The 230,686-nt window shown below is 60.7% G+C and carries 203 protein-coding genes, 6 tRNA genes, 3 rRNA genes and 3 pseudogenes (1 of these 215 only partly in view); 94 read left to right on the top strand and 121 right to left on the bottom strand.

Annotated elements, in window-relative coordinates; genetic code table 11:
• Window positions 1-93: 93 nt before the first annotated feature.
• The 3 genes from AB4O09_RS05835 (at window position 94) to AB4O09_RS05825 (ending at window position 3,493) form a co-directional block, all read left to right on the top strand.
• Entirely contained in the window at window positions 94-1,512 is a 1,419-nt protein-coding gene (locus tag AB4O09_RS05835) for a short-chain fatty acid transporter (RefSeq protein WP_003205576.1), read from the top strand.
• Between the two features lie 112 nt (window positions 1,513-1,624).
• Window positions 1,625-2,785 (top strand): hypothetical protein, encoded by a 1,161-nt coding sequence (locus AB4O09_RS05830; protein ID WP_013694214.1) that lies wholly within the window; start codon window positions 1,625-1,627, stop codon window positions 2,783-2,785.
• Window positions 2,786-2,965: 180 nt separating this feature from the next.
• Window positions 2,966-3,493, top strand: a complete 528-nt coding sequence (locus AB4O09_RS05825; RefSeq protein WP_003205579.1) for an SET domain-containing protein — start codon at window positions 2,966-2,968, stop codon at window positions 3,491-3,493.
• Between the two features lie 10 nt (window positions 3,494-3,503).
• On the opposite strand, the gene can is transcribed toward AB4O09_RS05825, so the two are convergent.
• Window positions 3,504-4,148, bottom strand: a complete 645-nt coding sequence (gene can / locus AB4O09_RS05820; RefSeq protein WP_003205581.1) for a carbonate dehydratase — start codon at window positions 4,146-4,148, stop codon at window positions 3,504-3,506.
• Between the two features lie 5 nt (window positions 4,149-4,153).
• Window positions 4,154-4,282: a hypothetical protein gene (locus AB4O09_RS05815; RefSeq protein ID WP_256365268.1), complete on the bottom strand. Its 129-nt coding sequence runs from the start codon at window positions 4,280-4,282 to the stop codon at window positions 4,154-4,156.
• Here AB4O09_RS05815 and AB4O09_RS05810 point away from each other — a divergent pair.
• Complete coding sequence (locus AB4O09_RS05810; RefSeq protein ID WP_460095770.1) at window positions 4,281-4,685, top strand: serine kinase/phosphatase; 405 nt, start codon at window positions 4,281-4,283, stop codon at window positions 4,683-4,685. The two genes, AB4O09_RS05815 and AB4O09_RS05810, sit on opposite strands and share 2 nt — an antisense overlap.
• A gap of 188 nt (window positions 4,686-4,873) precedes the next feature.
• On the opposite strand, the gene rimI is transcribed toward AB4O09_RS05810, so the two are convergent.
• A complete protein-coding gene (rimI, locus tag AB4O09_RS05805; RefSeq protein WP_003205585.1) occupies window positions 4,874-5,326 on the bottom strand; it encodes a ribosomal protein S18-alanine N-acetyltransferase in 453 nt (150 codons plus the stop codon).
• Complete coding sequence (locus AB4O09_RS05800) at window positions 5,319-6,098, bottom strand: energy transducer TonB (protein ID WP_460108003.1); 780 nt, start codon at window positions 6,096-6,098, stop codon at window positions 5,319-5,321. Before AB4O09_RS05800 ends, rimI begins: the two co-directional genes overlap by 8 nt.
• A 181-nt stretch (window positions 6,099-6,279) precedes the next feature.
• Here AB4O09_RS05800 and mksB point away from each other — a divergent pair, with 181 nt between their 5' ends.
• From mksB to mksF, 3 genes are read left to right on the top strand one after another with little or no spacing between them, the layout of a single operon-like run.
• A complete protein-coding gene (gene mksB, locus AB4O09_RS05795; RefSeq protein ID WP_041476417.1) occupies window positions 6,280-7,560 on the top strand; it encodes an Mks condensin complex protein MksB in 1,281 nt (426 codons plus the stop codon).
• Complete coding sequence (gene mksE / locus AB4O09_RS05790) at window positions 7,550-8,251, top strand: Mks condensin complex protein MksE (protein WP_003205590.1); 702 nt, start codon at window positions 7,550-7,552, stop codon at window positions 8,249-8,251. The genes mksB and mksE overlap by 11 nt, the downstream gene beginning before the upstream one ends.
• Window positions 8,248-11,088 carry an Mks condensin complex protein MksF gene (gene mksF / locus AB4O09_RS05785; RefSeq protein ID WP_003205592.1) on the top strand — a complete coding sequence of 947 codons (2,841 nt, stop codon included), beginning with the start codon at window positions 8,248-8,250 and terminating at the stop codon, window positions 11,086-11,088. The genes mksE and mksF overlap by 4 nt, the downstream gene beginning before the upstream one ends.
• A 215-nt stretch (window positions 11,089-11,303) precedes the next feature.
• On the opposite strand, the gene AB4O09_RS05780 is transcribed toward mksF, so the two are convergent.
• From AB4O09_RS05780 to AB4O09_RS05715, 14 genes are all read right to left on the bottom strand, one after another.
• Window positions 11,304-13,607: a PqiB family protein gene (locus AB4O09_RS05780; RefSeq protein ID WP_003205594.1), complete on the bottom strand. Its 2,304-nt coding sequence runs from the start codon at window positions 13,605-13,607 to the stop codon at window positions 11,304-11,306.
• The gene (locus AB4O09_RS05775) at window positions 13,600-14,223 is read right to left on the bottom strand and encodes a paraquat-inducible protein A (protein ID WP_013694217.1); all 624 of its coding nucleotides are present in this window, start codon (window positions 14,221-14,223) and stop codon (window positions 13,600-13,602) included. Before AB4O09_RS05775 ends, AB4O09_RS05780 begins: the two co-directional genes overlap by 8 nt.
• Window positions 14,210-14,869, bottom strand: coding sequence for a paraquat-inducible protein A (locus AB4O09_RS05770; protein WP_003205598.1), 660 nt, complete (start codon window positions 14,867-14,869; stop codon window positions 14,210-14,212). Before AB4O09_RS05770 ends, AB4O09_RS05775 begins: the two co-directional genes overlap by 14 nt.
• A gap of 148 nt (window positions 14,870-15,017) precedes the next feature.
• Window positions 15,018-15,133, bottom strand: a 5S ribosomal RNA gene (rrf, locus tag AB4O09_RS05765).
• A gap of 168 nt (window positions 15,134-15,301) precedes the next feature.
• A 23S ribosomal RNA gene (locus AB4O09_RS05760) occupies window positions 15,302-18,193 on the bottom strand.
• A 246-nt stretch (window positions 18,194-18,439) separates the two neighbouring features.
• Window positions 18,440-18,515 (bottom strand) — tRNA-Ala (locus tag AB4O09_RS05755).
• 30 nt (window positions 18,516-18,545) lie between these two features.
• Window positions 18,546-18,622 (bottom strand) — tRNA-Ile (locus tag AB4O09_RS05750).
• A gap of 81 nt (window positions 18,623-18,703) precedes the next feature.
• Window positions 18,704-20,240: ribosomal RNA gene (locus AB4O09_RS05745) — 16S ribosomal RNA — on the bottom strand.
• Together the 16S, 23S and 5S rRNA genes with 2 tRNA genes alongside form the textbook arrangement of a ribosomal RNA operon.
• A gap of 542 nt (window positions 20,241-20,782) precedes the next feature.
• Complete coding sequence (msrQ, locus tag AB4O09_RS05740) at window positions 20,783-21,403, bottom strand: protein-methionine-sulfoxide reductase heme-binding subunit MsrQ (RefSeq protein ID WP_003205600.1); 621 nt, start codon at window positions 21,401-21,403, stop codon at window positions 20,783-20,785.
• On the bottom strand, window positions 21,403-22,416 hold the full coding sequence (gene msrP, locus AB4O09_RS05735; RefSeq protein ID WP_003205603.1) for a protein-methionine-sulfoxide reductase catalytic subunit MsrP: 1,014 nt from the start codon (window positions 22,414-22,416) through the stop codon (window positions 21,403-21,405). The genes msrQ and msrP overlap by 1 nt, the downstream gene beginning before the upstream one ends.
• A gap of 75 nt (window positions 22,417-22,491) precedes the next feature.
• Window positions 22,492-23,337 carry a CDP-diacylglycerol--serine O-phosphatidyltransferase gene (gene pssA / locus AB4O09_RS05730; protein ID WP_013694218.1) on the bottom strand — a complete coding sequence of 282 codons (846 nt, stop codon included), beginning with the start codon at window positions 23,335-23,337 and terminating at the stop codon, window positions 22,492-22,494.
• 144 nt (window positions 23,338-23,481) lie between these two features.
• Window positions 23,482-24,498, bottom strand: a complete 1,017-nt coding sequence (gene ilvC / locus AB4O09_RS05725) for a ketol-acid reductoisomerase (protein WP_003185459.1) — start codon at window positions 24,496-24,498, stop codon at window positions 23,482-23,484.
• 44 nt (window positions 24,499-24,542) lie between these two features.
• A complete protein-coding gene (gene ilvN / locus AB4O09_RS05720; protein WP_003205610.1) occupies window positions 24,543-25,034 on the bottom strand; it encodes an acetolactate synthase small subunit in 492 nt (163 codons plus the stop codon).
• 2 nt (window positions 25,035-25,036) lie between these two features.
• Window positions 25,037-26,761: an acetolactate synthase 3 large subunit gene (locus AB4O09_RS05715; RefSeq protein ID WP_003205612.1), complete on the bottom strand. Its 1,725-nt coding sequence runs from the start codon at window positions 26,759-26,761 to the stop codon at window positions 25,037-25,039.
• Between the two features lie 401 nt (window positions 26,762-27,162).
• Here AB4O09_RS05715 and AB4O09_RS05710 point away from each other — a divergent pair, with 401 nt between their 5' ends.
• Entirely contained in the window at window positions 27,163-27,585 is a 423-nt protein-coding gene (locus AB4O09_RS05710; RefSeq protein WP_013694219.1) for a DUF4124 domain-containing protein, read from the top strand.
• 6 nt (window positions 27,586-27,591) lie between these two features.
• Here AB4O09_RS05710 and AB4O09_RS05705 read toward each other — a convergent pair whose 3' ends face one another.
• Genes AB4O09_RS05705 through mrcB form a run of 3 tightly spaced genes read right to left on the bottom strand, consistent with a single transcriptional unit; the run spans window position 27,592 to window position 30,975 of the window.
• Complete coding sequence (locus AB4O09_RS05705; RefSeq protein ID WP_003205615.1) at window positions 27,592-27,921, bottom strand: YqcC family protein; 330 nt, start codon at window positions 27,919-27,921, stop codon at window positions 27,592-27,594.
• Window positions 27,921-28,640, bottom strand: coding sequence for a tetratricopeptide repeat protein (locus AB4O09_RS05700; protein ID WP_003205617.1), 720 nt, complete (start codon window positions 28,638-28,640; stop codon window positions 27,921-27,923). Before AB4O09_RS05700 ends, AB4O09_RS05705 begins: the two co-directional genes overlap by 1 nt.
• A gap of 16 nt (window positions 28,641-28,656) precedes the next feature.
• Window positions 28,657-30,975: a penicillin-binding protein 1B gene (gene mrcB, locus AB4O09_RS05695; protein ID WP_003205618.1), complete on the bottom strand. Its 2,319-nt coding sequence runs from the start codon at window positions 30,973-30,975 to the stop codon at window positions 28,657-28,659.
• Window positions 30,976-31,094: 119 nt separating this feature from the next.
• Between mrcB and AB4O09_RS05690 the strand changes: the two genes are divergently transcribed.
• From AB4O09_RS05690 to AB4O09_RS05680, 3 genes are all read left to right on the top strand, one after another.
• Window positions 31,095-32,651 (top strand): bifunctional aminoglycoside phosphotransferase/ATP-binding protein, encoded by a 1,557-nt coding sequence (locus AB4O09_RS05690; protein WP_212795355.1) that lies wholly within the window; start codon window positions 31,095-31,097, stop codon window positions 32,649-32,651.
• A gap of 90 nt (window positions 32,652-32,741) precedes the next feature.
• Window positions 32,742-33,083 carry a pentapeptide repeat-containing protein gene (locus tag AB4O09_RS05685; RefSeq protein ID WP_003205621.1) on the top strand — a complete coding sequence of 114 codons (342 nt, stop codon included), beginning with the start codon at window positions 32,742-32,744 and terminating at the stop codon, window positions 33,081-33,083.
• Between the two features lie 231 nt (window positions 33,084-33,314).
• Window positions 33,315-33,587 (top strand): TfoX/Sxy family protein, encoded by a 273-nt coding sequence (locus AB4O09_RS05680; protein WP_003205623.1) that lies wholly within the window; start codon window positions 33,315-33,317, stop codon window positions 33,585-33,587.
• 222 nt (window positions 33,588-33,809) lie between these two features.
• Here AB4O09_RS05680 and AB4O09_RS05675 read toward each other — a convergent pair whose 3' ends face one another.
• The 4 genes from AB4O09_RS05675 to AB4O09_RS05660 are packed head-to-tail and all read right to left on the bottom strand — an operon-like array spanning window position 33,810 to window position 37,360.
• On the bottom strand, window positions 33,810-34,664 hold the full coding sequence (locus AB4O09_RS05675) for a ChaN family lipoprotein (protein WP_013694221.1): 855 nt from the start codon (window positions 34,662-34,664) through the stop codon (window positions 33,810-33,812).
• 16 nt (window positions 34,665-34,680) lie between these two features.
• On the bottom strand, window positions 34,681-35,448 hold the full coding sequence (locus AB4O09_RS05670) for a heme ABC transporter ATP-binding protein (RefSeq protein WP_003205626.1): 768 nt from the start codon (window positions 35,446-35,448) through the stop codon (window positions 34,681-34,683).
• On the bottom strand, window positions 35,448-36,431 hold the full coding sequence (locus AB4O09_RS05665) for a FecCD family ABC transporter permease (RefSeq protein WP_167331299.1): 984 nt from the start codon (window positions 36,429-36,431) through the stop codon (window positions 35,448-35,450). The genes AB4O09_RS05670 and AB4O09_RS05665 overlap by 1 nt, the downstream gene beginning before the upstream one ends.
• Window positions 36,432-36,481: 50 nt before the next feature.
• On the bottom strand, window positions 36,482-37,360 hold the full coding sequence (locus AB4O09_RS05660) for a heme/hemin ABC transporter substrate-binding protein (RefSeq protein ID WP_039014124.1): 879 nt from the start codon (window positions 37,358-37,360) through the stop codon (window positions 36,482-36,484).
• Window positions 37,361-37,615: 255 nt separating this feature from the next.
• On the opposite strand from AB4O09_RS05660, the gene AB4O09_RS05655 reads away from it, so the two are divergent.
• Window positions 37,616-37,933 carry a Rieske (2Fe-2S) protein gene (locus AB4O09_RS05655; RefSeq protein WP_003205632.1) on the top strand — a complete coding sequence of 106 codons (318 nt, stop codon included), beginning with the start codon at window positions 37,616-37,618 and terminating at the stop codon, window positions 37,931-37,933.
• Here the strand turns inward: AB4O09_RS05655 and sfsA are convergent.
• Window positions 37,889-38,635, bottom strand: coding sequence for a DNA/RNA nuclease SfsA (gene sfsA, locus AB4O09_RS05650; RefSeq protein WP_003205634.1), 747 nt, complete (start codon window positions 38,633-38,635; stop codon window positions 37,889-37,891). The two genes, AB4O09_RS05655 and sfsA, sit on opposite strands and share 45 nt — an antisense overlap.
• A complete protein-coding gene (locus AB4O09_RS05645; RefSeq protein ID WP_027912140.1) occupies window positions 38,635-39,807 on the bottom strand; it encodes a pyridoxal phosphate-dependent aminotransferase in 1,173 nt (390 codons plus the stop codon). Before AB4O09_RS05645 ends, sfsA begins: the two co-directional genes overlap by 1 nt.
• A 351-nt stretch (window positions 39,808-40,158) precedes the next feature.
• On the opposite strand from AB4O09_RS05645, the gene dksA reads away from it, so the two are divergent.
• The 15 genes from dksA (at window position 40,159) to AB4O09_RS05570 (ending at window position 60,247) form a co-directional block, all read left to right on the top strand.
• Window positions 40,159-40,602 (top strand): RNA polymerase-binding protein DksA, encoded by a 444-nt coding sequence (dksA, locus tag AB4O09_RS05640; protein ID WP_003205639.1) that lies wholly within the window; start codon window positions 40,159-40,161, stop codon window positions 40,600-40,602.
• A gap of 231 nt (window positions 40,603-40,833) precedes the next feature.
• Window positions 40,834-41,724 carry a tRNA glutamyl-Q(34) synthetase GluQRS gene (gluQRS, locus tag AB4O09_RS05635; protein WP_460108000.1) on the top strand — a complete coding sequence of 297 codons (891 nt, stop codon included), beginning with the start codon at window positions 40,834-40,836 and terminating at the stop codon, window positions 41,722-41,724.
• Window positions 41,725-41,802: 78 nt separating this feature from the next.
• Window positions 41,803-41,979, top strand: coding sequence for a hypothetical protein (locus AB4O09_RS05630; RefSeq protein ID WP_003176118.1), 177 nt, complete (start codon window positions 41,803-41,805; stop codon window positions 41,977-41,979).
• On the top strand, window positions 41,963-44,917 hold the full coding sequence (locus AB4O09_RS05625; protein ID WP_003205642.1) for a sensor histidine kinase: 2,955 nt from the start codon (window positions 41,963-41,965) through the stop codon (window positions 44,915-44,917). Before AB4O09_RS05630 ends, AB4O09_RS05625 begins: the two co-directional genes overlap by 17 nt.
• A gap of 22 nt (window positions 44,918-44,939) precedes the next feature.
• The gene (locus AB4O09_RS05620; RefSeq protein ID WP_003205644.1) at window positions 44,940-46,370 is read left to right on the top strand and encodes a sigma-54-dependent transcriptional regulator; all 1,431 of its coding nucleotides are present in this window, start codon (window positions 44,940-44,942) and stop codon (window positions 46,368-46,370) included.
• 716 nt (window positions 46,371-47,086) lie between these two features.
• Window positions 47,087-48,484 (top strand): polynucleotide adenylyltransferase PcnB, encoded by a 1,398-nt coding sequence (locus tag AB4O09_RS05615; protein ID WP_003205647.1) that lies wholly within the window; start codon window positions 47,087-47,089, stop codon window positions 48,482-48,484.
• A gap of 3 nt (window positions 48,485-48,487) precedes the next feature.
• A complete protein-coding gene (gene folK / locus AB4O09_RS05610) occupies window positions 48,488-48,973 on the top strand; it encodes a 2-amino-4-hydroxy-6-hydroxymethyldihydropteridine diphosphokinase (protein ID WP_003205649.1) in 486 nt (161 codons plus the stop codon).
• 361 nt (window positions 48,974-49,334) lie between these two features.
• Window positions 49,335-50,135 carry a 3-methyl-2-oxobutanoate hydroxymethyltransferase gene (panB, locus tag AB4O09_RS05605; protein ID WP_003205650.1) on the top strand — a complete coding sequence of 267 codons (801 nt, stop codon included), beginning with the start codon at window positions 49,335-49,337 and terminating at the stop codon, window positions 50,133-50,135.
• On the top strand, window positions 50,132-50,992 hold the full coding sequence (gene panC / locus AB4O09_RS05600) for a pantoate--beta-alanine ligase (protein ID WP_003205652.1): 861 nt from the start codon (window positions 50,132-50,134) through the stop codon (window positions 50,990-50,992). The genes panB and panC overlap by 4 nt, the downstream gene beginning before the upstream one ends.
• 217 nt (window positions 50,993-51,209) lie before the next feature.
• On the top strand, window positions 51,210-51,590 hold the full coding sequence (gene panD / locus AB4O09_RS05595; protein ID WP_003205654.1) for an aspartate 1-decarboxylase: 381 nt from the start codon (window positions 51,210-51,212) through the stop codon (window positions 51,588-51,590).
• 322 nt (window positions 51,591-51,912) lie between these two features.
• Window positions 51,913-53,577 carry a glucose-6-phosphate isomerase gene (gene pgi / locus AB4O09_RS05590; protein WP_003205656.1) on the top strand — a complete coding sequence of 555 codons (1,665 nt, stop codon included), beginning with the start codon at window positions 51,913-51,915 and terminating at the stop codon, window positions 53,575-53,577.
• Window positions 53,578-53,800: 223 nt separating this feature from the next.
• Window positions 53,801-55,738, top strand: a complete 1,938-nt coding sequence (gene acs / locus AB4O09_RS05585) for an acetate--CoA ligase (RefSeq protein ID WP_053163343.1) — start codon at window positions 53,801-53,803, stop codon at window positions 55,736-55,738.
• Window positions 55,739-55,878: 140 nt separating this feature from the next.
• Window positions 55,879-56,895, top strand: a complete 1,017-nt coding sequence (locus AB4O09_RS05580) for a class I SAM-dependent rRNA methyltransferase (RefSeq protein WP_003205659.1) — start codon at window positions 55,879-55,881, stop codon at window positions 56,893-56,895.
• A 120-nt stretch (window positions 56,896-57,015) separates the two neighbouring features.
• Window positions 57,016-59,949, top strand: a complete 2,934-nt coding sequence (locus AB4O09_RS05575; protein ID WP_460107998.1) for a DUF748 domain-containing protein — start codon at window positions 57,016-57,018, stop codon at window positions 59,947-59,949.
• Between the two features lies 1 nt (window position 59,950).
• Complete coding sequence (locus AB4O09_RS05570) at window positions 59,951-60,247, top strand: DUF2845 domain-containing protein (RefSeq protein ID WP_003205663.1); 297 nt, start codon at window positions 59,951-59,953, stop codon at window positions 60,245-60,247.
• Window positions 60,248-60,575: 328 nt separating this feature from the next.
• Here AB4O09_RS05570 and AB4O09_RS05565 read toward each other — a convergent pair whose 3' ends face one another.
• On the bottom strand, window positions 60,576-60,929 hold the full coding sequence (locus tag AB4O09_RS05565; RefSeq protein WP_003205664.1) for a BON domain-containing protein: 354 nt from the start codon (window positions 60,927-60,929) through the stop codon (window positions 60,576-60,578).
• 272 nt (window positions 60,930-61,201) lie between these two features.
• On the bottom strand, window positions 61,202-61,627 hold the full coding sequence (locus tag AB4O09_RS05560; protein ID WP_013694230.1) for a pilin: 426 nt from the start codon (window positions 61,625-61,627) through the stop codon (window positions 61,202-61,204).
• Window positions 61,628-61,851: 224 nt separating this feature from the next.
• On the opposite strand from AB4O09_RS05560, the gene pilB reads away from it, so the two are divergent.
• The 5 genes from pilB to yacG are packed head-to-tail and all read left to right on the top strand — an operon-like array spanning window position 61,852 to window position 66,469.
• Complete coding sequence (pilB, locus tag AB4O09_RS05555; protein WP_003205669.1) at window positions 61,852-63,552, top strand: type IV-A pilus assembly ATPase PilB; 1,701 nt, start codon at window positions 61,852-61,854, stop codon at window positions 63,550-63,552.
• 2 nt (window positions 63,553-63,554) lie between these two features.
• The gene (locus AB4O09_RS05550) at window positions 63,555-64,772 is read left to right on the top strand and encodes a type II secretion system F family protein (RefSeq protein WP_003205670.1); all 1,218 of its coding nucleotides are present in this window, start codon (window positions 63,555-63,557) and stop codon (window positions 64,770-64,772) included.
• 1 nt (window position 64,773) lies between these two features.
• Window positions 64,774-65,643, top strand: coding sequence for a prepilin peptidase (locus AB4O09_RS05545; RefSeq protein ID WP_003205672.1), 870 nt, complete (start codon window positions 64,774-64,776; stop codon window positions 65,641-65,643).
• Entirely contained in the window at window positions 65,643-66,266 is a 624-nt protein-coding gene (gene coaE, locus AB4O09_RS05540; RefSeq protein ID WP_003205673.1) for a dephospho-CoA kinase, read from the top strand. The genes AB4O09_RS05545 and coaE overlap by 1 nt, the downstream gene beginning before the upstream one ends.
• Window positions 66,263-66,469 (top strand): DNA gyrase inhibitor YacG, encoded by a 207-nt coding sequence (yacG, locus tag AB4O09_RS05535; RefSeq protein WP_003205675.1) that lies wholly within the window; start codon window positions 66,263-66,265, stop codon window positions 66,467-66,469. Before coaE ends, yacG begins: the two co-directional genes overlap by 4 nt.
• Here the strand turns inward: yacG and AB4O09_RS05530 are convergent.
• From AB4O09_RS05530 to AB4O09_RS05520, 3 genes are all read right to left on the bottom strand, one after another.
• On the bottom strand, window positions 66,466-66,681 hold the full coding sequence (locus tag AB4O09_RS05530) for a hypothetical protein (RefSeq protein ID WP_013694234.1): 216 nt from the start codon (window positions 66,679-66,681) through the stop codon (window positions 66,466-66,468). The genes yacG and AB4O09_RS05530 overlap by 4 nt on opposite strands.
• Window positions 66,682-66,744: 63 nt before the next feature.
• Window positions 66,745-67,431, bottom strand: a complete 687-nt coding sequence (locus tag AB4O09_RS05525; RefSeq protein WP_003205678.1) for an energy-coupling factor ABC transporter permease — start codon at window positions 67,429-67,431, stop codon at window positions 66,745-66,747.
• Window positions 67,432-67,472: 41 nt separating this feature from the next.
• Complete coding sequence (locus tag AB4O09_RS05520) at window positions 67,473-67,883, bottom strand: tautomerase family protein (protein ID WP_003205679.1); 411 nt, start codon at window positions 67,881-67,883, stop codon at window positions 67,473-67,475.
• Window positions 67,884-68,034: 151 nt separating this feature from the next.
• Here AB4O09_RS05520 and AB4O09_RS05515 point away from each other — a divergent pair, with 151 nt between their 5' ends.
• The 5 genes from AB4O09_RS05515 (at window position 68,035) to AB4O09_RS05495 (ending at window position 72,209) form a co-directional block, all read left to right on the top strand.
• Window positions 68,035-68,928 (top strand): LysR substrate-binding domain-containing protein, encoded by an 894-nt coding sequence (locus AB4O09_RS05515; protein ID WP_003205681.1) that lies wholly within the window; start codon window positions 68,035-68,037, stop codon window positions 68,926-68,928.
• 545 nt (window positions 68,929-69,473) lie between these two features.
• Complete coding sequence (locus AB4O09_RS05510) at window positions 69,474-70,100, top strand: DUF1780 domain-containing protein (protein ID WP_003205682.1); 627 nt, start codon at window positions 69,474-69,476, stop codon at window positions 70,098-70,100.
• Window positions 70,097-70,624: an MOSC domain-containing protein gene (locus AB4O09_RS05505; RefSeq protein ID WP_003205684.1), complete on the top strand. Its 528-nt coding sequence runs from the start codon at window positions 70,097-70,099 to the stop codon at window positions 70,622-70,624. Before AB4O09_RS05510 ends, AB4O09_RS05505 begins: the two co-directional genes overlap by 4 nt.
• A gap of 52 nt (window positions 70,625-70,676) precedes the next feature.
• Complete coding sequence (locus AB4O09_RS05500; RefSeq protein ID WP_003205686.1) at window positions 70,677-70,850, top strand: DUF3094 domain-containing protein; 174 nt, start codon at window positions 70,677-70,679, stop codon at window positions 70,848-70,850.
• Between the two features lie 60 nt (window positions 70,851-70,910).
• Entirely contained in the window at window positions 70,911-72,209 is a 1,299-nt protein-coding gene (locus tag AB4O09_RS05495; protein WP_003205688.1) for an NAD(P)/FAD-dependent oxidoreductase, read from the top strand.
• A gap of 129 nt (window positions 72,210-72,338) precedes the next feature.
• On the opposite strand, the gene AB4O09_RS05490 is transcribed toward AB4O09_RS05495, so the two are convergent.
• The 9 genes and pseudogenes from AB4O09_RS05490 to rluD form a co-directional block, all read right to left on the bottom strand.
• Window positions 72,339-73,202, bottom strand: a complete 864-nt coding sequence (locus tag AB4O09_RS05490; RefSeq protein WP_371916764.1) for a methyl-accepting chemotaxis protein — start codon at window positions 73,200-73,202, stop codon at window positions 72,339-72,341.
• Window positions 73,194-73,964, bottom strand: a pseudogene (locus AB4O09_RS05485) (MCP four helix bundle domain-containing protein); the annotation flags it as partial. The pseudogene AB4O09_RS05485 and the gene AB4O09_RS05490, both read right to left, overlap by 9 nt.
• 146 nt (window positions 73,965-74,110) lie before the next feature.
• Window positions 74,111-74,187, bottom strand: a tRNA-Pro gene (locus AB4O09_RS05480).
• A gap of 93 nt (window positions 74,188-74,280) precedes the next feature.
• Window positions 74,281-74,356: transfer RNA gene (locus AB4O09_RS05475), tRNA-Lys, on the bottom strand.
• A 5-nt stretch (window positions 74,357-74,361) separates the two neighbouring features.
• Window positions 74,362-74,438: transfer RNA gene (locus AB4O09_RS05470), tRNA-Pro, on the bottom strand.
• A 7-nt stretch (window positions 74,439-74,445) separates the two neighbouring features.
• A tRNA-Asn gene (locus AB4O09_RS05465) sits at window positions 74,446-74,521 on the bottom strand.
• A gap of 300 nt (window positions 74,522-74,821) precedes the next feature.
• A complete protein-coding gene (gene clpB / locus AB4O09_RS05460) occupies window positions 74,822-77,386 on the bottom strand; it encodes an ATP-dependent chaperone ClpB (protein WP_003205692.1) in 2,565 nt (854 codons plus the stop codon).
• Between the two features lie 130 nt (window positions 77,387-77,516).
• Window positions 77,517-78,242, bottom strand: a complete 726-nt coding sequence (pgeF, locus tag AB4O09_RS05455; protein WP_003205694.1) for a peptidoglycan editing factor PgeF — start codon at window positions 78,240-78,242, stop codon at window positions 77,517-77,519.
• Entirely contained in the window at window positions 78,239-79,201 is a 963-nt protein-coding gene (gene rluD, locus AB4O09_RS05450; protein WP_003205696.1) for a 23S rRNA pseudouridine(1911/1915/1917) synthase RluD, read from the bottom strand. The genes pgeF and rluD overlap by 4 nt, the downstream gene beginning before the upstream one ends.
• A gap of 150 nt (window positions 79,202-79,351) precedes the next feature.
• Here rluD and AB4O09_RS05445 point away from each other — a divergent pair, with 150 nt between their 5' ends.
• The 4 genes from AB4O09_RS05445 (at window position 79,352) to AB4O09_RS05430 (ending at window position 83,649) form a co-directional block, all read left to right on the top strand.
• Window positions 79,352-80,368, top strand: coding sequence for an outer membrane protein assembly factor BamD (locus AB4O09_RS05445; protein WP_003205698.1), 1,017 nt, complete (start codon window positions 79,352-79,354; stop codon window positions 80,366-80,368).
• A 125-nt stretch (window positions 80,369-80,493) separates the two neighbouring features.
• Complete coding sequence (locus AB4O09_RS05440; protein WP_013694237.1) at window positions 80,494-80,727, top strand: PP0621 family protein; 234 nt, start codon at window positions 80,494-80,496, stop codon at window positions 80,725-80,727.
• Window positions 80,717-82,306, top strand: a complete 1,590-nt coding sequence (locus AB4O09_RS05435; RefSeq protein WP_003205701.1) for a two-component system sensor histidine kinase NtrB — start codon at window positions 80,717-80,719, stop codon at window positions 82,304-82,306. The genes AB4O09_RS05440 and AB4O09_RS05435 overlap by 11 nt, the downstream gene beginning before the upstream one ends.
• Window positions 82,303-83,649, top strand: a complete 1,347-nt coding sequence (locus tag AB4O09_RS05430) for a sigma-54-dependent transcriptional regulator (protein ID WP_003205703.1) — start codon at window positions 82,303-82,305, stop codon at window positions 83,647-83,649. Before AB4O09_RS05435 ends, AB4O09_RS05430 begins: the two co-directional genes overlap by 4 nt.
• Window positions 83,650-83,730: 81 nt before the next feature.
• On the opposite strand, the gene AB4O09_RS05425 is transcribed toward AB4O09_RS05430, so the two are convergent.
• The gene (locus AB4O09_RS05425) at window positions 83,731-84,096 is read right to left on the bottom strand and encodes a DUF6124 family protein (RefSeq protein WP_039014157.1); all 366 of its coding nucleotides are present in this window, start codon (window positions 84,094-84,096) and stop codon (window positions 83,731-83,733) included.
• Window positions 84,097-84,541: 445 nt separating this feature from the next.
• Here AB4O09_RS05425 and AB4O09_RS05420 point away from each other — a divergent pair, with 445 nt between their 5' ends.
• Window positions 84,542-84,730, top strand: coding sequence for a nucleoid-structuring protein H-NS (locus tag AB4O09_RS05420; protein WP_155252615.1), 189 nt, complete (start codon window positions 84,542-84,544; stop codon window positions 84,728-84,730).
• Window positions 84,731-85,461: 731 nt separating this feature from the next.
• On the opposite strand, the gene thiO is transcribed toward AB4O09_RS05420, so the two are convergent.
• Genes thiO through AB4O09_RS05385 form a run of 7 tightly spaced genes read right to left on the bottom strand, consistent with a single transcriptional unit; the run spans window position 85,462 to window position 92,257 of the window.
• Window positions 85,462-86,562, bottom strand: a complete 1,101-nt coding sequence (thiO, locus tag AB4O09_RS05415) for a glycine oxidase ThiO (RefSeq protein ID WP_003205709.1) — start codon at window positions 86,560-86,562, stop codon at window positions 85,462-85,464.
• Between the two features lie 55 nt (window positions 86,563-86,617).
• The gene (locus AB4O09_RS05410; RefSeq protein ID WP_003205711.1) at window positions 86,618-87,019 is read right to left on the bottom strand and encodes a type IV pilin protein; all 402 of its coding nucleotides are present in this window, start codon (window positions 87,017-87,019) and stop codon (window positions 86,618-86,620) included.
• A gap of 11 nt (window positions 87,020-87,030) precedes the next feature.
• Window positions 87,031-90,135, bottom strand: a complete 3,105-nt coding sequence (locus AB4O09_RS05405; protein WP_460088510.1) for a pilus assembly protein — start codon at window positions 90,133-90,135, stop codon at window positions 87,031-87,033.
• On the bottom strand, window positions 90,122-90,592 hold the full coding sequence (locus AB4O09_RS05400) for a pilus assembly PilX family protein (protein ID WP_027912168.1): 471 nt from the start codon (window positions 90,590-90,592) through the stop codon (window positions 90,122-90,124). Before AB4O09_RS05400 ends, AB4O09_RS05405 begins: the two co-directional genes overlap by 14 nt.
• A gap of 20 nt (window positions 90,593-90,612) precedes the next feature.
• A complete protein-coding gene (locus AB4O09_RS05395) occupies window positions 90,613-91,329 on the bottom strand; it encodes a PilW family protein (protein WP_003205716.1) in 717 nt (238 codons plus the stop codon).
• Complete coding sequence (pilV, locus tag AB4O09_RS05390) at window positions 91,326-91,787, bottom strand: type IV pilus modification protein PilV (protein WP_003205718.1); 462 nt, start codon at window positions 91,785-91,787, stop codon at window positions 91,326-91,328. The genes AB4O09_RS05395 and pilV overlap by 4 nt, the downstream gene beginning before the upstream one ends.
• Entirely contained in the window at window positions 91,784-92,257 is a 474-nt protein-coding gene (locus AB4O09_RS05385) for a GspH/FimT family pseudopilin (RefSeq protein WP_003205719.1), read from the bottom strand. The genes pilV and AB4O09_RS05385 overlap by 4 nt, the downstream gene beginning before the upstream one ends.
• A 120-nt stretch (window positions 92,258-92,377) precedes the next feature.
• Between AB4O09_RS05385 and AB4O09_RS05380 the strand changes: the two genes are divergently transcribed.
• A complete protein-coding gene (locus tag AB4O09_RS05380; RefSeq protein ID WP_013694240.1) occupies window positions 92,378-92,917 on the top strand; it encodes a GspH/FimT family pseudopilin in 540 nt (179 codons plus the stop codon).
• Here AB4O09_RS05380 and ispH read toward each other — a convergent pair.
• From ispH to murJ, 6 genes are all read right to left on the bottom strand, one after another.
• Window positions 92,871-93,818 carry a 4-hydroxy-3-methylbut-2-enyl diphosphate reductase gene (gene ispH, locus AB4O09_RS05375; RefSeq protein WP_003205721.1) on the bottom strand — a complete coding sequence of 316 codons (948 nt, stop codon included), beginning with the start codon at window positions 93,816-93,818 and terminating at the stop codon, window positions 92,871-92,873. The two genes, AB4O09_RS05380 and ispH, sit on opposite strands and share 47 nt — an antisense overlap.
• A gap of 206 nt (window positions 93,819-94,024) precedes the next feature.
• Window positions 94,025-94,462: an FKBP-type peptidyl-prolyl cis-trans isomerase gene (fkpB, locus tag AB4O09_RS05370; protein WP_003205723.1), complete on the bottom strand. Its 438-nt coding sequence runs from the start codon at window positions 94,460-94,462 to the stop codon at window positions 94,025-94,027.
• A complete protein-coding gene (gene lspA, locus AB4O09_RS05365) occupies window positions 94,455-94,967 on the bottom strand; it encodes a signal peptidase II (protein ID WP_003205724.1) in 513 nt (170 codons plus the stop codon). Before lspA ends, fkpB begins: the two co-directional genes overlap by 8 nt.
• Entirely contained in the window at window positions 94,960-97,791 is a 2,832-nt protein-coding gene (gene ileS / locus AB4O09_RS05360; protein ID WP_003205726.1) for an isoleucine--tRNA ligase, read from the bottom strand. Before ileS ends, lspA begins: the two co-directional genes overlap by 8 nt.
• A gap of 13 nt (window positions 97,792-97,804) precedes the next feature.
• Entirely contained in the window at window positions 97,805-98,743 is a 939-nt protein-coding gene (gene ribF, locus AB4O09_RS05355) for a bifunctional riboflavin kinase/FAD synthetase (protein WP_003205727.1), read from the bottom strand.
• A 129-nt stretch (window positions 98,744-98,872) separates the two neighbouring features.
• Window positions 98,873-100,411 carry a murein biosynthesis integral membrane protein MurJ gene (gene murJ / locus AB4O09_RS05350; protein WP_003205729.1) on the bottom strand — a complete coding sequence of 513 codons (1,539 nt, stop codon included), beginning with the start codon at window positions 100,409-100,411 and terminating at the stop codon, window positions 98,873-98,875.
• 254 nt (window positions 100,412-100,665) lie between these two features.
• Here murJ and rpsT point away from each other — a divergent pair, with 254 nt between their 5' ends.
• A complete protein-coding gene (gene rpsT, locus AB4O09_RS05345; RefSeq protein ID WP_003185593.1) occupies window positions 100,666-100,944 on the top strand; it encodes a 30S ribosomal protein S20 in 279 nt (92 codons plus the stop codon).
• Between the two features lie 379 nt (window positions 100,945-101,323).
• On the opposite strand, the gene AB4O09_RS05340 is transcribed toward rpsT, so the two are convergent.
• The 6 genes from AB4O09_RS05340 to rplU form a co-directional block, all read right to left on the bottom strand.
• Window positions 101,324-103,360, bottom strand: coding sequence for a toxin-antitoxin system YwqK family antitoxin (locus tag AB4O09_RS05340; protein ID WP_460107997.1), 2,037 nt, complete (start codon window positions 103,358-103,360; stop codon window positions 101,324-101,326).
• Window positions 103,361-103,441: 81 nt separating this feature from the next.
• The gene (locus AB4O09_RS05335; RefSeq protein ID WP_003205733.1) at window positions 103,442-103,897 is read right to left on the bottom strand and encodes a CreA family protein; all 456 of its coding nucleotides are present in this window, start codon (window positions 103,895-103,897) and stop codon (window positions 103,442-103,444) included.
• Between the two features lie 9 nt (window positions 103,898-103,906).
• Window positions 103,907-105,025 (bottom strand): glutamate 5-kinase, encoded by a 1,119-nt coding sequence (gene proB / locus AB4O09_RS05330; RefSeq protein WP_003205734.1) that lies wholly within the window; start codon window positions 105,023-105,025, stop codon window positions 103,907-103,909.
• A 337-nt stretch (window positions 105,026-105,362) separates the two neighbouring features.
• Window positions 105,363-106,586 (bottom strand): Obg family GTPase CgtA, encoded by a 1,224-nt coding sequence (gene cgtA / locus AB4O09_RS05325; RefSeq protein WP_003205736.1) that lies wholly within the window; start codon window positions 106,584-106,586, stop codon window positions 105,363-105,365.
• 190 nt (window positions 106,587-106,776) lie between these two features.
• Complete coding sequence (gene rpmA, locus AB4O09_RS05320) at window positions 106,777-107,034, bottom strand: 50S ribosomal protein L27 (RefSeq protein WP_003205738.1); 258 nt, start codon at window positions 107,032-107,034, stop codon at window positions 106,777-106,779.
• 35 nt (window positions 107,035-107,069) lie between these two features.
• On the bottom strand, window positions 107,070-107,384 hold the full coding sequence (rplU, locus tag AB4O09_RS05315; RefSeq protein ID WP_003176051.1) for a 50S ribosomal protein L21: 315 nt from the start codon (window positions 107,382-107,384) through the stop codon (window positions 107,070-107,072).
• 239 nt (window positions 107,385-107,623) lie between these two features.
• On the opposite strand from rplU, the gene AB4O09_RS05310 reads away from it, so the two are divergent.
• The 3 genes from AB4O09_RS05310 (at window position 107,624) to AB4O09_RS05300 (ending at window position 109,602) form a co-directional block, all read left to right on the top strand.
• The gene (locus tag AB4O09_RS05310; RefSeq protein ID WP_003205740.1) at window positions 107,624-108,592 is read left to right on the top strand and encodes a polyprenyl synthetase family protein; all 969 of its coding nucleotides are present in this window, start codon (window positions 107,624-107,626) and stop codon (window positions 108,590-108,592) included.
• 204 nt (window positions 108,593-108,796) lie between these two features.
• Window positions 108,797-109,138 (top strand): zinc ribbon domain-containing protein YjdM, encoded by a 342-nt coding sequence (locus AB4O09_RS05305; RefSeq protein ID WP_003205741.1) that lies wholly within the window; start codon window positions 108,797-108,799, stop codon window positions 109,136-109,138.
• A 206-nt stretch (window positions 109,139-109,344) separates the two neighbouring features.
• Window positions 109,345-109,602 (top strand): PA4570 family protein, encoded by a 258-nt coding sequence (locus tag AB4O09_RS05300; RefSeq protein WP_003205743.1) that lies wholly within the window; start codon window positions 109,345-109,347, stop codon window positions 109,600-109,602.
• Window positions 109,603-109,736: 134 nt separating this feature from the next.
• Here the strand turns inward: AB4O09_RS05300 and AB4O09_RS05295 are convergent, their stop codons facing one another.
• From AB4O09_RS05295 to AB4O09_RS05280, 4 genes are all read right to left on the bottom strand, one after another.
• Window positions 109,737-110,354: an FKBP-type peptidyl-prolyl cis-trans isomerase gene (locus AB4O09_RS05295; RefSeq protein ID WP_003205746.1), complete on the bottom strand. Its 618-nt coding sequence runs from the start codon at window positions 110,352-110,354 to the stop codon at window positions 109,737-109,739.
• Window positions 110,355-110,558: 204 nt separating this feature from the next.
• On the bottom strand, window positions 110,559-111,047 hold the full coding sequence (locus tag AB4O09_RS05290) for a TIGR00645 family protein (protein WP_003205748.1): 489 nt from the start codon (window positions 111,045-111,047) through the stop codon (window positions 110,559-110,561).
• 133 nt (window positions 111,048-111,180) lie between these two features.
• Complete coding sequence (locus AB4O09_RS05285; protein WP_013694243.1) at window positions 111,181-111,522, bottom strand: PA4575 family protein; 342 nt, start codon at window positions 111,520-111,522, stop codon at window positions 111,181-111,183.
• Window positions 111,523-111,886: 364 nt separating this feature from the next.
• Window positions 111,887-114,325, bottom strand: coding sequence for a Lon protease family protein (locus tag AB4O09_RS05280; protein WP_003205753.1), 2,439 nt, complete (start codon window positions 114,323-114,325; stop codon window positions 111,887-111,889).
• A 274-nt stretch (window positions 114,326-114,599) separates the two neighbouring features.
• Here AB4O09_RS05280 and AB4O09_RS05275 point away from each other — a divergent pair, with 274 nt between their 5' ends.
• The 4 genes from AB4O09_RS05275 to AB4O09_RS05260 all read left to right on the top strand — a co-directional run bounded on the left by AB4O09_RS05275 (window position 114,600) and on the right by AB4O09_RS05260 (window position 118,057).
• On the top strand, window positions 114,600-115,088 hold the full coding sequence (locus AB4O09_RS05275) for a DUF3015 domain-containing protein (RefSeq protein WP_003185616.1): 489 nt from the start codon (window positions 114,600-114,602) through the stop codon (window positions 115,086-115,088).
• Window positions 115,089-115,176: 88 nt separating this feature from the next.
• Complete coding sequence (locus tag AB4O09_RS05270) at window positions 115,177-117,030, top strand: Lnb N-terminal periplasmic domain-containing protein (RefSeq protein WP_003205755.1); 1,854 nt, start codon at window positions 115,177-115,179, stop codon at window positions 117,028-117,030.
• Window positions 117,031-117,134: 104 nt separating this feature from the next.
• Window positions 117,135-117,491, top strand: coding sequence for a hypothetical protein (locus tag AB4O09_RS05265; RefSeq protein ID WP_028237098.1), 357 nt, complete (start codon window positions 117,135-117,137; stop codon window positions 117,489-117,491).
• 74 nt (window positions 117,492-117,565) lie between these two features.
• Window positions 117,566-118,057: a GreA/GreB family elongation factor gene (locus AB4O09_RS05260; RefSeq protein ID WP_460107994.1), complete on the top strand. Its 492-nt coding sequence runs from the start codon at window positions 117,566-117,568 to the stop codon at window positions 118,055-118,057.
• Between the two features lie 155 nt (window positions 118,058-118,212).
• Here the strand turns inward: AB4O09_RS05260 and ettA are convergent, their stop codons facing one another.
• Window positions 118,213-119,877 (bottom strand): energy-dependent translational throttle protein EttA, encoded by a 1,665-nt coding sequence (gene ettA, locus AB4O09_RS05255; RefSeq protein ID WP_013694244.1) that lies wholly within the window; start codon window positions 119,875-119,877, stop codon window positions 118,213-118,215.
• Between the two features lie 271 nt (window positions 119,878-120,148).
• Between ettA and AB4O09_RS05250 the strand changes: the two genes are divergently transcribed.
• The 6 genes from AB4O09_RS05250 (at window position 120,149) to AB4O09_RS05225 (ending at window position 129,316) form a co-directional block, all read left to right on the top strand.
• On the top strand, window positions 120,149-123,997 hold the full coding sequence (locus AB4O09_RS05250) for a sensor domain-containing protein (protein ID WP_003205761.1): 3,849 nt from the start codon (window positions 120,149-120,151) through the stop codon (window positions 123,995-123,997).
• Window positions 123,998-124,219: 222 nt separating this feature from the next.
• Complete coding sequence (gene glyA, locus AB4O09_RS05245) at window positions 124,220-125,473, top strand: serine hydroxymethyltransferase (RefSeq protein WP_003205763.1); 1,254 nt, start codon at window positions 124,220-124,222, stop codon at window positions 125,471-125,473.
• Between the two features lie 201 nt (window positions 125,474-125,674).
• The gene (locus AB4O09_RS05240; protein WP_027912166.1) at window positions 125,675-126,205 is read left to right on the top strand and encodes a hypothetical protein; all 531 of its coding nucleotides are present in this window, start codon (window positions 125,675-125,677) and stop codon (window positions 126,203-126,205) included.
• Window positions 126,206-126,496: 291 nt separating this feature from the next.
• Window positions 126,497-127,810, top strand: a complete 1,314-nt coding sequence (locus AB4O09_RS05235; protein WP_039014175.1) for a C4-dicarboxylate transporter DctA — start codon at window positions 126,497-126,499, stop codon at window positions 127,808-127,810.
• 59 nt (window positions 127,811-127,869) lie between these two features.
• Complete coding sequence (locus tag AB4O09_RS05230) at window positions 127,870-128,574, top strand: FadR/GntR family transcriptional regulator (protein WP_039014177.1); 705 nt, start codon at window positions 127,870-127,872, stop codon at window positions 128,572-128,574.
• Between the two features lie 22 nt (window positions 128,575-128,596).
• Window positions 128,597-129,316, top strand: a complete 720-nt coding sequence (locus tag AB4O09_RS05225; RefSeq protein ID WP_038858937.1) for a GntR family transcriptional regulator — start codon at window positions 128,597-128,599, stop codon at window positions 129,314-129,316.
• Here AB4O09_RS05225 and yjiA read toward each other — a convergent pair.
• The 3 genes from yjiA to AB4O09_RS05210 all read right to left on the bottom strand — a co-directional run bounded on the left by yjiA (window position 129,308) and on the right by AB4O09_RS05210 (window position 132,839).
• Window positions 129,308-130,276 carry a GTPase gene (yjiA, locus tag AB4O09_RS05220; RefSeq protein WP_013694246.1) on the bottom strand — a complete coding sequence of 323 codons (969 nt, stop codon included), beginning with the start codon at window positions 130,274-130,276 and terminating at the stop codon, window positions 129,308-129,310. The genes AB4O09_RS05225 and yjiA overlap by 9 nt on opposite strands.
• Before the next feature lie 283 nt (window positions 130,277-130,559).
• Complete coding sequence (locus AB4O09_RS05215; protein ID WP_003201656.1) at window positions 130,560-130,757, bottom strand: YbdD/YjiX family protein; 198 nt, start codon at window positions 130,755-130,757, stop codon at window positions 130,560-130,562.
• Window positions 130,758-130,772: 15 nt separating this feature from the next.
• Complete coding sequence (locus tag AB4O09_RS05210) at window positions 130,773-132,839, bottom strand: carbon starvation CstA family protein (RefSeq protein ID WP_003205773.1); 2,067 nt, start codon at window positions 132,837-132,839, stop codon at window positions 130,773-130,775.
• Between the two features lie 157 nt (window positions 132,840-132,996).
• On the opposite strand from AB4O09_RS05210, the gene AB4O09_RS05205 reads away from it, so the two are divergent.
• A complete protein-coding gene (locus AB4O09_RS05205) occupies window positions 132,997-133,353 on the top strand; it encodes a PilZ domain-containing protein (protein WP_003205774.1) in 357 nt (118 codons plus the stop codon).
• Between the two features lie 136 nt (window positions 133,354-133,489).
• On the opposite strand, the gene radA is transcribed toward AB4O09_RS05205, so the two are convergent.
• The 3 genes from radA to katB all read right to left on the bottom strand — a co-directional run bounded on the left by radA (window position 133,490) and on the right by katB (window position 137,142).
• Entirely contained in the window at window positions 133,490-134,857 is a 1,368-nt protein-coding gene (radA, locus tag AB4O09_RS05200) for a DNA repair protein RadA (protein WP_003185644.1), read from the bottom strand.
• 42 nt (window positions 134,858-134,899) lie between these two features.
• Complete coding sequence (locus AB4O09_RS05195) at window positions 134,900-135,448, bottom strand: ankyrin repeat domain-containing protein (RefSeq protein WP_003205776.1); 549 nt, start codon at window positions 135,446-135,448, stop codon at window positions 134,900-134,902.
• A gap of 152 nt (window positions 135,449-135,600) precedes the next feature.
• Window positions 135,601-137,142, bottom strand: a complete 1,542-nt coding sequence (gene katB, locus AB4O09_RS05190) for a catalase KatB (RefSeq protein WP_028237291.1) — start codon at window positions 137,140-137,142, stop codon at window positions 135,601-135,603.
• 282 nt (window positions 137,143-137,424) lie between these two features.
• Here katB and mscL point away from each other — a divergent pair, with 282 nt between their 5' ends.
• A complete protein-coding gene (mscL, locus tag AB4O09_RS05185) occupies window positions 137,425-137,838 on the top strand; it encodes a large-conductance mechanosensitive channel protein MscL (RefSeq protein WP_003205779.1) in 414 nt (137 codons plus the stop codon).
• A 56-nt stretch (window positions 137,839-137,894) separates the two neighbouring features.
• On the opposite strand, the gene AB4O09_RS05180 is transcribed toward mscL, so the two are convergent.
• Window positions 137,895-138,671, bottom strand: a complete 777-nt coding sequence (locus AB4O09_RS05180; RefSeq protein ID WP_003205780.1) for a ferredoxin--NADP reductase — start codon at window positions 138,669-138,671, stop codon at window positions 137,895-137,897.
• 293 nt (window positions 138,672-138,964) lie between these two features.
• Between AB4O09_RS05180 and AB4O09_RS05175 the strand changes: the two genes are divergently transcribed.
• The gene (locus AB4O09_RS05175; RefSeq protein WP_003205782.1) at window positions 138,965-139,678 is read left to right on the top strand and encodes an autoinducer binding domain-containing protein; all 714 of its coding nucleotides are present in this window, start codon (window positions 138,965-138,967) and stop codon (window positions 139,676-139,678) included.
• Window positions 139,679-139,860: 182 nt separating this feature from the next.
• Window positions 139,861-141,000: a methyltransferase gene (locus tag AB4O09_RS05170; protein ID WP_013694248.1), complete on the top strand. Its 1,140-nt coding sequence runs from the start codon at window positions 139,861-139,863 to the stop codon at window positions 140,998-141,000.
• A gap of 40 nt (window positions 141,001-141,040) precedes the next feature.
• Here the strand turns inward: AB4O09_RS05170 and AB4O09_RS05165 are convergent, their stop codons facing one another.
• The 3 genes from AB4O09_RS05165 to AB4O09_RS05155 are packed head-to-tail and all read right to left on the bottom strand — an operon-like array spanning window position 141,041 to window position 143,664.
• On the bottom strand, window positions 141,041-141,205 hold the full coding sequence (locus AB4O09_RS05165) for a DUF2474 domain-containing protein (RefSeq protein WP_003205785.1): 165 nt from the start codon (window positions 141,203-141,205) through the stop codon (window positions 141,041-141,043).
• Window positions 141,206-141,216: 11 nt separating this feature from the next.
• Complete coding sequence (gene cydB / locus AB4O09_RS05160) at window positions 141,217-142,224, bottom strand: cytochrome d ubiquinol oxidase subunit II (RefSeq protein ID WP_003205787.1); 1,008 nt, start codon at window positions 142,222-142,224, stop codon at window positions 141,217-141,219.
• Window positions 142,225-142,227: 3 nt separating this feature from the next.
• Window positions 142,228-143,664, bottom strand: coding sequence for a cytochrome ubiquinol oxidase subunit I (locus tag AB4O09_RS05155; RefSeq protein ID WP_460107991.1), 1,437 nt, complete (start codon window positions 143,662-143,664; stop codon window positions 142,228-142,230).
• 484 nt (window positions 143,665-144,148) lie between these two features.
• On the opposite strand from AB4O09_RS05155, the gene AB4O09_RS05150 reads away from it, so the two are divergent.
• On the top strand, window positions 144,149-145,387 hold the full coding sequence (locus AB4O09_RS05150; protein WP_003205791.1) for an MFS transporter: 1,239 nt from the start codon (window positions 144,149-144,151) through the stop codon (window positions 145,385-145,387).
• A gap of 46 nt (window positions 145,388-145,433) precedes the next feature.
• Here AB4O09_RS05150 and AB4O09_RS05145 read toward each other — a convergent pair whose 3' ends face one another.
• The 3 genes from AB4O09_RS05145 to AB4O09_RS05135 are packed head-to-tail and all read right to left on the bottom strand — an operon-like array spanning window position 145,434 to window position 149,157.
• On the bottom strand, window positions 145,434-147,635 hold the full coding sequence (locus AB4O09_RS05145; RefSeq protein ID WP_003205792.1) for a xanthine dehydrogenase family protein molybdopterin-binding subunit: 2,202 nt from the start codon (window positions 147,633-147,635) through the stop codon (window positions 145,434-145,436).
• Window positions 147,635-148,636 (bottom strand): FAD binding domain-containing protein, encoded by a 1,002-nt coding sequence (locus tag AB4O09_RS05140; protein WP_003205794.1) that lies wholly within the window; start codon window positions 148,634-148,636, stop codon window positions 147,635-147,637. The genes AB4O09_RS05145 and AB4O09_RS05140 overlap by 1 nt, the downstream gene beginning before the upstream one ends.
• The gene (locus AB4O09_RS05135; RefSeq protein ID WP_460107990.1) at window positions 148,633-149,157 is read right to left on the bottom strand and encodes a (2Fe-2S)-binding protein; all 525 of its coding nucleotides are present in this window, start codon (window positions 149,155-149,157) and stop codon (window positions 148,633-148,635) included. Before AB4O09_RS05135 ends, AB4O09_RS05140 begins: the two co-directional genes overlap by 4 nt.
• 192 nt (window positions 149,158-149,349) lie before the next feature.
• On the opposite strand from AB4O09_RS05135, the pseudogene AB4O09_RS05130 reads away from it, so the two are divergent.
• Together AB4O09_RS05130 and AB4O09_RS05125 are read left to right on the top strand one after the other, a co-directional pair.
• A pseudogene (locus AB4O09_RS05130) lies at window positions 149,350-149,627 on the top strand (type II toxin-antitoxin system RelE/ParE family toxin).
• Window positions 149,628-149,642: 15 nt separating this feature from the next.
• The gene (locus tag AB4O09_RS05125) at window positions 149,643-149,930 is read left to right on the top strand and encodes a HigA family addiction module antitoxin (RefSeq protein ID WP_003205799.1); all 288 of its coding nucleotides are present in this window, start codon (window positions 149,643-149,645) and stop codon (window positions 149,928-149,930) included.
• A gap of 6 nt (window positions 149,931-149,936) precedes the next feature.
• Here the strand turns inward: AB4O09_RS05125 and AB4O09_RS05120 are convergent, their stop codons facing one another.
• Both AB4O09_RS05120 and AB4O09_RS05115 read right to left on the bottom strand, forming a co-directional pair.
• Complete coding sequence (locus AB4O09_RS05120) at window positions 149,937-150,503, bottom strand: DJ-1 family glyoxalase III (protein WP_003205801.1); 567 nt, start codon at window positions 150,501-150,503, stop codon at window positions 149,937-149,939.
• A gap of 139 nt (window positions 150,504-150,642) precedes the next feature.
• On the bottom strand, window positions 150,643-151,098 hold the full coding sequence (locus AB4O09_RS05115; protein WP_003205802.1) for a DUF4879 domain-containing protein: 456 nt from the start codon (window positions 151,096-151,098) through the stop codon (window positions 150,643-150,645).
• 204 nt (window positions 151,099-151,302) lie between these two features.
• Between AB4O09_RS05115 and AB4O09_RS05110 the strand changes: the two genes are divergently transcribed.
• The 4 genes from AB4O09_RS05110 to AB4O09_RS05095 all read left to right on the top strand — a co-directional run bounded on the left by AB4O09_RS05110 (window position 151,303) and on the right by AB4O09_RS05095 (window position 155,280).
• Window positions 151,303-152,598, top strand: coding sequence for an NCS2 family permease (locus AB4O09_RS05110; protein ID WP_003205804.1), 1,296 nt, complete (start codon window positions 151,303-151,305; stop codon window positions 152,596-152,598).
• Window positions 152,595-153,674, top strand: a complete 1,080-nt coding sequence (trmA, locus tag AB4O09_RS05105) for a tRNA (uridine(54)-C5)-methyltransferase TrmA (RefSeq protein ID WP_003205805.1) — start codon at window positions 152,595-152,597, stop codon at window positions 153,672-153,674. Before AB4O09_RS05110 ends, trmA begins: the two co-directional genes overlap by 4 nt.
• A 308-nt stretch (window positions 153,675-153,982) precedes the next feature.
• Window positions 153,983-154,423 (top strand): type II 3-dehydroquinate dehydratase, encoded by a 441-nt coding sequence (gene aroQ, locus AB4O09_RS05100; protein WP_003205806.1) that lies wholly within the window; start codon window positions 153,983-153,985, stop codon window positions 154,421-154,423.
• Window positions 154,424-154,428: 5 nt separating this feature from the next.
• Window positions 154,429-155,280 (top strand): shikimate dehydrogenase, encoded by an 852-nt coding sequence (locus tag AB4O09_RS05095; RefSeq protein WP_013694252.1) that lies wholly within the window; start codon window positions 154,429-154,431, stop codon window positions 155,278-155,280.
• Between the two features lie 119 nt (window positions 155,281-155,399).
• On the opposite strand, the gene AB4O09_RS05090 is transcribed toward AB4O09_RS05095, so the two are convergent.
• On the bottom strand, window positions 155,400-156,077 hold the full coding sequence (locus AB4O09_RS05090) for a TetR/AcrR family transcriptional regulator (protein ID WP_041931260.1): 678 nt from the start codon (window positions 156,075-156,077) through the stop codon (window positions 155,400-155,402).
• Between the two features lie 103 nt (window positions 156,078-156,180).
• A complete protein-coding gene (gene quiC, locus AB4O09_RS05085; protein WP_003205811.1) occupies window positions 156,181-158,082 on the bottom strand; it encodes a 3-dehydroshikimate dehydratase QuiC in 1,902 nt (633 codons plus the stop codon).
• A 266-nt stretch (window positions 158,083-158,348) separates the two neighbouring features.
• On the opposite strand from quiC, the gene AB4O09_RS05080 reads away from it, so the two are divergent.
• Window positions 158,349-159,686 (top strand): MFS transporter, encoded by a 1,338-nt coding sequence (locus AB4O09_RS05080; protein WP_003205813.1) that lies wholly within the window; start codon window positions 158,349-158,351, stop codon window positions 159,684-159,686.
• A 77-nt stretch (window positions 159,687-159,763) separates the two neighbouring features.
• Here AB4O09_RS05080 and AB4O09_RS05075 read toward each other — a convergent pair whose 3' ends face one another.
• Window positions 159,764-160,642, bottom strand: a complete 879-nt coding sequence (locus tag AB4O09_RS05075) for a DMT family transporter (RefSeq protein WP_003205814.1) — start codon at window positions 160,640-160,642, stop codon at window positions 159,764-159,766.
• Between the two features lie 62 nt (window positions 160,643-160,704).
• Window positions 160,705-161,481, bottom strand: a complete 777-nt coding sequence (locus AB4O09_RS05070) for an IclR family transcriptional regulator (protein WP_003205815.1) — start codon at window positions 161,479-161,481, stop codon at window positions 160,705-160,707.
• 211 nt (window positions 161,482-161,692) lie between these two features.
• Here AB4O09_RS05070 and ypfJ point away from each other — a divergent pair, with 211 nt between their 5' ends.
• Window positions 161,693-162,577, top strand: a complete 885-nt coding sequence (gene ypfJ / locus AB4O09_RS05065) for a KPN_02809 family neutral zinc metallopeptidase (RefSeq protein ID WP_003205817.1) — start codon at window positions 161,693-161,695, stop codon at window positions 162,575-162,577.
• Complete coding sequence (locus AB4O09_RS05060; protein WP_013694255.1) at window positions 162,578-163,525, top strand: alpha/beta hydrolase; 948 nt, start codon at window positions 162,578-162,580, stop codon at window positions 163,523-163,525.
• 142 nt (window positions 163,526-163,667) lie between these two features.
• Here the strand turns inward: AB4O09_RS05060 and AB4O09_RS05055 are convergent, their stop codons facing one another.
• The 3 genes from AB4O09_RS05055 to AB4O09_RS05045 all read right to left on the bottom strand — a co-directional run bounded on the left by AB4O09_RS05055 (window position 163,668) and on the right by AB4O09_RS05045 (window position 165,801).
• Complete coding sequence (locus AB4O09_RS05055) at window positions 163,668-164,261, bottom strand: HAD family hydrolase (RefSeq protein WP_013694256.1); 594 nt, start codon at window positions 164,259-164,261, stop codon at window positions 163,668-163,670.
• Window positions 164,258-165,127 (bottom strand): acyl-CoA thioesterase II, encoded by an 870-nt coding sequence (tesB, locus tag AB4O09_RS05050; protein WP_003205823.1) that lies wholly within the window; start codon window positions 165,125-165,127, stop codon window positions 164,258-164,260. The genes AB4O09_RS05055 and tesB overlap by 4 nt, the downstream gene beginning before the upstream one ends.
• 104 nt (window positions 165,128-165,231) lie before the next feature.
• Complete coding sequence (locus AB4O09_RS05045; protein WP_003205825.1) at window positions 165,232-165,801, bottom strand: GNAT family N-acetyltransferase; 570 nt, start codon at window positions 165,799-165,801, stop codon at window positions 165,232-165,234.
• A 73-nt stretch (window positions 165,802-165,874) separates the two neighbouring features.
• Here AB4O09_RS05045 and AB4O09_RS05040 point away from each other — a divergent pair, with 73 nt between their 5' ends.
• Both AB4O09_RS05040 and AB4O09_RS05035 read left to right on the top strand, forming a co-directional pair.
• Window positions 165,875-166,795, top strand: a complete 921-nt coding sequence (locus AB4O09_RS05040; RefSeq protein WP_003205826.1) for a histone deacetylase family protein — start codon at window positions 165,875-165,877, stop codon at window positions 166,793-166,795.
• Window positions 166,796-167,071: 276 nt separating this feature from the next.
• Window positions 167,072-168,319: a TIGR03862 family flavoprotein gene (locus tag AB4O09_RS05035; protein ID WP_460107988.1), complete on the top strand. Its 1,248-nt coding sequence runs from the start codon at window positions 167,072-167,074 to the stop codon at window positions 168,317-168,319.
• Window positions 168,320-168,354: 35 nt separating this feature from the next.
• Here the strand turns inward: AB4O09_RS05035 and AB4O09_RS05030 are convergent, their stop codons facing one another.
• The 17 genes and pseudogenes from AB4O09_RS05030 to yedA all read right to left on the bottom strand — a co-directional run bounded on the left by AB4O09_RS05030 (window position 168,355) and on the right by yedA (window position 189,767).
• A complete protein-coding gene (locus tag AB4O09_RS05030; RefSeq protein WP_038859221.1) occupies window positions 168,355-169,581 on the bottom strand; it encodes a glycosyltransferase family 4 protein in 1,227 nt (408 codons plus the stop codon).
• A complete protein-coding gene (locus AB4O09_RS05025; RefSeq protein WP_177429532.1) occupies window positions 169,578-170,819 on the bottom strand; it encodes a glycosyltransferase in 1,242 nt (413 codons plus the stop codon). The genes AB4O09_RS05030 and AB4O09_RS05025 overlap by 4 nt, the downstream gene beginning before the upstream one ends.
• Window positions 170,809-172,728, bottom strand: a complete 1,920-nt coding sequence (gene asnB, locus AB4O09_RS05020; protein ID WP_038859223.1) for an asparagine synthase (glutamine-hydrolyzing) — start codon at window positions 172,726-172,728, stop codon at window positions 170,809-170,811. Before asnB ends, AB4O09_RS05025 begins: the two co-directional genes overlap by 11 nt.
• A gap of 63 nt (window positions 172,729-172,791) precedes the next feature.
• Entirely contained in the window at window positions 172,792-174,003 is a 1,212-nt protein-coding gene (locus AB4O09_RS05015; protein WP_038859224.1) for a glycosyltransferase, read from the bottom strand.
• A gap of 19 nt (window positions 174,004-174,022) precedes the next feature.
• Window positions 174,023-174,994, bottom strand: coding sequence for a glycoside hydrolase family protein (locus AB4O09_RS05010; RefSeq protein ID WP_146002242.1), 972 nt, complete (start codon window positions 174,992-174,994; stop codon window positions 174,023-174,025).
• A gap of 10 nt (window positions 174,995-175,004) precedes the next feature.
• Window positions 175,005-176,042, bottom strand: coding sequence for an acyltransferase (locus AB4O09_RS05005; RefSeq protein WP_080587883.1), 1,038 nt, complete (start codon window positions 176,040-176,042; stop codon window positions 175,005-175,007).
• A 54-nt stretch (window positions 176,043-176,096) separates the two neighbouring features.
• Window positions 176,097-179,339, bottom strand: a complete 3,243-nt coding sequence (locus AB4O09_RS05000) for a glycosyltransferase (RefSeq protein ID WP_177429533.1) — start codon at window positions 179,337-179,339, stop codon at window positions 176,097-176,099.
• A gap of 74 nt (window positions 179,340-179,413) precedes the next feature.
• On the bottom strand, window positions 179,414-180,562 hold the full coding sequence (locus AB4O09_RS04995) for a Wzt carbohydrate-binding domain-containing protein (protein ID WP_411738323.1): 1,149 nt from the start codon (window positions 180,560-180,562) through the stop codon (window positions 179,414-179,416).
• Between the two features lie 126 nt (window positions 180,563-180,688).
• Window positions 180,689-181,126 (bottom strand): annotated as a pseudogene (locus AB4O09_RS04990) (ABC transporter ATP-binding protein); the annotation flags it as partial.
• Between the two features lie 64 nt (window positions 181,127-181,190).
• Window positions 181,191-181,973 carry an ABC transporter permease gene (locus AB4O09_RS04985; protein WP_038859231.1) on the bottom strand — a complete coding sequence of 261 codons (783 nt, stop codon included), beginning with the start codon at window positions 181,971-181,973 and terminating at the stop codon, window positions 181,191-181,193.
• On the bottom strand, window positions 181,970-183,055 hold the full coding sequence (wecB, locus tag AB4O09_RS04980) for a non-hydrolyzing UDP-N-acetylglucosamine 2-epimerase (RefSeq protein WP_038859233.1): 1,086 nt from the start codon (window positions 183,053-183,055) through the stop codon (window positions 181,970-181,972). The genes AB4O09_RS04985 and wecB overlap by 4 nt, the downstream gene beginning before the upstream one ends.
• Window positions 183,052-184,143 carry a DegT/DnrJ/EryC1/StrS family aminotransferase gene (locus tag AB4O09_RS04975; RefSeq protein WP_038859234.1) on the bottom strand — a complete coding sequence of 364 codons (1,092 nt, stop codon included), beginning with the start codon at window positions 184,141-184,143 and terminating at the stop codon, window positions 183,052-183,054. The genes wecB and AB4O09_RS04975 overlap by 4 nt, the downstream gene beginning before the upstream one ends.
• On the bottom strand, window positions 184,140-184,724 hold the full coding sequence (wbpD, locus tag AB4O09_RS04970; protein WP_038859235.1) for a UDP-2-acetamido-3-amino-2,3-dideoxy-D-glucuronate N-acetyltransferase: 585 nt from the start codon (window positions 184,722-184,724) through the stop codon (window positions 184,140-184,142). The genes AB4O09_RS04975 and wbpD overlap by 4 nt, the downstream gene beginning before the upstream one ends.
• A gap of 99 nt (window positions 184,725-184,823) precedes the next feature.
• Window positions 184,824-185,771, bottom strand: coding sequence for a Gfo/Idh/MocA family protein (locus AB4O09_RS04965; protein ID WP_038859236.1), 948 nt, complete (start codon window positions 185,769-185,771; stop codon window positions 184,824-184,826).
• A gap of 107 nt (window positions 185,772-185,878) precedes the next feature.
• The gene (gene wbpA / locus AB4O09_RS04960; RefSeq protein WP_038859237.1) at window positions 185,879-187,189 is read right to left on the bottom strand and encodes a UDP-N-acetyl-D-glucosamine 6-dehydrogenase; all 1,311 of its coding nucleotides are present in this window, start codon (window positions 187,187-187,189) and stop codon (window positions 185,879-185,881) included.
• Between the two features lie 282 nt (window positions 187,190-187,471).
• On the bottom strand, window positions 187,472-188,806 hold the full coding sequence (locus tag AB4O09_RS04955) for a DEAD/DEAH box helicase (protein ID WP_038859238.1): 1,335 nt from the start codon (window positions 188,804-188,806) through the stop codon (window positions 187,472-187,474).
• 58 nt (window positions 188,807-188,864) lie between these two features.
• Window positions 188,865-189,767, bottom strand: a complete 903-nt coding sequence (gene yedA, locus AB4O09_RS04950) for a drug/metabolite exporter YedA (protein WP_003205832.1) — start codon at window positions 189,765-189,767, stop codon at window positions 188,865-188,867.
• Between the two features lie 161 nt (window positions 189,768-189,928).
• On the opposite strand from yedA, the gene AB4O09_RS04945 reads away from it, so the two are divergent.
• A complete protein-coding gene (locus AB4O09_RS04945; protein ID WP_003205835.1) occupies window positions 189,929-190,381 on the top strand; it encodes an Lrp/AsnC family transcriptional regulator in 453 nt (150 codons plus the stop codon).
• 218 nt (window positions 190,382-190,599) lie between these two features.
• On the opposite strand, the gene AB4O09_RS04940 is transcribed toward AB4O09_RS04945, so the two are convergent.
• The 3 genes from AB4O09_RS04940 to AB4O09_RS04930 all read right to left on the bottom strand — a co-directional run bounded on the left by AB4O09_RS04940 (window position 190,600) and on the right by AB4O09_RS04930 (window position 192,599).
• Window positions 190,600-191,211, bottom strand: a complete 612-nt coding sequence (locus AB4O09_RS04940; protein ID WP_003205836.1) for a 3'-5' exonuclease — start codon at window positions 191,209-191,211, stop codon at window positions 190,600-190,602.
• A gap of 21 nt (window positions 191,212-191,232) precedes the next feature.
• The gene (locus AB4O09_RS04935; RefSeq protein WP_013694260.1) at window positions 191,233-191,712 is read right to left on the bottom strand and encodes a LabA-like NYN domain-containing protein; all 480 of its coding nucleotides are present in this window, start codon (window positions 191,710-191,712) and stop codon (window positions 191,233-191,235) included.
• Between the two features lie 128 nt (window positions 191,713-191,840).
• Window positions 191,841-192,599, bottom strand: a complete 759-nt coding sequence (locus AB4O09_RS04930; protein WP_003205839.1) for a DUF2076 domain-containing protein — start codon at window positions 192,597-192,599, stop codon at window positions 191,841-191,843.
• Between the two features lie 174 nt (window positions 192,600-192,773).
• Between AB4O09_RS04930 and AB4O09_RS04925 the strand changes: the two genes are divergently transcribed.
• Window positions 192,774-193,436: a YciC family protein gene (locus AB4O09_RS04925; RefSeq protein WP_003205840.1), complete on the top strand. Its 663-nt coding sequence runs from the start codon at window positions 192,774-192,776 to the stop codon at window positions 193,434-193,436.
• A 90-nt stretch (window positions 193,437-193,526) separates the two neighbouring features.
• Window positions 193,527-194,606, top strand: a complete 1,080-nt coding sequence (locus AB4O09_RS04920; RefSeq protein WP_003205843.1) for an endonuclease/exonuclease/phosphatase family protein — start codon at window positions 193,527-193,529, stop codon at window positions 194,604-194,606.
• A gap of 129 nt (window positions 194,607-194,735) precedes the next feature.
• On the opposite strand, the gene hrpB is transcribed toward AB4O09_RS04920, so the two are convergent.
• A complete protein-coding gene (hrpB, locus tag AB4O09_RS04915) occupies window positions 194,736-197,252 on the bottom strand; it encodes an ATP-dependent helicase HrpB (protein ID WP_460107983.1) in 2,517 nt (838 codons plus the stop codon).
• Between the two features lie 95 nt (window positions 197,253-197,347).
• Between hrpB and AB4O09_RS04910 the strand changes: the two genes are divergently transcribed.
• The gene (locus AB4O09_RS04910) at window positions 197,348-197,767 is read left to right on the top strand and encodes a hypothetical protein (protein WP_003205846.1); all 420 of its coding nucleotides are present in this window, start codon (window positions 197,348-197,350) and stop codon (window positions 197,765-197,767) included.
• Between the two features lie 28 nt (window positions 197,768-197,795).
• Window positions 197,796-198,689, top strand: coding sequence for a cation diffusion facilitator family transporter (locus tag AB4O09_RS04905; RefSeq protein ID WP_003205848.1), 894 nt, complete (start codon window positions 197,796-197,798; stop codon window positions 198,687-198,689).
• A gap of 166 nt (window positions 198,690-198,855) precedes the next feature.
• On the opposite strand, the gene AB4O09_RS04900 is transcribed toward AB4O09_RS04905, so the two are convergent.
• Window positions 198,856-199,866, bottom strand: a complete 1,011-nt coding sequence (locus tag AB4O09_RS04900) for a DUF6515 family protein (RefSeq protein WP_003205849.1) — start codon at window positions 199,864-199,866, stop codon at window positions 198,856-198,858.
• A 414-nt stretch (window positions 199,867-200,280) separates the two neighbouring features.
• On the opposite strand from AB4O09_RS04900, the gene AB4O09_RS04895 reads away from it, so the two are divergent.
• A complete protein-coding gene (locus AB4O09_RS04895) occupies window positions 200,281-200,760 on the top strand; it encodes an Lrp/AsnC family transcriptional regulator (protein ID WP_003205850.1) in 480 nt (159 codons plus the stop codon).
• A 199-nt stretch (window positions 200,761-200,959) separates the two neighbouring features.
• A complete protein-coding gene (locus AB4O09_RS04890) occupies window positions 200,960-201,169 on the top strand; it encodes a DUF2788 domain-containing protein (protein WP_003185724.1) in 210 nt (69 codons plus the stop codon).
• On the opposite strand, the gene AB4O09_RS04885 is transcribed toward AB4O09_RS04890, so the two are convergent.
• From AB4O09_RS04885 to AB4O09_RS04870, 4 genes are all read right to left on the bottom strand, one after another.
• Window positions 201,164-201,730: a pseudouridine synthase gene (locus AB4O09_RS04885; protein WP_161796661.1), complete on the bottom strand. Its 567-nt coding sequence runs from the start codon at window positions 201,728-201,730 to the stop codon at window positions 201,164-201,166. The two genes, AB4O09_RS04890 and AB4O09_RS04885, sit on opposite strands and share 6 nt — an antisense overlap.
• 150 nt (window positions 201,731-201,880) lie before the next feature.
• Window positions 201,881-203,380: an AMP nucleosidase gene (gene amn, locus AB4O09_RS04880; protein ID WP_161796662.1), complete on the bottom strand. Its 1,500-nt coding sequence runs from the start codon at window positions 203,378-203,380 to the stop codon at window positions 201,881-201,883.
• 1,687 nt (window positions 203,381-205,067) lie between these two features.
• A complete protein-coding gene (locus AB4O09_RS04875; RefSeq protein ID WP_038856103.1) occupies window positions 205,068-206,717 on the bottom strand; it encodes an acyl-CoA dehydrogenase family protein in 1,650 nt (549 codons plus the stop codon).
• Window positions 206,718-206,788: 71 nt separating this feature from the next.
• Window positions 206,789-209,173: a hybrid sensor histidine kinase/response regulator gene (locus AB4O09_RS04870; RefSeq protein ID WP_038856105.1), complete on the bottom strand. Its 2,385-nt coding sequence runs from the start codon at window positions 209,171-209,173 to the stop codon at window positions 206,789-206,791.
• Between the two features lie 313 nt (window positions 209,174-209,486).
• Here AB4O09_RS04870 and AB4O09_RS04865 point away from each other — a divergent pair, with 313 nt between their 5' ends.
• The 4 genes from AB4O09_RS04865 to AB4O09_RS04850 all read left to right on the top strand — a co-directional run bounded on the left by AB4O09_RS04865 (window position 209,487) and on the right by AB4O09_RS04850 (window position 213,013).
• Window positions 209,487-210,284 (top strand): hydroxymethylpyrimidine/phosphomethylpyrimidine kinase, encoded by a 798-nt coding sequence (locus tag AB4O09_RS04865; protein ID WP_003205858.1) that lies wholly within the window; start codon window positions 209,487-209,489, stop codon window positions 210,282-210,284.
• 17 nt (window positions 210,285-210,301) lie between these two features.
• Window positions 210,302-210,928 carry a thiamine phosphate synthase gene (thiE, locus tag AB4O09_RS04860; RefSeq protein ID WP_027912068.1) on the top strand — a complete coding sequence of 209 codons (627 nt, stop codon included), beginning with the start codon at window positions 210,302-210,304 and terminating at the stop codon, window positions 210,926-210,928.
• A gap of 29 nt (window positions 210,929-210,957) precedes the next feature.
• A complete protein-coding gene (gene hemL / locus AB4O09_RS04855; RefSeq protein ID WP_003205861.1) occupies window positions 210,958-212,241 on the top strand; it encodes a glutamate-1-semialdehyde 2,1-aminomutase in 1,284 nt (427 codons plus the stop codon).
• Between the two features lie 217 nt (window positions 212,242-212,458).
• A complete protein-coding gene (locus AB4O09_RS04850) occupies window positions 212,459-213,013 on the top strand; it encodes a tetratricopeptide repeat protein (protein ID WP_460107982.1) in 555 nt (184 codons plus the stop codon).
• 140 nt (window positions 213,014-213,153) lie between these two features.
• On the opposite strand, the gene AB4O09_RS04845 is transcribed toward AB4O09_RS04850, so the two are convergent.
• On the bottom strand, window positions 213,154-213,483 hold the full coding sequence (locus AB4O09_RS04845) for a DUF1820 family protein (RefSeq protein WP_460107979.1): 330 nt from the start codon (window positions 213,481-213,483) through the stop codon (window positions 213,154-213,156).
• 133 nt (window positions 213,484-213,616) lie between these two features.
• Between AB4O09_RS04845 and miaB the strand changes: the two genes are divergently transcribed.
• From miaB to lnt, 5 genes are all read left to right on the top strand, one after another.
• Window positions 213,617-214,945, top strand: a complete 1,329-nt coding sequence (gene miaB / locus AB4O09_RS04840; protein ID WP_460107976.1) for a tRNA (N6-isopentenyl adenosine(37)-C2)-methylthiotransferase MiaB — start codon at window positions 213,617-213,619, stop codon at window positions 214,943-214,945.
• Between the two features lie 238 nt (window positions 214,946-215,183).
• Window positions 215,184-216,194, top strand: coding sequence for a PhoH family protein (locus AB4O09_RS04835; RefSeq protein WP_003205867.1), 1,011 nt, complete (start codon window positions 215,184-215,186; stop codon window positions 216,192-216,194).
• Window positions 216,187-216,645 (top strand): rRNA maturation RNase YbeY, encoded by a 459-nt coding sequence (ybeY, locus tag AB4O09_RS04830; RefSeq protein ID WP_053125636.1) that lies wholly within the window; start codon window positions 216,187-216,189, stop codon window positions 216,643-216,645. Before AB4O09_RS04835 ends, ybeY begins: the two co-directional genes overlap by 8 nt.
• A gap of 40 nt (window positions 216,646-216,685) precedes the next feature.
• Window positions 216,686-217,525, top strand: coding sequence for an HlyC/CorC family transporter (locus AB4O09_RS04825; protein WP_003205870.1), 840 nt, complete (start codon window positions 216,686-216,688; stop codon window positions 217,523-217,525).
• A 27-nt stretch (window positions 217,526-217,552) separates the two neighbouring features.
• On the top strand, window positions 217,553-219,076 hold the full coding sequence (gene lnt / locus AB4O09_RS04820; protein ID WP_460107974.1) for an apolipoprotein N-acyltransferase: 1,524 nt from the start codon (window positions 217,553-217,555) through the stop codon (window positions 219,074-219,076).
• A gap of 143 nt (window positions 219,077-219,219) precedes the next feature.
• Here the strand turns inward: lnt and AB4O09_RS04815 are convergent, their stop codons facing one another.
• Complete coding sequence (locus tag AB4O09_RS04815) at window positions 219,220-219,981, bottom strand: YdcF family protein (RefSeq protein WP_460107973.1); 762 nt, start codon at window positions 219,979-219,981, stop codon at window positions 219,220-219,222.
• A 103-nt stretch (window positions 219,982-220,084) separates the two neighbouring features.
• Window positions 220,085-220,405, bottom strand: coding sequence for a hypothetical protein (locus AB4O09_RS04810; protein WP_027912065.1), 321 nt, complete (start codon window positions 220,403-220,405; stop codon window positions 220,085-220,087).
• A 303-nt stretch (window positions 220,406-220,708) separates the two neighbouring features.
• Between AB4O09_RS04810 and leuS the strand changes: the two genes are divergently transcribed.
• The 5 genes from leuS (at window position 220,709) to AB4O09_RS04785 (ending at window position 226,892) form a co-directional block, all read left to right on the top strand.
• On the top strand, window positions 220,709-223,315 hold the full coding sequence (gene leuS, locus AB4O09_RS04805; RefSeq protein ID WP_003205876.1) for a leucine--tRNA ligase: 2,607 nt from the start codon (window positions 220,709-220,711) through the stop codon (window positions 223,313-223,315).
• A gap of 89 nt (window positions 223,316-223,404) precedes the next feature.
• Window positions 223,405-224,010 carry an LPS-assembly lipoprotein LptE gene (locus tag AB4O09_RS04800; RefSeq protein WP_003205878.1) on the top strand — a complete coding sequence of 202 codons (606 nt, stop codon included), beginning with the start codon at window positions 223,405-223,407 and terminating at the stop codon, window positions 224,008-224,010.
• A gap of 39 nt (window positions 224,011-224,049) precedes the next feature.
• Window positions 224,050-225,087, top strand: a complete 1,038-nt coding sequence (gene holA / locus AB4O09_RS04795; RefSeq protein WP_003205880.1) for a DNA polymerase III subunit delta — start codon at window positions 224,050-224,052, stop codon at window positions 225,085-225,087.
• Window positions 225,088-225,332: 245 nt separating this feature from the next.
• A complete protein-coding gene (arfA, locus tag AB4O09_RS04790; protein WP_003205882.1) occupies window positions 225,333-225,497 on the top strand; it encodes an alternative ribosome rescue factor ArfA in 165 nt (54 codons plus the stop codon).
• 72 nt (window positions 225,498-225,569) lie between these two features.
• Window positions 225,570-226,892, top strand: coding sequence for a lytic murein transglycosylase (locus AB4O09_RS04785; RefSeq protein WP_003205883.1), 1,323 nt, complete (start codon window positions 225,570-225,572; stop codon window positions 226,890-226,892).
• Between the two features lie 112 nt (window positions 226,893-227,004).
• On the opposite strand, the gene AB4O09_RS04780 is transcribed toward AB4O09_RS04785, so the two are convergent.
• The 4 genes from AB4O09_RS04780 to AB4O09_RS04765 form a co-directional block, all read right to left on the bottom strand.
• Window positions 227,005-227,937, bottom strand: coding sequence for a S66 peptidase family protein (locus AB4O09_RS04780; RefSeq protein WP_460107970.1), 933 nt, complete (start codon window positions 227,935-227,937; stop codon window positions 227,005-227,007).
• A 1,015-nt stretch (window positions 227,938-228,952) separates the two neighbouring features.
• Window positions 228,953-229,975 carry a lipoyl synthase gene (lipA, locus tag AB4O09_RS04775; RefSeq protein WP_003205886.1) on the bottom strand — a complete coding sequence of 341 codons (1,023 nt, stop codon included), beginning with the start codon at window positions 229,973-229,975 and terminating at the stop codon, window positions 228,953-228,955.
• Between the two features lies 1 nt (window position 229,976).
• Complete coding sequence (gene lipB, locus AB4O09_RS04770; protein ID WP_003205887.1) at window positions 229,977-230,624, bottom strand: lipoyl(octanoyl) transferase LipB; 648 nt, start codon at window positions 230,622-230,624, stop codon at window positions 229,977-229,979.
• Window positions 230,624-230,686 carry the final stretch of a DUF493 domain-containing protein gene (locus tag AB4O09_RS04765; protein ID WP_003185772.1) on the bottom strand. 213 nt of this gene lie beyond the right edge of the window, so 63 of the gene's 276 nt are visible here — the last part of the coding sequence; its start codon lies off the right edge, out of view — the gene reads right to left on this strand; it ends in the stop codon at window positions 230,624-230,626. The genes lipB and AB4O09_RS04765 overlap by 1 nt, the downstream gene beginning before the upstream one ends.

Raw genomic sequence — 230,686 nt, 5'->3', positions numbered from 1 at the left:
ACCTCCCATGGTCACTGGATTGTTCTACTGTTGCGCCTGACCTTTGAAGCCTTTGCCATCAATACCCATAACCATAAAAACGAGGTAATTGCCGTGACCACCGACATCGAAGACAGCCGTTCCGCCCGCTTCGCCTTGCGCTGTTCCAGTTTCGCCGAGCGCTGGTTCCCCGACTCCTGGGTCTTCGCCGCGCTGGCGGTGCTGGTGGTCGCCGTGGCGACACAATTCATCGGCGCCACGCCCACGGCGGCAGCCATGGCGTTCGGCGACGGCTTCTGGAGCCTGATCCCGTTCACCATGCAAATGGCCTTCGTGGTGATCGGCGGATACGTGGTCGCCAGCTCGCCACCGGCCGTCAAATTGATTGACCGCCTGGCACGGATTCCGACCAACGGCCGCTCCGCTGTGGCGTGGGTGGCGCTGATCTCCATGGTCGCGTCGTTGCTCAACTGGGGCCTGTCGTTGGTGTTTGGCGGTTTGCTGGTGCGCGCCCTTGCCCGGCGCACCGACTTGAAAATGGACTATCGCGCCGCCGGGGCCGCTGCTTACCTGGGCCTGGGCGCAGTGTGGGCCCTGGGCTTGTCTTCGTCGGCAGCGCAATTGCAGGCCAACCCGGCCAGCCTGCCGCCCTCGATCCTGTCCATTACCGGCGTCATTCCCTTTACCCAGACCATTTTTCTCTGGCAGTCCGGGGTCATGTTGCTGGCGCTGATCGTGATTTCCCTGATCGTCGCCTACGCCACCGCCCCCGGGCCGAACAGCGCCCGTGACGCCGCCGCTTGCGGTATCGACCCCAGTTTCAGCATGCCGGCGTTGCAGCCGCGTACCCGCCCAGGAGAATGGCTGGAGCACAGTCCGCTGCTGATCATCGCCCTGGTGCTGTTGGCGGCCGGCTGGCTGTTCCACGAGTTCTCGACCAAGCCTGCGATCAGTGCCATTTCCGGGCTCAACACTTATAACTTCCTGTTCATCATGCTGGGCGCCTTGCTGCACTGGCGGCCGCGCAGTTTTCTCGACGCCGTGGCTCGCGCGGTGCCGACCACCACCGGCGTGTTGATCCAGTTTCCGTTGTACGGCTCGATCGCCGCGCTGCTGACCACGGTCAAAGGCAGCGATGCCCAGACCCTGGCCCACCACATCTCGACCTTTTTCGTACAAATCGCCTCCCATGACACCTACGCCTTGTTGATGGGCGTCTATTCGGCGGTACTGGGCTTCTTCATTCCTTCTGGCGGCGGCAAGTGGATCATTGAAGCGCCCTACGTCATGCAGGTGGCCAACGACCTGAACTATCACCTGGGCTGGGCGGTGCAAATCTATAACGCCGCCGAAGCGCTGCCGAACCTTATCAACCCGTTCTACATGCTGCCGTTGCTCGGGGTCCTGGGGCTGAAGGCCAGGGACCTGATCGGTTTTTCCTTCGTGCAGCTGCTGGTGCATACGCCGTTGGTGCTGGCGCTGCTATGGGCGCTGGGGACAACATTGAGTTATTTGCCGCCAGTGATGCCATAAAGCCATAAAAAAGGGCCGATATTTCCATCGGCCCACTTCTTCTTCGGCCCGGTCTGTTTCAGTATGGATGCGCCCTGTTTTGAGGGGCCCACACGCTGAAAAGGATCTGAGCATGTCCAAACTCGCCGTACTTTCTTTTGCCGCCCTGGCCTTCAGTGCCGCCGCCCACGCCACCGACATTGACGTACAACTGGGTAGCACCGAACGCGTCACCCGTCTCTTTGCCTTCCCCAATAACTGCAACGTCATCTGCTTTCGCGACTGGACCCTGGAACAGACCGTCGAGCACTACCTGACTCAAAGCGTGCAGCGCGACGGCTACGGCACGGCCAAGGTCCACGTCAAAATCGATAACGACAAGGTCTATGCCAGCATCAGCGGCGTACCGAAGAGCTACGGCCAACCACTCAAGGCCCTGCTCGACGCCGGTGACCTGGCGTACAACGGTGCCTCGAAACTCAACAGCGACAAGAAATGGTCCTACAACTGGTATCTGTTCCTGCCGCTGGGCATGGCCCTGGAAAACCGCAAGAGTGTCGAGTTGCTGCACTTCCCGCCGGACTACTCCCTGACCCAGGCCCAGGACTACCTGGAGTCGGCCACCACCGACCGTTGGGCCACGCTGCTGACCGTCAACGGCATTGCGGTTGAACAGACGCCGGCCTACCAGACCATTATCGACATCGCGCCCATCGCGGCACCGTCCAATGCTGGCAGCACATTGGAAGGGCTCTACAGCTACTTCAACGATTACCAAACCACCATGGTCACACAGGTCACCCAAGCCGCCAGCGGCGCCGCATTGCCGATGGTGGCCTTCGGAGCGCCCGTTCGGAACTGGATCAAGACCCAGTACGGCCAGACCGTGAATGTGCTCAGCTTGGCGACCATCACAACCGGCAGCGGGGTCAAGGTTCCGGTCCTGGGCTCCAACCACCCGAGCTATATCTGGTACGCCGCCGACAAGGACAGCTACGACGGTGACGAAGCCAAGGCCGATGCCGCCGGCCTGAAAGTCATGGGCCAGGACCTGAGTGCTTCATGCTGGCAGGCCGGCATGGGCAGCAAGCCAGGCACCGACCCGAGCACACTGCTGAACCAGTGCACGCAAACCTGGCAAGTCACGCAAAAGGAAAAGACCTGCGAATTGTTCTACACCTCCATTCGCAACTTGACGCCGGATGAAGCGGCGAAAAAATGCGAAACACCGGCGATCAAGTCGCAACTTCCACAACTGAAGGTGCCCATGCCACTGCCAGCCGAGGCGGTCTAAACCTTGAGGCGCCTTCCCGCGTAGGCTGGCGCTGACGCGGGGAAGCGCCTTTGGCACCTGTCAGAGTCGACAGTAGATGACGCCCCCGACTTGGGCGAAGCTATCAAGGTTTTTTTCAACGACCGCCGGCAGGATCGCCAGCGCCAGAAAGTCGAGTGTTTAGCACCGACAAGGACTGTCATGACCACGTTCATTACAGATCGCGCCTGTTCACAGCACCGGGATTGCATCTACCCGGAAAAACCACTCAGTACCCGCCTGGGCTACCCCTCGGTGCACGACTTCGAAGTGCGTCGCACGACCGACGGCCGCGGCAACGCCATCATCGCCCGAAAATCATTCGCCCCCATGGAGAGGATGTGCAGGGTTTCGGGGCTGCTGGTGAGCCGACGGCGCCTGCACACGCTGCAGATCCTGCCGGACGTCCACATGTATGACCCGCGCTTCGCCGGATTGCTGCTGCATTCCTGCAACCCGAATGTCTTCCTCGACATGAGCGAACTGTGGCTGTGGTCACTGGCCCACATCGATGAAGGTGACTGCCTGACGATGGACTACGCCAGTACCGAACAGAAACTGTATCGACAGTTCGCCTGCCGGTGCGGTTCACCCAACTGTCATGGCTGGATTACCGGCTATGACGAACCGCCCAATGAGCAGGGAATGAAGTTTCTACGGCACTGGCGCCGACAATGTCACCGCGACTGACGAACCGGACTCAAGGCGCGTCGACCGGACGCAGCCGATACTGTGGCGGCAACTGTTCGAAACCGCTGATCGTGGTGTCCAGGCTCTTCCAGCGTCCATCCTTGATGCCGTAGATGCAGCCATGGATCGACAGTTTCTGCCCGCGATGCCAGGCGTTCTGCACTATGCTGGTATGGCCGACGTTGGCCACCTGCTGGATCACGTTCAGCTCGCACAGCCGGTCGACACGTTCCTCCTCGGTCGGCAATTGGCCCAACGCCTCGCGATGTTCGTAGTACAGGTCGCGAATCGAGCGCAGCCAACCGTCGATCAGGCCCAGTTGCCGGTCCTGCATCGAGGCACGCACACCGCCACAGCCGTAATGGCCAGTGACCAGGATGTGTTTGACCTTGAGCACGTCCACCGCGTACTGGATCACCGACAGGCAGTTGAGATCCGTGTGCAGCACTACGTTGGCCACGTTGCGGTGTACGAACAGATCGCCCGGCAGCATGCCGACGATCTCGTTGGCCGGCACCCGCGCATCGGAACAGCCGATCCACAGGTATTCCGGGGTTTGCTGACGAGCCAGCTTGGAGAAGAAGTCAGGATCTTCCTGCTTGATCGCATCGGCCCAACGCGCGTTGTTATCAATCAGATCTTGTAATTCGTTCATGCTGTCTAGCCTCGATTGAGAGTGCGCAACTGTGACAAACGACCGCCGGTCGAGGTCACGTCGGCGATGCATTGGAATTCCTGGATGCGCTGCCGGTCGACACCAGTAAGGCCCACAGTATGAGGAATTGCCATGAATGATTCACGACGCCCCTTCGATGCGACGCAACCGGAACCCATTGACGACAATGAGGATCGCATGGGCTCGATGCATGAACTGGAGTTCGACGAAGAAGAGCCCAGCGCGAAGATCGGTGACGAACTGCCGGAAAACGAACGCGAGCACCTGATGCCTCGCGAACGCGTCCGTGAAGTCGGGATGACCGGGGCTTCGACGGATGATCACGAATCGACCGATGACGACATGAGCCCGGAAACCCTCATCCACGAAGACGGCGCCCGGGACGCCCACGAGACCGGGGACGACGAACAGGCAGACTGGGACCTGAGCGTGGTGGATGAAAATGATATTGGCGGGGGCGATGGGCTGGACGAAGCGGAAATGGCGGATATCGATCCGCTGGATGGCAAGCGCTGACCCGACAATCGCCATCGCGAGCAAGCTCGCTCCCACAGTGGTTTTGTGTTTGGCCTCGGATTTAATGTACACCGCCAAGCCCCTGTGGGAGCGAGCTTGCTCGCGATAGCCGTGGCTCAGTTTGCATCAATGTTGGATGTACCGCCGTCTTCGCGAGCAGGCTCGCTCCCACAGGGGGGCGTGGCAGTTCAGTCCACCAAGGTACAAGCCATGACCACCGCATCCTCACGCCCACCCACCGCCGGGTAGTAATCCCGGCGCCGGCCAATTTCATTGAAGCCATAGCGCTCATACAGCCGGAACGCCGTGCGGTTGCTGTCGCGCACTTCCAGGAAACACTCCCGGGCCTCCGCCTTGTAGGCAATCGACATCAAGTGTTCCAACAGGCGCAAACCCAGGCCTCGGCCCTGGTTTTCCGGTTTGACGGTGATATTGAGCAGGTGCGCCTCATCCAGGATGATCTGCACCACGCCATGGCCCACTTGCTGCTGGCCTTCGAACATCAGCCAGATCTGGTATTTGCCCAGACCGTCGAGAAATATCCCCCGGGTCCAGGGGTGGCTGTAGGCGGCGTATTCGATTTTCAGTACAGCGTCGAGGTCCGCCTCGGTCATCGGGCGGAACGATACAGCGTCACTCATTCGATTCTTTCCAGCGCGCCATCAGCCGGCGCATGGCTTGCCAGACATCAGCCTTGCGCTGTGGCGTTTCCATTAACAGTTCCAACCCGGGCAACGCCCAGGCCGAGCCCAGGCCTTCGACCTGCAATTCACGATTGAACGCTTCGGCATCCGCCTCGCCGGCAAACTTCACCGCCGGCAGGCCGATCAGCCACAGGCACACGCAGGGCTCGTCTTCGAGGCGCGCCGAAACGAACCCCTGGACAAAATCCCGCGCCGCTTCGGGCCCCTGGTCCATGGTGCCGCGCGACAACAGCGGCCAGCGCACCGGTTCGCCAATGATCTGCGGGCTATCCGGCAGACCGGCGGCGCGCAGCATGTCCTTGAGCAGCAAGTAGGCTGGATCGCGGCTTTGAAACGGCTCCCCCGTGGCCAACTCCACCAACAGCAGGCAACGCCCGGCCCGCAGCAGTTGCAGGGCGAAACGCGGCGGCGCGACGTAGGGGGCCTTGGGCGGTGCCTCGACAACCTCTTCCACCGGCTTGGCGTTGGTACGGGTCGAGGCCAGGCTCGGACGCGGCACTTCGATTTTTGGCCGTTCGACCACGGGCGCCACCGGCTCGGCGACCGTCTTGGCCACAGGCGCGGTCACGACCGGCGCGATGTACTCGGGCTCGGGCGTTTCCAGCAGCTCGGGCCGCGACGGGGCGGCGAACGGCAATTCGGTACGCGGCAGCCAGTTGACCACCTGCATGGCGGTCAGATAGGCGCGGCGACGGGACTCGATAAGCAAGGGTCGGCCACTTGTGGATAACTGAAAGTGGGAGGGATTCTACCGCCCTTCGAGGCGGATCGCTTCCCTGTTGAGCCAATAGTTGATCGATAGCAAACGACAGTCCGTCCAAGGGGTGAATCGCAACCGGCCCGATGCAGTACAATTGCCGCTTTTAATTGCCAACCCGACGGCCATTGCGATGATCGAACCCAAGCGCGTCTTGCGCGCCCTCGCTGAACACTGGGCATTGCTGGAACCTTTGTGCGAGCACTTCGACCAGGGCACCCTGAGCCTCAACGAATTGCGTTCACAGTTGGCCGCCCAACAACTGGACAGCACGCCCCAGGACATCACCAGCCTGCTGGATGTGTGGATCCGCCTGGACATTCTCGTACCGGTGGCGAAAAGCCCGAACCGCTTCGAGCTCAACGCCCAGATCCATGACTTCCTCGCCTACCTGCGCCGCGAGCACCGCCTGGGCCTGTGCCTGGAGATCGAAGCCTACCTGCGCCACCTCGAACGCCTGGCCGGCTACATCCAGGACGCCTTCGACATTCGCGACGGCAACGACCTGGCCCGCCAACTGCGCCTGCTGGACATGCGCGTGCGCGACGTGCTCAAGAAACTCGCCAACGACGAACAGGCCCTGGTGGCCGTGGCCGAGCGGGCCAAGACCAGCGACCGGCAGATCCCGCTGCGCCAGCGTTACGCCGAAGTGTTGGCGACCTGGGACGAATACGTCGAGCCGATGATTCAACTGGTGAACGCCGACGGCGCCTTCGAGCAAGGCGTGCGCAAGGTCGAGAACGTGCTGTTGCGCATGCTCACCGAACAGCAGCGCCTCGGCCATCTGGTGGACGACGACATGCTGCTGCGCACCCACGCGCGCATTCTCGAGATGCAGACCAGCGCCCAGTTGACCCTGCGGCATGCCCGTGAACTGCTCCTGCCACTGCGCGAAGAAGCCCGCCGGCATAACGCCGTGACCCGTGGCGCGGCTTTGGCCCTGGCGGCCATTCGTCGCAAAGGCATCGATGCCGTGCCGCAGGCCGCCATGCCGATGTTTACCCGGCCGCAAAGCACGTTCCTGGGCAGCGCCAGCCAGGTCGAAGCCTATGTCTATGCGCTGGCCCGTTTCGAGCCGAAACCGGCGCGCTTCCCCAAGTCCCACAAGACCCACAAGGGCGGCGAGGCACCGCGTGCGCCACGCACCGTGCGCGAGATGGTCGAGCGCTGCGAAGACGCCCTGCCGATGCCGGACCTGATGACCTGGCTGCTGGAACAGGAACCGGACGGCGCCACCGACGAATTGCTGTACTGGTTCTCGCGCCTGTCGCGGGAAAAACGTTTCAAGCGCGAGCGTCTGGAACGCCGCGACTATCACACTCACGAGCATCAGGTCAGCCTGCGCTCCTTCGCCCTGCTCTCGGCCGGCGACACCGCCGCCGAGGATTCTGCGAGCATCCCCCATGCATCTTGATCTATCCGAACTGTCACAGCTGGCGCCGATCTTCCGCGAGCTGTTCAAGGGTTACCACGTCAGCCGCCGCGACCCGGAGCTGTACGCACAACTGTCGAACTTCCAGGACCAATACCGCACGCTGTTCAAGGCCCTGGGCTTCGAACTGGTGTGCGACACCCGTGGCTTCTATTACTTCGTGCCGGACCTGGCCGCCGCGGCGGTGAACAAGACCGCCCAGCGCCTAGCCCTGTTCACCTTCATCCTGGTCGAGCACCTGGCCGACCAGGGCCGCGACCCAATTGCCGTGCTCGACGGCGGCAGCCTGGGCCGCGATGAGCTGCCGTCGCTGCTGGAAAAATACCGCGACCTGTTCATCCAGGCCGAAGTACAGACCCAGGAAGAGTTGGAAGAAAAAATCATGCGACGCATGACCCAACTGGGTTTTGCCAGTGAAGAAAATGGCGTTTACCGCTTCCTGCCGCCGATGCATCGCTTCCTCGACGTGTGCCTGTCGGTCCAGCAGGACCGCGACCTGGCCGCCAGCCTGCACAGCGTGCTGCCGTTGCCGGTGCCCGTGCTGATCGACGAAGACAGCGACGAAAAACTGCTGCAGACCGATGATCCGCTGGACCTCAGCGAATTTGAAGGTGAGAGCGAAGAAGACGCACTGGCCCGCGCCATTGCCGAAGAACAGGAGACCGACGCATGAGCAAGGAACGCTACGGCATCCGCCGCTTTGCCCTTTTGAACACCGCCGGCTACAGCCTCGGTCTGTTCCCGCTGGAAGAACCGCTGTCGGTCTATGGCGCGAACAACCTCGGGAAATCCGCCTCGATCAACGCCTTGCAGTTCCCGATCCTGGCGCGCATGTCGGACATGAGCTTCGGCAAGTACAGCCTGGAACAATCCCGGCGTTTCTACTTTGCCTCGGACACCAGCTACATCCTGGTGGAAGTCGCCCTGCCCCACGGCCCGCACGTGATTGGCGTGGTCGGTCGCGGCCCTGGCGGCGGTTTCGGTCACCAGTTCTTTGCCTACGCCGGCAAACTGGACTTGGCCCATTATCAGAAAAATGACACCTGCCTGCGTCAGAAAGAACTGTTCACCAACCTGGAGCGCGAAGGCCTGAAAGCCTACGAACTCAAGCCGGATGAACTGCGACGCCTGCTGGTGGGTGGCCACACCTCGATCCCGCTGGACCTGACGCTGATCCCGCTGCGCTCCACCAGCGAGCAAAGCCTCAAGACCTTCCGCGCGCTGTTCATCAACCTGCTGCACATGCGCGAAATCACCGCGGCCAAGCTCAAGCAACTGTTCCTCGACGCGTTCGAGCACAGCCTGCGTTCCGGTAGCGTGGACTACATCGCCGCGTGCGAAGAAGCCTTCCGCGACGTACGCCGCATGGAGCAGGACTACAACTCCCTGGTGGCGGCCGGTCCGCTGGTGGAAGCCCTGGCCAATGGCGTGAAGCAGCGCGATATCCTGCGCGGCAAATTGCATCGCCTGTCGCCATTGCTCGACTCATTGCTCGGCACCTGGTCGGACTACGCCAGTGCGCGCAAGGAAGAGCTGACCATCCAGGCCGAACACTACCGCAACGAACAGGATTCGCTGCAGAACGACCAGCGCGGCGGCACTCAGGAACTGATGCGCCTGGAGCGGGAAATCAGCGGCATCCAGCGTTGGCTCGGCGAACTGTCGGTGCTCAAGCATCGCTTTGCCCTGGTGGATGACGTCAAGGTCCTGGAGCAGCAACTGCTCGCCGCCAAGGACGCCCACGACGAACTGGCCGGCGCCCTGGCCCAGTCCCGGCAGTTCAGCGCCGAGGACCTGGAGGAGCGCCTGCGGGACCTGGAAAAACGCCTGAAGTCGGTCAAGCAGCAACTCGATCACGCCGACAACAACAGCTATGCCCGCCTGCGGGAAGAGTTCTCGCAGCAGGACGTCGAACGCCTGATGCGCCTGTTCAACAGCGCCCTGTTCAGCCTGCCGCTGGGCGAACACGGCATCGCGCTGGACGAGAATGGCGAGTGGGTCAAATCCATGGAGCTGATCCTCGACGGCTTCAAAGGTGAGCGTTTCGAAGTGCCGGGCCTGTCTATCGACCTGTCCCACATCGAACCGCCTGCCCTGCAAGCCCTGGCCGACCGCGCCGCGCTGCGCGACCAGAAAGAACGCCTGGAAAAAGAACTCAAGCAGCTCAAGACCCAGCAAGCCGTGGCCGCCGACCGCGCCGCGAGCAAGACCCAGACCGAAGCGCTGTACCAGCAGGTCCTCGATGCGCAGAAAGCCCTGGAAGACTTCCGCCGCAGCCAGACCCTGAGTGCCGAAGAAGGCGAGAAGCTCGAGCAACTGGCGCAGATGGAAGCCGCCCAGGACGAACTCAAGCGCTCCAGCGATGCCTTCACCGAGCGTGTCCAGCAGCTGTCCGCCAAGTTGCAGTTGGTGGGCCGGCAGATCGCCGACATGGAAGCCAAGCAACGCACCCTCGACGATGCCCTGCGCCGTCGTCAATTGCTGCCGGCGGACCTGCCGTTCGGCACGCCATTCATGGACCCGGTCGACGATTCCATGGACAACCTGCTGCCGCTGCTCAATGACTACCAGGACAGCTGGCAAGGGCTGCTGCGGGTCGACGGCCAGATCGAAGCGCTGTATGCCCAGGTGCGCCTCAAGGGCGTGGCCAAGTTCGACAGCGAAGACGACATGGAGCGACGCCTGCAACTGCTGATCAACGCCTATGCCCACCGCACCGACGAGGCCCTGACCCTGGGCAAGGCGCGCCGTGCGGCCGTGACCGACATCGCCCGGACCCTGCGCAACATCCGCAGCGACTACGACAGCCTCGAACACCAACTGGCGCTGTTCAACCGCGAGATCAACAAGCGCCAGGTGTCCAACCTGCAGAGCTTCCGGATCGTCCTGGCGCCGAACAAGGAAGCGCTCAAGCACATCGACCAGATCATCCACAGTGCCGGCCAGTACGAGGAAGGCGAGACACTGTCGGTGTTCGACCTCAGCCAGAGCGCCGAGCAGGACAACAAGAACGAAGAAGCCAAGGAATACCTGGCGCGGCTGGTGGCGGCGAACCACAACCAGCTCGGCCTCAAGGACCTGTTCGAACTGGCGTTCGAGATCACCAAGGTCAACGGCCAGCCAGTGATCCACACCGACATCGACGGTGCGGCGTCCAACGGCACCACCATGACCATCAAGGCGCTGACCAACATGTACTTGTTGCTGCACCTGATGGACCGCGAACAGGCCGGCCGCGTGCGTCTGCCGTACTACCTGGACGAAGCCGCGGACATCGACGAGAAAAACCAGGCCGCCCTGCTGGAGACCAGCCTGCAACTGGGCTTCGTGCCGATCCTGGCCAGTGTGAAGCCGCAAGTCTGCGCCAGTGTCGCCATTGACCTGGAAGGTGGCAGCGGCCCGAACGGCATCTACATCGACGAAGCGGACTGGAAGTACATCCGCCGTCACGATGCGGTGAAGGCCACGGTGAATGTCCAGGCCGACGAGCCGGAGCTGGATCCGGTGTGAGGTGAATTACCGGGGCATGAAAAAGGCCGCGATCCATTGGATCGCGGCCTTTTTTATTGCGCTGGTTTTGAGTCGTCAGTGCAACTGATGGCCTCATCGCGAGCAAGCTCGCTCCCACAGGTTTGGCGTCGTTCATGGCAATCAAGTACGACATTCATCCATTGTGGGAGCGAGCCTGCTCGCGATGGCGTCAGAACAGACTAACGCCACTCCAATCACTTACCGAGACTGATCTTCGGCGCCCAAGTCAGCCATTCATCTTCAAACTTATCGAACAGTGGGAAAGTCTGCTCCGGTCGAGCCGGATTGCCCATTCGTTCGCCATCCGGCGTTGCGAACGCAATGCCGCCCTGGATAAGCGTTTCAAGCGACTCGGTGCGCACCGTCGCGCCCTTGAACAGACCAAAGTCCAGACCGAAACCACTGCTATTCCAGAAACGTGTGCCGCTGCGCACCAGCGGCGCATACTTGGGCTCGATCAGGATATGGATCAGCACCCGGTCCGCGGTCTGGCCCAGTTCATAACCGGTGACCTTGCCCACCGTAATCTCGCGATAGGTCACCGGTACGCCGATCTTCAACGAACCACGGCGGGCCGCGCTCAGCACCAGGCTCAGTCCTGCTTCGGGCACAGCGCTTTCCGGTGGGTTGGCCAGGGCCACGAAGCTTTTCTGCGGCCCGAGGTTTTTCGCCGAAGGCTGCACTTCAATGTATTGGCCGGTTACCAGCGTTTCCAGGTTGGAGGTCTTCATCAACCCCAACTCCGGCTTGACCACCCAGAACTGGGACCCGACCCGGGCGATGCGCTCCGGCACTTCGGTGATACGCGCCGTGAGCAGCACCGATTGCATATCGGCGCTGAGATCAACATCCTCGATCTTGCCCACATCCAACCCTTTGAACCGGATCGGCGTACCACTGCGCAAACCATCGGCGCGATCGACCTTGATCGTGACCTCAGTGCCTCGCTGTTGTGCGGCTTCGTGATCGGCGAACAGGCGGAAACGGGGGATGCGTCTTTTCAGCGGCACATTCGGTTCCGGAGTTTCGAAGGCAATCCCACCAGCCATCAGGCTTTGCAGGGACTCGCTCTTGACCTGGATCCCGCCCGTCAAACCTCCCGTAAGCGTGATACCACTGGCGTTCCAGAAACGTGTCGAGCCGTTGACCAGCCCTTCGTACTCCTTCTCGATGTGCACACCAATGATCAGCTGCTTCTTCTTGCGGGAGAACTGATAGCTCTGCACCGACCCGACCTTGACCTGCTTGTAGAGGATCGGACTGCCGACCTCCAGCGATCCGAGGTTTTCGGTCAGCAGGACCAGGTGCAGCCCCGGGGAACGCAAGTCCAGTGGTGGAGCTTTTGCCCGGGCTTCGAACTCCCGTTGCGGCGCGCCGCCCTTGTCACCCGGTCGCACGGCAATGTAGTTGCCCTTGACCAACGCTTCCAGGCCGGTGATACCCGCCAGCGAGATCGATGGCTTGACGACCCAGAACTGCGTGCCGGTTACCAGGTAATCTTCGGCCAAGGGGTCCAGGGTCAATTCAGCCGTGGCGCTGGCCAGGTCCGGATCGACCTTGAGGTTCTTCAGGCTGCCGACCTGGATGCCTTTGTACATGACCGGCGTACGACCGGCCTGCAACCCTTCGAAATCGCTGAGCTTGACCTTCACTCGAATGCCCGCCGCAGCGGCGTCAAAGTCTTCGTAAAGACGGAACGGCAGGCTTGGGTCCGTCGGCGGGCTGTCCTTGCGGCTTTCCGGCGTGGCGAAGGCAATCCCTCCGGCCACGATGCTGGCCAGGGACTCGCTGCGCACTTTGACGCCCGAGAGGTTGGCATCGATGCTGATGCCACTGGCATTCCAGAAACGCGTGTGTTTGCGCACCAGGCTGGCATAGGTCGGCTCGATGAAGATTTTGATCTCGACCTTGCTCTGATCCTCCGACAGCAGGTAGCTCTTCACCTGACCGACCTGAATCTGTTTGTAGAACACCGGGCTGCCACGGTTCAGCGAACCCAACCGATCAGCCTTGAGGGTCAAGTGCAACCCCGGCTTGGCATCCGACAGCGGCGGCTCTTCGGCCAGGGCCTTGAATTTACGGGCCGACTCCCCTTCACCTGGGCTGATAGCCACATAGTTACCCGAGACCAGGGTTTCCAGGCCAGTGATCCCGGCCAGACTCACGCTCGGCTTGACCAGCCAGAAACGTGTTCCGGTCTTGAGGTACTGCTCGACGTCCTTGTTCATCTCGATGGTCGCGACCACCCCCTTGGAGCTGCCTTCGTCATCGAGGGTAAGAGCCGTCACTTTGCCGACCGTCATCCCTTTGTAGACGACTTCGGTTTTGTTGACCTGGATGCCTTCTCCGCTCTCAAAGCGCACATTGATCTCGATTCCGGTCTCGTTATAAGCCCGCCAGCCGAGCCAGCCGCCGATGATCAAGGCAATCAACGGCAGGACCCAGATGGCCGACCAGTTCGAAGCCGGTCGAGTTTTAGCGGTAGGCAAATCAGTCATGGTCGTCATCCGACTCCGTGTTATCCCAAATCAGTCGGGGATCGAAGGTTACTGCGGCAATCATTGTCAAAATCACTACGCTGGCAAAAGCGATCGCGCCGAGACCGGCTTCGACACTGGCGAGCCGTCCGAAATTCACCACGGCCACCAAAATGGCGATCACGAAAATATCCAGCATCGACCAGCGACCAATGAACTCGATGAAACGGTACATAAGGATGCGTTGCTGCGCCGACATAGGCTGATGCCGCTGAACGGAAAACAACAACAAGGCGATGCCCACCAGTTTGAAAGTGGGTACAACGATGCTGGCGATGAACACCACGGCAGCAATAGGAATCATGCCGTGTTGAACCAGCTCGATGACGCCGGCCATGATGGTACTCGGGGCGCCCTGGCCCAGCGAGTTGATAGTCATGATCGGCAACATGTTGGCCGGAATATAAAGAATCGCGGCCGTGATCAACAATGCCCAGGTCCGCATCAAGCTGTTCGGGCGACGGGGGTGAACCAGCGCGCCGCAGCGAGTACAGGTTTGGTTATCGGCCTCAGCATCCTGCCGATTCAACTCGTGGCACTCCGTACAGATCAGAATCCCTGCATCAATCGCCCGCATGGGCATCTTCTCCTGATAACGCCTGCCAGATCTGATGGGGTGACATCACCACCTCCAGCCAGACCTGGACCAGCAACAAACTGATGAAGCACACCAGGCCAAGGCCTACGGTGATGGCCGCCATGTCTGCCAACTTGACGATGGCCACCAGCACCCCCATGAGGTAGACCTCAAGCATCCCCCAGTCTCGTAGATGGTGATAAATGCGATACAGCAACAAACCGTAACTACGGCCAAAGTCCAAGCGAATGGACAACAGCACCACCAACTGACAAAGCAACTTGAGTAGTGGAATGCCCATGCTGCACAGGAACACCACTGCCGCGATGCCTTGCATACCGGTATCAAACAGCCCGACCACCCCACTCCAAACGGTGTCCTGGGAGGACTGCCCGAGCAGATTGAGTTCCATGATGGGTAAGAAGTTGGCCGGCACATATAACAGCAGGGCCGCGATAACCAAGGCAAGGCTGCGTTCAACTACATTGTGCCGGTGAGCATAGAGCTCATAGCCACAACGGCGGCACTCGGCTTTTTCACCATGGGCCAGCTGAGGCTTGCGCATCAACAGGTCGCACTCATGACACGCCACCAGATCGCTCAGGGGCAGATCTGACAACCTATCAATGTCTGACGGATCGGGCATAAACAGCTCTGGCTCAGCTAAGGTGGGGCTATTCTAGTGCTCCGGCTCGGAAATAACTGTGCAAATTTATCACGAGCTTTCGCAGACTTTCCTGGGGGCAAAAACAAAACCCCTACCTGCATCAGCAGATAGGGGTTTCGGAATTTAATCTTGACGATGACCTACTCTCACATGGGGAAACCCCACACTACCATCGGCGATGCATCGTTTCACTGCTGAGTTCGGGATGGGATCAGGTGGTTCCAATGCTCTATGGTCGTCAAGAAATTCGGGTACTGAGTCGCGGCCAGTTGGCCTCGCTTCAGCAAATTGGGTATGTGATAGCTTTGGTGTTTTGTGAGATTCGAACTTTCGGTTCGTTTCGTCTTCACACACCGCAATCTGGTCTCGTTCGCTTTTCAGCTCGGAGGATACAAATTGCTTGGGTGTTATATGGTCAAGCCTCACGGGCAATTAGTACAGGTTAGCTCAACGCCTCACAGCGCTTACACACCCTGCCTATCAACGTCGTAGTCTTCGACGGCCCTTCAGGGGACTCAAGGTCCCAGTGAGATCTCATCTTGAGGCAAGTTTCCCGCTTAGATGCTTTCAGCGGTTATCTTTCCCGAACATAGCTACCCGGCAATGCCACTGGCGTGACAACCGGAACACCAGAGGTTCGTCCACTCCGGTCCTCTCGTACTAGGAGCAGCCCCTCTCAAATCTCAAACGTCCACGGCAGATAGGGACCGAACTGTCTCACGACGTTCTAAACCCAGCTCGCGTACCACTTTAAATGGCGAACAGCCATACCCTTGGGACCGGCTTCAGCCCCAGGATGTGATGAGCCGACATCGAGGTGCCAAACACCGCCGTCGATATGAACTCTTGGGCGGTATCAGCCTGTTATCCCCGGAGTACCTTTTATCCGTTGAGCGATGGCCCTTCCATACAGAACCACCGGATCACTAAGACCTACTTTCGTACCTGCTCGACGTGTCTGTCTCGCAGTCAAGCGCGCTTTTGCCTTTATACTCTACGACCGATTTCCGACCGGTCTGAGCGCACCTTCGTACTCCTCCGTTACTCTTTAGGAGGAGACCGCCCCAGTCAAACTACCCACCATACACTGTCCTCGATCCGGATAACGGACCTGAGTTAGAACCTCAAAGTTGCCAGGGTGGTATTTCAAGGATGGCTCCACGCGAACTGGCGTCCACGCTTCAAAGCCTCCCACCTATCCTACACAAGCAAATTCAAAGTCCAGTGCAAAGCTATAGTAAAGGTTCACGGGGTCTTTCCGTCTAGCCGCGGATACACTGCATCTTCACAGCGATTTCAATTTCACTGAGTCTCGGGTGGAGACAGCGCCGCCATCGTTACGCCATTCGTGCAGGTCGGAACTTACCCGACAAGGAATTTCGCTACCTTAGGACCGTTATAGTTACGGCCGCCGTTTACCGGGGCTTCGATCAAGAGCTTCGCGTTAGCTAACCCCATCAATTAACCTTCCGGCACCGGGCAGGCGTCACACCCTATACGTCCACTTTCGTGTTTGCAGAGTGCTGTGTTTTTAATAAACAGTCGCAGCGGCCTGGTATCTTCGACCGGCGTGGGCTTACGCAGCAAGTGCTTCACCCTCACCGGCGCACCTTCTCCCGAAGTTACGGTGCCATTTTGCCTAGTTCCTTCACCCGAGTTCTCTCAAGCGCCTTGGTATTCTCTACCCAACCACCTGTGTCGGTTTGGGGTACGGTTCCTGGTTACCTGAAGCTTAGAAGCTTTTCTTGGAAGCATGGCATCAACCACTTCGTCACCCAAAGGGTAACTCGTCATCAGCTCTCGGCCTTAGAATCCCGGATTTACCTAAGATTCCAGCCTACCACCTTAAACTTGGACAACCAACGCCAAGCTGGCCTAGCCTTCTCCGTCCCTCCATCGCAATAACCAGAAGTACAGGAATATTAACCTGTTTTCCATCGACTACGCTTTTCAGCCTCGCCTTAGGGACCGACTAACCCTGCGTCGATTAACGTTGCGCAGGAAACCTTGGTCTTTCGGCGTGGGTGTTTTTCACACCCATTGTCGTTACTCATGTCAGCATTCGCACTTCTGATACCTCCAGCAAGCTTCTCAACTCACCTTCACAGGCTTACAGAACGCTCCTCTACCGCATCACTTACGTGATACCCGTAGCTTCGGTGTATGGTTTGAGCCCCGTTACATCTTCCGCGCAGGCCGACTCGACTAGTGAGCTATTACGCTTTCTTTAAAGGGTGGCTGCTTCTAAGCCAACCTCCTAGCTGTCTAAGCCTTCCCACATCGTTTCCCACTTAACCATAACTTTGGGACCTTAGCTGACGGTCTGGGTTGTTTCCCTTTTCACGACGGACGTTAGCACCCGCCGTGTGTCTCCCATGCTCGGCACTTGTAGGTATTCGGAGTTTGCATCGGTTTGGTAAGTCGGGATGACCCCCTAGCCGAAACAGTGCTCTACCCCCTACAGTGATACATGAGGCGCTACCTAAATAGCTTTCGAGGAGAACCAGCTATCTCCGAGCTTGATTAGCCTTTCACTCCGATCCACAGGTCATCCGCTAACTTTTCAACGGTAGTCGGTTCGGTCCTCCAGTTAGTGTTACCCAACCTTCAACCTGCCCATGGATAGATCGCCCGGTTTCGGGTCTATTCCCAGCGACTAGACGCCCTATTAAGACTCGCTTTCGCTACGCCTCCCCTATTCGGTTAAGCTCGCCACTGAAAATAAGTCGCTGACCCATTATACAAAAGGTACGCAGTCACCCAACAAAGTGGGCTCCCACTGCTTGTACGCATACGGTTTCAGGATCTATTTCACTCCCCTCTCCGGGGTTCTTTTCGCCTTTCCCTCACGGTACTAGTTCACTATCGGTCAGTCAGTAGTATTTAGCCTTGGAGGATGGTCCCCCCATATTCAGACAAAGTTTCTCGTGCTCCGTCCTACTCGATTTCACTTCTAAGATCCTTTCGCGTACAGGGCTATCACCCACTATGGCCGCACTTTCCAGAGCGTTCCGCTAAAATCAAAGAAGCTTAAGGGCTAGTCCCCGTTCGCTCGCCACTACTAAGGGAATCTCGGTTGATTTCTTTTCCTCAGGGTACTTAGATGTTTCAGTTCCCCTGGTTCGCCTCTTGCACCTATGTATTCAGTACAAGATAACCATCTTATGATGGCTGGGTTCCCCCATTCAGACATCTCCGGATCAAAGTCTGTTTGCCGACTCCCCGAAGCTTTTCGCAGGCTACCACGTCTTTCATCGCCTCTGACTGCCAAGGCATCCACCGTATGCGCTTCTTCACTTGACCATATAACCCCAAGCAATCTGGTTATACTGTGAAGACGACATTCGCCGAAAATTCGATCTTGCTCATGAGAGCAACTCACAAATTTTACCTTAGCCTGATCCGTTACCAGTGAAAGTAACGTCCAGTCTATCTTTCTATCACATACCCAAATTTTTAAAGAACGAACTAGTCAAAGACTAGAAATCAACATTCACCATCGAACCGATGGAATGCTCATTTCTAAGCTTTATACAATCGAAGCAGTAGTGGTGGAGCCAAGCGGGATCGAACCGCTGACCTCCTGCGTGCAAGGCAGGCGCTCTCCCAGCTGAGCTATGGCCCCGTATTTCTACAGGCGTTTCCCACACAAAATTGGTGGGTCTGGGCAGATTCGAACTGCCGACCTCACCCTTATCAGGGGTGCGCTCTAACCAACTGAGCTACAGACCCAATTTCGGGCTGCTTCTTTCGTCTTCTTCAATGAATCAAGCAATTCGTGTGGGAGCTCATGAAGCAGCTGCGGTCGTCGATTAAGGAGGTGATCCAGCCGCAGGTTCCCCTACGGCTACCTTGTTACGACTTCACCCCAGTCATGAATCACACCGTGGTAACCGTCCTCCCGAAGGTTAGACTAGCTACTTCTGGTGCAACCCACTCCCATGGTGTGACGGGCGGTGTGTACAAGGCCCGGGAACGTATTCACCGCGACATTCTGATTCGCGATTACTAGCGATTCCGACTTCACGCAGTCGAGTTGCAGACTGCGATCCGGACTACGATCGGTTTTGTGGGATTAGCTCCACCTCGCGGCTTGGCAACCCTCTGTACCGACCATTGTAGCACGTGTGTAGCCCAGGCCGTAAGGGCCATGATGACTTGACGTCATCCCCACCTTCCTCCGGTTTGTCACCGGCAGTCTCCTTAGAGTGCCCACCATTACGTGCTGGTAACTAAGGACAAGGGTTGCGCTCGTTACGGGACTTAACCCAACATCTCACGACACGAGCTGACGACAGCCATGCAGCACCTGTCTCAATGTTCCCGAAGGCACCAATCCATCTCTGGAAAGTTCATTGGATGTCAAGGCCTGGTAAGGTTCTTCGCGTTGCTTCGAATTAAACCACATGCTCCACCGCTTGTGCGGGCCCCCGTCAATTCATTTGAGTTTTAACCTTGCGGCCGTACTCCCCAGGCGGTCAACTTAATGCGTTAGCTGCGCCACTAAGAGCTCAAGGCTCCCAACGGCTAGTTGACATCGTTTACGGCGTGGACTACCAGGGTATCTAATCCTGTTTGCTCCCCACGCTTTCGCACCTCAGTGTCAGTATCAGTCCAGGTGGTCGCCTTCGCCACTGGTGTTCCTTCCTATATCTACGCATTTCACCGCTACACAGGAAATTCCACCACCCTCTACCATACTCTAGCTCGACAGTTTTGAATGCAGTTCCCAGGTTGAGCCCGGGGATTTCACATCCAACTTAACGAACCACCTACGCGCGCTTTACGCCCAGTAATTCCGATTAACGCTTGCACCCTCTGTATTACCGCGGCTGCTGGCACAGAGTTAGCCGGTGCTTATTCTGTCGGTAACGTCAAAACACTAACGTATTAGGTTAATGCCCTTCCTCCCAACTTAAAGTGCTTTACAATCCGAAGACCTTCTTCACACACGCGGCATGGCTGGATCAGGCTTTCGCCCATTGTCCAATATTCCCCACTGCTGCCTCCCGTAGGAGTCTGGACCGTGTCTCAGTTCCAGTGTGACTGATCATCCTCTCAGACCAGTTACGGATCGTCGCCTTGGTGAGCCATTACCCCACCAACTAGCTAATCCGACCTAGGCTCATCTGATAGCGCAAGGCCCGAAGGTCCCCTGCTTTCTCCCGTAGGACGTATGCGGTATTAGCGTCCGTTTCCGAGCGTTATCCCCCACTACCAGGCAGATTCCTAGGCATTACTCACCCGTCCGCCGCTCTCAAGAGGTGCAAGCACCTCTCTACCGCTCGACTTGCATGTGTTAGGCCTGCCGCCAGCGTTCAATCTGAGCCATGATCAAACTCTTCAGTTCAAACATCTTTGGGTTTTGAGAAAACCCTAAACTTGGCTCAGCAATCGTTGGTTACATCTTTGATTTCTCGCGGAGTAACTTGTGATGCTGATAATCTGTTGACTAGCAGTCTGACTCCACAAGCACCCACACGAATTGCTTGATTCAGTTGTTAAAGAGCGGCTGGCTGAGTCTTTCGCCTCAACCGAGGCGCGCATTCTACAGCGCCCCGTGTATCTGTCAAGCGGTTATTTTCAGAAGTTTTCAAAGTTTCCTTTGCAACTTCAACCACTTGCGCTTCCGATCTCTCGTTAGCGGGAGGCGAATTCTACAGCGTTACTCGCTGCTGTCAACACCTCTTTTTCACCGCTTTCGACCGAGAAGATCGAACCGCTGATAGAGCCAAACAACACCGCTCTACCCGCTCCTTCCGGGCTTCGATGAACTGAAGCCCAACACCTTCGAAACTAACTTAACTCATTGAATATCAAGGAGTTTTCCGTTTCGACTGCGCCGGAAGTGGGGCGAATTATAGACTTCCAGAATCTGCCGTCAACCCCTAATTACGCTTTTGTTGCAGAAGGAACTTTCCTACCCAGCAAACGCGGGATCCGACGCATAACCGGCGGGACTCTCAGCATCAACAGTACAGCCCCTATAAAGGCGTATATCGCCCACTCCTTCAGATCTGCCCGCACGATCCACAGCATATGCAACAACCCAAGCCCCAGGATCAGATAAACCAGGCGATGCAATTTCTTCCAGCGCACGCCAAGCCGCCGCTGACTGTAGCGATTGGATGTGACCGCCAGCGCCAGCAGGCCGAGAAAGCCAAGCGCCCCGACAATAATGTAAGGCCGCTTGCTCAACTCGACGCCCAGCTGCGACCAGTCGAACCCCAATATGAACGCCGCATACCCGCTCAAATGCAGCACCACATAAGTAAAGCACCACAACCCCAACTGCCGCCTGACCGCAATCCACCCTGCCCATCCCGTCAGCTTTTGCAGCGGCGTCATGCTCAAGGTGATCAACAACAGGATCAACGTGCCCAACCCGAGCCGATCCACCAGCACCTTGCCCGGGTCAGGACCCAGCGAGTTCATCAAGGCCTCGTAAAGCCAGAACAAGGGCCAGATCGCCGCCGCGATGAAGACGCCGATTCGCCAGACTGGAAAACGCATCAGTAGTCCTTCCTCAGGTCCATCCCTGCATATAAAGAAGCGACTTCATCCTGATAGCCGTTGAACATCAACGTATCGCGAACATTGGGACTGAACAGCCCGCTCGGTAAACGACGCTCATGCGCCTGGGTCCACCGCGGATGATCGACCGTCGGATTGACGTTGGCATAGAAACCGTATTCGTCAGACGCGATGCTCTGCCAAGTCGTCTTCGGCTGCTCACTCACCAGACTGATACGCACGATGGACTTCACACTTTTGAAACCGTATTTCCATGGGACCACTAGCCGCAGCGGCGCGCCATTCTGGTTCGGCAACTCCCGTCCGTACATTCCCACCGCCAGGATAGCCAACGGATTCATGGCCTCATCCAATCGCAAGCCTTCGACATATGGCCAGTTGATCAAGGCGAAACCGGAACGCTGCCCCGGCATGACCTTGGGATCCTGCAGGGTTTCGAAGCGGATGTACTTGGCCTTGGAGGTCGGCTCGACCTGCTTGAGCAATGCAGAGATGGGGAAGCCAATCCACGGAATAACCATCGACCAGGCCTCGACACAGCGCAATCGATAGATACGCTCTTCCAGTTGATAAGGCTTCATGAAGTCTTCCAACCCGTAGCGTCCCGGCTTGCCCACCTCCCCGTCCACGACCACGCTCCAGGGCTCGGTCTTCAACGACCCGGCATTGGCTGCCGGGTCTCCCTTGTCGGTTCCGAACTCATAGAAGTTGTTGTAATGGGTCGCGTCCTTGAACGGCGTGATGGGCTCATTCTTGACCGTGACCGCGCCCCATTGGACTGAAGGCAGTTTCTCGGCAAACCAGGACGGCGCCTTTCCGGGCTCGACATCGGCATACCGCGCCGCATCGGCAGCACTGGCCCATTGAGGCAAGCTGCTGACGGCGAGGCCAGACAGGGTTGCACCGAGCATTTGCCGACGGGATAGATAGAGGGATTCGGGCGTGACGTCCGATTCACGGCAGTCGGACGACTTAGGGATCTTGATCAGCATGACAACTCCGCAGTATTGGAGGGCAGATGTACCAATAGACTGCGGAGTATGGGGGAAATTACATTAAGGCAACGTTTAGCGTCGACGAAGACGCAACAAGTATTGCACCGGTCCGGAGGCGGCATAGCCCAGGAACACCAACAACAGGATACGCGGCGGATCACTGAACACCACTGCGAACACCAGCACCACCGCCAGAATCGCCACGAACGGCACACGGCCCTTCAGATCCAGCTCCTTGAAGCTGTTGTACTTGATATTACTGACCATCAACATCCCGGCCGCCGCAACCAGCAACGCCACCAGGAACGACATTTTCGACCCCTGGATGCCGTAGTCGCTGAATGCCCAGACAACACCTGCCACGACACCCGCCGCGGCCGGACTGGCCAGGCCGATGAAGTAGCGTTTGTCAGCCTTGCCAACCTGGGTGTTGAAACGAGCCAGGCGCAATGCCGCCCCCGCCACATAGATAAAGGCAACCATCCAGCCGACCTTGCCCATGTCCCCCAGCGCCCAGCCGAACGCCAGCAAGGCGGGAGCCACGCCAAAGGCGACCATGTCGGACAGCGAATCATATTCGGCGCCAAACGCACTCTGGGTATTGGTCATGCGGGCCACGCGCCCGTCCAGGCCATCGAGCACCATGGCGACGAAGATCGCAATGGCGGCGAACGCGAAGTAACGGCTCGCCCCTGCGCTATCGCCAGCGCTCAAGGCAGCCTGGGCACTCATGGAGCTGATGATGGAATAGAAACCGGCGAACAGGTTCGCGGTGGTGAACAGGTTCGGCAACAGATAGATGCCACGATGCCGGACCTTACGGCCTTCAGCGTCATGGCCTTCTTCGACGTGCTCATCGATGGGCAACAGGCTTTCGGCGTCAGGAGCCTGGTTTGGCTCGTCGGGACGTTCGCTCATGGACAATACCTTGCAACGGTGTGAAAAAATTCGACAGATGTCTGGGACGACGGTTCGGCCGCAAACGATGCAGCTTTATACCAGAAGCCACCGCCCAAACGAAAAAACGCGGCCGAGGCCGCGTTTTTCGATCAAGTTCGCGACTTAGTTCTTGGCTTTGTCGACGATCTTGTTGGCACCGATCCACGGCATCATCGAGCGCAGTTGCTCGCCGATGATTTCGATACCGTGAGCGGCATTGTTACGACGCTTGGCGGTCATCGAAGGATAGCCGGTAGCGCCTTCGCTGATGAACATCTTGGCGTATTCGCCGTCCTGAATACGTTTCAGGGCGTTGCGCATGGCCTGACGGGATTCGGCGTTGATGACTTCCGGACCGGTCACGTACTCGCCGTATTCGGCGTTGTTGGAGATCGAGTAGTTCATGTTGGCGATACCGCCTTCATACATGAGGTCAACGATCAGCTTCAGTTCGTGCAGGCACTCGAAGTAGGCCATTTCCGGCGCGTAGCCAGCTTCAACCAGGGTTTCGAAACCGGCCTTGACCAGCTCGACGGTACCGCCGCACAGAACGGCTTGCTCGCCGAACAGGTCGGTTTCGGTTTCGTCCTTGAAGGTGGTTTCGATGATGCCGGTACGGCCGCCACCCACGCCAGCAGCGTAGGACAGGGCCACGTTCTTGGCGTTGCCGGACGCATCCTGGTAGATCGCGATCAGGTCAGGGATACCGCCGCCTTTCACGAACTCGGAACGCACGGTGTGACCCGGGGCCTTCGGCGCGATCATGATCACGTCGAGGTCGGCACGTGGCACAACCTGGTTGTAGTGGATCGCGAAACCGTGGGAGAAGGCCAGGGTGGCGCCTTTCTTGATGTTCGGTTCGATTTCGTTCTTGTACAGCGCCGATTGGAACTCGTCCGGGGTCAGGATCATGACCAGGTCGGCCGCAGCAACGGCAGAAGCCACGTCGGTCACTTTCAGGCCATGGGCCTCGGCCTTGGCAACGGTGGCCGAGCCTTTACGCAGGCCGACAGTCACGTCAACGCCGGAATCTTTCAGGTTGCACGCTTGGGCGTGACCTTGGGAGCCGTAGCCGATGATGGCGACTTTCTTGCCCTGGATGATCGACAGGTCGCAGTCTTTATCGTAGAAAACTTTCATGAATTTCCCCTATATCCGGCCGTTCAGGCCATTCGCTAATTTGGTTAGATGCTCAGTACTTTGTCGCCACGGGCAATCCCGGTGACGCCACTGCGTACGGTTTCCAGAATCGAGGCAGTGCCGATCGATTGAATGAAGCTGTCGAGCTTGTCGCTGGTACCGGTCAACTGAACGGTATAGACGCTGGCGCTGACATCGACGATCTGCCCACGATAAATATCGGTAGTGCGTTTGATCTCGGCGCGCTGGGCGCCGGTGGCCTTGACCTTGACCAGCATCAGTTCACGCTCGATGTGAGCGCTTTCCGACAGGTCCACCAGCTTGACCACCTCGATCAGCTTGTTCAGGTTCTTGGTGATCTGCTCGATGATTTCATCGTGCCCTACGGTGGTCAGCGTCAGACGCGACAGGGTCGGGTCTTCGGTTGGCGCCACGGTCAGGCTTTCGATGTTGTAGTTGCGCTGCGAGAACAGGCCCACAACACGAGACAGCGCACCTGGTTCGTTTTCCAGAAGCAGGGAAATAATATGTCGCATGATTAGGTACGCTCCGTCTTGCTCAGCCACATATCGCGCATGGAGCCGTCTTTGATCTGCATCGGGTAGACGTGCTCGCTGGTGTCGACCGCAATATCGATCACCACCAGGCGATCCTTCATGGCGAACGCTTCCTCCATCTTCGACTTCAAATCCTTCGATTCGGTGATGCGCACGCCAACGTGACCGTAGGCCTCTGCCAGCTTGACGAAATCAGGCAACGATTCCATGTACGAGTGCGAGTGACGGCTGCCGTAGCTCATGTCCTGCCACTGGCGAACCATCCCCAACACGCCGTTGTTCAGGATCACGATCTTCACCGGCAAACCGTATTGCAGGCAGGTGGACAGCTCCTGGATGTTCATCTGGATGCTGCCTTCGCCCGTGACGCAGGCGACATCAGCCTCTGGGAAGCTCAACTTGATGCCCATGGCCGCCGGGAAACCGAAGCCCATGGTGCCCAGGCCGCCGGAGTTGATCCAGCGATTGGGTTTGTCGAACTTGTAGTACTGCGCAGCGAACATCTGGTGCTGGCCCACGTCGGAGGTCACAAAGGCATCGCCCTTGGTCACTTCGCACAGGGTTTCGATCACGGTCTGCGGCTTGATCACACTGCCGTCACCCTTGTCATAAGGGAACAAGCCACGATCGCCGCGCCATTCATCAACCTGCTTCCACCAACTGGCCACGGATTCCTTGTTTGGAACCTCGCCGATTTCCTTGAGGATGGCGACCATTTCGGTCAGCACGCTCTCTACAGGACCGACAATCGGCACGTCTGCCTTGATGGTCTTGGAGATGGACGCCGGGTCGATGTCGATGTGGATGATCTTGGCGTTCGGGCAGAATTTCGCCGGACCATTGATGACGCGGTCGTCGAAACGTGCGCCGACCGCCAGGATCACATCGGCGTGGTGCATCGCCAGGTTGGCGGTGTAGCTGCCGTGCATGCCGAGCATACCGATGAACTGACGGTCGGTGCCCGGGAACGCGCCCAGGCCCATCAGCGTATTGGTGACCGGCAGGTTGAGCATTTTCGCCAGTTCGGTCAGCGGCGCGGAGCCACCACCGAGGATCACGCCACCACCGGAGTACAGCACAGGGCGCTTGGCCGCCAGGAGCATTTCGGCTGCCTTGCGGATTTGCCCCGAGTGGCCGCGTACGGCCGGGCTGTAGGAACGCAGCTTGGCTTTTTTCGGGAAGATGTATTCGAACTTCTCGGCCGGGTTGGTCATGTCTTTCGGAACATCGACCACGACCGGGCCCGGACGACCGGATTCTGCCAGGTAGAAGGCCTTCTTCATGACTTCCGGGATTTCCGACGCGTGCTTGATCATGAAGCTGTGCTTCACGATCGGCCGGGAGATACCGATCATGTCGGTTTCCTGGAATGCGTCGGTACCCACCATGGTGCTGGGCACCTGGCCGGAAATGATCACCATCGGGATGGAGTCCATGTACGCGGTGGCGATACCAGTGATGGCGTTCGTGGCGCCTGGACCGGAAGTCACCAGTACCACGCCGGCCTTGCCGGTGGCACGGGCATAGCCGTCAGCCATATGGGTGGCGGCCTGCTCGTGACGAACCAGGATATGGGTCACTTCCGGTTCTTTGAACAGGGCATCATAGACATGAAGAAGAGCACCACCGGGGTACCCGTAGATATATTTGACGCCTTCGTCACGCAAAAAGCGGACGAGCATCTCACCGCCAGATAAAAGCTCCACGTTGTTCACCTCTAAAACGCCAGAATACCGACCCACAAGAAAGGGACGGGTCTTAATAGGTTTACTTCTCGGCAGAGCATGAGCGACGGTGGTCGCCGACTACGTCAGCACTGACTGAGCAAGTATTGGGATCGTCCCAAGTGTTGCGGGCCTTTCCCACCCAGCGCGAGGTAACGCGTTGCGGGTGTAACAGGTCGGCGCGGATGTGCGCCTCATGATCTGCTGAGTGGGTCTGCTTCTGGCAGTCCCTCTACAGCGGACTTTGGATTCTTCTGTTTCGCCTCCTTCAAGTCAAGTCGTCTATGTGTTTTATTCGAAGTAAGCGCATGAGAACGCAAGAAAAAACCTTTAAACGGCAACTGTGTTAGCTTCAATTGCGCAACCCATGACAAGGAAACAGCATGCGAATGATCTTCTTGACGGCCAGCCTGCTGGTTGGCCTGAGCCCGATGTGCATGGCCGGTCAGGTCTACAAATGGGTGGACGCCCAGGGCGTTACCCACTTCGGCGCCCAGCCGCCCGAAGGCACGGAGGCCACGACCGTGATCAAGTCCGCCCCGCCGCCCGCCAAACCGGCGGCACCGCCGTCTGGCGGAGTCATTGGCGACCAAAAGGCCATCGACCAACAGGTCAAGAAACAGATTGCCGAGCAGGAAGCCCAACTCAAGGCGTTCTGCGAACAGGCCCGGACCAATCTGGCGCAATTGCAGAACAACCCCAGGGTACGCGAAGACGTAGAGGGGGAAATGCGCCGCCTCACCGAAGAAGAGCGGCGCCAGCGGATCGACGAGACCCGCAAGCAAATCGAGGAGAATTGTCAGTAACGCCGGTCAGCCGGCGTTGCTGATCAACTGATCGAACTGCGCCAGCAGCCGCTGCAACTCGATGCCCTGCCCTGGCCGCTGTGCATAGACCATCTCGGCCATGGCAAGGATGCCCGAGGCGTTGGGCAGCGGCAGGTCGTTTTCCAGGATGGCTTTCATCCTGGGCAGGAAGATCCATTGCAGCCATTGCTCGAAGTCCAGGGTGTCGACCGCGAATGGCTCGACACTGGCCAGTGCCTGCGCCGAAGGCGAAACATCGCTCCACCAGCCCTGGACTCGCAACTCCCGCTCGATCAACAGCAACTGATCGGCGATTTGAGGAAAACGCGTATCCATCAAAGCGAAACCTTGGCCTTCTGACGGGCCAATGCCGCGCCAGCGGAATCGCCCTGTTTCTCACGGGCCTGGGCGATCAACTCCCACAGGCTGGCCTGAAGTGCCGGGCGACCACTGGAGAATGTCAGGCCACGACGGGCCAGCTGTTCGGCTTGCGGCGCATCGCCCTGGGCCATGCGCACCTGGGCCAGGCGATAAAGCACCTGGGGTTCGCGCGGCGCGACACGCTGGGCACGCTCCAGGCTGGAAGACGCACCGTTGAGGTCACCACCGGCCTGTTGCTGTTGCGCCGTGGTCAACAGGGCCAGAACCGGGCCGTCGAGCTGTTCATCGGCGGACAGACCACCGGCTCCTGCCGACGGAATGCTGCTCGGCGTCGAAGGCATGCTGTAGCTGCCCTGGTCGATCGGCGAGGTTTCGATTGGCCCGGGGGTAATCGGGCCCGGCGTGATCGGCGTGCTGCTGATCGGCGCAGAGGTCGTCGCGCCGCCACCAGGCACCATCACGACGACACCGGTGTCGCCCTGCGGGATTGCCTGGACCTGGCCCTGCGCCGGCCGCTTCACTGTCGTTTGACGGAAACCGCCATTGGCCGAGACCCGCTCGCTGTTGGAAACAGCGGTGCCGGAATCAACGACCGGAATCGAACCGCGTTGTACGGTAGAGCAACCACTGAGCAAAGCCACGGCTGTTACCGCTGGAATCAACCACTTGTTCACTTGAAACCCTCTTTGCTTAATTCATCCAGTCCTTGACCCAATCCATCACCGATTCGGCGGGATTCGTGCCGCCACAGGCTGCACCGGGTGGCGGTTCGCTGCCGCGAATATACGGCATCTGCACGGCGCCCGGGCAATTGGCATCGGAGCCTTGCCCCGTACGCGAATCGACCCACGCCTGGACGATGTTGTCCGGTTGCGGCATGTCCAGCGGCAACGGGTCGGCCTTGCGCATGAAGCTGGTCCAGACCTGCAGCGCACCGGTGGCACCGGTGAACGGGGTCTTGCCATTGTCATCACGTCCGAGCCAGACCACCGCCAGCAGGTCCTGGCTGAAGCCGGCGAACCAGCTGTCGCGCGAGTCGTTACTGGTACCGGTCTTGCCCGCCAGGGTCAGGGTCCGGGGCAGCACGTTATAGACCGAGCTGCCGGTGCCTTCACGCATGACCCGCTGCATCGCGCTCTGGATCAGGTAAATGGAGGCCGGATCGAAACGCTGCTGGATCTGGAACGGATAACGCTTGAGCGGTTCGCCATCGGCGGTCAGCACGCTGCGGATCCCGCGCATCGGCGTATTGAAACCGCCGTTGGCCAGCGTCTGGTACATGGCCGCCACTTCGATCGGCGTAAGGCCACCGGCCCCCAGCAACATCGATGGGAACGCCGGGAATTCGCGACTAACCCCCAGGCGCGCCAGGGTCTTGAGTACGTTCGGTACGCCGACTTCCAGCCCGAGGCGAGCGGTCGACAGGTTGTAGGAGTGCGCCAGCCCCTGGTACAGGAACACCGTACCGTGGGAACGACGATCATAGTTCTGCGGTTTCCAGACCTGGCCATCGGCGCCCTTGACCGAGAACGTCTCGTCCGACAGCCAACTGGTCAGCGTATATTGGCTCGGCTTTTCCAGGGCGGTGAGGTACACCGCCGGCTTGATCAGCGAGCCAATCGGACGCACCGCATCCAGCGCTCGGTTGAAACCGGCGAAACTGGCCTGCCGGCTGCCGATCATGGCCTGGACTTCACCGGTTTCCGGGTTGGTCACCACCATGGCCGCTTCAACTTCGTCGGCGCCCTTGCGCCCACCCAGCCGCTTGAAAGTGTCCTCGACCGAGGCTTCAGCCTTCATCTGCAGGATCGGATCGAAACTGGTGAAGATGCGCAGGCCTTCTTCGGTCAAGTCTTCGTCGCGGTAGTCTTCCCGCAGCTGACGCTTGACCAGGTCCATGAAGCCGGGGAAGGAGCTGTCCGCCAGGCTGCCGCGCTTGGTCACGCCCAACGGCATCTTTTTCGCCGCCTCGACTTGCTCGGCCGTCGCCACACCCTGTTGTTGCAGCAGGTCGAGCACCAGGTTGCGCCGTTCGAGGGCGCGCTCCGGATTACGACGCGGGTTGTAGGAAGACGGTCCCTTGACCATGCCCACCAGCAACGCCACCTGATGCAACTTGAGCTCGGACAGCGGTTGGCTGAAGAAGAACTGGCTGGCGAGGCCGAAACCGTGCACCGCCCGTTGACCGTCCTGACCGATAAATACCTCGTTGAGGTACGCCTCCAGGATCTCCTGCTTGTCGTAGTGCAGCTCCAGCAACAACGCCATCATGGCTTCGGTGAGCTTGCGGGTCAGGCTGCGTTCGTTGGTCAGGTAGAAGTTCTTGACCAACTGTTGGGTCAGGGTACTGCCGCCCTGGCGCATGTGGCCCGAGGAGGTATTGACCCAGATGGCCCGGGCAATCGACTTGGGCGAGACGCCGAAGTGATGGTAGAAGTCGCGGTCTTCGACGGCGATCAGCGTATCGAGCAGGAACGGCGGCACCTGGTCGATCTTGATCAGGATCCGGTCTTCGAGGTTCTTGGGGTACAGGCCACCAATGAGCAGCGGCTCAAGGCGCACCACCGACAGGCTTGCGTTGTTGGCGCCGGTCAGCGCAGCGACATAATCGCCGGAAAAACGCACCCGCACCGGTTGTGCCTGCTCCATGCCTTCATAGAACTGAAAGCCACGGGTGTTGAGGTCGATGGTATTGCCATTGACCGAGGCCGCACCCGGACCATTGGCCACGCTTTCACGGCGATAACCCAAGGCATCGAGCTCGGTCAGGAAATCATCCTTGCTCAGCTTCTGTCCGACGAACAGCTCCAACGGCCGGGCATAGACCTTGGCCGGAATGGTCCAGCGCTTGCCGGAGAACTTCTCCTGGACCACGGCATCGAGATAGACCGCAAAACCGGCGAGCACGACGAGGCCCACCAGGCTGAGTTTAAGGGCCCAGCCCAGCCAGGGCCGCAGGCGGCTGGCGGGTGGTTTCTTGGGGGTACGGGGGGATCGGGTACGAGTCATGGCGGCGGATTATACGCACTTTGCCTCGGTTCAACATGAGCCCTCCACGCGGTTTGCGTTAGCGCGGCTTGCGGCCATAATGACGGCCTTGAATTTTTCCAGTCTATGAAGGACCGCCCGTGAGCCAATCCCTGATCGCTGCCCTGCAAAACCCGGCCCTCTACCCACATCCCGTCGAAGGGTTCCAGGTCATCGAGACCCACATTTCCTGGGTATTGCTCACTGGGCCATACGCCTACAAATTCAAAAAGCCGGTCAACTTCGGCTTCCTCGACTTCACCAGCCTCGAGGCGCGCAAGCACTTCTGTGGTGAGGAGTTACGCCTCAACCAGCGCCTGACCCAGGACCTGTACCTGGACGTCCTGCCGATTACCGGCAGCGCCGAAGCGCCACAGCTGGGTGGCGACGGCCCGGCCATCGAGTACGCCCTGAAGATGCGTCAGTTCCCGCAGAGCGAACTGCTCAGCACGCTGCAAGCCAACGGCGAACTGACCACCGCGCACATCGACGAGATGGCCGCGCAGATCGCCCAGTTCCATCTCTCCACGCCCAAGGTGCCCGCCGAAAACGACGCCGGCACCCCGCAAAGCGTGATGGCACCGGTGCTGCAGAACTTTGAACAGATCCGCCCGTTCCTCAACGACAAGGCCGACCTGTTGCAACTCGAAGCCCTGCAAGCCTGGGCCGAGAGCAGCTTCGAACGCCTCAAGCCGCTGTTCACCCAACGCAAGGCCGAAGGTTTCATCCGCGAATGCCACGGTGATATCCACCTGGGCAACGCCACCGTGATCGACGGCAAGGTGGTGATTTTCGACTGCATCGAGTTCAACGAACCGTTCCGTTTCACCGACGTCTACGCCGACACCGCATTCCTGGCGATGGACCTGGAGGACCGCGGCCTGAAATCGCTGGCACGGCGCTTCGTCAGCCAGTACCTGGAACTGACCGGTGACTACCAGGGCCTGGAGCTGCTGAACTTCTATAAAGCCTATCGTGCCCTGGTCCGGGCAAAAGTCGCGTTGTTCAGCATGCCGGCCGAAGCCGATCCGGTGCAGCGCGCCACCACCCTGCGCCAGTACCGCAACTACGCCAACCTGGCGGAAAGCTACAGCACCATTCCTTCGCGCTTCCTGGCCATCACCCACGGCGTCTCGGCCGTTGGCAAAAGCCATGTCGCGATGCGCCTGGTAGAGGCGCTGGGCGCCATTCGCCTGCGTTCGGACGTGGAGCGCAAGCGTCTGTTCGGCCAGCAACAAGTACCCAACGATCCAGAGGCCGGCATCTATAGCAGTGACGCCAGCAGCGCTACCTACGCCCGCCTGCATGAAATCGCCGCGGTGATCCTGCGCGCCGGCTTCCCGGTAGTGATCGATGCCACTTACCTCAAGCGCGATCAACGCGACGCAGCGGCGAAAATCGCCGAGGCCACCGGTGCTCCGTTCCTGATTCTCGACTGCGACGCGCCGCAAGCGGTCATCGAAAGCCGCCTGGCACAGCGTCAGGCCGACCAGAAAGACCCCTCCGATGCGAACCTGGCGGTCATTGCCGCACAACAATCCAGCCGCGAAGCCCTGACCCCGGCGGAAATTCTCTGCAGCAAACGGGTCCAAACCAATGAAAGCGGCACACTCGACATCGTGGTCGCGCAGATCCGTCAGCGCCTGCCAGGCCTGTAGATATTTTTTCGGCCGTGAAGCGATGCCCGGCTTCACGGCCGTCAAATAGTGGCACTATACTGGCGTCATAAAACCAACAGGTGATATGAAATGAGCCTTCCCAAGCTTCTCAACACCCCGCTTTATGCCTTGCTGCGCAAAGACGATATCGCCGGGTTCAACAACGAACGCCCACAAGGCCCGGTCGACATGCGTGGCGGCGACTTTCGAGGCCTTGATCTGCGGGAACTGAATGCGGACGACGTTGACTTCAGCGACGCCTACTTCCGCTCCGCCGATCTGCGTGGCATCGATTTTCGCAAGTCGTCACTGGAAGGCGCGAGCCTGGCCCATGCGCAAATCTCCGGTGCCTACTTCCCGCCGGAACTGTCTGCGGACGAGATCCTGATGTCGATGAACTTCGGCACCCGGTTGCGCTACCGCACTCGCTGAACCTGTTTGAAGCGGGTCGGCCAACGAGCGGACCTGCCACAGACTGAACGGATCTCCAGCGCCCCCGCTTGCGCTGGAGCATATAGTTTGCAGCCTTTTCCCACCCCATCGTGCGTAATGCATTAGAAGCTTTTGCGTCGAATCCGACCAAACAATCACGCTTTTCCTACTGACCGCTACACTGCTCAGAAGCTTGCCCACTGCACCAGTCGGCCGTCGCAAGGAGGCTCGATGAATGATGAACTGCAACACCTGAAGAATCTGGGCAAGACATCAGCCCAGTGGCTGCACGCTGTGGGCATCCACAGCGCATCCGATCTACGCCGGCTCGGCGCGGTGGACGCCTATCGCGCCGTACGCACGCGCGGCTTCCGGGCTTCCAAGGTGTTGCTGTACGCCATCGAGGGCGCGTTGATGGATGTGCATTGGAATGACATTCCCGCCGAGCGCAAAGAAGCCCTGAATAAACAGCTGGACGCCATTTCGACGCGCCACAAGGCCTGACGCCCTTTCGTTTCCTGCACGGACCCTGGCCGCGAGGTTATTTCGGCGAATCGCAAAACAATGTTTGACATGGTAATGAGAATCGCTATGATTACCACATCCGGTCGCGAGACTGGTCGATATTTGAACAGCCCTTGGTTCGGACTCTCAGATATCTCCTCATCAGGCTAATCACGGTTATTTGACCCGGCTGTTGCCGGGTCTTTTTTTGCCTGTAGAAAATCACTTTCCGACGTGTTCACGCATCTGCGCACAGTAATCCTGTGGCGGCATGGCCGGCGTGTACCACACGTAATCCGCCATGGCCGACGTCACCTCACTGCCCTCCTCGGCCAGCATCAGGACGATCGGTGCCTCGCTGGCGCCAAGATCCAGCGCATGCAGCGGCACACCAACATCCTTTCGCGCATGCCAGGCACCGGCGAACAACAATGCCGGTGTCGGCGCTTGCAGCAGGCGTTCGGCCATGCGTCGGTCACGCTGTTGCTGCACGGCCAGCATCGCCGGCATTTGCGACTCGGGCAGCAAACCGCAGTGGGATTCACGGATTTGCCCCAACAACTCGTCCTTCACAGTGGCTGCATTGGAGCGAGTGCCCATCAAGCCCGGTGCTTGTCGATAGAAACGCTGGATCTCGGCGGCGTCCAGATTGGCAGCCAGCAACGGATAGCGTTGCGCCAGGGCAAACTCGACGACGGGGCCATACAGGCGCCAATCCCAGCCGGGCGACCAATCCAGTGCGCCGGGCAGGTCCTTCGGCAAGGCGGGTAACTGGCGGACCGAATCAACGCGTGGTTGCTGGGCGGGGGTGAGCATTTCCAGCAACAGACTGCCCTGGGCACGCTGCCCGGCCAGGGCCTGGAGCAGCCAGACCTGCAGCGCGTGGTGATCGCGATTGTCGTGCCGCTCCCCCACCACCACCCGAGGCGCCTTGGCCAAGCGTTCAACCAATGCCTGGGGCGTCACGGCCTGGCCATTGTGCAAATCGCGGATTCGTCCGCCGAGTGGGGGCGGTGCGATGCTCTGACACGCCGTCAGTACACTCAATGCCAGAATCAGAAGCAGGCGCACGTCCATATCCTCCAGGGTGCCCTCAGCGGGCAATGATCAATGGATGCCCGCGCTCCGGATGGTCTTGCACCAGCACGTCCAGGCCAAACACCGCCTTGAGCGGTTCCGGGCGCAGCACATGCCGGGGCGTGTCCAGGGCCACCGGCCGACCGGACGCGAGCAGCAACAGGCGATCACAGTAACGCGCCGCCAGGTTCAGGTCATGCAGGATCACCAGCACGGCAGCGCCGCGACTGGCGAATTCACGCACCGCCAGGAGGATGGTGTGCTGGTGCAGCGGATCGAGCATCGAGGTCGGCTCGTCCAGCAACAGGGTTTGCCCCGCTTCACCTGGCCACAACTGCGCCAACACCCGCGCCAAGTGCACCCGCTGACGTTCACCGCCGGACAACGCCAGATAACTGCGACCGTGCAGATGCGCGGCGTCTGCCGCTTGCAGCGCCGCGGCGACGACTTGCTCATCGCGCACTCGACCACTCTGGTGCGGCAGGCGCCCCATGCCCACGACCTCCTCGACACGAAAGGCGAAATCCAGGGTCGAGGACTGCGGCAAGACCGCCAGGCACCGGGCGCGCTCGGCACCCTGCCACTGGGCCAATGGCCGGTCATCGAGCCAGACCTGCCCCTGGGCCGGGCGCAATTCGCCGCACAGGCCCGCCAACAAAGTACTTTTACCTGCGCCGTTGGGCCCAAGCACTCCGAGTACTTCGCCAGGGTTGAGTTCGAGATCGACGTCCGCCAGCACCGTCTTGCGGCCACGTTGAATGTGCAGGTTCTGCGCTCGCAGCATCAGGCGCGCCCTCGCACCAATAGATAAAGGAAGAACGGCGCGCCGATGAAGGCCGTGACAATGCCGATCGGCAATTCCGCAGGAGCCAGGGCCAGGCGCGCCACCAGATCGGCGAACAACAGCAGGCTGGCACCCGCCAACACCGAAGCGGGCAGCAACACACGGTGGTCGGGGCCTGCCACCAGGCGCACCAGATGCGGCACTACCAGCCCGACAAAGCCGATCATGCCCGCAGCCGCCACCGCCGCGCCAACCCCCATGGCCGTACAAAACACCAGTTCACGCTTGAGGCTTTCGACGTTAACGCCCAGGTGGGCAGCCTCGGACTCCCCTAGCAACAGTGCATTAAGCGCCCGGGCCCGCCGTGGTAGCCAGAGCGCCACGCCGACACTGACCAGCAACAGCGGCCACAACCGCGCATAGCTGGCGCCGTTGAGACTGCCCAGGTTCCAGAACGTCAGGGTGCGCAGGGTCGCGTCGTCCGCCAGGTAGGTGAACAGGCCGACGGCCGAACCGGACAGCGCGGTCAGGGCAATACCGGCCAGGAGCATGGTCGCGACATGGGTCTGGCCGTTGCGTCGCCCGAGACGATAGACCAGCGCCGTAACGCCGAGCCCGCCAAGAAATGCACACAACGAAAGCACGTAGGGGCCAAAGGCTTCGGGCAACCCACCCAGCGCCGAGCCACCGACAATGGCGAACGCGGCGCCCAGTGCCGCACCGCTGGACACACCCACCAGCCCCGGGTCCGCCAGTGGGTTGCGAAACAACCCCTGCATCGCCACACCGGACAACGCCAACACCCCGCCCACCGCCAACCCCAGCAAGGTACGCGGCAAGCGGATCTGGCCAAGGATCAGTTCGGCCTGCTCCAGGCCATCGGCGGCCACCGGCAAGCCCAACAGACGCAAGGCAGCGCGCAAGGTGTCGAGCAACGGCAAACTTACCGGCCCCAGGGCCAGGGACAGCCAGGTTGCCAGCAGACACAGCAGGCCCAGGCCAATGAACAAGGTACCTGGCTTGACCAACGAGGTCATGGCGCCGTGGCCGACGCAGCCGGATAAAAGCCTGCCGTCAGTGTCATCAGGCTTTGTGGCAACCGCGGGCCCAAGCCGCCTACCAGCAGCGTCGGATCAAGCTCCATGACGCGCCCGTCCCTGGCGGCCCGGGTCGAAGAAAGAATCGGGTTTTCCCTGAACAACGCCGCACGCGCTTCTTCACCGCTCAAGGCACGGTCAGCAAAGACCAGAACTTGCGGATTCAGGCTGGCCAGGGTTTCCACGGAAAAAGACTTGTAGCCGCTGTGGGTCGCCAGGTTGTGACCGCCGGCCTGCTGTAACAACCAATCAGCGGAAGTGCCCTTGCCCGCAACCAGTGGTTTGCCGCCGGAACTACCCACCAACAGCAATACGCCGGGAGCCTTTTGCTTGCGCTGGGCTTCGGTCACCCGGGCCTGTTGCTGGGTGAGTTGTTTTTGATAAAGGTCGAACAACCGCGCCGCCTCGGCCTCGGCCCCCAGCAGTTTTCCCAGGTGCCGCAAATTGCCCTGCAGGGCCGGCAGGTCTGGTGTGGCCGAGAACAGTTCGACCTGCACCCCGGCGCTGCGAATTTGCGCCAGCACGGGCGGTGGCCCCATTTCCTCAGTGCCCACCAGGATCTGCGGACGCAGGCTCAGCACGCCCTCCGCCGACAGCTGTCGCTGATAGCCAACACTGGGCAAGGCCTGCAAGGATTCAGGATGCTGGCTGGTGGAGTCCACGCCCACCAGCTTCGATTCGCCCCCCAGTGCACTGACCCACTCCGACACGGCGCCGCCGGCACTGACCCAGCGTTGCGGCAATTGGGCCGCGCTGGCCCCCTGGTTGACCAACAGTGCGACACAGAGCGCAACAACGCGGATATTCAGGCGCATCGGGCAGCTTCCTCAAAGAAGTTTTTCACAGGACCGGGCATGGCCAAGTATCCTCAGCCTCCTGCGAAGAAGACGCCATTTGATAATTGTTTTCATTTGACCGTCAAGCGTGGATCTTTTGCCACACGAAACCTTGTGGGAGCGAGCTTGCTCGCGATAGCGGCGAGTCAGTCACCGAGATGTTGAATGTGCCGCCGTCATCGCGAGCAAGCTCGCTCCCACAGTGGATTCACTCCGACAAATATTGAGACACACATGAAGTTTCTTTGTACCGCCGCCCAATTGCCCGACAACGGCAGTCGCGGTTTCGACCTCGATGGGCGCAAGGTGCTGGCCGTGCGGCGCGCCGGCCAGGTCTATGCCTATCTCAACCGCTGCCCGCACCGGGGCGTACCGCTGGAATGGCAACCCGACCAGTTCCTCGACCCCAGCGCCAGTCTGATCCAGTGCGCCACTCACGGCGCACTGTTTCTGATCGAAAGCGGCGAATGCGTAGCCGGCCCCTGCGCCGGTCAGTTCCTCGCTGCGCTAGACAGCCGGGAGGACGAGCAAGGCATCTGGGTCGAGCTCTAGCAATACCGGCAACGCACGGTCCACCCACATCTGCTCGGACGTCAGCGTGACCCCATAGGCCAGCACCTCCACACCCGCCGCCACCGCATCACGCAAGGCCGCGGCGTACACCGGGTCGATTTCCTGTGCCGGGCGCACCGCTTCGATGCCGCTCAGGTTCACACAATACAGCTGCACCGCCCGCACACCTTCCCGGGCCAGGCAGGCGAGCTCCCTCAGGTGCTTGGCCCCGCGCAGGGTCACCGCATCGGGAAACGCCGCCACATTCGTGCCATCGAAACCCAGCGTGACACTTTTGACTTCGACCCAGGCCGAGCCTTGATCGTAGTCCAGGCGAAAATCGATGCGGCTGTTTTCCACCCCATAAGCCACTTCCCGCTTGAGCCCGGTAAACCCTTTCAGTTCGCTGATGACCCCGGCGCGCAAGGCTTCTTCGACCAAGGCGTTGGCCCGCGCGGTATTGATGCAGGCGAGCCGCCCTTGAGGGGTTTCGCCGATTTCCCAGGTGCCGGGCAACTTGCGCTTGGGGTCGCTGGAGCGACTGAACCAGACACGCGCACCTTCAGCCATGCAATTGAGCATCGAGCCGGTGTTGGGGCAATGAATAGTGAGCAGTTCGCCATGAACGGTCTCGATATCGGCGAGAAAACGCTTGTAACGTCGAATCAAGCGACCTTCTTCCAACGCAGGGAAAAAATGCATCAGCCTTGCCAGCTCCGTAGTCCGCGTTCGATTCGTGCCACCGCTTCCTGTAGCCGCGGCAGGCTCTGGGTGTAGGCGAAGCGCACGTGGTGGCCGGCCTGATGACGGCCGAAATCCAGGCCCGGTGTAAAGGCCACGTGTTCGGTCTCCAGGAAGTGCTGGCAGAACGCAAAGGCATCGCCGCCGAACGCACTGATGTCGGCATAGAGGTAAAACGCCCCTTCCGGCTCCACCGCAATACCGAAGCCCAATTCACGCAAGGCCGGCAGTAGAAAGTCACGGCGCCGCGCAAACTCGGCCCGTCGCTGCTCGAAGATCTCGATGGTCGCCGGCTCGAAACAGGCCAGGGCGGCGTACTGGGCCATGCTCGGCGCACTGATGTAGAGGTTCTGCGCGAGCTTTTCCAGCTCGCCGACAGCCGCCGAAGGGGCCACCAGCCAGCCAAGTCGCCAGCCGGTCATGCCGAAATACTTGGAGAAACTGTTAAGGACAAAGGCATCGTCATCGACTTCCAGCACGCTGGCGGCGTCGGTGCCGTAGGTCAGGCCGTGATAGATCTCGTCCACCACCAGATGGCCGTTGTGGCCCTTGATGGCCTTGGACAGCCCCGCCAGCTCGTCCCGGGTGAGAATCGTCCCGGTCGGGTTGGCCGGTGAGGCCACCAACGCACCGACGCTGTCCTGATCCCAATAACGGTTCACCAGGTCTGGCGTCAATTGGTAACGCACATCCGGCCCCACCGGCACCAATTGCGCCGCCCCTTCGACCAGGCGCAGGAAATGACGGTTGCACGGATAACCGGGGTCGGCCAGCAGCCAATGCTTGCCTGGGTCCACCAGCAAGGCGCTGGCCAGCAGCAACGCGCCGGACCCGCCCGGAGTCACGAGGATGCGCCTGGGGTCAATCTCCACCCCGTAGCGCTGGCCGTAGAAACCGGCGATGGCCTCGCGCAGCTCGGGGATGCCACGGGCCGCGGTGTAACGGGTCTTGCCCGCCGCCAGCGCGGCCTGGCCGGCCTGGATGATTGGCTCGGCGGTGGTGAAGTCCGGTTCGCCGATCTCCAGGTGGATGACGTCATGCCCGGCGGCCTGCAGCTCGTTGGCACGGGCCAGCAACGCCATCACATGGAAAGGTTCGATGGCGCGGCTGCGCGCACTGTAGGGCTGAGCCATTGGCCTTCCTTCAGGGGGAAAAAGAACCGATTCTACCCAACTCTCCAGCCAAGTCAGAAACAACTGCGGGAACGCGCGCGAACCGCAAGTGGTCTGAGCCCGTGAATTGCAGGAAATGACTCCCGCGATTGGCCCAGGCTTGACTAGAATCAAGCATTGAGCAGGTTTAAATCCCCACCGAAGCGAACCCCGCCACGTTTTACAGGCCTCGGTCGCCGCAGGCTCGACAACCGGGAGTAGCGCGGCCCGATTTGATCTGGTAAGTTCGCCCGCTTGCAGCCGCAGGGCCGGCAGGTGTCGGTGATGGAGCAATCCTGCGTAGTGGATTACAAGAGTAGAGGCGGTCCATTCATGCCCACCCAAGCAAAGCAAAATCAAAATCAGTCGCTCAGCGGGTTTGAGCCGTACGTCCCGCAAGCTGGCGAAGAGTACATGGGCGCCCCCATGCGCGCGCACTTCACCAAGATCCTGAACAAGTGGAAACAGGACTTGATGCAGGAAGTCGACCGCACCGTGGATCACATGAAAGACGAAGCGGCCAACTTCCCCGACCCGGCCGACCGTGCCAGTCAGGAAGAAGAGTTCAGCCTCGAACTGCGCGCCCGTGATCGCGAGCGCAAGCTCATCAAGAAAATCGACAAGACCCTGCAGTTGATCGAAGACGAAGAATACGGTTGGTGCGAGTCCTGCGGCATCGAGATCGGCATTCGCCGCCTGGAAGCCCGCCCGACAGCCGATCTGTGCATCGACTGCAAGACCCTGGCGGAAATCAAGGAAAAACAGGTCGGCAAGTAACTGCCGGGGCTGTCACCGAAACGGAGCGTTCATACGCTCCGTTTTTTGTTTCCGATACCGTCTCCAAGTCTGGCGCCTCCTTGTGGGAGCGAGCCTGCTCGCGAAAGCGGTGGGTCAGCCAGCCTTGATGTGACAGATACACCGCTATCGCGAGCAGGCTCGCTCCCACAGGGGATACGCTTCATTGTCGAAATTGTATGCCTACCGCCCAGACTCAGTAACATTCGCCCTATGACTGCCACCGCCCCCTACATCGGCCGCTTCGCCCCCACCCCCAGCGGCCACTTGCACTTCGGTTCACTGGTCGCCGCACTGGCGTCGTACCTGGATGCCCGCGCCGTGGGCGGGCGTTGGTTGCTGCGCATGGAGGACCTCGACCCGCCCCGGGAAGAACCGGGCGCGCAAGCAGCGATTCTCAAGGCACTGGAAAGCTACGGGTTCGAATGGGACGGCGAGATGGTTCGCCAGAGCGAGCGCCATGACGCCTACGATCAGGTCATCAACCGGCTGTTCAGCCAGGGCCTGGCCTACGCCTGCACCTGTTCGCGCAAGCAACTGGAGGCGTACCAGGGCATTTATCCGGGGCTGTGCCGCAACGCCGGGCACCGCACCGAGGACGCCGCCATCCGCCTGCGCGTCCCCGAGCTTGAGTACCACTTCACCGACCGGGTCCAGGGCGAGTTCCGCCAGCACCTGGGCCGTGAGGTCGGTGACTTCGTGATCCGCCGCCGTGACGGGCTCTACGCCTATCAATTGGCCGTGGTCCTGGACGACGCCTGGCAAGGGGTGACCGATATCGTGCGCGGCGCCGACCTGCTGGACTCCAGGCCGCGCCAGCTCTACCTGCAAGAACTGCTCGGGTTGCCGCAACCGCGTTACCTGCACGTGCCGCTGATCACCCAGCCTGATGGGCACAAGCTCGGTAAATCCTACCGCTCACCGCCCCTGGCTGCCGATCAGGCCACGCCACTGCTGTTACGGGCGTTGCGCGCGCTGGGCCAGCAACCGGGCCTCGAACTGGTCGATGCCAGCCCACGGGAACTGCTGGCTTGGGGCATTCGCCACTGGGATGCAGGCAAGATCCCGCGCACACTGAGCCTGCCCGAAGCGCAAATACGTTGACGGCCCTTGCAGCTTGGCGCCCATCCGTTACCATCGCCGCACGTTTTTTGGGCACGCGCATAAATTAGAGAGGCCGGGATGTATATCTATCGCTTGGTCCTGCTCCTGGTAGTGGGGATTTATCTGTTCTCCCCGGCCATCATGGATTGGTGGATCGATGCCACGGGTGCCTGGTATCGGCCGTATCTGCTCTGGCTGATCCTGATTGTCGTGACCTTCATCCTGCAGAGCCAAAAAGATGCCGATGAGCTTTAGCCTGACCCAGATGGTCCTGATCAGCGCCGCCTACCTGGCAGTGCTGTTCGGCGTAGCCTGGATCAGCGAACGAGGCATGATCCCCCGGGCGATCATCCGCCACCCGCTGACCTACACCCTGTCGCTGGGTGTCTATGCCAGCGCATGGGCGTTCTATGGCACGGTCGGGCTGGCCTATCAGTACGGCTATGGTTTCCTCTCCAGTTACCTCGGCGTATCGGGCGCGTTCCTGCTGGCGCCGGTGTTGCTCTATCCGATCCTGAAAATCACCCGCACCTACCAACTGTCGTCGCTGGCCGACCTGTTCGCCTTTCGCTTTCGCAGCACCTGGGCCGGCGCGCTGACCACGATCTTCATGCTGGTCGGGGTACTGCCGCTGCTGGCCCTGCAGATCCAGGCCGTGGCCGACTCCATCAGCATCCTGACCCGCGAGCCGGTGCAGCACCGGGTGGCGCTGAGCTTCTGCGTACTGATCATCCTGTTCACGATTTTCTTTGGTTCCCGACACATCGCCACACGGGAAAAACACGAAGGCCTGGTGTTCGCCATCGCTTTCGAATCGGTGATCAAGCTGATTGCCATCGGTGGTGTCGGTCTCTATGCCCTGTACGGCGTGTTCGACGGCCCACAACAGCTGGAAGTGTGGCTGCTGCAGAACCAGACAGCCCTCGCCGCCCTGCATACGCCCTTGCAGGAAGGCCCATGGCGCACGCTGTTGCTGGTGTTCTTCGCATCGGCCATCGTGATGCCGCACATGTACCACATGACCTTTACCGAAAACCTCAACCCGCGCTCGCTGGTAAGCGCCAGTTGGGGCCTGCCGCTGTTCCTGCTGCTGATGAGCCTGGCGGTACCGCTGATCCTCTGGGCCGGCTTGAAGCTGGGCGCCAGTACCAATCCGGAATACTTCACCCTGGGTATCGGCATCGCCGCCAACAGCAAGGCCCTGGCGTTGCTGGCCTATGTCGGCGGCCTGTCGGCGGCCAGCGGCTTGATCATCGTCACCACGCTGGCATTGTCGGGCATGGCCCTCAACCACCTGGTGCTGCCGCTCTACCAACCACCGGCCGAAGGCAATATCTACCGCTGGCTGAAATGGACACGGCGGGCGCTGATCGTCGCGATCATCATGGCCGGCTACGGTTTTTACCTGATGCTGGGTGAGGGACAGGACCTGGCCAACCTGGGCATCGTCGCCTTCGTTGCCACCTTGCAGTTCCTGCCCGGCGTGCTGTCGGTGCTGTATTGGCCGACCGCCAACCGCCGCGGCTTCATCGCCGGCCTGTTGGCAGGGATCCTGGTGTGGCTGGTCGCGATGCTGTTGCCGCTGATGGGCAACCTGCAGGGCTTCTATATTCCGCTGCTGAACATGATCTACGTGCTCGACGACACCAGTTGGCATATGGCGGCCATCGCCTCTTTGGCGGCAAACGTGCTGATGTTCACCCTGATCTCGCTGTTCACCAACGCCAGCAGCGAAGAGGCCAGCGCCGCCGAAGCCTGCGCGGTGGACAACGTCCGCCGCCCGCAGCGCCGCGAGCTGCACGCCGCCTCGCCCCAGGAATTCGCCACGCAACTGGCCAAGCCCTTGGGCGCCAAGGCCGCGCAAAAGGAAGTCGAACAGGCCCTGCGCGACCTCTACCTGCCCTTCGATGAACGTCGTCCGTATGCTCTGCGTCGTCTGCGGGACCGGATCGAGGCCAACCTGTCCGGCCTGATGGGCCCCAGCGTGGCCCAGGACATGGTCGAGACATTCCTGCCCTACAAGGCCGGCGGCGAGAACTACGTCACCGAAGACATCCACTTCATCGAAAGCCGCCTCGAGGATTACCATTCGCGCCTCACCGGCCTTGCCGCCGAATTGGACGCCTTGCGCCGTTACCATCGCCAGACCCTGCAGGAACTGCCGATGGGCGTGTGCTCCCTGGCCAAGGACCAGGAAATCCTGATGTGGAACAAGGCCATGGAAGAACTGACCGGGATCGCGGCCCAGCGCGTGGTCGGTTCACGCCTGAGCACCCTGGGCGAGCCGTGGAAAGGCTTGCTGCAAGGCTTCATCAACCTGCCGGACGAGCACCTGCACAAACAGCACCTGGCCCTCGACGGCCAGACCCGTTGGCTGAACCTGCACAAGGCGGCGATCGACGAGCCGTTGGCGCCGGGTAACAGCGGCCTGGTGCTGCTGGTCGAAGACCTGACCGATACCCAGATGCTCGAAGACAAGCTGGTCCACTCCGAACGACTGGCAAGCATCGGCCGGCTGGCCGCCGGGGTGGCCCACGAAATCGGCAACCCGATCACCGGCATCGCCTGCCTGGCGCAGAACCTGCGCGAAGAGCGCGAGGACGACGGCGAGCTGACGGAAATCAGCGGCCAGATCCTCGAACAGACCAAGCGCGTGTCGCGCATCGTCCAATCACTGATGAGCTTCGCCCATGCCGGCGGTCACCAGCACAATGACGAGCCCGTCTGTCTGGCCGAAGTGGCCCAGGATGCCATTGGTCTGCTGGCGCTCAACCGGCGCAATTTCGAAGTGCAATTCTTCAACCTGTGCGATCCGGACCATTGGGTCGATGGCGACCCCCAGCGGCTCGCCCAGGTGTTGATCAACCTGCTATCCAACGCGCGGGACGCCTCACCGGCCGGCAGCGCGGTGCGGGTCAAGAGTGAAGCCTTCGAACACACGGTCGACCTGATCGTCGAAGACGAAGGCAGCGGTATCCCACAGAACATCATGGACCGATTGTTCGAACCTTTCTTCACCACCAAGGATCCTGGCGAAGGCACCGGTCTGGGCCTCGCACTGGTCTATTCCATCGTTGAAGAGCATTATGGACAAATCACCATCGACAGCCCGGCCGATGTACAAAGCCAACGCGGCACCCGTATCCGGGTGACCTTGCCGCGTCATGTCGAAGCGACGTCCGCTGTGAACTGAGACCGTCGAGAGAATCGAATCAATGCCGCACATTTTGATCGTCGAAGACGAAACAATTATCCGCTCCGCCTTGCGCCGCCTGCTGGAACGCAACCAGTACCAGGTCAGCGAAGCCGGTTCAGTGCAGGAAGCACAAGAACGTTTCAGCATTCCCACGTTTGACCTGATCGTCAGCGACCTGCGCCTGCCTGGCGCCCCGGGTACCGAGCTGATCAAGCTCGGCCAGGGCACACCCGTGCTGATCATGACCAGTTACGCCAGCCTGCGCTCGGCGGTCGACTCCATGAAAATGGGTGCGGTGGACTACATCGCCAAACCGTTCGACCACGATGAGATGCTCCAGGCCGTGGCCCGCATCCTGCGTGACCGACAGGCGGCGACCAGTAACCCGGCGGAACCCGCCGGCAAGGCCAGTGCCTCGGCGAAAGCCGGCGCCAGCAACAATAATGGCGAAATTGGCATCATCGGTTCCTGCCCGCCCATGCAGGACCTGTACAGCAAGATCCGCAAGGTGGCACCGACCGACTCCAATGTCCTGGTCCAGGGCGAGTCCGGTACCGGCAAGGAGCTGGTAGCCCGTGCCCTGCACAATCTGTCACGCCGGGCCAAGGCGCCGATGATCTCGGTGAACTGCGCGGCGATCCCGGAAAGCCTGATCGAGTCCGAACTGTTCGGTCATGAGAAAGGTGCGTTCACCGGCGCCAGCGCCGGGCGCGCAGGCTTGGTGGAAGCGGCGGACGGCGGCACGCTGTTCCTCGATGAAATCGGCGAGTTGCCGCTGGAAGCCCAGGCGCGGTTGCTGCGGGTGCTTCAGGAAGGCGAAATCCGCCGGGTCGGCTCGGTGCAGTCGCAAAAAGTCGACGTCCGCCTGATCGCGGCTACCCACCGTGACCTCAAGAGCCTGGCGAAGATCGGCCAGTTCCGCGAAGACTTGTATTACCGCTTGCACGTGATCGCCTTGAAGCTGCCCGCCCTGCGCGAGCGTGGCGCGGACGTCAATGAAATCGCCCAGGCATTCCTGGCTCGCCAGAGCGCGCGGGTCAACCGCACCGACCTCAAGTTCGCCCCGGACGCCGAGCAGGCCATTCGTCATTACGCCTGGCCGGGTAACGTTCGCGAGCTGGAAAACGCGGTCGAGCGGGCGGTGATCCTGTGCGAGAGCCCGGAAATCTCGGCCGACCTGCTGGGCATCGACATCGAACTGAGTGACCTGGACGACGAAGAGTTCATCGGCCTGGCCCCGCAACAGGGCGGCGCTGCCAACAACAGCCACGAACCCACCGAAGACCTGTCCCTGGAGGATTACTTCCAGCATTTCGTCCTGGAACACCAGGACCACATGACCGAGACCGAACTGGCACGCAAGCTGGGCGTAAGCCGCAAGTGCCTGTGGGAACGTCGCCAGCGCCTGGGAATTCCACGGCGCAAGACCGGAGCGACCAGCGAAAGCTGAGGTGTGGGGGTAACACCGCTGAATGTGAAAAAACTGTTACCTCAGCTTTTTCACGTAACAGAAGCCGGGGTTTACGGTAACGAAACCCCGGTTTTTTTTCGCCCCGAAAAAATGGTTATAACCCTAGAACGCCCGGTTTCGCTGGGCCTCGCAAAAGTTGGCACGCACCCTGCTATAGCTTTGGTACAAGAACAATAACAAGCAATGCAAAAGACAATAAAAATAAGACGAATCGACTCACGCACAATAAAAACAAGACGGCGAGAGGCGCAGCTAACTGATTCTTTTGGAGAGGCGTTGTATTTGGGGCTTGCCCCACAACCAGGCCGAGAACAATAAAAACTGTCTCAAGACAGGTGCCTGAACTGGTTGGATCGATTGATCACTGCAACACAGCGACCAAAGCAATCCGTTTGCTCTTGGCTCCCGATTGGGAGGGTCACAAAGGAAAAAACCTTGTGGCGTGGGCACTCAACAAAAACAAGAAGCCCGAAACCAATAATAAAAATAGAGCACGTAACTAATTCTGGGGGAGCTTCGGCTCCCCTTGTGGTTTCTGTCGTTCCGCCTCCCCGCAGCCTACAAGGCTTGTCGCTGAAGCTTGCAGCTCTAAACTGCTCCGTCCTACACCATCCCTCGACTAAATGCTAGAATCTCGGCCCATCATGCGGTCATTCTTCGTTTTTGGCCGAATATTCCTTCAAACAGTGCATCCCATGCTGAAGAAGCTGTTCCAGTCATTCCGTTCTCCCTTGCGTCGTACGCAACACATTCGCAGCACGCCTGAAGTGCTCAACAGCGGCCAGCATTCACTGCAAAAGGCCCAGTTCAGCCGTTATGCGGTGAACATCGTCGAACGTTTGCAGAACGCCGGTTACCAGGCTTACCTGGTCGGTGGCTGCGTGCGCGACATGCTGCTCAACATCACCCCCAAGGATTTCGACGTCGCCACCAGCGCCACGCCGGAACAGATACGGGCCGAATTTCGCAATGCGCGGATCATTGGCCGGCGCTTCAAGCTGGTCCACATTCACTTCGGCCGCGAAATCATCGAAGTGGCGACCTTCCGCGCCAATCATCCGCAAAACGATGAAGAGGAAGACAGCAACCAGTCTTCCCGCAACGAGAGCGGGCGCATCCTGCGCGATAACGTCTACGGCACGCTGGAGGAAGACGCGCAACGCCGCGACTTCACCATCAACGCCCTGTATTACGATCCGGTCAGCGAGCGCATCCTCGATTACGCCAACGGCGTACACGACATTCGCAATCGCCTGATCCGCCTGATTGGCGACCCCAAGCAGCGCTACCAGGAAGACCCGGTGCGAATGCTGCGGGCCGTGCGTTTCGCCGCCAAGCTGGATTTCGGCATCGAAAAACACAGCGCCGTGCCGATTCGCGAACTGGCACCGATGCTGCGGGAAATCCCTTCGGCGCGCCTGTTCGAGGAAGTGCTCAAGCTGTTCCTGTCGGGCAACGCCGCAGACACCTTCGAGATGCTGGTGGACCTGCAGTTGTTCGATCCGCTGTTCCCCGCCAGTGCCGAGGCCCTGGAGCACAACCCGACCTACACCCACACCTTGATCAGCGAAGCACTGATCAACACCGACCTGCGCATCAAGCAGAACAAGCCGGTGACGCCTGCGTTCCTGTTCGCCGCGCTGCTCTGGCCTGCCCTGCCGGCCCGGGTGTTGCGCCTGCAAGAGCGTGGCATGCCGCCGATCCCGGCGATGCAGGAAGCTGCCCACGAGCTGATCGCCGAACAGTGCCAGCGCATCGCCATTCCAAAACGCTTCACGATGCCGATCCGCGAGATCTGGGACATGCAGGAACGCCTGCCACGGCGCAGCGGCAAACGTGCCGACCTGCTGCTGGACAACCCGCGTTTCCGCGCTGGCTACGACTTCCTGCTGCTGCGTGAAAGCGCGGGCGAGCAGACCGATGGCCTGGGCGAATGGTGGACCGATTACCAGGACGCCAACGACAGCGAGCGCCGCGACATGATTCGCGAACTCAGCGGCAAGGATGAAGGCGCCAGCGGCCCGCGCAAGCGCCGTCGCAGCAGCGGTGCCAAGCGCAAGCGTGCCGGTGTACCGAGCGCATCGGGCGAGTAATCGATGGAACGCATCTACATCGGCATGGGCAGCAACCTGGCGGAACCCGCCGAACAATTGCGCAGTGCCATCCAGGCGCTGGCGCAATTGCCCGATACCCAACTGGTGGGGGTCTCGGCGTTTTATCAAAGCGATTCCCTGCTGCCCGGCCAGCCGCGCTACACCAACGCGGTGGCGGCGCTGGACAGCCGCCTGGCACCGCTGGACCTGCTCGATGCGCTGCAAGCCATCGAAACCGGGCAGGGTCGAGAACGCCTGGAACGCTGGGGTCCGCGCACCCTGGACCTGGATATCCTGCTGTTCGGCGATCGCCTGATCGACGAGCCTCGCCTCAAGGTCCCCCACTACCACATGCAGGCCCGGGCCTTCGTGCTGTACCCACTGGCCGAGTTGGCACCCGCCGACCTGCACCTGGCCGATGGACGCTCACTCAAGGATCTGCTCGCGGCGTGCCCATTCGCCGGTCTGGAACGCCTGCCTCCAAACTGATGCAAATCCCTGTGGGAGCGAGCTTGCTCGCGATAGCGTCGGCACATCCAGCATCCAGGATGACTGACATACCGCCATCGCGAGCAAGCTCGCTCCCACAGGATTCAGACCCGGCAGTCAGATCCGAAACACGCCTCTACGCTGAAACGCATCAGTAACCCCGGTAACACCCGGCGGTAACACATCCAATTGACTTCCCGAGAGCTCCTCACGACTATAGGCGTCCCGATGCCGCCAACGCGGCGTTTAAAGGGCGCAATCCAGGCCTTACAAGCACCACACATAGAGGGTGCGCCTGTATAGATGACGATTCATGCGCGTTACTCGCAGTAGCTCAAGAGCGCCTAATGAGGACTTTTTCATGCCAGCTATTACCCTGACCACGCTGCAAGGTCTCAAGCAAAAAGGTGAGAAAATCACCATGCTGACCTGCTATGACGCAACTTTCGCCCACGCCTGCAATGAGGCCGGTGTCGAAGTGTTGCTGGTGGGCGATTCCCTCGGCATGGTGCTGCAAGGTCACGACAGCACGCTGCCGGTGACCACCGCCGAGATGGCCTACCATGTGGCCGCCGTCAAACGCGGTAACACCGATGCACTGATTCTCGCCGACCTGCCATTCATGGCCTACGCCACCCTTGAACAAACCATGACCAACAGCGCCATGCTGATGCAGGCCGGTGCCCATATGGTCAAGGTCGAGGGCGCGTTGTGGCTGGCCGATTCGATTCGGTTGCTGGCCGAGCGGGGTATCCCAGTGTGCGCGCACATGGGACTGACCCCACAATCGGTCAATATCCTCGGTGGCTACAAGGTCCAGGGCCGCAATGAGAACCAGGCGCGGCAGATGCGCGCCGATGCGATTGCGCTGGAGCAGGCTGGCGCGGCGATGTTGCTGCTCGAATGCGTGCCCAGCGAGTTGGCGGAAGAAATCACCCAGGCGGTGAAGATCCCGGTGATCGGGATCGGCGCCGGCCACGCCACCGACGGCCAGGTGCTGGTGCTGCACGACATGCTCGGGCTGTCGATCACCGGTCGCGTGCCCAAGTTCGTGAAGGACTTCATGGCAGGGCAAACGTCCATCCAGGGCGCCCTGAGTGCCTATGTCGCTGAGGTCAAGGCCGCGACCTTCCCTGGCGTCGAACACGGGTTTTCTGCATGAACACCGTCAAAACCGTACGCGAACTGCGGGCCGCCGTGGCCCGTGCCCGCGGCGAAGGCAAACGCATTGCCTTCGTGCCGACCATGGGCAACCTGCACAGCGGCCACGTGGCGCTGGTCACCAAGGCCGCGCAACGGGCCGACTTCGTGGTGGCGAGCATTTTCGTCAACCCCCTGCAATTCGGTGCCGGCGAAGACCTGGACAAATACCCCCGCACCCTGGCGGCCGACCAGGAGAAACTGCTCCAGGCTGGCTGCCATCTGCTGTTCGCGCCCAGCGTCGAAGAGATGTACCCCGACGGCATGGCCGGGCAGACCCGGGTCAGCGTCCCGCAATTGTCCGAAGGCTTGTGCGGCGCCAGCCGTCCAGGGCATTTCGAAGGTGTGGCGACAGTGGTCAGCAAGCTGTTCAACATGGTCCAGCCTGACCTGGCGGTGTTTGGCCAGAAAGACTACCAGCAACTGGCAGTGATCCGCGCACTGGTCCATGACCTGAACATGCCGATCCAGATCATCGGCGAGCCGACCGTTCGCGCCGAGGATGGCCTGGCGCTGTCCTCGCGCAACGGCTTCCTCAGCCCGGATCAACGCGCCGTCGCGCCCGTGGTCTATCGCGTCCTGAGCCAGATCGCCGAGGCCATCAAACAGGGTCGACGAGATTTCCCGGCGCTGATCGGTGAGCAGCTCAAGCAACTTGAAGCTGCCGGCCTGCGTCCCGATTACCTGGAGATCCGTCACGCCAAGACCTTGCGCCCGGCATTGAACGAGGACCGTGACCTGGTGATTCTGGTGGCGGCCTTCCTCGGTACCACGCGCCTGATCGACAACCTGCACCTGGACCTCGACAACCCCGCCTGAACCCACACCCGCCCCAATCTGGGGATGGGCCTTGTGGGAGCAAAGCTTGCTCGCGATAGCGGTCTGATATTCGACATACGTGTCGAATTTGACCACGTCATCGCGAGCAAGCTTTGCTCCCACATACAGACTGCACTTGCAAATCCCTCGAGTATTGCCGCCCCACAAGCCTTCAGGCAGACTGCCCGCCGTTCGGACTCGACCAGAGGAAAAATACATGCACGCCATCATGCTCAAGGCCAAGCTGCATCGCGCCGAAGTCACTCACGCAGTGCTCGATTACGAAGGCTCCTGCGCCATCGATGGTGAGTGGCTGGACCTGTCGGGGATCCGTGAATACGAACAGATCCAGATCTACAACGTCGACAACGGCGAGCGCTTCACCACCTACGCCATCCGTGGCGAGGAAGGTTCGCGGATGATCTCGGTGAACGGCGCCGCAGCGCACAAGGCCAAGGTCGGTGATCGTGTCATCATCTGCGCCTATGCCCACTACAGTGAAGCCGAGCTGGTCAACTTCAAGCCGCGCATGCTGTACATGGCACCAGGCAATGAACTGAGCCACACCAGCAATGCGATTCCGGTACAGCTCGCCTGATCGAACCCGAACGATATCTGTGTACAAACCTGTGGGAGCAAAGCTTGCTCGCGATAGCAGTGTGTCAGGCGACATCCATGCAACGGGTCCATTGCAATCGCGAGCAAGCTTTGCCCCCACAGCGAACCATTTCCGCCCCCTGTTGTATAAAAAAGTACCGGGAACCGGTCAGACAAAGTCAAGACAGATCGCAACGCGAGGTTTACTGTATCCGCGCTGCGTCCGGCGATCGTGTCGATGCAGTGTCCGGACGCCCACCTCGAGCCGCGCCGGAATTTTTAGTGTACAAAAGGTCGTTCAAGTAAAAAGGAAACCCGCAGCGATGGCGTATTACCGAACCCCTCATGACGTGACCGCTCTGCCAGCCTGGCAAGCGCTGAATGACCACCGCAAAGCCATGCAGGATTTCAGCATGCGCGAAGCGTTCAATGCCGATCCGCAGCGTTTTACTCAATTCACCCTGTCGAGCTGCGGCCTGTTTCTCGACTACTCGAAAAACCTGATCAACGCCCAGACCCGCGACCTGCTGGTGGGCCTGGCCAACGAAGTCGACCTCAAGGGCGCGATCAAGTCGCTGTTCGAAGGCGAAATCGTCAACGCCTCGGAAAACCGCCCTGCCCTGCACACCGCCCTGCGTCGGCCGGTGGGCGACAAGCTGCTGGTCAACGGCGTCAACGTGATGCCGGACGTGCACAAAGTGCTGAACCAGATCACCGACCTGGTGGGCCGCATTCACGACGGCCTGTGGCGCGGCTACACCGAAAAGCCGATCACCGACGTGGTGAACATCGGCATCGGTGGTTCTTTCCTCGGCCCAGAGCTGGTGTCCGAAGCGCTGTTGTCCTACGCGCAAAAAGGCGTTCGCTGCCACTACCTGGCGAACATCGACGGCAGTGAGTTCCATGAACTGACCATGAAGCTGCGCGCCGAGACCACGCTGTTCATCGTCTCGTCGAAATCCTTCAACACCCTCGAAACCCTGAAGAACGCCCAGGCCGCCCGCGCCTGGTACCTGGCCCAGGGTGGCTCCGAAGCGGAGCTGTATCGCCACTTCATCGCCGTGTCGAGCAACAACGCCGCCGCCGTGGCCTTCGGCATCCGCGAAGAAAACATCTTCCCGATGTGGGACTGGGTCGGCGGGCGTTACTCGCTGTGGTCGGCCATCGGCCTGCCGATCGCCCTGGCCATCGGCATGTCGAACTTCAAGGAATTGCTCTCCGGGGCCTATTCCATGGACCAGCATTTCCAGAGCGCCCCGTTCGAGCAGAACATGCCGGTGCTGCTGGCACTGCTGGGCGTGTGGTACGGCAACTTCTGGGGTGCGCAGAGCCATGCGATCCTGCCGTACGACCACTACCTGCGTAACATCACCAAGCATTTGCAGCAATTGGACATGGAATCCAACGGCAAGAGCGTGCGCCAGGACGGTACCCCGGTGTCGACCGACACGGGCCCGGTCATCTGGGGCGGCGTCGGCTGCAACGGTCAGCACGCTTACCACCAGTTGTTGCACCAGGGCACCCAGTTGATCCCGGCCGACTTCATCGTGCCGATCGTCAGCTTCAACCCGGTTTCCGATCATCACCAGTGGCTGTACGCCAACTGCCTGTCCCAGAGCCAGGCGCTGATGCTCGGCAAGACCCGCGCCGAAGCCGAAGCCGAGCTGCGGGACAAGGGCGCCAGCGAAGAAGAGGTGCAGAAACTGGCCTCCCACAAGGTGATCCCGGGCAACCGTCCGAGCAACACCCTGGTAGTCGAACGCATCAGCCCACGTCGCCTCGGCGCACTGGTGGCGCTGTATGAACACAAGGTGTTCGTGCAGAGCGTGGTCTGGGGCATCAACGCCTTCGACCAATGGGGCGTGGAGTTGGGCAAGGAACTGGGCAAGGGCGTCTACAACCGCCTGGTGGGCAGCGAAGAAAGCCTGGCCGAAGATGCTTCGACCCAGGGCTTGATCAACTACTTCCGCGGACGCCACCGCGGCTGATCCCTGGGTTTGCATTCCCCCTGTGGGAGCGGGTCTTGTGGGAGCAAAGCTTGCTCGCGATAGCGGTCTGATATCAACCTATGTGTTGAATGAGACGGCGTCATCGCGAGCAAGCTTTGCTCCCACGAGGCTCGCTCCCACAGTTGCTTTGTGCATGACTTGAACCCCCAGGCGACTGGGCGCATCTTTATGACTTGTCGCAAAACAAGAATAAGGAACCGTCATGTTCGATATCAGCCAGTACCCCCAAGCCGATGCCGTCCGCCGGGCTGCGCAACTGAGTCAGGACGAGTACACGCGGCTCTATAAAGAATCCATCGAACACCCCAGCGCCTTCTGGGCCGAGCAGGCCACGCGCTTTCTCGACTGGATGACGCCCTGGCAAACCGTCCAGCGCTATGACCTCAAGAACGGCGATGCGACCTGGTTCGCCGGTGGCAAGCTGAACGTCAGCGCCAATTGCATCGACCGTCACCTGCAAACGCGCGGCGACCAGACGGCAATCATCTGGGAAGGCGACAACCCCGCCGAATCGGCAGAAATCACCTACAAAAAACTTCACAACCATGTGTGCCGCCTGGCCAACGTGCTGAAAAGCCGTGGCGTGAAGAAAGGTGACCGGGTCTGCATCTACATGCCGATGATCCCCGAGGCCGCCTACGCCATGCTCGCCTGCACCCGCATCGGCGCCGTGCATTCGGTGGTGTTCGGCGGTTTCTCACCGGACTCGCTGCGCGACCGGATTCTCGACGCCGACTGCCGCACCGTGATCACGGCGGACGAAGGCGTGCGCGGCGGGCGCTTCGTACCGCTCAAGCGTAACGTCGACAAGGCCCTGGAAAGTTGCCCGAACGTCAGCACCGTGCTGGTGGTCGAGCGCACCCAGGGTGAGGTGGGCTGGGTTGAAGGCCGCGACCTGTGGTACCACCAGGCCATGCACGAGATGAGCGACGACTGCCCACCGGAACCGATGGACGCCGAAGACCCGTTGTTCATCCTCTACACCTCCGGCAGCACTGGCAAACCCAAGGGCGTGCTGCACACCACGGGCGGTTATCTGCTGCAAGCGGCGATGACGTTCAAGTACGTGCTCGATTACCGCGACAACGAAGTGTTCTGGTGCACCGCCGATGTCGGCTGGGTCACCGGCCACAGCTACATCGTCTATGGCCCGCTGGCCAATGGCGCCACCACGCTGATCTTCGAGGGCGTGCCGAGCTACCCGAGCAGTTCGCGCTTCTGGCAGGTGATCGACAAGCATCAGGTCAACATCTTCTACACCGCACCGACCGCCCTGCGCGCGCTGATGCGCGAAGGTGCCGGACCGTTGCAGGAAACGTCCCGCAAAAGCCTGCGACTGCTCGGCACCGTTGGTGAGCCGATCAACCCGGAGGCGTGGGAATGGTATTTCAACACGGTAGGCGAACAACGCTGCCCGATTGTCGACACCTGGTGGCAGACCGAGACCGGCGGCATCATGCTCAGCCCGTTGGTGAGCGCCCCACGGCTCAAGCCAGGCTGCGCCACCCGGCCGATGTTCGGCGTGCAACCGGTCTTGCTGGATGAAGTGGGCAAGGAAATCAGCGGTGCCGGCAGCGGCGTACTGGCGATCAAATCCAGTTGGCCCGGGCAGATTCGCAGCGTCTACGGCGATCATCAACGCATGGTCGACACCTACTTCAAACCCTACCCCGGCTATTACTTCACCGGCGACGGCGCGCGCCGCGACGAAGACGGCGACTACTGGATCACCGGGCGCATCGACGACGTGATCAACGTCTCCGGGCATCGCATCGGCACCGCCGAAATCGAAAGCGCCCTGGTGCTGCACGACAACATTGCCGAAGCGGCCGTCGTCGGCTATCCCCACGACCTCAAGGGCCAGGGCATCTATGCCTTTGTCACGCCGATGAACGGTGTGGAGGCCAATGACGAGCTGAAGAAGGAATTGCTGGCCCACGTCAGCAAGGAAATCGGCAGCTTCGCCAAACCGGAACTGATCCAGTGGGCGCCAGCGTTGCCCAAGACCCGTTCGGGCAAGATCATGCGGCGCATCCTGCGCAAGATCGCCTGCAACGAACTCGATAGCCTCGGCGATACCTCGACCCTGGCCGATCCAAGTGTGGTGGAGGGGCTGATCGACAAACGCCTCAATCGCTGAGGATTCCTGTGGGAGCGAGCTTGCTCGCGATGGGGCCCTGTCAGTCCAGACCGCCATCGCGAGCAAGCTCGCTCCCACAGGGACCACGCCAGCCATAACTGCTAAACTCCCGCGCCTCATTTCTCTAAGGCGCGCCCGGCATGTCTTCCTTGAATCAGGCGCTGCGCGCCGCCCTCGACCAGCGCCAGGAGCTGCTCGGCCAACTGCACCAGCAAGGCACCGACTGCTATCGCCTGTTCCATGGCAGCCAGGAAGGCGCCCCCGGACTGACCATCGACCGCTACGGCCCGCAACTGCTGGTACAGAGCTTCCATCAGTCGCTGGAGCGCGACGACCTGCTGCAACTGCACGGCATCGTCAACGAAGAGCTGGGATTGGAGACTTTGTTGGTCTACAACGACCGCGCCCGGGGCAATTCGCGCGTCGACCGCCAGGACACCGTCTATCAGGCGGACGAGGCCGCCCTGCAAGACCTGGTCGGGCATGAATGGGGCTTGAATTATCGCGTACGCGGTCGCCATGCCGGGCAGGATCCACTGCTGTTTCTCGACCTGCGCAACGCCCGGGGATGGGTCAAGGCACACAGCCGCAACAAAAGCGTGCTGAACCTGTTCGCCTACACCTGCGGCGTCGGCCTGAGCGCTGCGGCCGGTGGTGCGCGGGAGGTGTGCAACCTGGACTTCGCCGAAGGCAACCTGGCGGTGGGCCGCGAGAACGGCCTGCTCAACCCCGATTTGCCGCCGATGGAGTTCGTGCAGTCGGACTACTTTCCGGCGATCCGCCAACTGGCCGGCCTGCCCATCAGCCAGCGGCGCGGACAGAAACTGCCCAGCTACGTGCGCCTGGAACAACGCCAGTACGACCTGGTGCTGCTCGACCCACCGGCCTGGGCCAAAAGTGCGTTCGGCACCGTCGACCTGTTGCGCGACTACCAAAGCCTGCTGAAACCGGCGCTGCTCACCACCGCCGACAATGGCGTGCTGATCTGCTGCAACAACCTGGCAAAAGTGCCCATGGACGACTGGCGCGAGCAGGTGTTGCGTTGCGCGGAAAAGGCCGGACGCCCGGTACGCGAGTGGAGCGTGCTGACGCCCGGCAGCGATTTCCCCTCCCGGGACCAGCAGCCACCGCTCAAGACTTTGGTGCTCCAGCTCTAAGCCAGACTCAGAATTCTTACTCGAAAAACGGACAAATCTCATAAATCACAGTGGCTTCGGAACCGTAAACGCATGCCATACTCCAAGGCATTCCGAATTCACACCAAGATGAAGCCGCACATGCCCAAAGGATTGATTCGCGCCATCGGCGCTCTGTTGACCGCACTGGCCCTCTATAGCCTGTTGGGCTTTCTGATTTTGCCGGGCATCGCCTTGCGCATCGCCAACCAGCAATTGGCCACCCTTGCGACGGTGCCGGCTCAGATCCAGCGCATCGAACTCAATCCCTTCAGCCTGGAAGTCACCCTCTGGGGCCTGAATATCGGCGAACCAGGCAAGGAACAGGTCGGCTTCGAACGGCTGTACGCCAATTTGCAACTCGACAGCTTGTGGTCCGGCGCCCTGCACCTGGTCGACATCGAGCTGGACAAGCCCAAGACCGAAGTGATGTTCGCCAAGGACGGTCAGTTGAACCTGCTGGGCCTGTTCAAGCTGCCGGCCAGCGAGCCGACGCCTGCCGACCCCGAGGCCAAGCCGTTCCCCATGCGGGTCGACCGAATCAAGTTGGCCGGCGGCTATGTGCATTTCCAGGACCTGCGCCCCAGCGAACCCATTGAGTTTCTCTACGACACCCTCGATTTCGAGCTGAAGAATCTCAGCACCCTGCCCGACGACAACGCCGACATGACCCTGGTGGCTGCTGGCCCCGAAGGCGGACAGATCGACTGGACCGGTAATTTCAGCCTCACGCCGATTGCCTCCCAAGGCACGCTCAAAGTCACTGGCGGCCAAATGAAAGCCTGGTGGCCCTATGTGCGCGACGCCGTGCCGCTGGTTCTGGAAAACGGTGTCCTGAACCTCAGCACCGACTACAAGCTCAACCTGGCCAAGGGCACCGAACTGCTGCTCAACAACGTCGCGGTCAGTGTCGCGCCCTTCGCCATCAAGGCACCCGATGGCCGTCCACTGGTGAAGCTCGAACGCCTGGACGTAAGCGAAACCACGGTAGACCTGGCCAAGCAGCAAGTTATCGTGGGCAAGATCCGCAGCCAGAAGCTGGAAACCTGGGCCGCTCGCGAGGCAGACGGGCAGCTGGACTGGCAAAAACTCTTCGCCAGCCAGCCGGCCAAACCGCAGGTCAAGGCTGAACCGACATCCGCCCCGGCAGCGGCTGACTCGCCAAAAGCTGAACCGGCACCGCCCAGCAAACCCTGGCAGGTGATGTTGAAGGACGTGCAGCTGCGCGACTATAAGGTGCACTTGGCTGACCGTCAGGCCCAGCCCGCCGTGGCACTGGAGGTCGGCCCGCTGAACCTCGACCTGCAGAACTACGACACCCTCAACGGCTCGCCCTTTACCCTCAAGCTGGACACCGGGATAGGCAAGCAGGGCAAGATCCTCGCCGACGGCGAGGTCAACCTGAACCCGATCACCGCCAAGCTCAAGGTCAAGACCCAGGACGTCGACCTGCGCGTCGCCCAGTCGTACATCAACCCGTTCATTCGCCTGGAGCTGCGCTCCGGGATGCTCGGCAGTGACCTGGCGGTCGACCTCAAAAGCACCGAACCGCTGGCATTTGCCGTCACCGGGCGCGCCCAGGTCGATCAGTTGCACACCCTCGACACGCTCAAGACCCGTGACTTCCTCAAGTGGCAGAGCCTGGTCCTCGAAGGCTTGAATTATCAGCACGGTGACAGCCTGTCCATCGACAAGGTCAACCTGTTCCAGCCGTATGCGCGCTTCATGATCAACGACGACCGCACCACCAACGTCGATGACCTGCTGATCCCGCAACCGGCCGACAGCGGCACGAAGAACACTGCGGCAAAACCGGCGTCCCAGGAAAAACCGCTGGGTATCCACATCGGTGGTATCGCCATCAATGACGGTTCGGCCAACTTCGCCGACTTCAGCCTGACGCCCAATTTCGCCACGGCCATCCAGCAGCTCAATGGCCAGATCGGCACCATCGACAGTCGCCAGGCCAAACCGGCCAGTGTCGACATCAAGGGCAAGGTCGATCGCTATGCACCGGTCACCATCAAAGGGGCGGTCAACCCCTTCGATCCGATGGCCAGCCTCGACATCGCCACCAGTTTCAAACGGGTCGAACTGACCACCCTGACGCCCTACTCCGGCAAGTTCGCCGGCTATCGCATCCGCAAGGGCCGGCTCAATCTCGACCTGCATTACCGGATCACCCAAGGCAAGCTCCAGGCGGAGAACAAAGTGGTGGTCGAGCAACTGCAACTGGGTGAGAAAGTCGACAGCCCGGACGCCGTGAGCCTGCCACTCAAATTGGCCGTCGCATTGCTGAAGGATTCCGACGGCAAGATTTCCATCGAGCTACCGGTGTCCGGCGATCTCAACGACCCGCAATTCAGTGTCATGCCGATCATCTGGCAGACCCTGCGCAACCTGGTGGTACGAGCGGCCCAGGCGCCGTTCAAGCTTATCGGTGGGCTGGTGGCCGGCGGCGGCTCGGAAGACCTGGGCAGCGTGGCGTTTGCGCCGGGCTCCAGCGACCTGAGCAAGGACAACGAAGGCACGCTGCTCAAACTGTCCGAGGCCCTTGGCAAACGTCCGGAGCTGCGTCTGGAGATCGAAGGCACCGCCGCCGAAAGCAGCGACGGCCCGCTGCTCGCCGCCCAGCGCCTGGAACGCGAATACCAGTACAACTACTACAAGATGCTGCAGCGTCGGGGCGACAAAGTTCCGGCCCAGGCCTCGCTGATACAGGTGCCGGAAGACGAAAAGGCGCCGCTGCTCGAAGGCATCTACCGCACCCGCCTCAAGACCCAACCGCCCGCCGAATGGACGCAATTGGACAAAAAGGCGCGCATCGAGAAACTGCGTGAAGGCGTGATCAAGTTCTGGAGCGGCAGCGACGTGCTCTTGCGTCAACTGGGACAGGAACGGGCCAGCAGCATCAAGGACTTCCTGGTGGACAAAGGCCAGTTGGCCGATGACCGCGTGTATTTCATCGACGCCAGCCTCGGCCAGGCCGAGAGCGATGGCCGGGTGATTACCCCGATGCATCTGGATGCCGAATAAGATGAAACCCTGGTTCGGGCTCTGCCTGGGTCTATTGCTGGCCGCCGGCCAGGCCGCGGCTGCCGACACGCTGCGTTGCGGCAGCCAGTTGATCAGCGTCGGTGACCGCTCCAGCGAAGTGCTGCAAAAGTGCGGGGAGCCAGCGGCGCGGGATGACCTGGGCTACAAGCGCAGTGTCAATCGCCGGGAGGAATACCCGGTGGAGGAATGGACCTACGGCCCCAACAGCGGCATGTATCAGTACCTGCGTTTCGAGGGGAATCGGCTGGTGCAGATCACCAGCAAGCGGGGGCGGTGAGCTTGTCCGCACAGATGTGTTGAATGTGCCGCCGCCATCGCGAGCAAGCTCGCTCCCACATTGTTTAGGGCGATCTCAAAATCCGTGTTCACCGCCGCCCCCGGTGGGAGCGAGCTTGCTCGCGATGGCGGCAACTCGGTTCTGACTCGTGTGTAAACGCTGACCCGCAGATTGATTCCCCAGAATAGAACAGGCCCCCGGCACGAATGCCGGGGGCCTGTAATGGCCACGTCCGTGTGGCCTTTCGCATGAACTCCAAAGCGACGGCAAACGTATATCCTGGCCCGCTTGCCGCGCCTTCTCCCAGTCCAGGCGAGAAGTCTTGGCCTTACTCGGCTTTCAGGCCGTCAGCCGATACGGCCTTGACGCCTTTGATTTTCTTGGCGATCGCCACAGCGGTGTCTTTTTGTGCATCAGTGACTTTGGTCATCGAAGACAGGGACACAACACCTTTGTTGGTTTCGACTTTGATATCAGTGCCTGGAATGCCTTTTTCGGTGACCAGGTCAGCTTTGACCTTGGTGGTGATCCAGGTATCGGAAACGTCTTCCTTGGCCTCTGTCACTTCGCCCGCAGCCAGCATCATTGGCGCCTGAGTTGCTTGAGTGGTCTCGGCGAATGCGCTAGCCATGGTCAGGGTCAGTGCGGTAGCAGCGGCGGCAGTGATAGCGAACTTCTTCATACGAGTAACTCCTGTTTTTCTCAAAAACTGCCGGAGGTGGATCCCGGCAGGGTTAGCAGGAGTAGTGCGAACGCTGTGCCAGCTTTTAACAATTAATTAATTTCTTATAAATCAGCAAGTTAAGCGAAACGGCAACTTTCGTGATCATGCAAAATGCATGAAACGGTGATTCTGGACATGCAACTTGCGGTTTTTTGGCCAACTTCTAAGCTTATGAATTGCGAAGGGTTTCTGTATCGAGGCAGTTCACTGCCTCGATACGTGCACTCAAATTACGGAGTCGTCGCTGCTGTACCTGTGCATCCAGCCGGCAGGAATTCCTGAGCGGCGGTCGAACCGCAGGTCCAAACGCCTTGAGTAGAACGCGTCAGGGTGATCGCTTTGCCAAGCACTGGAGCGGGTGCATTCAAAAGGGTACACGCGATGGTGCCCGCTCCGTCCGCTGCTGTTCCTGAAGCCGTCAAGGTGCAATTGCTGGTGGGCGAGGTCCCGCCGATGTTGGCCAACGTTGGATTGGTACCTTGATTCATGATGTCCTCAAACGGCACTTTCAACGCAGAGACCTCCGCCAGCCCCGCCGTGGCCTTGGCCCGCGCCTGATACTTCGAATATTGCGGCAACGCAAACGTCGCCAGAATACCGATGATCGCCACGACGATCAGCAGCTCGATCAAGGTAAAGCCACTCTGCTTATTCATAGACATCTCCCATGCATGAGTCGAAATCTCATGACCTGAAACGGCCATTGCAGGGCACATGCCAACCCTGAAACCCCATCACTCAAGGGATTTGAACCAGCACAACGGCAACGTCCTACCTCAACAACCGCACTATCTGACGTTTTTTGTCACCCTGCCCCGCTGGTTTGGCGTCGAGGCTTGACTAGGCTATAAGTCATGAACTGTTCGCCGCCAGGATTCCCATGAATGACATCGCCCTCAGCGGCCTGACCAAGCAATTGGTGCTGGCCGAACTGCTCACCGAGCAAAGTGCGCAACAGGCGTATCAACAGGCGCAACGCAATCGCATCCCCCTGGTCAGCTATCTGGTGCAGAACAAACTGGTCCAGAGCCGACAGGTCGCGGAGATCGCCTCGGAGCATTTCGGCGTCGCCCTGCTGGACCTCAACAGCCTGGACAAAGAAACCCAACCCACCGGCCTGGTCAGCGAAAAACTGGTGCGCCAGCATCACGCCCTGCCGCTGTGGCGGCGCGGCAACAAGCTGTACGTGGGCATCTCCGACCCGACCAATCACCAGGCCATCAATGACATCCAGTTCAGCACCGGCCTGACCACCGAAGCCATCCTGGTGGAGGACGACAAGCTCAGCGACGCCATCGAAAAGTTTTTCGAATCCAGCAGCACGGGCCTGGAAGGCATGGGCGATGTCGACCTCGACGGCCTGGACATCGAATCGATCGACGACACCAGGCAGGACTCCATCGCCGGCCAGGACACCGACGACGCGCCCGTGGTGCGCTTCGTCAACAAGATGCTGCTGGACGCGATCAAGGGCGGCTCTTCCGACCTGCACTTCGAGCCCTACGAAAAAATCTACCGGGTGCGGGTGCGCACCGACGGCATACTGCGGGAAGTGGCCAGGCCGCCGATCCAGTTGGCCAACCGTATCGCCGCACGCCTGAAAGTCATGGCCAGCCTGGATATTTCCGAGCGGCGCAAACCCCAGGACGGGCGCCTGAAAATGCGCCTGTCGAAAACCAAGTCCATCGATTTCCGGGTCAACACCCTGCCCACGCTCTGGGGCGAAAAAGTGGTGATCCGGATCCTCGACCCGTCCAGCGCACAAATGGGCATCGATGCCCTGGGCTACGAACCGGACCAGAAAGACCTGTACATGGCCGCCCTCAAGCAACCGCAAGGGCTGATCCTGGTGACTGGCCCAACCGGCTCGGGCAAGACCGTGTCGCTCTACACCGGACTGAATATCCTCAACACCGTGGACATCAACATTTCCACCGCCGAAGACCCGGTGGAAATCAACATGGAAGGCATCAACCAGGTCAACGTGAACCCGCGCCAGGGGCTGGATTTCGCCCAGGCCCTGCGCTCGTTCCTGCGCCAGGACCCGGACGTGATCATGGTCGGTGAGATCCGCGACCTGGAAACCGCCGAGATCGCCATCAAGGCCGCCCAGACCGGGCACCTGGTGCTCTCCACCCTGCACACCAACAGCGCCGCCGAAACCCTGATCCGCCTGCAGAACATGGGCATTCCGGGGTTCAACATCGCCACCGCCGTGCACCTGATCATTGCCCAGCGGCTGGCGCGCAAGCTGTGCAGTCACTGCAAGAAGGCCATCGAGATTCCCGAGGAAACCTTGCTCAAGGAAGGTTTCCCTCGGGAACGCATCGGCACATTCACGATCTATGAGCCGGTCGGTTGCGAACAGTGCAACAACGGTTACAAAGGGCGCGTGGGGGTTTACGAAGTGGTCAAGAACACGCCCGAGCTGCAACGGCTGATCATGGCCGAGGGCAACTCGCTGGAAATCGATCTGCAAATGCGCAAGGACGGTTTCAATGACCTGCGCACCTCGGGGCTGCTCAAAGTGATGCAGGGCGTCACCAGCCTCGAAGAAATCAACCGGGTCACCAAGGATTGAACATGGCGGTCAAGGCAGTCAAAACCGATGTTTACACTTGGGAAGGCAAGGACCGCAAAGGCACGAAAATGAGTGGCGAGCTGACGGGTCAAAGCCCGGCGCTGGTCAAGGCACAGCTGCGCAAACAAGGCATCAACCCGCAGAAGGTGCGCAAGAAATCCACCTCGATATTCAGCAAGGGCAAGCGCATCAAGCCGCTGGATATCGCCCTCTTCACCCGCCAGATGGCCACCATGCTCAAGGCTGGTGTGCCGCTGTTGCAGGCGTTCGACATCATTGGCGAAGGCTTCGACAACCCCAACATGCGCAAGCTGGTGGACGAGGTGAAGCAGGAAGTCGCCGCTGGCAACAGCTTCGCCGCGGCGCTGCGCAAGTGCCCGCAATATTTCGACGAGCTGTACTGCAACCTGGTAGACGCCGGCGAGCAGGCCGGTGCCCTGGACACGCTGCTGGACCGGGTCGCGACCTACAAGGAAAAGAGCGAAGCGCTCAAGGCCAAGATCAAGAAAGCCATGACCTATCCAGCGGCAGTGGTCCTCGTCGCCGCAGTGGTCACGGGGATCCTGCTGGTCAAGGTCGTGCCGCAATTCGAATCGGTATTCTCCGGGTTTGGCGCGAAACTGCCAGCCTTCACAGTGATGGTCATAGGCCTGTCGGAAATCATGCAGCAATGGTGGTGGGTGATGCTTGGCGGGGCGGTGGGGGCTTTTTTTGGCGTGAAGTATGCGCTCAGGCGTTCGGAGCGCTTTCGCGACTGGCGCGACAAATGGCTGCTCAAGCTGCCGCTGATCGGCACCTTGCTGTACAAATCCGCCGTGGCCCGCTACGCCCGCACGCTGTCCACTACCTTCGCCGCCGGCGTGCCGCTGGTGGAGGCCCTGGATTCGGTGTCTGGCGCCACCGGCAACGTGGTATTCAAACGTGCCGTGCAGCGCATCAAGCAGGAGGTCTCGACCGGCATGCAGTTGAATTTCTCCATGCGTGCCTCAGGGATTTTTCCGAACCTGGCGGTCCAGATGACCGCCATCGGCGAGGAATCCGGTGCGCTGGACGACATGCTCGACAAGGTCGCGAGCTTTTATGAGGCCGAGGTGGACAATCTGGTGGACAACCTCACCAGCCTGATGGAACCCTTCATCATGGTGGTCCTGGGGGTGGTCGTCGGTGGCCTGGTAGTTGCCATGTACCTGCCCATCTTTCAACTCGGCTCTGCGATCTGACATGCCCCTGAGCGAATTCTTCGTGCTGTATCCCCTGGCTTTCGTGCTCGTTGCAGCATTGCTCGGCCTGATCATCGGCAGCTTCCTCAACGTGCTGGTGTGGCGCCTGCCGAAGATGCTCAACCGCGAATGGCGCCTGCAGGCCCACGACCTGCTGGGCCTGCCGGCCGAAACCCCGGGCCCGGTCTACAACCTGATGCTGCCCCACTCCCAGTGCCCGCACTGCGGCCATCGCATCCGCCCCTGGGAAAACATTCCGCTGCTCAGCTACCTGATACTGCGCGGCCGCTGTTCGAGCTGCGCCGCGCCCATCGGCAGGCGTTACCCCCTGACCGAATTGGCCTGCGGCGCGTTATCGGCGTTCGTCGCCTGGCATTTCGGTTTTGGCTGGCACGCCGCGATGGTGATGGTGTTGACCTGGGGCCTGCTGGCCATGAGCCTGATCGACGCCGAGCATCAATTGCTGCCCGATACCCTGGTGCTGCCGCTGTTGTGGCTGGGCTTGATCATCAACAGCTTCGGGCTCTTCGTGTCCTTGAACCAGGCGATGTGGGGCGCGGTGGCCGGCTACCTGGCGCTGTGGTCGGTGTTCTGGGTGTTCAAGCTGATCACCGGCAAGGAAGGCATGGGCTATGGGGATTTCAAGCTGCTGGCGATGCTCGGCGCCTGGGGTGGCTGGCAGATCCTGCCGCTGACGCTGCTGCTGTCGTCGTTGGTCGGCGCCGTTATTGGGGCGATTGTGCTGCGCTTGCGTGATGCCCCGGGGTCGACGCAGATCCCCTTTGGACCTTATCTGGCCATTGCCGGCTGGATTGCCTTGCTCTGGGGTGGTCAAATAACCGACTTCTATTGGCAGTCTGTCGGTTTTTAATGAATACCTCAGTGAAAAAACCCTGGATTCTCGGCCTGACCGGTGGCATCGGCAGCGGCAAGAGCGCGGCGGCCCAGCATTTCATCGACCTGGGCGTGCACGTCATCGACGCCGATCATGCGGCGCGCTGGGTGGTCGAGCCCGGGCGTCCGGCGCTGGCGAAAATCGCCGAGCACTTCGGCCCCGGCGTATTGCAGGCCGACGGCGCCCTGGACCGAGCGGCGCTGCGCAAGTTGATCTTCGAGAATGCCGATGAACGCCGCTGGCTCGAGGCGCTGCTGCATCCGCTGATCGCCGAGGAAATCGCCCATCATCTGGCCCAGGCACAATCGCCCTATGCGATCCTGGTATCGCCGCTGCTGATTGAGTCAGGGCAGTACACCATGACCCAGCGGATCCTGGTGATCGATGCGCCGGAACAATTGCAGATCGAACGTACGTTGCAGCGCGACCAGACCAGCGAACAGCAGGTCCAGGCGATTCTCAAGGCCCAGTCCAGCCGCCAGGATCGCCTGAGCCATGCCAACGACGTGGTGGTCAACGATCGCGACCTCGCCTGGCTGCACAGCGAGGTCGAGCGCCTGCATCACTTTTACCTTACTTTGCGTGGAGGCCAATCATGAGCCAAACCCCAACCGTTGATTGCCCAACCTGTGGCGCCCCTGTGGAATGGAGCCCGGAGAGCAAGTTCCGGCCGTTCTGCTCTGACCGCTGCAAACTGATCGACCTCGGCGCCTGGGCGTCGGAAGAACACAAGATCCCGGTCAGCCCCGACGCCGAGGACGAGCTGTTCAGCGAAGACTTCGAGCCTCGCTCACATCATTAAGGCCGCATGAAACCGTAGTCCTGTTCATCGTCGAGGTTTTCCGCCAGGAAACTCAACTCATCGGCCAGGTCTTCAGGGCTGCGCACTGTCTTGCTCTGTTGCACGATCGCACTGAGCAAGGCGCGCAGGCTCAAGCCTGGGTCAAAACCAATCTCCATTGCGGCATCGTGGCTACGCCTGATCTCTTGTCTCGCCCACTCATAAACACTCATGGTTGTGCTCCTGGAAGTTTTCCAAAGCATGAAGGGCGTGTGGTGGTGCAGCCTTGACGTGAATCAAGGCTTGTCATCATCGTTCCACGGAGCCGACAGGTAGCGCGTACGGTTGAAGGTCTCCAGCCATTCGGGACTGAACACCACCAACGCACTGATCACCATGCCGTTGATGAAGGCCTCGGGGAAGATGATCAACCAGAGGTAGCCGACAAAATCTTCCAGCCAGTAAGGCATGGCGAATATACCGTCGTACCACAGCAGGCCAAGCCCCAGCAGCAGGCACGCCAACGCCGAAAGCGCGGCCGCGAGAAACCCCGAACAGAAGATATACACGAACAGATTGCGCGGCTGGGCGCGCTCCACCAGGATCGCGCAACACTCGGTGACCAGCACCGGCAACAGGATCAGCAGCGCACCGTTGACCCCTACCGCGGCCATGTCCTGACGGCCCAGTAGCACCAGCGCGAGCTGCGCGCACAGGCCACCGAGGATCGCCAACGGCCAGTCCAGCAGCAGCGTCACGGCAGTCATGCCAATGAAGTGATACGAAACGCCCGTATCGAAATCCCGGCGCACCAGCCACAGCATGAACAACGCCAGCACCGTGCCGAACAGCAGGTGCTGGCGACGGCTGTCGGTGAACAGTTCGACCCACGGCGCCCGCACCACGGCCCAGGCCAACACCGGCACATACACCAGCCAACCGGCCGCCAGGGTCTGCGGTGAAAGCAGTTCGGCACCGATCATGGGCTACTCCTGCGAGAACTAGAACGCCGTCCGTGCGCTACTTAAGTAGCGACACTTCCTGGCTGTTGTACCAAGGCCATTGCAAACTTACCAAAGCCTACCGACCAATCCGAATAGTCATTCTCGTGCATGAAGATGAAAACGTCTTGCGGACGAACCTGGGCTTGAACCCCGAGATTGTCCGCGATTTTTTTGTAGAGCTCGCGCTTCATCGCATCACTGCGCCCTCTGCGCATCGTAATCTCAATCACGATCAAATGGTCTGAACGAGCCACACCGTTAAACGTGCGGCTGTAGAAAAACTGTTCAGGGTCATAGTCCGTGACCAGGTTGAACAATTCATCCTCGGGCATACCAATGCTCTCGACCAGCGCTTGATGTATGCCATCGACGATGCGCTGACGTTGCTGCTGGCTGGTGCCCTTGATGACGGCGGTACGAACGAATGGCATGTGAGGTGCTCTCAATTTGATAGGGAATGCCCCTCAATCCTGGCGACTCGGAACAGTCGGCAGACACTGCGGGAGCCGGGGGATTCTGCAAAATACGCCCGATACCTGATATCGATTTATACGCTCGATGTAATTGAGTTAAAGTCACTTTATGAAACGTCGCCTCCCCCCATTGAATGCGCTGCATACCTTCGAGGCCGCTGCCCGACTGGGCAAAATGATCGCGGCCGCCGAGGAGCTGTCCGTCACGCCTGGCGCGGTGAGTCGCCAGGTACGCCAGCTGGAGCTGAGTCTTGGTGTGGACCTGTTCGAAGGCCCAAAAAACAAACCTCAGCTCACCGTTGCCGGTAGAGAACTGCTGCCGGAACTGACGGCCGCACTGGATCAGATCGAGGCCGCGGTGAGCAGGGTCCGAGACACGGCGACAGGCACCTTGGACGTGTCCTGCTTCAGCACATTTACGGTCAAGTGGCTGATACCGCGTCTTTTCGACTTCAATACGACTTATCCAGGGATCAAGATTCGCCTGAGCTCACCGGTTCACGGGAGCGATCCGGGCCGGGATCGCTATGACGTGATGATCACGGCTGAACAGGGCATCGTGGGCGAGCAGAAAAACACCGTCCGGCTGTTTCCTGAACGATTGGGCGTCGTGTTGTCGCCCACCTTATCCGCACGTATTCAATTAGCCGACGTGGGCTCGATTTTCAGCCATCCCCTCCTGCATACCAAAACCCGTCCGGATGCCTGGGCAAACTGGGGGGATGCGATTGGACACCAGGCCACCGCGCCGGCCGGGCTGGAATACGAGCACTATTACTTTACGTTGGAGGCGGCGATTGCCGGCCTGGGGATTTGTGTCGCCCCATGGCACTTGGTGGCTGACGACATTCGCCTGGGTCGCCTGGTGGCGCCGTTCGGGTTTCGCCCGAGCCGCTACGTCTATATCGCCAAGCGCAGCGCGCAGCAGAGCAAGAAGCTGGATTTGTTTTGCGCTTGGTTGGCGTGTCAGGCTGAACAGGATGGCATGCTGGGGCCTGCCTGAGGGTAATGCTACTCACTTGAGCGTTTATCGGAATTTTATCTTCCATTCCGAGATCTGTTTCAGCCTGGCGTGTATATCCGTTTCTGCGGTAACGCCTACTTAGGGTTTCGCCCTTACGGCGAGTCACTTTCGAAAAGCCCGGAAGCCGACCCAGTCGAAAGTAACCAAAGCGCTCCTGCCCCACCACTCGGTGCCTCGCCTAGGCTCGGCATGCCTGGCTCTCCCGGTCGTACATCCGTTAGATCTGTGGGAGCAAAGCTTGCTCGCGATAGCGGTCTGTCAGGCAACATCAATGTTGAATGCGCCGCCATCTTCGCGAGCAAGCCCGCTCCCACACTGTTTTTGAGGCATGCACAAAAACCAACGTTCACCGCAGCCCCCTGTGGGAGCGAGCCTGCTCGCGATAGCGGTGGTGCAGATGCATAGAGGCTCGCCCCCTTGCTTTAGGCTCTAAGTGAACAGCATTACCTGGCCTGAGCGGAAATTTGCCCCTTCACAGCAAGCTTTATTTTTTTTGATCACATTTGAACGCTAAGCTTGGGCTCATGGATGACTCAGATTACTTACGCCTGCTGACCATCGCGGCCGAGCAAGCCAACGCCTTTCTCTCCAATGCCCGCAAATGGGAGCGTGAGCGTTGGGTCTGCCAGCGTCTGCTGCAAGGGCTGAACGTGCCTTATCGCGCCGACGAGTTCGCGCCGGCCGGCGAGCCGCCGGACGTGTTGTTTCGCGATGCCAATTTCGAGGTGTTTTTCGTGCTCGACGAGGGCCGCCGCCTCAATGACGAATGGCGCGATGAACTGCAACGCCGCCGCAGCGCTTTCTCCCTGAGCCAGCTGGTGCGTCGTGAGGCCAAGCCGCGGCGGATCCCGGCCAATGAGTTCCTGATGCGGCTGGCCCCGACCCTGCGCAAGAAAGCTCACAACTACACCGAGCGCGGCATGGACCTGGGCGACCTGGACATCATCGCCTTCGCCAGTCTCAAGCGCGAAGTGCTGGACCTCAACAGTCACTTCCCACCACCGACCGAATACCTGCGCCAGGGCTGGCGCTCGCTGTCACTGGTGGGGCCGACGTTTGCCCGGGTGCTGTTCGCCCACCCCGACGCGCCGGACTTCCTGCGCAGCAACCTGGGTCGCAGCATCGTGTTCGATGTCGGGATCAGCCTGTGAGCCCACTGCAGGAACTGATTGCCGCTGTGCCCCAGCAAGGCCGCGTACGCTGGATTGGCGTACGACCCCAGGGCCATGCGCCCATGATCGAACTGGACGCCGTGGAAGCCCGCCTGGAGGCTGGGCTGACCGGCGATCATGCCCGCCCCGGCGTGCGCAATGCGCGGCAAGTGACGCTGATCCAATGGGAGCACCTGGCCGTGATCGGCGCGCTGATGGGCCGTCCCGAAGACCGGCCCGTGCTGCCACAGGAGCTGCGACGCAATATTGTGGTCAGCGGCATCAATCTGTTCAGCCTCAAGGGCCGGCGCTTTCGCATTGGCCAAGCCATTTTTGAAACCACCGGTTGGTGCCAGCCTTGTGCCCGACTGGAGCGAAACCTCGGCGAAGGTACGTTCCAGGCGGTACGCGGCCATGGCGGAATCACCGCCCGGGTGTTAAAAAGTGGAATCATTCGCCTGGACGACAGCCTGAGCGTCGAACCCGTTCCGGCGAGCGGCTACGCTGCTTTCAATGCCGGCTAGCCGGACGCTGTAACGTCTTCACATTCCGCAACGTCTACCTGACGAGGCCTTTATGACCAGCCGCCTGAACCCAGAAGACCAGAAGCATGTCGAAGAGTACCTGCAACTGTCCCAGCACCGAGTCGAGCGCCGGCCTTTCCGGCCGTGGATGCTCCTGGTGGTGGTACTGGCCGTGACCATCGGCCTGGGCCTGTTGAGCCGACTGATCAGTTACCTGACGCTATGAGTTGCATGGCACTCGCGCAGGTAACGGCACCGATTTCCTTTAGCCTTGCGAGATATCCCCATGACTCATCGTATTGTCATCGTTGGCGGCGGCGCCGGCGGTCTGGAGTTGGCTACCCGTCTGGGTAAGACTCTGGGCAAGCGTGGCACGGCCAGTGTGATGCTGGTCGACGCGAACCTGACCCACATCTGGAAACCGCTACTGCACGAAGTGGCCGCCGGCTCCTTGAACTCCTCCGAAGACGAACTCAACTATGTCGCCCAGGCAAAATGGAACCACTTCGAGTTCCAGCTCGGGCGCATGAGCGGCCTGGATCGCGAGCGCAAGAGAATCCAACTGGCCGCCACCTATGACGAGACCGGCGTCGAGCTGTTGCCGGCCCGGGAACTGGGCTACGACACCCTGGTGATTGCCGTCGGCAGCACCACCAATGACTTCGGCACCGAAGGCGCGGCGCAGCACTGCCTGTTCCTCGACACCCGCAAACAGGCCGAGCGCTTCCATCAGCAATTGCTGCACCACTATCTGCGCGCCCACGCCGGGCAGACCGATATCGTCGAGCGCATCAGCGTCGCCATTGTCGGCGCCGGTGCGACCGGGGTCGAACTGGCCGCCGAGCTGCATAATGCCGCCCACGAACTGCACGCCTACGGCCTGGACCGGATCAAACCGGAGAACATGCACATCACCCTGATCGAGGCGGGCCCACGCGTCTTGCCGGCCCTGCCGGAGCGTATCGGCGGGCCGGTGCACAAGACCCTGGAAAAACTCGGGGTCAACGTCATGACCAACGCCGCCGTCAGCCAGGTGACCGCCGACAGCCTGATTACCGCGGACGGCAAAGTGATCGACGCGAGCCTGAAAGTCTGGGCCGCCGGGATTCGCGCCCCGGACTTCCTCAAGGACATCGACGGGCTGGAGACCAACCGGATCAACCAGTTGCACGTGCTGCCCACTTTGCAGACCACCCGCGACGAGAACATCTTCGCCTTCGGCGACTGCGCCGCCTGCCCGCAACCCGGCAGCGAGCGCAACGTCCCACCTCGCGCCCAGGCCGCACACCAGCAAGCCTCACTGCTGGCCAAATCCTTGAAGCTGCGGATCGAGGGCAAGGCCCTGCCGGAATACAAATACACCGACTACGGCTCGCTGATCTCGCTGTCGCGGTTCTCGGCAGTGGGCAACCTGATGGGCAACCTGACCGGCAGCGTGATGCTCGAAGGCTGGCTGGCGCGGATGTTCTATGTGTCGCTGTACCGCATGCACCAGATGGCGCTGTACGGCATGTTCCGCACGGCCATGCTGATGCTGGGTAGCAAGATCGGGCGTGGGACCGAGCCTCGGCTGAAGCTGCACTGAGTCAGCAGCACTGACATTGAATGATCCACCGTCATCGCGAGCAAGCTCGCTCCCACAGTTGATCGCGGTCATCCTGTGGGAGCGAGCTTGCTCGCGATGAGGTCGGTACAGCCAGTACTGAATCCTCGATCAAACCTGAAACCGCTGCACCATCATGCGCAGCGAATTCGCCAGCTGCGACAACTCATGGCTGGACGCGCTGGTCTGGCCCGCGCCGGAAGCCGAGCGCACCGACAAATCACGAATGTTCACCAGGTTGCGATCCACCTCGCGGGCCACTTGCGCCTGTTCTTCGGCGGCGCTGGCGATCACCAGGTTGCGTTCGTGGATTTCATTGACCGACGCCGTGATGGTCTGCAACGCGTCTCCCGCCCGCTCCGCCATGGCCAGGGTACTGGCGGCGCGACTGGAGCTGGCCTGCATGGAGTCGAGTGCCTGGGTGGCACCGCTGCGCATGCCCTGGACCATTTGCTCGATTTCCTGGGTCGATTGCTGCGTGCGATAAGCCAGCGCCCGCACCTCATCGGCCACCACCGCAAACCCACGCCCGCTCTCACCCGCCCGGGCCGCTTCGATGGCCGCGTTGAGGGCCAGCAGGTTGGTCTGCTCGGCGATGGCGCGGATCACGTCCAGCACCTTGCCAATATCCTGCGATTGGTTGGCCAGGGATTGCACCAGGCCACCGGTCACCTGCACATCGCTGGCGAGGGCGCCGATGGCATCGACCGTGTCGCTGACCCGCTGCTGCCCAAGGGACGCCGATTCACTGGACTGACGCGTGGCATCGGAGGTGGAAACCGCATTGCGCGCAACCTCCTCCACGGCAGTGGTCATTTCGGTGACGGCCGTGGCCGCCTGTTCAATTTCGTTGTTCTGTTGTTGCAGGCTGTGGGTGCTGTCGAGCGTGACAGCGTTCAGCTCATCGGCGGCGGTGGCCAGTTGCGCGGCCGAACCGCTGATGCCCTGCAACGTCTCACGCAGATTCTGCTGCATGGCCGCCAACGCCTTGAGCAAGCGACTCACTTCGTCGTTGCCATGGGTCTCGATTGGCCGGGTCAGGTCACCCCGGGCGACGCTCTCTGCAGCGTTGAGCGCCTCACCCAAGGGCTTGACGATACTGCGCGTAAGCAACATGGCCAGGGCTACCGTGGCCAGGGCGGCAAGCACAACGAACAGGCTGACGATCATGCGGGAATTGGCGTAGTGCTCCTGGGACTTCTGGCTCTCGATGGAGACCTGCTTGGAGAACAGCTCCGCCAGGTCGTTGAGCTGCTTGCCGGAACCGTCCACCACGGTCTTCATGTCCACCAGCAGCAGCTTGATCAGCTCATCCCGACGCCCTTGTTCTGCCAGGGTGAAAGATTGCGCAATACCTGCACGGTAAGCGGCGAAGGTCTGCTTGAACTGGTCGTAGAGGGCTTTGCCTTCAGGCGTCACAACGAGCTTTTCGTAGGCAGTGATTTTTTCGCTCAGCTCCTTGTCGCGCGTATCCATCTGCCCGCGATACACCGCAATGTTCTTCGGGTCCTGATCCAGGGCCATGCGCAGGGAAATGGTGCGGATCCGCAGCATCCACTCGCGGATCTCGTCACCGCCGCGAATGCTCGGCAGCCACTGGGTTTCCACCGCGACTTCACTGACACGAATACTCGACATCTGTCCCAGTGCGAACACCCCGAGCAACGCCACCAGCACGGCGATCAAGGCAAAACCCAACGCGGCACGAGGGGCGATATTCAACTGACGAAGAACCATAGGGTATGCCTTTTTTATTGTTGGCCTGAAGTGGGGCCAGGCCCCTGTCGGCGGGTTATCGGCAGGTTGTACGATGTCTTAAGTCCAATTCACTTTATCGCAGGCAAAAAAAATCCCCGTATCTTTCGATACGAGGATTTTTAATATGGTCGGGGTAAGGGGATTCGAACTCCTGACATCCTGCTCCCAAAGCAGGCGCGCTACCGGACTGCGCTATACCCCGGTAAAAAAAAGGCGACCTTCGCAAGTCGCCTTCTCGATCAGCGCTTTTGGCCTCTGATCTTAAGATTCGATTCCAGCGAGCTGGTTTCAAAAATGGTGGGTCGTGTGGGATTCGAACCTACGACCAATTGGTTAAAAGCCAACTGCTCTACCAACTGAGCTAACGACCCAAAAATGGTCGGGGTAAGGGGATTCGAACTCCTGACATCCTGCTCCCAAAGCAGGCGCGCTACCGGACTGCGCTATACCCCGATTGAAATGGCTCCGTGACCAGGACTCGAACCTGGGACCCAATGATTAACAGTCATTTGCTCTACCGACTGAGCTATCACGGAACTGATATTTCAAGTTACAACGTTGAAGCTAGCTTCAACCTCTTCTACCCTTACGCATCGCTGCGTTCGTGTGTCTGAGGCGCGCTATTCTACAATCTTCAAAACCTCTGTCAACCCCTTAAATTGCTTTCAAGACAATGATTTGCAACTTATTTTGGATTCCTTCTCAGCGAGAAGTAACCCTTGGGGTGACTGACTGCGGGGCGCACTTTACAAGCCTTTTCCTTTGAGTTCAACGGCCTGATGAAAAAAATGGCCTCGCAAAGCGAGGCCATCTCAATTGCAGGCAGTGCCAGCCTTTCAGTTGAAGACGATTTCGTCGTTCTCCACTGTACCGGTCACAGTCTCACCAGGCATGAACCGACCGGACAGGATCAACTGCGCCAGCGGGTTTTCGATCCAGCGCTGGATCGCCCGCTTCAGCGGCCGTGCGCCATAGACCGGGTCGTAACCCACCGCAATCAGCTTGTCCAACGCCTCGTCGCTCAACTGCAGTTTCAGCTCACGTTCGGTGAGGCGACTGCGCAGGCGACCCAACTGGATCTCGGTAATGCCGGCAATCTGATCACGAGCCAATGGCTCGAAGATCACCACTTCGTCGACCCGGTTGATGAACTCCGGCCGGAAGTGCGTAGAGATCGCGTCCATCACCGCCGCACGCTGCGCCTCGCGGTCGCCCACCAGTTCCTGGATCTGCGTCGAGCCCAGGTTGGAGGTCATCACGATCACCGTGTTGCGGAAGTCCACCGTGCGCCCGTGGCTGTCGGTCAGGCGACCATCCTCCAGCACCTGCAGCAGGATATTGAACACATCCGGGTGCGCCTTCTCGACCTCATCGAGCAGGATCACCGAGTACGGCTTGCGACGCACTGCCTCGGTCAGGTAACCGCCCTCTTCATAACCGACATAACCCGGTGGCGCACCGATCAGCCGTGCCACGGAATGTTTCTCCATGAACTCGGACATGTCGATGCGCACCATGGCCTCTTCAGTGTCGAAGAGGAACTCGGCCAGCGCCTTGCACAGCTCGGTTTTACCGACACCGGTCGGGCCGAGGAACATGAACGAGCCGCTCGGCCGGTTCGGGTCCGATAGCCCGGCACGGGAACGACGCACGGCGTTGGACACCGCCACCACCGCCTCTTCCTGGCCGATCACACGCTGGTGCAGCAGGCTTTCCATCTTCAGCAGCTTGTCACGCTCGCCTTCGAGCATTTTCGAAACCGGAATGCCGGTCCACTTGGAGACCACTTCGGCGATTTCTTCCTCGGTGACCTTGCTGCGCAGCAACTGGTTTTCGCTCTTGCCGTGCTGGTCGACCATCTGCAGGCTGCGCTCCAGATCCGGGATCACCCCGTACTGCAGCTCGGCCATGCGGTTGAGGTCGCCTTTACGACGGGCCGCTTCCAGCTCCTGGCGGGATTGTTCGATCTTCTGCTGGATCTGCGCCGAGCCCTGGACTTCGGCTTTCTCCGAGTTCCAGATTTCCTCGAGGTCGGAATACTCACGCTCGTGACGAACGATTTCTTCCTGCAACCTTTCCAGACGCTTCTTCGCCGCTTCGTCGCTTTCTTTCTTCAGGGCCTGGGACTCGACCTTGAGTTGAATCAGGCGCCGCTCCAACCGATCGAGCACTTCGGGCTTGGAGTCGATTTCCATGCGGATACGGCTCGCGGCTTCGTCGATCAGGTCGATGGCCTTGTCCGGCAACTGGCGGTCGGTGATGTAGCGGTGGCTGAGCTTGGCCGCCGCGATGATCGCGCCATCGGTGATCGCCACCTTGTGGTGAACTTCGTAGCGTTCTTTGAGGCCGCGCAGGATGGCGATGGTGTCTTCCTCGCTCGGCTCCTCCACCAGCACTTTCTGGAAGCGCCGCTCGAGGGCTGCGTCCTTCTCTATATATTGGCGGTACTCGTTGAGCGTGGTCGCGCCGACGCAGTGCAACTCGCCACGGGCCAACGCGGGCTTGAGCATGTTGCCGGCGTCCATCGAGCCTTCGCCCTTGCCCGCACCAACCATGGTGTGCAGTTCGTCGATGAACAGGATGATCTGCCCTTCCTGCTTGGACAGCTCATTGAGCAGGGCCTTGAGCCGCTCCTCGAACTCGCCACGGTATTTGGCACCGGCGATCAAGGCGCCCATATCCAGGGACAACAGGCGTTTACCCCTGAGGCCGTCCGGCACTTCGCCGTTGATGATGCGCTGGGCCAGGCCCTCGGCGATGGCGGTTTTACCCACGCCTGGCTCACCGATCAGCACCGGGTTGTTCTTGGTACGGCGTTGCAGCACCTGGATCGTGCGGCGGATTTCATCGTCGCGACCGATCACCGGGTCGAGCTTGCCTTCCTCGGCACGCTTGGTCAGGTCGACCGTATATTTGTCCAGTGCCTGGCGCGACTCCTCGTGGTTGGCGTCGTTGACCGCTTCGCCGCCACGCAGGTTGTTGATGGCATTTTCCAGGGCTTTCTTGCTCACGCCCTGGCCGAGCAACAATTTGCCGAGCTTGCTGTTCTCGTCCATGGCGGCGAGTAGCACCAGCTCGCTGGAAATGAACTGGTCGCCCTTCTGCTGGGCCAGGCGATCGGCCTGGTTGAGCAGCCGCGCCAGGTCCTGGGACATGTTCACGTCACCGGTGGGGTTCTGGATCTTGGGTAACTGGTCGAGTTCCTTGGCCAGTTCTTTGCGCAGGCTGTTGACGTCAAAGCCGACCTGCATCAGCAGGGGCTTGATGGAACCGCCCTGCTGTTCGAGCATGGCCTGCATCAAGTGCGCCGGTTCGATACCGGGATGGTCCAGGCCGACGGCCAGGGACTGGGCATCGGACAGGGCCAACTGTAATTTGCTGGTTAAACGATCAATACGCATGGGTCACCTTCCTAATGAGCAGGCCGGACCTTGGAAACATCCTGAATGAAGAAACCTGCCAGATACCGTTATAGATGTGGTCGATTCTGGAAGATTCAAGCCGGGCGCCCTTGATACAGATCAGAGAAGTCTAGCGTTCGATCCAGATCAACGAGGCGAAGCGACCAGTGCGCGGGTTGCGGCGGTAGGAAAAGAACCGAGGGTCGGTCACGGTGCAGAGACCGCCACCGTAGACGGCCGTGACACCGCGTGCGGCCAGGCGCAGCCGTGCCAACGCGTAGATATCGGCCAGGAACTTGTCGGCGTTGGGGCTCGCAGTAAAGGCTTGTGCCGCCTGGGGCAGTTGCGCGATGAAGGCTTCACGCACTTCCGGCCCGACTTCAAACGCTTGCGGACCGATGGCCGGGCCGAGCCAGGCGAGGATTTCATCCGCGGGCACGGCAAGGCTGTCGAGGGTAGCTTCCAGCACGCCGCTCGCCAGCCCGCGCCAGCCGGCATGGGCCGCCGCAACGCGGGTGCCGATACGGTTGCAGAACAGCACGGGCAGGCAGTCCGCGGTCATCGCGGTGCAGGCGATACCGGGCGTGTCGGTCCAACTGGCATCGGCAGCCGCCACCTGGGCCGGATCAGCCTCGACCACGGCAATGCCGTGGACCTGCTGCAGCCAGGTCGGGGTGATGGCGAATTGATCGGTGAGACGCCGACGGTTTTCGGCGACGGCCACAGGATCGTCGCCCACATGGTCGCCCAGGTTGAGGCTGTCGAACGGCGCCAGGCTGACGCCGCCCGCACGGGTCGTGACACAGGCCTTGACCCGAGCCGGCGCGGGCCAGTCGGGTATCAGCCAGTCACTCATCCGATGAACGCCTCGCGGTCCTGCTTGAGCAACGTCAGCAGCCAGACGAAATCATCCGGCAACGGCGACTCCCAGCTCATGCGCTTGCCGGTCGTCGGATGATCCAGCTCCAGGAAACGTGCATGCAGCGCCTGGCGCGGGAAGTTCTTCAGCGATTCGACCATGGTCTGGCTGGCAGCCGGCGGAATGCGGAAACGACCGCCGTAGGCCGGGTCGCCCACCAACGGGAAGTTGATGTGGGCCATGTGTACACGGATCTGGTGGGTCCGACCGGTTTCCAGCTTGACCCGCACATGGGTGTGGGAGCGGAAACGCTCGAGCACGCGATAATGGCTGACCGCCTGCTTGCCGCCCTCCATCACCGCCATGCGCTGGCGCTGCTGGCCGTGACGACCGATGGGGGCGTTGATCTTGCCACCGGCGGTGACGACCCCGATCACGATACATTCATAGATGCGGCTGACGCTGCGGCTTTGCAGCTGTGTGACCAGCTGTGTCTGCGCCTGGATGGTCTTGGCCACCACCATCAGACCGGTGGTGTCCTTGTCCAGGCGATGGACGATGCCGGCACGCGGCACATTGATAATGTCCGGTACGTGGTGCAGCAAGGCATTGAGCAAGGTGCCATCAGCATGGCCGGCAGCCGGGTGCACCACCAGGCCCGCAGGCTTGTTGATCACCAGGATGTCATCGTCTTCGTAGACGATGTCCAGGGCGATGTCCTGGGCGACCCATTCTCCCTGGGCCTCCTGTTCGGCAGTCAGCTCGAGAATGGCACCGCCGTGGACGATGTCGCGCGGACGGATCACCGCCCCATCCACAGTCAGGCGGCCGTCCTTGATCCAGGCGGAAAGGCGCGAGCGAGAGTGCTCGGCAAAGAGTTGTGCGGCGACTTGATCGAGGCGTTGGCCGCCCAATTCGGACGGCACCTCTGCGCGAAGTTCTATTTTATCGGACATGCTCGGACTGGGCGTCGGCACAGCCTTTGGTTTCGGCTGCGCGCTTGTGGTTAAATACGGCGTCTTTTGCCCCGAGGCTTTCAACGGGGCGCTCATCATAACAGGACGGCCCCGCCCAAGACAGCGGCCGTCATAGGGACGCAAGCCGCCATGCAAGTGAAACACCTGCTGCTGATCGCCATCCTCGCATTGACTGCTGCTTGCTCGTCGAAGGAAGTCGTAGACGAAAACCTGAGCGAAGTCGAACTGTACCAACAGGCGCAGAACGACCTGGATAACAACAGCTATACCAGCGCCACCGCCAAGCTGAAGGCGCTGGAGTCGCGGTATCCGTTCGGTCGCTACGCCGATCAGGCCCAGTTGGAGCTGATCTACGCCAACTACAAGAACGCCGAGCCGGAAGCCGCCAAGTCCGCCGCCGAGCGTTTCATTCGCCTGCACCCGCAGCACCCGAATGTCGATTACGCCTATTACCTCAAGGGCCTGACCTCCTTCGACCAGGACGTCGGCCTGCTGGCGCGTTTCCTGCCGCTGGACATGACCAAGCGTGACCCGGGCGCGGCGCGCGACTCCTACAATGAGTTCGCCCAACTGACCAGCCGCTTCCCCAACAGCCGCTACTCGCCGGACGCCAAGCAGCGCATGATCTACCTGCGCAACCTGCTGGCCTCCTACGAGATCCACGTGGCCGACTACTACCTGACCCGTCAGGCCTACGTCGCCGCCGCCAACCGTGGCCGCTACGTAGTGGAAAACTTCCAGGAAACCCCTTCGGTGGGTGATGGCCTGGCCGTGATGACCGAAGCCTACCAGCGCCTGCACTTGGACGAACTGGCGGCCACCAGCCTGGAAACCCTCAAGCTGAACTACCCGGATCACCCATCCCTGGTCGATGGCCAGTTCACCCCACGGGTCGACGAAGCGGACAACCGTTCGTGGCTGAGCAAGGCGACCCTGGGCCTGATCGAGTCCCGTCCACCGCTGCCGCCAGGCGAGACACGCGCCAACCAGGACGTACAGCGCCAGTTCCAGGATGCCAAGGAAGCCATCCCGAACGAACTCAAGCCCAAGGATGAAAATGGCGACGTGATCGAGGAAGAAGAGCCTGAAAGCGAGTCCAGCGACCGCTCCTGGTTCAGCCACCTGACCTTTGGTCTGTTCGACTGAGATCAAGGCATCCCAAAAAAGGGAGACCCGACGGTCTCCCTTTTTTTTGCCTGGGTTTTATTGCGCTGTGCGCCGTTCCTGTCCTTGGCTAAACTGCCTGATCTCTAGCCAAAAAGCCGCCCATCATGCTTCGTTTACTGTTCTGGATCGCCCTGATTGCCGCCGCGGTATGGTTCTGGCGCAAGTTCAAGGGGGGCTCCTCCGCGCCGAACGCTCCCCGCGAGCAGGACGCACCGCCCATGGTCCGTTGCGCCCATTGCGGCGTACACCTGCCCCGTGACCGGGCGCTGGCCCTCGAACAACAATGGTATTGCAGCCAGGCTCACCTTGAGCAAGGCCCGGGCACTCGTGAGCGCTGAGGCCTCAAGCCCACGCGAAAAACAGGCGCAGCGCCTGCTGCGTCTCTATCACCTGTATCGCCTGAGCATCGGCATCACCCTGGTGCTACTGATCTCCAGCAAACTGGACAACCGCCTGCTGGAGTTCGCCAATGACGACCTGCTGCGCAGTGGCAGTTGGTTGTACCTGGTGCTGAATATCCTGCTGGTGGTGTTCCTTGAGAACACCCGCCGCCCTGCCCGGCTGTTCGGCCTGGCCCTGACTGACGTGCTGCTGCTCTCGTGGCTGTTCTTCGCCGCGGGCGGTGTGCCCAGTGCCATCGGCAACCTGCTCATTGTCTCGGTGGCCATCGGCAATACGCTGTTGCGAAGCCGGGTCGGCCTGTTGATCGCTGCTGTCGCCACGATCGGTATCGTCGGGTCGACTTTTTTCCTCGGCCTCAGCGACTCAAACCGTCCCAGCAGTTATCTGCAAGCCGGCACCCTGGGGGCACTGTGTTTTGCCGCCGCCCTGCTGGTACAGGGCCTGACCCGGCGACTGGAAGCCAGTGAAACCCTGGCCGAGCAACGGGCCAGCGAGGTAATCGGTCTCGAAGCGCTCAACGCACTGATCCTGCAACGCATGCGCACCGGCATCCTGGTGCTCGACCGCGAACGGCGCGTGCAATTGGCCAACGAAAGCGCCTTGAACCTGCTGGGCATGCACGACCTGGTCGGCCAGCGAATCGATGACTATTGCACCGCCCTGGTCGAACGCCTGCAATTGTGGCTGAACAACCCCAGCCTGCGCCCCCCCAGCCTGACCGTGACCGGCACAGGCCTGACCCTGCAACCGAGCTTCATCGCCTTGGGGCATCACGATCAGCAGCAGTTGCTGGTATTCCTTGAGGACCTGGCCCAAGTTGCCCAGCAGGCCCAGCAACTGAAACTCGCGTCCCTCGGGCGCCTCACTGCTGGCATCGCCCATGAAATCCGCAACCCCTTGGGCGCCATCAGCCACGCAGCGCAATTACTGCGCGAATCCGAGGAACTGAACAACGCGGATCGGCGTCTGACGCAGATTATTCAAGATCACTCCCAACGAATGAATCGCGTCATTGAAAACGTCCTGCAGCTGTCTCGCCGCCAGCAAACCACCCCCCAACGCCTCGACCTGCGGACCTGGCTCGATCAGTTCGTCCGGCAGGCCCGCGAAAGCATGGCCGAGCACCAGCACTTGCACCTGAGCATCGACCCGGGTGACTACACCACGCTGATGGACCCCGACCAGTTGACCCAGGTACTCGACAACCTGCTGCGCAACGCCTGGCGCCACAGCGCCATGACCCACGAACAGGCCGAGGCCTGGCTGAAACTGTTCATCGATCCCCACAGCCAGCTGTCCACACTGGACATCATCGACAACGGCCCCGGTGTAACACCCGAGCAGCAGGCACATTTGTTCGAACCCTTCTTTACCACCAGCAGCCAGGGCACCGGCCTTGGGCTCTATCTGTCCCGTGAGCTGTGCGAAAGCAACCAGGCCCGCCTAGACTTCAAACCACGCCAAGGCGGCGGTTGCTTTCGCATCACCTTTGCTCACGGACGGAAACAGATTTGAATAATCGCTCACGGCAACGAATCCTGATCGTCGATGACGAACCGGACATCCGCGAACTCCTGGACATCACCCTGGGCCGGATGAAACTCGACACCCGCAGCGCCAAGAACCTTGCCGAGGCCCAAGCCCTGCTGGCGGGGGAAGCCTTCGACCTGTGCCTGACCGACATGCGCCTGCCCGATGGCACCGGCCTGGAACTGGTGCAGCACATCCAGCAACGCTACCCCCAACTGCCCGTGGCGATGATCACCGCCTATGGCAGCCTGGAAACCGCCATCGACGCCCTCAAGGCCGGCGCCTTCGACTTCCTGACCAAACCGGTCGACCTGGGTCGGCTGCGAGAGCTGGTCACCAGTGCCCTGCGCCTGCCGCCGGTCGCCACGCCGGGCACGACCCTCGAGCGCAGCCTGCTGGGCAACTCGCCACCGATGCTCAGCGTGCGCAAGCAGATCGGGAAACTCGCCCGCAGCCAGGCACCGGTGTACATCAGCGGGGAATCGGGCTGCGGCAAGGAACTGGTCGCCCGGCTGATCCACGAACAGGGCCCTCGTGCCAACCAGCGCTTCGTACCGGTCAACTGTGGGGCGATTCCCACGGAGCTGATGGAAAGCGAGTTTTTCGGCCATCGAAAAGGCAGCTTCAGCGGCGCCATCGAGGACAAGCCCGGGCTGTTCCAGGCCGCCCATGGCGGGACCCTGTTCCTCGATGAAGTGGCCGACTTGCCCTTGGCGATGCAGGTCAAGCTGTTGCGAGCCATCCAGGAAAAAGCCGTGCGCGCCGTTGGCGGCCAACAGGAAGAAGTGGTGGATGTGCGCATCCTCTGCGCCACCCACAAGGATCTGGACGGCGAAGTGGCTGCCGGGCGCTTTCGCCAGGATTTGTATTACCGGCTGAACGTCATCGAACTGCGCGTGCCGCCGTTGCGTGAACGTCGTGAAGACATCGAGCTGCTGGCTAACCACATGCTCCAGCGCCTGGCGGCCAACACCGGCAGTCCACCGGTCAGATTGCATCCCCAAGCGTTGGACGCTCTCAAGAATTACCGCTTCCCGGGCAATGTGCGAGAGCTGGAGAACATGCTCGAACGTGCCTACACCCTTTGTGAACAGCAGCAGATCGAAGCGGATGACCTGCGCCTGGCCGAGGGCAATAGTACTACTGAGGCAGGCAATCCCGATTTGATGCAGGTCGACAACCTGGAGGATTACCTGGAAGACGTTGAGCGCAAGCTCATCCTCCAGGCGCTGGAAGAAACCCGCTGGAACCGCACGGCGGCGGCGCAGCGGTTGAAGTTGTCGTTTCGGTCGATGCGGTATCGGTTGAAGAAGCTTGGGCTGGATTGAGCCACGGTTTCGAAGCCCACGTATTCCCCTGTGGCGAGGGAGCTTGCTCCCTTGCCACGGGTTTCATGTTTGCCGCCGCGACTATCTTCCGTCCGCAGGCGCCTGCTCGTCCAGAACACGATTGGCCAGTAATTCACTCAGCTCAATCAACTGCAGTACCCCCAAGGCAATATGCCGTCTCGAACCGTCAAGCTCGAAAGCCAGATCGCTGATTGTTGCGTTGGCGGAGGCCAGGGTTTCGCTGAGGTTGGTGAGGAGGCATTCGGTGTCGATGCCGGCCACGACAGTGAATAACTGGTTTGAGGCGGGTTTCTTTTTGGTTTCGGGCTTTGGGCCGAGGTAATAGTCGAGGGCGCGTTTGGCGGCTTCATCGAGCTTTTGGTGATCAGGATCGACGTGGGTTGACGAGGAACCTGTTTCTGGGGGGTTGGGTGTATCTTTAATCATTGTGCATCTCCAAGTTTTTGGAGCTGTCACCGATCGCCGCGACGCGATTGGAGGTGGCAGCTGTACGCAGGTTCGCGGACCGAACTTGGAGCTTCGGCATACCCGAAGGTATCCCACGCACAGCCAACCATGACACAACGACAAATACCGAAGCACCGTCGTCGGCTGGAATTATGCACCAAGTTAACGGGCCGCGACGCCCGGACGCTGAATTGGCAGCGACGGGAAAAGGTTAGCCAGAGTTCTTCCCACCCGGCAACCGCCAGAACTCGTCGGAAAATTCGGCTCGAATCAGAATCTTGTCCGACCATTCCCACAAAGCTTGGTCGGCTGTGAGGGCGGTGTGTATATCCGTTTCTGCGGTAACGGCTACTTAGGGTTCCGCCCTGACGGCGGGTCACTTTCGAAAAGCGCGAAAGTAACCAAAGCGCTTTTGCCCCACCACTTGGCACCTCGCCTAGGCTCGGTGTGCCCTCACTCCGGCATTGCTCCGTGGGCCCGCCGCGAAGGGCCATCCATGGCCCAGCGCGGCTATCCCGGCATCCATGCCGGGATGCCCACTCCACAACGCCTGCGTTCGGCCAGCGTGGTTAACGGGGCGCCCGAGATCAACGTCCACCGCGAGGCGGCCTAACAGCCGACCTGATTTAGGGTGATCGCGTTTCTCCTGTGGGAGCGGGCTTGCTCGCGAAGGGGCCGGAGCATTCAACATATTCATCGCCTGTGCCGCCGTCTTCGCGAGCGAGCTCGCTCCCACACTGGGTCGGCGACGATCTACAGATTTTTGGCCACTGCAAATCCCTGTGGGAGCGAGCTTGCTCGCGATGGCGGTGGATCAGCTTGCATCAGCCTTGGATGTGCCACCGTCTTCGCGAGCAGGCTCGCTCCCACAATGGGATCGGAGTACGACCGGGAGAACCAGGCCGGCTGTCAGGCCGCCTCGCGAGCAAGCTTTGCTCCCACAGGTCCTGCTCAAACAGATTTGACGGGTGTACGACCAGGAGAACCAGGTCGGCTACTAGGCCGCCTCGGGGCGGACGTTGATCTCGGGCGCCCCGTTAACCACGATGGCCGAACGCAGGCATTGATCCGTGGGCATCCCGGCATGGATGCCGGGATAGCCGCGCTGGGCCATGGATGGCCCTTCGCGGCGGGCCCACGGAGCAATGCCGGAGTGAGGGCACACCGAGCCTAGGCGAGGTGCCGAGTGGTGGGGCAAAGCGCTTTTGCTTACTTTTGGCGCTCTTCCAAAAGTGAGCCGCCGTCAGGGCGGAACCCTAAGTAGCCGTTACCGCAGCAATGGATATGTACTTGATCAACACGCAGCCGTCGCGAGCAAGCCCGCTCCACAGGAAAAACCGGACCTTACAAGCGCCCAGCCGGCGCATACGGCACAGGATCGATCACCGGCTCACGCCCCAACATCAAATCCGTAAACAACTGACACGACGCCGGCGCCAACACCAACCCATTGCGATAATGCCCACAGTTCAACCACAGCCCCGCTACCCCCGGCACCTCGCCGATATAGGGGATGCCTTCAGGCGAGCCAGGCCGCAACCCAGCCCAATGCCCGACCACCTCAGCGCCCGCCAGCGCCGGAATCAGCTGCTGCGCCGAAGCCTTCAGGCTCTCCAACGCAGTATCCGTCGGGGTCTTGTCGAAGCCCTCACGCTCCAGCGTACTGCCAACCAGAATATGCCCATCACGGCGCGGAATCGCATAACGCCCCTTGGCCAGGACCATGCTCGACAGAAAATCCGACGCACACTTGTACAGAATCATCTGACCCTTGACCGGCTCGACCGGCAACTTCAAGCCCAAGGTCTTGAGCAACTCGCCACTCCACGCACCGGCGGCCAGTACCACCTCATCGCCACGAATTTCTCCGGCAGAACTGTGCACGCCCACCACACGCCCACCGTCGCGAATGAACCCACTGACTTCGCAATGTTCATGAAGCGTGACGTTCGGCATCGCCAGCAAGGCAGCCTTGAGGGACTTCACCAATCGGGGATTGCGCACGTTGGCCACGTCGGCCATGTAGATCGCCCGGGAAAAACCCGCGCCCAGCACCGGCACGGCATCGTGGACCGCCGAAATATCCACAGCCCGCATCGGCCGCCCTTCCCGCTCGGCCCAGGCCAGCGCTTCGTCCTGATCGTCCAGGTCCAGCCAATACAGACCGGTGACATGCACCTGCGGATCAATTCCGGTCGCGGCGAACAAACGCTCGCCCAGCTGTGGATAAAAATCCTGCGACCAATGGGCCAGCGCCGTGATCGCCGGGCTGTAGCGCCAGGGGTACAACGGCGACACGATACCGCCGCCGGCCCAGGACGATTCCTGACCGACACTGGAACGGTCCAGCAGCACCACACGCTGCCCTTCGGACGCCAGATTGAACGCCGTCAGCAGGCCAATGACTCCGCCGCCGACAATCACCACTTGCTGTTGCCTGGTCATGTTCTGATTCGACTCATAAGACAGAGGGCGCAAGGCTGCACCCGAAAAAAGAAACTCAGCGGCCCCAGCAATCCTTGGCCGTCAGCCCGGCAGCCTGGTTGACCATGTCTCGCGTGCCCGTGTTGTTGATCCTGAAATCACCGCACTTATCCGTCGCCATGGACGAGCCACTCTTGCGCACAGCCGTCAGGGTGAAGCTCTGGTCCGCCAGCGTCGGGGTAATGGTATAGAAATCGTTGCCGCCGCTCAGGCCGGTCGCATTGGTGTAGACGTTGTTCTTCGAGTAATAGCGCTCGAGAATCTGCGCCTGCTCCGATAACAGCCCGGCGATTTCGGTCCGCCGGCCCTTCTTCATGTATTCGGTCAGGCTCGGATAGCCGACGGTGATCACGATACCGATGATCGCGATCACGATCATGATTTCGATCAAGGTGAAACCTCGGTTGGATCTGCGCATGCCTTGCCTCTTCATTGTATTTGTCGCCACATGATGCGGCGGCTGCCGCCCACGGATTTTTCCAGCAGCTCGGTGATGTTGCCGCTGGAGTCGTTGACGATCATGTTGGTGGCCCCGCTGGCGCTGACGACGGCGCTCAAGGTCGGGATCCCCCCCGTGAAGACCACCCCGCTGGAAATCGTGTCGGAGCTGTTGATCGTGCCGTCACCGTTGGTATCGAGCACCGCATAATTGAGCATCTTACCGTTGAACGCATCCAATTCGATCAGTTTGCCGGTACCGAAGCTGGCACAAGGGTCGGTAGTGTCCACGGCAGCCGTGGTAAAGACCACGCGCCCGCTCACCAGATTGGCCGGGTTGATCACCCGCTCACCAGTCAGCGCATTGTTGTACACCAACGGCAGGTACCAACCCTTTTTCGTCGGATAAGCCACGTCGGTCTGGCTGGTAGTCACGAACTGCCCCGTGCTGCCTGAGAACACTCCCGTGATCGACTGGGCCTGCAGGCTCGACACGGTGATTTGCCCGGCACCGCCGGTGGCGTCCCATATCGAGTAGAACCCTTGCAGGTCCTTGTTGAGTTTATCCGCGGTTTCGTTGAACTTGCCGGTGCCGAAAAACACCTGGGTACCGCCCTGCGGGTTGTCCGCCAGTAGCGGTTGAACGGTGATCGGCTGGGTCGCGCCACCGGAGGTGGTGAACAATGGCTGACCGGCAAACGCCACGCCCCAAGCAGTCGGGGAAGTGCCACTGAGGTCGAATTTCCACATCCGCCCTTTCAGGTCGCCACCGTATGCCGCCTGCACCACATTCTGGGAGTTGACCCGCAGCTTGACCGACGACAAGCCATTACCGGTCTCGCTGCTGTTGATGACGATTTTCCTGATCAACGAGCCGTCGCGGATATCCACCACGTACAGCGCCGCGACACCGCTGTTGCTGCCGTAGCCGTTGGAGATGAACGCCGCCCAGCGCCCATCCGCCAGGCGGGCGACTTCGGGGCGGGCGTAGGCGTAGCCCAGGTCATTGAAGGCATTGGTCGTGCTGGCAACGACTGGCGCGCTGATTTCCCACAATGCCCGCAACACATTGCCCGCTGTCGCATCGAACAGCTGAACCGCATAGAACGTCTTGCCCCCGGCACCAGTACCGCCCAGGGCCACTGTCTTCCAGACACTCCCCGATTGCGTATCGAATACGCCGACCTGCCCATCCACCAGGAACTTGTGGCTCACGCCATTGACGTAGTTGGTGTCGGCAATGTTCTGCAGCGATGGCAGTACGCTCGACGGCATATAGGCATAACGCCGCGTACCGTTTGCACTGTTGATGACGCTAAAAAACCCGTCGTTGGCGTTCACCACCAGGCTGGTATTCATGTTCGCTGCTTTGGCCGTCAGATAAGTGCTGTAGCTCGTGTCGTTGAGCAAATCCGCAGCGGTCTGCTCATTGGGCGATGCCAGTACCAGCGGCGAATTGATGATGTCGCCCAGCAATACACTGCGCACCTTCAAACCGGTTTTGTTGACGCCCTTGCTCCACTCCACCAAGTCATTGCCGGTGATTCCCGTGGGCAGGTTCTGGCTGAGGCTGGTTTGCTGGGCCGGTGAGAAGTTAGCGAAGGCCAGGGTGACAGGTACATTCGTCACGGTGTTCCAGGATTGATAGATGGGTGCCGTGGCGCCGGGCACGATGGCGGTGTCGGTGGTCCATTGCACCGCCGCCCTGTTGACCGTGCCTGCCGAGGTGAAGCCGAACGCCCGGATGGTGCCGCGCCAGTCCTTGGGGTCGTAGGTGGTCTGGTAGTAACTGGAGGTGCTGGACAACGTGGCGGCGTTGGTCGTGCCGGCGCCCCCGGACCCGGCCTTGGAGGTGATGTCGCTCAAGGCGGAGGCCAACGCTGAGTTCAGGCCTTCGCTGTCGCTCGCTTGGTAATACTTGCCTGCGCCGTAGCGGGCGGCGTCGGACAACATCGGGTTGCTGGCGGTAAAACCCACGGTGTAGGTGTTCAGGTATTGCCGAGTGAAATCCGTGGCGTTCCAGCTCTGGCCGGTGGCGTCGGTGCCGGTGGAACGCATGTCGATGTCGAAGGCGAACTTGGCGATATCATCCAGATATAGCGTGTCGCCCTCGCCGTCACCACTGAGATCGGCACCATCGTTGTTGACGCCATCCCAGTTCGGCAAACGGGCCAAGCCTAGTGGGTCGTTGGTGGGAAACGTCCGGTCATAGGTGGGTAAACCGTCGGTGATGACCACGCCGAAGTTTTTCTGGCAGCGGTACTGAATCGGGCTGGTATAGGTGGTCGGCGTGCTGTTGTAGTACGGCGCCATGCCCCTGAAATAGCGGGTGACTTCGTAATAGCTCTCGGCCAGCGGCGTATTCGCAACGGCGCCCAAGCCGTTGATGGCGTTGATCAGGGCGCTGTAGTTGCTGTTGGCCTGGGTCTGGGTCACGCTGCCGCTGACCGGCGACAGGTCGCTGATGGCGCGAGCGATGTAGCCCCCTGGCCCGGAATTGCTGCTGTTGGGCGGGTTGAACGTGGCGAGGCCGATACGCAAGGCACGATTGCTGGCAACCAGGTCGTTGGACACATCCCGCGCCACGTTGACTCGATAATCGTTGGGAATCGTGCCAGTGGTGAAATCCCGGCTCGAACCATTGGCCAAGGTCATTAGATAAGATAAGTATCTAGTTGTGTAGCGAGTGTTCTCACCACCGACAGGATCGGGTAACCGCAGGCAAACCTGACCAAAGCCTACTCGGTAGAAGCCATACCAGCCATTTGAGCAGCCTCCACGGAACAGACTCGCCAGCAAGACGTTCCCATCGTTTGCCGCAAGCAACGCCCTGTTACTGCTGCTGCAGCTTCTGTCGTCAGTGCATACATAGACCGGTGGTTGCGCCGCCGCCGGATCAAACCCCGCCGCCCAGATAATATTGTTCATGCTCCCCGAATCATCGATCAGCAACATCACGTTCGGTGTAACGGCAGCCGCACTCAACAGCGGTGAATCAGAAGGCGTGAACGCATAGGCCGGTGCCGCCAGGTAAAGGCTGAGCAACAACCCCCACAACATCGCTATCCAGCCACGGCGAGCCTCAGTATTTCGCATAGATGCTCTCCACCACGCTGCGCTGGTTATTGCCCACCACCGCCACCGCCGTGATCCGGTACAGCGTCGCCGAGGTATTGACCGGCACGTTGACCGCCGCAAGCGTAGTGCCGATGTTCTGCACGCCATAAAACCCGCCGGCAGCGGTAACCCAGAGCACCCCCGACGACGAATTGCGCCCCGCCGCCGTGATGGTCGCCGACTCGGCCGGCGGCGCGCATTGGATCGTGGTGGTACAGGCTGGCAAGGAATAGGTCTCGACCTGCACCGCACTCTCACCCATCCTCAACGCAGCCTCGGCAATCTGGAAGGACTGGTTGCGTTGCATGACGCTGCTGGTCATTTTTTCCTGGAGGGTGGCGCTCTGCATCGACGACAGGCCGATCAGCGTCAGCAGCAACAGGAAAACCAGGCTGACCAGCAGTGCCATGCCACGCTGGCGATGCTTGAGATCCATCGAGATCATCGAGCGCCCCCTCATAGAAGCCGGTTGCGCAAGGCGGCAACCACGTTGAAGGTCTGCTCGCGCACCGTGTTCCTTGGATCAAAGAGCGTCAGGCTCAGGCGCACGCTGCGGATCAGTGCCGGGTCTGCCGGGTTGCCGGTGTAGCTCGACGCTGCGACGTCCGTGGCGCTGGCGGCCACGCCAAACGTCACGTCGAACGCCCGCACGTTGTCCACCAGCACCGACAGGGTCGGCGGATTGGCGGTGCCGCTGCCCAACAGCAATTGGTTGTTGTTGAAGCTGTAGACCAGTCGACGGATCGGGAAGGCCAACTGCCCCGCCGCTGGCACCCGTGCGTTCGAGTAGGCCGTCGCCGAGGTACGGCAATCGGAGACGACGGTCCAGGTCGGCACGCTACCGCCACTCCCAATGTCCGCAGTGACCAGGGTCAACCTCCGGTTGGCGTTATCCCATCGGATTGGAGTGGTCTGGCTGGCCGCGAAACTGTTATCCGTTGAAGCATCGATGACGGTCGCCAGGCAGCCGAACATGCCCACCATGCGAATTTCCTGGACCATTTTGCTCAAGGCAAACCGCGCGTCCTCCTGAATCACCGCGGCGGCGTTCTGGCTGACGTAGGTATTTTTGGCGGCAATGAAAATCTGCACGACACCCAACACGACGATCAGGCTGAGCACCAGCGCGATCATCAACTCGATCAGGCCAAAACCGCGACTGTGCCGGTTCATGGCGTTGTCCCCACCGGGTCGACGGCGACGCGGCTGGTCAGCACGAAGCTGCGCCGCGCCTCGGCGGCGTTGGTGGTATTGGCGGCCCGGGTGTCGTCCCAGGAAATGGTGATGGTGTAGACGCGCTGGTTCAGCGCAATGGTGCCAGTGGCCGTGGTGCCGCCGAAGGCAATGATGTTGGTCTTGAAATCGTAGAGGTCCTGGTCCCGGGCCACGTTGAGGTTCGGCGAGCTGGGCGGTGTGATGGTGTAGTCGGCTCCGGAGTTGGCGCGAATGCGGTCGAGCAGGTCGTAGGCAATGAAGCTGGCCTGGCTGGTCATGCGCGAACTGTCGGTGTACTTGAGCGCATTGAGCTGGATCATCGCCGCCCCCAGCAAACCGACGCCGAGAATCAGCACCGCCACCAGCACTTCGATCAACGTCATGCCGGCCTGCGCCCTTTTACTGCAACCCTTCATCCGCAACTTCCACCCAATACGATTCTTCCATTGAGGCAAACACTCAGCGTCCTGCTCTGCGCCCCGCGTACATAATTGAAACTCACCGGCGTGGCTGGTGCCGACAACCCGCCGAGGTTGTTGAAATCAATGTTAGTCACATCTGAGGTTAGCGTCAGAGTCGCGCCGCTGCTCATTGCTGGAACAACCCGCAATACATTGGCCGGCGTGCCAGTACTGTCATAGACCGTCAGTTCGCCGCTCCAGACACTGCCCTGGGCCGTGGGGCGAATTCGCGTGGTGATACCACGGTCGATCGCCTCCATCCGGGCAAAGTTCAGCGCCCGGCGCAAGTCGCCGATATCGGTATCGGCCTTGGTGCTCTGCAGCGAGCCAGTGAATGACGGTACCGCCATGGTGATCAGGATCAGCAGCACGCCAAGGGCCACCAGCACCTCGATCAGCGTGAAACCTTTTGTACGAAGATCCATCGGTGCCCTCCGTTGCCGTCGGCTATACCTGCCTCTACACGCTAGAACAAACCACCGCCGTATGTGCGGTTGTTTCGGTTTACGGCGTTCGTCGTTTTCGTACTCCAGGGAGGAGACGTCATGTATCAACAGGGTTTCAGCCTGATCGAACTGCTCATGGGACTGGCAATCGCCGCAATTGTTCTGCCGTGGGCCGGCGCGAGCTACAAAGAGCTGATCGAATCCATCGAACGCGAGGACACCGCGCAGTTGCTGATCAGCGGCTTGCGCATTGCCCGCAGCGAAGCCATCACGCGTAATCGCAGCGTATTGATACAAGGAATAGACAACGATTGGGGCCGGGGTTGGCGGATCATGCTGGACAACAAGGAAAAAACCTTGCTGATGGAACGTCCCGCTAGCGCCCGTGTGGTCGGCAACCAGCCGATGAGACGCAGGGTGAGGTTCGGCAACCAGGGGGAAGCACTGCACCCCAGCGGCGCATTCCAGGCCGGCAGGCTGCATGTCTGCGCCAAACGCGGGCCGGTCAGCCACCATCAAGTGATACTGGCGCCCTCCGGCCGCGTCCGCCTGGAAAGCGTCGAGGCCGAGCAGGCGCTGTGCGAGAAAGGACTTAAAGCAAGGAGCGCACGCGCAGCTCTTTCGGCATCGAGAACGTGATGTTCTCCTCGCGACCGGCCAGTTCATCGGAGCCCGTTGCACCCCAGGCCTGCAATTGCTGGATCACGCCGCGCACCAGCACTTCCGGCGCGGAAGCACCGGCGGTGATGCCGATGCGCTCGACGCCGTCGAACCAGCTGCGTTGCATGTCCTCGGCACCGTCGATCAGATAGGCCGGGGTGGACATGCGCTCGGCCAGCTCACGCAAGCGGTTGGAGTTGGAGCTGTTGGGACTGCCGACGACCAGGACCACATCGCATTCGTCCGCCAGTTGCTTGACCGCATCCTGACGGTTCTGGGTGGCGTAGCAGATGTCATCCTTGCGCGGGCCACCGATGGCCGGAAAACGCGAGCGCAGGGCGTCGATCACACGGCTGGTGTCGTCCATGGACAGGGTCGTCTGGGTAACAAAAGCCAGGCTCTCAGGGTTGCGAACCTGCAAGGCCGCCACGTCCTCCTCGTCTTCGACCAGGTAGATCGCTCCGCCGTTGCTGGCATCGTATTGGCCCATGGTGCCTTCGACTTCCGGATGGCCTTCGTGACCGATCAGGATGCATTCGCGACCGTCACGACTGTAGCGCGCCACTTCGATGTGCACCTTGGTCACCAATGGGCACGTCGCGTCGAAGACCTTCAGGCCACGACCGGCGGCTTCGGTGCGTACTGCCTGGGAAACCCCGTGGGCACTGAAGATCACGATGACGTCGTCCGGTACCTGGTCCAGCTCCTCGACGAAAATCGCCCCGCGGCTACGCAGGTCTTCGACGACGAATTTGTTGTGGACCACTTCGTGGCGCACGTAGATCGGCGGCCCGAAGACTTCCAGGGCGCGGTTGACGATTTCGATCGCCCGGTCCACACCGGCGCAGAAGCCACGGGGGTTGGCGAGTTTGATTTGCATGCTGTGCCTCGTGTCTTGCGCGCAAGAATTGAATGCTTGCCTGTTAATCGAGCGAAAGGCCCGAAAACAATGGAGATCCCATGTGGGAGCGAGCTTGCTCGCGATGGCGATGGGGCAGTCACCCCTGGACTAAAAGGGTCTGCGCAATCGCGAGCGAGCTCGCTCCCACAGTAAATCGAGTGGCAGCAGGAACTGCCTGTAAAACCTTAAACCGCCTTCACTTCGAGGATTTCCACTTCGAAGTTCAAGGTCTTGCCCGCCAGCGGATGGTTGAAATCCACGGTCACCTGGGCGTCGTCAAAAGCCTTCACCACACCCGGCAGCTCGGTATTGGCCGCGTCGTTGAAGATCACCAGCAGGCCCTCGGACAGCTCCATGTCCTGGAACTGGGAGCGTGGCATGGTCTGCACGTTTTGCGGGTTGGGCTGACCAAAGGCGTTTTCTGGCGGTACGACCACGGTGCGCTTGTCGCCGGCCTTGAAGCCGAAGATCGCCGCTTCGAAGCCTGGCAGCAGGTTGCCGTCACCGACCTTGAACACCGCCGGAGCCTTGTCGAAGGTGCTGTCGACGGTGTCACCGTTTTCCAGGTACAGGGCGAAGTGAAGCTTCACTTCAGTGTTTTGAGCGATACGCTGCTCAGTCATGGACGGCTTCTCCGGTTTTCTTGCTCTTGAACATATCCAGGGCGAGCATCACGGCGCCCACGCTGATGGCGCTGTCGGCAAAGTTGAACGCCGGGAAATACCAGCGGTTCTGCCAATGCACCAGGATGAAATCGATGACATGGCCCAACGCGATGCGGTCATAGAGGTTACCCAAGGCACCACCGAGCACCAAGGCCAACGCCACGGCCAGCCAGGTCTCATTGCGCCCCAGGCGCTTGAGCCAGACCACCAGCACGGCGCTGACCACGACGGCGATCAGGGCGAACAGCCAGCGCTGCCAGCCCGAACTGTCGGCCAGGAAGCTGAATGCCGCCCCAGTGTTGTAGGCCAAGGTCCAGCTGAAGTAGTCGGGAATGATCACGATCTGCTGGTACATGGTCAGCGAGTTCTCGAAGTAGTACTTGCTGGCCTGGTCGATGACCAGTACCAGCACACTCAACCAGAGCCAGCCCAGCCGCCCGAAGCGGCCCGCCGCGTTAGGCATAATGACGAACCTCACCGGTGCCGCTGATGTTGTCGACGCAACGACCGCAGATTTCCGGATGCTCCGGGTTCACGCCGACGTCTTCGCGGCAGTGCCAGCAACGGGCGCACTTGGTGTGGTTCGACTTGACGATCTTCAGCTTCAGGCCGCTGACTTCAGTGGTCACCGCATCGGCCGGCGCCTGCACGAAAGGCGCGACGCTGGCGGTGGAGGTGATCAGCACGAAGCGCAGTTCGTTGCCCAGCTTGGCCAGGTCGGCGTCCAGTGTGTCTTCGGCATAGAGGGTCACTTCGGCCTGCAGGTTGCCACCGACGGCCTTGGCCGCGCGCTGGATCTCCATTTCCTTGTTGACCGCCGCCTTGACCGCCATCACGCGATCCCAATACGCACGGTCCAGCTCGAAGCCTTGCGGCAGTTCGGTCAGGCCTTCGTACCAGGTGTTGAGCATCACCGATTCGTTACGCTCGCCCGGCAGGTACTGCCACAGCTCGTCAGCGGTGAACGCCAGGATCGGTGCGATCCAGCGCACCAGCGCCTCGCTGATGTGGAACAGCGCGGTCTGGCACGAACGACGGGCCTTGCTGTTGGCGCCGGTGGTGTACTGGCGGTCCTTGATGATGTCGAGGTAGAAACCACCAAGCTCCTGCACGCAGAAGTTGTGGATCTTGGAGTAGACGTTCCAGAAGCGGTATTCGCCGTAGTGCTCCTGCAATTCGCGTTGCAGCAACAGGGTACGGTCTACGGCCCAACGGTCCAGCGCGAGCATTTCTTCGGCCGGCAGCAGGTCGGTGGCCGGGTTGAAACCGGTCAGGTTGGAAAGCAGGAAGCGCGCGGTGTTACGGATCCGCCGGTAGGCGTCCGCGCTGCGCTGCAGGATCTGCTCGGAAACGGCCATCTCGCCGGAATAGTCGGTGGACGCAACCCACAGGCGCATGATGTCGGCGCCCAAGGTGTCGTTGACCTTCTGCGGCGCGATCACGTTGCCCAACGACTTGGACATCTTGCGACCGGACTCGTCGACCGTGAAGCCGTGGGTCAGCAACTCGCGGTACGGCGCGTGATTGTCGATGGCGCAACCGGTCAGCAGCGACGAGTGGAACCAGCCACGGTGCTGGTCCGAGCCTTCCAGGTACAGGTCGGCACGCGGGCCGGTCTCGTGGCCCATCGGGTGCGAACCGCGCAGCACGTGCCAATGGGTGGTGCCGGAGTCGAACCAGACGTCCAGAGTGTCGCTGATCTTGTCGTACAGTGGCGCTTCGTCGCCCAGCAGCTCGGCGGCATCCATCTTGAACCAGGCTTCGATGCCTTCGGACTCGACGCGCTTGGCAACTTCTTCCATCAGTTCGACGGTGCGCGGGTGCAACTCGCCGCTTTCCTTGTTCAGGAAGAACGGGATCGGCACGCCCCAGTTGCGCTGGCGGGAGATGCACCAGTCCGGACGGTTGGCGATCATCGAGTGCAGGCGCGCCTGGCCCCAGGCCGGCACGAACTGGGTTTCTTCGATGGCCTTGAGCGAACGCTGGCGCAGGGTGTCACCGCTGGTGGGCTGCTTGTCCATGCCGATGAACCACTGCGCAGTGGCGCGGTAGATCAGCGGGGTCTTGTGGCGCCAGCAGTGCATGTAGCTGTGTTCGATGACGGTGGTGTGCAGCAGCGCGCCGACTTCAGTCAGTTTTTCAACGATGGCCGGGTTGGCTTTCCAGATGAACTGGCCGCCAAAGAACTCCAGCGACGGTGCGTACACGCCATTGCTCTGCACCGGGTTGAGGATGTCGTCGTTGACCATGCCGTATTTCTTGCAGGTCACGAAGTCGTCGACGCCATAGGCCGGCGCGGAGTGAACCACGCCAGTGCCTGCGCCCAGTTCCACGTAGTCGGCCAGGTATACCGGCGACAGGCGGTCATAGAACGGATGACGGAAATTGATCAGCTCCAGCGCCGAACCTGGCGCGGTGGCGACCACCGAACCTTCGAGGTTGTAGCGGGCCAGGCAGGATTCGACCAGTTCTTCGGCCAGCACCAGCAGCTTGTCGCCGACGTCGACCAGAGCGTAGTTGAATTCCGGGTGGACGTTCAGCGCCTGGTTGGCCGGGATGGTCCACGGGGTGGTGGTCCAGATCACGATCGAGGCCGGCTTGGCCAGCTTGCCCAGGCCGAAAGCCGCGGCGAGCTTGTCTTCATCGGCGATCGGGAACGCGACGTCGATGGTCGAGGACTTCTTGTTCTCGTACTCGACTTCCGCCTCGGCCAGGGCCGAACCGCAATCGAAACACCAGTTCACTGGCTTGAGGCCCTTGAACACGAAGCCGCCCTCGACGATTTTCGCCAGGGCACGGATTTCGCCGGCTTCGTTCTTGAAGTCCATGGTCTTGTACGGGTTGGCGAAGTCGCCCAGCACGCCCAGGCGGATGAATTCAGACTTCTGCCCTTCGATCTGCTCGGTGGCGTAGGCACGGCACAGTTCGCGAGTCTTGTCCGCGCCCAGGTTCTTGCCGTGGGTCACTTCGACCTTGTGTTCGATCGGCAGGCCGTGGCAGTCCCAGCCCGGGACATACGGCGCATCAAAACCCGACAGGGTCTTGGAGCGGATGATCATGTCCTTGAGAATCTTGTTCAGCGCGTGACCGATGTGGATAGTGCCGTTGGCGTACGGAGGGCCGTCGTGCAGGACGAACTTCGGACGATCCTTGCCAATTTCGCGCAACTTTCCGTACAGGCCAATGCTGTCCCAACGCTGCAGAATCTGTGGTTCGCGCTGAGGCAGGCCGGCCTTCATTGGGAAGGCGGTGTCCGGAAGGTTTAGCGTGGCTTTATAGTCGGTCATTTAAGGCTCTTCATTAGCGATTGGCGCTGGTTGCGACAAGGGCACGGGCGGCGGCGATATCTGCATGGATCGCCGTCTTGAGCGCCTCCAGAGAGGCAAAACGCTGCTCTTCACGCAGCTTATGGTGGAAAACCACCGTCAAACGCCGGTCATACAGATCGCCGGCAAAATCCAGAACATGTACTTCAAGGTGAGCCTTGCCATCGCCCTGAACCGTGGGTCGCACACCGATGTTGGCAACGCCGGGCCAGGTCTTGCCGTCGATCTCGACACTCACCAGGAATACCCCGGTGAGCGGTACACGACGACGCTTGAGTTGCACGTTGGCCGTCGGCGTGCCCAATTGGCGCGCCAGTTTCTGCCCATGCAGGATCCGCCCGGCAATCCGGTACGGCCGGCCAAGCAAGCGCTCAGCCAATTCAAAGTCGGCAGCCGCCAGGGCATTGCGGACCTGGGTGCTGCTGACGCGCAAGCCATCGATCTCGACAGTCTGCGCCGCTTCGACGGTGAAACCCTGGGCGATACCGGCCTGTTGCAGGTAGTTGAAATCGCCTACCCGGTCGCAACCGAAGCGAAAATCGTCGCCCACTTCCAGATGCTTCACGCCCAGACCGTCCACCAGGATGGTCTCGACGAAGGCAGCAGCGCTGAGCTTGCTCAGGCGCCGATTGAAGGCCAGGCACAGGACCCGGTCGATGCCTTCGGCGGCCAGCAATTGCAGCTTGTCGCGCAACCGGGCCAGACGGGCCGGGGCAGTGGCCGGGTCGAAACATTCCCGCGGCTGCGGCTCGAAAATCACTACGCAGCTCGGCACGCCCAATTCCAGCGCGCGCTCGCGCAGCCGCGCCAGGATAGCCTGGTGGCCACGGTGAACACCGTCAAAGTTGCCAATAGTGGCGACACAGCCCCGATGTTGGGGGCGCAGGTTGTGGAGGCCTCGAACCAGCTGCATAACGCGCTTCTTGCTCATAAAGTGGCCGATTATAACCACACCCGGCGGCCGACGACAGGCAACACCGCACCCCAAAGTGATCGAACCGACAAAACCACTGCCCACTCCGGGATTATCGAGGGCTTGCCCTCAGCTCAAGGCCTTGCGATTGAAGTCACGCAGACGGAACCCCATCAGCAGCAACATGCCGAAATACGCCACCACGCCGGCAACCACCAGCGCACCCAGGCGCAGGAAACGCTCGAGCATCTGCCCTTCGCCCCAGGCCGGCATGAAATGCATCGCCCCCAGCAAAACCGCCGACATCACCGCCACGGCCACCAGCAGCTTGAGACCGAACTTGCCCCAACCCGGCTGCGGTTGATACATCTTCTGCTTGCGCAACTGATAAAACAGCAGCCCGGCGTTGAGGCACGCACCGGCACTGATCGCCAGGGCCAGGCCGGCGTGGGCCAGCGGGCCGATGAGCAACAGGTTGAACAACTGCGTCATTACCAGGGTGAAAATGGCGATTTTCACCGGCGTGCGAATGTTCTGCTGGGCATAGAACCCCGGCGCCAGCACCTTGATCACGATGATCCCGAGCAGGCCCACCGAGTAAGCGATCAGCGCACGCTGGGTCATCAAGGCGTCGAAGGCATTGAACTGGCCGTATTGGAACAGCGAAACCGTCAGCGGCTCAGCCAGGATTCCCAGGGCCAGGGAACAGGGCAAGACCAGCACGAAACACAGGCGCAGGCCCCAGTCGAGGATGCGCGAATACTCCTGGCGGTCCTGACTGGCGTAGGTCTTGGCCAGGGTTGGCAGCAGGATCGTGCCCAGGGCCACACCCAGCACGCCGGACGGCAGCTCCATCAAGCGGTCGGCGTAATACATCCACGACACCGAGCCAGCCACCAGGAACGAGGCAAAGATGGTGTTGATGATCAGGGAAATCTGGCTCACCGACACCCCGAGGATCGCCGGCAACATCTGCTTCATCACCCGCCACACGCCGCTGTCGCGCAGGTTCAGCCGTGGCAGGACCAACATGCCGATCTTTTTCAGGTGCGGCAGTTGATAGAGCAATTGCGCCAGCCCCCCCACCAGCACCGCCCAACCCAGGGCCATCACCGGCGGATTGAAATACGGCGTCAGGAACACCGCGAACACGATCATGCTGACGTTGAGCAGGGTCGGTACAAAAGCCGGTACGGAAAAGCGGTTCCAGGTATTGAGGATCGCCCCGGCCAGGGACGACAGGGAAATCAGCAATATATAAGGAAAGGTCACCCGCAGCAGGTCCGAGGTGAGCTGGAATTTTTCTGGCGTATCGGTGAAACCCGGGGCCGTGGCCCAGATCACCCATGGCGCGGCGAGCATGCCGGCCGCCGTGACCAGCGCCAGCACCAACGTCAGCAGGCCAGTGACGTAGGCAATGAACGTGCGGGTCGCTTCGTCGCCCTTCTGGCTCTTATATTCCGCCAGGATCGGCACGAAGGCCTGGGAGAACGCCCCTTCGGCGAAGATCCGCCGCAGCAGGTTGGGCAACTTGAAGGCGATGAAGAAGGCGTCGGTGGCCATCCCGGCGCCGAATATCCGTGCGATCAACGTATCGCGAACGAACCCCAGGACGCGGGAAAGCATCGTGATAGAGCTGACGGCGGCCAACGATTTGAGCAGATTCATGAAAAGAGTTTTTGCCTGTCGATAAACAGCAGGCGAACAACGCGCCCACTTGTGCGATACTCCGCGCCGCTAAACAGTGCAGAGCCAAAGCCCGCGAGTTTACAGGTCGCACGCCGGAAAGAAATCCTTCGGTGCGCAGCACCTGCCATTCAGCGGAACGCGTCACCCGCCCTTGACAAGACTTCAACTCATCGGCATGATTCGCGGCCTATTTTGTTTGCTATTTCCCAAAAAGTCTTTCGAGGAGCTCGACGGTGGCCAACACACCTTCCGCCAAAAAACGTGCAAAACAGGCTGAGAAGCGTCGCAGCCACAACGCCAGCCTGCGTTCCATGGTCCGTACCTACATCAAGAACGTAGTTAAGGCCATCGACGCAAAAGACGCTGAAAAAGCTCAAGCTGCTTACGTTCTGGCTGTGCCAGTTATCGACCGCATGGCCGATAAAGGCATCATCCACAAGAACAAGGCTGCTCGCCATAAGAGCCGTTTGAATGGCCACGTAAAGGCCCTGAACGTTGCCGCTGCTGCCTAAGCGACGCGCTCGTTAAAAAACCGACCTCAGGGTCGGTTTTTTATTGCCTGCGATTTACCCCCCCTTGCGGGAGCAGTGGATCAGCTTGCCTTAATACTGAATGCGCCACCACATCGCGAGCAAGCTCGCTCCCACATTGATTCCGAAGAGCTCACACAAATCGCACCCACCACAAATCCCTGTGGGAGCCGAGCTTGCTCGCGATGGCGGAGAGTCAGCTTGCATCCATGCTGGATGTGCCACCGCTATCGCGAGCAAGCTCGACTCCCACATTGGCTCTCGGGCGCTGCATATCCACTGCTCACCACAGATCCCTTGTGGGAGCGAGCCTGCTCGCGATGGTGTCAGTGAAAACAGATATCTCCACTAAAGCCCTGCACTATTCCCCAAAATTGAAAACCACCGGCTTGGGCGGAGGACAACCACCAGGTGGCGGGAAATTCTGCACGCCCGCCTCGTCGTAGCCGGTGTAACAACCCACTATCTTGTCGCCCTTGAAGTTCATGCGGCGCTCAACCACACCTGTCGGGTAGTAGTAGACCGTCTCCCCTTCGCGCTTGGCGTACGAGTAGTCCCTGTATTCGCGCCCCTCGACCGTTATCAGGCGAAAGCCCTGCTTGGCCTCGGAGAACTTCAACTGGCCGCTGGGGTAGTACTCGTTGTGAGTCACGCGATCATCAGGCCCCAACAACACCTCCCGGACCTTGCGCCCGTCCTGGGTATGGCGGGCGCTTTGCTCATTACCGAACAGGTAATCACTCTCCGAGTCGAAATGCCCGTTGTTGAAAGCCCCGCGCTGCTTGCCGCAAAGCTTGATACGGGTGTATTCCCCATCAGGCACGTGGCAATAGTTCCTGTCCGCGATCAACACCCCAGTCGCATCAAATGATTGCACGTTACCGATGGGCTCATCCCCCTCGTACATTGCCACCGTATCGGGTTGACCATTGGGGTGATAGAGACGAAAGGCACCCTCTCGCGAACCATGGCGCCACGAGATATCCGAAAGCAGCACGGCACCGTCATCGGTGTAGGTCAGCGCCCGCCCCTCGATCTGGCCGTTGGCATAGTTGGCCGAATAGGTGAGCTTGCCATTGGCCGCGTAGGCTTCTTTCAAGCCATCCAGCACACCCGCGCGGTAATGCTCGACGAGCCGCAACACACCCGCGGCATCCACTTCGCGCAATTCGCCTTGCTTCTTGTCGGCGACAAAATCCACAGTCTGGACACCACCGCCGTCCATTCTCAAGGTCCAACGACCTTCCCGGACGCCCTGCACATAACGCCCCTCACCCCAAGGCACTATCCAGTCCCCGTGCTGCTGCCCCGCCACAAAATCGCCGCGCTGGACAACCTCCCCATGACGCACGCGCTCGGAGGGCCCGTCGAAATCACCATGCTTGTAAGTATCGAAGCCAGACATCTGCTCTTCATCGTCACGCGCCTCGATCGTCCAGCGCCCCTCATAGAAATCGTCGACGATCATACCCTTGGAAACCGTGCCCCCATCACTGACGACCCACGGCCCCTGGCGCAGTCCATCCACATAGGTGCCGGTGGACGCGTAGCCCGACTCGTCGAATTCCGCCCACTTGCCCGACCTCTTGCCCTGAACATAGACACCCAGCGCCCAGAGCCGCCCATTACCCAAGGCCGCCCAGGCCCCATCCTCGGAACCCTGGTACACCTTCGGATCGGTTTCCCAAGCCATCCTGCTGACACGATAGGCAGAACCCACATCCTCGTCCTGAGGCGGCACGCGCTCGTAAGTCAGCGTGAGCCAGCGCCCTTCGCGCTGCTGGAAAGTCTTTTTGTAGGTGTCGCGATGAGGATCCTCCGGCGGTTGCCCCACTGACGCCGGGACACCGTCGACGCCAAAGTAGCCCACCAGCGTGCCACTCGCGGGCTGCAGCGTGTCGAACTCGGCGACACCGGTCTTGGGCAACACAGCGCTGTAATCGTAGGGCGGTAACTTGCCCAGCTCTTTCTGGACCAGCGCGGCAGTGAGGACCTTGCGATCAGCGGCTATACGATCCAATACCGGCTGCAACGTCTCGAGCCGGCGATACCCGCCAGTGGACGGCACGAACCGATAGCCATGAAGAGCGTACTGCCCCTTTGCCCGTGACAGCACGACCAGTGTCTGAAGAGCACTGTCGAGGCTGGCGTAGAACACCGACTCGACACTCGCATCGCCATACCTGTCGAGCACTTGCGGGACGCCATCCGGCGAATCACACAGGCATGAGTAGCCTACGACACCCTCGGCTTCGCGGATAAATGCCAGCGTCGCCCCACTCTCCTGGGAAGTTTTTATCAGCGGATGGGCCAAGGGTTTTTCGCTATAAAACGGCTCAGCCAAAGCCCCGACCGACACCGAACAACCCAATACAAACAGCAGCAAAAACGCACGCATACGAATCCCTTCGCGCCAAAAGCACAACAAATCCATGTAGATAAAAAAAGCGAGCCGATCGGCTCGCCCGCCATTCGCGACTTAACGCCAAGGCAAGATCGGAATAGCCGTCACCGCGTTCTGCGGGCTGCCCTCGATCACGCGATCGCTGTAGACCAGGTACACCAGCGTATTGCGCTTCTTGTCGAGGAATCGCACCACTTGCATGGTCTTGAACACCAGCGAAGTGCGCTCGCGGAACACCTCTTCGCCGTCCTTGAGCTCACCCTTGAAGCTGATGGGCCCGACCTGGCGGCAGGCGATGGACGCCTCGGCGCGATCCTCGGCCAGGCCCAGGCCGCCTTTCACGCCGCCAGTCTTGGCCCGCGACAGATAACAGGTCACGCCATCCACCTTGGGATCGTCGAACGCCTCGACCACGATCCGATCGTTCGGCCCGACAAACTTGAACACCGTCGACACTTGGCCAATTTCTTCAGCCGAAGCCAGCAGCGGCACCGCCAACAGCAAGCCGATCAATCCTTTTGCCAAACCCATGATTTTTCCTTAGACGAGGATCAGGTTGTCACGGTGAACCAGCTCGGGCTCCGCCATGTAACCCAACAGACCGACAATCGCATCAGACGACTGACCGATGATTTTCTGCGCTTCCAGCGCGCTGTAGTTGGCCAGGCCACGGGCGATCTCACGACCGTCCGGCGCCACGCACACCACCATTTCACCCCGACGGAAACTGCCCTGGACCAGCTTCACACCCACCGGCAGCAGGCTTTTGTTGCCTTGGGACAGGGCCGCCACCGCGCCAGCATCCAGCACCAACGTGCCACGGGTCTGCAGATGCCCAGCCAGCCACTGCTTGCGCGCTGCCAGCATGCCGCGCTCCGGGGAGAGCAAGGTACCGATCCGCTCGCCGGCTTTCAGGCGGTCCAGCACCCGCTCCAAGCGCCCACCCACGATGATGGTATGAGCCCCGGAACGCGCCGCCAGACGCGCAGCGCGCAGTTTGGTCTGCATGCCGCCACGGCCCAGCGCACCACCCGTGCCGCCCGCCACCGCGTCCAGCGCAGGATCGTCGGCACGAGCTTCGTAAATCAGCTTGGCATCGGGATTGTTGCGCGGATCGGCATCGAACATGCCGTCGCGATCCGTGAGGATCACCAGCAGATCCGCCTCCACCAGGTTCGCCACCAGCGCCGCCAGGGTGTCGTTATCGCCGAAACGAATCTCGTCGGTGACCACCGTGTCGTTCTCGTTGATCACCGGGATGACTTTGAGCTCCACCAGCGCGCGCAAGGTACTGCGGGCATTGAGGTAGCGCTTGCGGTCGGACAGGTCGTCGTGGGTCAGCAGGATCTGCGCCGTATGGCGACCGTGCTCGGCGAAGCTTGATTCCCAAGCCTGCACCAGGCCCATCTGGCCGATGGCGGCGGCAGCCTGCAGCTCATGCATCGCGCTGGGTCGCGACGTCCAGCCCAAACGGCTCATACCGGCTGCCACGGCCCCAGAAGAGACCAATACCAGCTCGACGCCAGCCTCATGCAAGGCCACCATCTGCTCGACCCACACCGCCATTGCCTGGCGGTCCAGGCCCTTGCCATCCGCCGTCAGCAGTGCGCTGCCGATCTTCACGACCCAGCGCTGCGCACCCGTCACCTTGCTCCGCATTATCTTCAACCTTTGCCAGCGAACGACGCGACCCAGCGCCGCCCATGGGATTATTCGTATTTGCGTTTTACAGATACCAAAACGCCGCTCGAATGAGCGGCGCCTTGGAAACCGGCTGGTTGCGATGATAACACCGCACTGGACCAGTTAAACCTGCCCCATGCCAGCCACCCGAGAATCCCTGTGGGGGCGAGCTTGTGGGAGCAAAGCCTGCTCGCGATGACATCGTCACATCCAACACCTTTGCTGGCTGTAAAATCGCTATCGCGAGCAAGCTTTGCTCCCACAGATTCGCTCACATAGGCCTTAGCCTCAACTGAGCGGCATCAGCACAAGATCAGTCGCGAACGTAGATGATTTCCGGACCATCCTCGTCATCCACATCTTCTTCGTCCCAATCGTCGTCACCGATGTCATGGACCGACTTGACGCCACTGCGACGCAGGGCACGCTGGTCGTCCAGCGCCTGCAACTGGGCACGGGCCTCGTCTTCGATGCGCTGATCGAGCTCGGCCAGCTCTTCCTTGTAGGCCGGATCGTTGGCCAGGCGGTCGGCGCGATCTTCCAGGTAACGCATGATGTCGTGACACAGGCGCTCGGTGCCTTCTTTGGCGATGGCCGAGATCACGTAGACCGGACCTTCCCACTCCAGGCGATCGACAATTTCCTTGACCCGCTCCTCATGCTCTTCTTCAAGGATCTGGTCGCACTTGTTCAGCACCAGCCAACGGTCGCGCTCGGCCAGGGCCGGGCTGAACTTGGTCAGTTCGTTGACGATGACTTCGGCGGCATCGGCGGCACTGGTTTCATCCAGCGGCGCCATGTCCACGAGGTGCAGCAACAGACGGGTACGGGACAAGTGCTTGAGGAAACGAATCCCCAGGCCTGCACCCTCGGAAGCCCCTTCGATCAAGCCTGGAATGTCGGCGATTACGAAACTCTTCCAGCGGTCGACGCTGACCACGCCCAGGTTCGGTACCAGGGTGGTGAACGGGTAATCGGCCACTTTCGGCTTGGCCGCCGACACCGAGCGAATGAAGGTACTTTTACCGGCGTTCGGCAAGCCCAGCAGGCCCACGTCGGCCAACACTTTCATTTCCAGCTTCAGGTCACGCTGCTCGCCTGGCTTGCCTGGCGTGGTCTGGCGTGGCGCACGGTTGGTACTGGATTTGAAACGGGTGTTGCCCAGGCCGTGCCAGCCGCCATGGGCGACCAGCAGACGCTGGCCAGCCTTGGTCAGGTCGCCAATCACTTCCTGGGTGGCCGAATCGATCACCGTGGTGCCGACCGGCACACGCAGGATCAGGTCTTCGCCCTTCTTGCCGGTGCAGTCGGTGCTGCCGCCGTTGGAGCCACGCTCGGCATCGAAGTGCCGGGTGTAACGGTAGTCCACCAGGGTGTTGAGGTTTTCGTCGGCGAGCATGTAGATCGAGCCGCCGTCGCCCCCGTCACCGCCGTTCGGGCCACCGTTTTCAATGAACTTTTCCCGACGGAAACTCATGCAACCATTGCCGCCGTCGCCGGCCTTTACTCGAATCGATACTTCATCAACAAACTTCATGACACACGCCTCTCGCCATACGGACGAGCCAAAAAAACAAGACATAAGACTCTTGCAAAAATGAGCGCAGCGACCTGATGACACGCCCCAACCGCAGCGCCGACAGCCCATACAAACAGTTTTGCAAGAGACTCACCCCACAAACGAAAAAGCCCCGTCGCAAGACAGGGCTTTTCCAGCGGTCTCGCAATTAAGCTGCGATAACGCTTACGTAACGACGACCGAAGGCGCCTTTTACTTCGAACTTGATCACGCCTTCGACTTTAGCGAAGAGGGTGTGATCTTTACCCATGCCCACGCCGTAGCCAGCGTGGAATTGGGTGCCGCGCTGACGCACGATGATGTTGCCTGCTTTGATAGCCTGGCCGCCATACATCTTCACGCCAAGGCGTTTGGCTTCTGAGTCGCGACCGTTACGGGTACTACCACCAGCTTTTTTGTGTGCCATGAGTTCAATTCTCCTAGTGAGGAATTAGGCTGAAATTAAGCCTGAATACCGGTGATTTTGATCTCGGTGTACCACTGGCGGTGGCCCATACGCTTCATGTGGTGCTTACGGCGACGGAACTTGATGATGCGGACTTTATCGTGACGACCTTGGGAGATCACTTCAGCCACAACGGTAGCGCCAGCAACGACTGGAGCGCCGATATTCACGTCATCGCCATTGGCGACCAACAGAACGCGATCAAAAGTCACGGATTCGCCGGTAGCGATTTCCAGTTTTTCGATCTTCAGGTATTCACCTGGGGCGACCTTGTATTGCTTGCCACCAGTAACAATTACTGCGTACGACATGGTATTTCTCCGATAATCCTGCTCACCCAGCGCTTTATAAGAAGAGGTATTGGCTGGCATGGCTGCATGGGCTGGAAGGCCCTAATGCAATTGCGTAAGGCAGGTGCTGCCCAGGAAGTTCAGGGTGCGCGATTGTACGCAAGCCAAGAGAGCCTTGCAAGTAGCCGTCCATCGCGCCTTGACAGGCCTGGGTGGGGGTCCTAGCATGCCGCGCAACCCTTCTGGAGCACCTGTCGCTGATGCAACCCCAAGCTTTCTACCGCGCGGTGGCGGACGATTTTAGCGCCGTCGACGGCATCATCAAGAAGCAGCTGACTTCCCGAGTGCCGCTGGTATCGAAAATCGGCGACTACATCACATCGGCCGGCGGTAAACGCCTGCGTCCTTTATTGGTGCTGTTGTGCGGCAAGGCCCTGGGTCGCGAAGGCGACGACATGCGCCTGCTGGCCGCCACCATCGAATTCCTGCACACCGCGACCCTGCTGCACGACGACGTGGTCGACATGTCCGGCATGCGGCGTGGCCGTTCGACCGCCAACGCCATGTGGGGCAATGCCCCGAGCGTGCTGGTGGGCGACTTCCTGTATTCGCGCTCATTCGAAATGATGGTCGAGCTGGGCTCGATGCCGGTGATGAAAATCCTGTCCCAGGCCACGCGCATCATCGCCGAAGGCGAAGTACTGCAGTTGTCCAAGGTACGCGATGCCAGCACCACCGAAGAAACCTACATGGAAGTCATCCGCGGCAAGACCGCGATGCTCTTCGAAGCCTCGACCCACAGCGCCGCCGCCCTGGCCGGTGCCAGCGCCGAACAGAGCGAAGCGCTGCGCACCTTCGGCGACCACCTGGGCGTGGCTTTCCAGCTGGTGGACGACCTGCTGGACTACAAGGGCGACGCCGAGACCCTGGGCAAGAACGTCGGTGACGACCTGGCCGAAGGCAAGCCGACCCTGCCGCTGATCTACACCATGCGCGAGGGCACGCCTGAACAGGCAGCACTGGTTCGCCAGGCGATCCAGAAAGGCGGGATCGAAGACCTGGAAAGCATCCGTGTCGCGGTCGAAGCGTCCGGCTCGCTGGACTACACCGCGAACCTGGCCCGTGACTACGTCGCCCGCGCGATCAAATGCCTCGACGCCCTGCCGGCCAGCGAATACCGCGATGCGCTGGTGGAACTGAGCGAGTTTGCGGTGGCTCGCACGCACTGACACACAGGGCTTTTGTGGGAGCAAGGCTTGCCCGCGATACCGGCGACTCGGTTTCTGAAGGATCGCATAGTCGCCATCGCGGGCAAGCCTTGCTCCCACAAATCCTCTCGCCACAGGATATCCAAACGCAGCACCGTCCCTCTTTCGCAACAAAACCCTATATAATGTGCGCCCTTTTGTCCTCCTGATACCCAAGGAACCTTAGTGAGCACGTTGCCTCCCTGCCCGAAATGCAATTCCGAATACACCTACGAAGACGGTACTCAACTGGTCTGCCCGGAGTGTGCCCACGAATGGTCCGCCAGCGGCGAAGCTGAAACAGTGTCCGACGATACCGTGAAGAAAGATTCGGTCGGCAACGTCCTGCAGGACGGCGACACCATCACCGTGATCAAGGACCTCAAGGTCAAGGGCACGTCGCTGGTGGTCAAGGTCGGCACCAAGGTCAAGAACATCCGTCTGTGCGATGGCGACCACGACATCGATTGCAAGATCGACGGCATCGGCCCGATGAAACTCAAATCCGAGTTCGTCAGAAAAGTCTGATCCTGCTGTATTCCATTCCACACCCCGCGTGTGGGATGGAGCTTCGCCCTCTGCGCTTCAGCCCCATTTCTCGGACGTTAGCCAAGTGCCAGCCGTCCTGAGCGGCCATAACCCATCGTCAGAAAAACAATCGCAACGCCAATAGAGCCTTGCTATTTAGCGAATAAGAATTATTCTCATCGAACCCCATCAAGGAGATGAGAACCATGACTTATTTGATCGATGCCTGGCTGGACCGCCCACATCCCTACCTCAGGATCCTGCATCGGGAAACCGGGGAAGTCTGTGCGGTGCTTGAAGAAGAAGCCTTGAACGAGCTGCAGGACCAAGGGGATCTGGACCTCAACAGCCTCAACTCCAGTGAACCGTTGGTGCTCAAGGAACTGGTGCGCAATCTGTTCCTGTTCTGCTACGCCCGGGCATTGCGCCCGACGGGTGATTTCAGCGGCAGGTTCCACGGATGAAGCACCTGACCCTGTGGGAGCGAGCTTGCTCGCGAAGCGGTGTGTCATTCAACATCGATATCGATTGACTGACCGCCATCGCGAGCAAGCTCGCTCCCACAGTTTTTTGTCCGGCAGTAAAACCGGGCAGGGTCTTACAGTACGTCCAACAGCTCGACGTCAAACACCAGCACGCTGTGCGGTGGAATGCTGCCAACGCCTTGAGCGCCGTAAGCCAGTTCGCTCGGCACGTACAGACGCCATTTGCTGCCGGCGTTCATCAGTTGCAGGGCTTCGGTCCAGCCTGGGATCACGCCGCCTACCGGGAATTCGGCTGGCTGGCCACGATCGTAGGAGCTGTCGAACACAGTGCCGTCGATCAGGGTGCCGTGGTAATGGGTACGCACCTGGTCTTCACGGGTCGGCTTGGCGCCTTCACCCTGGGTCAGCACTTCGAATTGCAGGCCGGAAGCCAGGGTGGTGATGCCTTCACGCTTGGCGTTTTCGGCCAGGAACGCACGGCCTTCGCCAGCGGCGGCTTCAGCCTTGGCAGCGGCTTCGGCTTGCATGATTTCACGGATGACCTTGAAGCTGGCGGACATCTCGTCCTGGCCCACGCGGCTTGGCTTGCCGGCGAACGCGTCGGTCAGGCCGGCCAGGATCGCATCCAGGCTCACACCCGGTGGCGGGTTGTCGCGCAGTTGGTCGCCCAACTGACGGCCAATGCCGTAGCTGACGCGGGTTTCGTCGGTGGACAGGTTAACTTCGGACATGATGCTGCTCCGCTGTGCGGACGGCTCGAGAGTTGCCGTGCGTGACACAGCGCCTCCCGGAGCGCCCGGAACCAAAAGGGCGAGCAGACTAGCACAGATGCCACCGCGGGTGACGAGCCCCCTGCGTCAAAGCAGGCCGCCAGAAACGACAACGCCCGCCTGCAATTCTACAGGCGGGCGTTGCGCCAGCGCGGTGAGCGGACCTCAGTGCTTGGTCAGTTTGTCCAGGTAGCCCATGGCAAATGCCGAGACCACGAAAGTCATGTGGATGATCACGTACCACATCAGGTGCTCGGGATCGACGTTCTTGGCGTCCATGAAAATGCGCAGCAGGTGGATGGAGGAAATGGCCACGATCGAGGCGGCGACTTTCATCTTCAGCGACGAAGAGTCCATGGTGCCCAGCCAGTTGAGCTTTTCCTTGTCGTCGCCGATATCCAGTTGCGAGACGAAGTTCTCGTAGCCGGAAATCATCACCATCACCAGCAGGCCGCCCACCAGCGCCATGTCGATCAACGACAGCAGCACCAGGATCAGGTCGGACTCGGCCATGGAAAACACGTTGGGAATGACGTGAAAGACTTCCTGGAAGAACTTCAGCGCCAAGGCCAACAGGCCCAGGGACAACCCGAAGTAGATCGGCGCCAGCAGCCAACGGGAGGCGTACATTGCGTTTTCGATAAAGCGTTCCATTGAATCTCACACCAGGGCTGAAAAAATCGCGGCGAGTATATCAGCCACGACCGGCCCCACAAATGCCGGGCCCCTCCCTGGTCCCTGCTCTTGTGTCAAAATTTTACTGCCGGTGCCCGTGCGGTGATGGCCTTCAATGCAGCGGACGAAACTCGAAGCCGCCGACATTGCGACAACGGCCTCCATTGATTTCACGCAGTTGAGCTTGCATGTGCAGGGACCAGATCTGCGGGTCGTCGGCCAGCTCATAGCCGTGCAGTGTCAGGCTTTGCACAATGGTATCGAGGATGGATTCGGCGGCAGTCGGGCCGGGGAATGGCCCTTGGGCCTTGATGGCAGAAGGTTGTTCACCGGCCATTCCGGCGGCGAAGAGCAAGGTCCACATACCGGTATCTCCCGCCAGGGGGCGGATGGCGCATTCGATACGGGTGACAAGGCCCAGGCATTGACGAGTGAGGCAAAGGTTGCGCGACATGGCGGCGCCCCTCGGTAGATCCGGTATTCAGCCCCGGGAGGAGGCTGTTTCGATCCGATGATGACTCTCGTTATCCTTGAGCTGAGGATAGAAGAAAAGTTCCGGTCGCAAGGACTTTCGAGACCAGAATACGCCGAGCGGTCACAGTGTGAATATTGACGCCAAAGTGGTGGCACTTTTTAGCAATAATCCCCAAAACATTGATGGTGACAGCAAGCCTGTGGGAGCAAAGCTTGCTCGCGATGAGATTGTCACATGCAACATTTCTGTTGACTGGACAAACGCTATCGCGAGCAAGCTTTGCTCCCACAGGCTGTTCTCCCACAAGCTAGCTCCCACAGGGGGCTAGCTGCGGAGGAAAACATCAAGCCGGCTTGGCCTCCGCCAATGCCTGCTGCGCCAGTTCCTTTTCCGCTTCCTTGATATCGTCTTCGCTGATCATCTCCGCGATCACCCGCAGCCGTTCCACCACGCGGGCGTTGACGCTGCCCTCCGGGAACTCGCCGTTTTCATCCGGCTCGCCAGCAGGCTCGCCCACCAACAGGCTCAGGGCTTCGTCGGCCTGGCGCACCGCGTAGACGTGGAACTGCCCGGCGCGCACGGCGGCCAGCACTTTCTCGTCGAGCATCAGGGTCGCGACGTTGGCCTGGGGAATGATCGCCCCTTGCTCACCGGTCAGCCCGCGGGCTTCGCAGAGGCGGAAGAAGCCTTCGATCTTCTCGTTGACCCCGCCCACCGCCTGCACTTCGCCGAACTGGTTGATCGAGCCGGTGATGGCGAAGCACTGCTTGAGCGGCGTCTTCGACAGGGCCGAGATCAGCGTACACGCCTCGCCCAGGGACGCGCTGTCGCCGTCCACGTAACCGTAGGACTGCTCCAGGGCGATGCTGGCCGAGATCGCCAGCGGGAATTCCTGGGCATAACGACTGCCCAGGTAACCGGTGAGGATCATCACGCCCTTGGAGTGGATTGGCTGGCCGAGGTTGACCTCCCGCTCGATGTCGACGATACCGCTGCCGCCCGGGTACACCGTGGCAGAAATCCGCGCTGGCACACCAAACGCAGAGTCGCCGACCTCGAGTACCGTCAGCCCGTTGCATTTGCCCACGGCCGCGCCAGCAGTGTCGATCAGGATGATCCCCGCCAGCATGTCGTCGAGGATTCGCGCCGAGACACGCCCGGTGCGGGTGGCCTTGGCCTTGAGGGCGCGTTCGATATGACCGGCGTCGGTCATCTCGTCACCGGCCAGTTGGCGAATGAAATCCGCCTCGCTGACCAGTTGGAACAGATCACCGATACGCGCCGACAAGCGCCCCTGGTGTTCGGCCAGACGCGCACTGTAGGTCGCCAGGCGCGCCACCGCGTCGGCGGTCAGCGGCGCCATGCCCTCTTCCGAAGTACGGGTCTTGAGCAACTGGGCGAACTGCTCCAGGCTCTCGTCGCCCATCGGGATGTCTTCGTCGAAATCCACCAGCACGCGAAACATTTCCTGGAAGTCCGGATCCAGGTCCTGCAAGGCGTAGTAAAGCTGGCGGGCGCCGATGATCACGACCTTGACCTGCAGCGGAATGTGCTGCGGCGTCAGGGTCACCGTGGCCAGCCGGCCCAGCTCACCCAACGGCGATTCCATTTTCAGCTTGCGCGATTGCAGGGCACGCTTGAGCGCATCCCACACGAACGGCTCACCGAGCATTTTTTCCGCTTCGAGAATCAGGAAACCGCCATTGGCCCGGTGCAAGGCACCCGGACGCAACTGCCGGTACGTGGTGTAGAGCGCGCCCTGGTCGGTGCTGTATTCGATGCGACCAAACAGGTTGTCGTAGGTCGGGTGCGGCTCGAACACCACCGGCGCGCCGCCACTGAACGGATGCCCGACCACCAGGCTCGGGGCGTACTGTTCCTCCAGCAGTTTACGGGCGATGGCGTCGGTCTTGCTGTCGTCCACCAATTGCTCGACCACGGTCTTGAGCAGATAGACCTGCATGGCCTGCAGGTAGCCGCAGACCGCAGCGTTCTCTGCGTATTTCTCCGACAGCGGTGCCAGCAATGGTTGCAGAGCCAGGGTGATGGTTTCTTCGTTGAGGTGGCGCAACTGGTTGCTGGACTCGCGCTTCCATTGCGGCAGGCTGGCGAGCTCTTCGTTCAAGCGCTCTTCCAGGCCCGAGATGTCCTCGTGGAAACGCTCGCGCTCGGCTTCCGGCAACTGGGCGAATTCCGCTTCATCCAGGGCCTTGCCTTCGCTCATCGGCGTGAAGGCAATGTTGCTGCTGTCACGGTACAGCGCGACATCCTTCTCCAGCGCCAGGCGCTCGATCACGTCCAAGGCGCGGTCATAGCGCTGGTTGAAGGCGCGGTCGATCGCGCTTTTCTTCTGCTGGTAGGACGGGTGCTCGAACACCGCCGGAAAAGTCGCCAGCAGGTTGTCGATCAGGCCGTTGATGTCGGCGATGAAAGCACCGGCCGTGCCTGACGGCAGTTCCAGGGCACGGGGTTCGCGGGGCTCATCGAAATTGTTGACATAGACCCAGTCCGCCGGGGTCTGCAGGCGCTTGCCTTCGGCCTTGAGGTAGCGTTTGACGAACGAAAACCGGCCAGTGCCGGGCTCGCCCATGACGAATACGTTGTAACCGGGGCGCGGCATGGCCACGCCGAACTGCAAGGCTTCGACCGCACGTTCCTGGCCAAGCACTCCGCGGAAGGGCTCCAGATCATTGGTGGTAGAGAAGCTGAACTGTTCAGCGGAAAACGGACGGGTCAGCGCTTCGGGCGCTAGACGCAAGCTGGCAGCAACAGGATCAGGCATCGGGCTTCCTTACATCAGGCGGGGCAGATAGCGGCATTCTGGCGCTGCCTGTACCTGACTGGCAAGGAGCGCCTCAGACCAAAGCATAGTCAATGGGAAAACCCCAGGCGGGGCCCCGTAAACAGGCGATCCCCAGTAATGTTTTTGCAAAATGTCACGGAACCCTCGGATCGTGCCTAAACTCCAAATTGCGCGGCTGGAACAATAACCGGCCCACTGGCAGCTGTAGGGGCCAGACCCTGTCCATTGGTATGCACATAAAGAGAACATAGCTATGAAACGGATTCTTCTCGGTACTCTCTTCACCGCTGTATCCATCAACGCCATGGCTCAGGCGCCGGGCGGCCCGGATTGCGGCTGGGGCAACATGCTGTTCGAAGGTCAGCGTGGCACTCCGGCACACTTCCTGGCATCCACCACCAACGGCACTTCCGGTAACGCGACCTTCGGCATGACCTCCGGCACCAACGGGTGCTCGACCAATGCTGCACTGACCTACGGTGGCAAGTCCTGGCTGGCCATGAATGGCATGATGAACGAGCTGTCCGAAGACATGGCCAAGGGTCAGGGCGAAGCGCTGACCACCTATGCCGTGGTACTGGGCGTAGCGCCGGAAGACCGCGCACATTTCTCTGCCGTCACCCACGAGCACTTCCAGCAGATCTTCAGCAAGGCTGACGTAACCGCCGAAGACGTGCATACCAACACCCTGGCCGTGCTGAAAAGCGATCCTCGCCTGGCCAAGTACGCCACTCAAGCTTAAGCTCGACACCACTCGCTCCTCTCGGGGAGCGGGTTTTCTTTTTGGGGCCCCTTCGGTCTTTATTTTTCGCCTTTCCAAGTAGCCGACTATGCTCAAACGCCTTGCCTGGCTGGCGCTCTGTGTGTGCGCCCCGCTGTCCGCCGCGCCTCATGTCGACCCTCAACGTTTGCAGCAACTGGCCAATGACCGCTTCTGGATTTCCCTGGGCCACTACGAAACCGCCAAGCTCGGCGGTTGGCGCAGCTATATCAGCGACAAGAAATTCTTCCTCGCGCCCGATGGCAACGAACATCCCGAGCGTGAACTGAGCGCCACGCTAAAAGCCCTGTACGGCCCGGCCAGCGCCGGCCAGCAGCATGCCCAGTGCGTGTACCCGGCGCGCACGCGCTGGCTCAAGGCCCAGCTCAACCTGACGGATCTGCCGGCCGTCGACTGCGGCGACTTCAACCAATGGTTCAAGGACGTCTCGCCCCACAGCGCGGTGATGATCTTCCCCGCCGCTTACCTGAACAGTCCCTCCTCGATGTTCGGCCACACCCTGCTGCGCATCGACCAGGCCGATGTGCAAAGCGACAAGACCGCCCTGCTCAGCTATGCGATCAATTTCGGCGCCTACATCGAAGGCTCGGACAACAGCATCCTCTATGCCTGGAAGGGCCTGATGGGCGGTTATCCCGGCCTGTTCGCCCTGGTGCCGTACCAGGAAAAACTCTCCGAGTACCGTAGCCTGGAGAACCGCGACCTGTGGGAATATCGCCTGAACCTGAGTCAGGCGGAAACCGAGCGCATGGTCGAGCACGTCTGGGAACTCAAGCAGATTCAGTTCGACTATTTTTTCTTCGACGAAAACTGCTCCTATCGCCTGCTCGAATTGCTGCAAGTGGCTCGCCCCAGCCTGCGCCTGACCGAACAATTCCCGCTGACCGCGATTCCCACCGACACCGTCAAGGCAGTGAAAGAATCCGGCCTGGTGGAAAGCATCCAGTATCGACCGTCCCGTGAACGGGAACTGCTCAGCCGCGCCGAACCGCTCAGCGATGATGAACAGCAATGGGTACTGAAAGTCAGCGCCGACCAGCAGCAACTGCAAGCCCCCGGCTTCAAGGCGCTGCCGCGCGAACGCCAGGCGCTGATCATCGATGCGGCCTATCGCCTGGAGCGCTATCGCGCCAACGGCCAGGAGCGTGATCCGCAGCGCTCCCAGCGCAGTTTCGAACTGTTGCGGGCGATCAACCAGAACCCCGCGCCGGAACTCGATATCCCGCAACCGGGCCTGCCCGAGGACGGCCACCAATCACGCACCTGGCAGGCCGGCCTCGGCACCCGGGGCGACCGGGCGTTCGGCGAGTATGGCTTGCGCATGGCCTATCACGATCTGAACGACAACGCCGAGAGCTTCCCCTTGGGCGCACAGATCGAAATCCTGCAATTGAAACTGCGCCAGTACGAAGGCAATGACTGGCAGGTGCAACAACTGGACCTGGCGACCATTCGCTCCCTGACCCCACGCAACGAGCTGCTGCAACCGCTGTCCTGGCAGGTCACCGGCGGCCTGGAGCGGGTGCCAGGCAAACACGACGATGAAACCCTGGTCAGCCACGTCAACGGCGGCGCCGGTGGCACCTGGGCGCTGGGCGAAGAGGTGCTGGGCTTTGCCCTGGGCACGGTACGGGTCGAGCACAACAACGATTTCGCCCAATTCATCGCCCCGGCCGCCGGTTTCAACAGCGGTGTGCTGTGGAAAAACCCGCTGGGCAACCTGAGCCTGGAAGCCAAGGGTGATTATTTCGTCAACGGCGAAGTGCGCCGCAGCCTGAGCTTGAATCAACAATGGGAATTGTCCCGCAACCTCGGCCTGCGCCTGAGTGCCCAGCGGGAATTCAGCCAATTGGCCTCGCCGGAGAACGAAGTGATGCTCGAGGTGAAGTGGTACCACTACTGACCATGGCCTAGGCAACGAACGGATTAATCACCACGCTTTCACGCCTTACTGACGAATCCACTCCTAGACTTATTGTATGAGCGGGATTCGGCAGGAAAGCAGAAATGAAGCGTGCGACAGTGGTCCTGAGTGTGTTGATGTTGCTCGGTGGCTGTGAAACCACCCACGAAGACCTGATCGCCCGGGGTTATCCACCAGCGTTCGCCGACGGCTACGACGACGGTTGCAGCAGCGGCCGGCAAGCCGCCGGGGTGATCACCGGCCAATTCAGAAAAGATGTGCCGCGTTACCTCAAGGATCCGCGTTATGCCGAGGGCTGGAGCGATGGCTTCCGCCAGTGCCAGGCCATGCGCGAGAACGAAGAGCGCAATGCCTATCGCGAGCGTCATTGGGACGAACGTGAACGGGCCTGGCAGCAACAGAAAGACCAGGACGCCGCCCGGGCTTATCGCTCGCAATAAGTCGCGTACAGACATCCGTCGAAACCAAAACCCTGCAACCATGGCCCAAACTCCAATGCAGAGGAGCAAATGCCATGAGCCGCGCCTTCGTCAACGAAGATAACGCCGCTGCCCAGGCCGACCAGCCGGTCGAGCGCCAGGTCAGCGCGCAACCCAACTACGTCACGCCCACAGGACTTGCCCAGCTACAGGCCCGGGTCGTCGAGTTGCAGGCGCTACACGCCCAGCAGGCGAGCCGTGGGGAGCTGGCGGACAAGCAGCGGATCGCCGACCTTGAGCGGGATCTGCGCTATTTCACGCAGCGCCTGCAAAGCGCCCAGGTCGTTGCGCCGACTTCATCCGATCAAGTGCGGATCGGCCACTGGGTGACCTTTGTCGATGAACAGGACCACGAGCAGCGAGTGCAATTGGTCGGGGAAGACCAGGCCGATGCGGCCAGTGGGCTGATCAACTGGGGCTCGCCGCTGGGAAGGGCGTTGCTGGGGGCAAAGGTTGGCGATGAGGTGACATGGGAACGACCATTGGGGAATCTCGCTATAGAGGTCGTTGCGATCGATCTCCAGTGATACTGCCAGTCTGTTTAAACATGCCTGAAGCCTCTAACAAGACCAGAGATTACCCGGTGCTCGGGTAGCCCCATCAATTAAGCCTCCCACAATGGATTTGCATCCATAAAAAAACGGAGCCTTCGAAGGCTCCGTTTTTCATGCAACCGACCGAATCAGGCCAATTTCTTGTGCCGTACGCGATGCGGCTGGGCAGCAGCTTCGCCGAGGCGTTTCTTGCGATCGGCTTCGTACTCGGTGTAGTTGCCTTCGAAGAACACCGCTTGCGAGTCGTCTTCGTACGCCAGGATGTGGGTCGCCACGCGATCGAGGAACCACCGATCGTGGGAGATCACAATGGCGGCGCCCGGGAAGTCCAGCAAGGCTTCTTCCAGGGAACGCAGGGTTTCGACGTCGAGGTCGTTGGACGGTTCGTCGAGCAGCAGGACGTTGCCGCCCTCCTTCAAGGTCAACGCCAGGTGCAAGCGACCGCGCTCACCACCGGACAAGTCCTTGACGAACTTCTGCTGGTCGCCGCCCTTGAAGTTGAAACGGCCCACATAAGTGCGCGACGGGATTTCATAGTTGCCGATGCGGATCTGGTCGGAACCGTCGGAGATCTGCTGGAACACGGTTTTGCTGCCGTCCAAGTCTTCGCGGCTCTGGTCGACGCAGGCCAGTTGCACGGTCTCACCGATTTCGATGCTGCCTGAATCCGGCGTTTCCTTGCCCATCAGCATGCGGAACAGCGTGGATTTACCCGCGCCGTTACCGCCGATCACACCCACGATGGCACCTTTTGGCATGGAGAACGACAGGTTGTCGATCAGCACGCGGTCGCCATAACCCTTGGAGACGTTCTTGAACTCGATGACCTTGTCACCCAGGCGCGGACCGGCCGGAATGTAGATCTCGTTGGTTTCGCTGCGCTTCTGGAATTCCTGGGATTGCATTTCCTCGAAGCGTTGCAGACGTGCCTTGGATTTGGACTGACGGGCCTTGGCGCCTTTGCGCACCCACTCCAGTTCTTCCTTCATGGCTTTTTCATGAGCCGACTGCTGCTTGGATTCCTGGGCCAGACGATCGGACTTGGCCTCCAGCCAGCCCGAATAGTTGCCCTCGTACGGAATGCCTGCGCCGCGGTCGAGTTCCAGGATCCAGCCGGCGACGTTGTCCAGGAAGTAACGGTCGTGCGTGATCGCAACCACGGTGCCTGGGAAGTCGTGCAGGAAGTGTTCGAGCCAGGCGACGGAATCGGCGTCCAGGTGGTTGGTAGGTTCGTCGAGCAGCAGCATGTCCGGGGCCGACAGCAGCAGGCGGCACAGAGCCACACGGCGCTTCTCACCACCGGACAGGTGTTCGACCTTCGCGTCCCAGGCCGGCAGGCGCAACGCATCGGCGGCGACTTCCAGCTGGCGATCCAGGTTGTGGCCGTCGCTGGCCTGCAGAATCGCTTCGAGCTTGGCCTGTTCGGCGGCCAGCTTGTCGAAGTCGGCATCCGGATCGGCGTAGGCGGCATAGACCTCGTCGAGGCGCGCCTGGGCGTCCTTGATCACGCTGACCGCTTCCTCGACCACTTCACGGACGGTCTTGCTCGGGTCCAGCTGCGGTTCCTGGGGCAGGTAGCCGATGTTCAGGTCCGGCATCGGGCGGGCTTCGCCGTCGAATTCGTTATCGACGCCGGCCATGATTTTCAGCAGCGTGGACTTACCCGAACCGTTGAGACCCAGTACGCCGATCTTGGCGCCGGGGAAGAAGGACAGTGAAATATTTTTCAGGATTTCCCGCTTCGGCGGAACTACTTTGCTCAGCCGATGCATGGTGAAGACGTATTGAGCCATGGTGAACCTAGCGTCAGTGACAGGTGAAAAGAACGAGCCAGGCCATGCGCGGCACCGGCACTTGACGGTCATCAATGCCTGCGGGCGGATAGAGCCTGGGAATCTGGAGCTGGAACGCTCTTGTTTGACCGGCAAAGCTACCTCAACCGTCGGTCAAGGTCCAGCCGCCAAGGGCTGGCACTTTGCCACAAGTCAAGGCATGCTAGCCGCCCTTCGGGCGTCCGGCTTATAGTGCACGTCGCGCCAGTCCAGCAAACCGCAGGATTACAGCTTGTCCAACGTCACTCCGCCCCTGTCCCCTCGCGCACCCGCTGTCGTGCCCGGCTCGCCCCTGCGCGGGACATTGAAGGGCGGACTGGCCACGCTGGTGCTGCTGTTACTCGGCTTGCTGTTCTGGCAACTGCTCGACCAACTGCGCGAAACCCAGCAGCAACAACGCCAATACACCATCGACTACACCGCCGATCTCGCCGCGCAGGTCAGCCTGAACATGGCCCTGAACGCGCAAATCGCCCTCAACCTGCTACCGATTGTCGAACAACCCCAAACAGGCGACGAACAGCGGGCCCTGGTGCGCAAACTCCAGCAATCGCTCCCCGAATTGCGCAGCCTGGCCCTGCTGAGCCCCTCCGGCCGAGTGCTCAGTGACAGCGACGCCGACAGCCACGACGCCGATTACCTGGGTGAACTGGTGCGGCGCAGCCGGGCCCAGGCCCATTACTTCAGCAATGCCGAAGACGGCTCCGTGGTGCATCTATTGTTGCACCAGGCCAGCGGTAGCAGCCGTGGCTACTGGGCGCTGCGCCTGAACCCGAAGTTTTTCTCCACCCTGACCAAGCAGACCGATATGGGGCTGCGCCCGCTGTGGCTGGTGGAAAACCGTCTCAACCAGCAGATCATCAGCCGCGACGAAAGCCTGCCCTCGAGCAGCCCTACCCATTTGTCCCCGGATGACCTGGAGAACACCGTACTGACCGTGCCCTTGAGCAGCAGCGACTGGCAACTGCGGGGGTTGTTCGACAGGCGCCAGGTGATCGAACAACTGCTGCCGGCCTTCATCGGCAAATGCCTGCTGGGCCTGGCGTTTTCGTTGTTGCCGGTGATTGCGCTCTTGAACATACGCCGGCGTCAGCGGCAGTTGCATGAAGGTCGGCGGCGCTACCAGGATATTTTCGAAGGCACCGGCGTGGCCCTGTGCGTGCTGGATCTGTCGGGGCTCAAGGCCTTTTTTGAGCGGACCGGCCTGCACACGGGCGATCAATTGCGCGCCTGGACGAAAACTTCCCATCAACTCGAGCAATTGCGCCAGGAAGTCCACGTCACCGAAGTCAACCAGATGGCGTTGAAACTGCTCAACGTCGATTCCTGCGACCAGGCCTGGCAACTGCTGGTCGGCAAGGGTGCGCAGGACAACAACCCCGTTGGCTCGAAGCTGCTCGAAGCGCTGCTCGATCGACACAAGCAACTGGAACTGGAAATCAAACTCCAGGACGCCCATGGCCGCGACCAGCACCTGTGGCTGGTGCTGCGCCTGCCGGAAAAACAGCAAGACCATAACGCGGTCATCCTGAGCATCAGCGACATCACCAGCCGCAAGCTGATCGAGCTCTCGTTGCTCGAACGCGAGGGTTTCTGGTCCGACGTGGTGCGCACCGTGCCGGATCATCTCTATGTGCAGGACGTCATCAGCCAGCGGATGATCTTCAGCAACCACCACCTGGGCCAGACCCTGGGCTACGACCGCACCGAGCTGCACCAGATGGGCGAGTACTTCTGGGAAATCCTGCTGCACAGCGACGATGCCGATCACTACCACGGCCTGCGCCAGGCACAACGGCGGGGCGGGTACACGCAATTGTTGCAATGCCAACTGCGCTTTCGCCATCGCAATGGCAAATGGCGCTGCTTCGACATCCGCGAGCAGGCACTGGCCCGGGACCGGGACAATCAGGTGACACGAATCATCGGTGTGGCCAAGGACGTCACCGAGCAGATCGAGGCCAGCGAATCGCTGCGTGACAGCGAGCAACGCTACCGGATGCTCGCCGAAAGCATCAGCGACGTGATTTTCTCCACCGACAACAAGCTTTCGCTCAACTACGTCAGCCCGTCGGTGCAGGCGGTGCTGGGCTACACCGCCGACTGGATCTTCCAGAACGGCTGGCAATCGATCATCGCCAATCCGCAACAGCTGACCGGCATCTACAGCCTGATGGACCGGGTCAGCAAGGCCCTCGACAAGCCCGAACAACTGGCCGAGCTGCGCAACCAGATGCAGACCCAGTTGTTCCTGTTCGACTGCCTGCGTGCCGACGGGCGCAAGATTCCCATCGAGCTGCGGCTGGTACTGGTGTGGGATGAACACGGCGCGTTCGAAGGCGTGCTCGGCGTTGGTCGCGACATCAGCCAGCAGCGTCGCGCTGAAAAAGACCTGCGCATGGCCGCCACGGTCTTCGAGCACTCGACCTCGGCGATCCTGATCACCGACCCGGCCGGCTACATTGTCCAGGCCAACGAAGCCTTCAGTCGCGTCAGCGGTTATGCCGTGTCGCAAGTGCTGGACCAGTTGCCCAACATGCTGACCGTGGACGAACAGCAGGAAGCCCACTTGCGCTACGTGCTCAAGCAATTGCAACAGCACAGCACCTGGGAAGGCGAAGTCTGGCTCAAGCGCCGCAATGGCGAACATTACCCGGCTTGGGTCGGCATCACGGCCGTGCTGGATGACGAGGGCGACCTGGCCAGCTATGTATGCTTCTTCAGCGACATCAGCGAGCGCAAGGCCAGCGAGCAGCGCATTCATCGCCTGGCCTATTACGACGCCCTGACTCACCTGCCCAACCGCACGCTGTTCCAGGATCGCCTGCACACCGCGCTGCAATCGGCCGACCGGCAGAAGACCTGGGTCGTGCTGATGTTCCTCGACCTGGACCGCTTCAAGCCGATCAACGACTCCCTGGGGCATGCCGCCGGCGACCGGATGCTCAAGGAAATGGCCACGCGCCTGCTCGGCTGCGTCGCCGACGACGACACCGTGGCGCGCATGGGCGGCGATGAATTCACCCTGCTGCTGCAACCGCGCGCCAGCCGCGAAATGGCGCTGAACCGGGCCATCAACGTAGCCGAGCAGATCCTCGCCAGCCTGGTCCGGCCATTCGTGCTCGAAGGCCGGGAGTTCTTCGTCACCGCCAGTATCGGTATCGCCCTGAGCCCCCAGGACGGCAACGAACTGAGCCAATTGATGAAGAACGCCGACACGGCCATGTATCACGCCAAGGAGCGTGGCAAGAACAACTTCCAGTTCTATCAGGCCGACATGAACGCCAGCGCCCTGGAGCGCCTGGAGCTGGAAAGCGACCTGCGCCACGCCCTGGAACAGAACGAGTTCGTGCTGTATTACCAGCCGCAGTTCAGCGGCGATGGCAAACGTTTGACTGGCGCCGAAGCCCTGCTGCGCTGGCGCCATCCGCGACGCGGGTTGGTGCCGCCGGGGGACTTCATCCCGGTACTCGAAGAGCTCGGCTTGGTGGTGGACGTCGGCGACTGGGTCATCGCCGAAGCCTGTCGGCAGCTCAGGACGTGGCACCAGGCCAAGGTCCGGGTGCCGAAGGTCTCGGTCAACATTTCCGCCCGGCAGTTCTCCGACGGCCAGTTGGGCACGCGCATCGCCAATATCCTGCGCAGCACCGGCCTGCCGCCGGCCTGCCTGGAGCTGGAACTGACGGAAAGTATCCTGATGCGCGAAGTCAGCGAGGCGATGCAGATCCTGGCCGGGCTGAAAAACCTGGGCCTGAGCATCGCCGTCGATGACTTCGGCACCGGTTATTCGTCGCTCAACTACCTCAAGCAATTCCCCATCGATGTGCTGAAGATCGACCGCACCTTCGTCGACGGCCTGCCGTCCGGCGAGCAGGATGCGCAGATCGCCCGGGCGATCATCGCCATGGCCCACAGCCTCAACCTGGCGGTGATCGCCGAGGGCGTCGAGACCCACGAGCAACTGGACTTCTTGCGCGAGCACGGCTGCGACGAAGTCCAGGGCTACCTGTTCGGCCGGCCGATGCCAGCCACCCGGTTTGAAGCGCAGTTCAGCAATGATGCGTTGTTCATGCTCGACTGAGGCCTTGTACTATCTGGGCCGGCCTCTCGCGGGCAAGCCTTGCTCCCACAGGGGAACGAGGGCTTCTGTGGGAGCAAGGCTTGCCCGCGATGAGGCCAGTACAGGCAACACCCCTCTTGCGTGAAACCCATTCGTCCGCGACATGACGCCCTTTCATATGCCTTCCAAAACCGGTTGAGGTAGAATGCCCCCCTTTTCTGCCCCCGATCCTTGAGGACCGCCATGTTCAGCCGTGATTTGACTATTGCCAAGTACGACGCCGATCTCTTTGCCGCCATGGAGCAAGAAGCTCAGCGCCAGGAAGAGCACATTGAGCTGATCGCTTCGGAAAACTACACCAGCCCCGCGGTGATGGAAGCTCAAGGCTCGGTACTGACCAACAAGTACGCCGAAGGCTACCCGGGCAAGCGTTACTACGGTGGTTGCGAGTACGTCGACGTGGTCGAGCAACTGGCCATCGATCGCGCCAAGCAACTGTTCGGTGCCGATTATGCCAACGTCCAGCCGCACGCAGGCTCCCAAGCCAACTCCGCCGTGTACCTGGCGCTGCTGTCGGCCGGCGACACCATCCTGGGCATGAGCCTGGCCCACGGCGGTCACCTGACCCACGGCGCCAGCGTTTCCTCCTCCGGCAAGCTGTACAACGCCATCCAGTACGGCATCGACGGCAACGGCCTGATCGACTACGACGAAGTCGAGCGCCTGGCCCTCGAGCACAAGCCGAAAATGATCGTGGCCGGTTTCTCCGCCTACTCCCAGGTCCTCGACTTCCCGCGTTTCCGCGAGATCGCCGACAAGGTCGGTGCCTACCTGTTCGTCGACATGGCCCACGTTGCCGGCCTGGTCGCCGCTGGCGTCTACCCGAACCCGGTGCCATTCGCCGACGTGGTCACCACCACCACCCACAAGACCCTGCGTGGTCCACGTGGCGGCCTGATCCTGGCGCGCGCCAATGCCGACATCGAGAAGAAGCTGAACTCCGCCGTCTTCCCGGGCGCCCAGGGTGGCCCGCTGGAGCACGTGATCGCAGCCAAGGCGATCTGCTTCAAGGAAGCCCTGCAACCTGAGTTCAAGACTTACCAGCAACAAGTAGTGAAGAATGCCAAGGCCATGGCCGGCGTGTTCATCGAGCGCGGCTTCGACGTGGTGTCCGGCGGTACTGAAAACCACCTGTTCCTGCTGTCGCTGATCAAGCAAGAGATCTCCGGCAAAGACGCCGACGCGGCGCTGGGCAAGGCGTTCATCACCGTCAACAAGAACTCGGTGCCAAACGACCCACGCTCTCCGTTCGTCACCTCGGGCCTGCGTTTCGGCACCCCTGCCGTGACCACTCGTGGTTTCAAGGAAGCCGAGTGCAAGGAACTGGCTGGCTGGATCTGCGACATCCTGGCGGACCTGAACAACGAAGCGGTCATCGACGCCGTACGTGAGAAGGTCAAGGCTATCTGCAAGAAGCTGCCAGTCTACGGCGCTTAATCAGCCCGCTAGAACGAGTTGAATAAGGCCCGCATCGAAAGATGCGGGCCTTTTTTATTGCCCTGGAAAACAGGGCCAAACAACTAACACCATCCAACACTTAATTTTCTGCAATACAGAAAACCTTACACGCAATTAATAAACCCATACGATCTCTCCTGCCCCCTGAACTTAATCACTCAAAACAGGACGCTTATTCACATGGACAGTGAACAATCCTTTAATGCAACACTCAGCATGTTCAACACCCGCGTAAATCTACTGGAAAGGCTGCATGGCAAACCCGCGATGGCGACCATCAGTGCATTCAGCGGTGGATTCTTCACCGGTAGACCCCAAACCCAGGATCACTCAAGCCTGCTCGGCATGCGCGTCGAAGACCAGGCTGTGCGCGGCGAGCCCTTGCGGCTGCACTTGCGGTATACCGCTGGCGGCTACCTCCTGACCCTGAAAAACACCGGTGAACACTACAACAAACTGATCAGTAAAAGCTGGCTCGAAGTGTTTGGGGCAAGTGATCCAAACACTCGCAACCCGACTCTTTTCAGCCTGGTCGATCATCAGCAAAACATCATCACACGCAAGCACATCAAATCCCGCCATGTCCCCATCTCGCTCATGACAGGCAATAAGAAACATGTCGGGGGATTAAGGGTACGCGGCTCGCCTTATCTTTATCTTGCCGAGACAGACGAACAATCAAAAGCGACGTTCATTCTGAGCGTGCTCTGAAGGTCGCCCCTGTTGGCATGTTAAGTCAGTCGAAGGGACGAAGCACGACCCTTGTGGCGGGGCGGTTATTGACCACCCGTCATTTTTTCTTTTGAGAAAACGCTCAAGCACAGGGCTTTCACCTCAACTGGTAAGACCGGTCATGCCAAACCAGCACAATCGAGCTTGCATCCCCGCAAAAACAGCGCTTAGACTGCGCCTGCACTGGACAAACCGGTAAGACCACAATAATGAAGTCCCAACGCCAGCCCTCCCCTGGCGAACAAGGACACCGAACCAGGAATCCCTCCCATGCTCAAATGGTGCTCGCGGTCGATCTTCCTTCAAGTTGTCCTCGGACTGGTGCTCGGCATCGTCTGTGGACTTACCCTTCCTGAATACTCTGCACAACTCAAACCCCTCGGCGACGGCTTCATCAAGCTGATCAAGATGCTCATCGGCCTGATCGTGTTCTGCGTGGTGGTCAGCGGTATCTCCGGCGCCGGCGATCTCAAGAAGGTCGGGCGCATTGGCCTCAAGTCGGTCATCTACTTCGAAATACTCACCTCCATCGCCCTGGTCATCGGCCTGGTCCTTGCTTTCAGCACAGGCATTGGCAGCGGCGCGAACATCCACCTGGAGCAGCTCTCCAGCGCGGACGTGAACGATATCGCCCAGCGCGGCCAGCACATGGTCACCACCACCCAGTTCCTGATGAACCTGATCCCGACCTCGGTGATTGGCGCGTTCGCGGAAAACAACATCCTGCAGGTGCTGCTGTTTGCCGTGCTGTTTGGCAGCGCGTTGAACCTTGTTGGTGACGCCGCTTCCGGCATTTCACGCCTGATCAACGAACTCAGCCACGTGATCTTCCGCATCATGGGCATGATCGTACGGCTGGCCCCGATCGGCGTCTTCGGGGCCATTGCCTTCACCACCAGCAAATATGGTCTGGATTCGCTACAACACCTGGGCAGCCTCGTTGGCCTGTTCTACCTGACCTGCATCGCCTTTGTCGCGGTGATCCTGGGTGCGGTAATGCGCGTGTCGGGCCTGCCGATGCTGCCATTCCTCAAATACCTGCGCGAAGAGCTGCTGATCGTGCTCGGCACCGCGTCGTCCGATGCCGTGCTGCCACAGATCATGCGCAAGCTCGAACACCTGGGGATCGGCAGCTCCACCGTGGGCCTGGTCATTCCAACCGGCTACTCGTTCAACCTGGATGGTTTCTCGATCTACCTGACCCTGGCCATTGTCTTCATCGCCAACGCGACCGGCACGCCCCTGGCCATGAGCGATCTGTTGACCATCCTGCTGGTCTCGCTGATCACCTCCAAGGGCGCCCATGGGATTCCCGGCTCGGCGCTGGTGATCCTGGCAGCGACGCTGACCGCGATCCCGGCGATCCCGGTGGTCGGCCTGGTGCTGGTGTTGGCCGTGGACTGGTTCATGGGCATCGGTCGCGCCCTGACCAACCTGATTGGCAACTGCGTGGCCACCGTGGCGATTGCCCGCTGGGAAAAAGACATCGACATCCCTCGGGCGCGCAAGGTGCTGTCCGGCCAACAAGGCTATGCCTTCCAACCCAGGAAACCGGTGGGCAGTGCCCATCACCAGCAATTCTGAAAGACGGCGATGCCGGCCCGCGAACCGGCATCGCCTGATCGATTTCCAAGGAGTCACATGTGATCAGTTCATCGACCGTCGTCAATTCCGTGGTGGAGAAACTCCGCGCCGCCCTCGCCCGAGGCCAATGGCGCTCGGGCGACATGCTGCCCGGCCAGCGCGAGCTGGCCGAGCAACTGGGCATCAGCCGGCCAAGCCTGCGTGAAGCGGTGATTGTGCTGGAAACCCTGGGCCTGGTGCGCTCGATGCCCGGCAAAGGCGTCGTGGTGCTGGAGGCCAATCTCAACGATGCTGCCGGTGAAGGCAGCGCCATGGCCGGCGCGAGCCTGGAAGACCTGCTGCAGCTGCGCTACACCCTGGAGCCGTTCATCGTCGGCCTTGTGGCCCAGTCCATCAGCAGCAAGGAGGTCGGCCAGTTGCGCCTGACCCTCATGGACATGCGCGAAGCCCTGGAAGCCAACGACAGCGACGCCTGCGCCAACGCCTACATCGCCTTCCATGAAGAATTGTTTGCCCTGACATCCAACCCGATCTTCCAGAACGTGGTCCAGCAGACCAGTAACGCCCTCAAGCAGAGCGCCGATATGTTGCGCAATTCGCCCGAGCACCTGGCTGAACGCCTGGAAGAAAACGAAGCCGTGGTCCGTGCCATCCGGGGCAAGAACAGCGCCCAGGCCAGCGCCGAAATGCGCCGGCACATTCTCCGGGAAGGCCAGCGCATGGGCATCGAATTGAACATTCCGGACGACAACCTCGGCACCTGAGCCATTGCCTGTGGAGACCGCCATGAACAACCTCATGCCCCATCAACCCCAGCACAACCACAACGTGCTGGCCGCCCTGCCCCCGCCCGGCCGGGTCGGCAAACCGTCGGTGGACGATATCTACCCGCGGATCTTCGACGCCATCCTCGAACAACGCATTGCCCCGGCCAGCCGCTTCACCGAGGAAAGCCTGGGGGATGTGTTTGGTGTCAGCCGCAGTGTCATTCGCCGCGTTCTGGCGCGCCTGTCTCATCAGCAAGTGGTGATCCTGCGGCCCAACCACCGGCCACAAGTCGCTGCGCCAGACCTGGAGCAGACCCGGCAGATCCTCCACGCTCGCCGCCTGGCTGAGCAGACCCTGGTGCGCTTGGCCTGCAGGGCGCCGCAGCCCAAGGACTTGCAACAGCTGCGCGATCTGGTGGAACGCGAGCGCCAGTGCCTGGATCGTGGTGAACGTGGCCCGGCGATCCGCCTGTCCGGCGAGTTTCATCTGCAACTGGCCGCCATGGCCGGCAACGCGCCGTTGATGCAATTTCTCGGCAGCCTGGTGCCGTTGACCTCGTTGGCCCTGGCGCGACACGAGATCAAGTCCCGCCGGCACTGCGCCTGGCAGGAACACCTGGCAATCGTCGACGCAGTGGAAGGCCGCAACGTCAACGAAGCGGTGCGGCTGATGGACGAGCACCTGGACCATCTGGAGCAAAAACTGCTGCTGGCCGCAGGTACGGGTTCGTCAAAGTAGCGCGGCTTCGAAACCGGCGCGGATCTTCTCTTCCGGCAGTTCGTCGGCGATGAACACGATCACGCTTTCCCGGGCTTCGCCGGGGGCCCATTCGGTGTCCCAATCGAAACCGTACAACTTGAGCACGCCCTGGAACACCAACCGACGGGGTTCGCCCGCGATGTTCAGCACGCCCTTGTAGCGCAGCAATTGCTTGCCGTGTTCTTCCAGCAACTGGTTCATGAACTCGCTGAGCTTGTCGATATCCAGCGCCTTGTCGGTACGCAGCACCAGGCTGCTGATGCGATCGCCCGGGGTGGCCTTGCCGACCGGTCGCAGGCTGAACCCCGCGCCCAGGTCCGCATTGAGATTGAAGCCGCGGATGTCGAGCAGCTCGGCCAGGTCGATCTTGCCGTGCTCGACCACCCTGATGGGTGCCCGTCGGTTGATGCGCGTCAGGCGCTCGCCAAGGGCCTGGACCTGGGCCGCGTCCACCAGATCGGTCTTGCTCAAGAGCAGGCGGTCGGCAAACCCGACCTGGGCCTGGGCGATGGCCTGGGTCAGGTGGACATCGGCATGAGCGGCGTCCACCAGCGTAAGAATGCCGTCGAGGATATAGCGCTCGCGCAGGTCCTCGTCGATGAAGAACGTTTGCGCCACCGGGGCCGGGTCGGCCAGGCCGGTGCATTCGATGACCAGGCGATCGAAGGCGATCTCGCCGCTGTCCAGCCGCTCGAGCAACAGGTACAGGGCCTTGGTCAGGTCGGTGTGGATGGTGCAGCACACGCAACCGTTGGCCAGGGTCATGACTTGCACCGGCTCGTCGCCCAGCAGTTGGGTATCGATGCCGGCATCGCTGAATTCGTTCTCGATCACGGCGATTTTCAGGCCGTGCTCGGCCTTGAGCAGATGGCGCAACAGCGTGGTCTTGCCGGCGCCGAGGAAGCCGCTGAGGATGGTGACCGGGATGGGAGAGGACAAACTGAATCTCCTTGATGCCTGAAAAGGAAGCGGTTTTGTGGGAGCGAGCCTGCTCGCGAAGGCGGTGGATCAGTCGACATTATCATTAACTGACACTCCGCTATCGCGAGCAAGCTCGCTCCCACAGGGGATCTGTGGTGTATGCACATCTTGAGACCACCCCAAAAACAACTGTGGGAGCGAGCTTGCTCGCGAAGGCGGAGTGTCAGTCAACATCAATGCTGCTGATCCACCGCCTTCGCGAGCAAGCCCGCTCCCACATGGGGTTCGAGGCTACCTCAACTCAACAGCACTTGGGCCCACCCTTGCCACCGTAACGGGCCTCCTGGCGTTCGCGAAAGAACGCCTCGTAGTCCATCAACGGTTTGTCCGGGTGCTTGGTTTGCATGTGCTCGACGTAGTTGTCGTAGTCGGGCATTCCGACCATCAGGCGGGCGGCCTGACCGAGGTATTTACCCAGGCGACTCAAGTCATTGAACATCGTTGCAATCCCCTATCAAGCGTCCGGCAAGGCCTGGAATGGCGCTTCCTTGTCCGTGCGTTCCTTGGTGCCCCAGGCGGCGATACCGACCTTGAGCGCGTAGAACAGGATGCTGAAGACCACGAACAGGAACAAGGCCGTCAGCGTCGCGTTGGTGTAGGCGTTGAACACCACGTGCTGCATCTGCTCGATGCTCTTGGCCGGGGCCAGGACCTGGCCGGCGGCCAGGGCATCGTTGTATTTGCGCGCCAGGGCCAAAAAGCCGATCGCCGGGTTGGCGTCGAACAGCTTGATCAGGCCCGCGGTGGTGGTGCAGATCAGCAGCCAGACCGCCGGCAGCATGGTCACCCAGACGTAGCGCTGGCGCTTCATCTTGATCAGGACCACGGTGGCGAGCATCAGGGCGATACCGGCCAGCATCTGATTGGAGATGCCGAACAGCGGCCACAAGGTGTTGATGCCGCCCAGCGGATCGATCACGCCCTGGTACAGCAGGTAACCCCACATCGCTACGCAACCGGCGGTGGCGATCAGGTTGGCCGGCCAGGATTCGGTGCGCTTGAGCGAAGGCACGAACGAACCCAGCAAGTCCTGCAGCATGAACCGCCCGGCACGGGTGCCGGCGTCCACCGCGGTGAGGATGAACAGCGCTTCGAACAGGATCGCGAAGTGGTACCAGAACGCCATGGTGTTCTCACCCGGCAGCACCGAGTGCAGGATCTGCGCGATCCCGACCGCCAGGGTCGGCGCACCGCCGGCACGGGCCAGCACAGTGGTCTCGCCGATGTCCTTGGCCACCGCTTGCAGCGCCTCGGGGGTGATTGCAAAACCCCAGCTGCTGACGGTCTGGGCCACGGCCACCACGTCACCGCCGACGATCGCCGCCGGGCTGTTCATGGCGAAGTACACGCCCGGCTCGATGACCGAAGCCGCGACCATGGCCATGATCGCCACGAAGGACTCCATCAGCATGCCGCCGTAACCGATGTAGCGGGCGTTGGTTTCGTTATCCAAGAGCTTGGGCGTGGTGCCCGAGGAGATCAGCGCGTGGAAGCCCGAGACCGCGCCGCAGGCGATGGTGATGAACAGGAACGGGAACAGGCCGCCCTTCCATACCGGCCCGGTGCCGTCGGTGAACTGGGTCAGCGCCGGCATTTTCAGCTCGGGCATGGTGACCAGGATGCCGATCGCCAGGGCAACGATGGTGCCGATCTTGAGGAAGGTCGACAGGTAGTCCCGCGGCGCCAGGATCAGCCACACCGGCAGCACCGCCGCGACAAAACCGTAGCCGATCAGCATCCAGGTGATCTGGATCCCGGTGAAGGAAAAGGCCTTGGCCCAGACCGGATCGGCAGCGATCTGCCCGCCCAGCCAGATCGAACCCAGCAGCAACAGCACGCCGATGAGCGAGATTTCACCGATGCGGCCCGGGCGGATGTAGCGCATGTAGATGCCCATGAACATCGCGATCGGGATGGTCGCCATCACCGTGAAGATGCCCCACGGGCTCTCGGCCAGGGCCTTGACCACGATCAGCGCCAGCACCGCGAGGATGATGATCATGATCAGGAAGCAGCCGAACAGCGCGATGGTGCCGGGGATGCGGCCCATTTCTTCACGGACCATGTCACCCAGGGAACGCCCGTTGCGGCGGGTGGACAGGAACAGGACCATGAAGTCCTGCACCGCACCGGCCAACACCACGCCGGCGATCAGCCAGAGCGTACCGGGCAGGTAGCCCATCTGCGCCGCCAGCACCGGCCCGACCAGCGGCCCCGCACCGGCAATGGCCGCGAAGTGGTGGCCGAAAAGAATGTGTTTGTTGGTCGGGACGTAGTCCAGGCCATCGTTGTTGAGCACGGCGGGAGTAGCCCGGCGCGCATCGAGTTGCATCACGTTGTTGGCGATGAAGAGGCTGTAGTAGCGGTAGGCGACCAGGTAGATGGCCACGGCTGCGACGACGATCCATAAGGCGTTGATCGCCTCGCCTCGACGCAATGCCACGACGCCCAGGGCGCACGCTCCCACGACGGCCAGCAGTAGCCAGGGTAGATGGCGCAGCAGGCTATTATTGTTTTTCATTTTTATATTCCAGCCAGGGTGACAAGAAAGACAGCCACTGGAGTTTAGCGCTAACCCGGGCAAAGGCCATACTCGACGTTCGTTTGTCAGCAGCCGAACGGTGACGATGCCCCGTCAGTTGGGTCTATAGTCAGTGAATCTCCAGAGGGAATGCGTAATGAGCGAACGTCGCCGCTTCGTACGAGTTGACTTCAATGCCAGGACCGAGCTGAGCCAGGGCCCGTTCATCTGGCCGGTAGAGTTGCTGGATCTGTCCCTCAAGGGGTTGCTGATCAAGAAACCCGAACCCTGGCTTGGCGATATCGAGCGCCCCTTCATGGCCGATATTCATTTGAGCCCTGATGCCGAGATCAAAATGGAAGTTCGTTTGGCCCATGATGACCATGGTCACCTGGGCTTCGCCTGCGAGCACATTGACCTGGACTCCATCGCACACCTACGCCGGCTGGTAGAGCTGAACGTGGGCGACCATGACGAGTTGGAGCGGGAGTTGGCGGCGTTGATCCAGATCTGAGCTACCCCCTTGGCGCGGGAATCCATGTGGGAGCAAGGCTTGCCCGCGATGGCTGCGATGCGGTCCTTCAAAATCGAGTCGCCTGCATCGCGAGCAAGCTTTGCTCCCACATACAGTCCTTGCGCAATTGCCAGGGTTATTCGAACAACGCATCCAACGCCTGTTCCAGGCGTGTCACGGCAATGATCTGCAACCCCGGCGGGGCTTCCTTCGGCGCGTTGCCCTTGGGCACGATGGCGCGCTTGAAGCCGTGCTTGGCCGCCTCCTTGAGCCGCTCCTGGCCACTGGGCACCGGCCGCACTTCGCCCGACAGCCCGACTTCGCCGAACACCAACAGGTCGTGGGGCAGCGGCCGGTTGCGCAGGCTGGACATGACCGCCGCCATCAACGCCAGGTCGGACGCGGTTTCCAGCACCTTGACCCCACCCACGACGTTGAGGAACACGTCCTGGTCGTGAGTCGGAATCCCGCCGTGTCGATGCAACACCGCCAGCAACATGGCCAACCGATTCTGATCCAGGCCCAGGGTGACCCGGCGCGGGTTCGCCAGGTGGCTGTCGTCCACCAGCGCTTGCACTTCGACCAGCATCGGCCGAGTGCCTTCCCACGTTGCCATGACCACGCTACCGGGGACTTCTTCCTGGGCACGCGTCAGAAAGATCGCCGAAGGGTTTGAGACTTCTTTCAAGCCTCTATCGGTCATGCCGAACACACCCAGTTCGTTGACAGCGCCAAAGCGGTTCTTCACCGCCCGCAGCAAACGCAGGCGCCCATCGGATTCGCCTTCGAAATACAACACGGTATCGACCATGTGCTCCAACACCCGCGGCCCCGCCAGTGCGCCTTCCTTGGTGACGTGGCCCACCAGGAAAATCGCCGTGCCGCTCTGCTTGGCGTAGCGCACCAGCAACGCCGCGCTTTCGCGCACCTGGGACACGCCGCCCGGGGCCGATTGCAGTTGTTCGGTGAAAATCGTCTGGATCGAGTCGATCACCATCACCTTGGGTTTTTCCAGGCGCGCCGTGGCGATGATGGTCTCGATGCAGGTTTCGGTCATGACCCGCAACTGGTCCTGGGGCAAGCCCAGGCGCCGGGCGCGCATGGCGACCTGCTGCTGGGATTCTTCGCCAGTGACGTACAGCGCCGGCATGCGGGTGGCGAGGTTGCACAAGGTTTGCAACAAGATGGTGGATTTGCCGATGCCCGGATCGCCGCCGATCAGCACCACCGAACCGTCCACCAGGCCGCCGCCCAGCACGCGGTCCAGTTCACCGGATGCGGTGGAGAAACGCGGGATTTCTTCGACACTGACTTCGGCCAGGGTCTTGATCTGCGCCTGCTGACCGGCCCAGCCCGTGCGACCGGTGGGTGCCGCCGCGCCGCCGCTTTCCACCATGGTTTCAGTCAGGGTGTTCCAGGCCCCGCATTCGCTGCACTGGCCGGCCCATTTGGGAAAGGTCGAGCCGCACTCGGTGCAGCCGTACATGCGCTTTGCCTTGGCCATCTGAACTCCGGATAAAAACCGCGATGATAGCCCACGCGGAGGTCAACGCGGGGCCGGCATTCTGATTTCACCCCTCGCCAGATCCACCGCAGTGTTGCCCAACGGGTCCTGGGCCTGCAGATCGGCGCCCTTGGCCTTCAAGGCATCGAGCAATTCATCCCGTTTGAACAGGCCGGCATACATCGCCGCGGTCTGCCCGGCGCCGTTGCGTTGGTCCGGGCTGCAATCGGTGGACAGCAAACGACGGGCGATCTGCACTTCGCCCTTGAAAATGGCGCCCATCAGCGCCGTGTTACCGCGTTTGTCCTGGGCACAGGCATCGGCGCCAGCGGCCAGCAGCCGCTCCACCGCCGGGCCGTGGCCGTGATAAGCCGCCAAAATCAGTGCGGTGTAGCCCTTTTCATCCTGGGTATTGAGCGAGTAACCGGCCTCGATAAAAGTCTCGAGCATCGGCACATCGCCGCGGCGAGCGGCGTCGAAGTAGTAGTTTTGCAACTGTTCTTGTACGGCGGCCGGTTCGGTGGGTATTGGCTGATCGGCCAGTACGCCCAGTGACCAGGTCGCAAGCATCAATAAAAGAAATCTGCGCATCATGACGTCTCCTCTGGCAGATGACTGTGGGGGCATGGTTGTGGGAGCACGGCTTGCCCGCGATGCAGACGACTCAGTCTGGTTTCAGACCCCAGCGCCTGTATCGCGAGCAAGCTTTGCTCCCACAGGTCATACACCTGCCTGGCTGTGGATCAGTCAGTCAGTTTTTCCGCCAGGGCCTTGACCCGGGCCAAGTCACCTTTGGCGACACGGGCCACGCCAGTACCGTACTCAGGGTCAGCCTTGTAGAGGAACGACAGGATGATGTGCTTGCTCTCGTCATCGGTGGTCGCCAAAGAACCGCCGAAGCTGTCGATCAGGTCATCACGCTCTTTCTTGCTGAACGAGCGATACAAATCACCGGCCTGCTTGAAGTTCTGCTCGCGCTGGATCTTCGCCTGCTGGGTGCTGCCGCTCAGCGCGGTCTGGCTGTAGCGTGCCGCTTGCGGTTCTTCACGCGGCGTCAGGCGACTCGGCTGATAGTTCACGCCGGTGCTGGTGCTGCCTGGATTCATCGCACCGTCCTGGTTACCGTTGTTCACCGCCACCTTGGGGGCGTTGATCGGCAGTTGCAGGGCATTGGCACCCAGGCGGTACATCTGCGTGTCTGCGTAGGAAAATACTCGCCCCTGAAGCAAACGATCCTCGGAAGGTTCGATACCCGGTACAAGATTGGCCGGTGCCATGGCGACCTGCTCGGTTTCCTGGAAAACATTCGCCGGATTGCGGTTCAAGACCATTTGCCCGACTTTTCGCTCAGGCACACCCGGCCAGATCTTGGTCGCGTCCAGTGGGTCGAAGTCAAACTTGGCAAGGTCCTGTGGATTCAGCACCTGGATGTACAAGTCCCATTTCGGGAAGTCGCCCTTATTAATATGATTCACCAGATCATTTGTCATATGGCTGTAATCTTGGCCTTGAACTTTCACAACTTCTTTCGGATCGAGATTTTTCAGCCCCTGCAAACTTTTCCAATGAAACTTCACGTAATGAACTTCACCCTTGGCGTTAACCAGTTTGTAGGCATGTACACCGTTACCGTCCATCTCACGGTAACTGGCCGGTGTCCCGGAGTTGGAATACAACTCGGTCAGGGTGCGGGTCGATTCTGGAACATGGGAGAAGAAATCGAAGCGGCGTGAATCATCGTCCAGGTTGGTCCGCGGGTCGGGTTTGAAGGCGTGGACCATGTCCGGAAACTTGATGGCATCGCGGATGAAGAAGGTCGGGAAGTTGTTACCCACCAAGTCCCAATTACCGTCGGCGGTGTAGAACTTCGTGGCGAAACCACGGGGGTCGCGCAGGGTTTCCGGCGAATGATTGCCGTGCACCACGGCAGAAAAACGCACGAACACTGGTGTGACCTGGCCTGCGGCAAAGACTTTGGCCTTGGTCAGGTCGCTGAGATCGTCGGAAACCGTGAAGGTGCCGTGGGCGCCGGTCCCACGTGCATGCACCACGCGCTCGGGGATGCGTTCACGGTCAAAGCGCTGGAGCTTCTGGATCAACTGCACGTCTTGCAACAAGGTCGGGCCATTGGGGCCTGCCGTTTGCGAGTTCTGGTTGTCGCCGACAGCCGCACCATTGTCCCGGGTCAGGGTGGCCGCGTTGACAGACAAGGACAAAAGGCTCGCGGTCAGCACAAAAAAAGCGCGGCGATGGGAATAAGCCCCGTGGCCAAGGGAAGTGTTCATAGGCGTGTTCCTCTGATGTTATAGAGCGCATCCATGTGCGCCATCCAGAGGCTAGTGCTCGAAAAAGGAAAACCTAAATAGAAATGCCGTACCGCATCGATAGAAAAAACGTTGTGGGGCGCCAGGCCGAAACCGCGTATCACGCGCGATTGATGGCACTTTGAAAACTTTTCACCCAAGGCCAGGTCGATAACTGAAGCTTTGTAAGCAGGCGTTTCGAGCAGGACTCGTTGGGCTGATTTACACTGCCACTCATCTTTCATTTGTTACAAGGAATAGCTCATGGGCGTGCTAAGCGAGTTCAAGGCCTTCGCGGTCAAAGGCAATGTCGTCGACATGGCCGTCGGGATCATCATCGGTGCCGCTTTCGGCAAAATCGTTTCGTCATTCGTTGGCGACGTGGTCATGCCTCCCATCGGCCTGCTGATTGGTGGAGTGGACTTCAGTGACCTGGCCATCACCCTCAAGGCCGCCCAGGGTGATGCGCCTGCCGTGGTACTGGCCTACGGTAAATTCATCCAGAGCACCATCGACTTCATCATCGTGGCGTTCGCCATTTTCATGGGCGTCAAGGCGATCAACCGCCTCAAGCGCGAAGAAGCCGTAGCCCCCAGCGCGCCTCCTGTTCCGACCAAGGAAGAACTGCTGCTGAGTGAGATTCGCGATCTACTCAAGGCCCAGAACGAGCGGCCCTGAGGCAGTCAGTCACTGACGCCTCTTGTGGCGAGGGGATTCATCCCCTCGCCACAGTCCTACCAGTAGTTTTCCACCGCCACCTGCCCCGGCCGACGGGTCAGGCTCAGTTGCAGCCCCCTGGCCTTGAGCAGCTTGCGCGTGTCATCGATCATTTGCGGATTGCCGCACAGCATCACTCGCGAATGCTCCGGCGTCAGCGCTACGCCGGCCGCCCGCTCCAGCTCGCCATTTTCGATCAGCGTGGTGATCCGCCCACTGAGCGCCCCCGGATGCTGCTCACGGGTGACGGTCGCAATGAAATGAAACTTATGAGCGTACTCGGCCAGGTAGTCGCGCTGGGGCAGCTCCTTGATCAGCGCCTGATACGCCAGCTCCTGCGCCTCGCGCACGCTGTACACCAGGATGATCCGCTCGAATTTTTCCCAGGCCTCAAAATCCTGGAGGATAGAAAGAAACGGCGCCACCCCCGTCCCGGTGGACAACAGCCACAAATCCCGACCATCGACAAAGCGATCCAGCGTCAGATAGCCGAAAGCCTGGCGATCCACCAACAGTTCGTCACCCGGTCGCAGGCGGCTAAGCTCACTGGTGAACTCGCCATCGGGAACCACGATGGAAAAGAACTCGAGGAACTCGTCGAACGGCGAAGACACCATGGAGTACGCCCGCCAGACGGCGGTCCCGTCCGCCTTGACGACCCCCAGCCGGGCAAACTGACCCGCCCGAAAACGAAAACCGCGATCCCGGGTCGTGCGCAAAGTAAACAAATGAGGCGTCAACGGCTGGACATCGAGCAGGGTTTGGCGGCTGAACTTCTCTGCGCTGTCGGTCATGAGCCACTCCAATGGGACGAGACTTGCAGTGTCCCGCAAAGCGAGCGTCTTCACCACCGATGACGAGTAATGGCACTTTAGCCACAAACAACGTCTGACCAACAAAATCTTTTACCTAACTTATACAAACCTCACAGAACTGTAAAAATAGTTAACTAAAAAGTTTAGTTCCTTAAACATCTCAGAATGTAAGCAAACTAAAAAAAACTCACTACAAATTAAGAATAGTCCTACACTCAAATTCCGCATCATGGATTGGATCCGCATGAACGAATCAAACCCAGGAGAGAGCGATGGACAAGTGGAAAGACTTGTTATTGAGGAAGCTATCCTGCGAAAAGGACCTGCAAACGGCCTATCGTCTGGTCCTGAATTTCTTTAATAATCAGGGATTTGAATATTGCGCATTTGCAGCCTATCTAGGAAGCCCCGACAAACACACCAGCAAGGTGAACCTGAACAACTACCCTTATGGATGGGACAGACTTTATGAACAAAATGGCTATGCGTCGAACGATCCATTAGTAGCACATTGCAATCAATCATCACTCCCCATCTTGTGGGACGAGACTGTCTTTGCTCATGCCCCCAAGTTATGGCGAGAACTTAATCGACAAGGACTCAAGTATGGCTGGACCCAGTCCGTTCATGATGAACAGGGCGCACATTGCAGCCTGTTCAGCCTCGCACGGAGCCACTGTCCCATCGATATCGAGGAGCACTATGCAAATCTCGGCTATGCCATCTTCGCCAGTCAAAGGCTGCATGCACTCGCCAGCAAAAAATTGTCTGACGCCCTCGCAATCCAGCCCAAATGCCACCTGTCACCCAGAGAGATCGAAGTGTTGAGGTGGTCTGCCGAAGGCAAGACGGCGTCGGAAGTGGGCAGGATTCTCTGTCTTTCCGAACGGACCGTGAATTTCCATGTGTGCAGTTGCATGCGAAAACTGAACGTCAGCAATAAAATTTCAGCGGTGGCAAAAGCCGCCCAGATCCATGTGATCTGAACAGTGGAGTGACAGCGCCGGGCTGAAAAACCCGCGAGTAATGTGCAACAAAAAAACGTACCATTTACGGTTCCACTTGGATGATGCCGCTTCTTGCACGCGACGCAGTTCATTCAGGCGGTCCCGCACAGACACCTATCTCCAGGCAGCGGGACATTCGTTGATCTCCAGAGTCCCCAGCCATGCCCCTGCTCGACAGCCCCTTCGCCCAACTCGACCTGATCCGCCAACCCGAACAGCAGAACGAACCGCTGCAAGCCTTCGATGCGGCCGATGAATACCTGCTCGCGTACCTGGCCGAACAACAGCCGAGCGCGCAGACTCGGGTCCTGGTGCTCAATGACAGCTTCGGCGCCCTGGCCGCCAGCCTGGCGGGCAACGTCCTGGTGACCAGCAGCGGTGACTCCTTCCTGGCATTGCAGGCGCTGGAGAAAAACCTGGTGCGCAACGGCCGCTCCTTCGATGCGGTGCCGACGCTACCTGCCAGCGAGCCGCTGACCGGCCCGTTCGATCGCGTCCTGGTCAAAGTACCGAAAACCCTGGCCTTGCTGGAGGAACAGCTGATTCGCCTGCAAGGCCAACTAGCGCCAGGCGCCCAAGTGATTGCCGGGGCCATGATCAAGCACCTGCCCCGGGCCGCTGGCGATTTGCTGGAGCGGTATATCGGCCCGGTGCAGGCCTCCCTGGCGGTGAAAAAAGCACGGCTGTTGATTGCCACGCCACAACCTGGCTCTTCACAAGGCAGTGCGCCGATCGTATCGCCCTACCCCACGCGTTACTGGCTGGACGAGCCGAAGATCGAGCTGCTCAACCACGCCAATGTGTTCTGCCGCGAAGGCCTGGACATCGGCACCCGCGCGTTCCTGCCACATCTGCCGAAAAACCTCGGGACGGCACGGGTCGCGGACCTGGGGTGCGGCAACGGCGTGCTGGCCATCGCCAGTGCCCTGCAAAACCCCGAGGCCCACTACACCCTGGTGGACGAGTCGTATATGGCCGTGCAATCGGCCGCCGAGAATTGGCGTGCGGCCCTGGGCGAACGCGAAGTGACCCTGCGGGCCGGAGATGGCCTGGCCGGACAAGAGGCGCAGTCACTGGACGTGGTGCTGTGCAATCCGCCCTTCCACCAGCAGCAAGTGGTGGGCGATTTCCTCGCCTGGCGGATGTTCCAGCAGGCTCGCGAAGCGCTGGTGGTGGGCGGCGCGCTGTACATCGTCGGCAACCGGCACCTGGGTTACCACAGCAAATTGGCGCGGTTGTTCCGCGGTGTCGAGCAAGTGGCCGCCACGCCAAAATTCGTGATCCTCAAAGCCCGCAAATAAATCGTCCCCTGTGGGAGCAAAGCTTGCCCCCACAGAGAAATCAGTGGGTGGTCAGCCCTGCGGCATTCATGAACATCCGCATCAGGCTGGCAACAATGAACAGCGCCAGCACACTGCCGGCCCAGATCAGCGCCAGCCAGCCGAGCCGCTGCCAGAGTGGCTTGCGTTCGGCGGCCTCGATGTCTTTCAAGTCAGGTTTGGCCATGCTCGACGCCCTCAATGGTAGCCGTCGTCATGGGTCACCTTGCCGCGGAACACGTAGTAGCTCCAGAAGGTGTACACCAGGATCAACGGAATGATGAACAGCGTGCCGACCAACATGAAGCCCTGGCTCTGGGGCGGTGACGAGGCGTCCCAGATCGAGATGGACGGCGGCACGATGTTCGGCCACAGGCTGATGCCCAAGCCGCTGTAGCCGAGGAAGATCAGCACCAGAGTCAGGATGAAGGGCGTGTAGTTGGCGTTGCGCGCCACGGCGCGGAACAATCCGTACATGGTCACCAGCACCAGGATCGGCACCGGCAGAAACCAGAACAGGTTCGGCAAGGTGAACCAGCGGGCCGCGATGTCCGCATGGGCCAGCGGTGTCCAGATGCTGACAATGCCGATCACCGCCAGCACCACGAACGCCAGCGGCCGGGCCAGGTCATGCATCTGCTCTTGCAGCTTGCCCTCGGTCTTCATGATCAACCAGGTGCAGCCGAGCAACGCGTAGGCCGCGATCAACGCCAGGCCACAGAACATCGTGAATGGCGTGAACCAGTCCAGGGAGCCACCGGCGAACTGGCGATTGACCACCTCGAAGCCGTCGATGAACGCCCCCAGCGCCACACCCTGGAAGAAGGTGGCCGTCAGCGAACCGCCAATGAATGCCTTGTCCCAGAGGTGGCGCTTCTCAGCCTTGGCCTTGAAGCGGAACTCGAAGGCCACGCCGCGGAAGATCAAGCCGATGAGCATCAGGATCAATGGCAGGTACAGCGCCGAAAGCACCACCGAATAAGCCAGCGGAAACGCCCCGAACAGCCCGGCACCGCCCAGCACCAGCCAGGTTTCGTTACCGTCCCAGACCGGTGCCACGGTGTTCATCATCACGTCGCGGTCGCGCTCGCCCTTGACGAAGGGGAAGAGAATGCCGATCCCCAGGTCGAAGCCGTCCATGACCACGTACATCATGATGCCGAAGATGATGACCACGGCCCAGATCAGCGGAAGATCAATACCCATGATTCAATTCCCCTTGTTCGAGCGTTCGTTATGGTCCATGTCGTCGCCGTCATCGGCGGCCGACAATGGCCGGGCCGGCGTACGTTTCTGGCCCGGGCCACCATCGCTCGGCTCGGCTTCGTGGGCCTCCGGCCCCTTGCGCACCAGACGCATCATGTAGCTCAGGCCGGCGCCGAACAGCGCGAAATACACCACGACGAACAACACCAGGGTGATGCTCATCTGGGCGAAGCTGTGGCCGGACGACGCATCGGCCGTGCGCATCAAGCCATAGACCACCCACGGCTGGCGGCCGATCTCCGTGGTAAACCAGCCGGCCAGGATCGCGACCAGGCCGGACGGCCCCATCCACAGCACCATGTAGAGGAACGGCCGGGACTGATAGATCCGATCGTTACGGCGCAGCCACAGGCTGCACAGGCCGGTGAAAATCATCAGCAACCCAAGGCCGACCATGACCCGGAACGACCAGAACACGATGGTCGAGTTCGGTCGGTCCTCCGGCGGGAACTCCTTGAGGGCCGGCACCTGCTTGTCCAGGCTGTGGGTCAGGATCAGGCTGCCCAGGTGAGGAATTTCCACGGCGTATTTGGTCTTTTCCGCCTTCATGTCTGGCAGACCGAACAGGATCAGCGGGGTCGGTTCATTGCCGACGTTTTCCCAGTGGCCTTCGATGGCGGCGATTTTCGCCGGTTGATGCTTGAGGGTGTTCAGGCCATGGAAGTCGCCGATGACCGCTTGTATCGGCGCTACCAGCAAGGCCATCCACATCGCCATCGACAGCATCCGGCGGATGGCCGGGTTATCGCGGCCGCGCAGCAAATGCCAGGCCGCCGACGAGCCGACGAAGAACGCCGTGGCGACAAACGCTGCGGTGGACATGTGCAGCAATCGATAAGGGAACGAGGGGTTGAACACCACCGCCAGCCAGTCCACCGGGATCACCCGGCCGTCGATGATTTCGTAACCTTGGGGGGTTTGCATCCAGCTGTTGGAGGACAGGATCCAGAAGGTCGAGATCAGGGTGCCGATCGCCACCATGACCGTGGAAAAGAAATGCAGGCCGCGGCCAACGCGATTCCAGCCGAACAGCATCACGCCCAGGAAACCCGCCTCGAGGAAAAACGCCGTGAGTACCTCGTAGGTCAGCAACGGCCCGGTCACCGCACCGGCGAAGTCCGAGAAACGGCTCCAGTTGGTCCCGAACTGATAGGCCATGACCAACCCGGACACCACCCCCATGCCGAAGTTGACGGCAAAGATCTTCGACCAGAAGTGGTACAGGTCGCGGTAGGTGTCATCGCGGGTCTTGAGCCACAAGCCTTCGAGTACCGCCAGGTAACTCGCCAGGCCAATGGTGATGGCCGGGAACAGGATGTGGAACGAGATGGTGAACGCGAACTGGATTCGGGCGAGATCAAGCGCCTCCAAACCGAACATAAGTCTTCCTCTGTCAGGTAAAACCGGCTGCGGGCGGGGCCTGCATCACAATCCCCAGGGATATGGAGTGCAATGCTTTTCGAATCGTTCTTTTTATAACCGTCACAACGCAGGACTCTGGCCGGATGGCCGCCAGCCCAACACCCCGAAAGGTATTGATCTGGATCAAGCAATGATCAAAGAGTAGCCGCATTCTCGTCGATGAACGGCGTGGTCGTTTGTCGCGTGACAGGTTGTCTCAGTGCTGACTGAGGCGAGGGGATATGTGGGAGCAAGGCTTGCCCGCGATGAAGGCGATGCGGTCTTTCAGAAATCGAGTCGCGTCCATCGCGGGCAAGCCTTGCTCCCACAGATAAATCCCCTCGCCACAAAAAAAGGTGCGATGTGGAAGATCGATGCTTGGCTAACTATTTTTTCCGCCACCGCAACTTCCAGTTACAGCTCGGTGATAATCTCGATGCCTTCATCACCGGACCCGTCATAGATGCCCAGCCAAGCGCCGCTGCTGCTCCGTCACCATCGTCCTTTCATAGCCTTCTGGCTGGCCCGGATATTCACCGCCAGCGGCTTCCAGATGCTCACCGTGGCTATCGGCTGGAACCTCTATCAACTGACCGGCAACGTCCTGGACCTCGGCCTGGTGGGGTTGGTGGAATTTGCCCCGCGCGTGCTGTTCATGCTCCACACCGGGCATGTGGCCGACCGCTATGACCGCCGCAAGGTGGCGGCCATCTGCCAGTCAATGCAGGCCATGATTGCCCTGGCGCTGGTGATCGGCAGCGCCACTGACAACGTCACGCGGGAGATGATCTTCATCCTCGCCTTCCTGCTGGGCGCCGCCCGCTCCTTCGAAATGCCGACCACCCAGGCGCTGCTGCCGAGCATCGTGCCGGCTGCGCTGTTTCCCCGTGCCGTGGCCGCCGCGCAATCGGCCCAGCAGTCGGCCACCATCGTCGCCCCGGCACTCGGCGGCTTGCTCTACGCCTTTGGCAGTGTCTGGGTCTACGGGCCGACGGTACTGCTTTACCTCATCGCGTGCGGCCTGATGCTCAACCTGCCCGCCCGACAGACACCGCTGAACAAAGGCAAGGCGACGCTGGATTCGTTGCTGGCCGGGATTCGCTTCATTCGCAGTCGCCCGGACATTCTCGGGGCGATCTCCCTGGACCTGTTCGCGGTGTTGCTCGGCGGCGCGACGGCGCTGCTGCCGGTGTTTGCCAAGGACATCCTGCTCACCGGTCCCTGGGGCCTGGGCCTGTTGCGGTCGGCACCGGCGGTCGGGGCCTTGCTGATGTCGCTGTGGCTGGCGCGGTTTGCCGTGGAGCGCAAAGTCGGCCGGGTGATGTTCACAGCGGTGGGCGTGTTCGGCGTCGCCACCATTGCATTCGGCCTCTCCACCTCGTTCTGGTTTTCCCTGGCGGTGCTGGTAGTGCTGGGCGCGGCGGACATGATCAGCATGGTGATCCGCGCCTCCTTCGTACAACTGGAAACACCGGATGAAATGCGCGGCCGGGTCAGCGCGGTGAACGGGTTGTTCATCGGCGCCTCGAACCAGTTGGGCGAGTTCGAGTCCGGCCTGACCGCCCACTGGTTCGGCACCGTGCCGGCGGTGGTCATGGGCGGCGTCGGCACGCTGCTGGTGACCGGGGCCTGGATCAAACTGTTCCCGACCCTGGCCAACCGTGACCGGATGCACGAACTGGTGGAAGAAGCAAAAGCCTAGTGGCCTGTACGGTTAATTTGAGTGCACGAATTAGCCACACAGGCCACTAGATTAACTTGTCGAGGGTGATGGGAAAGTCCCGCACCCGCTTGCCGGTGGCATGGTAAATCGCATTGGCCACCGCCGCTGCCACCCCGACGATACCGATTTCACCCACGCCCTTGGACCCGAGCGCATTGACGATCTCGTCCTGTTCCTCGACGAAAATCACCTCAATGTCGCCGATGTCGGCGTTGACCGGCAGGTGATACTCGGCCAGGTTGTGGTTCATGTGGCGACCCAGGGCGTGGTCCGTCAGGGTTTCTTCATGCAAGGCCATGCCGACGCCCCACACCACGCCACCAAGAATCTGGCTGCGGGCGGTTTTCGGGTTCACGACCCGGCCAGCGGCGATGGCGCTAACCACGCGATTGACCTTCACCGTCCCCAGGTCTTCGTCCACCAGCACTTCGACGAACACCGCCGAGTGAGTGGCCGTGGCGTAGGCCTGGCGTTTTGCATCCGGCTCGGCAGTGACCTGGGCCTGCAACGGCGTCTCGCCGCTTTTCTGCGCCAGCTCCGCGAGCGCAACGCTCGCTTCGCCCAGTCGCAGCTGACCATCGACAAACGTCACTTGCTCAAGGGTCGCGCCGCTGAAGGCCGGACACGCCTGGCGGGCCACGGCCAGGAGTTTTTCCTTCAGTGCTTCACAGGCCTGCTGCACAGCGGTGCCTACCGACGATACGGTGAACGAGCCGCCCTGCAGCGGCGCGGTGGGCAGCGATGAATCCCCCAGGACAAACGTGATGTCCTCAAGGGAAACGCCTGACGCCTCGGCGGCGATCTGGGTCATGACCGTGTAGGTCCCGGTGCCGATGTCAGTGGTGGCGCTGCTGACGGTCAACTTGCCATTGGTATCCAGCGACGCCTGGGCGCTGGCCTTCTGCTGCATGGCCTCCCACACACCACCGGCCATGCCCCAGCCCACCAGTTGCCGGCCTTCACGCATGCTGCGCGGTTCCGGGTTGCGCTTGTCCCAGCCGAAACGACGGGCGCCTTGGGCATAGCACTCACGCAGTTCCTTGCTGGAATACGGCTTGCCTTCGTTCTCGTTGCGCTCGGCGTAGTTGATCAACCGCAATTGGACCGGATCGATCGCCAGGGCACAGGCCAGTTCATCCATGGCGCACTCCAGGCCAATCAAGCCGAGGGCCGCACCGGGTGCGCGCATGTCCAAAGGCGTGTAGACGTCCAGTGGTACCAGTTTGTAAGTCAACTCGACGTTGTCGCAGTGATAGAGCATGCCGCTCCACTCCACCACATGCTCGGTGAAATCCTCGAAGCGCGAGGTCTGGCCGACGGCGCTGTGCGCCACGGCGAGCAAGCGACCGTTGGCCGCCGCCCCCAGTTGCACGCGCTGGAGAGTTCGCGGCCGATAGCCAAAGGTAAACATCTGCTGGCGCGTCAGGCTGACCCGCACGGAACGCTTGAGGGCCAGTGCCGCCATCACGGCCAACGGCAGTTGATATTGCGGACGCAGCCCGGAACCGAAGGCGCCGCCGACAAACGCGGCAAACACCCGCACTTGCTCTTTCTCGAGCCCGAAGACTTTTTGCACATAGGCCTGGCCGTTTTGCGTGCCTTGGGTCTTGTCGTGGATGTGCAGGCTGCCATCAGGCTGATACAGCACGGTGGAAGCATGTGGCTCCATGGGGTTGTGGTGTTCAATCGGCGTGCTGTAGGACACATCCACGCTGAGCGCGGAGCTGGTGTACTCGCCCTGAAAATTCCCACGGGGCTTGGGTAATTCAGCCGGCGCTGGATGGGCGTCGTTTTGCAGGATTATCAGATCGGTCTGATGCTCCTCAGTCGCGTATTCGATGTCTATCAGCGAACCGGCATACCGGGCCAACTCGAGATTTTCCGCCACCACCAAGGCCAGGGGCTGGCCGCTGTAGAGGACCTGGTCGTTGTACAGCGGCCGGAACGGCGAGCCGTCCGCCGCATCGGCATCCTGGTAGGGTTCGTCGTAGCTGGCGATCCTCGGCCGGTTGGTGTGGTCGATCACCGCGACCACGCCGGGTAGCGCCAGGGCGCGGGAAGCATCGATGCGCAGCACGCGACCACGGGCGACCGTACCGGACACGACGCTGCCGTGCAGCAAGCCGTCCTCGGGGTATTCACCGGCATAACGGGCCTGGCCCGTCACCTTGAGCAGGCCATCGACCCGGTCGAGTGGTTGCCCTATGGATTTGCTCGGAGCGTTCATCAGGCTTGTCCTCCCTGCGGTGCGCGACCCAACGCGGCATCGCTCAAGGCGCGGATAATTGCCCGGCGCGCCAATCGGATCTTGAAACCGTTGTGTTCCAACGGCTCGGCGTCTTGCAGCAGTGCATCGGCGGCGACGGCAAAGGCTTCGCGACTGACGGTCTGTCCGACCAGCCAGCTCTCCACGGCCCGGTCGCGCCACGGTTTGTGCGCCACGCCACCGAGGGCCAGGCGCGCCTGGCGAATCACCGGCCCATCCAGTTCCAGCGCCGCCGCCACCGAGACCAGCGCAAACGCGTAGGAGGCGCGGTCACGGATCTTCAAGTAGTGGCTATGCTCGGCAAAACCGGCGGCAGGCAACTCGATGGCGGTGATCAGCTCATCGTCGGCCAATTGGTTATCGCGCTCCGGGGCATCGCCGGGCAGGCGATGGAAGTCGGCGAATTCGATGGTCCGCGCACCGCCCCGACCCAGGACATGGACCACCGCCTCCAGAGCGGCCAAGGCCACGCACATGTCGGAGGGATGGGTGGCGACACATTGATCGCTGGCACCGAAAATCGCATGGATCCGGTTCAAACCGTTCCGGGCCGGGCAACCGCTGCCGGGCCGGCGTTTGTTGCACGGTACGCTCGCGTCATAGAAGTAATAGCAGCGTGTGCGTTGCAGCAGGTTGCCGCCGGTACTGGCCATGTTGCGCAGTTGCGGTGAGGCGCCCGCCAGGATGGCCTGGGCCAGCAGCGGATAGCGGCGCTCGATCCACGGGTGCCAGGCCAGGTCGGCATTGCTCACCAATGCCCCGATCATCACCCCGCCGGACGGCGTTTCACTGAGGTCCGCCAGGGGCAGCCCGGTAATGTCGATCAGGTGCTCGGGGCGGGTCAGGTTCTCTTTCATCAGGTCCAGCAGGTTGGTGCCACCAGCGATGAAGCGGGAAACCGGGCTCGACAAATCGACGGCCGCCTGCACGGTATCGGGCTTGCTGTACTGGAAGGGATTCATTGATCACCTCCCGGTTGCCGGCAGAGCGGCAACGCCTCTTCGATGGCATCGCAAATGTGGGTATAGGCCCCGCAGCGGCACAGGTTGCCGCTCATCAGTTCACTGATTTGCGCGCGGGTCTGCGCCCTGCCCTCGTTGGCCAGCCCCACCGCTGAACAGATCTGCGCCGGCGTGCAGTAACCACACTGGAACGCGTCATGGGTGATGAAAGCCTGCTGTATGGGATGCAATGCGTCATCACCGGCCAGGCCTTCGATAGTGGTCAATTCGGCGCCGTCGCACATCACCGCCAGGGTCAGGCAGGCATTGATCCGCTTGCCATCGCGCAGCACCGTACAGGCGCCGCACTGGCCGTGGTCGCAGCCTTTCTTGCTGCCCACCAGGTCCAGTTGCTCACGCAGCAGGTCCAGCAACGTGGTCCAGGCCAGCACTTGCAACTCACGCACCTGGCCATTGAGTGTCAGGCGGATCGGATGACGGACGAAGGACACCGGCGTCGCTTCGGACAGGGTCGCGCTCATGGAACACCTCACGGTTGGTCGTACTCGCGGCGTTTTGGGAAACCGCCGTCATAAGGGGTACGACTTCAGGGTGGGGTGGAGCGTTCAAGGCAATTTGCGATGCCGTGGTAACGCAAGAGGCACGGTTTTAACGGGGCTGTGCGGTATATATGTACCGCCCCGAGTGTAATGTATCGCCTTACACTCCATTCCATGATTAAATCTTTTCAGCACAAAGCCTCAGGCTCTTTTATGAGACGGGGTCGACCCGTGGTATCCGGGCGGACCACGGGAAACGCCTGGCCCGCATGCTCCAGTTCCTGGACAGGGCTCAGGTCGCCAACGACTTAGATATCCCCGGATGGCGATTGCATCCGCTCAAGGGTGAGCTGGATGGATACTGGTCGCTTGGGGTTTCGGGAAACTGGCGGGTTATTTTTCGTTTCATCGGGTCCGATATCGAACTGGTCGATTATCTGGACTACCACTGATCAGGAGGCTGGAACATGCCCATGCACAATCCGCCACACCCTGGCGAAACCTTGCGGTTGGACGTGCTGCCCGAACTGGGCATCACGGTCACCGAACTGGCGCGACACCTGGGTTTCGCCCGGCCTCATTTTTCCCGGGTCCTGCATGGTCATGCGCCCATCAGCCCTGATCTGGCCGTGCGTCTGGAGCGTGCCGGGATCGGCAAGGCCAGGGTCTGGCTGGGCGTCCAGACCGATTACGATTTGTGGCAAGCCGAGCAGCGCGTGCAGCCTGTGATTGAACCCTTCCCACAACACGCTTGATGCCTGTCAGGCCAACAACTCCGCCGCCACCACACTCCTCACGCCCTTGCCACTGAGTTGTTCCACCAGCGTCAAGGCAAACGCCAGGGCGGCGGCTGAACCCTGGGCCGTGATGCAGTTGCCATCCACCACCACGGGTTGATCGACGAAGCTGCAACCGGACAGTTGCTGGCTCACGGCGGGCAGGCAGGTCATGCGTCGCTGGCGCAGGACGCCGAATGCCTGTAGCGCCAGGGCCGGGGCTTCGGCGATGGCGGCGAAAAACCGTCCGGTGGCGGCCTGGCCCTTGATCAGTTGTTGCAGCGGCTGATGGGCCGCCAGGTGTTGGGCGCCGATGATGCCGCCCGGCAGGACGATCAGGTCGAAATCCTGCACGAGCACGTCCACCAGCATGCCATCGGCCGTCAGGCGCGTGCCGCGGGCGCAAGTGAGCATCCGCCGCCCTTCGATGCTCGCCACCACGGTTTCGATCTGCGCTCGACGCAACACATCGATCAGGGTGACCGTCTGCAAGTCGTCGACACCCTCGGCGACGGCTATCAGGGCTCGGGGGATCTTGGTTCCAGGAATCATGGGCGCTCTCCGCTGGGTGATGCTTGTAGTGTAGGAGCTGCCGAAGGCTGCGATCTTTTGATAGGCGCTTGAAATTCAAGCGTCAGAGGGAAAGATCGCAGCCTCGCTTCGCTCGACAGCTCCTACACAGGTTGGCGGGCTACTTGATATACAGCTGGGTCGACATCCGGTTGCCCGGTGCGTTGATCGAGATGTTGCTGAAGCTGAAGGTGCCCTCTTGCTTGCCCTTCAGGTCGAAGATGTACACATAGCCGACGACTTTGGTTCGCACGGAACAGTCGTTAAGGTTGCCATTACTGTACGCACACACGGGCGAGCGGGTGCCGTCGACTTCAAAGCCGTCCAGGGTGACATGGGGCTGGCGGCCATAACCGACCTCCAGCACGTAGACCTTGATATTCGGGCCGCTGTGATCGCAACGCGTCTGCGCCTGCCCCGGGACGATGTCCTCGAAACCACAGGCCGGCGACTCGACCTTGAGCACCTTGACCTCGCTCAAGGGCGGTGCCGACGCGGCATTGGCGGCCTGGCCGGACAACCACCAACCCAGCATGCAACCCACCGCCGCCAGCAGCTTTTTATTCATGCAATACATAGAGACCTCCCGGAACCGCGCGCAGTATGGCCCACTTGGCGCGTTGGCAAAACATCGACGACGATCGCAGCCACAACGCTACGCTGCTGGTATGATGCGCGGCTTTTTCCGACCCACAGAAAATTCCCGGGCGCCGCTGGCGACCTGTGCTTTGCTGTTGAGGTCGATACATTCACGGCGCCGGGCGCGCCACGGGGAGCAGACATGCTGGAAAGGCTGTTTCAACTCAAGGCACATAACACCAACGTGCGGACCGAGATCCTGGCGGGCGTCACAACGTTCCTGGCCATGGCCTACATTCTGTTCGTCAACCCAAGCATCCTCGGCGAAACAGGCATGGACAAGGGCGCGGTATTCGTCGCCACCTGCCTGGCAGCGGCCATTGGCTCCACGGTCATGGGCCTGATCGCCAACTACCCGATCGCCCTCGCACCGGGCATGGGCCTGAATGCCTTCTTTACCTACACCGTGGTCCTGCACATGGGCCACACCTGGCAAGTGGCGCTGGGCGCAGTGTTCATTTCCGCCGTGCTGTTCTTCATGTTGTCGATCTTTCGCATCCGCGAATGGATCATCAACAGCATCCCGCTGCCGCTGCGCTCGGCCATTGCCGCCGGTATCGGCCTGTTCCTGGCGCTGATCGCCCTGAATAACGCCGGCATCGTGGTGAAAAACCCGGCGACCATGGTCGGCCTAGGCGACTTGAAACAACCGGCGCCGATCCTCGCGACCCTCGGTTTTGTCCTGATCGTCGCCCTTGAAGCCTTGAAAGTACGCGGCGCGGTACTGATCGGCATCCTGGCGGTCACCATCGTCTCGATCCTGATGGGCTTCACGCCGTTCGGCGGCGTGATGTCCATGCCGCCGTCCCTGGCCCCGACCTTCCTGCAACTGGACATCAAGGGCGCCCTGGACATCGGCCTGGTGAGCGTGATCTTCGCCTTCCTGTTCGTCGACCTGTTCGACAACTCCGGCACCCTGATCGGCGTCGCCAAGCGCGCCGGGCTGATGGGCAAGGACGGCCACATGCCGAAGATGGGCCGTGCGCTGATCGCCGACAGCACCGCCGCCATGGCCGGTTCGCTGCTGGGCACCTCCACCACCACCAGCTACATCGAATCGGCGGCGGGCGTCAGTGCCGGCGGCCGCACCGGCCTGACCGCCGTCGTCGTGGCGATCCTGTTCCTGCTGGCGCTGTTCTTCTCGCCACTGGCCGCCAGCGTCCCGCCTTTCGCCACCGCCCCAGCCCTGTTGTTCGTCGCCGTACTGATGACCTCGGGCCTGGCGGAAATCGACTGGGACGACATCACCGTCGCCGCACCAGTGGTGGTGACCGCCCTGGCAATGCCGTTCACCTATTCCATCGCCAACGGCATCGCTTTCGGTTTCATCGCCTGGACCGCCATCAAACTGGTATCTGGCCGTGGTCGTGAGCTGAACTCGGCGCTGGTCATCCTGTCGATCCTGTTCGTGATCAAGTTGGGTTGGTACAACGCATGACTTTTGATTCCCAGGCCTACACCGCTCAGCTCCAGGACAAGGTCACCCGCTTGCGTGACCTGCTGGCGCCGTTCGATGCACCAGAACCTGCGGTGTTCGATTCGCCCCTGAAGAACTTCCGCCTGCGCGCCGAATTCCGTCTGTGGCGCGAGGCCGGCGAACGGCACTACGCAATGTTCTCCCAGGACGACAAGCGCACACCGATCCTCATCGAGGAATTTCCCATCGCCAGCCTGCGCATCAACCAGTTGATGCCGCAACTCAAGGCCGCCTGGCAAGCCAGCGCGCCCCTGAGCCACAAGCTGTTCCAGGTGGAGTTCCTGACCACCCTGGCGGGCGATGCGATGATCACCCTGTGTTATCACCGCCCGCTGGACGAGCACTGGCACGCTGCCGCCTCGAAGCTGGCGGCGGACCTGGGCGTGAGCATCATTGGCCGCTCCAAGGGCAAGCGCGAAGTGATCGGCCATGACTACGTGGTGGAGAAACTCGAAGTGGGCGGTCGTACCTTCAGCTATCGCCAGCCCGAAGGCGCCTTCACCCAGCCCAACGGCACGGTGAACCAGAAGATGCTCAACTGGGCTTATGACGCGCTGGGCGATCGCAGCGACGATCTGCTGGAGTTGTACTGCGGCAACGGCAACTTCACCCTGCCCCTGGCCACCCGCGTGCGCAAAGTGCTGGCCACCGAGATCAGCAAGACCTCGGTGAACGCCGCGCTGAGCAACCTCAGCGAAAACGCGGTGGATAACGTCACGTTGGTGCGCCTGTCGGCCGAAGAACTGACCGAAGCCCTGAACGAAGTCCGGCCGTTCCGTCGTCTGCATGGCATCGACCTGAAAAGCTACGAGTTCGGCAGCGTCTTCGTCGACCCGCCTCGCGCCGGCATGGACCCGGACACCTGCGAGTTGACCCGACGCTTCGACAACATCCTGTACATCTCCTGCAACCCTGACACCCTCGCCGCGAATATCGCGCAACTGAACGACACCCACCGCATCACGCGCTGTGCGTTGTTCGATCAATTTCCCTGGACCCATCACATGGAGTCCGGAGTGTTGTTGACTCGGCGCTAAACGCTGGGGCGATCTCCCACCGGGCTGGACTAGGCAAAGCTCTGTGGGAGCAAGGCTTGCCCGCGATACAGGCGACTCAATTTCTGAAAGACCGCATCGCCTGTATCGCGGGCAAGCCTTGGTCCCACAAATAAATGCCCTCGCCACAAGAGCCCTCCCTCCTCTCTTGGCAAAGGCCATGTTCGATCATCGAACACTTATTGGCCGATGTCGGCTGCTTTATTTGACCAAATTAACCATCTAGTACAATTTATCTCCAGCGGCTGAAACCTGGCCGACACCAACAATAAAAATGTGGAGAAATTGCGATGCCTCCGATCGTTCTGGTGCTCAACGGCCCGAACCTGAACCTGCTCGGCACCCGCGAGCCGGCGACCTATGGCCATGAAACCCTGGCTGACATCTCGGCACTGTGCGGCCGCGCCGCTGAAGAGTTCGGCCTGGCGGTGGAGTTTCGCCAGACCAACCAGGAAGGTGAGCTGCTGGACTGGATTCACGGCGCCCGTGGCCGATGCGCCGGTATCGTCATCAACCCGGCGGCCTGGACCCACACCTCCGTGGCGATCCGCGATGCCCTGGTGGCCAGCGAAGTACCGGTCATCGAAGTCCACCTGTCCAACGTCCACGCCCGTGAAACCTTCCGTCATCACTCCTTCGTCTCATCCGTCGCCATTGGCGTGATGTGCGGGTTTGGCAGCCATGGTTATCGCCTGGCCCTTGAACATTTCAGTCAGCGGTTGAAGGGTTGATGAGCATGTCGAATATCACTGTGCTGGCCGGCCTGATCGGCGCGGGCATCCAAGCCTCTCGCACGCCTGCGCTGCATGAACATGAGGGCGATGCCCAAGGCATGCGTTACCTCTATCGGCTGATCGACCTCGATGCGCTGAAACTCGACAGCGGCGCCCTGGCCGATCTACTGGTGGCCGCCGAGCGCATGGACTTCACCGGCCTGAACATCACCTTCCCCTGCAAGCAGGCGATCATCCCGCTACTCGATGAGTTGTCACCCGAGGCCCGTGGTATCGGCGCGGTCAATACCGTGGTGCTCAAGGACGGCAAGCGCATCGGCCACAACACCGACTGCCTCGGGTTCGCCGAAGGTTTTCGTCGCGGCCTGGGGGATGTGGCGCGCAAGCGCGTGGTCCAGATGGGCGCCGGTGGCGCTGGCGCGGCGGTGGCCCACGCGCTGTTGATGGAAGGCGTAGAAACCCTGAGCATTTTTGACGTCGAGGTCAGCCGTGCCGAGGCGCTGGCCAACAACTTGAATCAACACTTCGGCGCTGGCCGCGCCCGCGCCGGGCATGACTTGCCCACCGCCATGGCCGAGGCCGATGGCCTGGTGAACACCACGCCCATGGGCATGGCAAAACTACCGGGCATGCCGGTGCCGGTCGAGCTGTTGCGCGGCACTTTGTGGGTCGCGGAAATCGTCTATTTCCCACTGGAAACCGAACTGCTGCGCAACGCCCGCGCGGTCGGCTGCCGCACACTGGATGGCGGCAACATGGCCGTGTTCCAGGCGGTGAAGGCGTTCGAACTGTTCAGCGGCGTGGCACCAGATGCGCAGCGGATGCTCGCGCATTTCCAAAGCATGAATCACTAAAGCCTGGTGATAGGCCCTTGTGGGAGCGAGCTTGCTCGCGATGGCGGTGTGTCAGTCGCAATCGATGCTGGCTGATCGACCGCTATCGCGAGCAAGCTCGCTCCCACAAGGGGTCGAGGTCAGACTTGCAGATAGCGCAACACCGACTCACAGACCATCTCACGATGCCGCTGCTTGATAGCTTCATCCGACAGGTCGATCTGAAAGATCTCACCGAACGTCTGGCGATTGGACACCCGGTAAAAACAGAACGAACTGATCAGCAGATGCACATCCAGCGGCTCGAGGCCGGCACGGAACACGCCCTCTTCAGCACCGCGCCGCAGGATCACGCCCAGGGAATCGAGGATGGTATTGGTCATCGCCTTGATCGCACCTGACTGCTTCACGTACTCGGCGTTGTGGATGTTCTCGATGCAGACGATGCGCACGAAATCCACATTGCGATCATGGTGGTCGAAGGTGAACTCCACCAGGCGCCGGATCGCATCGACCGGGGCCAGCTCCGCCAGGTGCAGGCGGCTCTCGGTGGTGCGGATGTCACCGTAGAGTTTCTCCAGCACCTCGACGTACAACTGCTCCTTGCTGCCGAAGTAGTAGTAGATCATGCGCTTGGAGGTGTGGATGCGCTCGGCGATGGCGTCGACCCGGGCACCGGCCAGGCCTTGCTGGACGAACTCGACGATGGCTTCCTGAAGAATGTTTTCCCGGGTCTTCTCCGGGTTGTTCTTGCGACTCTTGCGCGGCGCGGCGACGGGTTCGTCGAGCGCTGCGGAAAGCTCTGGATTCATAGTCATTGCGGGGCTCACGGCCATCACTGCACAGGCTGGCGATTATGGGCCGCACCGTGCACTGAAGGAAGCCAGGACACGGCCCATTACCGCCACGTTTACGATTTTCCTACAACTTGGCGTGCCGCAAACCACCGCTGCGGGACTTGGCCATGGCCGCCAGCCGCACCGCGACATTGGCTGCGCCGTAACCGGCGTAACCATTCTTGCGCTGGATGATTTCGAAGAAAAACCGCCCTTCGAACGGCTCGGTGTAGACGTGGAACAGCTCGCCACCCTGGGCGTCACGGTCGTACAACACGTTGAAGTAGGCCAGTTCGCTAAGGAACTCGTCGTCGAAATCGAAACGCGCCGCCAGGTCGTCGTAGTAATTGAGCGGGATGTCCAGCAACGGCACACCCGCCTCTTTGGCACGACTGACCTGGGCGAAGATGTCGTCGCAGTCGAAGGCGATGTGATGCACGCCGGAGCCACGATAACTCGACAGCGCGTGTGAGATCGCAGTGTTGCGGTTCTCGGAAATGTTCAGCGGCAAGCGGATCGAACTGCAGCGGCTACGCAACGCACGGCTTTTTACCAGGCCATAAGGGTCGGGCAAGACCACTTCGTCGTCAGCCTCGAAATCCAGCAGGCTCTTGTAGAACAGCACCCAACTGTCGAGGCTGTCGGCCGGCAGCGCCATCGCCATGTGGTCGATGCGCTTGAGCCCGGCCCCAATGACCGCACCCGGCTGCAGGTTGAAATCGGTGCCATAGACATCGGCCTGCTGGTCCACCAGGTAAATCAGGCTACCGTCCGGTGCCCGCACCGCGGCCAGCTCCAGCTCATTGGGGCCCACCAACCCCCGATAAGGCTGGCCTTTGTAGGCAACAGCCCGCTCCAGGGCGCTGGCACTGTTTTTCACGCGCACGGCGGTGGCGCACAACGAAGGTCCGTGGGCTTCGAAAAAACTGTGGGCGAACGAGTACGGCTCGCTATTGAGGATCAGGTTGATATCACCCTGGCGCAGCAGGCTGACATTCTTGGAACGATGCTGGCCGGCCTTGACGAACCCCAGCCGTTCCAGCCAATGGGACAGCTTGGCGCCGAGGTTATCGTCCACGGCGAACTCGAGGAATTCGATGCCGTTGTATTCGCTGGCCGGCGGCGTGGCGAACAGGATGTCGGCATTGCCCATGGAGGGCACTTCTTCAGCCAGCCGCTGACGGGTTTTTTCTTCCAGGTACAGCAGCGAGCGCAGGCCGTCGGCGGCATTGGCCCGTGGCGGCGCGGCGCGGAAACCGTCGTTGAAGATTTCCAGCGACAGCGGTCCGGTGTAGCCACTCTTGATGATCGGCGCCAGGAAACCCGGCAAGTCGAACTCGCCCTGCCCCGGGAAACAACGGAAATGCCGGCTCCATTCCAGGACATCCATGGCCAGGATCGGCGCGTCGGCCATTTGCACGAAGAAGATCTTGTCGCCGGGAATCTCGGCGATCGCACTCGGATCGCCCTTGAGGGACAAGGTATGGAAGCTGTCGAGCAACACGCCGAGGCTGGGGTGATCGGCCTGGCGCACAATGTTCCAGACCTGTTGATAAGTATTCACGTGCCGGCCCCAGGCCAGCGCTTCATAACCGATCCGCAAGCCGCGCGCACCGGCGCGTTCGGCCAGCAGGCGCAGGTCATCGATGAGAATCCGTTCATCGCCGACACTGTCGGCCGAGGCGTTGCTGCACACCAGCACCAGGTCGGTGCCCAGTTCCTGCATCAGGTCGAACTTGCGCTCGGCCCGCTCCAGGTTGCGCGACAGGCGATCGCGACGGCAGCCTTCGAAGTCGCGAAACGGTTGGAATAAGGTGATGGCGATGCCCAGGTCGGCGCACATCTGCCTGATTTCCCGAGGGCTGCCATCGTAGTAGAGAAGGTCGTTCTCGAAAATTTCCACCCCGTCAAACCCGGCGGCGGCAATGGCTTCGAGTTTTTCCGGCAAGGTACCGCTCAAGGACACGGTGGCAATGGAACGCTGCATGACTTCGGCTCCCGGGACAGGCATCGGCTACAAAAGGTGCGCCGCTTTTTAAAGAGTCAGCCGATTATTGAGCTGCCGGTTTCTTTCAGCAATTTAATATGTACCATCCAGTTAGTTTTTTGGGCGATTATCGAACAAAATGGCCATTGCCGAATTGACGATTTTTTGCTCACTGCGCACCATCGCTCCCACATTGACGCCGGCCCTGCCGACCTCGATGGACAGACCCAGACCAACCATAAGAATTTCAAAAACGGGTACACGCTATGATCCCTTCCCAAAGTTCCCGCCTGGCCCCCAGCCTGGGAGTCTCCTCCAGCGGCATCGGCGACAAGATCCGCGGCGCCATGGCCGTGGGCAAGACCCGTTGGGGCATGCTCGCCCTGGTGTTTTTTGCCACGACCCTGAATTACATCGACCGTGCCGCCCTGGGCGTCATGCAGCCTATCCTGGCCAAGGAAATGAGCTGGACGGCGATGGACTACGCCAACATCAACTTCTGGTTCCAGGTCGGTTATGCCGTCGGCTTCGTGTTGCAAGGACGGCTGATCGACCGGATCGGCGTCAAGCGCGTGTTCTTCTGCGCGGTGCTGCTCTGGAGCCTGGCGACCGGCGCCCACGGCCTGGCCACCTCGGCGGTGGGCTTCATGGTCTGCCGCTTCATCCTCGGCCTGACCGAAGCCGCCAACTACCCGGCCTGCGTGAAGACTACGCGGCTGTGGTTCCCGGCCGGTGAACGGGCCGTGGCGACTGGCATTTTCAACGCCGGGACCAACGTCGGCGCGATGTTCACCCCGATGCTGCTGCCACTGGTCCTGCACGTGTGGGGCTGGCAGGCGGCGTTCCTGTGCATGTCGGCATTGGGCGGGATCTGGCTGCTGTTCTGGGGCCTGAAATACTTCAACCCCGAAGACCATCCCAGCGTCAAACAGTCGGAACTGGACTACATCCAGGCCCAGGAGGAACCGGACCAGGTCCGCGTGCCGTTCTCACGCATCCTGCGCATGCGCGGCACCTGGGCGTTCGCCCTGGCCTACTCGATTACCGCCCCGGTGTTCTGGTTCTACCTCTATTGGCTGCCGCCGTTTCTGAACCAGCAATACAACCTGGGCATCAACGTGACCCAGATGGGCATCCCGCTGATCATCATCTACCTCACCGCCGACTTCGGCAGCGTGGGCGGCGGCATCCTGTCTTCGTTCCTGATTGGCCGTGGTCTCAATCCGATCAAGGCGCGACTGGTGTCCATGCTGCTGTTCGCCTGCTGCATCATCGGCGTGATCATGGCCGCGGGCTCCAGCAGCCTGTGGATGGCGGTATTCGCCATTTCCCTGGCCATCGGCGCGCACCAGGCCTGGACCGCCAACATCTGGAGCCTGGTGATGGACTACACGCCCAAGCACATGATGAGCACGGTGTTCGGCTTCGGCGGCATGTGCGCGGCCATCGGCGGGATGTTCATGACTCAACTGGTGGGCCACATCCTCACGATCACCAATAACAACTACACCGTGCTGTTCACCCTGATCCCGGCGATGTACTTCATTGCCCTGACCTGGTTGTACTTCATGGCACCGCGCAAGGTGCCTACGCTGGAAAACTAATTCCCGTCAGCCCGGGATTATTTATCCCACTGTGGGAGCAAGGCTTGCTCCCACAATTGCCCCCTTCACAATCGGTGTTAAGCCCGCCGCTGCTGCCACGCCGCCGCCAACCCACTCAAGCAGATCAAGGTGATGCCCACCACGGTGGTCAGCGTCGGCGTGTGGTTGAACAACAACCAGCCCAGCAGCCCGGCAAACACGATCTGGCAGTACCCGAATGGCGCGAGCAGCGCCGGGGCGGCAAAGCGGAAGGCCTGGGTCAGCATCAGGTGCGCCGTCATCCCGCAGGCGCCCAGCGCCAGCATCATCGCACCGTGCAACAGGCTCGGCACTTGCCAGAAGAACGGCACCAGCGCACTCATCACCAACGTATTGCACAGGCCAGCGAAGAAGTTGCTGGTGGTCGGGCTGTCGATCTCGCTGAGCTTGCGCGTGAGCAGTTGGTAGAAACAGAAGAACAGCGCCGAACAGAACGGCAATATCACCGCCGGGGTGAACAGATCCCCACCCGGATGGACGATGATCAGCACCCCGATAAAGCCGAAGATCACCGCGATCCATTGGCCGCGTGTCACGTGTTCGCCCAGCAATGGCACCGACAACGCGGTGACCAGCACGGGCGCGAGGAAGTTGACCGCCGTCGCCTCGGCCAACGGGATATACAACAGCGCCGTGGTGAAGAACAGGCTGGTGCCCAGCAGGCACAGCGCCCGGGCCAGTTGCCACAAAGGACGCTTGGTCCGCAGGACCCGCAACCCCGAGCGCGGCAGGAAAATACCCGCCATCAACAACGTGTGCACCACGTAACGTGCCCAGACCACCATGATGATCGGGTAGAAACCCGAGAGATATTTCGACAAGGCGTCATGACTGGAGAACAGAAACGTCGCCACCAGAATAAGCAGGATGCCCTTGAAAGCCTGATTGACGCCGGAAAGCGGAGTGCTGACGGTCATGTAGGAATCCTGCGTTGCGTGATGTAGGGAGCAAGGCTTGCCTGTGACGGATGAGACCGCATTCAGCTGAACAACTCCGAGGCCTGACTGGCTTGCGATAGCTCCTCGGCAAACGCCAGCAAGGTCGGTGCCAGCTCATGCAACCGCGCCCGCGTCATCCGTGCGCTGGGGCCGGCAACACTCAATACGCCGATGACTCGGCCATCCAATGGATGACGGACCACAGCGGCAATGGCCGACGTGCCGATCGCCGAGCTTTCCTCGACACAGGCATAGCCTTGCTCGCGGGCCTGGTGCAGGTACTGGAGCAGTTCAGCCGGGCTGCGTGGTGCGTTTGGCCCGGCGTCCGCCGGCACTTGCACAGCCTGGCGCGCCACCAGTGCCAACGCCTCGGCGTCACTCATGCAAGCCAGCCAGGCATGGCCCGACGCGGTATAGGACAACGGCGTCTCACGCCCCATGTCCGGGTCGTAGCGCAAGCCGGAACGGGCCCCCTGAGACTTGGCGATCCAGGTCTGGCACTCCCCTTCGATGACACCCAGGCGCACCAGTTCACCCGTTTGCTGTGCAAGGCGATCGAGCACTGGCTGGACGATGTCGGCTCCACTTCGCGACAGATAACGAAAGCCCATGGCGACCAGGCGAGTCGACAAGTGATAACGCAGGTTCTCGGGACTCTGGCGCACATAGCCCAGGCGCATCAGTTCGGCGAGCAAACGGTGGGTGGCACTCTTGGGAATCTGCAACTGTTCGGCCAAGCCTAGCAGCGGCCAGCCGCGAGGGTCGCTGGCGAGGCTTTCCAGCACATTGAAAACCCGTTCGATTTGACTGCCGGCCATGAGCGATCCAAAGGTAAGTTCGTCGATTCTAGAATATGCAAAGTGTAATGCAAATTCTGGAACCGATGCGCCATTCATTCATGCGCTGATGAACCAAACCCCGCGACGGTTGCCTGAAAGCTCAGGCATCACGCGCATCCTGACGCCCCAAAAGCTAGACTCACCGCAACGACAATACAGTGACACCCCGGCCAATCAGAGGAACGCCCACATGTTATGGAAAAAAGGTCGCCGCAGTGACAACGTGGTGGACGCTCGCGGTGACGGTGGGGGCGGTGGCGGGATGCGTTTCGGCGGCGGCAAGGGCTTGAGCCTGACGGCCGTCCTCCTGATCGTCGGCATCGGCTGGATCACCGGCCAGGACCCGATGCAGATTCTCGGCCAACTGGCCGGGCAGATGGATCAATCCGCACCCACCTCTTCACAGACCCGCCAGGCGCCACCGGCCAACGATGAACAGGCCGAGTTCGTGCGCTCGATCCTTGGCGATACCGAAGACACCTGGGGCCAGGTTTTCCAACAGGCCGGACGCCAATACCAGCAACCGAAACTGGTGTTGTTCAGCGGCCGGGTCAACTCGGCCTGCGGCCTTGCCTCGTCGGCGACCGGTCCGTTCTATTGCCCGGCAGACCGGCAAGTCTATCTGGACATGAGTTTCTTCAAGGAAATGTCCCAACGCTTCGCCGCCGCCGGAGACTTCGCCCAGGCCTACGTCATTGCCCACGAAGTCGGACACCATGTGCAGACGCTGCTCGGCGTGTCGGCGAAAATCCAGGAAGCACGCCAGCAAGGGCGGCAGATGGAGGGCGATGGCGGCTTGTTGGTACGCCAGGAGTTGCAGGCCGATTGCCTGGCGGGTGTGTGGGCCAACCATGCGCAAAAACGCCTGAACTGGCTGGAGCCGGGAGACATCGAAGAGGCCTTGAATGCCGCCAATGCCATCGGCGATGACCGCTTGCAGCAACAAGGCCAGGGCCGCGTGGTGCCGGACTCGTTCACCCACGGTACTTCGGCGCAGCGAGTGCGCTGGTTCAAGACCGGGTTCGCCCAGGGCCAGGTCAGCCAGTGCGACACGTTCGCGGCGAAAACCCTGTAGATGAAGTGGGGGGCGTTGATCGGGCTGGTGCTGTGCTGCGCCGTTGCCCAGGCCGAGGAACACGGCGTCAACGTGGTCGCCCAAGGGCGACTGCAGTTCAAGGGTGGTGCCCTGGCCGTCGGCGTAAGCCCACCGCCGGCGTCCATCCAGCGCGTGCTGATCATCCTCCACGGTCGGCTGCGCAATGCCGACACCTACCTGCACAGCGCCGAAAAGGCTGCCGGGCAGGCGGGGCAACTGGGTACCACCCTGATCATCGCCCCGCAGTTCCTCAATGAACAGGACGTGGCGCGCCATCAATTGCCCAATGACATCCTGCGCTGGCAAGGCAACGACTGGATGGCCGGTGGTTTATCCACAGGGCCGAACCCGGTCAGTTCCTACCAGGTACTCGACGACATCGTTGCGCGAGTCAGTGACCGGCAACAGTTTCCCGAAGTGAAAGAGATCGTCATCGCCGGCCATTCCGGCGGCGCCCAGGTCGTGCAGCGCTATGCCCTGCTCGCCCACGGCCAGTACCGGATCAACCCACGCTTTGTCATCGCCAACCCGTCGTCCTATGCCTACTTCGATGCGCAACGGCCCATGGCTTTCGACCCGGCCAGTTGCCCTGGCTTCAATCATTGGAAGTACGGCCTGCAGAACTTGCCAGCCTACGCGGCGGGGCAAACACCCGCGCAACTGGAAGATAACTACGCCAAGCGCGACATCGTCTATTTGCTCGGACAACAAGACACCGACCCGGAACATCCGGCGCTGGATAAAGGCTGCGAAGCACAAACCCAGGGGCCGTATCGGTTACTGCGCGGGCATTTCTTTTTTGACTACCTGACCCGGCGTCACCCCGAGGGGTTGAACCAGCGGCTGATCGAAGTGCCCGGGGTGGGGCATAACGGGGATGGGATGTTGACTTCGCCCGAGGGGCTGAAGGTGTTGTTTGGTCAGTGAGTTTTGTAGCGAATGACAGGGACTATCGCGAGCAAGCTCGCTCCCACAGGGGTTCTCTGTCGATTACAAAATCTGTGCTCGACACAAATTCACTGTGGGAGCGAGCTTGCTCGCGATAGCGATCGATCAGTCAACCCAGCGCTCAAGCCAACAGCATCCGCCGCAACTCCCCACAATCGCGCGCATGCCAATCCGTCAGCTCCGGCCACGGGTTGTCCGGCAGGTTCACCAGCACCGTCCGTGCACCCGCCGCGCGCCCGCAGTCCAGGTCAAAGCGGTAATCGCCCACCATCACCATCGTCTCGGGCGCCACGTTCCAGGCCTCGGCCAGCTTCAACAGGCCACCGGGGTGGGGTTTGGGCGGTGCTTCGTCGCGGCCCAGTACATCCTCCACGGCGAAGCAGTCCGCCAGGCCGATGGCTTCGAGGGTGACGTGGGCCAGCTCGCGGGCGTTGCGGGTGAGGATGCCCAGGCGATAACCGCGCCCGGCCAGCTCTCGCACCAGTTCAACCGCCCCCGGCGCGGGCCTGGAGCCCAGCGCCAGGTCCCGTTCATGCTCCAGCAGCCAGGCATGCTTGGCCGCAGCTTCATCAGCCGGCAACGCCGCCAGGTGGGTGAGGATGTCGTCTTCGGCCGGAATCGCCAGGGCCACGCGGATCGCCGCGAAGTCATGCACGGCAATCGTCAGCGTGCCGTCCATGTCGAATACCCAGTGACGAACCTCGGCCAGGCTCATGCCCAGTCCTTGCGATGGCGGATCAAGCCTTCCTGGGTCACCGAGGCCACCAGTTGCCCGGCGCGGTTGAACACGCTGCCACGGGAAAACCCGCGGGAATTTCCGGCCCACGGGCTGTCCATGGCGTAGAGCAACCAGTCATCGGCGCGCAGGTCGGCATGGAACCACAAGGCGTGGTCGAGGCTGGCGACCTGCATGTCTTTGTGCCAGACCGATTTGCCGTGGGGCAGCAACGAAGTGGTCAACAGGCCGAAGTCCGACGCGTAGGCCAGCAGGTATTTGTGCAGGGCCGGCGAATCCGCCAGGGCGCCATCGGCGCGGAACCATACGTATTTGACCGGATCGGCCGGCTGCGGGTTGTAAGGGTCTTTTTCGGTGACCGGGCGCACCTCGATCGGCTTGGGGCACAGCAGTTTTTCGCGCATGTGCTCAGGCAGCAGGTGCGCACGTTGCTGGGTCAGTTCCAGCTCGGACGGCAGATTCTCCGGCCCGACGACTTGCGGCATGCTGCTCTGGTGCTCAAAGCCCTCTTCGTCGTACTGGAATGACGCACTGCAAGTGAAAATCGGGTTGCCCTTCTGGATCGCCGTCACCCGGCGAGTACTGAAGCTGCCACCGTCGCGTACCCGGTCCACCTGGTAGACCACCGGCAGCGCGGCGTCGCCCGGACGCAGGAAGTAACCGTGCATCGAATGCACATGGCGCGCCTCTTCCACGGTCTGGCTGGCCGCCGACAACGACTGGCCCAGGACCTGGCCGCCGAACAACTGGCGAAATCCCAGGTCCTGGCTACGCCCGCGAAACAGGTTCTCTTCGATCGGTTCCAGGGTCAGCAGGTCGACCAGATCTTCCAACACGTGGCTCATTCAGACTTTCCTCACACAGCGCAAAAACCGCGCAGTCTATGCTGCGGCGGCGGATCGATAGTGGCCCGGGCCATTTTGGCGGGCATTGTAAACGTCCGTGTCGGCTAACCGTGCAGGGTCTGCAACCACTGCTCACGATTGATGCGATAGAGCACATGGTGACGCAATGGATGACCGACGGCGAGTGTCGGGTGTTCGAAATCGTCAGCCGGGTCGTGCTGCATGCCAATGGCCTGCATGACCTTTTGCGATGGCAGGTTGTCGACGGCGGTGAACGCCACCACTTCGTCCAGCGTCAACTGGTCGAAAGCACAACGCAGGGCGGTCCAGGCCGCTTCGCTGGCATACCCCAGGCCCCAGTGTTCCCGGGCCAGGCGCCAACCGATCTCGATAGCCGGTGTGAAAGGCGCATCGAACCCGACCACACCCAGCCCGGTAAAGCCAATGAAGGCGCCAGTGTCCTTGCGTTCCAGGGCCCACAAACCAAAACCATGCTCGGCGAAATGCCCCCGCACGCGACCGATCAGGGCAGCGCTTTCCAGGCGGCTCAGGCGCGCCGGGAAATAACGCATCACCTGCGGGTCTGCGCACATGGCGGCAAATTCCGGCAAGTCATCATCGTGCCACTGCCGCAATAGCAGCCGCGCGCTTTCCAGTTCCAGTATCGGCTCCATTTTCACTCCCCTTCCATGCCCCAGAGTCTACATCGCTGGTAGGATCCGTCACTCAATCACTACTGAAAACACCATGTCGCTGCCGCTTATCTATCACGAAGACTACAGCCCTGACTTCCCGGCGGAACACCGTTTCCCCATGGACAAGTTTCGCCTGTTGCGCGATCACCTGGTGGACAGCGGGCTGACCCGCGACGCCGACCTGTTGCGCCCGTCGCTGTGTCCGCCGGACATCCTCGCCCTGGCCCACGACCGTGCGTATATCGAACGCTACATGGGCGGCGAGTTGTCCCGTGAGGACCAACGGCGACTTGGCCTGCCCTGGAGCGAAGCCCTGGCCCGCCGAACGGTGCGCGCCGTGGGCGGCTCGCTCCTGGCCGCCGAACAAGCCCTTGAGCATGGGCTGGCCTGCCACCTGGCCGGCGGCACCCATCACGCCCACTACGACCACCCGGCCGGGTTCTGCATCTTCAATGACCTGGCGGTGATCAGCCGCTATTTCCTGGCCAGCGGCCGAGTCTCGCGGGTGCTGATTTTCGACTGTGATGTGCACCAGGGCGACGGCACCGCCCGAATACTCCATGACACCCCGGACGCCGTGACAGTTTCCTTGCACTGCGAAAAGAATTTTCCTGCACGCAAGGCGCAAAGCGACTGGGACATCCCCCTCCCGATGGGCATGGAAGACGCGGCTTATCTGAAGGTGGTGGACGATGCGCTCAACTACTTGCTGCCGCTCTATCAGCCGGACCTGGTGTTGTATGACGCCGGCGTCGACGTACACAAGGATGACGCCCTCGGCTACCTGAAACTGACCGACGAAGGCCTCGCCGCCCGGGACGAGAGCGTCATGCGCCATTGCCTGGGGCGCGATATCCCGGTGGTCGGCGTGATCGGTGGCGGCTACAGCAAGGACCGCCAGGCCCTGGCCCGCCGCCACGGAATCCTGCACCACAGCGCACAAAGGGTCTGGACGTCATCAGGTTGTCACTGAAACCTGGGCTTTACCCACAATGCCTGTGGAGCGGCCTGTGGATAACCTGAGCGAAACGACCTACAGGCTATGCTGCCTGTAGCGTACAGAGGCTTGGCTGTTTTTTGATCACCTCTTTGAAAGCACCACCCACCCCCTGTGGGAGCGAGCTTGCTCGCGATAGCGGAGGGTCAGCTACATGAATGTCACTGACACACCGCTATCGCGAGCAAGCTCGCTCCCACAAAGAATTGTGCTGGTAGAATGCCCCGCCTACCCCAGCCCCCAGTTCAAATCATGACCTCGACCGCCAAGCCTTCCGCCCCAAACGTCGCCATCATCGGCGGCGGCCCCGCCGGTCTGATGGCGGCCGAGGTGCTAAGCCAGGCGGGCCTTCAAGTCGACCTGTACGACGGCATGCCCTCGGTGGGCCGCAAATTCCTGCTGGCCGGCGTGGGCGGCATGAACATCACCCACTCCGAAGCCTTCCCGGCCTTCCTTTCCCGCTACGGCGAACGTGCGCCGAACATTGCCCCGCTGCTGCGGGCATTCGGCGCCGAGCAATTGTGCGAATGGATTCACGGGCTGGGCATCGACACTTTTGTCGGCAGCTCCGGGCGGGTATTTCCTACCGACATGAAAGCCGCGCCACTGCTGCGCGCCTGGCTCAAGCGCCTGCGCGATGCCGGCGTGGCGATCCACACGCGCCACCGCTGGCTCGGCTGGAACCCCGATGGCAGCATGCGCATAGCGAGTCCGGAAGGTGAGAAAACGCTACGCCCCGACGCGACACTGCTGGCCCTGGGCGGCGGCAGTTGGTCGCGCCTGGGCTCCGACGGCGCCTGGATGCTGCCGCTGGAACAACGCGGTGTGACCCTGGCGCCATTGCAACCGAGCAACTGCGGGTTCGAGGTAGAGGCCTGGAGCGACCTGATGATCAGCAAATTCGCTGGCGCCCCGCTGAAGAACATCGCCATCGGCCTGAACGACGATGTACCGCGCCTCGGCGAATGTGTGATCACCACCACCGGCATCGAAGGCAGTCTGATCTACGCCCTGTCGGCAGCGATTCGCGAAGCTATCAACCAACACGGCAGCGCGACGATCCATCTGGACCTGCTGCCGGGCCGGCCTGTGGATAAGATCCAGCAAGCCCTGAGCAAGCCACGCGGCTCCCGCTCGATGGCCAAGCACTTGCACAGCCAGTTGGGGATCGACGGCGTCAAGGCCGCGCTATTGCGCGAGCTCACACCGGCCGAGTGCTTCACTGACCCAGCGCGGCTGGCCCAGGCGATCAAGACCCTGCCACTCACCCTGGTGAAGACCCGCCCCTTGGACGAAGCCATCAGCAGCGCCGGTGGCGTGGCGTTCAGCAACCTCGACGAACGCTTGATGCTCAAATCCCTCCCGGGTGTTTTTGTCGCCGGCGAGATGATTGACTGGGAGGCACCCACTGGCGGGTATCTCCTCACCGCGTGCTTTGCTACCGGCTTCCATGCAGGATTAGGGGCGCTGGACTGGCTGAGCAATAACCCGTCGACTTGACAGGTGGCCAGGCTCGCAGACTCAAGACAGCAGGCCTAGCCGACAGAAACCGTCTCAAGTAACGCAGTCATCGCCGCCCGACTTTGCGCCGCATCGAAATTGTTTTGTACATACCGCGCTCCGTTCCGGCCCATTTCACTTCGCAGAGGTTCATTACCCATCAACTCGGCAATGATGACGGAAAGTTGCTGGCTGCTGTTGGGTTGGAAAACGGCCCCCGCCTGCGCCGCCTTGACGATGTCGGCGGCCTCCCCTTCTACGCCGCATAACACTGGTCGACCACAGGCCATGTAATCGAGCAGCTTCGTTGGAATAGCGCCTTTGAACAGCGGGATATCCTTCAACGTGACGAGGCACAAGTCCGCGGCGTTGATGAAACCCCGGGCTTGATATTTGGACACAGGCGCCAACAGCTGTACGTTATTGATCTCCAGCTCTGCAATCCGCTGCTCGAGGTAGGAACGCTTCATGCCGTCGCCTATCAACAGGAACAGGGTATTTTCGTCCTGGCAATGCACAGCCGCCTCAATGATCACATCCAGATTGTTGGCTTCGCCCATGGCACCGAAGTACAAGATTATATTGCGCCCTTGCCAGCCGAAATTGCGGCGAACCTGCTCCCCGGCCTCGGCATCCGGGTATAGCATCCGGGTGTCGATACCGCAGGTAATGACATGCAACTTGTTCGCAGGCCAACCACGTGCCTGGATGTCATCGTGGATACCCTGGGTCAATGTGACGATGTGTTTCGCCCTGTCATAGAGCAGCCGCTCCATCCAGGTCATGATTGAGATCAAGGCTCGATTTCGCAGGATACCCATCTGTACAGCGGACTCGGGCCAGAGATCGCGGACCTCGAACACCAGGGGAATACCGCGCAACTTGCAGATCACCCACACGGGAAGCATTGGAAAGATGGGCGGGGACGATGCCAGCACCACATCCGGTCTTTCGGCCCTCAGCAGGCCAATGGGCGCAGTCAGGGAAAACGAGAGAAAGCTGAGCAACCGCCCCAGGTAACTGCGATGCAACTCGCTGTAGGTATAGGTACGAATGATCTTAACCAGCCCCTCGCTTTCCTTGAAAATCAAGCGTCTATACCAGGGACGTACGGGCTGGTCGCGCTGCATGTAGCCGGTTTGCCCGGAAACAACCGTCACACTGTGGCCCTCGGCCGCCAGGTGCTGGGTGAGTTCGAACACCAGTGAGTGCCCCGGAGACGAGTGCCCCTGATAGTACTGATAAACAACCGCCACTTTCATTTGAACGCCTTGTAAATTTGCTTAAGCCGCTCGCCTTCCTGCTGCCAACTGAGTTCCAAGCGAACGACCGCAAGTTGTTCGCGCCAGCGTTGAAGTCGTTGCCCGTCGGAAAAAAAGGCTTCGATCATATTGGCTATCGCTTTGGGCGTTGCAAGATCACCGACGCAACCGATCCCATTTTCCTCCACCAGACGACGCAATTCAGGTAGATCGCTGGCCAGGATAGGCAGTCCTGCGGCGATAAACTCGAATAATTTGTTCGGCGTGCAGTAGTAATTGTTCAGACAGATCGCCTGGTAAGGAATCACGCCAGCGTCCGCCGCGGCTGTCACCTCAAGCAGGCGAGCCTGGGCAACCGCCGGGTGCAAGTGCACCCGGGACGCCATCCCCTTGCGTTCGACCAGGCGTGCCAAGGGCCCTGCGAGCTGACCATCGCCAAGCAGTACCAGATGAATCCCGGCGTGAGGCAGTAGCGCCATGGCCTCCACCAGCTCAACCAAGTTTCGTCCGGCGGAGAAACCTCCCTGGAACAGCAATACGCGATGCTCGCGTGGGATGCCAAAATGTTCGTGCAAGTACCAGGAACGCTCTCTTTGTAGCTGGATTCGTTCGGCGTTGTGAATAACGGCCACGTCAGCTACCCCATAACGCGCTTCGAGTTCACGAGCGATGGAAGGGTTGACGGTGATGACACGGTCGCAGGCGTGAATATGCCGGCGTTCCACCTGGGCCCAACTGGCACGCTGCCCACGAGAAAACTCCTGCTCGCTGTAGAGCTCGTGACTGTCGTACACCAAGCGAGCCCCGAACTCCTCGGCCAACCTGCATCCCACTGCAAGCATTGGTAAATCGTGGGCTACGACCACATCCGCTTTTTGCTGACGTCCATCAGCCAGGAACAGATTGAGATAGAAACGCTCGTGGTCGACAAGAAACCGCCAGGCAAGAGACTTCATTGCCCGCATCAAGCGGCCGTTCATCGGAAGATGCCGACGCATGACGCTGTAGACCTCGAGCACGCGATTTTCCTGGCGCGCGAGCGATACCGTCTGGGAGCCAATGCGCCGAACACGCCGGTCATCGGCATTTGCATACTCATGGGCCGGCATGGCCAGGATCGTGACGTCCCAGCCATCCTCCTCCAGGCTGTCGGCCTGGAGAAGAATCCTCCGGTCGATCTGCCTGTCGTTACAGAGCATCAGAACCCGCGGGGCATCTTGCATGATTTCAGAGGCCACCCGAATGCATGTCTCCATCGATGAAGTCTCGATGCCAAAGCTCCAGGCACAGCAGCCCCCACACCACACGACCGAACTCGCTTTCGCTGTTCAATGCCTTTTCCACCGATTGCACGTTGTACAGCCCACGCGCACGGGCTCGCTCGGACAACAGCGTGTCACGGACGAAATCGCGGGCAACACCCTTGGTCCATTGCGTCAGCGGTGTAGGGAAGCCCATCTTGTCCTTGCGCTCGAAGATGCTCTGCGGCACTGCACTGCGTACAGACTCCTTGAACAAATGCTTCATGCGTCCGCCGGCGAACTTGATGTTCGGTGGGATGGTCGCCATGAACTCAACGATACGGTGATCCAGCAACGGCACCCGCGACTCGATGGAGGCGGCCATGCTCGTGCGATCTTCCACGTGGAGCAACGCTGGCAAGGAGCCTTTGAGATCGAAGTAGGTCATTTGATTGACTAGCGAGTGCAGACCTTCTCGATTAAAAATTTTCTGGTAGGACTCAAATGGCGAATAACCCTTGTCGAATGCGTCTGGGTTGAACAGATGGGACATGCCTTCGCTACGGTCGATCAACCGGAAATAGCGCTGGTCGGTCGGAGCGAACAAGCCTTCGCGCCATAGCCCCTGCAACATTGGCTGGTAGGTCTTGAGCAGCGACAGGTTGGGGATGATCGACCCCAGTGAAACCGCGTAGCGACTTTGACTGGCTGTTTCGTTGATCGCCCCGGACAGGCATTTCTCCAAATAGGCCGCCATGTAGCGGGCATAACCTACGAACAGTTCGTCACCGCCCTGCCCCCCCAGTACGACCTTGACCTGCTCACCGGCCAGGCGCGAGACGTAATACTGCGGAATCAAGCCGGGACCGGCGAGTGGCTCGTCCATGAAGTGCATCAGCTTGGGCAGCAGATCGGCCAGTTCATTACCGGGGATGTAGATCTCGTTATAGTCGGTACCGGCAAATTCAGACACAACCTTGGCATGCCCGGTCTCGTCGAACTGCGGCCCCTCGTGGAAGGCTCCAGTGAATGTCTTGAGTTTTTCTCCACCCAACATCCGGGAGGCCAGGCAAACGACAGCGCTGGAATCCAGGCCGCCGGACAAGTGTGCCCCCAGTGGAACATCTGAACGCAAGTGCATGCGCACCGAGTCCTCTATCAGAGCAGCCAGGGTATCGACGAAATAACGCTCATCGTGACGCTCATCGATATCGTATTGCAGGTCCCAGTACTGGTAGGTCTTGATCTTGAGTTGGCTTCCCTCGTACCAGGCGCTGAGGTGATAACCAGGCTCAAGCTTCTGAACGCCTTTGAACAAGGTCTTCTCATTGAGGCAGAACTGAAAAGTCAGGTAGTCCTGCAGACCGTCCGAGTTCGATTCGGCTTTGAGAGTGCCATCCGCAAAAAGCGCTTTGATCTCAGAGGCAAAATGGAGCTTTTGGCCATCGAAATGATAATAGAACGGCTTGATGCCGATTCGGTCTCTGGCACAGAAAAGACGCTGTTCGACACGGTCCCAGATGGCAAAGGCAAACATGCCCACCAGGCGATCGACACAGCGTTCGCCCCATTCCCGGAAGGCATACAGCAATACTTCAGTATCCGAGTAGTGGTGCAACGGATGACCACGCCCGATGAGTTCGCGGCGCAACTCCAAGTAGTTGTAGATGGCACCGTTGAAAACGATCGTGTAGCGACCATCCTCGGTAGTCATTGGCTGTTTACCATGTTCCGGATCAATAATTGCCAGGCGCCGGTGCCCCAGCGCCACAGGCCGTGCAGGGTCAAGCCAGATCCCCTCACCATCGGGGCCACGGTGACGAATAGCGTCCATCATTTTCATGACGGAGCCCTGCATCAATGCCGGAGCTCCTGACACCGCTACGATCCCTGCAATCCCACACATAAAAAACCATCCTGCCCTAAATAAGCAATAACTGACACGTCACTTGAACTTCCTCAATGGAAATCAGCCAGTGACGCGTTGATAAATATTCAACAACTTTTCGCCTTCCACATCCCAATTGATCGCATCACGGGCTTGCTTCGCACCGGCTTTGAGTGAAGCCAACTTCACCGTGTCGCTGAATAATTGATTGACGGCGACAGCGATGGATGCGGCGGAATTGAGGTCCGCCAACAAGCCATTACCGTAAGTACCTACGATATCGTGCAGGAACGGCAAGTCATTACTGATGAGCGGCAGTTCGGCGACCGCAAATTCGAACAACTTATTGGGACTGCAGAAGTAATTATTCTCGTCGACACCATGGTACGGAATGATTCCCAGATCCGCGTCGCAAGTAAGCTCATGCAAGTCATCGGAGGGCACACCGCCATAGAAAAACACCCGTTGCCCTAGGTTTCGCTCAGCCACCAGCGCTTTCAACGTGTCCTCGAACGCGCCATAGCCCACCAGGACCAGATACGTGCCTGCGTCAAAGCTGGCCGCAGCCTCTACGATACGTTCGATGCCCCGGTTATCGGAGATCCAGCCTTGATACAGCAGGATGTTGGCGTCGGGGCCCAGACCAAAGCGCTCGCGCAGCAACGACGTTGAAGCCAGCGGCACCTTGGGCGCGGCGTTCATGATCACATACGGCGCCGGAACGGAATAACGCTCCGCCATCAACTTAGCGATATAAGGGTTTACCGTAATCGCCGCATCGACCTGTTTGATCAGCCGCGATTCTTTTTTCTTGTACTTCTTCTGGGTCGCTTCAGGCAGCTGCACTTGGGCATAATACAGCTCATGGGCATCGTAGATCAGCGGTACATTGCGAATTTTTGCCAGCTCGACGGCCGGGGCCAGCATTGGAAAGTCATGTACATGCAGCACATCGACTTGATATTCCGTCATTCGATCGAGAATGAACTGTTCGAAACTGTTCAAGCGCGCTACACGATTGGCCCAGGCCCGAAACAGTCGCCAGGCACGGTTATACGTCTTAGAACCTGGCGCCAAGTTATAGCGACGTGCCAGGCCGGAGAACCTCGAGTCGCCCCAATCAAACATGAACCGTTCGATTTTTATGCCGTTGTGCACATAGGATTCACGCTGTGGACATTCAAAACCCGCCAACAACGTCACTTGGTGACCTTGCTCAACCAGTGTCTGAGCTTCCTGCAGGATTCGCCGATCAATCATCAGGTGATCAGCGGTTGTCATCAAAATGTTCATACGCCGTCCCAACCCTGATTTACTGACATTGGGACAAGTCCAACTTGCTAGTCAGGCTGTCAAGATCGTAGTTTGCAACGCCAATCTGCCCGCCCTGCTCGACACCGTGACCTTCAATACCGTTGTAATAGATCGTAGGCGTGCTGGCTTCCTCAAAGAAATACATGCCGTACTTCAAGCCGTCCCACTTCTTCTCGGTAATTTCCTTGAACAACAAAACCGGCTCACGGCTCGCCGGCACCAGATTATCCGAGGTATTGAAGCAATAGGCGTCCCAACTGCGCTGGGTCTCCACGAAGAGCACTGGTTTGTCACTGATGTGGACAACACCCAGGGTGTAGATCCCACCTTCAGGACTCAGCACCACATTGCTCGGTCCCACACTCCCATCGGCTTTCAGCTCGGCCGACTTGATCAGGTTGTTGCCATTGTCGGTGGAGGTGTAGAGGATCGTGTCGCGGCCATTGTGCTTCAGCACGACCGGGTCAAGGGCACTGTCGCTCAAAAGCTTCTTGGGGGCGTCCCAGCGCAGGCCATTGTTGCTGGTGGAACGATAGATCGCCGAATAGGTGGACGCACCGTCTTCGGTCACGGAAAAGTACAGTTCATAGGCAGTAGCGCCGTTTACCTGACTCTTCCTGACGAACGGGAACGCATAGGCACCTTTGAACGGCAACGTTTTCTCGTCGAAAATATTGCCCTGCTTGATGTAATCGGTATCGTCTTGCGCGGTGGCCAGCTTGATCCTCCAACGCCGGTCGTCACCGTATCCCGAATACAGCATGGCGTTGGCGTCACCCACCTTGAAGACCGAAGGGTATTCGACATGCAGCGAGTCTTCCGATGCCGGCTGGATACGAATAACCGGCTCACTGCCCCAATCAAAGACCCCGCTGGACAGCAAATTGTTTTTCCATGCATACCCCAACCCGGCTACCGCCACGACAGCGACCGAGGCAAGCATGATGACACGACCCTTAGAGTTTCCCACTTGCATATCCTTAAAATAAACGACGAATAAAAGAAATTCTGTACAGCAACCAGGCCGCCGCAAAGGCGCAAAGGGTTGTCAGCACGAACGTCAATGGCACTTCTATCAGCGGTCTCATCAATGAAACAGAGACCTTGCTGTACTGCGAACGGAACAGTTCCATGAAGATCGGGTGCAGGATATAGACCAGCAGCGTAAGCGGTGCCAGGGTTTTCAACGCAGGAATCCTGACCTTGTTCGCAACCTGCAAACTCAAACCCCATACGCCGATCGACATGGCGAATACCGTGGGACTGAAGTAGCTAAAGAAGTACAACTTCCAGGTGTAGGCACTGCCGAAACCATACGCCAGCGCGAAGGTGCCGAAGACCGTGCACAGGTACCCCACCAAGGTAATCATTGCGTAGGGCAGGTTCGGCCGGAACTTGTACAGGTAATAACCCAGCAGGAAATAACTGATGTACGACCAGGAGAAGCTGCCACCATTGGGTGTATAGGTCCTGGAAAATGTACTCCAGGAGAATGTCACCATGGTCAGGATGCTGGCGGCGATGACCGCATTGCGCAGATCCTTTTCTTGCATGTTGACCACGGCCTGCGACAACGGCGGGGCTATCAGGTACAGCCCGATGATCAGATAGAAGAAGTGCAGATGGTAGTAAGGCTGTCCCTGGACGATGGCTTTCAGGAAAGCTGCCCAACTAAAGGAATGCTGAAAATACTTCATCCACAAGGCATAAATCACCGAGGAAATGAACAGCACTGCCAACATGCGGGGCACACGCGACTTCAGGATATTGGAGTAAGTGGTCTTACTGTTGCCCAAGATCAACACCGCGCTGAGCATCACAAACACCGGTACACACCAGTGAGTCAGCGAGCTGACAGCATCACCCAGGAACCAGGCCCACGCACTCAACTCACCCTGCATGTAAATCGGCCGTGCTGAAACATGCAACAGCACCACAGCCAGACAGGCGACCACACGCACGAAATCCAGGCTTGAATCATGCGGCCGCGCTGATGAACCTGCTATTACTTGACTCATTGAACAAGAGCATCCCTGTGGAAATATCGTAGACCAGCCATGTTGATAGATGCCCTAACGCCTGCGGTTGTCTATCGAAGTCGAGTACACATTCGCGATTTCCTGGGCGATGCTGGCGCTCGAAAATTTCAGTTCGGTCACTTTACGAATGACCTTACTGTTGAAGGCTCCACGCTGTTGGGCCATGGCCAACATTCCCTGAGTCAACTCCTGCGCACTCATGCCCACGACATGACCTAATTGCGGATGCGAAACGATCTCGGCCGGACCGCCGCAGCGGGTGGTGAGCACTGGTCGACCACAGCTCATGGCTTCAATCGCCACCACGCCAAATGTCTCGCTTTCACTGGAGATCACCAGGAAATCGCATTCACGGTAGTAGTCGACCAGTTGCGTACGACTGGCGCGCCCGGAAAACTCGACAACCTGCGCGATGCCAAGACTCTGCACCAGCGCCTGGGCATCCTCAAGGCCCTCACCGCTGCCAGCCAGGCGCAGCCGCAGGCGCGGCTCCTGTTGGAACGCAGCGGCAAACGCCTCGAGCAATACGGGCACCCGCTTGACTGGAACGAAGTGGCCAACCCACAACAAATGGATCAGCTCGCCACGCTGCGTCGCCTGTTCATTGAACAACTCGGTATCGACCAGATTGGCGATGACCTGCGTGTCCACACCCGCCTTGAGCTTGACCTGCTGGCGAATATCCCAGAGCAATGCCGAGCTGACGGCGATCACCTTATCGGCCGCGTTCAAAGCCTTTTGCGTCATGCGGCGCAAGTACCGAGTACGGGTCAATGTGGTGAACGGCCCGGTATGCTCGGTAATGACCAGCGGTATGTTCAGCTTGCTGGCCAGGCGACGACCTGCGGTGCCATCGGTATAGGCGGTGTGGGCATGGATCAACTCGAACTCGAAGTCGGCTCGCAACCATTCGGCATAACGCATCAAGCCATGGGTGTAAGTGGTGGCATGGGCCTGGAAAGGCAGCAGCGAACTGACAATGTAAGGGAAACAGATCAGCGGGACACCTTCATGCTCTTCCCATTCACAGACCTTCTGCGCCCGGTAGATATCCAGCGCACGCTTGATGGCCTTGGGGTTGATCGTGTTGATCCAGAAAGGCTCGCCACTGACCACCCGAGCATCAATGCCCTGGGCCCTCAGAGCCTTGACCTGCTCATGGACGAAAATGCCGCCGACCATGTTGTATTCGCGCGGGTACATATGCGAAAGAACCAACACCTTGCGTGGTTGCTTCGCTTCCCCGTGCAGCCCCTGTCCCAGGCGGATATGCAGTGCATCGACCAGCATCTGGTACTCGGTTTTTTCCTCCGCCAGGCTGTTGATGGTCAACCCCAGGTTCTTCACCTTGGCTTCCAGCATTTCCCGTTGGCTTTCCAGGCGCTCGGACAAATCATTCAGGTGCTGTGCCACCCGTTGTTTTTCCGCCAACTCGTGAGAACGCGCCGAAACTTCCATGTTCAGACTTTCCAACTCCAGGCCCAAGGTAGTTTTTTCCAATTCCAGAACGTCGATCCGCTCGACAGCGTTCTGGTATTCGAGCATGACGATCTGTGCCTGATTGACTTCCGACTCAAGCGCTTCAATCGTCAAAGTCAGCTCGTGCTGCTTATGTTCGAAATCAATGGTTTTTTCGATCCAATGCTCTTTCTGAAACAGCGCTGCGTCGTACAGATCCTGCAGGCTCTTCAATTGCTGATCGCGGGACTGAAGCTCTTGTTCGAGCGCGTCCCGGCGAACTTCGAGAGCATTGGCAAGGCTGCTCACTTGCTCAAGCTTGAGCGTGAGTTCGCCAATCTGAAGTCGACAAGCCGCCTCTTGCTGCTCGGCATTGTCGAGTTCCGCCTGAAAGTTCGCGAGCCTGGAGGAGAGCTGTTCGTTTTCCCTCGACAGCTCCTCGACACGAGATTCATGGGTACTGAGCAGCACTTCCTGGTTCGAGGCTCTTTCGCTCAGTTGGGTATAACGGTCCTCCAACTCGGCGCGCTTACCCTCCAGTTCGTTCGCCAGGGTGTTGACCTTAGCCATCGCCTGCGTCTGTTCGAGTAACGCCCGCTCTTTTTCCTGAAGTTTGTTCTCAAGGGCTGAACGTGTGATCTCAAGTTGTTCAGTCAACGCCAAAAACCTGCTTGACTCATCGCGCATCTGCGCAATGGTCGGATCATCGCCCAGACAACAGGCCGTGATTGTATTTTGGTCGGCGGTTTCAAAGGTCATCCGCCAAAGCAAATCATCGCTGGGATGAAGCATACGCAGGATGCAACCATGGGGACCAAAAGGTACCGATGTCACACGGTAGACGCCCGCCTCGTTGCCCTGGGGACAATTGACGTAGCGCCCACGGACATGATCGTAGACCTCAAGTGCCTCCAGCGTACCGACTTCGACCTGCACCGACTGCGGACGCCGGGGAATCGCGACAATACCGTAATCGGCGTCGCCCTGGATGCGGTAGGCGCCACGTGGATAGTTGAACGGATTATCTCGTAGCGCCAGGCCGGACAGCGCAAGTGTCGGTTCATTGAAAAGCGTAGCGTCAACTGGAGACGTCCAGTTCGCCATCGTCGCCGCGCCACGCTCGAACAACACCAGGATCTCGCTGGTATCGGGCATTCTGCGCAGGCCTTCGGCGGACTGCATCGCTTGCAAGGCTTCAAAACGTCGCTGCACCATCAACGCAGAGCTCGGCCGCTCGACAACACCGCGGCGACTGGAACAGTTGGGACAGACACCATCCTCGAACGGGTAATCCAGGCCCGACAATACCCGTGACGCCTCGACTATATTGGGATCTTCAAAAGTCCATGACTCACCGGAAAACCGGACGTCGATCGCTGAGAAAGTCGGGGCGAACAGCGATACCGCATCCTCCACCGTATAGGAACGCTGATGCAAGTGGGCGTGATAATGCAAGCCACAGTCCGGGCAGGTGATTTCAGCCGCCTTGAGCAGCTCGCGATAAGGGACCGCCACCAGAATATAACGCGACGATACCCGTGCGATCTCGGCCAGGGCCTGCGCGTAGATGGAATCAGGCAAGTGCTCGATCACATCGCTGGAAAGCGTCAGATCAAAACTCCGATCACCAAATGGAATCGCACACAAGTCGGCCACCAGGGCAGGCGCCTGCACACGCTTGACCGCTGCTTCGCTGATATCACAGCCCACCACGTCCCAGCGCGGCGTCAGGCGGTTGGTGACCGTGCCGTTGCCACAACCGGCGTCGAGAATAGTGTTCACCGAGCCGGGAATCAGCTCGATCAGATCCTCGGCCACGGCCACTTGTTCGGAAACGGCGCTGCGGCTCCACAAGTCATCCTGGGCAAAATAACTGATCTCGGAGCGCTTACTCATTCAACGGATTCCAGATTAGCCCATTGCACCGGGTGCACGACGAGCCCGCGTTCCATGCGTACATCAACGGGGGCAGTGATCCGGATGCGGTACTGGCGATCATGGACATCCAATGGGTGCTCTCCACTTGATTGGTCTTCGGTCATGCCATCGAAGATGCCGACAGAAATGACGTAGTCGCCTGCCCCGACCATCAAGGGGTCGAACTGGGCCTTGACCAACCCGGTACGACGCTCCCGCGTGGACGAAATGAAGGGCGACACCACCTGCGCCACGCATCGTCCATCCATGCCGTAAATGCAGATGATGAAAGCCATGCGGGGAATATCGAGCTTGGCCCCCCACCTCACGTGGACATAAAGCGGCTCGCCGAAGGAAAACACTCGGCGTGACTCCTGGTGCCGATCCAAGAAGTCAACGCCATCGATCCAGGCGCTGCCTTCGCCATACTCGAAATCGGATCGTTCGGCCACTGGCGGCGCATTGTCGTCCGACGAAGACAAAAGCAAGGTATCGAGCGCAAAGCGCTGGCTGATTATCCGCCCGCTCTCGACGGTCGGCTCCAGCGTGCCGATGGTGATGTACTCCAGGCCATCGAATATCTGGCAGTAGACCGTTTCGTCCGCCGTCGTTCCCGCGTGCCGGACGGTAACCGTAAACTCGCTCAGATCGCCCAGCCCCAGTGGCACCTTGATACTGACCGGAGCATGCTTGTATTGCCCGCCACAGTCCCTGAACTCGCGATAGCTGGCGCCTTCAGCGGTTTTTTTCGGGGCGCCCCAGTTCATATAACCGTGTGCGGTCAACAAATGCAGGCGTTGATTGCGATCGTCATCCAGCGCCTCTCCCACTAGGACGTTGTCGATGACTTCACCCTTGTGCTCCAGCGTCATCTCGAACACCGCCAGCGGCTTGACTGGCGCATCGTCGGACGCGGAGATGAAACGCAGTACCGATACCCGATCGATTTCAGTGTCGGTCAACAGCTCACTGACATCGCCCCGACTTAGCTTCAAGTTGATCGCTCTGAGGCGCAACTCCTCCTGCTTGCGAATGGACGCCGCATAGGAACGGCCGATTTCGATCGGATCGCCATCGGCGACTATCCTTCCACGTTCGACCCAGATAGCGCGGTCGCAGATCATTTGAACCGCCGACATGTCATGGGAGACGAACAACACTGTCGAGCCCTCCGCCGTCAGGGTACGCATCCGTTTCGCGGACTTGCCGGCAAAATACGAGTCACCCGCACCGAGGATCTCATCGATGATGAGAATCTCCGGACGGATGGCGGTCGCTGCCGCAAAGGCCAGGCGCGAGTACATGCCCGACGAATAGGTCTTTACCGGTTTATCGATAAATTCTTCGAGTTCGGCAAACTCCAGCACATCGTCGAGCAGCTTTCTGGCGCGAGCGCCCGTTACCCCTTGATAGGCAAAGGACGACATGACGTTGGTACGACCGGTGAACTCGGGATGAAACCCGGTGCCCAGCTCCATTAATGCCTGAACCTTCCCTCGCACTTTCACAGAGCCTTCGGTCGGCTGTATGAGCCCAGCTATCAGCTTGAGCAGGGTGCTCTTGCCGGCGCCGTTACGTCCGACCAACCCCACCCGTTCCCCTGGGTTGATCGTCAAGGACATATTGCGTACGGCCCAGAACTCATCATAGGTGGACCGGGCCACGGGAAAACCCAGCGCCTCGATCATACGATGGCGTGGCGAGCGGAAAATCCGGTACATCTTGGCGATGGAGGCTAGTTCAATGATCGGCTCAGACATAATCGGCAAATAATGGCTTCAATCGCGAAAAGACAAATCCACCCAAGAAAAAAGTGGAGAACGAAATAACAGTGAAAATCGCCAGCAATCCCGGCTTGATGACCCCAATGAACGCTGCGTCTCGATACAGCATGATGAGGTAATACAGCGGGTTGGGGTACATGAAGGGGATGAGTTCCTTGGGGATCATTTCCTGGGTATAGGCAATGGGCGATACCAGCATCAGGAACAGGATCAATACCGCGACCATCTGGCTCAGGTCCGGTACGAATACGTTGATCGCCGACAATATCCAGATCAGTCCCACGGTAAAAATGATCTGTAGCACCAATATCAGCGGGATCGCCAACTGCGTGGAGTGGACGATGCCGCGGCTCCACAACACCATCAGCAACATCACTAGCCCCACCAGCATCGTCACGCTGCTGGCCAGCACGGTCTTGACCGGGATCAGATCGATCGGGAACAGCGTATTCTTGATCAAACCTTTATTGCCAAGAACAGAGCCCACCCCACTGCCCAGCGCCTCTGAAAACCCCAGGAACGGCACCAGCCCACAAAATATCAGGAGCACGTAGTCAAAGGTCCCGAACTCCGCGACCCGCACGCGATAGATCATCGTGTAAACCACGGCGTACAGGCCAAGGAAGAGCAATGGGTAGAGGAAAATCCACGCGACACCGAATATGGTGCCGATGAACCGGCTGCGTATGTCAGTCAATGTGGTTGCCCACAAAACATGGATGTGACGCCAGATGATTGAAATCGGGTTCATGGTCGTGTCTGTTCCAGGATAGCGACTATCCGTACGGCCGCGGTTCCGTCACCGTAGACATCTGCATGGCCCTTGGGGATTGACCTGTTGCTCATCGCCGCATTGATCGCGCTACGGCTGGCGCCCACCAACTGGTTGAACCCCAGCTCAACGGTTTCGACCCATTCGGTCTCATCACGCAGGGTGATGCAGGGCACACCGTAGAAATACGCTTCTTTTTGAACGCCGCCGGAGTCGGTAAGAATGACATTCGCCGCCTGCTCGAGGGCGACCATGTCCAGGAACGGCAACGGGTCGACCACTTTGATAGAGTCCAGGTGATGCTCCAGGCCGTGGGTCTTGAGCAGGTTGCGCGTACGTGGATGCAACGGCAGAACGACGGGCATTTGCACAGAGATATCGGCCAGGCCGGCCATGATTTCGCCCAGGCGCAGGGGATCATCGGTGTTTTCAGCACGATGACAAGTAGCCAGTGCAAAGGCCCCAGCCTCCAGGCCCAACTGCGCCATGACCTGACTCTGAGCCTTCGCGCGTTCGCGATAGAACAAGGCCACGTCATACATCACGTCGCCTACGTTATGCACCCCATGGGTGAGCCCTTCGTTGGCAAGGTTGTGGATGGCCAAGGCCGTAGGGCAAAGCAACAGCGTCGAGACTCGGTCGGAAAGAATACGATTGACCTCTTCGGGCATGCGCATGTTGAACGACCGCAGCCCTGCTTCGACATGTGCCACTGGAATGTGCAGCTTTGCTGCTGCCAGCGCACCGGCCAACGTCGAGTTGGTATCGCCGTAGATCAGCACCCAATCCGGTTTTTCCTTAAGGAGTATCTGCTCGATGCCTTCGAGCATACGCCCCGTCATCACGCCATGAGTGCCACCGCTAACCTCAAGGTTGTACTTGGGGGCAGGGATCTCCAGTTCGTCGAAGAAAACCTGGGACATGTTCGGGTCATAGTGCTGTCCGGTGTGCACCATGACTTCGACTAACCGCCCCGGATGCTTGAGGATTTCCCTGGAAACCGCCGCGGCCTTGATGAACTGTGGGCGAGCTCCAACGATGGTTACGATTTTGCAGGTCATGCGCGAAGGCTCTCTTTCAAGGTGTCGACGATAAGGCTCTGGGAATGCTCATCGAGATAGGGATGCATGGGCAGGCTCATCACGCGGGCAGCGATCGCATCGCCAACTGGCAGGTGTGCGTGCTCGTCCTTGACGGCGGGTTGGCGATTAAGCGGGATGGGATAATGCACGGCAGTGGGAACACCGGCGTTTCCAAGGTGCTTCTGGACCGTATCGCGGGCCGCCACCTGTACCGTGTACTGGGCCCATGCGCTCTGACTTCCCGTTGCCACGAAAGGAGCACGGATATCAGCCTGTTCCAGCAGTTGCGCATAGCGATCTGCAACTTCCTGACGCTGGCGAAGCTCGGCCTCGAAGACGTCCAGCTTGGGCAACATGATCGCCGCTTGCAGCGTGTCCAACCGGCTGTTCACACCGACGCGGATGTGATGATAGCGACGGTCCTGGCCATGTCGAGCAATTTGCCGCAACACCTTGGCCAGGTTCTCATCGTTGGTGAACATGGCACCGCCGTCGCCATAGCAGCCGAGTGGCTTGCTCGGGAAGAAACTGGTACAGGCGATGGTGCTCAGATTGCAGGAGCGCTTTCCTTTATAACCCCCCCCGAAACTTTGCGCGGCGTCCTCGATCACCGGTATACCGTGCCGGGCAGCGATGGCGTTGATCGCATCGAAGTCTGCGCACTGGCCGTACAGCGAAACCGGAATAATCGCCTTGGTCTTCGGCGTAATAGCCGCCTCCAGGAGCGCGGGATCAAGATTGTAGGTGTTGGCATCGACATCGACGTAGACAGGCTTTGCACCGAGCAAGGCAACGGTTTCTGCCGTAGCTATGTAGGAAAACCCTGGTGTGATGACTTCATCGCCGGGGCCGATGCCGAGCGCCATCTGCGCGATTTGCAGAGCATCGGTGCCGTTGGCGACGCTGATGCAGTATTTCGCGCCTGTAAAGGCTGCAAGGCGCTCTTCGAGCTCATTCACTTCAGGACCAAGGATGTATTGGCCATGGGCCAGAACGCGCTGGATGGCAGCGTCGATGTTTACCTTTATCAGCGCCTGCTGAGCCTTGAGGTCGATGAACTCGATCACTGCATATTCTCCTTTTTAAGCACATTCCCGCTAAGCACGTAGGTGGCGCCAGAATGGGCACACGGAACACTGCACTCTCCGCTCAGCGGCAGATCCAATTGTTCGCCAAATTCGCTCATCCAACCGATCTGCCGGGCAGGAACACCGACCATCAGGGCATAGGCAGGTACATCTCGGTTGACCACCGCGCCTGCACCTACGAAAGCGTAATCACCAATGGTCACACCGCAGACAATGGTGCAGTTGGCACCCAGTGTCGCGCCTTTCCTGACCAGAGTGTCGCGGTATTCGTTTTTGCGCTCAATGAGCGAACGAGGATTGTAGACGTTGGTGAACACCATGCTCGGACCACAAAAAACGCCCTCTTCAAGCGTGACGTTATCGTAGACGGAGACATTGTTTTGGATTTTGCAGTGATCGCCGATCACCACCTTGTTTCCGACAAAAACATTCTGACCAAGCGAAACGCCACGACCAATACAGGCGCCACCGCAAACGTGGACAAAATGCCAGATGCGAGAGTCATCGCCGATCTGAGCGCCATCGTCAATAATAGCGCTGGGGTGCTGGTAGTAATTCAAATTCGAGTCCTGATGTAAGTCACAGTACGCCTATGCAAAAAGCAGCCGCTACCGTAACGCTGGCAGCCTATCTTTTTTGCGCGCAGTGATCCTTGGGCTTTACTTCAGTCCTGCCACGAACGGGTGGCCTTCGTCATTCTCGGCGCGAGTCGGGGTCAGGGTACGGATGGTTTCCACCGTTTCAACACAATGACGCGCGTCTTCGATGCCGTAGCCCTTGCCATCCAGCACCGCTTGGTAGCTGACCGTGTGCAGATCGGTAAAACCTTCAGAAAACTCAATTTCCACTCCATCACAGGTAATGGAGCGGAACGTCGGCTTTTTACCTTTCACAGAAACTGGCAGGTCATCGGCATCAATGGAAAGGAACCAGCGCACACGAGCGTTCTCGTATTCAAGGTAGCCCGCAGCCTTGAAATCGCTGGCATAGTGAACAACGTTACGCTGCAATTTCCCGAAGATGAAATGCAGCATGTCGTAGAAGTGCACGCCAATGTTGGTGGCCACGCCGAAGGACTTGCGAGGATCGCCCTTCCAGCTCTCCATGTACCACTTGCCCCGACTGGTGATATAGGTCAGGTCGACTTCGTGTTTATGAGCACGCTTTTCGGCCTGGACACGGTTTTTCAGGTCGATGATTGCCTGGTGGTGACGAAGCTGGAGAATATTCCAGAGGCGCTTGCCTGTCTCCTGCTCAGTCAGGCTCAAGTCATCCAGCATCGCCGTGGTTGGCACCAGGGGCTTTTCGCAGATCACGTCACAGTCCAGACGCAGGCCAGCAGTGATATGCGGATGGTGCAAGTAATTGGGGGAGCAGATGGAAATGATATCCAGCGCAATAGCAGGATCACGTTTCAGGCGCCACGCATAATCGTAGAAGCGCTCGAACTCTGTAAAGAACTCGCTCTGGGGCGACAAGCTGTCGATAATCCCAACCGAATCATTGATGTCGTAGGCACAAACCAGTTCATGACCGGTGTCTTTGATGGCACGCATGTGGCGCGGAGCAATATAGCCAGCAGCACCAATAAGAGCGAAACGTTTCATGGAAAGACCTCAAAAAGGGGGAGTTGCCCTGCTGGGGACCCAAAGGAAGAGCGCGACGACATGAATACGAACGCTGTTCCTGAGGGTCCAGCCTTGCGGACTGGCTGTCAGGCCTTGATGATGTGCACCGCTGGCGTACGGTACTTGCCACGACTGTCGACAATCAGACGCGCCGAGGAACGGATCAGTTCGTAATCGAATTTCTCATGATCTGTCGCGAGGATTACCGCATCGAACGACGCCAGGTTATCCGATGTGATCGGCTCACTCGTCAGCGTGAAGTGGTGCTCACGCATTTTCGGAAATACCGGAACGTGCGGATCGCTGTAGGCCACGACAGCACCTTTGGCTTCAAGCAGCTCCATGATTTCCACCGATGGAGATTCGCGCATGTCATCGACATTTTTCTTGTAGGCGATGCCAAGCACCAGCACGCGACTGCCTTTGAGCGCCTTGCCTTCGTTGTTCAACCCGTCCATCAACTTGCCAACCACATACTCTGGCATGGCCTTGTTGACTTCGCCGGAAAGCTCGATGAAGCGTGTATGGAGGCCATACTCACGAGCCTTCCACGTCAAGTAGAACGGGTCGATCGGGATGCAATGGCCACCCAGTCCCGGGCCCGGATAATAAGCGGTGAAGCCGAAGGGTTTGGTGGCCGCCGCGTCAACCACTTCAAAAATATCGATTCCCATGCGATCAGCAACGACTTTCATCTCGTTGACCAAACCAATGTTGACCGCGCGATGGATATTTTCCAGCAGCTTGGTCATCTCGGCAGCCTTGGTCGAACTGACCGTCACCACCTGGTCGATGGCCTGCTCGTACAGAGCGATGCCGACCTGCAGGCAATTGGCTGTGTGGCCACCGATGACCTTGGGGATGGTACGGGTTTCAAAATCAGGGTTGCCCGGATCTTCTCGCTCTGGCGAATAGACCAGGAAAATATCTTCACCGGTGACGAGGTTGCCTTCCTCGACGCGAGGAAGGAGTTCTTCCTCGGTCGTTCCTGGGTAGGTTGTGCTTTCCAGCGAAACCACCTGACCCACGCGCAGATAAGGCTTGATTGCGTTGGTCGTGTTGATCACGAAGCTCATGTCCGGCTCGCGATACTTGTTCAGCGGGGTCGGCACACACAGGATGAGCGCATCACACTCGCTGACCCGGCTGAAGTCGGTGGTTGCCGAGAAGCCCGAGGCGCATGCCTGGGCAATATGACTGCTGGCGATGTGCTCAATATAGCTTTCACCCGCATTGAGTTTAGCGACCTTGTCAACATCAATATCGATCCCGAGGACGCGGAAGCCGATGGCGTTGTAGCGAAGCATCAACGGCAACCCAACGTAACCAAGCCCTACGATTCCGATTACCGCTTCCTTACTTTTAAATTTAGCAATACTTGCTTCGACCACACCCATTAACCAGACCACTCCCAACGAAAATGAAGAACTCCATATGTACGATATGTTACCAAAGCGGAGCTCGATGCTCATAGGACAATTCCCTTCCTTGAAAAAACACAGGAAATGGCCTACGCAACTTGCCGCATATGGATATTAGGCATCGCCCCCTCAAGATCAGAAAAAAGACGCCCAATCAGCCTGTCGATGCGACGAACGGTAATATTCAGCCGGCTCAGGCTTTCTGGCCAGTTTCCAGACTAATGGGGGCACAATCGACGCATCAGAAAACGGTTCCGTTTATTTTTTCTTACGCGGCCCGGTATTGAACACCGGTACTTTGCGCACAGGCTTGACCGAAGGTTCCACAGGCGAGGAGTCGCCGCTGTCCACCCACTTGCCCAGGTTGCGCTTGCCGCCGCCACCGGAGGTTTTCGGTTTCTTCGGCTTTTTCGGTTTCTTGATCACCTGGCCACTGGCGTCGGTGTCCGGAACCCGATGCTCAGGCTCGAAATCCTGTTCCATCTGACGAGTCAGCGTCTGGCGCGTCAGCATCTCGATGGCCGACAGCAGGTTCACTTCGTCGGCGCAGACCAGGGAAATCGCTTCCCCGGTCGAGCCCGCCCGACCGGTACGGCCGATGCGGTGGATGTAGTCCTCGGCGACGATCGGCAGGTCGAAGTTCACCACCAACGGCAAATCCTCGATATCCAAGCCACGGGCGGCGACGTCGGTCGCCACGAGGATCTGCACTTCGCTGGCCTTGAAGCGGTCCAGCGCGCGCTGGCGGGTGGCCTGGGGTTTGTCACCGTGGATGCCGTCGGCGTTGACGCCCAGGCCCTGGAGTTTCTCCACCAGCGCATCAACGCCATTGCGGGTCTTGGCAAAGACCAGCACCTGCTTCCACTTGTTCTTGCGCATCAGGTGCACGAACAATTCCGGCTTGCGCTTCTTGTCCACCGTCACCACCCATTGCTTGACGGTGTTGGCGGCGACGTTGCGCGGGCTCACTTCAATGCTCAGCGGATCGTTGAGCATCTGCCCGGCCAGCAGGCGGATCGCGTCGGAGAAGGTCGCCGAGAACAGCAGCGTCTGGCGCTTCTTCGGCAGTGCCTTGTAGATATTCGCCAGTTCCTCGGAGAAGCCCAGGTCGAGCATGCGATCGGCTTCGTCCAGCACCAGGGTCTGCAGCTGATTGAACTTCAGCGCGTTCTGGCGGAACAAATCGAGCAGACGCCCTGGCGTGGCGACCAACAGGTCGACGCCTTTGCGCAACTTCATCATTTGCGGGTTGATGCTGACACCGCCGTACACAGCGTAGGTGCTCAGCGGCAGGTTTTGCGCGTACTGACGCACGCTTTCATGGACCTGCTCAGCCAGCTCACGGGTCGGCACCAGGATCAGCGCTCGCACCGAGTTGGCCGCGACCTTCGGCCCTTCGGTGGTCAGCAACTGCAACAGCGGCACGGCGAAACCGGCGGTCTTGCCGGTGCCGGTCTGGGCCGCGGCCATCAGGTCACGACCGGCCAGCACCGCCGGCATGGCTTGGGCCTGCACCGGGGTCGGGGTCTGGTAACCGAGCGTCTCGAGGGCGCGCAGCAAGGGTTCGATCAGGCCAAGGGTGGCGAAAGTCATGGAAGTACCGTAGGAAAAATCAGCGCAAGGTGTGCAATGCGCGGCAGTTTACCCTAAATCAGGAAGCGGCCGGCGCAGGCTTGGGTTTGCGCCACTGCGGCAAACCGATCAGCACCACGGCACTGATGATCACCAGCATCGCCAGACTTTCTTCAGCGCCAATGGTTTCACCCGCGAACACGATCCCCAGCAACACCGCCACTGCCGGGTTGACGTAGGCATAACTGGTGGCCGCCGCCGGGCGCACATGCTTGAGCAGGTACATGTAGGCATTGAAGGCAACGATCGAGCCGAAGCAGGTCAGGTAAGCCAAGGCAAACCAACCTTCCAGCGGCGGCATGCTGTCCAGGTGCTCGCCGCTGGCCACGCTGCCGATCAACAGCACCACGCCGCCTACCAGCATTTCCACGGCACTGGCCATCGCCCCTGCCGGCAACGGCACGTGTTTGCTCAGCACCGAACCGAAGGCCCAGGACGCCGCCGCGAATACCAGCAAGGTCGCACCCAACGGGCTGGACTGCAGGTTGGAGCCCAGGTTGAGCATCGCGATGCCAATCAACCCCAGCACAATCCCCGCCCATTCCAGACGGGTATTACGCGCGCCCCAGAAATATCCGCAGAGCAAGGTAAACAAAGGCACCGTCGCCACCGCCAACGCCGCCACCCCGGACGCCACGCCCGTGTGCTCGGCCACACTGACCGCGCCGTTGCCGAAACTGAGCAACAACACACCGATGATGGCCCCGGCCTTCCATTGCGCCCAGGTCGGCGCCGGTGCCCCGCGCCAGCGCAGGAAGCCATACATCAGCGAACCGGCCAGCACAAAACGAATCCCGGCCAGCAACAGCGGCGGCCAATGCTCCACACCGATGCGAATCACCAGGTAGGTCGAACCCCAGATGACGTACAAGGCAAAAAAGGCAGCAATCAATGGCAAGGGAAAACGGCGTGGGCCGGGCATGTTCAGCTCGAAGTCAGGACAATGAGAGACGTTATTCTAGAAAGGCGACAGACGGAAAATAAGTTACAAAACCTGTTTATCCGAGCCGTACACTTTTCAAAACACGGATATCAACGCTATAAATCGTGTTTTCGAAAGTCACACTAACAGGAAGCCATACCGTGGATAAATACGACCGCATGCTGCTCAGCGCCCTGTTGGAAAACGGTCGTGCGTCCTACGCCGAACTGGCCCGCAAAGTAAACCTGTCAGCCCCGGCCGTGGCCGAGCGGGTCAGCAAACTGGAAGCCAGCGGCGTCATCACCGGTTATCAAGCCAAAGTCGACATGGCGAAGATCGGCCTGCCGGTGCAGTGCGTCATCGAATTGCGGATGAACCAGCATGGCAACCAGAAGACCTACGACGAACTGTGCAAGATCCCGCAACTGACCGAGTGCCACCGGGTCACCGGAGACCCGTGCGTGATCATGCAAGCGGCGGTTGGCTCGATGCCGGAACTGGAAGAGCTGATCAACCGCATCGCCAAGTTCGGCTTCAGCAAGACCTCGATCGTGCTGTCCAGCGCCATTGAAAAGCGCGTGCCGTTGGGGCAGTTGGAAGGCAACGGGAAGTAACACTGATCGAAACTGTGGGAGCGAGCTTGCTCGCGATAGCTTTGGATCAGCCAACCTCAATGTCGACTGACACACCGCTATCGCGAGCAAGCTCGCTCCCACATTGGATCTTCAGTGGGCACAGGGTCTGGGTGTTGCCGGGATCTGGTGTGGGAGCGAGCTTGCTCGCGAAAGCGGCCTGTCTGACACATCACTCCCACAGTTGCTTTGTGGTGTGTTTAGAACCCGCGATGCCGCTTGAGGTGCTCGTTGATCTTCGCCGCCGGCACTTTCTGCAAACTGCACAACAGATCATGGGACAACTCCCGCAGCCCATGCTTTTGCCGCAATTGCGAAGCCAGGTGCGCGGTGAGGTTGGCGGCCATTTCGGCGTCGGCCATGGCCCGGTGAGCCTGGCCGGTATGGGGCAGGCCGGCGAACGTGTTGAGCGTGCCGAGCTTGTGGTTCGGCGCCGCTGGCATCAGGCGCCGGGCCAGCAACAGTGAGCAGGCAAAATTCTGCAGGCGGGTGCGCTTGATTCGCCCCAGTTCGAAATCCCAGAACTTCTGGTCGAACGCAGCGTTGTGCGCCAGCAGCGGCGTGATGCCGACGAACTCGTTGACCTCGTTCATCACCTTTTCCGCCGACGGGGCGCTGCGCAGCATGGCGTTGCTGATGCCGGTCAGTTGCTCGATAAACGCAGGGACGCGCACACCGGCATTCATCAGGCTCTGGTAGCGGTCGACGATCCGGCCTTGCTCAAGCATCACCACCGCGATTTCAGTAGCCCGGCAACTGCTGCTCGGGGTGATCCCGGTGGTTTCAAAGTCGATGACTGCGATGCGTTCCAAACCTTTTGAACTCCGTGAAAATCAATTCTTGAGCAACAACGCGCCTTCGATGGGCACGTAGCGGCTGGCAGCGCGGATCAGCGAGTTGGCGGTCAACCCCGGCACACCATAGGCCACGGCCTGTACGCCGTGTTTTTGGATGATGCGTTCGAGCAGCATGTCGAAATCGCCGTCGCCGGAGGCCAGCACCACTTCGTCGACGTGATCGGCGGCGTCCATGATGTCCAGCGTGATGCCCACGTCCCAGTCGCCCTTGGCCGAGCCGTCGCTGCGCTGGATGTAAGGCTTGAGCTTCACGATAAAGCCCAGGTTGCGCAGGATCTGCTGGAATTGCTGCTGCTTGCTGTCACCGCGATCGATCGCGTAGGCATAGGCCTCGACGATCTGCCCCTGCTTGCTGACATCAGCCCACAGCGCGGCATAGTTGAAATGGCAACCGTAGGCTTGGCGCACGGTGTAGTAGAGGTTCTGGACATCGGCGAACACTGCAATTTTTTTCACCGCGTTTCCTCTTGGATGCACACGCACGCAGACCACCTGGGCCGAAAAGTCGCCCAGTATGCCAGCCCGAAGGATTGTTCCGCGAATAATCGCCCCGAGGCGCCTGTGCGCCCCGGACGAATGGCAGGTCAGACGAAGGAGTCGTCGTCGCCGAAGGAAGATGAATCGTCGCTGTAGTCCGCGTCGCTGAAACCGCCCGGGTCATTACCATAGCCGTCGTTATCGGCCACCCGTTGGTCATCGCCCCAACCGTTGTCGCCGCTGTTGGCGGTGTCGTTGACCGGTTGAGCCGGCTCCTCCTTGATGACCTCGACGATTTCCTGGGGTTGCTGGTTACTGTGGAACAGGCTGCTGATGCCTTGGGCCAGCATCACACCGCCGGCCACGCCTGCCGCGGTTTTCAGGGCGCCGCCGAGGAAGCTGCCCGCAGCCGGGGCCTGCTGTTGCGGTGCGCCATAATTGCCGGGCGGCGCGCCGAAGCCCTGTTGGGGCTGGGCATTGAAGGACGGCTGTGCCGGTTCGCGCCAGCCTCCCCCACTGGACGTCGGTGTGCTTGCCGGGCGTGAATCCCGGGCGCTGCCACCAAAAATGCTCGACAGAAAGCCTCCGCCACCGCTGGGTGCCGATGGCTGGGAACGGGCCCGTTGCAGCTCGGCCTGCAATTGCTCGACCTGCTGGGCGAGTTGCTTGTTCTGTTCATCGAGGCGCTTGATCGCGGCCTCCTGCACCAGAATCGCCTGGGCCATGAAATAGCCCGCCGCTGGCTGGCTGGCCAGGTGTTCCTTGATCCGCGCCTCGGCCTGGACGTCGCGCGGGGCTGAATCCTTTTCGGCCTGTTGCAGCCGTGAAAACAGTCCATCGATCAGGGTTTGTTCTTCGCTGTTCATGGCGACCTCATTAGATTGCCGGGTAGAAACCATTCCGGTCCAGAAGACCGGTGCCCACCAGTAATGGGGCTCGCCGCAAAGGTTTCAATGGTCTTTACCTGATGTTTACGTTTGCTTGTGCGGGCGCTTGATCGGTTAAAGTGTCGGACCGCTTTTGAACTGCGATACCGACTCATGAATCCGTTTGACGTGCTGCGCGACTCTTTGTATTTCTTCAAGCGCCATCTGGGCCGGATCGCCCAGCTGTGCCTGCCGCTGGTCATACTCGAGGCCTTGCTGCAGCAAGGCGTGGACAGCGCCGTCGGCCCCGAGGGTTTCCCCGGCTACAGCGTGATCGTCGGGCTCTTGGTGTACCCGTTGTACACCGCCGCGTTGATCCTGTTTCTCGACGCCCGCAGCCGCGGTGAAGCACCACGCACCCGTGACCTGCTCGCAACGGCCCTCACCCTGTGGCCACGCTTTGCCTTGCTGACGGCCCTCAACACGCTGTTGATCCTGGTGGGGCTGTCGTTGTACTTCCTGCCGGGCCTGTGGCTGATGGTGACCCTGGCCTTCAGTGAATACCTGTTGGTCCTCAGGGGCCTGACACCCCTGGCGGCGATGAAGGAAAGCCTGAACATGTCCCGCGGCAACTTCTGGCGGGTCCTGCTGTGTATTCTCTGTGTGATGGGCCCGCTGTGGCTGCTCAAGGGCGTCAGCGTCTCGGTGTATCCACCGCCTCAGAACCCTGTGCTCAGCCTGCTGATCGACAGCGTCCACAGCTTCTTGCAGCTGTTCACCAGCGTGGTGCTGTTCCGCATGTTCATGTTGATCGAAGCCAAGCCTGACAACCGCTGATCGCACACTGCGAAGGCCCTGGGCTTGGGCTTGAGAACCGCTCTCGGTTATGCTCGGGATCACTTTCGCGTTTCGCCCATAAGCCGAGCCATGACCCGTCTACTGCGCTACACCTTGCTGGGCCTGCTGTTGATCCTCAGCCTGGCCGCCCTGTCGATCTACGGCCTGACCTGGCGGCCACAGCCCCGGGAAACCTTGCCGGTCAGTTGCACCGCCAACGCAGCACCGCTGGCGCCCGGCCAGGCCTTGAAGGTGATGACCTGGAACGTCCAGTTCCTCGCCGGCAAACGCTACGTGTTCTGGCACGACCTGGCCCAGGGCAACGATGAAAGCCCGACCCTGGAAGACATGGCCTTCAGCCTCGACGAAGTGGCACGGGTCATCCGCGACGAGCAACCAGACGTCGTGCTGCTCCAGGAACTGGACAAGGGCGCCAAGGCCAGCGATTACCAGGACCAGCTCAAGCTGTTGCAGGAGCGGCTGGCCGACCTCTATCCGTGCGGCACCAGTGCCTTCGACTGGAAGGCCGATTTCGTCCCCGATCCGCACATCTTCGGCAGCGTCGGCCGGCAACTGGCGACCCTGAGTCGCTACCGCATCGACCATGCCGAACGGGTACAACTGCCGGTGGCCGACACCAACATCATCAGCCGTCAGTTCCAGCCGAAAAATGCCTTGTTGGTGAGCTATCTGCCGCTGAGCGGCGGCGGCCAACTGGCGGTGCTCAACACCCACCTGGAACGGGCCACCGAGCCGGACGAAACCCTGCCCAGACAAATCACCGCCGTGGCCAAGGCCCTGGATAAATTCGAATCCGCTGGCACACCCTGGCTGATCGGCGGCGACTTCAACCTGCTGCCCCTGGGCCAGTACCGGCGCCTGCCGGCCGAGCAACGCACGCCCTACTCCGCCGACAGCCCTCTGCACCTGCTGTGGGACAAATACCCGATGATCCCCACCAACAACGAGGCCAGCGGTATCGACCGCGAACACTGGCTGACCCACTACCCGAACGACCCCGGCCTCAACGGCCCCGACCGCACCGTCGACTACCTCTTCTACAGTCCGCGCCTCAAACGGGTCGAAGCCCAGGTAAGGCAGGACGACACCTTGCGTATCTCCGATCACTTGCCGGTGATTGCGCGGTTCCTGTTGCCGGCAGCGCCTTAGCCCTTTGTGGGAGCCGAGCTTGCTCGCGATTGCGGTGGATCAGCAGCACGGTCATTGACTGACACACCGCTATCGCGAGCAAGCTCGGCTCCCACAGAGTTTGTATTTCATATCCTGAATATCCTCAGCTCACTTACGCGGCTTGACCCGCGCCGTCGCCTCCGCCACCAGCGGATCGTCCGGCCAGTAATGCTTGGGATAGCGCCCCTTGAGGTCCTTCTTCACCTCGGCGTAGGTGCTGCGCCAGAAGTTCGCCAGATCCTGGGTGACCTGCACCGGCCGGCGCGCCGGTGACAGCAGGTGCAACTTGACCACCTGGCGCCCGCCAGCGATGCGCGGGGTGTCGGCCAGGCCGAAGAGCTCCTGCAAGCGCACCGCCAGGATCGGCGGATGCTCGCTGTAGTCCAGGCGGATCGACGACCCCGAGGGCACGCTCAAATGGTGCGGCGCCAATTCATCCAAGCGTTGCGGCAGGGGCCAGGGCAACAGGTTGTGAACGATGCTCGACAAATCCAGGTTGGCAAAATGGCTGAGGCGCGAGACTCGGCCCAGATACGGCATCAACCAATGCTCTAGGCTGCCCAGCAATGCGCCATCGCTGACATCCGGCCATTCGCTCTCGCCCTTGGCGTCCAGGTCCAGGCGACGCAGCAGCGCCACCCGCGCCTGCCATTGCCGCAGTTCCGGGGTCCAGGGCAATAACTCCAGGCCCTTGCGCCGCACCAGGTTCACCAGGGCCTGGCTACGGGCCGACTCATCCAGGCCGGTCAGCGGTTCACGGCTGAGCACCAGTTCGCCAACCTTGCGCTGGCGCTCGGCGCGCAGCACGCCTTCGCGCTCGTCCCAATCCAGTTGATCCACAACACGGACTTGTTCGGCCAATACCGAATCGAACAGCGCCGGGTCGAAATCCGTCGCCAGGTAGATCCGCTCTTCGCGCTGGCCCTGACGGCTGCCCAGGTCGGCGATCACCAGCCACGCTTGTTTCATCAGGCTGTCAGCCTCGGCAAACAGCGCCGCACGGCCGTTGGCCAAACGATATTCGGCGCCGCCGGGCCGGCGTTGCTGGGCGACGCGGTCCGGGTAGGCCAGCGCCAGCAACGCACCAAGCCAGCGCGGATGATCGGGATCGGCCACGGCTTCTTCGGCTTTACCTCGCAGGTAACCGCGATATTGCCGGGCCAGTTGTCGCGCCCGCTGCACCCCGCCCTGGGCGCCGCGCGCTGCGCGTTCTTCGCCGGACAGCAAGGCCAGGCGACTGTGCAGATCCGCGCCGGCGCCACGCAGAATATCGCGCTCGCCCAACAGTGCGGCGACGTTGCAGGCCATGTCCGCCAGCCCCAGCGCCTGACCGCGCAACAGCAGATGAGCGATACGCGGGTGGGCCGGCAGCTCGGCCATGGCCTGACCATGGCGAGTCAGTTGCTCGCCTTCCAACGCGCCCAGGCGTTGCAGCAGGTCCTGGGCCTGGGCATACGCAGCGGTGGGCGGAATGTCGAGCCAGACCAATTGCTGCGGCGTCACCCCCCAGCGTCCCAACTGCAGGGCCAATCCAGCCAGGTCCGCCGACAGAATCTCCGCGCTGCCGTAGGCGGCCAATTGTTCATGCTGGTCTTCGGACCACAATCGATAGCAGACACCAGGCTCCAGACGCCCGGCCCGACCAGCCCGCTGGGTAGCGCTGGCTCGGGAAATGCGCTGGGTGTCGAGTCGGGTCATGCCGCTGCCCGGGTCGAAACGCGGCACCCGGGCCAGTCCGGCGTCGATCACCACCCGCACGCCATTGATGGTCAGGCTGGTTTCAGCGATGTTGGTGGCCAGCACCACTTTGCGCTGGCCGAGTGGCGCGGGGTCGATGGCGGCGCGCTGGGCGGCGAGGTCCAGTTCGCCGTGCAATGGACAGAGCAACACATTGCCACCCTCGCCCAAGGCCTCGGCCAGTTGCTGATGGACCCGGCGGATCTCGGCCTGCCCGGGCAAGAACACCAAGACGCTGCCGGTTTCATCCCCCAGTGCATCCAATACGGCCTGCACCAACCGCGGCTCGATGAACTCGCCGGGCTGGAACGGCCGGCCCCAACGCACCGTCACCGGGAACATGCGGCCTTCGCTGCGCAGGATCGGCGCGTTGTCCAGCAACCCGGCCAGGCGCTCACCTTCCAGGGTGGCGGACATCAGCAGGATCTTCAGTGGCTGGTCTTCGCGAAACAGCTCCCGACCGTTGAGGCTCAGGGCCAGGGCCAGGTCGGCGTCGAGACTGCGTTCATGGAATTCATCGAAAATCAGCAGCCCCACGCCTTCCAGCGCCGGGTCGTCCTGCAAGCGCCGGGTGAGGATGCCTTCGGTGACTACTTCAATGCGGGTCTTGGGGCCGACCTTGCTGTCGAGGCGAATCCGGTAGCCGACGGTTTCACCGACCTTTTCCCCCAGTTCACTGGCCAGCCGCTCGGCCGCCGCCCGTGCCGCCAGGCGCCGGGGTTCGAGCATCAGGATGGTCTGCCCGGCCAGCCAGGGCTCGTGCAACAAGGCCAGGGGAACACGGGTGGTTTTACCGGCACCGGGCGGCGCTTCGAGCACGGCTTCGTGGCGCGATGCCAAGGCTTGACGCAGGGCGGGTAAAACTTCATCAATCGGCAAAGAAATCATGCTGGCTCCAAAACAGAGGGCCGAGTATAACGGCGAACTGTTTAGCGTGGTCTGGACTCCAACCAGCAACGCCTTTACCTGTTCAGGAGATTGCTATGCGTATTCCCTTTCGCGTGATCGGTGGCGTCCTGGTCGCCTCCTTGCTGACTCAAATCAGCGCCTGTGGCTCGATCTTCTACCCGGACCGTCGCGGCCAGATCGATGGCAAGATCGACCCGGCGATTGCCGCGCTCGACGCCGTCGGCCTGCTGTTCTACATCATCCCCGGCCTGATCGCGTTCGCCGTGGACTTTGCCACCGGTGCCATTTACTTCGAGCCGGGCAAAAGCGTCCAGATCGAACCAGAGAAACTCAAGCCAGCCATCAACCCCGACGGCACCGTCAATAACCACGTGTTGCAGGCGATCCTGGAACGCGAACTGGGCCGCAGCTTCCCGCTGGACGATCCTCGGCTGATCCAGCACAAGGGCAGCGCGCAACAACTGGCCGCCCTCGGCCTCAAACCTTCCGCATGACAGGCGCCGCTCAAGGAACGACCGCACCATGACCACCAGCATCGAACACGCCCGTCTGCTGCGCCTGGCCACCCGGGCGTCAGTGGCCGTGGCGCTTACCCTGGTCGTCGCCAAGGCCCTGGCCTGGTGGCTGAGTGGCTCGGTGAGCATGCTTGCCGGCCTGACCGACTCGGCACTGGACGGCGTCACCTCGCTGCTCAATCTGCTGGCGGTGCATTACGCGCTGCGCCCCGCCGACGATGATCATCGCTACGGTCATGGCAAGGCCGAATCCCTGGCCGGCATGGCCCAGGCGCTGTTTATCGGCGGCAGTGCGGTATTGATTGCCTTGCAGGCTTTCGAGCGGCTGAAAAACCCGGTGCCGGTCGATGCCCCCTGGCTGAGCGTCGGCGTGATCGTGTTTTCCCTGGGGCTGACCCTGGCGCTGCTGGCGTTGCAGCATCGGGTCATCCGCGCCACTGGCTCCAACGCCGTGCGCGCCGACTCGCTGCACTATCGCTCCGACCTGTTGCTCAACGGCAGCATCCTGGTGGCGCTGGTGCTGGCCGGGTTTGGCTGGTATCAACTCGACGCCTGGTTCGGCCTGGGGATCGCCATTTACATTCTGTGGAGCGCCGTCCAGATCGCCCGGGAAAGCTTCGCCGTGCTGATGGATCAGGAACTGCCGCCCGACGTCAGCCAGCACATGCTGGAACTGGCCTGCGCCGTGCCCGGCGTGCTCGGTGCCCATGACCTGCGTACGCGGATCTCCGGCAACCACTGGTTCGTGCAACTGCACCTGGAGTTGCCGGGGGAACTGACCCTGTCAGTGGCCCACGGCATCAGCGACCAGGCCGCCGATGCGATCCATCATGCCTATCCGAAGGCCGAAGTGCTGGTGCATGCCGATCCGTCGGAAGTGGTCAAAAGCGTCAGCGCATAACCTGTGGCGAGGGGATTTATCCCCGCTGGGCTGCGTGAAGCAGCCCTGAAACCTCACGACTCGGAGCACCAGACAAGTTGAGTCGGCTGCTTTGGGACTGCTTCAGTCCAGCGGGGATAAATCCCCTCGCCACAAGAAGCAGCGTCCGCACGATCTTTACCGCATCTCAGTACGTCACCTGATACCCACGACTGCTCAAGCAACTGCCCTGGGCCTGGCGATAGGTCTGCACCACTTCCGGTGCCGGTGGGTAACTGTAATTGCGCGGGTCGAAACCGCTCTGCTGCACCGCCCAGCGATAGCAGTCGTAGCCATCCTGGTTGACCTGCTCGGGCGACTGACCGTTAGCCGGGTAGGCCACCACGTCAAAGCTGTTGCCTTGCGGTTGTGGCTGCGGGTTGGCCACGGGCGGCTCGACCACGACGTAGTCCTGGGTGCTGGCTTCGTAGATGTAATAGGCGCCGGCAGCGAGAAAGAACAGCGAGCTGCCGATCCACACTTCCCTGGCGTAATCGGGCAGGTAACGGGTACGGATGCCCCGCGGTGGCTCGACCACGATGTAACGCGGCCCTTGAGGGCGATACCAGTAGCCGCCCGAGTAGAAATAATCCTGGCCGCGATAGGGCACGCGGTAGTTGCGATCCGGGAAACGGTCGATCACGTAACCCGGGCGATACTGCGGCCCCGGCCCCCAGCCGTTGCCATGGCCGTCCGGTCGACCGGGCCAATGCTGCTCGGGACGATTGTCGTGGCTTGGGCGTGGCCCGCCGTTTGGATAACCGTCGTTGCGACGCGGGACATCGCGGTAATACCCTGGTTGCGGTTCGCGGGTCTGGGTCACGCTGTCGGGCCGGCCCTGGATCGGCAGGTTGTTGCCGGGTTGCGGCTGCGGACGACCATGGTCGTTGGGGTCTTGGGGGCCACGATCATAGCGCTGGCCGCCCTGGTATTGCGGCTGTGGCTTGACCTCGAACTGACGACTGTTGTCGCCCCGAATGATTTCGTTGCTCTGCGGCCGCGGCTGGCCCGAGTAACCCTGGCCGTTGCCGCCGCGTCCGTCCTGACCACGACCGCCGTCGGGGCCGCCACGGTTTTGCTGATCGTCGGCCATTCCCTGCGCACTGACACTTGCCCACAACAGACCAACACCTGCCAAACGCCAGATGCGCGACTTCATGAAATTCCTCACAACGGTTCAGGGCCTGATAGTAAGACTGGAAAAGCCCAGGCCGGTTCTGCGATAGGTTATCAGCCACGGGGTTTATTTCGCAGGCATTAAAAAAGGGAGGCCCGTCGGCCTCCCCTTGAGAATTTCGTCCGTGCTCGACGCTTATGACGTCGGCTCACCTCACGCCGTCTTCTGGACAGTGTGCAGCTCGGGGGTCTGCCAGTACCGGTGGGTACTGCGACCGCAGCCGGCCTGATTGGGCGGGCTGCACTGGACTGTTTGTCCGAGCAGTGATCTTGGTGATAAGAGTAAACCTGAGGTGCCGACAGATGATTGCGAAGATTGCGGAAATAAACACCACTTGCGCAATTTTTAACCTCGGATAGATAATCTGCCGCAATTATCAAGATAAAGGCCCGACCGATGAGCAAACTCGACCGTTACGACCTGAGCATTCTGGCGGAATTGCAGCGCGACGCGCGCATCTCCAACCAGGAACTGGCCGAACGCATCGGCCTGTCGCCCTCCCCCTGCTCGCGACGGGTCAAGCAGTTGGAGGATGACGGCTACATCACCCGCCAGGTCGCCCTGCTCGACCGCAAGCTGCTGGGCCTGAGCCTGACGGCTTATGTGCTGATCGGCATGGACCGCCACACCCCCGAGCGTTTCGAGAACTTCGAAGCCGCCATCCGTAACTTGCCGCAAGTACTGGAGTGCAGCCTGGTGACCGGGATGGACGCGGACTACCAGCTCAAGGTGGTGGTGCCGGACATGGACCACTACCAGAAACTGCTGCTGGGGCACCTGACCCGGATCGACGGCGTCACCAGCGTGCGTTCGAGTTTTGTGCTGAACCAGGTACTCAACAGCACCGAACTGCCGTTGACTCACCTGCGTAACTGAAACCCCCATCGCGAGCAAGCTCGCTCCCACAAGGAATTGCGCCCTGACACAGATCCACTGTGGGAGCGAGCCTGCTCGCGATGGCGTCAGCCCAGCCGATGAATAGCTGCGACACACCGCCGCAGGCCAATCCCGCGCCCGCGCCCCATGCCTTATACTCGCCGCGCCTTTTCAACCCCGCCCACGCCGGAGTGTCCTGATGGATCCTGCTGTTTTCGAAGAGTGGATGATGACCGGCCTGGTCAGCATCCTGATCATTTTCATGGGTTTCATCGTCTGGGACTTGGCGAAGAAGTCCAAGGCCGGACGTTTCGGCTCGTTCATCCTGTTTTTCGTGCTGGGCCTCGGTGTGGCCGCGTTCGTCATCAAGAGCGTGGTGATCGGCCTGATCGAGTCCGGAGCGTTATAAGCGCGCTGGCACTTCCTTCCACTGGCCCTGATCGAGCCCTTCGATCGTCCAGTCGCCGATCCTGACCCGCACCAGGCGCAATGTCGGCAAACCCACGGCGGCGGTCATGCGTCGTACCTGGCGATTGCGCCCCTCGCGTATCACCAGCTCCACCCAGCTTGTGGGCACGCTTTTACGAAAACGTACCGGCGGGTTGCGCGGCCACAATTGCGGCTCATCCAATGAGCGCGCCTCGGCCGGCAGGGTCATGCCGTCGTTCAACTCCACCCCATCGCGCAATCGCTGCAACTGTTCGGCACTCGGCTCGCCCTCCACCTGCACCCAATAGGTCTTGGCCAGCTTGTGCTTGGGGTCGGCAATCCGCGCCTGCAACTGCCCATCGTTGGTCAGCAACAGCAAGCCTTCGCTGTCGCGGTCCAGTCGTCCGGCCGGGTAGATGCCCGGTACGTCGATAAAATCCTTGAGCGTCGCCCGCCCCTCACCGTCACTGAATTGCGTCAGTACATCGAAGGGTTTATTGAACAGGATCAGCTTCGGCTCGGCCGGCGGGGCCTTGGCCATACGGCGCGGGGCGGAGGCTGGAAGCTTCGCGCCAGGGCGACGGGAAGCAGGGCGTGGAGGACGGGGCATGGCGAATACAACATTTAACGTTCGGGCCCACCATGCTAGTGGCCCGACCGTTAAATAACCACCACCCCCTTCAACGGGGCATCAGCGGAACGGCGGCTCGTCGAAGCTGCGCAGCTTGCGCGAATGCAACGAGTTGAGTTCGGTGCGCAACAGGTCCAACGCCTCGATGCCGATCTTCAGGTGCTGGTTGACCGCTCGCTCATAGAACGCGTTGGCCGAGCCCGGCAGCTTGATTTCGCTGTGCAACGGTTTGTCCGAGACACAAAGCAACGTGCCGTAAGGCACCCGCAGGCGATAACCCTGGGCGGCGATGGTGCCGCTTTCCATGTCCACCGCCACCGCGCGGGACAGGTTGATCAGCGGACGCTCCTGGGCCCAGCGCAGTTCCCAGTTGCGGTCGTCATAAGTCAGCACGGTACCGGTGCGCAGGCGTTTTTTCAGCTCGTCGCCCTTTTCGCCGGTGATGTTCGCCGCGGCCTGTTGAAGCGCCATCTGCACTTCGGCCAGGGCCGGAATCGGAATGTTCGGCGGCACCACCCGATCGAGAATGCCATCGCGGCGCATGTAGGCGTGGGCCAGCACGTAGTCACCGATGGTCTGGGACTGCCGCAGCCCGCCGCAGTGGCCGATCATCAGCCAGCAATGCGGGCGCAGCACGGCCAGGTGGTCGGTGATGTTCTTGGCGTTGGAAGGGCCGACGCCGATGTTCACCAGGGTCACGCCATGGCCATCATTGGTCTGCAGGTGATAGGCCGGCATCTGGTAGCGGTGCCAGACCACACCGGCGGCGATGGCCGATGCTTCGCTGTGCTCCATGTTCTTGTCGATGATCACGTTGCCCGGCAAGACCATGCGCACAAAGCGCGGGTCGCTGCGCAGTTGCTCCAGGCCATGGACGATGAACTGGTCGACATAGCGGTGATAGTTGGTCAACAGGATCCACGGCTGCACATGGCGCCAGTCGCTGCCGGTGTAGTGCACCAGCCGGCGCAGGGAAAAATCCACCCGCGCGGCGTCGAACAGCGCCAAGGGCAGTGGGTCGGTGTTTTCCCAATCATAGAGGCCGTCGGCAATGCCATCGGTGGCCGCCGACAGGTCGGTGCTGGGGAACACCCGCGCCAGCACGGCGGCGGTCACGCCGGAGCCGGCCAGTTCGTCGCCCTGCTCCACCACGTACGGGTACGGAATGTTCTGCTCGCTGACGCCCACTTCCACGGTGACGGTAAAGTCGTGCATCAGCGGGACCAGCTGTTCCAGCAGGTACTTACGGAAGGCGGCGGGATGGGTGACGGTGACGCTGTAGGTGCCGGGCAACTGGACCTTGGCATAGGCTCGCGTGGTTTGCGGGACTTCGCCGTGGCAGTGATAAGTCAGCCGCAAGGCCGGATAGCGAAACAACGCACGCTGTTCGGCATCCGGCTCGACGCGGTCCTTGAGATAACGCATCAGCGCCTGGTTCAACGCGGTGGTCGCACGCTCGTGCAGGGCCGCCAGACGATCCACGGCTTGTTCGGCGGTTTGAACGACAATAAACGCTTCGGTCACGATCAGCTTCCTGTGTTCTGACTTGCAGGCCTTCATCTTGCCTGCATCGCCGCCCGACGGGAACAGTGGCGTAGTGGACTCGATCGATTCCCTGCGGGAGCGAGCTTGCTCGCGATAGCGGTGTATCAGGCACCACAGATGCTGGATGTACCTCCGTCATCGCGGGCAAGCCTTGCTCCCACATGGACTCTGGGATGTTCTGTGGGAGCTGAGCTTGCTCGCGATAGCGGTGTATCAGGCACCACAGATGCTGGATGTACCTCCGTCATCGCGGGCAAGCCTTGCTCCCACATGGACTCTGGGATGCTCTGTGGGAGCTGGGCTTGCTCGCGATAGCGGTGTATCAGTCACCACAGATGCTGGATGTACCTCCGTCATCGCGGGCAAGCCTTGCTCCCACATGGACTCTGGGATGTTCTGTGGGAGCTGAGCTTGCTCGCGATAGCGGTGTATCAGTCACCACAGATGCTGGATGTACCTCCGTCATCGCGGGCAAGCCTTGCTCCCACATGGACTCTGGGATGTTCTGTGGGAGCTGAGCTTGCTCGCGATAGCGGTGTATCAGGCACCACAGATGCTGGATGTACCTCCGTCATCGCGGGCAAGCCTTGCTCCCACATGGACTCCGGGATGTTCTGTGGGAGCTGAGCTTGCTCGCGATAGCGGTGTATCAGGCACCACAGATGCTGGATGTACCTCCGTCATCGCGGGCAAGCCTTGCTCCCACATGGACTCTGGGATGCTCTGTGGGAGCTGAGCTTGCTCGCGATAGCGGTGTATCAGTCACCACAGATGCTGGATGTACCTCCGTCATCGCGGGCAAGCCTTGCTCCCACATGGACTCTGGGATGTTCTGTGGGAGCTGAGCTTGCTCGCGATAGCGGTGTATCAGGCACCACAGATGCTGGATGTACCTCCGTCATCGCGGGCAAGCCTTGCTCCCACATGGACTCTGGGATGCTCTGTGGGAGCTGAGCTTGCTCGCGATAGCGGTGTATCAGTCACCACAGATGCTGGATGTACCTCCGTCATCGCGGGCAAGCCTTGCTCCCACATGGACTCCGGGATGCTCTGTGGGAGCTGAGCTTGCTCGCGATAGCGGTGTATCAGGCACCACAGATGCTGGATGTACCTCCGTCATCGCGGGCAAGCCTTGCTCCCACATGGACTCTGGGATGTTCTGTGGGAGCTGAGCTTGCTCGCGATAGCGGTGTATCAGTCACCACAGATGCTGGATGTACCTCCGTCATCGCGGGCAAGCCTTGCTCCCACATGGACTCCGGGATGCTCTGTGGGAGCTGAGCTTGCTCGCGATAGCGGTGTACCAGGCACCACAGATGCTGGATGTACCTCCGTCATCGCGGGCAAGCCTTGCTCCCACATGGACTCTGGGATGTTCTGTGGGAGCTGAGCTTGCTCGCGATAGCGGTGTATCAGGCACCACAGATGCTGGATGTACCTCCGTCATCGCGGGCAAGCCTTGCTCCCACATGGACTCCGGGATGCTCTGTGGGAGCTGAGCTTGCTCGCGATAGCGGTGTATCAGGCACCACAGATGCTGGATGTACCTCCGTCATCGCGGGCAAGCCTTGCTCCCACATGGACTCCGGGATGTTCTGTGGGAGCTGAGCTTGCTCGCGATAGCGGTGTGCCAGGCAGCACAAATGTTGGATGTACCGATGCCTTCGCGAGCAGGCTCGCTCCCACAGGGTACGTGTCGTGTCTAAAAGCCGTGTGGGGTGGAGCGCGTCACGATCGCCTCGACATTCAAGCCCCGAGGCAAGGCACCGTACACCCGGCCGGCCGAACCCAGGCGACTGGCGATGAAGGCATCGCTGACCTCACTGTTCCCGGCTTCGAGCAACAGCTTGGCCTGCAGGCCAACGGCGATGTCTTCGGTCAATTGCCGGGCGCGGTACTGGATGTCGTCGGTGTCCTTGAACGCGGCGTGCAATTGGTGGATGTGGCCAGCCAGGCGCTTGTCCCCGTGGCCATCGCCCAGTTCGCTGAACAATACCTCCAGCATGCCGGGCTCCTTGGACAAGGCGCGCAGCACATCCAGGCATTGCACGTTGCCGGAGCCTTCCCACGTCGAATTGACCGGCGCTTCGCGGTACAGGCGCGGCAGGATGCTGTCTTCGACGTAGCCGGCACCGCCCATGCATTCGGCGGCTTCATTGATCATCGCGGGGGCGCGCTTGCAGATCCAGTACTTACCCACTGCCGTCACCAACCGGGCGAACTTGGCCTCATGCTCGTCATTCAAGTGGTCCAGCGCCCGGCCCATGCGCAGGCTCAAGGCCAGTGCGGACTCGCTTTCCAGCGCCAGGTCAGCCAGGACGTTTTGCATCAGCGGCTGTTTACTCAACAACTTGCCACCGACCTTGCGGTGCGCGCAGTGATGGCTGGCCTGGGTCAGCGCCTGGCGCATCAGGGCGCTGGAGCCGACCATGCAATCGAAACGGGTCATGGCTACCATCTCGATGATCGTCGGCACGCCCCGCCCTTCTTCACCGACCATCCAGGCCAGTGCGCCACGGAACTCGACTTCGCTGGAGGCGTTGGAACAGTTGCCCAGCTTGTTCTTCAGCCGCTGGATGTAGAACTGATTGCGGGTGTCGTCGGGGCGATGGCGCGGCAACAGGAAACAGGTCAGCCCCTTGTCGGTCTGGGCCAAGGTGAGGAAGGCATCGCACATCGGCGCCGAACAGAACCATTTGTGCCCAACCAGCTCATAGGCCTGGCCCGGGCCGCTGGCGCCCACCGGATAGGCCTTGGTGGTGTTGGCCCGCACATCGGTGCCGCCCTGTTTTTCGGTCATCGCCATGCCCAGGGTCACGCCGGCCTTGTGGGCCATGCCGACGTTGCGCGGGTCGTACTCGGTGGCCAGCACCTTGGGCACCCAGTGCTCGGCCAGGTCCGGCTGCAAGCGCAGCGCCGGCACACTGGCGAAGGTCATGGTCAGGGGGCAGCCGGTGCCGGCTTCGGCCTGACTATGCAAATAGGTCATCGACGCCCGGGCGACATGCGCGCCGGGTTGCGGGTGCGCCCAGGGCAAACTGGGCAGGCCGTGCTCGACGGCAGTGCGCATCAACTGGTGATAAGCCGGATGGAATTCCACCAGGTCGATGCGATGGCCGTAACGGTCATGGCTGGAGAACACCGGTTTGTTCTGGTTGGCCAGGAAGCCCGCTTCCATCAACGGCCCGCCGGCCAGCGCCCCATACGCATCGATCCGCGCCTGTGCCCAGCCCGCCCCAAAGCGCTGCGACCACTGCTGCAGCGGCAGGTCGATGCGGTACAGGTTGGCGCCATCCAGGGACGGCGGCTGATTGGTGACGTCGTGGGTTTCAGCGAACTGGTGCAGGTTCATGACAGGGCTCCTCGATCGGCCAGGGATTCAGTTAAGCACCGCCTCCAGGCCGAACAAAGTGTCATATGCGCCTAAATGTCGGCGCTTTCACCCTGTCTTGGGCAAAGCACCCGGCGCTGGAGCATCGCCTGTAGCTCCTCGAACTTCACTGGCTTGTTCAAGTAATCGACCGGCGCGCCCGCAGGACAGCACTCGCGCCCCACGTTCGGGCTGACCACCAGCACCGGCAGTTCCTCGCAGCCGGACAAGGTGTGGATCTGGCAGCAGAGCGACACGCCGTCCAGCGGCGGCAACTGGCAATCGAGCAGCACCGCATCAAAGCGCTCGCCGTGCAGCAGATCCAGCGCGGCGCGGCCACTGTCGGCGGTGCGCACCCGATAACCGAGCTTGAGCAACATGCCGCGCATGACCAACTGATCGATGCTGTTGTCATCGGCCAGTAGCACCGTGCAATCCTGCGGCTGGCGCGAACCCTGGCGGCCACCGAAGGAAAACGGCGTCGGGACCGCCGCTGGCAAGGCCACGTCAAACTCCACGTCCAACTGGAAACGGCTGCCGCGACCGGGCTCGGAGGTGTGGGTCAGGCGTCCGCCCAGCAGTTCCACCAGTTGCCGACAGATAGCCAGCCCCACGCCGAGGCCGCCGTATTCGCGGGTCATCGAGCCGTCGAGTTGGAAGAAGCGCTGGTACAAGGTCGCTTCCCCCAGGTCGGTAAAACCGATTCCGGTGTCGATGACGGCAAAGGACAGCACCAGCCGATCAAGCGCCGTCGGCCTGCCGTTGACTCGCAGGGCCAGGCCGCCAACCCGGGTGAACTTGATGGCGTTGTCCAGCAGGCATTCCAGACTCTGGGCCAGTTTGCCGCTGTCGCCGAGCAACCGGTCCGCCAAACCCGGGGCCACGTCGACCTTGAAGTCCAGGCCCTTGGCCGCGGCATTGGCGCCGAACTGCACCTGCAGCGCATCGACCACCCCACGCAGGCTGAACGGTGCCGGATAAACCTTGAGCTTGCCGGCCTGCAACTCGGTCAGGGTGAGCATGCCATTGACCATGCGCATCATGTCCCGCGCCGAACCGGCGGCGGTCTGTTGATACTGGGTCAGTTCCTCGTCCATCTCGACGGTTTCCATCAGCTCAAGGGAACCGATCACGCCATTCATCGGCGTGCGCAGTTCGTGGGTCAGGGTGGCGAGGAATTCATCCTTGAGCTTGTTGCCGTGGGCCAGTTGCTGGTTGAGCACTTCGAGTTTCTGTCCGGCGTCCAACAGGGTCTGGGCCTGCTGTTCGCGCATGGCATTGATGCGGTCGGCCAGGGCCAGGGACAACAGCGCCACTTCGATGGCCGAGCCGATCTGGCTGGCGTACATGGTCAGGAAGACGTTCGGCAGGTAACCGAGCACCATCAACGTATTGACGATGCCCCCCAGCAGAAACGCCGACCAGGCAATGATGAAATAACGCGCCACCCGCAGGCCACGCCACCAGGCAAACAGCCCGGCGGCAAAGATCGCCACCGTGAACAGCAGCGCCAACACCGTCGCCAGGCGCAGCGCCAGGGCATAACTGGTCATCAGCGAAAGGCCGACCACCACGGCGCTGTAGGCGATCAGCGCCAGCAGCAAGCGGTCCAGCCAACGGCTATGCTGGGCCGTTTGCAGGAAACTGCGGGCGAACTGGCTGCCAAACAGGCCCGCGCAGCCGATGAAGAACGGCGTCGCCGCATTGGCCCACCAGGGGTTATCCGGCCAGAAGTACTCCACGGCGGCGCCGTTGACCGACAACTGGTAGAGGCCGAACGAGGCAATGTAGAAGATGTAATAGAGGTAGCTGGTATCGCGCACGCTCAGGTAGATGAACAGGTTGTAGACCAGCATCCCCAGCAGCACGCCATAGATGATCCCCAGCACATACAAGCGCACGGGCTGTTGTTCGAGATACGCGGTGCTCGACCACAGCGTCAGCGGCGCCTGGATCGAACCCTGGCTTTGCAGGCGCAGGTAGAGGGTCTGCTGTTGTTCGGGCTTGAAAGCCAGGCTGAACAGGTAGTTGTTCTGGCGGATCTCGCGGCTGGCGAACGGCAACGCATCACCGGTCTGGCGAACCAGGCGATAGCCCCCCGCCGCATCGGGCAAATACAAGTCGAGGTGGTCCAGCGGCGGGTATGCCAGCTCCAGCAGCCAGGTGCGCTGGGCGTCCGGATTGGCAGGACGGTAGTGCAGGTCGATTTTCAACCAGAAGGCTGATCGCGAGTAACCGGCGTTCAGGGTAGCTTGGTCATGGGGCTTGAAAGCACCAGCGGCAGCCTGAGCCAGGACATCGTCAATGGTGGCCGTGCCGCGCGCATCTTCGAACACCTGCAGGGCATGGCCCAAGGGCAGGTTTTGGGTGAATTCATCGAATTCGAGAGCACTTGCCAAAGGGGACAAGCACAGCAACAACATCAGCAAATAGCGCATTTAAGCCCCAGCGCGGCCTGTCCGGTTGAGTCAGGAAGCCCCCCATTCCCTGAGTAGACGTAAAACCGGCATTACCTGTTATGAGTTGGATCCATCTCTAGCATAGCCGCTGATGGCCAATTTGCACCATTGAATTTTTTCCTACAAAAGGCTCTAGAACGGGCGTTTCAGAGCAAAGCATTGAGATAGAGCTGTTGTGTTGTTCAGGTCGGCAAATGACGGGGCAAAAAAGCATCCACCCGCAAGCGACTGCGCATAAAACCCTCTGAGTCCGACCACCGATAAAAGAGGTTTGGTGGTAAGCTCGCGCACCATGAATATCTACAGCTCTCGCCCCGTTGTCCTCTGTCTCTCCGGCCACGACCCCAGTGGTGGCGCCGGTTTGCAGGCAGATATCGAAGCCCTGCTTGCCCAGGGTTGTCATGCCGCCCCTGCCGTTACCGCATTGACCGTGCAAGACACCGTCAACGTCAGCGATTTCCGAGTGCTCGACCGAGAGTGGGTGCTGGCACAAGCCAATGCCGTGCTCAACGACGCCCAGGTGGCAGCGGTCAAGCTGGGGATGCTTGGCTCACTGGAAATGGTCGACACGGTGGTCGAACTGCTCCAGGCGCACCCGCACCTGCCCATGGTCTGCGACCCGGTGCTGCGCGCCGGCGGTGGCGGGCGCCTGGGCAAGGATGAGGTCGGCTACGCCATGCGCGAACGCCTGCTGCCCCTGGCAATCATCGCCACCCCCAACCTGCCTGAAGCGCGCATCCTCGCCGAACTGCCCGAGGGCAGCGCCGACGAGTGCGCGGAAAAACTGCTGCCCTTCGTCAAACACCTGTTGATCACCGGTGGTCACGGCGACGAACATGAAGTCCATAATCGCCTGTACAGCCGCGACGGCGGGCGCGAAACCTTTACCTGCCAGCGTCTGCCCGGCAGTTACCACGGTTCCGGCTGCACCCTGGCCAGTGCCCTGGCCGGTCGGCTGGCCCAGGGCGAACAGCTCGCCAGCGCCGTCAAGACGGCACTGGATTACACCTGGCGCACCTTGCGCGATGCCGAACAACTGGGCAAAGGCCAGTTCGTGCCGCGTCGCCTGCCGCTGGATTTCTGCTCGTAGTACCGGAGGCCTGTGGAATGAAATTACGTGGCCTTTACGCCATCACCGATAGCCAATTGCTGGCCGGCAAGTTCCTCGCTTATGTGGAAGCGGCGCTGGAAGGTGGCGTCACCCTGCTGCAATACCGTGATAAAAGCAGCGACGAGGCCCGCCGCCTGCGGGAAGCCGAAGCACTGCGCAACCTGTGCGAGCGCTACAAGACCCAGTTGATCATCAACGACGACGCAGAATTGGCCGCACGCCTGGGCGTCGGTGTGCACCTGGGCCAGACCGATGGCCCGTTGGCGCCAGTGCGGGCACTGCTCGGGCACAAGGCGATCGTCGGTGCCACCTGCCACGCCAGCCTGGCACTGGCCGAACAGGCCGCCAGCGAAGGCGCCAGTTATGTCGCGTTCGGGCGTTTCTTCAACTCAAACACCAAGCCCGGCGCCCCCAGCGCAAACCTTGAACTGCTCGAACAGGCGCACCTCAAACTGCATGTTCCGGTGTGCGCCATTGGCGGCATCACCCTGGACAACGCCGCCCCGCTAGTGGCCCACGGGGTCGACCTGCTGGCGGTGGTCCACGGCCTGTTCGGCGCCGACAGCACCACTGAAGTGACGCGCCGCGCCCGCGCCTTCAACGAGCTGCTGCAGATCAAATAGTCCATTTTTCCGTTTTCGAGAGCCCAACCATGTCCCGTTCCGAAACCCTGTTTGCCGATGCCCAGAAACACATCCCCGGCGGCGTGAACTCGCCCGTTCGTGCGTTCAAGAGCGTCGGCGGCACCCCGCTGTTCTTCAAGCACGCCGAAGGCGCGTACGTCACCGACGAAGACGACAAACGCTATGTGGATTACGTCGGTTCCTGGGGCCCGATGATCCTCGGCCACAGCCATCCGGACGTGCTGGATGCGGTGCGCAAGCAACTGGTACACGGCCTGTCCTACGGCGCTCCGACCGCGATGGAAACCGAGATGGCCGACCTGGTCTGCTCGATCGTGCCGTCGATGGAAATGGTGCGCATGGTCAGCTCCGGCACCGAAGCGACCATGAGCGCGATCCGCCTGGCGCGGGGCTTCACCGGTCGCGACAGCATCATCAAGTTCGAAGGCTGCTACCACGGCCACTCCGACAGCCTGCTGGTCAAGGCCGGCTCCGGCGCACTGACCCAGGGCGTGCCGAGCTCGGCCGGGGTACCGGCAGCGTTCGCCAAACACACCCTGACCCTGCCGTTCAACGACCTTGAAGAAGTCGAGAAGATGCTCGGCGAAGTCGGCCAGGAAGTGGCGTGCATCATTGTCGAGCCAGTGGCCGGCAACATGAACTGCGTACCGCCGGCACCGGGTTTCCTCGAAGGCCTGCGCAGCCTCTGCGACCAGCATGGCGTGGTGTTGATTTTCGATGAAGTGATGACCGGTTTCCGTGTAGCCCTCGGCGGCGCCCAGGCCCATTACGGCGTCACGCCGGACCTGAGCACCTTCGGCAAGATCATCGGTGGCGGCATGCCGGTGGGCTGCTTCGGCGGCAAGCGCAAGATCATGGAATGCATCGCGCCGCTGGGCCCGGTCTACCAGGCAGGCACCTTGTCGGGCAACCCGCTGGCCATGGCCGCCGGCCTGACCACACTGCGCCTGATCAGCCGCCCGGGCTTCCACGCCGAACTGACCGACTACACCACCCGCCTGCTCGACGGCTTGCAGGTTCGTGCCGACGCGGCAGGCATTCCGTTCGTGACCACCCAGGCCGGCGGCATGTTCGGCCTGTATTTCAGTGGCGCCGATGACATCGTCACCTTCGAAGACGTGATGGCCAGCGACGCCGACCGCTTCAAGCGCTTCTTCCACCTGATGCTCGACGGCGGCGTGTATCTGGCGCCGAGCGCATTCGAAGCCGGCTTCACTTCCATCGCCCATGGCGAGACCGAGCTGAAGATCACCCTCGATGCGGCCGAACGGGCCTTTGCTGCGCTGAAATAAGCCTGTGGATAACTGACGCTGGCTGAAGCTGGCGTCAGTGATTGCCGACAACCTCCCGCCTTTTTCCTACGTATTTATGCCCGAAGCAGCTATTAGCATTCCCTCGCAGCAGAAAAACGAGTAAAGACTTTGTAAGGATGGCCCTGCTTATTTCATAATGCGCGCTTATTGGATCCCCCGGAGGGTCCGCGCGCCCCTCAGAGGTAAGTCGATTCCCATGAACCGCACCGGCCGCACCCTTGCCTTGGGCTGCCTGTTGCTCCTTCAGCCCCTGCTCGCGAATGCACAGGCAGGCGGTAACTCGTTGTTGATCCCGGCGCTGGGCCGTTGCACGCTCAATACCCAGCCACAAGATCTCGCACCGGCACTCGACGCCTGTCAAAAAGCGGCGGACGCAGGTGATGCACAAGCGCAATACGAGTTGGGCGAGTTCTACTACGAAGGCAAGGCTGCGCCGCGCGACCTCAAAAAAGCCCTCGACTACTTCGAAAAAGCCTCGCTGCAAGGCCATGCCCAGGCGCAATTCAAGCTCGGCGACATGTTCTTCCATGGCGAGGGCGTGCCGGCCAACAACGTCCAGGCCTATATCGTCCTGAAGATGGCCGCGGTCAACGGCGCCGAAGAAGCCCTGGACACCGCCGACGAAGTCGCCGAGCAAATGCCCCGTGACGAATTGGAAGTGGCAACCCAGGTGCTGGGGCAGATCTTTCGCAAATACCTGATGGAATTGCAGAACGCCGATGGGCGTACGCCCTTCTCACCTCTGCCCTGATTATTGCGCAGGCCTTGATGGCCTCATCGCGAGCAAGCTCGCTCCCACACTGGATCGCTGGTGTACACAAATCTTGTGTTCACAAAGCCCCACTGTGGGAGCGAGCTTGCTCGCGATTGGGAGCAACCCGATCTTGAATCCTACTTCTCAGGCATCGGCATCGGAAACGGCATCACATTGCCGATCGCGCCGCGGGCTTCGCTGATTTTCGGGGTGCCCAGGCGTTCGACTTCGTCGATGCGCACGATCGAATGCATTGGCACGAAGCTGCGCACCACGCCTTCGAACTGCGCCTTGAGCTTTTCCTCGCTCGGATCGACGACCACTTGCGTGCGCTCGCCAAAGACGAACTCTTCCACTTCCAGGAAACCCCACAGATCACTTTGATAGATCTGCTTGGCGTACATTTCGAACACCTGGCCCTGGTTGAGGAAAATCACCTTGTAGATTGGAGCTTCACGTTTGGTCATGGCTGGCGAAACACATCGGCGGGTAAAAATGAGGGCGCGAACTATAGCATAGCCACTGCTCGCACAGCGGTGGGAACCCAGGGACTTGTTCTCTATAATGCGCGGTTCTTTGAATCACGTGATGATCCCGTCCATGGCCAAGAAGCTTTACATCGAAACCCACGGTTGCCAGATGAACGAGTACGACAGCTCGCGCATGGTCGATCTGCTGGGTGAACACCAGGCCCTGGAAGTCACCGCCCGCGCTGAAGACGCGGACGTGATCCTGCTCAACACCTGCTCGATTCGCGAACGCGCCCAGGACCGGGTGTATTCCCAGCTCGGCCGCTGGCGCGAACTGAAGTTGGCCAACCCGGAGATGGTCATCGCCGTGGGCGGTTGCGTGGCCAGCCAGGAAGGCGCGGCCATTCGTGATCGCGCACCCTACGTGGACGTGGTCTTCGGCCCGCAGACCTTGCACCGCCTGCCGGAGATGATCGACGCCGCGCGCAGCACCAAGCTGCCGCAAGTGGACGTCTCGTTCCCGGAAATCGAAAAATTCGACCACCTGCCCGAACCGCGCATCGACGGCCCAAGTGCCTACGTGTCGGTGATGGAAGGTTGCAGCAAGTACTGCACGTTCTGCGTGGTGCCCTACACCCGCGGCGAAGAAGTCAGCCGGCCGTTCGACGACGTGATCGCCGAGATCATCCACTTGGCGGAACACGGTGTGCGCGAAGTGACCCTGCTGGGGCAGAACGTCAACGGCTATCGCGGCCTGACCCATGACGGGCGCCTGGCGGACCTCGCCGAACTGATCCGCGTCGTGGCGGCAGTGGATGGCATCGACCGCATCCGCTACACCACGTCTCATCCGCTGGAGTTCTCCGAAAGCCTGATCCAGGCCCACGCCGAAGTCCCCGAACTGGTCAAGCACCTGCACCTGCCGGTGCAATCGGGCTCCGACCGGATCCTTGCGGCCATGAAGCGCAACCACACGGCGCTGGAGTACAAATCCAAGCTGCGCAAGTTGCGCGCGGCAGTGCCGGGGATCTGCATCAGCTCGGACTTTATCGTCGGCTTCCCTGGCGAAACCGAGAAAGACTTCCAGCAGACCATGAAGCTGATCGAAGACGTGGGCTTCGATTTCTCCTATTCGTTCGTCTACAGCCAGCGCCCTGGCACTCCGGCGGCCGACCTGGCGGACGACACGCCCGAAGAGCTGAAAAAGGAACGGCTCAACGCCTTGCAACATCGTCTCAACCAGCAAGGTTTCGAGATCAGCCGACAAATGGTCGGCTCCGTCCAGCGGATTCTGGTGACCGATTACTCGAAAAAGGACCCGGGCGAGTTGCAAGGACGGACCGAAAACAACCGCATCGTCAACTTCCGCTGCGACACCCCGGCCCTGATCGGCCAGTTCGCCGACGTGCACATCGACGCCGCGCAACCGCACTCCCTGCGCGGTTCGCTGATCCAGTAACCTGCTAAAAAACACTATTGTCTGTGCAAGCAAGACCTGTGGGAGCAAGGCTTGCCCGCGATAGAAGCACCGCAATCTCACTGAAGACCGCGGCGCCTTGATCGCGGGCAAGCCTTGCTCCCACAATGGGTTGTGCCAACCCTGTGATCAGATTCGCCTGTTTAAGAGCTTTCGCACCCAGCCTACTGGCGTTATCCTTGATTTCACCTTAATTGCCCCCGGGCGGCTAAAAACGACCTTGAACGCACCCATCGAACCACATCGCTTTATTCTCGAGCCCTTTGAGGCTCGCCGCTTCGCCAATCTGTGCGGGCAATTCGACGAGCACCTGCGCTTGATCGAACAGCGCCTGGCCATCGAGATCCGCAACCGCGGAAACCAGTTCGAACTGATCGGCGAACCCAAGCACACCACCTCCGCGGAAAACCTGCTGCGCCGCCTCTACCGGGAAACCAAGGGGAGCGAGCTGTCGCCGGATACGGTCCACCTGTTCCTGCAGGAGTCGGCTGTCGAAGAACTCGACAACCACGCCCCGTCGGAACCGGCCGTGGCCCTGCGCACGAAAAAAGGCATGATTCGCCCTCGCGGCTTGAATCAGCAGCGCTACGTGAAGGAAATCCTGGGCAACGACATCAACTTCGGCATCGGCCCAGCCGGTACCGGCAAGACCTACCTGGCCGTGGCCTGCGCCGTCGATGCGCTGGAACGTGAACAGGTGCGGCGCATCCTGCTGGTGCGACCGGCGGTCGAAGCGGGCGAAAAACTCGGTTTCCTGCCCGGCGACCTGGCCCAGAAGATCGACCCGTACCTGCGCCCGCTCTATGACGCGCTGTATGAAATGCTCGGCTTCGAATATGTCGCCAAGCTGATCGAGCGCCAGGTCATCGAGGTCGCGCCACTGGCCTACATGCGTGGTCGGACGCTGAACAACAGCTTCATCATCCTCGACGAAAGCCAGAACACCACGGTCGAGCAGATGAAAATGTTCCTGACCCGGATCGGCTTCGGCTCCACCGCCGTCATCACCGGGGACATCACCCAGGTCGACCTGCCCCGTGGCACCAAGTCCGGGCTGAACCATGTGATCCAGGTCCTCAAGGACGTGCCGGGCATCAGCTTCACGCACTTCATGCCCAAGGACGTCGTGCGCCATCCGTTGGTGCAACGCATTGTCGAAGCCTACGAGCGTTTCGAGAATCGCGCCGATGAAGACTCGGCCGAAAGCAAAGGCAATCGCCACAATGCTTGAACTCGACCTGCAAGTGGCGTGCGAACACGCCGCCCCCAGCGAAGCCCAGTTCCGCCAATGGTGCGAACTGGCCCTGCGCCAGCGCAGTGCCGACTCGGAGCTGACGATCCGCCTGGTGGACGAACCCGAAGGCCGTGAACTGAACCACACCTGGCGGCAGAAAGACTACGCCACCAACGTGCTGTCGTTCCCCGCCGATGTGCCTGACGAACTGCTCGACATCCCACTGCTGGGCGACCTGGTGATCTGCGTCCCGGTGGTGGAGCGTGAAGCAGCGGAACAAGACAAGCCCCCTGAGGCCCACTGGGCCCATCTGGTGATTCACGGCTGCTTGCATCTACTGGGTTACGACCATATAGAAGATGACGAAGCCGAAGAAATGGAAGCACTGGAACGAACGTTGCTTGCAGAGCTGGGTCATCCCGACCCCTACGCCGGCGACGAACACTGATACATCAACCTGTAACGACAAAGGATTCAGAGTAATCGCTATGAGCGAAGATCGATCGAGCAACGGGCAGAAGTCATGGCTGGGCAAGCTCACCCAGGCTTTTGCCCATGAGCCGAAAAACCGCCAGGAGCTGCTGGAGCTGCTGCGCGATGCACACCAGAACAAACTGCTGGACAGCGAAGCGCTGGCCATTGTCGAAGGCGCCATCCAGGTCGCTGACCTGCAGGTCCGGGACATCATGGTCCCGCGCTCGCAGATGGTCAGCATCAAGGCGACCCAGACCCCTCGCGAATTTTTGCCCGCCGTGGTCGACTCCGCTCACTCGCGCTATCCGGTCGTCGGCGAAAGCCATGACGACGTCATGGGCGTGCTGCTGGCCAAGGACCTGCTGCCGCTGATCCTTCAGGAGAACGGCGACAGCTTCAACATCAAGGACCTGTTGCGCCCGGCCACCTTCGTGCCCGAGTCCAAGCGCCTGAACGTGCTGCTGCGTGAATTCCGCGCCAACCACAACCACATGGCCATCGTCATTGACGAATACGGCGGCGTGGCCGGCCTGGTCACCATCGAAGACGTGCTCGAGCAGATCGTCGGCGACATCGAGGACGAGCACGACGTCGAGGAAGACAGCTACATCAAGCCCCTGCCCAGCGGCGACTTCCTGATCAAGGCCCTGACGCCGATCGAGAACTTCAACGAATTCTTCGACAGCCAATTCTCCGACGATGAGTTCGACACCGTCGGCGGCCTGGTGATGAGTGCTTTCGGGCACCTGCCCAAGCGCAACGAAACCACGGAAATCGGCTCCTGGCGCTTCCGCATCCTGAATGCCGACAGCCGTCGGATTCACTTGCTGCGCCTTTCGCCCATTGGCCGATAACCCCTGCGAGACCCGCTAAGGACAAAAATGCGCTGGATAACCCGCCCCGGCTGGCCCGGTAACCTGCTGGCCATGGCGGCCGGTGCGATCACCACCCTGGCCCTGGCGCCGTTCGACCTCTGGCCGCTGGCATTGCTGGCGGTCGGTTTGTTCTACGCCGGGCTGCGCGAACTCTCGCCACGCCAGGCCCTGGGCCGAGGCTGGTGTTTCGGTTTTGGCCTGTTTGGTGCCGGCACCAGTTGGATCTACGTCAGCATCCATAACTTCGGCGGCGCCTCGGTGCTGCTCGCCGGGTTGTTGATGCTGCTGTTCATCGCCGCCATCGCCTGGTTCTTCGCCCTGCCCGCCTGGCTCTGGGCGCGCTGGCTGCGCCGCAACGAAGCGCCGTTGGCCGATGCCCTGGCGTTCGCCGCCCTGTGGTTGGGCCAGGAAGCCTTCCGCGGCTGGTTCCTCACCGGGTTCCCCTGGCTGTATTCCGGTTACAGCCAGCTCAACGGCCCGCTGGCCGGCCTCGCGCCGCTGGGCGGAATGTGGCTGATTTCCTTCACCCTGGCCTTGACCGCCGCGCTGCTATACAACGCGCCCCGGTTGATCCGCACCGGGCGCAAAGGCTTTATCGCCGCGGGCGTGGTGCTGCTGATCGGCCCATGGGTGGCCGGCCTGGCCCTCAAGGGCCATGCCTGGACCAGCCCTTCGGGCGCCCCGCTGAGCGTCGCGGCGATCCAGGGCAACATCGAACAAAGCATGAAGTGGGACCCCGAGCAGCTCAACGCGCAGTTGGCGCTGTACCGCGACATGAGCTTTGCGTCCAAGCGCGTCGACCTGTTGATCTGGCCGGAAACCGCAGTACCGGTGCTCAAGGAGTCTGCCCAGGGTTACCTGGACATGATGGGCGGCTTCGCCGCCGAGCGGCATTCGGCGTTGATTACCGGTGTGCCGATTCGCCAACTGGTGCGCCACGAGAAGCGTTACTACAACGGCATTACCGTGACCGGCGAAGGTGACGGCACTTACTTGAAGCAAAAACTCGTGCCGTTCGGCGAATACGTGCCGCTACAGGACATCCTGCGCGGCCTGATCGCCTTCTTCGACCTGCCCATGTCGGACTTCGCCCGGGGCCCGGCCGACCAGCCGTTGCTGCAAGCCAAGGGTTACCAGATCGCGCCGTTCATCTGCTATGAAGTGGTCTACCCGGAATTTGCCGCCAGCTTGTCAGCGCGCAGCGACCTGCTGCTGACCATCAGCAACGACACCTGGTTCGGCACCTCGATCGGCCCGTTGCAACACCTGCAAATGGCCCAGATGCGCGCGCTGGAAGCCGGCCGCTGGATGATCCGCGCCACCAACAACGGCGTGACCGGGCTGATCAACCCCTTCGGCCAGATCACCGCACAGATCCCGCAATTCGAGCGCGGCATCCTCTATGGCGAAGTGGTGCCGATGCACGACCTGACGCCTTATCTGCAATGGCGCTCATGGCCGCTGATCATCTTGTGCGCGTTGCTGCTGGGCTGGGCGTTGATGGCGGGACGGATGGCCAGGACGGTTTAAGGTTGATCGTTCCCACGCTCCGCGTGGGAATGCAGCCTGTGACGCTCCGCGTCACATTGGCAGCAGACGCCAGCCCGATTTGGGACGCAGAGCGTCCCTTGAGGCATTCCCACGCAGGAGCGTGGGAATGATCCGGTAACACCTCAGCGGTAGAACAACCAATACCCCACCAGCCCCACCGCCTCATTCATCAACTGCCCGGATTGCCAGATCGACTTGAACTCCGGCATCCAGCCGCCCAACGGTCGGGCATTGTCCTGCCCCAGGAAACCCACTGGCGCCGGCACCACTTCAAACCCCGCGCGCTCGAAACTCCAGACCGACCGCGGCATGTGCCAGGCCTGGGTGATCACCACGACCCGCTTGATGTCTTCAGGCAACAGGATCTCGGCGCTCATCTGGGCGTTTTCCCAAGTGGTGCGGCTACGTCCTTCCTGCCAGCGCACGTTGACGCCGAAATCATCCAGCATCGAGTCGGCCATCAACTTGGCCTCGCTGGGTGGGGTGCCGTAGTGCAAGCCGCCGGTGGTCAGCACGGGCAAGCCCGACGCCTTGGCCAGCCGCGCCGCATAACGCTGGCGCTCCAGGCCGACACCGGTGGGCTGGTCGGCGCCCCAGGCCAGGTCGCCGCGCTCGCGACCGGATCCCAGCACCACGATGGCGTCGGCACGCTGGGCCAGGGTTGCCCATTCACTGCGCAGCAGCGGCGGCTCACGCTCCAATGCCTTGGCGCTCCACTGCACCACCACCGGCAGGCTCATCAACCAGAAACCGCCCAGGCCCACGGCGAAACACAGCCGGGCCAGGCGCGGCCGAGAATGGCGCCACCACCAGGCGAGCACCAACAGCAGCAAAAGAATGCCGGGCGGCAATAGAAGTTGTTTGATGAAATAGCGAAACGGCATCGGGCATCTCCATAGATGCCCGAAGCCTAAGTGGGTTGACGCAAAGCGACAACAGATTCGAAAAAGCCTTGAACCAAAAAAAGCGACACGCGTGAATCCGGCTTTACTTGAACTGCAGCGACCGGATCCTTACAGCATCCTTATCAGGCGTCCGGTCCTTGAGCCACACAACCTTGGCCGAACGGGGCGCATCGAGACGCTTGAGTACCTGGGCCTCACTGGTGGAGGTTTGATGTCCGACCTGTTCGAGATAAGCCTCGACCAGTTCGAACTCCGCGGGGCTCAAGCCTCGCAGTTCCAGCTCTACCGGGCGTTCATCACGCAAGCGACCGGCGGTTCTTGCAGCGTCCAGGGCCACCCCGAGACGATCGATCAGTTTTTCGTACAACTCAGGTGTAGCGACTTTTCGTTGTGATTCAACCATCCCTCACCTCATTGAAGATAAGACTCACTCCCCATTGAGAAGCTTAGCTTCGCTGGGCAAACCGGCAGGGCGCCGCGACCAACGGCCCTGAACACGGGTCATCGCCGATGATCGGCAGTGGCTCGGCGGTGGTTCGGCAGCAATCAGGGTTTCCCTCGGCAGAGCGCGGTCATGTATGCTACGGCGCTTCCTGTAACTCCACTTCCAGCTTGGCTGGGCATCGAAAACGCCGCATTCGGCGTCGTCTGCGTCCAGCATGGCAACGAAGAGGATTGGGCCACCCCATTCAGTACAAAAGTAGCCATGCACGAACACTACCAGCCCCGTGAAATCGAAGCCGCCGCCCAGTCGTTCTGGGACGAGCAAAAGTCCTTTGAAGTCAGTGAACAGCCAGGCAAGGAGACGTACTACTGCCTGTCGATGTTCCCTTACCCCAGCGGCAAGCTACACATGGGGCACGTGCGCAACTACACCATCGGCGACGTGATCTCCCGCTACCAGCGCATGCAAGGCAAGAACGTCCTGCAACCCATGGGTTGGGACGCCTTCGGCATGCCGGCGGAAAACGCCGCGATGAAGAACAACGTGGCCCCCGCCAAGTGGACCTACGAAAACATCGCCTACATGAAAACCCAGCTGCGCAGCCTGGGCCTGGCGGTGGATTGGTCCCGCGAGGTCACCACCTGCAAGCCCGACTACTACCGCTGGGAACAATGGCTGTTCACCCGCCTGTTCGAAAAAGGCGTGATCTACCGCAAGAACGGCACCGTGAACTGGGACCCGGTGGACCAGACCGTACTGGCCAACGAGCAAGTGATCGACGGTCGCGGCTGGCGCTCCGGCGCGCTGATCGAAAAGCGCGAGATCCCGATGTACTACTTCAAGATCACCGCCTACGCGGATGAACTCCTGGAGAGTCTCGACGAACTGACCGGTTGGCCCGAGCAGGTCAAGACCATGCAGCGCAACTGGATCGGCAAGTCCCGGGGCATGGAAGTGCAGTTCCCGTACGACGTCGCCTCCATTGGCGAAGCCGGCACCCTGAAAGTCTTCACCACCCGCCCGGACACCCTGATGGGCGCCACGTATGTGGCCGTGGCCGCCGAGCATCCGCTGGCCACCCTGGCGGCACGGAACAACCCTGAGCTGCAGGCGTTCATCGCCGAATGCAAAGGCGGCAGCGTCGCCGAAGCCGACGTCGCCACCCAAGAGAAGAAAGGCCTGCCGACTTCGTTGTTCGTCGAGCACCCGCTCACCGGCGAGAAACTGCCGGTGTGGGTCGCCAACTACGTGCTGATGCACTACGGCGACGGCGCTGTCATGGCGGTGCCGGCCCACGACGAGCGCGATTTCGAATTCGCCCACAAGTACAACCTGCCGGTCAAAGCTGTCGTGCGCACCAGCGCCGGCGACCAGACCCCCGAACCTTGGCAGGACGCCTACGGCGAACACGGCGAGCTGATCAACTCCGGTGAGTTCAACGGCCTGGATTTCCCTGGCGCGTTCGATGCCATCGAAGTCGCCCTGATCAAGAAAAACCTCGGCGCCTCGCGCACCCAGTTCCGCCTGCGGGACTGGGGCATCAGCCGCCAGCGCTACTGGGGCTGCCCGATCCCGATCGTGCATTGCGATACCTGCGGCGACGTACCGGTGCCGGAAGATCAACTGCCCGTGGTCCTGCCGGAAGACGTCGTACCCGACGGCGCCGGTTCGCCCCTGGCGCGCATGCCCGAGTTCTATGAGTGCAGCTGCCCGAAATGCGGCGCACCGGCCAAGCGTGAAACCGACACCATGGACACCTTCGTCGAGTCGTCCTGGTACTACGCGCGCTACGCCTCGCCGCACTATCAAGGCGGCCTGGTGGAAAAATCCGCGGCTGACCACTGGTTGCCAGTGGACCAGTACATCGGTGGCATCGAACACGCCATTCTTCACCTGCTCTACGCACGCTTCTTCCACAAGCTGATGCGTGACGAAGGCCTGGTGAGTTCCAACGAGCCGTTCAAGAACCTGCTGACCCAAGGCATGGTGATCGCCGAGACTTACTATCGTCGCGAAGCCAACGGCGCCTACACCTGGTTCAACCCGAGCGACGTCGAACTCGAACGCGACAGCAAGGCCAAGGTCATCAGCGCCAAGCTGATCGCCGACGGCCTGCCGGTGGAAATCGGCGGCACCGAGAAAATGGCCAAGTCGAAGAACAACGGCGTCGACCCACAGTCGATGATCGACCAGTTCGGCGCAGACACCTGCCGCCTGTTCATGATGTTCGCCTCGCCACCTGACATGAGCGCAGAGTGGTCCGATTCCGGCGTCGAGGGTTCGCACCGTTTCCTCAAGCGCGTCTGGCGCCTGGCGCAAGCCCACGTCACCCAGGGCCTGCCGGGGAAACTGGACGTTGCCAGCCTGAACGACGAGCAGAAAGCCATTCGCCGCTCGATCCACCTGGCCATCAAGCAAGCCAGCCATGACGTCGGCCAGAACCACAAATTCAATACCGCCATCGCCCAGGTGATGACGTTGATGAACGTGCTGGAAAAAGCCGCGCAAGGCACCGAACAGGATCGCGCTCTGGTTCACGAAGGCCTGGAAGCCGTGACGTTGCTGCTCGCGCCGATCACCCCACACATCAGCCACGAGCTGTGGAATCAACTGGGTCACGCCGACCCGGTGATTGACGCACGCTGGCCGGTGGTGGACGAAACCGCGCTGGTGCAGGACAGCCTGACCCTGGTCATCCAGGTCAACGGCAAGCTGCGCGGCCAGATCGAAATGCCGGCCGCCGCCACTCGCGAAGAAGTCGAAGCCGCTGCGCGGGCCAACGAAAACGTGCTGCGCTTTGTCGATGGCCTGACGATTCGCAAAGTGATCGTCGTACCCGGCAAACTGGTCAACATCGTCGCAAGCTAATTGGATCGGGCGCGGGCTTGAGCCTGGCGCCGAATACAACCTGCGGGGTCGCATCGTCGACCTCCATAGGGTTCAAGGGGAGCAACAAGATGATCAAACGTAATCTGCTGGTAGTGGGTCTGGCGGTCCTGTTGAGCGCCTGCGGCTTCCAACTGCGCGGCACCGGCACCACCGAGCTGGCGATCAAGGAACTGGACCTCAGCGCACGGGACGCCTTTGGCGACACCGTCAAGATGCTGCGCGACACCCTGGAAAACAGCGGTGTGAAAGTCTACACCGGGGCCCCGTACAAGCTGGTACTGACCCGTGAACAGCAAAGCCAGCGCAGCCTGAGCTATGCCGGTGCCGGTCGTTCCGCCGAGTACGAACTGAACGACGTGCTGAGCTATGAGATCCGCGACCAGAACGACTTGGTGCTGCTGGACGACAAGCTCCAGGTGCAGAAGGTCTACCTGCACGATGGCAATAACATCACCGGTTCCGACCAGGAGTCCACCGAAGTGCGTGGCGAAATGCGACGCGACCTCGTACAGCGCATGATGCTGCGCCTGCAACAGCTGAGCCCGACCCAGCTGGAACAGCTGCAACAGACCGCCAACGCCCGCGCCAAGGCCGAAGCCGATGCGCTGGAAGCGGCACGCAAGGCTGAGGCGGAAACCCCGCAACAGTCGCCGATGCAGATCCCGGCTGAATAAGCCTTGCGGGGCGCTCCGGCGCCCCGCTCGCCTTTTCTTATGAAGCTCGCTCCCGCCCAACTCGGCAAACACCTGCAAGGCGCCCTCGCGCCGGTCTACATCATCAGTGGCGATGACCCACTGCTGTGCCAGGAAGCCGCCGACGCCATCCGCTCCGCCGCCCGCCAGCAAGGCTTCGACGAGCGCCAGGTCTTCGCCGCCGACGCCAGTTTCGACTGGGGCACGCTGCTGCAGGCCGGGGCGAGCATGTCGTTGTTCGCCGAAAAACGCCTGCTGGAACTGCGTTTGCCCTCCGGCAAACCCGGGGACAAGGGTGCCGCTGCGCTGATCGAATATTGCTCACGCCCGGCCGAGGACACGGTACTGCTCATCAGTTTGCCGAAACTCGACGGCAGCGCGCAGAAGACCAAATGGGGCAAGGCCCTGGTCGAAGGCCCACAGACCCAGTTCGTGCAGATCTGGCCGGTGGACGTCAGCCAGTTGCCCAGCTGGATCCGCCAGCGCCTGTCCCAAGCCGGTCTCTCGGCCAGCCAGGACGCAGTGGAGCTGATTGCCGCCCGCGTCGAAGGCAACCTGCTGGCCGCCGCCCAGGAAATCGAAAAGCTCAAGCTGATGGCCGAAGGCGGACAGATCACCGTGGAAACGGTGCAGGCTGCCGTGGCCGACAGTGCGCGCTTCGATGTCTTCGGGTTGACCGATGCGATCCTCAACGGTGAAGCCGCCCATGCCCTGCGCATGCTCGAAGGCCTGCGGGGCGAAGGTGTCGAACCGCCGGTGATCCTCTGGGCCCTGGCCCGGGAATTGCGCCTGCTGGCCAACCTGTCCCTGCAATACAGCCAGGGCGTACCGCTGGACAAGGCCTTCAGCCAGGCCCGCCCGCCCGTCTGGGACAAACGCAAACCGCTGATGAGCAAGGCCCTGCAACGCTATTCCGCATCGCGCTGGGCGCAATTGCTGCTCGAGGCCCAGCGCATCGATGCGCAGATCAAGGGCCAGGCCGCCGGCTCGCCGTGGATGAGCCTCAGTCGCTTGTCGCTGTTGATGGCTGGACAGCGGTTGACGTTGCCTGCCGAATAAGCACGCACTGAAGGCTGTTCTGCGGCGAAGATATCTGTGGGAGCAAGGCTTGCCCGCGATGAAAGCAGCGCGGTGTCTCTGAAACCGAGGTGCCTGTATCGCGAGCAAGCTTTGCTCCCACCTATCGGCGCCACAAGTCGTGTGTTCGTCTGAATGACATTTCCTACGCAATGCAGGGACTGGACAGCCCCCCAACTCTGCCCCATGATTTATCCCGCAAAACCCACCCTACGAGAGTACCCACCATGAGCAAAAAGCCATCCAAGCATGGCCCCAACAAGGCCAAGTCCATCGTCGCCCAGCCCCTGTTCCGCAGCCGCCAGGAACGACCCGCCAAAGGCAAAGGCAGCTACCGCCGCGAAGCCTTCCAGTCTGACAACTGGGAGGCTTCTTGCTTTCTGGCCGCTTGAAACACCAGGACAAGCCCTACGCCCCTTTCGCATGTTAAGGTCAGCACCTGATTTGTATTTCTGGACCCGTGCATGCCCTTCTGTCTTTCCCATCGTTGGCCACTGCGCCAAATGATTGTTGCCGCAAGCGTTGCCCTGCTTGTCGCCTGCGCCGAAAAACCTACTGCCGCCGACGCCCAACCGCTCCAGACAGCCCCCGCCGTGACCGCTCCGGCCATCGTGCCGCCTCTGGTACCGACCGGTGAAGACCTGGCCATTGCGCCCACCCAGACCTTCGCGCAATGGCAGGCCGGGTTTCGCAAGGAGGCACTGGCCGCCGGGATCCGTGGCGACCTGTTCGACCGTGCGTTTATCGGCGTCAGCCCGGACATGAGCGTGATCAAGGCCGATCGCAGCCAGCCGGAATTCACCCGTCCCGTGTGGGAATACCTCGATGGCGCGCTGTCGCCACTGCGGGTCAACAAAGGCAAGAGCCTGATCCAACAGAACGCCCAGATCCTGCAAAGCATCGAGCAGCGTTACGGCGTCGATCGTGAGGCGCTGGTAGCGGTGTGGGGCATGGAGAGCAACTTCGGCCAGTTCCAGGGCAGCAAGTCGGTGATCAACTCCCTGGCGACCCTGGCCTACGAAGGACGGCGCCCGGGTTTTGCCCATGCGCAACTGATCGCCGCGCTGCAAATCCTGCAACAGGGCGATATCACACCGGAAAAAATGCTTGGCTCCTGGGCCGGCGCCATGGGCCAGACCCAGTTCATTCCCACCACGTACAACACCCATGCGGTGGATTTCGACGGCGACGGTCGCCGCGACATCTGGGGCAGCTCCACCGACGCCCTGGCCTCGACCGCCCACTACCTGCAAAGCTCCGGCTGGCAGCGTGGCCAGCCGTGGGGGTTCGAAGTCGATCTCCCAGAGGGCTTCGACTACACACTGGCCGATGGCACGATCCGCAAGCCTGTTGCTGAATGGGAGCGACTGGGGGTTTCAGAATATGGTGGCCTGCCAATAACCCCGGATGACAAACAGCTGTCGGCGTCCCTGCTCCTGCCGGCCGGCCATCGCGGCCCGGCGTTCCTGATCTTTGATAACTTCCGCGCCATCCTCAAGTACAACAACTCGTCGTCCTATGCCTTGGCGGTCGGGTTGTTGTCAAAGCGCTTTACCGACGGCGGGCTGGTCTATGGCCAGTGGCCCAAGGAGGACCTGCCCCTGAGTCGCAGCGAACGCATCGAGCTGCAAACCCTGCTGGGCAAGCACAACTATGACGCGGGCAACCCCGACGGCATCATCGGCGCCAACACCCGCAAGGCCATCCGCAGCGCCCAGCAGTCGTTCGGCTGGCCGGCTGATGGGTATCCGACGCACCAGTTGCTGGAGGCGTTGCGTAGCCGCTGAATTGCCTTATGGCGACTACCGCTTTCGCGAGCAAGCCCGCTCCCACAGGTATTCCCGATCAACCTGTGGGAGCGAGCTTGCTCGCGATGACTGATTTGCGGACGCTACAGAACTAGCAGCTAACCACCACATCCTGCTCCAGCACCAACCTCTTCTCCCCCGCATCCAGCGTCACCAATGCCCCCATGGGCAAGGTCAGGTTCGGATCGCAGTGCCCGCTGCGCCAGCCGGACAGCACCGGGATGCGCAATGGCTCGAAGGTCTGCTTGAGCAATCGGTTCAACGCCTCGACGTCGACCCCGGCCACATCCCCCACCAACACGCCGCGTAGCTGGTGCAACGTGCCGGCCAACCGCAGCTGCGTCAGCAATCGGTCGATGCGGTACAACGGCTCGTTGACGTCTTCGATGAACAGGATCACCCCTTCGGCGTCGATCTGATAAGGCGTGCCCATGGTCGCGGCAATCATCGACAGATTGCCGCCCAGCAGACGTCCATGGGCGATGCCCGGCTCAACGGTGGTCAATGGATACGCTGCGGGATGGCTTAGCGTGCTACCGGCCTTCAACTGGCCACGCAGCAGGCTGAAAAACGAGGTGACGGTTGGGGGCTCCTTGTCGCCCAGCAGATCGGCGTTGAGCAGCGGCCCGTGGAAGGTCACGAAGCCGGCGTAACGGCTGATGGCCAGGTGCAGGGCGGTGATATCGCTGTAGCCTACGAATGGTTTGGGGTTGCGCTTTAAGAGCTCGAAATCGATACGATCGAGTAGACGGGGCGTGCCGTAGCCGCCGCGTAGGCAGATGATGGCTTTGACTTCTGGGTCGGCGAAAGCGGCGTGCAGGTCGTTGAGCCTTGTCTCGTCGCTGCCGGCCAGGTAGTTGTCCTTTTCGTAGACGCCGGGGAATATCCGGAGCTCATGACCCCGGGCGCGCATCCATTGGATGGCTTTTTCCGTGTCCAGGGGGGCGGGGCCGGCGGGGGCGATCACGGCGATCAGGCCTTCTTGAGGGAGGGCTGGGACGGGGTGGTGTGGGGTTAGGGCCATGGGGTTCCCAGTTTTCTTGATCGTGTGTATATCCGTTTTTTTTGTAACGGCGGCTGGCGGTTCCGCCCTTACGGCGGGTCACTTTTGGAAAGAGCGCCAAAAGTAACCAAAAACGCTCTGCCCCACCACTTGGCACCTCGCCTAGGCTCGGTGTGCCCTCACTCCGGCATTGCTCCGTGGGCCGCCGCGAAGGGCCATCCATGGCCCAGCGCGGCTAACCCGGCATCCATGCCGGGATGCCCACTGCGCAATGCCTGCGTTCGGCCAGCGTGGTTTAACGGGGCGCCCAAGATCAAAAGCCAAAGCAAAGCCAAAGCGCGGCACATCCAGCATTTACGTAGCTGTGCCACCGCTATCGCGAGCAAGCTCGCTCCCACATTGGATCTTCAGCAGCCACAAAACTCATGTACACCACAACCCCTTGTGGGAGCGAGCCTGCTCGCGATGAGGCCAGCACATCCAACATCCTCATCGACTGTGACATCGCCTTCGCGAGCAGGCTCGCTCCCACATTGGATCTTCAGCAGCCACAAAACTCATGTACACCGCTACCCCTTGTGGGAGCGAGCTTGCTCGCGATGGGGCCGGCACATCCAACATCACCGCAAACTGACACACCGCTTTCGGGAGCAAGCCCGCTCCCACAGGGGAAACGCGGTCTCACCAAGAACCAGGCCGGCTGTTAGGCCGCCTCGGTTCAGTTTTTGATCTGGGGCGCCCCGTTAACCACGATGGCTGAACGCAGGCATTGGTTCGTGGGCAACCCGGCATGGATGCCGGGTTAGCCGCGCTGGGCCATGGATGGCCCTTCGCGGCGGCCCACGAACCAATGCCGGAGTGAAGGCATGCCGAGCCCAGGCGAGGCACCGAGTGGTGGGGCAAAGCGCTTTTGGTTACTTTTGACTGGGCCGGCTTCCGGGCTTTTCCAAAAGTGACCCGCTGTAAGAGCGGAACCGTCAGCCGCCGTTACGCAAAAACGGATATACACACCACCCCAAAAACCAACGCTAAAAAATCAGGACCCGAGCAGCTCAGCCTTAACCAACTTAGCCTGCTCATCCGCATGATACGAAGACCGCACCAACGGCCCCGAAGCCACGTTCTTGAAGCCCATCTTGTACCCTTCCTCAGCAAACCAGGCAAAGGTATCCGGATGCACAAAACGCTGCACCGGCAGGTGACTACGCGAAGGCTGCAGGTACTGGCCCAAGGTCAGCATATCGATGTCATGCTCACGCATGCGCTTCATGACCTCGATGACTTCCTCATCGGTCTCACCCAGGCCCAGCATCAAGCCAGACTTGGTCGGAATGTGCGGCATCATCTGCTTGAAGCGTTGCAGCAAGGTCAACGACCACTGGTAATCCGAACCCGGACGCGCGGCCTTGTACAGGCGCGGTACGGTTTCCAGGTTGTGGTTGAACACATCCGGCGGCTCGGCCGCGGTGATTTCCAGGGCGATGTCCATGCGGCCACGGTAATCGGGCACCAGGGTTTCCAGCTGAACGTTCGGCGACAGCTTGCGGATCTCGCGGATGCAGTCGGCAAAGTGCTGGGCACCGCCGTCACGCAGGTCGTCGCGGTCCACCGAGGTGATGACCACGTACTTGAGCTTCAGGTCGGCGATGGCGATGGCCAGGCTTTCCGGCTCGTTGGTGTCCAATGGCTTCGGACGGCCGTGGCCGACGTCACAGAATGGGCAGCGACGGGTGCAGATGTCGCCCATGATCATGAACGTGGCGGTGCCGCCGGAGAAGCACTCACCCAGGTTCGGGCAGGAGGCTTCTTCGCAGACGCTGTGCAGCTTGTGCTTGCGCAGCAGGGCCTTGATCCGGTCGACTTCCGGGGACACCGGGATGCGCACGCGGATCCAGTCAGGCTTCTTCGGCAATTCGGTGGTCGGAATGATCTTGACCGGGATGCGTGCAACCTTCTCGGCGCCGCGCAGCTTGACGCCGGCCTCTACCTTGGCACGTGGGGCCGGACGCTCGGTGACGTCCTGCGTCGGGATAATGGTTTGCACTGCATCAGTAGTCATATCAGTCGATTCCGCCCGTGAGGGTCGTCTGCTCAGCATAGTCGAGGTGTTTGACGAGCTGCGCGCGCAGCCGGGCACTTACCTCGGCAAATTCAATCGATCCTGCATGCTCGCTCAACTGGGTCATCGCCAGTCCCGCGTAGCCACAGGGATTAATCCGTCGAAATGGCGCAAGGTCCATGTCCACGTTCAGCGCCAGGCCATGAAACGAACAGCCGTGGCGGATTCGCAATCCCAAGGAGGCGATCTTCGCCCCGTCGACATAGACACCCGGCGCATCCGGCTTGGCCGCCGCCGTCACACCGTAGCTGGCCAGCAGCTCGATCAGGCATGTCTCCATGCGGGTGACCAGCTCGCGCACGCCAAACCCCAGCTTGCGCACATCCAGCAACAGGTAGGCGACCAATTGGCCAGGGCCATGGTAGGTCACCTGCCCGCCCCGGTCGACCTTCACCACCGGGATATCCCCCGGCAGCAGCAGGTGCTCGGCCTTGCCGGCCTGGCCCTGGGTGAACACCGGCGGGTGTTCCACCAGCCAGACTTCATCGTCGGCGGTGGTGCCGCGTTCGTTGGTGAAGCGTTGCATGGCATGCCAGACCGGCTCGTAAGCCATCGTGCCCAGCTCGCGAAAGCCCAGCGTGCCCGGCATCACAACACCATGTGCACGAAACCGGTCGCGCGCAGCTCGCTGTTGATGTCGTAGAGCTGTTC

The sequence above is a fragment of the Pseudomonas sp. H1_F01 genome (genome assembly GCF_054681425.1).
This window is presented reverse-complemented; position numbering and strand designations above follow the sequence as displayed.

Coding starts and splice junctions, on each gene's coding strand:
- AB4O09_RS05830 (WP_013694214.1), top strand. CDS start 1,625: ATGTCCAAACTCGCCGTACTTTCTTTTGCCGCCCTGGCCTTCAGTGCC.
- AB4O09_RS05825 (WP_003205579.1), top strand. CDS start 2,966: ATGACCACGTTCATTACAGATCGCGCCTGTTCACAGCACCGGGATTGC.
- can (WP_003205581.1), bottom strand. CDS start 4,148: ATGAACGAATTACAAGATCTGATTGATAACAACGCGCGTTGGGCCGAT.
- AB4O09_RS05810 (WP_460095770.1), top strand. CDS start 4,281: ATGAATGATTCACGACGCCCCTTCGATGCGACGCAACCGGAACCCATT.
- AB4O09_RS05815 (WP_256365268.1), bottom strand. CDS start 4,282: ATGGCAATTCCTCATACTGTGGGCCTTACTGGTGTCGACCGGCAGCGC.
- rimI (WP_003205585.1), bottom strand. CDS start 5,326: ATGAGTGACGCTGTATCGTTCCGCCCGATGACCGAGGCGGACCTCGAC.
- mksB (WP_041476417.1), top strand. CDS start 6,280: ATGATCGAACCCAAGCGCGTCTTGCGCGCCCTCGCTGAACACTGGGCA.
- mksE (WP_003205590.1), top strand. CDS start 7,550: ATGCATCTTGATCTATCCGAACTGTCACAGCTGGCGCCGATCTTCCGC.
- mksF (WP_003205592.1), top strand. CDS start 8,248: ATGAGCAAGGAACGCTACGGCATCCGCCGCTTTGCCCTTTTGAACACC.
- AB4O09_RS05780 (WP_003205594.1), bottom strand. CDS start 13,607: ATGACTGATTTGCCTACCGCTAAAACTCGACCGGCTTCGAACTGGTCG.
- AB4O09_RS05775 (WP_013694217.1), bottom strand. CDS start 14,223: ATGCGGGCGATTGATGCAGGGATTCTGATCTGTACGGAGTGCCACGAG.
- AB4O09_RS05770 (WP_003205598.1), bottom strand. CDS start 14,869: ATGCCCGATCCGTCAGACATTGATAGGTTGTCAGATCTGCCCCTGAGC.
- msrQ (WP_003205600.1), bottom strand. CDS start 21,403: ATGCGTTTTCCAGTCTGGCGAATCGGCGTCTTCATCGCGGCGGCGATC.
- msrP (WP_003205603.1), bottom strand. CDS start 22,416: ATGCTGATCAAGATCCCTAAGTCGTCCGACTGCCGTGAATCGGACGTC.
- pssA (WP_013694218.1), bottom strand. CDS start 23,337: ATGAGCGAACGTCCCGACGAGCCAAACCAGGCTCCTGACGCCGAAAGC.
- ilvC (WP_003185459.1), bottom strand. CDS start 24,498: ATGAAAGTTTTCTACGATAAAGACTGCGACCTGTCGATCATCCAGGGC.
- ilvN (WP_003205610.1), bottom strand. CDS start 25,034: ATGCGACATATTATTTCCCTGCTTCTGGAAAACGAACCAGGTGCGCTG.
- AB4O09_RS05710 (WP_013694219.1), top strand. CDS start 27,163: ATGCGAATGATCTTCTTGACGGCCAGCCTGCTGGTTGGCCTGAGCCCG.
- AB4O09_RS05705 (WP_003205615.1), bottom strand. CDS start 27,921: ATGGATACGCGTTTTCCTCAAATCGCCGATCAGTTGCTGTTGATCGAG.
- mrcB (WP_003205618.1), bottom strand. CDS start 30,975: ATGACTCGTACCCGATCCCCCCGTACCCCCAAGAAACCACCCGCCAGC.
- AB4O09_RS05685 (WP_003205621.1), top strand. CDS start 32,742: ATGAGCCTTCCCAAGCTTCTCAACACCCCGCTTTATGCCTTGCTGCGC.
- AB4O09_RS05680 (WP_003205623.1), top strand. CDS start 33,315: ATGAATGATGAACTGCAACACCTGAAGAATCTGGGCAAGACATCAGCC.
- AB4O09_RS05675 (WP_013694221.1), bottom strand. CDS start 34,664: ATGGACGTGCGCCTGCTTCTGATTCTGGCATTGAGTGTACTGACGGCG.
- AB4O09_RS05670 (WP_003205626.1), bottom strand. CDS start 35,448: ATGCTGCGAGCGCAGAACCTGCACATTCAACGTGGCCGCAAGACGGTG.
- AB4O09_RS05660 (WP_039014124.1), bottom strand. CDS start 37,360: ATGCGCCTGAATATCCGCGTTGTTGCGCTCTGTGTCGCACTGTTGGTC.
- AB4O09_RS05655 (WP_003205632.1), top strand. CDS start 37,616: ATGAAGTTTCTTTGTACCGCCGCCCAATTGCCCGACAACGGCAGTCGC.
- sfsA (WP_003205634.1), bottom strand. CDS start 38,635: ATGCATTTTTTCCCTGCGTTGGAAGAAGGTCGCTTGATTCGACGTTAC.
- AB4O09_RS05645 (WP_027912140.1), bottom strand. CDS start 39,807: ATGGCTCAGCCCTACAGTGCGCGCAGCCGCGCCATCGAACCTTTCCAT.
- dksA (WP_003205639.1), top strand. CDS start 40,159: ATGCCCACCCAAGCAAAGCAAAATCAAAATCAGTCGCTCAGCGGGTTT.
- gluQRS (WP_460108000.1), top strand. CDS start 40,834: ATGACTGCCACCGCCCCCTACATCGGCCGCTTCGCCCCCACCCCCAGC.
- AB4O09_RS05630 (WP_003176118.1), top strand. CDS start 41,803: ATGTATATCTATCGCTTGGTCCTGCTCCTGGTAGTGGGGATTTATCTG.
- AB4O09_RS05625 (WP_003205642.1), top strand. CDS start 41,963: ATGCCGATGAGCTTTAGCCTGACCCAGATGGTCCTGATCAGCGCCGCC.
- AB4O09_RS05620 (WP_003205644.1), top strand. CDS start 44,940: ATGCCGCACATTTTGATCGTCGAAGACGAAACAATTATCCGCTCCGCC.
- AB4O09_RS05615 (WP_003205647.1), top strand. CDS start 47,087: ATGCTGAAGAAGCTGTTCCAGTCATTCCGTTCTCCCTTGCGTCGTACG.
- folK (WP_003205649.1), top strand. CDS start 48,488: ATGGAACGCATCTACATCGGCATGGGCAGCAACCTGGCGGAACCCGCC.
- panB (WP_003205650.1), top strand. CDS start 49,335: ATGCCAGCTATTACCCTGACCACGCTGCAAGGTCTCAAGCAAAAAGGT.
- panC (WP_003205652.1), top strand. CDS start 50,132: ATGAACACCGTCAAAACCGTACGCGAACTGCGGGCCGCCGTGGCCCGT.
- panD (WP_003205654.1), top strand. CDS start 51,210: ATGCACGCCATCATGCTCAAGGCCAAGCTGCATCGCGCCGAAGTCACT.
- pgi (WP_003205656.1), top strand. CDS start 51,913: ATGGCGTATTACCGAACCCCTCATGACGTGACCGCTCTGCCAGCCTGG.
- acs (WP_053163343.1), top strand. CDS start 53,801: ATGTTCGATATCAGCCAGTACCCCCAAGCCGATGCCGTCCGCCGGGCT.
- AB4O09_RS05580 (WP_003205659.1), top strand. CDS start 55,879: ATGTCTTCCTTGAATCAGGCGCTGCGCGCCGCCCTCGACCAGCGCCAG.
- AB4O09_RS05575 (WP_460107998.1), top strand. CDS start 57,016: ATGCCCAAAGGATTGATTCGCGCCATCGGCGCTCTGTTGACCGCACTG.
- AB4O09_RS05570 (WP_003205663.1), top strand. CDS start 59,951: ATGAAACCCTGGTTCGGGCTCTGCCTGGGTCTATTGCTGGCCGCCGGC.
- AB4O09_RS05565 (WP_003205664.1), bottom strand. CDS start 60,929: ATGAAGAAGTTCGCTATCACTGCCGCCGCTGCTACCGCACTGACCCTG.
- AB4O09_RS05560 (WP_013694230.1), bottom strand. CDS start 61,627: ATGAATAAGCAGAGTGGCTTTACCTTGATCGAGCTGCTGATCGTCGTG.
- pilB (WP_003205669.1), top strand. CDS start 61,852: ATGAATGACATCGCCCTCAGCGGCCTGACCAAGCAATTGGTGCTGGCC.
- AB4O09_RS05550 (WP_003205670.1), top strand. CDS start 63,555: ATGGCGGTCAAGGCAGTCAAAACCGATGTTTACACTTGGGAAGGCAAG.
- AB4O09_RS05545 (WP_003205672.1), top strand. CDS start 64,774: ATGCCCCTGAGCGAATTCTTCGTGCTGTATCCCCTGGCTTTCGTGCTC.
- coaE (WP_003205673.1), top strand. CDS start 65,643: ATGAATACCTCAGTGAAAAAACCCTGGATTCTCGGCCTGACCGGTGGC.
- yacG (WP_003205675.1), top strand. CDS start 66,263: ATGAGCCAAACCCCAACCGTTGATTGCCCAACCTGTGGCGCCCCTGTG.
- AB4O09_RS05530 (WP_013694234.1), bottom strand. CDS start 66,681: ATGAGTGTTTATGAGTGGGCGAGACAAGAGATCAGGCGTAGCCACGAT.
- AB4O09_RS05525 (WP_003205678.1), bottom strand. CDS start 67,431: ATGATCGGTGCCGAACTGCTTTCACCGCAGACCCTGGCGGCCGGTTGG.
- AB4O09_RS05520 (WP_003205679.1), bottom strand. CDS start 67,883: ATGCCATTCGTTCGTACCGCCGTCATCAAGGGCACCAGCCAGCAGCAA.
- AB4O09_RS05515 (WP_003205681.1), top strand. CDS start 68,035: ATGAAACGTCGCCTCCCCCCATTGAATGCGCTGCATACCTTCGAGGCC.
- AB4O09_RS05510 (WP_003205682.1), top strand. CDS start 69,474: ATGGATGACTCAGATTACTTACGCCTGCTGACCATCGCGGCCGAGCAA.
- AB4O09_RS05500 (WP_003205686.1), top strand. CDS start 70,677: ATGACCAGCCGCCTGAACCCAGAAGACCAGAAGCATGTCGAAGAGTAC.
- AB4O09_RS05495 (WP_003205688.1), top strand. CDS start 70,911: ATGACTCATCGTATTGTCATCGTTGGCGGCGGCGCCGGCGGTCTGGAG.
- AB4O09_RS05490 (WP_371916764.1), bottom strand. CDS start 73,202: ATGCAGCAGAATCTGCGTGAGACGTTGCAGGGCATCAGCGGTTCGGCC.
- clpB (WP_003205692.1), bottom strand. CDS start 77,386: ATGCGTATTGATCGTTTAACCAGCAAATTACAGTTGGCCCTGTCCGAT.
- pgeF (WP_003205694.1), bottom strand. CDS start 78,242: ATGAGTGACTGGCTGATACCCGACTGGCCCGCGCCGGCTCGGGTCAAG.
- rluD (WP_003205696.1), bottom strand. CDS start 79,201: ATGTCCGATAAAATAGAACTTCGCGCAGAGGTGCCGTCCGAATTGGGC.
- AB4O09_RS05445 (WP_003205698.1), top strand. CDS start 79,352: ATGCAAGTGAAACACCTGCTGCTGATCGCCATCCTCGCATTGACTGCT.
- AB4O09_RS05440 (WP_013694237.1), top strand. CDS start 80,494: ATGCTTCGTTTACTGTTCTGGATCGCCCTGATTGCCGCCGCGGTATGG.
- AB4O09_RS05425 (WP_039014157.1), bottom strand. CDS start 84,096: ATGATTAAAGATACACCCAACCCCCCAGAAACAGGTTCCTCGTCAACC.
- thiO (WP_003205709.1), bottom strand. CDS start 86,562: ATGACCAGGCAACAGCAAGTGGTGATTGTCGGCGGCGGAGTCATTGGC.
- AB4O09_RS05410 (WP_003205711.1), bottom strand. CDS start 87,019: ATGCGCAGATCCAACCGAGGTTTCACCTTGATCGAAATCATGATCGTG.
- AB4O09_RS05405 (WP_460088510.1), bottom strand. CDS start 90,135: ATGCGAAATACTGAGGCTCGCCGTGGCTGGATAGCGATGTTGTGGGGG.
- AB4O09_RS05400 (WP_027912168.1), bottom strand. CDS start 90,592: ATGGATCTCAAGCATCGCCAGCGTGGCATGGCACTGCTGGTCAGCCTG.
- AB4O09_RS05395 (WP_003205716.1), bottom strand. CDS start 91,329: ATGAACCGGCACAGTCGCGGTTTTGGCCTGATCGAGTTGATGATCGCG.
- pilV (WP_003205718.1), bottom strand. CDS start 91,787: ATGAAGGGTTGCAGTAAAAGGGCGCAGGCCGGCATGACGTTGATCGAA.
- AB4O09_RS05385 (WP_003205719.1), bottom strand. CDS start 92,257: ATGGATCTTCGTACAAAAGGTTTCACGCTGATCGAGGTGCTGGTGGCC.
- AB4O09_RS05380 (WP_013694240.1), top strand. CDS start 92,378: ATGTATCAACAGGGTTTCAGCCTGATCGAACTGCTCATGGGACTGGCA.
- ispH (WP_003205721.1), bottom strand. CDS start 93,818: ATGCAAATCAAACTCGCCAACCCCCGTGGCTTCTGCGCCGGTGTGGAC.
- fkpB (WP_003205723.1), bottom strand. CDS start 94,462: ATGACTGAGCAGCGTATCGCTCAAAACACTGAAGTGAAGCTTCACTTC.
- lspA (WP_003205724.1), bottom strand. CDS start 94,967: ATGCCTAACGCGGCGGGCCGCTTCGGGCGGCTGGGCTGGCTCTGGTTG.
- ileS (WP_003205726.1), bottom strand. CDS start 97,791: ATGACCGACTATAAAGCCACGCTAAACCTTCCGGACACCGCCTTCCCA.
- ribF (WP_003205727.1), bottom strand. CDS start 98,743: ATGCAGCTGGTTCGAGGCCTCCACAACCTGCGCCCCCAACATCGGGGC.
- murJ (WP_003205729.1), bottom strand. CDS start 100,411: ATGAATCTGCTCAAATCGTTGGCCGCCGTCAGCTCTATCACGATGCTT.
- AB4O09_RS05340 (WP_460107997.1), bottom strand. CDS start 103,360: ATGCGTGCGTTTTTGCTGCTGTTTGTATTGGGTTGTTCGGTGTCGGTC.
- AB4O09_RS05335 (WP_003205733.1), bottom strand. CDS start 103,897: ATGGGTTTGGCAAAAGGATTGATCGGCTTGCTGTTGGCGGTGCCGCTG.
- proB (WP_003205734.1), bottom strand. CDS start 105,025: ATGCGGAGCAAGGTGACGGGTGCGCAGCGCTGGGTCGTGAAGATCGGC.
- cgtA (WP_003205736.1), bottom strand. CDS start 106,586: ATGAAGTTTGTTGATGAAGTATCGATTCGAGTAAAGGCCGGCGACGGC.
- rpmA (WP_003205738.1), bottom strand. CDS start 107,034: ATGGCACACAAAAAAGCTGGTGGTAGTACCCGTAACGGTCGCGACTCA.
- rplU (WP_003176051.1), bottom strand. CDS start 107,384: ATGTCGTACGCAGTAATTGTTACTGGTGGCAAGCAATACAAGGTCGCC.
- AB4O09_RS05310 (WP_003205740.1), top strand. CDS start 107,624: ATGCAACCCCAAGCTTTCTACCGCGCGGTGGCGGACGATTTTAGCGCC.
- AB4O09_RS05300 (WP_003205743.1), top strand. CDS start 109,345: ATGACTTATTTGATCGATGCCTGGCTGGACCGCCCACATCCCTACCTC.
- AB4O09_RS05295 (WP_003205746.1), bottom strand. CDS start 110,354: ATGTCCGAAGTTAACCTGTCCACCGACGAAACCCGCGTCAGCTACGGC.
- AB4O09_RS05290 (WP_003205748.1), bottom strand. CDS start 111,047: ATGGAACGCTTTATCGAAAACGCAATGTACGCCTCCCGTTGGCTGCTG.
- AB4O09_RS05285 (WP_013694243.1), bottom strand. CDS start 111,522: ATGTCGCGCAACCTTTGCCTCACTCGTCAATGCCTGGGCCTTGTCACC.
- AB4O09_RS05280 (WP_003205753.1), bottom strand. CDS start 114,325: ATGCCTGATCCTGTTGCTGCCAGCTTGCGTCTAGCGCCCGAAGCGCTG.
- AB4O09_RS05275 (WP_003185616.1), top strand. CDS start 114,600: ATGAAACGGATTCTTCTCGGTACTCTCTTCACCGCTGTATCCATCAAC.
- AB4O09_RS05270 (WP_003205755.1), top strand. CDS start 115,177: ATGCTCAAACGCCTTGCCTGGCTGGCGCTCTGTGTGTGCGCCCCGCTG.
- AB4O09_RS05265 (WP_028237098.1), top strand. CDS start 117,135: ATGAAGCGTGCGACAGTGGTCCTGAGTGTGTTGATGTTGCTCGGTGGC.
- AB4O09_RS05260 (WP_460107994.1), top strand. CDS start 117,566: ATGAGCCGCGCCTTCGTCAACGAAGATAACGCCGCTGCCCAGGCCGAC.
- ettA (WP_013694244.1), bottom strand. CDS start 119,877: ATGGCTCAATACGTCTTCACCATGCATCGGCTGAGCAAAGTAGTTCCG.
- glyA (WP_003205763.1), top strand. CDS start 124,220: ATGTTCAGCCGTGATTTGACTATTGCCAAGTACGACGCCGATCTCTTT.
- AB4O09_RS05240 (WP_027912166.1), top strand. CDS start 125,675: ATGGACAGTGAACAATCCTTTAATGCAACACTCAGCATGTTCAACACC.
- AB4O09_RS05235 (WP_039014175.1), top strand. CDS start 126,497: ATGCTCAAATGGTGCTCGCGGTCGATCTTCCTTCAAGTTGTCCTCGGA.
- AB4O09_RS05225 (WP_038858937.1), top strand. CDS start 128,597: ATGAACAACCTCATGCCCCATCAACCCCAGCACAACCACAACGTGCTG.
- AB4O09_RS05215 (WP_003201656.1), bottom strand. CDS start 130,757: ATGTTCAATGACTTGAGTCGCCTGGGTAAATACCTCGGTCAGGCCGCC.
- AB4O09_RS05210 (WP_003205773.1), bottom strand. CDS start 132,839: ATGAAAAACAATAATAGCCTGCTGCGCCATCTACCCTGGCTACTGCTG.
- AB4O09_RS05205 (WP_003205774.1), top strand. CDS start 132,997: ATGAGCGAACGTCGCCGCTTCGTACGAGTTGACTTCAATGCCAGGACC.
- radA (WP_003185644.1), bottom strand. CDS start 134,857: ATGGCCAAGGCAAAGCGCATGTACGGCTGCACCGAGTGCGGCTCGACC.
- AB4O09_RS05195 (WP_003205776.1), bottom strand. CDS start 135,448: ATGCGCAGATTTCTTTTATTGATGCTTGCGACCTGGTCACTGGGCGTA.
- katB (WP_028237291.1), bottom strand. CDS start 137,142: ATGAACACTTCCCTTGGCCACGGGGCTTATTCCCATCGCCGCGCTTTT.
- mscL (WP_003205779.1), top strand. CDS start 137,425: ATGGGCGTGCTAAGCGAGTTCAAGGCCTTCGCGGTCAAAGGCAATGTC.
- AB4O09_RS05180 (WP_003205780.1), bottom strand. CDS start 138,671: ATGACCGACAGCGCAGAGAAGTTCAGCCGCCAAACCCTGCTCGATGTC.
- AB4O09_RS05175 (WP_003205782.1), top strand. CDS start 138,965: ATGGACAAGTGGAAAGACTTGTTATTGAGGAAGCTATCCTGCGAAAAG.
- AB4O09_RS05170 (WP_013694248.1), top strand. CDS start 139,861: ATGCCCCTGCTCGACAGCCCCTTCGCCCAACTCGACCTGATCCGCCAA.
- AB4O09_RS05165 (WP_003205785.1), bottom strand. CDS start 141,205: ATGGCCAAACCTGACTTGAAAGACATCGAGGCCGCCGAACGCAAGCCA.
- cydB (WP_003205787.1), bottom strand. CDS start 142,224: ATGGGTATTGATCTTCCGCTGATCTGGGCCGTGGTCATCATCTTCGGC.
- AB4O09_RS05155 (WP_460107991.1), bottom strand. CDS start 143,664: ATGTTCGGTTTGGAGGCGCTTGATCTCGCCCGAATCCAGTTCGCGTTC.
- AB4O09_RS05150 (WP_003205791.1), top strand. CDS start 144,149: ATGCCCAGCCAAGCGCCGCTGCTGCTCCGTCACCATCGTCCTTTCATA.
- AB4O09_RS05145 (WP_003205792.1), bottom strand. CDS start 147,635: ATGAACGCTCCGAGCAAATCCATAGGGCAACCACTCGACCGGGTCGAT.
- AB4O09_RS05140 (WP_003205794.1), bottom strand. CDS start 148,636: ATGAATCCCTTCCAGTACAGCAAGCCCGATACCGTGCAGGCGGCCGTC.
- AB4O09_RS05135 (WP_460107990.1), bottom strand. CDS start 149,157: ATGAGCGCGACCCTGTCCGAAGCGACGCCGGTGTCCTTCGTCCGTCAT.
- AB4O09_RS05125 (WP_003205799.1), top strand. CDS start 149,643: ATGCCCATGCACAATCCGCCACACCCTGGCGAAACCTTGCGGTTGGAC.
- AB4O09_RS05120 (WP_003205801.1), bottom strand. CDS start 150,503: ATGATTCCTGGAACCAAGATCCCCCGAGCCCTGATAGCCGTCGCCGAG.
- AB4O09_RS05115 (WP_003205802.1), bottom strand. CDS start 151,098: ATGTATTGCATGAATAAAAAGCTGCTGGCGGCGGTGGGTTGCATGCTG.
- AB4O09_RS05110 (WP_003205804.1), top strand. CDS start 151,303: ATGCTGGAAAGGCTGTTTCAACTCAAGGCACATAACACCAACGTGCGG.
- trmA (WP_003205805.1), top strand. CDS start 152,595: ATGACTTTTGATTCCCAGGCCTACACCGCTCAGCTCCAGGACAAGGTC.
- aroQ (WP_003205806.1), top strand. CDS start 153,983: ATGCCTCCGATCGTTCTGGTGCTCAACGGCCCGAACCTGAACCTGCTC.
- AB4O09_RS05095 (WP_013694252.1), top strand. CDS start 154,429: ATGTCGAATATCACTGTGCTGGCCGGCCTGATCGGCGCGGGCATCCAA.
- AB4O09_RS05090 (WP_041931260.1), bottom strand. CDS start 156,077: ATGACTATGAATCCAGAGCTTTCCGCAGCGCTCGACGAACCCGTCGCC.
- quiC (WP_003205811.1), bottom strand. CDS start 158,082: ATGCAGCGTTCCATTGCCACCGTGTCCTTGAGCGGTACCTTGCCGGAA.
- AB4O09_RS05080 (WP_003205813.1), top strand. CDS start 158,349: ATGATCCCTTCCCAAAGTTCCCGCCTGGCCCCCAGCCTGGGAGTCTCC.
- AB4O09_RS05075 (WP_003205814.1), bottom strand. CDS start 160,642: ATGACCGTCAGCACTCCGCTTTCCGGCGTCAATCAGGCTTTCAAGGGC.
- AB4O09_RS05070 (WP_003205815.1), bottom strand. CDS start 161,481: ATGGCCGGCAGTCAAATCGAACGGGTTTTCAATGTGCTGGAAAGCCTC.
- ypfJ (WP_003205817.1), top strand. CDS start 161,693: ATGTTATGGAAAAAAGGTCGCCGCAGTGACAACGTGGTGGACGCTCGC.
- AB4O09_RS05060 (WP_013694255.1), top strand. CDS start 162,578: ATGAAGTGGGGGGCGTTGATCGGGCTGGTGCTGTGCTGCGCCGTTGCC.
- AB4O09_RS05055 (WP_013694256.1), bottom strand. CDS start 164,261: ATGAGCCTGGCCGAGGTTCGTCACTGGGTATTCGACATGGACGGCACG.
- tesB (WP_003205823.1), bottom strand. CDS start 165,127: ATGAGCCACGTGTTGGAAGATCTGGTCGACCTGCTGACCCTGGAACCG.
- AB4O09_RS05045 (WP_003205825.1), bottom strand. CDS start 165,801: ATGGAGCCGATACTGGAACTGGAAAGCGCGCGGCTGCTATTGCGGCAG.
- AB4O09_RS05040 (WP_003205826.1), top strand. CDS start 165,875: ATGTCGCTGCCGCTTATCTATCACGAAGACTACAGCCCTGACTTCCCG.
- AB4O09_RS05035 (WP_460107988.1), top strand. CDS start 167,072: ATGACCTCGACCGCCAAGCCTTCCGCCCCAAACGTCGCCATCATCGGC.
- AB4O09_RS05030 (WP_038859221.1), bottom strand. CDS start 169,581: ATGAAAGTGGCGGTTGTTTATCAGTACTATCAGGGGCACTCGTCTCCG.
- asnB (WP_038859223.1), bottom strand. CDS start 172,728: ATGTGTGGGATTGCAGGGATCGTAGCGGTGTCAGGAGCTCCGGCATTG.
- AB4O09_RS05015 (WP_038859224.1), bottom strand. CDS start 174,003: ATGAACATTTTGATGACAACCGCTGATCACCTGATGATTGATCGGCGA.
- AB4O09_RS05005 (WP_080587883.1), bottom strand. CDS start 176,042: ATGAGTCAAGTAATAGCAGGTTCATCAGCGCGGCCGCATGATTCAAGC.
- AB4O09_RS04995 (WP_411738323.1), bottom strand. CDS start 180,562: ATGATCTGCGACCGCGCTATCTGGGTCGAACGTGGAAGGATAGTCGCC.
- AB4O09_RS04985 (WP_038859231.1), bottom strand. CDS start 181,973: ATGAACCCGATTTCAATCATCTGGCGTCACATCCATGTTTTGTGGGCA.
- wecB (WP_038859233.1), bottom strand. CDS start 183,055: ATGACCTGCAAAATCGTAACCATCGTTGGAGCTCGCCCACAGTTCATC.
- AB4O09_RS04965 (WP_038859236.1), bottom strand. CDS start 185,771: ATGAAACGTTTCGCTCTTATTGGTGCTGCTGGCTATATTGCTCCGCGC.
- wbpA (WP_038859237.1), bottom strand. CDS start 187,189: ATGGGTGTGGTCGAAGCAAGTATTGCTAAATTTAAAAGTAAGGAAGCG.
- AB4O09_RS04955 (WP_038859238.1), bottom strand. CDS start 188,806: ATGACTTTCGCCACCCTTGGCCTGATCGAACCCTTGCTGCGCGCCCTC.
- yedA (WP_003205832.1), bottom strand. CDS start 189,767: ATGCCCGGCCCACGCCGTTTTCCCTTGCCATTGATTGCTGCCTTTTTT.
- AB4O09_RS04930 (WP_003205839.1), bottom strand. CDS start 192,599: ATGAACAGCGAAGAACAAACCCTGATCGATGGACTGTTTTCACGGCTG.
- AB4O09_RS04925 (WP_003205840.1), top strand. CDS start 192,774: ATGAATCCGTTTGACGTGCTGCGCGACTCTTTGTATTTCTTCAAGCGC.
- AB4O09_RS04920 (WP_003205843.1), top strand. CDS start 193,527: ATGACCCGTCTACTGCGCTACACCTTGCTGGGCCTGCTGTTGATCCTC.
- hrpB (WP_460107983.1), bottom strand. CDS start 197,252: ATGATTTCTTTGCCGATTGATGAAGTTTTACCCGCCCTGCGTCAAGCC.
- AB4O09_RS04910 (WP_003205846.1), top strand. CDS start 197,348: ATGCGTATTCCCTTTCGCGTGATCGGTGGCGTCCTGGTCGCCTCCTTG.
- AB4O09_RS04905 (WP_003205848.1), top strand. CDS start 197,796: ATGACCACCAGCATCGAACACGCCCGTCTGCTGCGCCTGGCCACCCGG.
- AB4O09_RS04900 (WP_003205849.1), bottom strand. CDS start 199,866: ATGAAGTCGCGCATCTGGCGTTTGGCAGGTGTTGGTCTGTTGTGGGCA.
- AB4O09_RS04895 (WP_003205850.1), top strand. CDS start 200,281: ATGAGCAAACTCGACCGTTACGACCTGAGCATTCTGGCGGAATTGCAG.
- AB4O09_RS04890 (WP_003185724.1), top strand. CDS start 200,960: ATGGATCCTGCTGTTTTCGAAGAGTGGATGATGACCGGCCTGGTCAGC.
- AB4O09_RS04885 (WP_161796661.1), bottom strand. CDS start 201,730: ATGGCCAAGGCCCCGCCGGCCGAGCCGAAGCTGATCCTGTTCAATAAA.
- amn (WP_161796662.1), bottom strand. CDS start 203,380: ATGAAGGCCTGCAAGTCAGAACACAGGAAGCTGATCGTGACCGAAGCG.
- AB4O09_RS04875 (WP_038856103.1), bottom strand. CDS start 206,717: ATGAACCTGCACCAGTTCGCTGAAACCCACGACGTCACCAATCAGCCG.
- AB4O09_RS04870 (WP_038856105.1), bottom strand. CDS start 209,173: ATGCGCTATTTGCTGATGTTGTTGCTGTGCTTGTCCCCTTTGGCAAGT.
- AB4O09_RS04865 (WP_003205858.1), top strand. CDS start 209,487: ATGAATATCTACAGCTCTCGCCCCGTTGTCCTCTGTCTCTCCGGCCAC.
- thiE (WP_027912068.1), top strand. CDS start 210,302: ATGAAATTACGTGGCCTTTACGCCATCACCGATAGCCAATTGCTGGCC.
- hemL (WP_003205861.1), top strand. CDS start 210,958: ATGTCCCGTTCCGAAACCCTGTTTGCCGATGCCCAGAAACACATCCCC.
- AB4O09_RS04850 (WP_460107982.1), top strand. CDS start 212,459: ATGAACCGCACCGGCCGCACCCTTGCCTTGGGCTGCCTGTTGCTCCTT.
- AB4O09_RS04845 (WP_460107979.1), bottom strand. CDS start 213,483: ATGACCAAACGTGAAGCTCCAATCTACAAGGTGATTTTCCTCAACCAG.
- miaB (WP_460107976.1), top strand. CDS start 213,617: ATGGCCAAGAAGCTTTACATCGAAACCCACGGTTGCCAGATGAACGAG.
- ybeY (WP_053125636.1), top strand. CDS start 216,187: ATGCTTGAACTCGACCTGCAAGTGGCGTGCGAACACGCCGCCCCCAGC.
- AB4O09_RS04825 (WP_003205870.1), top strand. CDS start 216,686: ATGAGCGAAGATCGATCGAGCAACGGGCAGAAGTCATGGCTGGGCAAG.
- lnt (WP_460107974.1), top strand. CDS start 217,553: ATGCGCTGGATAACCCGCCCCGGCTGGCCCGGTAACCTGCTGGCCATG.
- AB4O09_RS04815 (WP_460107973.1), bottom strand. CDS start 219,981: ATGCCGTTTCGCTATTTCATCAAACAACTTCTATTGCCGCCCGGCATT.
- AB4O09_RS04810 (WP_027912065.1), bottom strand. CDS start 220,405: ATGGTTGAATCACAACGAAAAGTCGCTACACCTGAGTTGTACGAAAAA.
- leuS (WP_003205876.1), top strand. CDS start 220,709: ATGCACGAACACTACCAGCCCCGTGAAATCGAAGCCGCCGCCCAGTCG.
- AB4O09_RS04800 (WP_003205878.1), top strand. CDS start 223,405: ATGATCAAACGTAATCTGCTGGTAGTGGGTCTGGCGGTCCTGTTGAGC.
- holA (WP_003205880.1), top strand. CDS start 224,050: ATGAAGCTCGCTCCCGCCCAACTCGGCAAACACCTGCAAGGCGCCCTC.
- arfA (WP_003205882.1), top strand. CDS start 225,333: ATGAGCAAAAAGCCATCCAAGCATGGCCCCAACAAGGCCAAGTCCATC.
- AB4O09_RS04785 (WP_003205883.1), top strand. CDS start 225,570: ATGCCCTTCTGTCTTTCCCATCGTTGGCCACTGCGCCAAATGATTGTT.
- AB4O09_RS04780 (WP_460107970.1), bottom strand. CDS start 227,937: ATGGCCCTAACCCCACACCACCCCGTCCCAGCCCTCCCTCAAGAAGGC.
- lipA (WP_003205886.1), bottom strand. CDS start 229,975: ATGACTACTGATGCAGTGCAAACCATTATCCCGACGCAGGACGTCACC.
- lipB (WP_003205887.1), bottom strand. CDS start 230,624: ATGCCGGGCACGCTGGGCTTTCGCGAGCTGGGCACGATGGCTTACGAG.